This is a genomic window from Bacillus sp. FSL K6-1000 (assembly GCF_038630785.1).
In the GTDB taxonomy this organism is placed as follows: Bacteria; Bacillota; Bacilli; order Bacillales; family Bacillaceae; genus Bacillus; species Bacillus safensis.
The window spans coordinates 1,211,104-1,439,788 of sequence record NZ_CP152042.1; the positions used below are offsets into that span (position 1 = coordinate 1,211,104).

A 228,685-nucleotide genomic window follows, 5' to 3' on the forward strand; every position below is an offset into this window, starting at 1 on the left:
GTATTATTGAAACGGCCATTAAGCAAGTATCTGCTCAGCGATCAAAGCTTGGTGCAGTCCAAAACCGTTTAGAGCACACAATCAACAACCTTAGTGCTTCTGCTGAAAACTTAACAGCTGCTGAGTCTCGTATCCGTGATGTTGACATGGCGAAAGAAATGAGTGAGTTCACGAAGAACAACATTCTTTCTCAAGCGTCTCAAGCAATGCTTGCACAAGCAAACCAACAGCCACAAAACGTACTTCAATTATTACGTTAATGAAAAAGCCCCAATAAAGGGGCTTTTTTTAGTTCAATCAAATGACAGCAAGTGCTCTAGACGAAAGTCAGGAACCGCTTCATGGAAAAAAGCTCGGTTGCCTTCATCGTTCTTTTGATCCCATTGCTTCCACCATTCGGCGGTTTCTCCTGAGGTGTCAGCTTGAATCATGTCATGCAGCTGTTCTAAGTTGATGATTTCTCTCGGTTCTGTTAAGAAAGAATGCATCCGGTGATACGCTTCAAGACGTTCAGGCTGTTTTGTGACAATGGCATATTTTACGTAGCGATTTAAAAATTCTTGTACGAAAGTCAAGTGGGGGATGGTTGTTTCTCCTTTTAACTCGACACCGTCCCAAGCCATATCAGCAATTGCACAAAGCCACCAGCCAAGATCACTCGCTTGCTGCATTTGTTGTAATGTGTCCTTTTCAAAAGACAGCCGCTCATTTTTTTGTGCTTGTTTGAGCATACGGTCAAGTGTTTGTGCTTCAAGAGCTGCTTTGGTCATACCCTGCCCATGAATGGGATCTAACGTACATAAGGCATCGCCCATCACCAATAATCCACTTGGCCAATCCTGCATATGTTCATAGTGATGTCTTACGCAAGAAGGAACTCTAAATCCTTTTGGTTTTGTAAAGGGCGTTAAATGGGTGATGGCTTCTGTTATCGCGGGATCGCTCAGAGCAGCGGTTTCTGAATCAAACTGATCAGCATCCGTTGTTGGATAATGTGAACCGCCGGCTGCAGAAAGAAGCACAGCTACTAAATCATGATCTACCCGTTCAAACAGTCCTGTTGGGATTTGCTTGTCTGGCTGGCCAACTACAACCATTGATTGCAGGGGTGGCGCACCTGATGGTATTTGATAGTATCTTGTGCTGTAGCCTAGAAACACACTTAACTCATCAGTCTGTGGTAAGGTGAGTCCATTGTCTTTCAGCCATTTTGGCAATTTAGACATTCTTCCAGACGTATCAATTACTAAGTCCGCTTTCATTTCATGAATGCTGCCAGGTTTTACTTGCCGGTCCTTCACGATAAGCCCCATGACTTGATTAGTTCCCTCTTTAAACTGAAGGGAGATGGCTTCATGTTTTTCTAAAAACTTCACGCGTTCTTCTGTTACCATTCTTTGCATCAATACCCACTCTAGGATTGCGCGTCTTGTGACGGCGGTTTCTTCTCTATCAGTGAGTGTTAATTCGCCATCTTTTGTGATAAATCGAGAGGTTTGATGCAAGGTATTAAATCCGCCCATTGCCAGTAACTCTTTTGTATAACCAGGAAATAGCCGTTCAACGATTTGCTTGCCAAGTGGCAGCATTCTATGTGGATGAAAGGCTTGAGGAGTGCCGAGACGATTCTCAGGAGAGTCCGGCAGTTCATCCTTTTCAATAATCAATACTTGATGATAAAACGTTGATAAAACTTTTGCAGCGAGCATCCCGGTGATACCTCCGCCAATGACGATTGCCCGCTCATATTTCATGGGTTGTGTCAAAACATGCGCCTCCATTGAATACACAAAATGGTTACATGACCATTTCATCATATGTTGATTCATTAATTATAGCAAATTTCCGCTTGAATATAGAAAGGAAACGTACTTCTTTTTACTCGTAAATATGAAGAATTTCTTCAATCATTATTATTATTTTTAAAAAGTAACTATTAATTTAAGAAGAACGACCGATAAACTATATAAGGGGGTAGAGAAATTGGATATACTACAGAGTATTGTGACAGCAGCACCTTATATGATGCAGATTTTAAAAAACGAAGTGACGATGGGTGTCATTGATCGAGAGAAATTCTTGCTGTATTTGCCATCGAAAGATGTGGATTTTCAAATTCGTGCTGGAGAACTTATTAAACCAGATGATTTAAATATGAAAAAAGCGCTTAGAGGTGAGACATCAAGTATGTTTGTGCCTGAATCGGTTTACGGAATACCGTTAAATGCAATGGGGCTGCCAATTTTTGATGAAAATCAACAAGTGATCGGCGCACTCGCTTTAGGTTTTCCGCTTAAAAATCAATTAGAGCTTGAAGCATATATGGAGTCATTAAATGACATCATTCATAGTATTCAAGAAAAGGTGCATGTGGTGGCGGCGCATTCAGAGGAGCTTTCTGCGACAAGTGAGGAAATGACCTTACAAACGCAGCAAACACTTGAAAACTCGAAAAAAACATCCGATATTACAAAAATGATTAAAGGTATTTCGAAACAAACGAGTTTGCTAGGATTAAATGCGTCAATCGAAGCAGCCAGGGCAGGAAAAGAAGGGGCTGGTTTTAGTGTTGTAGCCAGTGAGGTTCAAAAGCTTTCAAGTGAAACTTCACGTGCAACAGAAAATATCGAAAGCTCTTTGCAAGGAATTTCCTCCAATATACATACATTACTTGAGAGTATGGGACATATGAAAGGTTCTTCAGCAGAGCAGGCTTTACTTGTTACAGAGTTTAGTGAAATTGTGGAACGACTGACGATCGTAAGTAAAGAAATGAAAGAATTTATGCAGCATGTGATGTCAACGTAAAAAACGAATCCAAGAGGGATTCGTTTTTTTAATACGCTATTTTCTTTTGTTCCAATCAAAGCGGTAATCGTATGTTTCACCCTTTACCACATTTAAAAATTCATGCCCGATTTGAACAAGCTGTCCATTTTTCCATTTGATGAGGGGGTCTTTATCAGGGTATTTCCAGTAAATCGTTTTCTTTCGGTGGGTGAGCTTGTTTTCAATTTCTGCTCTAACTGCGTTCTCCTTTAGTTTCCCTCCGCTATGTCGATAGGTGTTGATGATATATGTTCCGTCTGGTGATGCCATCGAGCGGATAAAGGTTCCGTGAGATACGCCTTGAAGAGAAAAGCATTTCCAGTAAATGATGCCAGCGAAGCTAAGGAATAAGATGACAAGGGTGATGGTGGTTTTCTTTTTTAACATGAATTCCTCCAGATGTAGATCACAATATTTCTAATTTATGAGAGAGAATGCAAAAAGATTCATATAGTCCAAAAGTTCTATTCATTTCAATTATCGGTCATTTTTTCTCAAAATTCAACAGATAGCCGTAAAGATAAGGAAAATTTAAGGATGTTTTATGTTGATAGGTCATTCGAAATCCCTTTACAAAAGAATTTAAGATCAGTAGACTTATGCTCATATAGAGAAATGGGGAAGATGGAATGACGCAAATCATTGATACATATCAAAGTTATGAAGAGCTTTCCGCTCATGAAAGAGAAGGAATCGATTATCAAATTCTTCACGAGCGGAAAGGTGACCAGCTTTTGGTTTTATCCCCTCATGCCGGAGGAATTGAATCTGGCGTGAGTGAGCTCATTCATGAAATCGCAAGTAATCAGTCTATGTATTTATTTGAAGGCCTTAAAGTGAAAGGCAATCATGTGCTTCACATTACAAGCACACGTTTCGATGAGCCGGTCTGCCTTTCTCTAGTGCATACCCATCATTACACGTTTGCGCTCCATGGCTACGGGGAAACGGAGATGCTTCAAACATTAGTGGGCGGGACAGACAGAGAAAGAGCGGCGGAAACAGTGAAACGTTTAACGCTTAATGGCTTCCAAGCAGTGCTGCTATCTGAATCTGATCGTTATTCTGGAACACATCCTCACAATATCAATAATCAATGTCTGACGGGAAAAAGTGTACAACTTGAAATCAGTCAGGCGCAAAGAAGAGCATTCTTTCAAGACTTCAGACGGCGCTATCGCCGCGAAACGCAAAATGAGCAATTTTATCGGTACACAAATGTACTCAAGCAAGTATTAAACCTGTATGAATAAACGCCTGTTCCCCTATGCAGAGAGGCTTACGTTTGATAAACAGCTTCTTTTTCCGCGACCTTTTCGGCTTTCATTAAATAAGATGTAAACTCTTGTTGGAAGCGAATGCCGGCTTTCCGTTGTTCGAATAAGGCAAGCCGCTTTTCAGCAAAAGCCCAGGTGACGTGAAATGTTTGCGCAATGTGTAAAATGGCTTGCTGCCGAAGGTTTGGAAGCTTCATTTGCATCAGCATAAAGGTCGGTACACAAAAGTGATACATAAATTGTTTAGCCTGAAACTCTTGCAGTTCTCGAAAGAGTTTGTGCATCTTGAAATGATTGCCTGCATGCTTGAGCACATGACAAAGCTCGTGGGCAAAATCCTGCCATTGTTCCTCTGATGATAGAGATCTGTTTAATATAATACTGTAAAGACCTTGATGTTTGATCATCATGCTGCCAGTATCCTCATAGTGGACCCATACATGAAATTCAGAAGCGATCCTTTGCATGTCTCTATAAGCAGGACCGCTTATTTGTAGTTTGGCATATAACCGTTTAATCTCTTCTTCTAAATGGGTTAAAAATCCAGTCATTTAAAAACCTCCAAGCAAACGTATGTTCTTTTTTGACGTAAAAGAAAAGTCCATATAGGACCAAATAGCTAATTGAGCTATTGCTTACTTTTAATATCGGCTTATTTTTAACAATTTTAACATAAAATCAAGGAAAAATGGAATTTATTCCTGTTTTTTTCTTCATTTTTACGTTTTCCACTACTAAAATGAGTGGATTGAATTCAAATTTTACCATAGTCTTATCACTAAAACAAACTCATGTTGTCTTACGAACGCCACCAATTGATGAGAAAGATCAATTCAATCTAGCAAAAGGGAGTGCAGAACATGGTAGAAATTTATCAAGATTTTATTCCAGTTGGAAACGGAAACCGCCCAGGATACGCCATGACACCGATGTATGTGACGGTGCATAACACAGCAAACACATCAAAAGGAGCGGATGCGAAAAGTCATGCGGCATATGTGAAACGCCCAACGACAGAGGTGAGCTGGCACTTTACAGTGGATGATCATGAAATCTTTCAGCATCTGCCGTTAAATGAAAATGGCTGGCATGCAGGGGACGGACAAGGCAATGGTAACCGAAAGTCGATCGGCATTGAAATTTGTGAAAATGAAGATGGGAATTTCCAGCAAGCGGTCAAACATGCGCAATGGCTCATCCAAAAGCTGTTGAAAGAACATAATATTCCACTAGCTAATGTGGTTACACATCAGCACTGGTCTGGAAAAGCATGTCCGCGCCTGCTTCTTGCTACATGGGATGAATTTAAAAAAGGAATTGAAACGGCAGGAGACCCTGAGACGGTCATCACGTATGTCGTCAAAAGCGGGGATACGTTAACGAGTATTGCTAAAGCTCATGACGTCACAGTTCAAGATCTTCAGAAGTGGAATAACATTAGCGACCCGAACAAGATTCAAATTGGACAGGTTCTCAAAATTTATCGAAATGATGGAAAAATGATGTATGAGCTGCCAGATGGGATTTTAAAGGTGACTTCGCCTCTAACGAAGGGAGAGCACGTTCGCCTTGTCCAAAAAGCGCTTGCTGCCGTTTATTTTTATCCTGATAAATCGGCTGCAGATAAAGGCATCGATGGTGTTTTCGGGGAAAAAACGGCGAATGCCGTGGCACGCTTTCAGCTGGTGAACGGTCTGACAAGTGATGGGGTATACGGTCCTAAAACGAAGGAGAAGCTGCTTAAACTGTTAAATCAGTGAGTGTTTCTGTTTGTATGATTGGATGGCTGTTTCACTTTTTTCAATTAATCGCCTAGTATATGGGGATGGCTGATATTTGGCAAACTGAACATATCTTAGTTGTTTGATTTTCTTTTTCATTTTGGCACCTCAATCGTTACAGCGTATAGTGTATTGTATGCAAGTCTATGTAAAAATGGAATCAGGACGCGGATTTCGTTCCGCGTCCTTTAGTGTAATCAAGCCTTTTTATTTTTATACTCATCCAGAAGCTGTTCATTCTTTTTAAAAATTCGCTCAGTATGGGGGCTTACCTTATAATCGGCCATACTGATATGGCGTTTTTTCTTTAAAATCTTAAAAGGGTTTTTCTTAGGATTGTTGTTATCCCCTTGAAGTGCGTGGTCCATCTTCATCACCTTCCTCTTCGTCAGGCAAGATTAGGTCATAAATTGTTGTAAGTGATGTCATTAATAAATAGTCGAACTCCGTGACAATCTCATCGGAGGTGAGCTTAATGACAAAATGAGCATCTGCTACAGAAAATGGGATGAGCACCAAATGACCGAAATCATCATAATATACTTCCTGCCTGTCAAGCTTCGCCTGAATGAGAGCCCGCTGGTCAAGTGTCCGAAGCAGGTCATCTTTTTGTTCCTGCGTATCGTATGGACAAAGCACCGCTTGAATATTCATCTTGTCGGCAAAAGAATAAATCAGCCGCTCAATTCCCTCTATATATGCCTCTACATTTCCATAATATACATGGATCGGTTCATTTTTCAATAGGTATTGGTACGTTTTTAGTTTATTGAGGTAAGAATGAAGCAGATCGTTATTTTGTTCAAGGAGTTGATGGGTGTCGGTTTCCAGCTCATGATTTCCGAGTTTCTTAATATAGGAGCTAAGAAAGATGAAAGCATCGGTTAATGCGAAAAAAACGGCAATGATCAAGTAGTGCATCCAATCAGTGAAGATAGAAGAAGGGTCATTTGTCCAGTACACGACAGCACCTGCTACATAAATCCAATACCACGTTTTACGAATGGCAAACATCTTTTCTTTTACTTTTTGTTCAAAGCGCCATACCGCAAATACATACACAGCAAGAGCACCTAGCAGTAACCATACAGTCAATTGAAAAAATAATAGCATGTTCTTCTCTCCCATAGACAGATGAATACTTGTTTATTTCTATGGATATGATTGGAAACCCTGCTTCATGAAAAAATGTCCTGAAGGACAAAAATATTTAAGTGTGCAGACAAATAAAAAAAGACCTGTCAGACAGGTCTTTGAAATTAGAGAATCGCATTTAACAAAAAGTATATAAGAGCTCCTAGAGTTCCTGAAATCGGTAATGTAATCACCCAAGTGACAAGCATACGTTTTGCCGTACCCCAGTTTACCCCTTTGACTCTGTGTGCAGAACCTACACCTAGAATAGAAGATGAGATCACGTGAGTGGTACTAACAGGTAAGTGAATAAACGTCGCACCGAAGATAATAGCTGCACCCGTTAAGTCGGCAGATACTCCGTTTACTGGACGAATTTTCATAATTTTACCGCCGACTGTTTTGATAATCTTCCAGCCGCCAATAGAAGTACCGAGTCCCATTGCAAGCGCACAAGAGAATTGTACCCAGAAAGGAATGTCGTCTGTTGTATGCAAATTACCGGCAATTAAAGCCATCGTAATAATACCCATCGCTTTTTGCGCATCGTTTGTTCCATGGGTATACGATTGCAGTGCAGCCGTTAAAATTTGAACACGTCGGAATTGTTTATTCGTTTTTGCGAGATTGTTGTTTCTAAATATAATTTTGATAATGGTATACACGATATATCCCAATACGAAAGCTAGGATAGGTGAAAGCAAAAGGGCTTGAATGATTTTAATGAATCCCGAATAGTTTAAAGCGCCAAAACCAGCAGAGGCAATAACCGCTCCTGCAATTGATCCGATTAGTGCATGTGAAGAACTACTCGGAATCCCGTAATACCAAGTAAGCAAGTTCCATGTGATGGCGGCAATTAAAGCAGCCAAGATCACAACAGAGCCGTTTTGAAGTGTAAATGGATCTGCGATATCTTTTGTAATGGATTTTGCCACACCTGTAAATGTCATTGCTCCTAAGAAGTTCATGAACGCTGCCATGATAATCGCATGTCTAGGCTTTAATGCCTTCGTTGAAACTGAAGTCGCAATGGCATTTGCTGTATCGTGGAACCCGTTAATGAAATCAAAAGCAAGTGCACAAATGACAATAAGTATGGTAAGGATGAGTAATGTGTCCATGTTTAACTAACCCCGTTACGCATTCTTCATAATGATTGTTTCTAGATTGTTGGCAACACTTTGACAGGAATCAGCGATTTCTTCAAGTGTTTCATAAATTTCTTTGTATTGAATCACCTTAATTGGATCTGTTTCTTTTCCAAACAAGTTCTTTAATGATTTACGATGAAGATTGTCACAATTATGTTCAATCTCTTTAATCTTGATTGCGTGCGGATGAATATCTTTCAAGCGATTTTCAGCTAGTAAATCAATTGTGATTAAAATTTCTTTCGCACACTCTCTGATGTAGTGGCTGAATTTGTCGATATGTTCGTCAGAGCTTGTGATTGAGTAAATTTCTAATGTTGCGGAAAAATGCTCAATTCCATCTAAAACATCATCGAGGCTATTCGTTAATTGAAGAATGTCTTCACGTTCAATCGGTGTAATAAAGGCTTTGTTCAGCTCTTTAATCATGGTATGAACATGATTATCACCTTTTGTCTCATATTCCTTCAATGTGTCAGAAAATTCTTTCAGAGTGGTTTGATTTGTTACTTTATAGCTAACAAAATACTCAGCAGTTTCATCTAAATTTTTAGCAATTTCCGTTAACAAGACGGAAAACTTGTCTTTTTTCCTTTTTAACATGTAAAAACCCTCCATTGTATAAATGAGACAATGCACACATCAAATAATTATATATTCTTTTGTCGAAAAAAAACAGGTGTAGTCGAAAATTTCTTCACTTTTTCTATTTGATCTTATTCTGACCTAAAGATGTGATCTCAACACACCTTTTTCTAAAAGGAGAAAAGCAACGAAAAAAGCGGGCCATTTTTGGCACCGCTTATAGGCTAAGAAGCCGAATGAATCAGCTTAAACCTTTCACAAACAAGAAGCATATCCTCTTTGAAATCTAATCCGTATGATTGGAGTGCTTCTGTGAAAAATTCTTTATGTTCTCTATACCAATAGTCATAAGATAAATCGCCTTCACCTTCTGCTTTTGCAAATGATTCGGGGACTTCATTCATTGGCATGACATCTACATCTGTAATTTCAATGATGGCTTTTGGCTCTTCCTGGCTATCCAAAATGACCGCATATTGTCCGGGTTTTGGAAGCGGCTCATGTTCCTTTTCATAAAACAGGTGTCCAGAACAAGTGGCTGTTTTCTTTCCTTGCTTGACAAGATCAAGTAAATGATCTGGATCTGATCCGAATGCCCACGCCGATACAAATGCGTCAGCAGGTGCTTGTTCTGATTTCTCTTTCCAATAGTCTTCCCAAAATAATCTGCTTTTGTTGTTCACCGTTTTTTCCCCCTCTTTGTTGTATTTATTATACCTTGAACCCGAATCGTTGGAAATGATGTGTCTTTATTCCTAATGATCGAGTGCGTCATATGTTTTGAAAAACAATGTCCGATTTGGGAAATGTAGGATGATAGGATGAAAATTTTTGAAATTTTAGAATAATCTATTGTATTCTGGTCAAGAAGTCGGTAAGGTCAAAGTAAGAATATGGAAGGGGTGTTGTTCATGAAACGCATTTCTCTAACTGTTTTGTCCATATGTCTGTTTGTTTTCTCGTTTTTTCTGCCTGTCAGCCAAGTCAATGCGAACGAATCTCATGGGAGTAAAGTAGCTGTTGGTAAAGATGGCATGGTGGCTACTGCTCACCCGCTGGCATCAGAAGTAGGTGCTGATGTATTGAAGAAAGGTGGAAACGCAGTGGATGCTGCTGTTGCCATCCAGTACGCACTGAATGTGACAGAGCCAATGATGTCTGGAATTGGCGGCGGTGGTTTTATGATGGTTTATGATGGAAAGACAAAAGAAACATCCATCATCAATAGTAGAGAACGAGCACCACAGGGCGCAACACCTGACATGTTTTTAACGGACGAGGGAAAAGTCATCCCATTTGCTGAGCGGTCTACACACGGTAATGCGGTTGGTGTTCCAGGGACAGTAAAAGGTCTCGAGGCAGCATTGGATAAGTGGGGGACCCGTTCGATGAAGGAATTGATTGAGCCTTCCATCCAGCTTGCAGAGGATGGATTTGAAATCGATTCTGTTCTGGCACAAGCCATTGAAGATCATCAAGGAAAGCTGAAAAAAACGGCTGCAGCGCCAATCTTTCTTCCAGATGATCAGCCGCTCAAAGAAGGCGATCTGCTTGTACAGCCAGGCCTTGCCAAAACATTTAAGCTCATTGCGAAAAAAGGAAGTAAAGCATTTTATGAAGGAAAAGTAGCAAAGGCACTTGCAAATACAGTCCAAGATTTTGGCGGAACGATGACAACTGATGACATTGGTCGTTATGAGGTCAAGACTGACAAGCCTATCTGGGGGGACTATAAAGGATACCAGCTTGCAAGTATGCCTCCACCAAGCTCAGGCGGTGTGTTTATGCTGCAAATACTCAAAATACTAGATCACTTCAATCTATCACAATATGACCCCAAATCATTCGAAAAATATCAGCTGCTTGCTGAAACAATGCATCTCTCCTATGCTGACCGTGCTGCATATGCAGGCGACCCCGAATTCGTAGATGTTCCACTAAAAGGACTACTAGACGATGATTACATTTCAAAAAGAGCTTCTCTCATTCAATTAGATCAAATGAATAAAAACCCGAAAGAAGGAGATCCATGGGCTTATGAGGATGAAAAAAATCCATCCCCGATTGTCCCGCAGCCAGAAGATAAAACCATTGGCGAGACCACTCATTTTACTGTTGCCGATCAGTGGGGAAATGTCGTGTCATTCACAACAACCATTGAACAGTTATTTGGTACAGGGATTCTTGTTCCGGAATATGGCTTTTTCTTAAACAATGAACTAACAGATTTTGACGCAAGACCAGGCGGAGCAAATGAAGTCCAGCCGAATAAACGTCCATTATCCAGTATGACCCCGACGATCATATTCAAAGATAACGAGCCGGTCATGACTGTTGGCTCACCTGGAGGAACGACCATTATTGCTTCTGTTTCACAAACCATCCTAAACTTGCTTGAATACGATATGGAGCTTCAAGATGCAGTGGAAGAGCCGCGGATATATACAAACAGTCCAACTTCTTACCGTTACGAAGTAGGAGTTCCCCTTGATGTGAGAACGAAGCTAAATGACATGGGTCACCGTTTTGGCAGTTCGCCTATTGATATAGGAAATGTGCAAGCTTTACTCATTGATCGAAAAGCAGGGACATTTACTGGAGTAGCTGACTCCTCGAGAAATGGAACCGCTGTTGGTGTCAATTTAAAGCTATCTGCCGATTAAAACCATTTCCCGGGAAAAGAAGCGCCTCTGTAAGATGGCGTTTCTTTTTTTGTTTAATTAAAAAACAGAGTTGACACCTGTGAATAGTTTGAATAATATATAGACTAACATCAATCATACATAGCTGATCGGACAACCGAAGGCTCTTGGCAATTTGAAGTACAGGACTGTAATGTATTTCAAGTGGCTAAGGGTCTTTTTTGCGTATGAAACGGCAAGGTTGGTGTCACTATTATTTGATAACAGGGGAGCGGGATAACGTGAAAAAGTGGAAATGGGTCTCGGTTGTAACCATCGTAGTGGTCTTGGCTGTGACGAGTGCTGCGTGCTCAAACGCAAACGAATCCTCAAAGCAAAAGGGGAAGGTTGAGCTGTTAAATGTTTCGTATGATCCTACACGTGAATTGTATCAGGAATACAATCAAGCCTTTCAGACGTATTGGAAAGACAAAACAGGTGAGGATGTCACGATCAAGCAGTCTCACGGTGGATCAGGAAAGCAGGGAAGATCGATTATTGATGGACTCGAGGCAGATGTGGCAACGCTGGCTTTAGGGTATGACATTGATGCGATTGCAGATCGCGGACTGCTTTCGAAAGATTGGCAAAAAGAATTTCCAAATCAGTCAACTCCGTATACATCGACCATTGTGTTTCTTGTGAAGAAAGGGAACCCCAAAAATATTAAAGACTGGGACGACTTGATTAAACCAGGTGTGTCCATCATTACACCAAATCCGAAAACGTCCGGCGGTGCGAGATGGAATTACTTAGCTGCATGGGCATATGCCGATAAAACATTTCATGGGAATGAAGACAAAACAAAGGATTTTGTCAAAAAGCTATATGAACATGTCGAAGTCCTTGATTCAGGTGCACGCGGGGCCACAACGACCTTTGTTGAACGCGGTCTTGGAGATGTGTTAATTGCATGGGAAAATGAAGCCTATTTAACACAGCACGAACTAGGCAAAGACAAATTTGAGATTGTCACCCCATCGATTAGTATTCTAGCAGAGCCGCCTGTTGCGGTCGTCGATCAAAATGTGAAACGTAAAGGAACAGAGAAAGTGGCAAAGGCTTATTTAGATTATTTATATTCTAAAAAAGGGCAGGAAATTGCGGCGAAAAACTATTATCGTCCTAGAAATCAAGAAGTCTTAAACAAATATAAAGACCAGTTTAAAAAGATTGATATGGTGACGATTGATCAAGCATTTGGCGGGTGGAGAAAGGCGCAGAAAAGATTTTTTGATGATGGCGGCTTATTTGATCAAATATACAGCGGACAAAAATAGGGGGCGATGTGATGAAGAAAACACATGCAGCCGCCAATAAAAGAAAACGTATATTGCCTGGATTTGGGCTGAGCCTTGGGGTGACGCTCGTTTATGTAAGTGCGATTGTCGTCATTCCTTTATCCATGGTATTTATTTGGACGGCTTCATTAGGAGCAGAGGGGATTTGGAAGGTGTTTACCGATGCAAGAGTATTGAAGTCGCTCCAGCTGACCGTGACGACTTCCTTTGCAGCTGCTCTCATCAATGCAGGGTTTGGTGTACTGATTGCCTGGGTTCTCGCCAGGTACACATTTCCCGGAAAGAAAATTTTAGATGCTCTCATCGATTTGCCTTTTGCGCTCCCAACGGCTGTTGCGGGTATCGCTCTCACCACCCTTTATTCTCCAAATGGGTGGATTGGTCAATTTCTGCATTTAAAGGTGGCATACACACCGATTGGGATTATTTTGGCACTTATTTTTATCGGCATACCATTCGTTATCCGAACCGTCCAGCCTGTGATAGAAGGGCTGCAGCAGGAAGTGGAAGAGGCTGCGGCGATTCTTGGTGCGACAAGGAGACAGACCTTTTTTCACGTGCTGCTACCAGCCTTGTTTCCTGCGGTGATGACTGGATTTTCACTTGCGTTTGCAAGAGCACTAGGGGAATATGGCTCTGTTGTGTTTATTGCTGGAAATATTCCGTTTAAAACAGAAATTACACCGCTGATGATCATGTCCAAGCTTGAACAATATGATTATCATGGTGCAGCAGCGATTGCATGCTTGATGCTGCTTCTTTCGTTTTTCATCCTGTTATTGATTCACGGCATTCAGTGGTATGTTGAGCGGAAAAAACAAGTATACGTGAGGTGAAACCATTGGAGAGAGAGCTTAGTCATCGGCATCATGTTCAGTATAAAAGTCCTGTAACCGAATCTAAAACGGTAAAAATCCTATTAATTACGGTGGTGTACGCTTTTTTGATTTTATTTTTACTCATACCGCTGATCGCCGTGTTTTCAAAGGCATTCGAGAAAGGGTGGAGTTCATACCTTCTGGCCATCTCACATCCAGATACACTAGCGGCAATCAAATTGACCGTTTTCATTGTCGTCGTCACCTTGCCGCTTCAAATGATCTTCGGGGTGAGTGCTGCATGGCTTATCACAAAATTTAACTTCCGCGGCAAACGTTTGTTAACGACTGTAATTGACCTCCCGTTTGCCGTTTCGCCTGTGATTGCTGGACTTGTATTTGTGCTTTTATTTGGTTCAAACGGGCTTTTAGGACCTTGGCTTATGGAGAATGGATGGAAAGTCATTTATTCTGTACCAGGCATGATTCTAGCAACCATATTCGTGACATTTCCGTTTATTGCTAGAGAATTAATCCCGTTTATGCAGCATGAAGGCATTCATGAGGAGGAAGCATCACTCACACTTGGTGCAAACGGATGGAAGACTTTTTTCCTTGTGACACTCCCAAATATCAAATGGGCTCTTTTTTACGGCGTTATTTTAGCCGGGGCAAGAGCGATTGGTGAATTTGGTGCTGTGTCGGTTGTATCAGGTCATATTCGAGGGATGACCAATACGATGCCGCTTCATATCGAAATTTTATACAATGAGTACCAATTTCAAGCCGCTTTTGCTGTGGCGTCTCTTATGGCATTTGTGGCAGTCATTACTTTAATCATTAAACAAATCATTCAGCAGAGGGATCACCGGCTTGGCAAGCGGTCAACATAAATGGAGGGATCGGCCTTGGGGATTACAGCAAAACAAATATCAAAACAATTTGGTCAGACAAAGGTTTTGCAAAACGTGGATTTATCGATAAGAAATGGTGAATTGATTTCTTTATTAGGACCATCTGGCTCTGGAAAGACGACGTTATTAAGAATCATTGCAGGTCTTGATTACGCCAATAACGGGCAAGTTTTATTCGGAGATCAGGATTACACACACATTCCAGTACGAAAACGGCAAATCGGTTTTGTGTTTCAGCAATATGCGCTTTTTCGAAATATGACGGTTTTTGATAATGTGGCATATGGGCTGAAAATTAAACCTAGAGGAGAAAGACTGCCTAAAAAAGACATCAAAGAGCGGGTGCATGAGCTTTTAGAGGTTGTTCAGCTCACGCAGTATGAGCAGCGTTATCCAGAGCAGCTGTCAGGCGGACAAAAGCAGCGTGTAGCACTGGCACGAGCACTTGCCGTTCAGCCGAAGGCACTCCTCTTAGATGAACCCTTTGGTGCTCTTGATACAAAGGTAAGGAAAGAATTAAGGCATTGGCTGAAAAAAGTTCATCGTGACTTTCAAATGACCACTATTTTTGTGACACATGATCAAGAAGAAGCATTCGATATTGCTGATCGTGTCGTGGTGATGAATGAAGGAAGAATCGAAAAAATTGGCACAAAGGAAGAAATGGCAGTACAGACAGACAATCTATTTGTATCTGAATTTTTAGATATAGGAAGCCACATTTAACAAGAAGTATAGAAGGCGAGTAGAGAAAGACGCAGCGATCACTGCGTCTTTTTTCTATAAAAATTTCCCTGGGAACATTGACTTATAATTTAGAATATTATAATATCTTTACAAAGGTAACGGTATTGAACATTTTTCAGGAAGTATAATTGTAAGCGCTTTATAAAAGGTTCTATTCTAAAATGTTCATTCTTTTTGTTACATGTGTTCATATTTATACCAAATGAAAGGGGTGGTTGTTTGAATAACTTGTTTGAGTTAAATGAACAACTGATTACGCTGCAGTTCGAAGCATCTTCGAGAGAGGAGGTGACGACATACTTAGCAGATAGGTTAGAAGCTGGAGGGTACATTAAATCGAGCTATTTACCTGCAGTGCTTGAAAGAGAAAAAACATATCCTACAGGTCTCCCGCTTGCAACTTTTGGGGTAGCGATTCCGCATACAGATCCTGAGCATGTGAACAAACCGGCGATTAGTGTTGCTACATTAAAGGAACCTGTCGTGTTTCATAAGATGGGGAGCCCCGATGAAACAGTGCAAGCCAAAATTGTGTTTGTCCTAGCAATCTCTGAGCCTAGTAAGCAGCTTGTGATGCTCGAGAAGCTGATGACACTTTTTAGAAAAGAAGAAGTGATGACAAAGCTGTCTCACATGACCTCTTATGAAGAAGCGGCTCACTTGCTTCAACAAGAGCTAAACCAATAATCATTCATGAAATAATGTAAGCGCTTTATCTGAAAAATTCAGGAGGTGGATGTATGATCAAGCAAGCCGTCGATTTTATATTAGACCTTGGACCAACTATTATGCTCCCGATTATTATGACGCTTTTCGGTATGATTTTAAGGCAGGGCTTTAAGAAATCCTTCAGGGCCGGTATTACGATCGGAATTGGATTTGTCGGTGTCAATCTTGTCATTAATTTGCTCGTGAGCGGTCTTGGGCCAGCAGCGAAAGCTATGGTTAATTCCCTTGGACTAAAGCTCGACATTTTGGATGTTGGATGGCCGATTGGCGCTGCCATATCCTTTGGTACACCTGTTGCCCCGCTCATGATTCCTCTTGTGCTTTTGTTAAATGTGATTTTATTGTCCGTAAACTTCACGAAAACACTGAATGTGGATATTTGGAACTTCTGGCATTTAATTTTCGCAGCCTCTGTTACTTACTACGCTTATCATAATATGTTCTTGGCTCTTGCTGTTGGCTTGATTGTTTCTGCGATCACGCTTAAATTAGCCGATTGGACAGCGCCGACAATCGAACACCATTTTGGATTAAAAGGCGTATCGATGGCTCATGCTGAAACGGTCAACTTCGCACCGCTGATGTATGCGTCCAACCGCGTCATTGATAAAATTCCTGGTTTAAACAAAATTCATGCTGATCCAGAAACATTAAAGAAACGCTTTGGCATCTTTGGCGAACCGCTTGTGATGGGTCTCATACTTGGTATCATTATTGGTCTTCTCGGCGGCTATGATGCAAAAGGCGTGATGACACTCGGGATTCAAATGGCAGCAGTTCTTGTCTTAATGCCAAGAATGGTTGCGTTATTAATGGAAGGACTCATTCCAATCTCTGAGGGCGCTCGTTCTTATATTCAAAAGCGTTTCCCAGGGAAAAATGTCTATATTGGTTTAGATACAGCGATTGTCATTGGTCATCCAGCGAATATGGCGGTAGCCCTTTTAATGGTGCCGATTACGATTTTGCTCGCTGTTGTTCTGCCTTACAATGGCATGCTTCCGTTTGCTGACTTATCGGTTCTGCCATTTACAGTTGTCTGGGCAGTAGCAGCCGCTCGTGGAAATATTATTCGCGGCCTTATTAACAGTATTTTTACATTAATGATTGTCTTCTTTATCGCAACGAACCTTGCACCGCTTGCAACAACCATGGGGAAAGCCGTCGGCTTTGATTTCCCAGAAGGAGCAAACATGATTTCAGGTATTGACCTTGGTTCTCACGTCATTCCTTGGATCATGGTGAGACTTCTTGATCCGAGCAACCCTTACTTTATTGCAGCGATTATCTGTGCTCTGGCTTATGCGCTTCTATGGTACTGGGTGCGAAATGATATTAAAAAGCAATATGCAAAAGAAATGGGCTTAGATCAGAAAGAACAATAAATGAGCTGGAGGGATTCTAATGGCGAAGAAAATATTAGTATCATGCGGAACGGCAGTTGCAACATCAACGGTTGTGGCTAAAAAGGTAGAAGAGACATTAAAGGAAAAAGGATATGATGTCGTGGTGGAACAATGTAAGGCATCTGAAGTCCCGCAAAAAGCAGAGGGTGCTGATTTAATTGTGACGACAACACCTGTTAGTGATACAAAAGGAACGCCTGTGATTCAAACATTATCCTTTTTAACTGGATTTGGTATTGAAGATGATATCGAGAAAATCATTGATCATATCAAGTAGAGGGCTATTTTCTGGAGGAGCTTTCGCGGCTCCTTCTAGTGATTTGAAAGGAGGAAGTCTCATGCAGCATCATGCTTATAGCCGAACGTCTGCAGTGTTGTCTATTTTTCTTCCGGCTGTGCTCATCTGTCTGTTTTTTCTCTGGTCTCTTTATACGTTATGGTCAGCAGGACCTGAGCCGTTAGCTGTGCTGGGCGTTTATACACTGCCGATTCTCATGCTGTCTAGTATCACAGGACTGAACCAGCCGACAAATGTCGTCATTAGTGAAGATCAACTGAAGATAGGGGCTTTTGGCAGATGGCACACATATGCTGTGTCTGATATTAAAGGAAAGCTTTTTTTAAAGCCATATCCTCATATCGGGAAAGTCTATGTCAGGGTGGGCCCAGCCCGGATATTCGGAGGGCGTTACTGGATATCAAGTGAGATGAGTGAGTACAAACAGCTTGTGCAAACGTTACAGGATTTTGCGAAGGGTGATGAAAAGGAGGATACAGCTACATGAAATCAGCTGTCTTTTATTCTTCAGAGGACATTCGGTATGAGGAGCGGAACCGGCCAGTCATCGGTGATGATGAAGTTCTGTTAAAACTGCGTGCCTGCGGCTTATGCGGAACGGATATTTATAAAGCAACGCATGAGACAGTACCTCCTGGGACCGTGCTGGGACATGAAATCGCTGGTGATATTGTCGAGACCGGCAAGCGCGTGACAAATGTCCAGACGGGAGACAGGGTCTATGTGGCGCATCATGTGCCTTGTTTCACCTGTGACTTTTGTCAAAAGGGGTTTTATACGATGTGTCCGCAGTTTACAGCCACAAATGTAGATCCAGGCGGGTTTTCAGAATATATCCGTATACCTGCTTTGCATGTCAAGCACACGATGGGCAAGATTCCAAAAGACGTATCGTATGAGCAAGGGGCGATGGTAGAACCCGTTGCCTGCTGCCTGCACGGGTTTGAACGAGCACCTGTTCATCCAGGAGATTCCGTCTTGATCCTTGGAGCGGGGCAAATTGGCTGTATTCAATTGCAGCTTGCCAAATATTATTTAGCTGGAAAAGTGATGATAACAGATGTGAATGAGAACAGGCTGCTGCGTGCGAGAAGTTTAGGTGCAGATGCCGCTTTTCATCCAGCAGCTGAGCCAGTGGAAAACCGGGTGATGAAAGAAACAGATGGTAAGGGAGCAGACCTCGTTATTATTTCTGTTGGGAGCAGTGCGCTTTTAAAAGAGGCGTTTCAAGCTGTAGCGCGAGGCGGGACGATTTTGGTGTTTGCTCATTTTCCAAAGGGAGATGTGGCCATTCCTGCTGAACGATTTTTCAATGATGAAGTGAAGGTAGTAGGTGCCTATTCATCGCATCCATATCATTATCGTGAAGCTCTTGAGCTTCTGAAAGCAAAAGTGGTCAACACTGAAAAGATGGTGACGCACCGTTATCCGTTAAGCCAGCTGTTTCAGGCGATAGAATGCGCAAGGAATCCTGAGGGTGAGAGTGTCAAAATCATGATGTATCCAGATGAATGAGTGTAGGAGATTAAAAGAGAAAGAGAAGTTCTTTGGAAAAGGGCTTTGCCTTTCTCTTTTTTTCTGACAAAAGATGAAAACGCTTAAAAATGAGAGAGAATTGCTTGACTTCGTTGACACTTAAACGTATGATAATTACAAATGTAACATACAAGAACAAATGTAAAGGGGAGAGAAGAAATGCAAAAACAAATCACTTTGCCTGAACAGATTAGTCATGAGAAGTTAGCAGATTTATATAAACAAATGTGGTTAGTGAGATATTTTGATGAAAAGGTCGATCAATTCTTTGCAAAAGGACTTATCCATGGCACCACTCATTTATGTGTTGGACAGGAAGCGTCAGCTGTTGGATCGATTGCCGTGTTAAAGGATAAAGATAAGATCGTCAGCACACACCGAGGACATGGTCACTGTATTGCAAAAGGGGCCGAGGTCAATAAAATGATGGCTGAATTGTTTGGACGTGAAACCGGTTATTGTAAAGGAAAAGGCGGCTCCATGCATATCGCGGACTTAGAAAAAGGAAATCTTGGGGCAAATGGAATTGTTGGCGGCGGTATCCCGCTGGCAACAGGTGCAGCGCTCACATCTAAAATGAAGCAGGAAGGCTTTGTTGTTCTTTGTTTCTTCGGAGATGGCGCCACAAATGAAGGCAGCTTCCATGAAGCATTAAACCTTGCGTCTATTTGGGATTTACCAGTTGTGTTTATTTGTGAAAACAACCAGTACGGCATGTCTGGCCCTGTGAAAGAAATGATCAACATTGAAGATATTTCAACAAGAGCAGAAAGCTACGGAATGCCAGGGAAAACAGTTGATGGAAATGACATGGTTGAAATTATGAACACAGTTGATGAAGCAGTCAGCCGTGCGAGAGCGGGAGAAGGCCCATCACTTATTGAAATGAAAACGTACCGCTGGAAGGGTCACTCTAAGAGTGATGCGAAAAAATACCGTACACGTGAAGAAGAGACAGAGTGGAGACAAAAAGACGGCATCAAACGCTTTAAGTCTCTTTTGATTGAACTGAATGTTTTGACAGAAGAGCAGGCAGTAAGCTTACAGGAAGAAGCGAAGCAGGAAATTGAAGCGTCTGTAGAATTCGCCAAAAACAGTAAAGAACCGTCAATCGACACACTATTAGAGGATGTATACGCCTAATTAGGAGGGGAATCACGTGACAAAAACAACAGTGAGAGAGATTTCATATTTAGAAGCCGTTCGAGAGGCTATGAGTCAGGAAATGAGAGAAAACCAAGATGTCTTCATTTTAGGTGAAGATATTGGCGTATATGGAGGTGCTTTTGGGGTCACGCGCGGCATGATTGAAGAATTTGGGCCAGAGCGCGTTCGCAATACACCTATCTCAGAGGCTGCCATCGCAGGTGGGGCAGTCGGAGCGGCTTTAACCGGTATGCGTCCGATTTTAGAACTTCAATTCTCTGACTTTATTACAATCGCAATGGATCAGCTTGTGAACCAAGCAGCCAAAACACGATACATGTTTGGAGGAAAAGGGAAGGTGCCGCTCGTTGTAAGAACGCCAGCAGGATCGGGAACGGGTGCAGCGGCGCAGCACTCACAAAGCTTAGAAGCGTGGATGGCCCATATTCCAGGACTCAAAGTGGTTCAGCCTTCAACAGCCTATGATGCAAAAGGTCTTTTAAAAGCAGCGATGGATGATGACAACCCTGTCATTTTCTACGAGCACAAGCTTTTATATAAAACAATCGGTGAAGTGCCTGAAGAGCAATATTCAATTCCTCTAGGAAAAGCAGATGTGAAAAGAAGCGGGAAGGACGTCACGATTGTAGCAACAGCGATTATGGTACACAAAGCGTTAGAAGCGGCGAAGGAACTAGAAGCAGAGGGAATCGATGTTGAAATCATTGACCCAAGAACACTTGTCCCATTAGATGAAGAAACGATTATCGAATCTGTGAAGAAAACAGGTAAATGTATCGTGGTTCATGAAGCGGTAAAACGAGGCGGCTATGGCGGAGAGATTGCAAGTATGATAGCGGAAAGTGAAGCCTTTGACTACTTAGATGCTCCAATTAAACGACTTGGCGGTCTTGCGGTTCCAATACCATACAACCCGACGCTGGAAAAAGCGGTCATTCCACAAGTGCCAGATATTATTGAAGCAGCAAAAGAGCTTGTGCGCTCTTAAGTAAAGGGGAGAAGATCATGCCAAAAGAGATATTTATGCCGAAGCTAAGCAGTACGATGGAAGTCGGCACCTTGCTTCAATGGTTTAAAGAAGAAGGAGATTCGGTTGAAATCGGTGAGCCTCTTTTTGAAATTATGACAGACAAGATCAATATCGAGGTGGAAGCCTATGATGATGGTATTTTTCTAAAGAAATATTATGAAGCCGATGATCAAATTCCAGTCAATGCTGTCATTGGATATATCGGAGAGGCAAATGAACAGGTGCCAAGCGAACCGCCAGCACAATCAGATGAAGATTTATCCGGCAGCAGCGAATCGGCTTCATCAGACACGGCTTCATCCAGTTCTACTGAAGCCCCAAAAACACCTAATGAAAAAGTGCGTGCCACTCCTGCGGCGAGAAAAACGGCAAAGGATCATCATGTAGCGATTCATGAGGTATCTGGTACAGGACCTAAAGGCAGAGTTCAAAAGCGGGACGTCGAGGCGGCTGTCCACTCTAATGAGAAAGACCAGCGCGTGTCACCTCTAGCAGAGAAAGTGGCTGCTCGTGAAGGAATCGATTTAGCGAATGTTGCTGGATCTGGTGCGCACGGAAAAATTATGAAGAGTGATGTAACGGCAGCAGCTGTAAAAACAGCTGAGTCTTCTCCAGTGAAAACACAAAAACTAGCTGGCATGAGAAAAGTGATTGCTGATCGCATGTCACAAAGTGCCTTTACAGCACCGCACGTGACATTAACAAGTGAAATCGATATGACAAAAGCAAAAGAAGTACGCAAACAGCTATTGCCAGCGATTGAAAAAGAGACAGGCTACAGACTGTCGTTCACAGAAATTATCATTCATGCGGTCAGCAATGTACTCACGAGACACCCGCATATCAATATGACGTTTGAACAAAATGAGCTCCATTTCCATGATGATGTGCACATTGGTCTCGCTGTCGCTGTAAAAGATGGCTTAATGGTTCCAGTCATTTCTCATGCGAACCAAAAAGGATTAAAACAGCTGACAAAAGAGGCGAAAGAAATCGGCCGAAACGCACGTGACCAAAAACTGCTGCCAGACCAGCTGAAAGGGTCCACTTTTACCATTAGTAACTTAGGTATGTATGCCATTGATACCTTTACCCCGATTATCAATCAGCCAGAAGTGGCGATCTTAGGCGTTGGGCGCATTCAAGAAAAACCTGTTGTGGTAGATGGAGAAATTCAGGTGCGGCCGATGATGGGCGTTAGTTTATCGTTTGATCACCGAGTGGTAGATGGCGCACCAGCGGCTGCCTTTTTAACAGACCTTAAAAAAGTGCTTGAACAACCATTTGAATTGCTAATGTAGGAGATGAATCGGATGACGAAAACGTATGATCTGACAGTCATTGGCGGAGGGCCTGGCGGGTATACTGCCGCCCTTCAAGCAGCTGAGCGTGGACGGAAGGTCGCATTGATTGAAGAGGATTTTCTTGGCGGTACTTGTTTAAATCGGGGCTGCATTCCTTCAAAGACACTGCTCAAACATGCAGAAGTCATTGAATCAATTGAGAAGGCGAAAAGCTGGGGAATTGAAACAGGTGATTTGGTCCTTTCCTTCGATAAAATGAGAAAGCGCAAAGATGACGTCATTGAAAAGCTCAGAGGCGGAATTGCTTTTCTATTAAAGCAAGGAAAGATTGATGTATATAACGGCAGAGGTACAGCTGTGACAAGACACCAGATTGAGATTGAAAAACAAGACGGTTCAGAATCGATTGAAACGAAAGAGCTCATGATTGCCACTGGATCTTCACCCGCTATTCCGCCAATACCGGGCCTTAAAGACATTCAATTTGACACAAGTGATACGATCTTTGACATCCCAGATATTCCTGCTTCTGTCGTCATCATTGGCGGTGGTGTCATTGGGCTTGAGCTGGCTTGTATTTTCCAGAGCCTTCAATCAAAAGTCACGATTATTGAAGCAGCTCCGTCCATTATTCCGCAAGAGGATGAGGAAGCATCTAAGCTGCTAGAAAGAGAATTAAAGAAAAAAGGCATCCATATCGCGAAAAAAACCACTGTGACAGAGGTAACGGAAAGCGAAGGAGTCAAAGCGGTTCATGCATCAGACGATAAAGGGGAGGCGCATATCTTTACGGCTGAAAGATTGCTTGTCTGTGTAGGAAGAAGACCTAGTGTTTCTGCTGTCAGCCAGCTTGATCTTCAGCTGGATGGTCCTTTTATCAAGGTGAACGACAAGATGCAGACAAGCGTTGAAGGTGTCTATGCAGTTGGGGATGTTGCTGGCGGCTATCAACTGGCTCATGCAGCGATGGCAGAGGCCGCTGTTGCGGTCAGTAATATTTGCGGTGTGTCTGAAAAAATGAATGCTGATATCATGCCTAGATGTATTTATACATTACCAGAGGTAGCAAGTGTCGGTCTGACTGAGAAAGAGGCAAAAGCCAAAGGACTTAACGTGCGGGCAGAACGATTTGATTTAGCGGCAAGCGGTAAAGCACTAACGGCAGGTGAGCAAACAGGCTTTATTAAATTGGTATACGATACAGCCTATGGTGAAGTGATTGGCGCGACGATGGTTGGCCCGCACGTCACAGAGATGATTTCAGAAGCTTCCTCCTTTATGTATTTAGAAGGAACAGCAGAAGAGATGGCGAAAATGATTCATCCGCATCCGACCATCTCAGAAGGTTTTTATGAAGCAGCACTTGATATCGTGAGTAAGCTGAGAAAATAATGGACAAACAAGGGATAGGGAGGAGATACGTGTGCACGTCCAGCTTCATCAGAAAGCGGCACTTGTGACAGGTAGCACAGATGGATTTGGAGAAGCCATCTGCCTGGCTTTAGCCCGGGCAGGTGCACATGTTTTTTTACACACGTTTCATGATGAATCAAAGGCTAAAACCATTCGTGAAGACATTCAAAAAATGGGCGGTCAAGCGAGTATTATTCAGAACCCGCTGGAAACACCGCATGATGCGACACGGATGCTGAGGCAAGTGATTGATACATGCGGTAAACTGGATATTCTGGTCAATCAAGCAGAGCAAGGAGCGTGCGCAGAGCTTGATGACGTGAGCCCTGATGGATGGGTAGATGAAGTGGAATCGGCTGTGAATACCGTCTTTCTTTCCAGTCAGGCTGCCGTATGGCATATGGTTGATCAGAAGCAAGGCTGCATCATTAATATATCGTCATCAGGCAGTATCACAGGAGATGGCGGGATCTCGCATGCTACTTCGAATTCTATGCTGAATGCCATGACAAAAGGGTTAGCAAGAGAATTTAAAGACAAAGGCATTCGGGTGCTTGCGCTGCTGCCTCCGCCTCTCGATTTGGTTCCTGATACAGAGCAAATCAAGGAGACTGTGGCCCATATGACGGTGTTCCTCAGTACATCCTATGGTGCATTTACAGATGGCGTGGCGATTATGCTTGATGGGGGTGAGAGCGCTGGCTAATGATCAAAAACCAGTTCTCATCGTTGGCGGAGCACAAGGGATCGGAAAAGAAATAGCTGAGCGTTTTTTAAAAGAAGGACAGCCAGTTGCTGTGTCAGATATAGATGAAAAGGGACTTTCGCTCTTAAAGACACAGTATCCTCAGCTGCTGATATTTCAAGCTGACGTTTCATCGTGGGAAAGTGTTCAGCAAATGATATCAGCAGCTGAAAGGGAGCTGGGCGGTATTGCTCATCTTGTGTATTCAGCAGGAATGACAAAATCTCTGCCTTTTTTAGAAGTCGATTTTTCACTTTGGAAGAAGACACTGGCTGTGAACTTATATGGTCTTTACTATTGCATCAAAGCGTTGGCACCCTATATGTGTGAGCGGCAGGAAGGCAGTGTTGTCATTATTGGATCGGGATCGGCCATCACCGGCTCAGGCGGCGGTATTCAATATTATGCATCAAAAGCAGGTGCTTTTGGATTGATGCGATCGCTCGTAAAGGACCTAGGCTCCCATCATATACGCATCAATGTGATTGCTCCCCGCGTGATTGAATCTCAAATGCTTGATACACTCTATCCGACTGTTGAGGAGAAACGGCAGCTGCAATCACTCATTCCCATCGGAAGGTTAGGAAAACCTGATGATATCGCGGGACTCACTTTATTTCTCACACGTGATGAGGGGAGTTATTTGCACGGACAAATTATCTTGTTAGACGGTGGGAGAACATATCAGCCGAAATATACTGAGGGAAAAAGAGCGGAGAGTTAATCGCTCTTTTTGTCATTTTCATAACAATTGTTCCAATTGGAAACGAATGTTTGATATACTGGTAATCATAGTATATTAAAAGGATGATGTCACATGCTGAATTGGGAAGAAAGACGACAGCTCGTCAAAGTTGCTCATCTTTATTATACAGACGGGTGGACGCAGCAAGAAATTGCAAAAAAGCTCAATGTCTCAAGACCAGTCATTTCAAAGCTCTTACAAAAAGCAAAAGATGTGGGAATCGTTGAAGTGTACATTAAAGACGAAAGCATTCATACAGTGGAACTTGAGAAGCAGCTGGAAACAACCTTTCAATTAACAGATGCGGTCGTTGTCCCAAGTGTTGGGACAATGTCCGAGATGGTGAAGCGGGCAGTCGGTCAAGCAGGCGCCTATTATTTGTCTAAAAACATGAAAAATGCGGAGAAAATCGGTATTTCATGGGGGACGACACTTGCTGAGCTTGTCAAAGAATATCCGTTTGAACGAAGAAACGATGTGAAGGTCATTCCTTTAGAGGGCGGAATGGGCAGGCAGGCAGTCGATATTCATGCCAATCAGCTGGCATATGAGCTGGCAAAGAAAATGAACGGCACATGTTCCTATTTATATGCCCCTGCGATTTTAGAAACAGAAGAATTAAAAGAACGGCTTATGGCGATGCAGGACATAGAAGCTGTGCTTGAAGAAGGCAGAAATGTGGATATTGCCCTCATCGGTATTGGCAACCCGCATAAAGGGTCGACTTTAAAAACAGTCGGTTATTTAAAAGAAGAGGATTTATCTGGTTTAAGGCAATCAGGCGCTGTCGGTGATATTGGTTTTCGTTTCTTTGATGGAGAAGGAAAACCTGTCCAAGATGAACTGAATCAAAAGGTCATAGGCTTATCGCTGGAACAATTAAAGAGCGTCAAAACGGTCATCGCTGTTGTAGAAGGAACCCATAAAGCAGAAAGTATTTTAGGGGCTTTAAATGGCGGCTTCATCCAAGTACTGGTGACAGACGAACTAACGGCGGCAGCCATTTTAAAGGAAGCATCCGTGCAATAAAAGGCTTGCAGCGTTCGAATGGTATAACAAGAGCAACATCAAACGAGAAAGGAGCTGTGTATCTTGAAGAAAACCGAAATGGAAGCAAACCTACATTGTACTCGGTGCCAAGAAGAGACCCTCCACAGCATCGTTTATGTGAATGATCAGATGAAAAGCGTTGAGTGTACAGAGTGTCATCAAAAGATCAGTGTGCAAGTCGACATCATGAAGGAATTTTACAAAGAAGTATATGAAAAAATAGCGACAAAGCCAAAGCGGATCACGCAGGAATATAAGTCGAACCTGAATGGATTTATCTCAAGGCTCCCAATCCGCGTGCTTAGTAAGCCATACCGGCTCATGAGATATTTAAACGAATCATACAAAGTGATCAAACAATATAAAAAATAAAGCAGAGCACTGATTAGTGCTCTGCTTTATTTTGTGTTTTTTTCATATAATAATAAATAGGCAGTCCAGCCATCCCGATCAGCATGGAGATCAGACAGCTTTTCCAATCGGTGATCATGGTGCTGATTAAGACGAATAATGAACCGATAATCGCAATGATTGGTGTCAGCGGGTAAAGTGGTACACTGTACGCACGCTTCATTCCGCTGTTTTGTTTTCTCAGCTTAAAGACGGCGAAAAAGGCCATGACATAAAAGATGTAGATCATGAAAATCGATACTTCAGACAGCTTCTCGGGATTACTGACGATCATAAACACAATGGCGATCAAAATTTGCACAAATACAGCGATCCAAGGTGTTTTAAACGTTGGGTGAATACGGGAAATCGCGTTGGCGAAAGGAATCTGCTTTCGTTCTGCCATCGCAAAAATTACACGTGGGAATGAAAGAACCTTTCCGTTCAAACAGCCAAAGATGCTGATGATGATCCCAATACTAATGATTTTCCCGCCAATTGGTCCAAAGAGCATGGTAGCAGCAGTGCTTGTCGCATTTTCACCTAGCTGGACGATTTGATCAGCTGGCAGCACGTGCAAAAGTGCGACATTAATAAAGAGATAACAAGCCGTCACAATTAAAATTCCGCCTGCCATCGCGCGAGGAAGCAGTTTCTCAGGGTTTTTCATTTCTCCTCCAAGCGCAGCAAGTAAAATCCAGCCATCATAAGCAAATAACGTAGCCAAAATCGCTGCACCGAAGTTCATTTGAGCGATGCTATCGTTGACAGCCATGAAGATGTTTTCGTTACCTTTCCATATGCCAAACACAATAATAGCGGCAATTGGGACAAGCTTTCCAATAGTGGTCAGCCCCTGAACAAATCCGCCGTATTTTGTTCCCATGATGTTGATGATACATAAAAATAAAACGGTGATAATGCCGATCGTCGTAGACCATAAAGTCGAAAGAGAAAATAAATTGGCTAATAATGAACCAAAATAAAGACCAAGTGCTCCAATGATGGCGGGTCCGTAAATAATAATCTGCACCCAGCCGCATAAGTAGCCCCAAAATTCACCATACACTTCTTCAAGATAGGCGTATAAACCGCCGGTTCTGGGGATTTGTGTACCAATTTCAGCGACAGTCAGTCCGCCTGCAAGGGTTAAGATTCCACCTAACAGCCAAGCAAATAATGCGATGTCTGAGCTCCCTGAATAGGAAAGGACGTTGCCTGGCTTCATAAAGACGCCTGACCCGATAATGGTCCCGATGACAAGAGATAGGGCGAAAAATAAGCCGATGTCTTGTTTTAACGCTGGTTGTTCTTTGTTCATTACACACGACCTCCTGCATCACTTTCGTACGTTACTGTGACATGTATTTTGTTCATTGTAATACGATTTTAGGAAAACAAGAATTAAAAAAATTTTCTGATTTTCGTATTTGTGATTGAAAGTGTTCGTTTATTGGAGATATTAGGGTGAATGTTGTGTTAAAAACGAACAATGAAAGATTATTTTCGATTTAATGTTAATTTAATGTCCAGAAACCGAACATCCAGTAAACGTACAGTTAAATGGTTGACTTTTCTTGAAAAATGAACTATTTTATTCATAAGGATATTATCTCGAATTCGAGATAATTAAAAATAGGAGTGAAAATAATGAAAATCAATGGGATTCACCACGTATCTGCGTTAACAGCCAATGCTCAGAAGAATGTTGATTTCTATCGCCAAATTCTTGGCTTGAAACTTGTAAAGAAAACAGTCAATCAAGATGACCCGTCTATGTATCACTTGTTTTATGGAGATGAGGTTGCTTCACCAGGAACAGAGCTTACATTCTTTGAGATTCCAATGCTTGCCCGCCGTTTGGAAGGGACAAATGCGATCACAAGCACAGGCCTTCTCGTTTCTTCTGAAGAGGCACTCACGTTTTGGGAAAAGCGGTTTGAAGATAAAGGCGTACAGCAAGAAACAGCTTCCTTGAGAGGCGGAAGACCTGCCTTGCGTTTTAAAGATCCAGAAGGGCAGCAGCTGTTTTTAACAGTAGAACCGAACGCACAAGAAGAAGGCTCACCGCCAGTGCATGATGATATTCCTGCAGAGTATGCGATTAGAGGTTTAGGTCCAGTTGAATTAACCGTTGCAGAAGCTGATAAGACGATCCGTGTTTTAACAGAAATCCTTGGTTTCACCGAAAGAGCACGTGAACAATCAAATGATGGTGAGATCGTGACCATTTTTGAGTCAGGAAATGGCGGTGCTGGAACAGAAATTCATGTGATTGAAAAAACAGAAGGGCCTTCTGAACGTTCCGGCAGAGGAAGTGTGCATCATGTCGCATTCCGCGTGAAGGATGCAGAAGAGCTTGAAAAATGGTATGAAAAAATATCAAAAGCAGGCTTTACGAATTCTGGTGTTGTAGAACGTTTTTACTTTAAAGCTCTTTACTTTAGAGAGCCAAATGGTATTTTATTTGAAATTTCAACAGATGGTCCTGGGTTTACAGTCGATGAAGGGGTGGATGTACTTGGCGATCAATTAGCCCTTCCGCCATTCCTAGAGCATAAACGAGCAGAAATTGAACAAAGATTAACGCCAATTCAATCGTCATAAAAAAACAGCTCATAATTGAGCTGTTTTTTCATTAGGAACTGACCTGCTTAGATTCAGATTGTGTTAATGTGACCTGTTTTGTTTCTTGTTTTCCGTTTCGAATGAGGGTGATGCTCACGGTGTCTCCTACTTTTGTATTCGTGTATAGCTCGTGACGTAATTCGCTGCCAGTTTTGATTTGTTTTCCATTGATGGCGGTAATGACATCCTCTGACTTTAAGCCTGCTTTGGCGGCAGGTGAGCCAGCGGCGATTTCTTTGACATACACGCCTTGATCGAGCTGACTGCTTTTAAGTCCGAGTGTTTCTTTCTGATACACATCTGGAACTTGTTCGAGATCCAGCATGCTGATGCCGATATATGGACGTTCAATTTTTCCTTTTGCGAGAAGCTGATCAGCGATTGGTTTGACATCATTGATTGGCAGCGCGAATCCAATGCCTTCCACACCTGTTTCAGAGATTTTCATACTCGTGATCCCCACAACCTTTCCGTCTGTCGTCAGAAGCGGGCCGCCGCTGTTACCTGGATTAATGGCTGCATCTGTTTGAATGACATTAATGCTGCTTTCGCCTGCTGATGTGTTCATAGAGACTGTTCGATCGACACCGCTGACAATTCCTTGTGTCACCGTTCTTGAAAGGTCTTCACCAAGCGGGTTTCCGATTGCGATGACAGTTTCTCCAGCACGCAGTGAGGAGGAATTGCCTAATGCCGCCACCTTCGTCACATGACTGCTGCTAATTTCCACAACAGCTAGGTCAGTGAGCGGATCAGCTCCGACCAGTTTTCCTTCAATGGTTTTGCCATCGTGTAAGGATACGGTGAGTTTGTTTGCCCCTTCAATGACGTGGTTGTTTGTTAAAATAAAGGCTTTATTGCCTGATTTTTTGAAAATCACTCCTGAGCCTGTACCGGTTTCTTCCTCTTGACTGCTTTTGTTTTGCTGTGATTCATCGAAAGGGTTACTGAAATCGCCAAAGCTCGTGTCTGTTTGAGTTTGTGCTTGGTAGTTTGTAATGCCGACAATTGCTGGTGATACATTTTCGACCATGCTGGAAATGCTGTTTGATGAATTTGCTGTTTGGACGGCTGTTGTTTTTGACAAATTCGTGTGATTTGTCGATACTGCTTCTGTTTTCGCTGCCGAATCATTTGCAGTGCTGTCTGATGAATGCTGAGCATATGGCGTAAGAACATAGACACCTAACGCTAATATACCGCCCACAACACCGCTGACGAATGGTTTAAACCAGCCATTTGGCTTCTTCTGTTTTTGAGGTTGTTCAATAGTTTGTTTGTCATCTTTGTGAGTCATCCGAATCACTCTCTTTCATTTATTTTTTCATGTATGTGTTCAAGGTGTTTTACCGTATGTGGTGGTGACTGATTTTATCGTAAGAAAAAAGTGTGGGATAAAAATGAAAACATTGTGGGAAATTGTTAAAATAAGTAGTGAATCTTAGCAAATAGAGGAGTTTAAACTGTGGAGACAATCGGAATTATTGGATATGGAAGTATGGCTGATATGATGGTGCAAAAGTGGTTGGAAAATGGGGTGCTAGATGCTCATCAAATCATGATCCATACAAGAAGTGAAACGGAACGCCTGCATCAGCTTCAAGAAAAGCATCAAGAAATCAGCATTTGTTCATTAGATGAACTTTCTGCGTCATGTGATATATTGTTTGTCTGCGTGCCGCCGCTTGCTGTACTAGATGTTCTAGATCAGCTGCCATCTAAAGCGAAAGCGGTACATATTGTGTCAGTAGCAGCAGCTGTGACATTAGAAAAGTTACAAGCGCATACAACACAGCCAGTGTCTAGATACATCCCAACACTCACGTCAGCTGTTGGCACAGGCGTATCCCTTGTTGCGCATGGTGCAGCCGCAGGGCGTGAGAACAAAGAACGTTTACACCGTCTGCTTTCAGCTTTTAGCATCGTCAGGGAGGTAGAGGAAGACCGGTTTGATGCGGCAAGCAATTTGACAAGCTCATCTCCTGGTTTTATTGCTGCTCTGTTTGAAGAAATGGCGAAAGCCGCTGTGAGAAATAGTGATCTTTCCTTAGAGGAAGCGAATGAATTTTTAACGTATGCCCTTTTAGGGACAGGCCAGATCCTTGTAGAACGAGGTCTCACCTTTGCTGAAACTGTCGATAGAGTGGCGACAAAAGGGGGAATTACAGGAGAAGGTGCTGAGGTCATTCAACAGCAGGCACCTCAGATGTTTGATGATTTATTTACACAAACCATGAAGAAATATGAACAGCTGAAATCGCAGATTAATGAAGCGGATAAACACCACTAAAGACATAGTTAGTGGTGTTTTATTTGTTAAAAAAATCCTTTCTGAAATAGTCTTTTGACCTGTATTATCTGAGTCTAAATTCCTTATTTTCAGACATTGTATTGAAAAATCAATCAAGTTCTCATATAATTTTTTAGAAAATTTAGAAAAATATACACAAATTTTATGTTTAATTAAAGGGGGATGGGAATGAAGCTCTATCTATCTGTCGATATGGAGGGAATTACTGGTCTAGCTGATCATACATTTGTTGATTCACGCCAGCATAACTATGAGCGGGGCAGACGTATTATGACAGGTGAAGTGAATGCCTGTGTAGAGGCGCTTATTCAGCATGGTGCCACCGACATTTTGGTGAATGACAGTCATTCTAAAATGAATAATCTTTTGATCGAAGAACTGCATGAAGAGGCAGTTCTCATATCAGGTGATGTAAAGCCTTATTCCATGGTGCAAGGGTTGGATCAAAGCTATGATGCAGCTGTTTTTTTAGGCTATCATGCAAGAGCATCAATGAAAGGTGTGATGTCGCACAGTATGATTTTTGGGGTCAGACATTTTTACATAAATGATCATCCAATTGGTGAAATGGGTTTTAATGCGTATGTTGCAGGCTACTATGGTGTTCCAGTGATTCTTGTTTGCGGGGATGATCAAGCAGCACTAGAGGCAGAAAAGCTGATGCCTGGTGTGAAAACAGTAGCGGTGAAAGAGACCATCTCAAGATCTGCTGTGAAATGCTTACCTCCAGCCAAAGTCAATAAACAAATCTCGCAGCAAGTGGAAGCCGCGATGAAACAGATTGATCAAATGAAGCCGCTGACGCCTCCTGATCAGCCGCTGCTTAAGATTGAGTTTGCCAACTATGGACAAGCTGAATGGGCGAATTTAATGCCGGGTACTGCCATCATAGAAGGAACAACAATGGTGACGTACCAAGCTGAGAATATATTAGAAGCCTATCAAGCGATGCTTGTCATGACAGAGCTTGCCGCACGTACAACATTTTGTTAAGCGAGGGGGAGACAGTAGATGGCCAGCTTTTTGCTCAAGCGTTTTATTGCGATGATTGCCACGATCTTAACGATTACGACTTTAACGTTTATTTTAATGAAGGTCATCCCAGGATCGCCTTTCAATGAAGAACGAAATACAAACGAAACCGTCCAGCGAAACCTCGAAAGCTACTATCACTTAGACGAACCACTCTATGTTCAATATGTCATCTATTTAAAATCCATTGTTACCTTTGATTTTGGTCCTTCCATTAAAAAGCCTTCTGAAAGTGTCAATGATCTATTGGCGAGAGGCTTCCCAGTCTCATTAGAACTTGGTCTTATCTCAATATTGATTGCTGTCATCTCTGGCATTCTGCTAGGGGTCATGGCTGCCCTCCGGCATAATGGTTTGATTGATTACATCGCTATGACCATTGCTGTTTTCGGTATATCCATTCCAAACTTTATCTTTGCTACCTTATTAATCCAGCAGCTTGCTGTCAATTTGAAGCTCTTTCCTACAGCGATGTGGACAAGTCCAATGCATATGGTGCTGCCTACAATCGCCCTTGCTGTCGGGCCAATGGCCATTATCGCCAGGTTAACGAGATCGAGCATGATTGAAGTGCTGTCGCAAGACTATATCCGTACTGCCAAAGCAAAAGGACTTTCTCCCTTAAAAATTGTATTTAAGCATGCGCTTCGGAATGCACTTTTACCCGTTGTGACCATTCTTGGAACACTTGTCGCAAGTATTTTAACAGGAAGTTTTGTCATTGAAAAAATATTTGCCATTCCTGGAATGGGAAAATACTTTGTCGAGAGCATTAACAACCGTGATTATCCTGTCATCATGGGAACCACTGTTTTTTACAGCATTATTTTAATCACACTTCTCTTCATTGTCGATGTGGCGTATCGTCTCCTTGATCCGAGGATTCAGCTGCATCAGAAAGGAGGAAAGGCATGAGTATACACCTTCAGCATGATCCACCGAACAGGCATCCTGAAGTCCCGGACGAATGGTTTTCTCCTCGCGAGCAAAAGAAAACGGAAGCCCATGCCATTAAAAGACCCTCTCTTTCCTATTGGGCTGATACATGGAGGCGGCTGAAGCAAAATAAGCTTGCGATGTTTAGTCTATCGGTCCTGATTTTTCTTTTTGTCATGGCAATCTTAGGCCCATTGCTTGCGCCAAATAGTGTGACAGAGCAGCGTCTTTCGATGCAAAATCTGCCGCCCTCGGCTGCTCACTGGTTCGGAACAGATGAGCTTGGGCGAGATGTGTTCACACGTACCTGGTACGGAGCACGCATTTCGTTATTTGTGGGCGTCATGGCAGCCCTGATTGATTTTGCCATCGGTGTGATTTATGGGGGCATAGCCGGCTATAAAGGCGGACGCTATGACCATATCATGATGCGGATTGTCGAGGTGCTCTACGGACTTCCTTATTTACTTGTCGTCATTTTATTGATGGTGCTCATGGGGCCAGGGCTTGTCACCATTATTGTAGCACTCACTGTCACAGGATGGATTGGAATGGCAAGAATTGTGAGAGGTCAGGTTCTTCAGCTGAAAAGCCAGGAATATGTCCTTGCCTCAAAAACCTTTGGTGCCAAAAGCCTGCGGATCATTCGCCGCAACCTTCTGCCGAATACGATGGGGCCGATTATCGTCCAGATGACCCTCACTGTGCCGACCGCGATATTTGCTGAAGCGTTCCTTAGCTTTCTCGGTTTAGGTATTCAAGCGCCGTTTGCAAGCTGGGGCGTGATGGCCAATGATGCTTTGCCGACTGTGCTGTCAGACAATGGACATTGGTGGCGTTTATTTTTCCCGGCATTTTTTATTTCACTCACGATGTTTTGCTTTAACAATTTAGGTGATGGCTTGCAAGATGCGCTTGATCCAAAGATGAAGAGGTGATGGTGCTGTGAAAAAAGTTCTGCAAATTATCGATCTGCACGTCAGCTTTCGAACATACGGCGGTTCAGTTCAAGCAGTACGCGGAGTGAATGTCGATGTTTATGAAAAAGAAACCTTAGCCATTGTAGGAGAATCAGGCTGCGGAAAAAGTGTGACATCACAAAGTATTATGAGGCTTCTGCCTGCATACAGCGCGCATGTTGATCAGGGAGAAATCTGGTTTCAAGACCGCAACTTGCTGTCATTATCTGAAAAAGAAATGCGCGCCATACGAGGTGTCGATATCTCGATGATCTTCCAAGATCCGATGACGGCACTCAACCCAACCTTGACAATAGGAGATCAGCTGATGGAAGCGGCGAAGGAACATCAAAAGCTGACGAAAAAAGAAGTGAAAGAAGCCGCCATACAGATGCTTGATTTGGTTGGTATTCCGCAGCCGAAGGAGAGGTTAAAGCAATACCCACACCAATTCAGCGGAGGAATGAGGCAGCGGCTCATGATTGCAATGGCACTGATTTGTGAGCCAAAGGTGCTGATCGCAGATGAACCGACGACCGCGCTGGATGTGACCATACAGGCACAAATTTTAGAGCTGTTTAAAGAGATTCAGAGGAAAACAGGTGTCACCATTATTTTAATCACACACGACTTAGGGGTCGTAGCCCAAGTTGCCGACCGAGTAGCAGTCATGTACGGAGGGAAAATGGTTGAAGTCGGAACAAGACGAGATATTTTTTACAGTCCGCAGCATCCTTATACTAAAGGGCTCCTGCAATCCGTTCCAAGACTTGATATGAAAGATGAACTGATTCCGATTGAAGGAAGCCCGCCTGATTTATTTGCGCCGCCAAAGGGCTGTCCGTATACCGATCGCTGCCCGTCTGCCATGAAAGTGTGTGATCATATCATGCCGCACGAAACGCAGCGGTCACCTACTCATACAGTGCATTGCTGGCTCCAGGATGAGCGAGCGAACCAAGCGATGTTATCTTCAACACAAAGGGGGAGTTTTTGATGAGAAAAAAAGGGTGGATCATCAGTGTTTGTTTGTTCATCATCATGCTGCTCGCAGGATGTACAGCGAATGAGCAAGCAGGTAAAGGATCATCAAGTAACAAGGGTGAAAAGAAAATATTAACCTTAAATAACGAAAATGAACCGACGTCATTTGACCCGCCGATTGGTTTTAATAATGTATCGTGGCAAGGGCTGAATAACTTAATGGAAGGATTAACGAGACTGAATGAAAAGCACGAACCATCTCCTGCAATGGCTGAAAAATGGGAGATTTCAGAGGATGGAAAAACGTACACGTTTCATTTAAGAGATGGTATCAAGTGGTCGAATGGTGATCCAGTGAAAGCGAGTGACTTTGAATATGCGTGGAAGCGTCTGCTCGATCCGAAAACAGGCTCCTCTGCATCGTTCTTAGCTTACATGATTGAAGGCGGAGAGGCATTTAACAGCGGAAAGGGAAAGAAAGAGGACGTAAAAGTCAGTGCTGAAAATGACAAAACGCTAAAAGTCACACTGGCATACCCGCAGAAGTCATTCTTAAATATGACCGCAAACCCTGCCTTTTTCCCTGTCAATGAGAAGGTAGCTGAGAAGGACCCAAATTGGGCAAAGGATGCCAAAACCTTTGTTGGGAATGGACCGTTTCAGCTGACAGAATGGAAGCATGATGAGAGCTTCACTATGGAAAAAAGTGAGACGTATTGGGACAAAAAATCAGTTAAGCTGGATCAGGTAAAGTGGCTGATGATCAGTGATCGCAACACTGATTATCAAATGTATCAATCGGGAGATTTAGATACTGCCTTCGTCCCAGCAGAACAAAGTGAAAATTTGCTGAAAAATAAAGATGTGCACATTGAAGATCAGGCAGGACTGTTCTTTTATCGTCTGAATGTGAACATGGAACCTTTTCAAAATAAGAACATTCGCAAAGCCTTTCAAATGGCGATCAATCCGCAAGATATCGTGGATTATGTAACGAAGAATAAAGAGAAGCCTGCCCGCGCCTTCGTTTCACCGGGAATTCTAGATTCAAAGGGTGAAGATTTCAGAGAAGCTGGCGGCGATCTTGTCAAACAAGATACGAGTGAAGCTGCGAAGCTATTAGAAAAAGGGCTGAAAGAAGAGAACTATTCGAAGCTGCCGCCCGTCACATTAACATATAGCACAAAGCCTGAGAACAAGAAAAAAGCTGAAGCCATCCAGCAGCAATTAAAAGAAGCGCTGGGTGTAGACGTGAAGCTTGCGAACATGGAAGCCAATGTATTTGCAGAAGATCAAAAGGCGCTGAAATTCCAATTCTCGCAAAGTTCATTTTTAGCAGACTATGCAGATCCGATCAATTTCCTAGAGAGCTTTCAAACAGGGAATGCGATGAACCGGACGGGATGGTCAAACGACACCTATGATCAGCTGATTAAAAAGGCGAGCCAGGAAGCAGATGAACAAAAGAGAAACAGCATCCTTCATGAGGCAGAGGCACTTCTCATGGAAGAAGCACCGATCATTCCAATTCATTTTTATAACCAAGTCCATTTACAAAAAGAGGGCGTGAAGGGGATTGTCCGCCACCCTGTTGGGTATATCGATTTGAAATGGGCGCAAGTAGATGGAGAGTAGTAAATGAGAAACACGGACGCTTTGGAAAAAAGCGTCTGTTCCTTTATTCGTTCATGTTATGGAGAAGATGCCCATAGATTGAAAGAAACAAAGAGAAAGAGGGGATTGGCATGAACCAGCTGCCAGCAGCGCTTCAAACAGGGGATACGGTGGGGATTATTGCACCAGCAAGCCCGCCTGATGAATTGAAATTAGCCAAAGGAATTGCCTTTTTAGAAAGCCTCGGGCTGAAGGTGAAAAAAGGGAAGTATCTCGATTCTCGGTACGGGTATTTAGCGGGGCGTGATCATGAAAGAGTGGAAGATCTTCATGGCATGTTTCAAGATCCAGAAGTCAAAGCAGTTATTTGTGCCTGCGGAGGGTACGGAACTGGAAGACTTGCGGAAGCCATTGACTATGATCTCATTCGCCGAAATCCGAAAATCTTTTGGGGTTATAGTGACATTACGTTTTTACATACGGCCATCCAGCAGCAGACCGGCCTTGTGACCTTTCATGGTCCAATGCTTTCCTCTGATGTGGGACTTGAAGAGGTTCATCCGTATACGAAGGATACCTTTTTGCAGCTGTTTGCCCCGAAGGCCTTTACGTATACGCATCACTTGTCACCTCTTCATACCTTCTACCCCGGCACTGCTTCAGGTGACATCATAGGAGGGAATCTTGCCCTCATCGTGACAACACTTGGTACACCTTTTGAAATTGATACGAAGGGAAAGCTGTTGTTCATTGAAGATATTGACGAAGAGCCGTATAAAATCGATCGCATGATGCAGCACCTCACCTCTGCTGGAAAACTGGATGATGCGGCAGGATTTATCATTGGAGATTTTCATCAATGTGAACCAAAAAAGAAAGACCAGTCCTTAACCTTGGAACAGCTGTGGGAAACCTATATTGTGCCGCAAAAGAAACCTGCACTCGGCGGCTTTCGGATCGGTCATTCATCACCGAACTTTGCCATTCCAATGGGCGTGCAGGCTGCACTAGATGCGGAGGGGAAAAAACTGCACATTTCCCCAGGCGTCGCAGCGAAAGAGGCGATCAAATGAAAATCGTGGATGTTCATACATGCAGAACGAGTGTACCGCTAAAAAAGCCTTTCAAAACCGCTTTAAGAACGGTGTATGACGCAGCATCTCTGATCGTCATCATCACATATGATCAAGGTGACGTCAGCTACGGAGAGGCAGTTCCCACGTCGGTGATTACAGGAGAAACGCTGGAAAGCATCGACTATGCCATCTGTGAAGTGATCAGACCCATTTTGCTCGGGGCTTCCTTGCCAGAGTATGAACAAATCTTTTCTGCTATGAACCGTGTGCTCGCAAGCAACACAAGCGCAAAGGCAGCAATCGATATGGCCATTTATGATGGGTTAGCAAAGCAGGCAGGACTTCCGCTTTATCAATACCTTGGCGGATATCGTCATCAGCTCGAAACCGACTATACGGTCAGTGTAAACCGTCCGCTCGAGATGGCAGAAGATGCGAAACAATACGCAGCCGAAGGCTTTCAGACGTTAAAGGTGAAAGTGGGGAAAGATGACATACACACGGATATTCAGCGGATCAAGCGGATTCGAGAAAAAGTCGGACCGGACATTCAGATCAGGCTCGACGCAAACCAAGGATGGACGTGGAAGGAAGCGATCACAGCCATTCGAAAAATGGAAGCACTGAATATTGAATTAGTAGAACAGCCAGTACCGAAAGAAGATATCGAAGGTCTGCGCCGTGTGACAGAAGCAACTGATACATTGATTATGGCAGACGAAAGCATTTTTAATTTTCATGATGCAATCAAAGTGCTTGAAACGAGAAGCTGTGATCTGATCAATTTAAAATTAATGAAATCAGGCGGCATAAAAGAAGCACTAAAAATCAATGCCCTAGCTGAAGCATACGGTGTTCAGTGCATGGTTGGCAGTATGATTGAGTCAAAGCTTGGCATTACAGCAGCGGCACATTTCGCCGCAAGTCAGCCGAATATCACCCGCTGCGATTTTGATGCGCCGCTTATGCTGAAAGAAGACATGATAGACGGAGGAATCGTGTACAAAGGAAAAGACATATTTTTACCGCTCGATCATGGGTTAGGCATTCAAGGGGTGAAAGGAGTCTCGTGATGATATATGAATCAAAGGTTCCAGTCGCTAACGTATGGACAGCGCCGCAGTCTCCGAGAGAAATCGATCGAAAGGTACTTCAGGACTCCATCAACATCAAAGAGTGGATTGACCAGCAAACATATGAAGAAAAGTTGGCTTTATGTGAAGAAAATTTGATTCAATCTCAAGTACTGCTCGGCGGGCGAGTGATTGGATTAGAAGAGGCAGATGGCTGGATGAAAGTTGTCATACCGCAGCAGGCCAGCCGGAAACATCCGCAAGGCTATCCAGGCTATATACCTGCTGAGCAATTAATCCAAGTAACAGAGGGAAGTGCGTCAGCGGCATCTCTGATCGTTTGTCAGAAAAAAGCCACGCTCTATCAAAACGGGGAACCCGATATGGAGATTAGTTTTTTAACAGAACTGGCAGCAGCTAAAGAAACAGATGATCAATTTTATGTTGTCACCCCAGTAGGAATAAGAGAAATCAACAAAGCGGATGTACGCCCAGTTTCACATGCTTACTCTTTGACCGGCAAAGATGTCGTAGACACAGGAAAACAATTTATTGGACTTTCGTATTTATGGGGAGGCATGAGCAGCTTTGGCTATGATTGTTCAGGCTTTGCTTACAGCATGTACAAAGCGTGCGGATATCTTTTGCCGAGAGACGCAAGTGACCAAGCAGTTCAAGGAACGCCGGTGACATCAAGCCATTTAGAACCAGGCGACTTGTTGTTTTTTGCAAATGAAAACGGAAAGGGAGCGGTCCGCCATGTAGGGATCTACGCTGGAGACGGGAAGATGCTTCATTCGCCTAAAACCGGCAGACAAATTGAACTGCTCTCCCTTTCTGGCACTTCATATGAAAAGGAATGGGCAGGTGCAAGGCGGTATTTACCAAGCGAGAGGAGGAGCGATCATGACAGTTGAACCACTTTTACAAGTAAACAACCTCAAAAAACATTTTCACCTATCAAAAGGGAGAACGTTAAAAGCGCTGGATGGTGTCTCTTTTCAGCTGAAACAAGGTGAAACCTTTGGTCTCGTTGGTGAATCTGGCTGCGGCAAATCCACACTTGGGAAAGTGCTCATGCGTCTTTATGAACCAACAGATGGTGAAGCCTTATATGAAGGGAAAAGTCTTCACCGCCTTTCTAAAAAAGAATCATTTGATTTCAACCGGCAAATGCAAATGGTCTTTCAAGATCCGTATTCCTCCTTAAATCCGAGACTGTCAGTAAAAGATATTATGCTGGAGCCAATGGAGATTCATCAGCTTTATGGCAGTCAAAAGAAAAGGATTGCCCGCGTAAAAGAACTGCTCGAAGCGGTGGGGTTAAGCTATGATTTTGCCACCCGCTATCCGCACGAATTTAGCGGAGGACAGAGGCAGAGAATCGGCATTGCAAGAGCACTTGCCTTGGCGCCAAAGTTTATTGTGGCAGATGAGCCAATTTCTGCACTAGACGTCTCCGTTCAAGCGCAGGTCGTGAATCTGCTGAAGAAACTGCAAAAAGACGAAGGATTAACTTTTCTTTTTATTGCACATGACTTGTCGATGGTGAAATATATTAGCGACCGAATCGGTGTCATGTATTTAGGCCATCTCGTTGAATTGACGACGAGTGATGCATTATATCAAACACCGCTTCACCCATATACACAAGCCTTGCTGTCTGCCATCCCCATTCCAGATCCTGACGTAGAGGACAAGCGCAAAAGGTTTATTTTAAAAGGAGAAATTCCAAGTCCAGTGAACCCGCCAAGCGGCTGTGTATTTCGAACAAGATGTCCTGCCGCGATGGATGTGTGTGCTGAAAAAAAGCCAGTATTACAAGCAGTGGAAGAAGGACATGAAGTCGCCTGTCATTTATATAATAGAAAATAGGACAAGCCAGATAAAAAGCCAGCAAGTAGACAAGCTGTTCTACACGCTGGCTTTTTTAATAGATGAACGCCGAATAGGTAATGTGCAGCATCTGAACGAGCCGCCAGATTTAATAATTTCAGAAAAGTCCACTTCAATAACGGTGTACCCGTGAGAGATTAATGCAGCATTTGTTTCTTGGTTGCTTGGCAAGCTGATCACTTTTTTCTGCCCAATGGATAAAACATTTGGTCCAAGTGTGAATTGCTCTTGTTCACTGATTTCAACAAAATGATAATACGTTTTGAGCAGCTGGAGATCCTTTTGCTTAAACGCTTCAGGATAAATGATTATCTCGTCATGAGACAGAATATTCATCACACAATCGAGATGCAAAATGTGAGGAGGAAGGTGAATTGGGATGATGTCGTGATCCGGCAGTTCCTTTTTGAGCTGGTAGATAGCGGCTGGACTAGTTCTTTTGCTCGTGCCAACAAACACACGGTTCTGATCCACAAGCACATCGCCGCCTTCAATCGTTCCTTCTGTCAAGGTGACAGCTGATAACCCGTTTGCCTGTGCCCACTCTTTTAGACATTGTTCTTCCCCTTGCCGAACCGGAGTGGCCATCTTTGAAACAAACAGTGTATGTCCAATCGTAAACCCAATATCCCGAGTGAAGACTTGCTCAGGGAAGCGGTCATTCGCTGGGAGCAGGATGGGCCGTACTTGATGATCTTTAAGCGTTCGGATCAATTCTTTATGCTGAGCGACTGCTTTCATTTGAGAAATATTTTCTTTCGCAAAATGTTTCTGTGTTTCGTTGATAATTTGTTTGATTTCCATATAAATAGGACTGCATAAAAGAACTTCTTCTAAATCGTCGTATTCACTCATGCATTGCGGCATTTTGTATAATTGCTCTGCTCTCATCGAATCCATCAAATGGCCTCCTTGTTCGTTCATAGTTCTATTATTCCTTCTTCTTGTCATGGTTGAAACATTTCCGAAAGAAAATCTCTCACATAAGACTAAAGCAAAAAGTTTAGACAAACCTAAAAGAATAGTGTTTAATAAAAGTCGTTCCGCATCTACGAAAACAGCAAGAAGGAGCTATGATGATGAGTGAAGAAAATTTCAAATACTGCAAGGAATCGAAAGTTGTAAAAACCAGCAGGGTATTCCCTCTCGATACGAATAACCACCAAACGTTATTTGGCGGGAAATTAATGAGCTATATAGATGACATTGCCTCTATCTCGGCAGCAAGACACAGCCGCAGTGAAACGGTCACAGCTTCAATGGATTCTGTTGACTTTTTAGAGCCGATTGGACAAAAGGAGTCAGTATGCTTGGAATCCTATGTCACATGGGTCGGCACGTCTTCTATGGAAGTGTTCGTTAAAGTCATTAAAGAAAACTTGATGTCTGGAGAACGCAGGCTCGCAGCGACTTCATTTCTGACATTTGTCTCATTAGATGAAAACGGAAAGCCTAAACGAGTCCCGCAGGTGATGCCGGAAACAGAAGAAGAGATCATGCTTCATCAAACAGCGAAGCAGCGGGCAGAGGAAAGAAAAAGCCGCCGAAAACATAGTAAGGCGCTTGCTGACGCACTTGGGACAGATAAACCTTGGGCGTAAAAATCACCCTTTAAGCGGTGATTTTTTTTCTAGTACGGTATCTTGCATGGCAAGATAGTGTATGGTAAGATGAAGCTATCTTGTGATGCAAGATACTGAAACCGGAGGAACGATTATGACAACATCCACACAAATGCTAAAAGGAATTTTAGAAGGCTGCCTGCTGTCGATTATTTCTGAGGGTGAAATTTATGGGTATGAAATGACGAAGAAGCTCGCGCATTATGGGTTTGATCAAATAAGTGAAGGCAGTATCTATCCGATTTTGCTGCGAATGCAAAAGGAACAGCTGGTGACCACTGTCACAAAAGCTTCAGCAAGCGGACCGAAAAGGAAATACTATACGCTCACACAAGCGGGTGAACTAGCGCTCACAGAGTTTATTGCCCGCTGGGATGAGCTTTCAAATAATGTAAACCGCTTATTACAAAAAGGGAAGTGAGATTATGGTATCAAAAGAAACACGACACATTTTACTAGAGCTGCAACTTTATCTCATATCAAAGGGAAAAAATCAGGATGAGATTGATGAGCTGATGGACGAACTGACCACACATGCGGTTGAGGCTGAAAAAGACGGCAAAACAGGAGAGGATGTGTTCGGCGGAGATCCGCGGAGCTATGCAGATGAACTCTCAAAAGAGCTGTCAGGAAATCATAAAGACTGGGTGCCGTTTGTCAGTGCTTTTTTAATTGGGTCACTTTTTTACATGATTTTATCAGATGCAATCAGCCAAAATTTATCGTATTCTTGGTTTGCTTTGATTGGATATCCAATCGTTTTAGTGGCCAATGTGATCATGATCATTGTGATGTTTAGAGCGACCGCCTTTCAAACAAGCAGCCGGGTATTCCTCTACTTTTGGTTATTAGGAATTTTTCAGCTGACAGCAATGGTGACAATCAAACTTTTGGATCAAAAACTTGGTACGCCATTACTTGTACTTACTTCAGGACAAAGATGGGGCGTCATTCTGCTTATGCTGCTATGTATCGTTGTATTCAATGCAATCTTAAAGGCGAATGTCGTTTCATTGATTCCGCTCATCTTTTTCGGACCGCAGCTCATATTCGAATGGATTGGCTGGACGTCACCAAGTGTGATTTTACTGCAAAGCCTGCTGTCTATTGTGATTTTAATAGGGCTTATGCTCATTGTCCTGCGCCGAGCAAATAAGAAAAATGAAAATACGAATGTAAACTGAGCACATCCGATCCGATGTGCTTTTCTTTTTCTAAAAAAAAGTAGAAATGGAATTGTGTTTTTCATTACAATGGGGAGAGGACAAAAATGAAAAGGGGTTCTGTTTTTGGATATCGTATGGGGATATGTACTCGTTTTTGTATTGGCTGCTTTGCCTTTTTTTGAAGTGATTGGTGTCGTTCCATTCGCAATCTTAAGTGGACTGCATCCTGTGACAACAGCTGTGATTGGATTCATCGGCAACTTTCTCACAGTCTTGTTTCTCATTGTGTTTGTGGACCGGTTTAAAGCATGGTGGTTAAAGAGAAAAGAAGAGAAAGGTGATGAAAAAGGAGAGAAAAAGCAGCTGCGGGCGAGAAAAATTTGGGAACGATACGGTCTGCCTGGATTAGCGCTCATTGGTCCTTTTATCATCGGAAGTCATTTAGCCGCCTTGATGTGCATGAGCTTTGGAACGAAAAGAAAGCAAGTCGCGGTGTGGATGACCGTGAGCTTAATGATGTGGACAGCGCTGGCTGCTAGTTTAACCGGTGCGGGCTTCCATTACTTTGCCCCAGATTCAAATGGTTTGTTCGGAGATATTTTTAGCAAGTAAAAAAAGGGAGGATCATCAATGACAGTTCAAACAAGAACAGTATTTGAAACAGAGCGCCTGAAACTGAGAACGATGAATGAACATGATGCGTCATTTTTATATGACGAGCTGTTTCAAGACGAAGAAGTGATGAAGTATTATCCTTCTTTGAAGGATGAACAGCAGACAAAAGAGTGGATTGCATGGAATCAAAAAAATGACCGCACGTACCACACCTCGCTATGGATCATTGAAGATAAAGAAACAAATGAACGACTTGGACAAAGCGGAATTGTCCTGCAAAATATTGAAGGGCAAACAGAGCTTGAGATCGGCTATATGCTAAAGAAAGCGGCGTGGGGGAATGGCTATGCTGCGGAGGCTGCAAAAGGCTGTCTCACCTATGGATTTGAAGAAATGAAGGTCAGACGGATGGTCAGCCTAATTCGTCCTGAGAATGAAGCGTCGGTGAAGGTCGCTTTAAAAATGGGCATGAAAAAAGAAAAAACCATTTCAAAATGGGACCAAATCATTGATGTATACAGCATCACCCGTAACGGAGAAAACGGCTCGCTTACCGAATAAGCAGAGCCGTTTTCTCTTTTATTCACGCTGTTCTAACTGAAGCAAATATTTCTTCCGTTCAATTCCCCCGCCGTAGCCTCCAAGTTCACCACTTGTTTGAATCACGCGGTGGCAAGGAATGATAATCGCCAATTGATTCGCACCATTTGCATTACCAACGGCACGAACCAAATGCGGATCGCCCAGTATTGTGGCTAGATCACGATAGGATCTCGTTTCGCCTGCTGGAATGAGTGAAAGCTGCTCCCACACCTTCATTTGAAAAGGGGTGCCATGTAAGGAAAGGGGTACAGTAAACTTGGTCAGCTTTTTCTCAAAATATAAGGCCAATTCCTTTGCTAATTGCTGATGGACGTTTGTTTCTCCAACTAAAATACGGGCATGATGCTTCTTTCTTAATGTTTCAATTTCTTTTTCGAGTCCCCGCCTGTCCATAAACTCCAGTAAATACACATGTGTGGCATCTGTCACGCTGATCATCCGCCCGATCGGTGTGGAAATAAAATTAGCATAGAGAATGTGAATCTGCGCTTTTTTAGGGGGATTTCCCATGATTTTCGTAAATGCATCATTGAAGGCGCTTGAAGATTCATAGCCGAAGGTGACCTGCTGATCGATTACTTTTTTTCCGTTCAAAATTTCTTTAAAGGCAAGTCCCATTCGGCGTGATCTTGCATATTGAACAAAGGTCATGCCGTAAATGTCTTTAAATTTTCTTCTAGCAGTGGCAGAGTGAATCCCTAATTGGCGGAAGTCCTCTTCTTTCCAGCGTTTCTCAGGATTTTTTTCTACTGCTGAAACGAGTGTTTTGACTTCTTCAGGAATGCTGTTAGGGTATGTTAACGGTGTGCAGCGTTTGCATGGGCGATACCCTGCCAGCAGTGCCTCCTCCGCTGTAAAGAAAAACTCACAGTTTTCATATTTTGGCTTTCTGGCCGTACATGTGGCATGACAGAAGATGCCGGTTGTCTTAATACAGGCAAAGAATGTGCCGTCATATTGCGGATTCTTGTCAACAAGTGCTTGATAAAATTCATGTTTTTGTTCATCGGTCATCATCATATGAATCCACCTCTTGATTTTCTATAAAATGTTTTTCAGCATTCTAAAGTTGAACGATCATCACATCAATCTTATTTCATTATATCAGCGATGTGATCGTTGCCGTACCCGCGCTTTAAGGAAACTTCTTTCTCGTATGCAAGCATGATAAATATGTCGATCTCCTCCTGTTTTAGTTCATATACTTTAGCTGCTTCTGTTTCATTTCTTCATAAAATGCTTCAACTTCTTGTTCGTAAAGTACGGTCTCCATGTCCTTGTATTTACGCTTGATCGTCAATGTCATAAAAAATAAATGGATTGTCATATATGCTCATTTCCCTTCAGTTCGCAGCGAAACAGCCTGTAAATCTTCTTGATCAGTTAACCTGTTTCTAACACTTAGTATACGGCGGTCCCATAAAAATTCTTTCGAAAAATGAACAAGTATATTTGCCTGAGGAAAGCAAAGTGATAGACCAGTATTTAGGGGTGTGATACAATTTTGACACAGAATCTGCTCTAAGTCAGATCTGCTTATCATGAATTGGTTTTCTAGGGTTCCGTGCGGGTGGCGCAGTCTGGACCGAGAGAAAACACATAGGGTCTTGACAATAGACCGTATGACACGGAGGGATAAAAGCCCGGGAGATTTGATCAAACGATCGATTTCCAGGCTTTTTTTTGTTGGTTGGAATCGTTCAGAAAGGAAGGGATCTAATGAAATGGGGAAATGTCTTGATTGCGGCGATCTTTGAAGTCGGCTGGGTGATGGGATTGAAATATGCTGACTCTTTATTGGAATGGGCCGCAACCATCGTTTGTATTGTCGTCAGCTTTTATTTACTCCTGAAAGCTACGACTGTACTGCCAGTTGGCACACTTTATGCCGTTTTTACCGGACTTGGGACAGCAGGTACTGTCATAGTAGGTATGGTCATGGGGGAGCCGGTACAGCTATTGAAATTACTTTTAATCATGGTGCTTTTAAGCGGTGTATTAGGGCTCAAGCTGACCACAGGAGAAAAGAAAGGAGAGACTGAATCATGAGCTGGCTTTTACTCATTGGGGCAGGCATTTTAGAAATGCTTTGTGTCACCATGATGAATCAATTCCAGAAAGACCGACATGTCAAATGGATTTTATTTATTGCAGCTGGATTTTCGCTGTCCTTTCTCATGCTCTCTCTTGCGATGAATACAATTCCGATGGGAACGGCGTACGCCATTTGGACTGGCATTGGAGCTGCTGGAGGAGCCGTTGTCGGCATGCTGTTTTATGGTGAGTCGAAAGACGCAAAACGTATTTTCTTTATCGCACTGATTTTATCTGCGGCGGTCGGGTTAAAGATTATTGAATAAGAAAAGGGCTGGCATCTGTCTGCCAGCCTTTTTTATTACATCGAATGATGATTGGAATCGTTTTCATTTTTGCGGTAAAGCTGACTCACAAGCAGAAAACAGACACCAAATGTGAGCAAAGGAATGAGTCTTTCACCGGTCATAAATAGATAAATACCTGTGATCAGACATATGATGCCGAGCCAAAAGCTCACTTTACCAAACAAAGTCATGCTTTTCATCTCCATCACTCCTTTTGTGATAAAAGGTCTACTCACATTATATCACGCTAGGTGCAGAATTGAATGAATATTCAATAAAAAATAGACTCTTCATTGCTTTTTCTCTTTCCAGTCCAGTATAATATTTCATTAGAATGAAAACGTAAATGAGGTCATGATACATGAGAACATTGATTACAGAGAAACTTGAATTACACAGACAAAAGCACGAGCAAAAAGGCAGACTGCTTGTCAGCTGCCCGGATCAGCCTGGTATTGTATCAGCTGTTTCTTCCTTTTTATTTGAGCACGGAGCGAACATCATTGAATCCAGCCAATATACAACAGATCATGAAAGCGGCCGGTTCTTTTTAAGAATTGAATTTGATTGGAAAGACATTTCGGCCAACTTAGATCAGTTGAAAAATAGCTTTGAGCCAATTGCCGCATCATTTCAAATGACATGGAGCATGTCACGTGCAAGTGATCTGAAAAAGCTGGCGATCTTTGTATCGAAAGAGCTTCATTGTTTAAATGAACTTCTATGGGAATGGCAAAGCGGAAATTTAATGGCTGAAATCGCAGTTGTGATCAGCAATCATGAAACGGCAAAGGATACGGTCGAAGCACTCGGCATCCCATTCCATTTTGTGAAGGCGAATAAAGACATTCGTCAAGAGGCAGAAAAACAGCAGCTTGCTCTATTAGAAAAGTACGACATTGATGCCGTTGTGCTTGCTCGATACATGCAAATTTTAACGCCTAAATTTATTGAAGAGCATCCGAATAAAATCATTAATATTCATCATTCCTTCCTGCCAGCGTTTATTGGTGCAAACCCATACAAGAGGGCATATGAACGAGGCGTCAAATTAATTGGTGCGACTTCTCATTATGTGACCAATGATTTAGACGAAGGACCGATCATTGAACAGGATATTGAGCGTGTAGATCACCGGGATGATGCGGAAGCTCTAAAAAATATTGGCCGGACAATTGAGCGCAGTGTGCTTGCACGTGCTGTCAAATGGCACTTGGAAGATCGAATTATTGTTCATGAGAATAAAACGATTGTCTTTAATTGACCGCTTGACTTTTCTTTAGCAATTGGTGATAATATAAAAAAATTAATGAGCGTTGAAAAGGAATAGTAAGCAGGAACTGATGCGTAAAGAGAGCAAATGATATGCTGAAACATTTGCCGCAGACAGCTGCTGAACCTGCCCTTTGAGCCTTAGAGGAAAAATCTAAGCGCGTGCCTGGCGTTACAGGAGTTGAGTGGAATAAGCATGTCGCATGCTTATTCAATGAAGGTGGTACCACGGAAAATCCCTTTTCGTCCTTTACATAAGGAGAAAAAGGGATTTTTTTGTGCCTAAAGGTATAGCGGAGGGAATCAAGGATGAAAAAGCAAAGGATCGTCATAAAAATTGGCAGCAGTTCATTAACAGAGCAAAAAGGAGCCATTGATGAACAAAAGATGCAGGATCATGTAAGAGCGATAGCAAAGCTCAAAGAAGCAGGGCATGAAATCATTTTAATTTCATCAGGAGCCGTTGCGTCAGGATTTGGAAGCCTAGGCTATCCATCAAGACCTGTGACCTTAAAGGGGAAACAGGCAGCCGCTGCCGTTGGTCAGGGCTTGTTAATGCAAAAATATACAGAGCTTTTTTCACAGTTTCACATGACACCTGCTCAAATGCTTTTAACACGTAATGACTTTTCAGATCGAACAAGATATCGAAATGCTTACGCAACGATGATGGAGCTGCTGGAAAGAAAGATTTTGCCGATCATAAACGAAAATGATTCAGTTTCCATCGAGGAGCTTACCTTTGGGGATAATGACATGCTGTCAGCTCTTGTCAGTGGATTAATCCATGCAGACCAATTGATCATATTAACAGACATCAATGGCATTTATGATGCAAATCCAAATGAGCATCCTGAGGCGAAGCGGTTTGATGTCCTGACTCACATTTCAGAAGAATTGTTTTCATATGCAAAGAGCACTGGTTCAAAGGTTGGAACAGGCGGAATGAAATCGAAGCTGTCTGCTGCACAAACGGCACTTTCACTTGGTGTGAAAGTCTTCATTGGCACAGGCACTGGGGAAGACAAACTGCTTCGCATTCTTGCGGGTCAAGGTGACGGAACGTATATCGGTGAACAGGATTTATCAGCTGTGAACAACCGCCGTCAATGGATTCAATTCCACTCACCGGTCTCTGGAAAGATCATGATTGATGCAGGAGCGGAAGCGGCGATTTTGCATAATGGCAGAAGTCTTCTTCCGGCAGGAGTCATTGATGTCGCTGGTGACTTTTCTAAAGGAGAGGTTGTAGAAGTCGTCGGGCCAAACGGATTAGTTGGTAAGGGACAAACCTTGTACGCATCCGATGAGCTTCTTGGCATTAAAGGAATGCGAAGTGACGAGCTTTCAAAAGAGAAGCCTGAGGTCATACACCGAGATCACTGGGTACAGCATGTACAAAACTGAGGAGGGAATACGATGAATGAAGTTCTTGAAAAAGCAAAAAAAGCAAGTGTAGCTAAAGATCAGCTGCTTCTAAAAACGACGGAACAAAAAAATGCTGCCTTGCACGCCATTGCAAGTGCACTAAAAGCATCTTCAGCTTATTTAATAGAGGAGAACCAAAAGGATGTTCAAGCGGCTGAGGAAAAGCAGTTCACGCCATCTGTCATTGACCGGATCACACTCACGGAAGAGAGAATTGAAGCCATTGCAGACGCGACCCTTCAACTCATTCAGCTAAAAGACCCAATTGGTGAAACGTTAGAAACCATTCAAAAAGAAAACGGTCTATTCATCGAAAAGGTCCGTGTACCGCTTGGAACGGTTGGCATGATTTATGAAGCAAGACCAAATGTGACAGTCGATGCTGCGACCCTTTGCTTGAAAACTGGGAATGCTGTGATTCTGCGCGGAAGCTCATCTGCTATTCATAGTAATAAAGCGATTGTAAAGGTGATTCATGAAGCGCTTCATACGACGGATATTCCAGTAGACAGTGTGCAATTGATTGAAGATACGGGCCGTGAAACGGCGAAAACACTGTTCACCTTAAATGAATACCTCGATGTCCTCATTCCGCGCGGCGGGAAGAATTTAATTGATCTTGTAGTGAGAGAGTCAACTGTGCCGGTGCTTGAGACAGGTGCGGGAAATTGTCATATCTACATTGATGAAACAGCGAAAAACGAAATGGCTGAGCGGATTGTGCTGAATGCCAAAACCCAAAGACCATCTGTTTGTAATGCGATTGAGAGCATTGTCATTCATGAAACTTGGGCAAAAACATACGGTGCTTCGTTATTTGAAGCCCTTCAATCAAATGGGGTAGAAATACGCGGTGATGAAGCTGTTTGCGCGCTTGCTCCTAGTGCTGCATTAGCGACAACTGAGGACTATGCAACGGAGTTTTTAGCACCGATTGTCAGCATTAAAATAGTAAAAAACATAGAAGAAGCGATTCAGCATATTCAAACTTATAGCTCTAAGCACTCTGAAGCGATCATTACGGAAAATGATGAACATGCAGCCCTTTTCTTAACAGCTGTCGATGCTGCCGCTGTTTATCATAATGCTTCTACTCGTTTCACAGATGGATTTGAATTTGGTTATGGAGCGGAAATAGGTATTAGTACACAAAAACTTCATGCAAGAGGACCAATGGGTCTGCCAGCCTTAACGTCTGAAAAATTTGTCATTCGTGGTCAAGGACAAATAAGAGAATAACGAATTCAAAAGAGAGTCTTGTGACAACAGGCTCTCTTTTTCCTTTCATTTTTGTATTTCTCCGGTCAAGTATGATAAAATATGGTAATGTTTTATATTTTGAGAAGATTGGAGAAGGCAACGTATGGCGAAAATCATTCCCTCTTCGGATATTGGAGTGAAAATCAACAAGTGGTATGAATTAATCCGCAGATTTGATTCAGAACAAGCAGAACAGTTAAAACAGGAAATTCGCACCTCTCTTGATTCAATGGAAGAAGATCAGAATTTGCTTCTCTATTTTTCTTTAATGGAATTTCGGCATGAGGTCATGCTCGATTATTTAAAGCCATTAAAGGAAGGAAAGCTTCGCGCCAACTTTTCCGAGCTTTCGAAAGAAATAGATGAGCATCAAACGCATGTCACAGGCATGCTAGAATACTACTATCATTTTTTCAGAGGCATGTATGAATTCGGACGGAGGGAGTATATTGCTGCCATATCGTCTTATCAAAAGGCAGAGCACAAGCTTTCTTTTGTATCAGATGATATTGAACGTGCGGAATTTCATTTTAAAATGTCAGAAATATATTACCACATGAAACAAACGCATATCTCGATGCACCATGCTAAACTAGCGCTGGATGTTTATGTTCAGCATGAACTGTATGCGCTTCGCACCATTCAGTGTCAATTTATTGTGGCCGGTAACTACGATGATATGAGAAGGCATGAAAAAGCATTACCACATCTCGAAAGAGCACTTGCGAGATCAAGAGAGTTTCAGAATGTGCGTTTTATTGCCTCCTCTTTATTTAATATGGGCAACAGTTATTACCGAATGGGAGACTTAGGCCGCGCACTCGAATTAATGAAAGAATCCATCTCGTTATTTGATCAAAATCAATCCGATCATCTTCGTCGATCTATAGACCCTCTTTATACAGCCGCTCAGATATTATACAAACAAGGAAAACACGAAGAAGCATTACACTACAGAGAAGAATGTATGAAGCGAGCAGAAGCTCTTCAAGATGACATTCATATTCAGAAAACCATATTTCTAGAAGCATTGTATTTAAGACAAGATGCGGAGCATATGAAACAAATTTTCCATTTTTTAGAGTCTGCCTATGCATATCCTGATATAGAGGAGCTGGCATTAGATACCGCAAAGTATTATAATGAAATGGGGGATTATGAAAAATCTTCCATATTCTATGGGGAAGCGGAACATGCGCGAATCTATATTCAGAGAGGGGATTGTTTATATGAATTTTAAAAAATGGGCAGTCGTCTGTACAAGCATCACCATCATGGCATTGTGGCTGGCAGCAGCAAATGCCGATCCAGATAACAGAAACCATACGCTAGAACAACCGAATCCACAGCATGACACGATCTAAAAGCCCTTGTTAAAGGGCTTTTTTTATGTCTAACAATTTTGGGACATGCTCATAAAAAGGGTTCAGGGAGGAAAACTTAAAAAAGAGTATTTATTGATTGACTCCGCAATTTAAATTGTGTACAATTAAATTGTAGAAAATATTATTGGAGAGAAAGAGGGTTATATTCATGTCAGACGTTTTATTTACAGCAACGGTATCAGCTGTCGGAGGAAGAGAAGGAAAGGTTGTTTCAACAGATGGTGTACTTGAGCATGATGTAGCAATGCCTGGAACACCAAGAGCAAAAAAACTTGAAAAAGCAACAAACCCAGAGCAATTATTCGCAGCAGGCTACTCTGCATGTTTTGATTCTGCCCTTCAAATGGTAGCAAGACAAGAGCGTATCCGTTTTGAAAGTGAAGTAACAGCACATGTCAGCTTATTAAAAGACAGTTCAGATGGCGGCTTCAAACTAGGCGTTCAATTAGAAGTAAAGGGAACTGGCATTGAGCAGTCAGTATTAGAAGAACTTGTTCATAAAGCACACGGTGTATGTCCATATTCAAAAGCAAATCAAGGAAATATCGAAGTAGAACTAGTAGCTGTCGCACAATAATTAGACATCAATAAAAGGCTGAGGGGATCGTTCCCTCAGCCTTTTGGTTGTGTTAAATTTTGCAAAAGCTCATGTAAAGAGGCGCGCAGTATTTTTAGCTCTTCTTCTGATCTGCCTGTCCCAGTCAGCATGTGAGACGGAATTGCAGTAGCCTTTTCCTTTAGCTGTTCTCCATATTCCGTTAAACGAATTTGCACAGACCGCTCATCCTCTTTCGAGCGTTCTCGGATAATGAGTCCGTTTTGCTCCATTCGTTTCAGCATGGGTGTGAGTGTACCGGAGTCTAAATAGAGAAGCTCTCCCATCGTTTTCACATTTAATGTTCCATGCTCCCACAATAAAAGCAGTGCCAAATATTGCGGATACGTAATGTTTAATTCTTCTAATAACGGTTTATACTGCTTCGTCATCTCTCGTGAACTTGCATATAACAAGAAACAAAGCTGATTTTCCAGCTTCATATGTTCAAATTCATTTGTCATGTCAGTCACCAACTATTTTTTGTCATACTTATCATTGTATAAGATTTTCTTCCTTTTTAAAATAAATACAGACGAAAAATGAAAAATTGTTCAATGTGCGATAAATGTTTGAGAAATGAATAGAACGTGAAAAGGATCAATAGATAAAGGAGGAGATGAAGATGAAACCATTATTCACAGCAAAAGTAAAGGCGCAGCATGGAAGAGCTGGACATGTTCGTTCAGAAGATGGTGTGCTCGATCATAACATTGTCATGCCTAACGCAAAGAAAGATGGAGAGACTGGTACAAACCCAGAGCAATTATTTGCAGCAGGCTATGCAGCTTGTTTCGGAGGAGCACTTGAACAGGTAGCCAAGAAGCAAGGGATAGAAATTGAATCGGAAGTAGAAGGACATGTCAGTCTTTTAAAAGATGAAAGCGACGGCGGCTTTAAGCTTGGCGTAAAGCTGATTGTGTCTGCGAAAGGTCATGATCATGACAAAGTGAAAGAGCTTGTCCATGCTGCACATGAATTCTGTCCATATTCAAAAGCAACAAGAGGGAACATTGAAGTAGAGCTTGAAGTGGCGAAGTAATAGTAGAAGACACCTGCTTACGAGCAGGTGTCTCAGCGTGTAGACAAACCCTCGCATTCTTTGTCAGGTCTGCGCTCCGGTGCTCATGAATGTCGAATTCGCTCCGCTCCGGTGCTCGCCCTTCCTAGACTTCAAAGGTTTTCTATCACGCTGAATAGAAGACAAAGGGCTAAAATAAAAACCATTTTAGCCCTTTGTCAACAATTCGCAACACCTGCTTACGAGCAGGTGTCTTTTTTTAATATTCTTTCTTTTTATCGTATGCTTCCCATGCTTCAAATGGCGCAAGGGTTTTTTGAGGTGTCAGCTTGTAAAATGGTATATTTCTTGATTCGTATTCTTTGTTGATTTCTTCATAAATAAACGAGTCATCAAAACCAGCATCCGCTGCATCCTGATGTCCAGCAGCAAAATACACCGCTTTTGGTCTAGCCCAGTAAATAGCGCCAAGGCACATCGGACAAGGCTCGCAGCTTGTGTATAGAGTGCAATCTTCTAATTGGTATGTATGTAGAGTTTGGCATGCATTTCGAATGGCTGTGACTTCTGCATGTGCGGTAGGGTCATTACTCGTTGTCACATTGTTGCTTCCCTCTGCAATAATCTGACCATCCTTGACAATGACTGCTCCAAAAGGGCCGCCAGTTCCACTATTGACTCCTTCTACTGCAAGATCAATTGCGCGTTGTAAAAAATCTTCGTGATTCATTGTCTTCCTCCCTTTGTTCGACTGACTTCTCTAGTATAAACGAATCATGCTAGAAAAGAAATCTTCATAGTAGAAGATCGAACAGGCCAATTTGCACATAAAAAACCCCTGCCACGTTCAGCAGGGGAGAGGTATTCAATTATGCGTGCTGCGCAAGCTTTTTACGAGCGACTTGAGCAGCTGTGACCATGTTTTTCAAAGCAGCAATGGTTTCAGGCTCTTGTCTAGTTTTTAGACCGCAATCCGGATTCACCCAGAAGCGATCTGTTGGACAAACGTTCAGCGCATCATCAATGATTTCGCTCATTTCTTCAACAGATGGAACGCGCGGGCTATGGATGTCATAAACGCCTAGTCCAAGTCCTTTCAAATACGGGTGCTTTTCTAAGTAATCGAGGAATCCGCCATGACTGCGTGAATGTTCAATTGTAATCACGTCAGCATCCAAGTCTTCGATCGTATCGACAATATCCTCGAAGTTACTGTAGCACATATGTGTATGAATTTGTGTGTCATTTTGAACGGATGATGTGGATAAACGGAATGACTCTGCTGCCCAGTTTAAATATTCTGCCCAATCACTTTCTTTGAGCGGAAGTCCTTCTCTTAGCGCAGGCTCATCCACTTGGATCACTTGAATACCAGCTGCCTCTAAAGCTTCTACCTCTTTACGCAAAGCGAAAGCGATTTGGAAAGCAATGTCTTTTCGAGAGATATCCGTTCTTGGGAAAGACCAGTTTAAGATGGTAACAGGTCCTGTCAGCATTCCTTTAACTTTTTTCTCTGTTAAACTTTGTGCGTAAACTGTCTCTTTCACTGTCATTGGCTCTGTAAACTCTACATCTCCATAAATGATTGGCGGCTTCACGCAGCGTGATCCATAGGATTGTACCCAAGCAAATTTTGTAAAGGCAAATCCGGCTAGCTTTTCACCGAAGTATTCAACCATGTCTGTCCGTTCAAATTCTCCATGTACGAGCACATCCAGGCCAATTTCTTCTTGAATATCAATCCATCGTTTTGTTTCTTTCTTAATAAATTCATCATACTCTGCATCTGTCCACTCATTTTTGCGCCACTTTTGACGAGCACTGCGTACTTCGGCAGACTGCGGGAAGCTGCCAATTGTTGTGGTTGGAAGAAGCGGGAGCTCAAGAGATTCGTTTTGGATACGCAGGCGTTCTTCAAAGGCAACTGGACGTTTAAAATCTTTCGATGAAAGATTGTTGCGTTCCGCTGTGAGATCCGCATTTGTTCCTTTTGCGAACTCTTTTAAGGTAAGAAGTGCTTGTGCTGCTTCGTTAATGTCGGCATCAATGGCAGCTGCTCCTTTTGTTAAACCTTCTTTTAATAATGTCAATTCAGCCAGCTTTTCAGTGGCATAAGATAGTCCGTTTAATAGTTTTTCTTCAAGCTGTTCACTTGGGTGCTTGGCAACTGGTACATGCAGTAAGCTGCTTGATGGCTGCAGCCACACTTCTTTCGGCTGAGCCTCAGCAATGACTTCAGAAATAAAGGATAATCTTTCCCCAAGATCTGATCTCCAAATATTTCTTCCATCAATGATGCCAGCTGCTAAAATTTTATCTTTCGGGAAGCCGTGCTTTTTCACTTGATCCAGGTTGCGCCCTTGATCATGGACAAAATCAAGACCGATTGCTTCAACAGGATATGTGACAAGCTCTTCATACGCATCTACTGAATCAAAGTAGGTTTGAAGAAGAATGTTCAAGCCAGGTACGGCTTCTTTGATCGTTTGATAAATTTCTTTTACGGATTTTACGTCTTCACTTGAAGCTGTGACAAGTGCAGGTTCATCAATTTGAACCCATTTGACACCGGCTTCTTCAAGTTCTTTTAAAAGCTGCGTATAAAGCGGCACTAGACGCTGCTGGATTTCTTTCACTTCATTTGCTTCATAACCTTTAGAAAGTGAGACAAATGTATAAAGACCGAGTACAACCGGTTTTGTTTCAACACCAAATGCCTTTTTCACCTTTTCGTAAGCTTCAAGCGGTTTGTTGTGTGTGAGTTTAAATTCTGTGCTTTTTTCGTATTCTGGAACGATGTAGTGATAGTTTGTATTAAACCATTTTGTCATTTCACTTGAGACAGCATCTTTTGTTCCTCTTGCCATCGCGAAGTATGTATCTAGCGGGTCTTTTAAGCTGCGGAAGCGCTCTGGAATCCAATTGAACATAACAGCAGTATCCAGCACGTGATCATAGAAGGTAAAGTCTCCAGAAGGTACAACATCAATTTGTTGATCGATTTGTGTTTTAATGGCAGTTAAAAATTGTTCATCCAGTGTGCTTAAGAGGGTTTCGCGGTCTGTTTGACCTTTCCAGTAAGACTCAAGTGCTTTTTTCCATTCTCTGTTTAAACCAATTCGCGGAAAGCCTAGATTACTTGTTTTAACAATTGTCAATTCCAATTCCTCCTCTAAATATAAAAAGACATTTACGCTCATGATCAAGATTGATGAGGTAAATGTCTGGTTTAAAAGACAAAATGTGTGTGCGAAATAAGGCGTGAGTAACACTGACGCTTTTCCGACATCTCCTATCAACCGTAGGGGGTTTGATGTGATAGAGCGGCTGGTATCCTGGCTGGTGAATCTACAAGCTTTTCATCCTTCCCATCTTAATGACAGTGGATTACTGAGAAAAGCTCTCCTCACTCACAGTGGCGGGACCGCGCCGGATTTACACCGGTCTTCCCAATTAAAATTCGACGTGTAATCGAATTACCGACTCTCAAACTATGAATTTATTGTGTTCGATTATATAACGTTCACTTCATTTCGTCAAAGTAAATTTTGAATAATTTTAATTAAAAAAATCCTGAGAAAATTCTTACTTTTCTCAGGACCTCTATTTAAGCTATAGAGATAAAAGATCTGCTTCCAATGTTTTTTCTAAAAGGACATCAGGCGCAGTTAAATATAAAAATCCATTCCCTACAAGGGCTTTCGACTGTTTTAATGGAAGGGTTCTTCTGACAAGCTGAGCATAGATCTCAGGCTCTGTCAGCTTGCGCTGGAACGCTTCTTCTTCGGCATTTTTAATAATGGCTAGTGCACCGCTTACGTGAGGGGCAGCCATTGAAGTCCCTGTGAGTCTGCCATATTTATGGTTAGGGAGAGTGGATAAAATGTCTTCTCCTGGAGCGACGAGGTCGATTTCTTTATTGGCATTAGAAAATTCAGAGGATTCTCTAGCAAGGGAAACAGAACCGACGGCAATGACTTCATTGTATGCTGCTGGGTAGGAGAACTCTTCCGTACGCTCGTCCCCGTCCCCTTCATTTCCTGCTGCGCACACAACAAGCACACCGCTTTTCACCGCATTTTGAATGGCTTCCTGCAGGGCTGGCTCATTGCTTGGACCACCGAGAGACATGGAGATAATATCAACCTTCTGCTCTGCAGCATAGTTGATGCCATCAATGATCCATTCGTATTTTCCGCTGCCATTTTCACCGCCAAGAACTTTCACGATGAGCAGCTTGGCTTCAGGGGCAACCCCTAAAATTCCGCCATTTTGATCTGTTGCGGCAATCGTTCCTGCTACATGGGTACCATGCCCATTGTAGTCTTTGACATTTTCAGCATCTCCATCGTCATCATCGGTAAAGTTCTTTCCTCCGATAATCTGATCTTTTAAGTCGGGATGCTCTGTGTCACAGCCTGTATCAAGGACAGCAATGGTTATGCCTTTTCCTTTGAAGCCACTTGACCAAAGTTCGGGTGCTTTAATCTCCTGAATACTTTCCGGCGTCTCTTTCGCTTCCATCACATTGGCTTTTACTTCATACGGAATTAAGCGAATTTCACCTTTCATAAGAAAGCCCTCCTTATTTTGTTTTCAAAGTAGATTCAGGCTGCATAATGTTATTGTATAAAAGAAACTTTTGATCGGAAAGGGTCAATTGTAATAATTTTTCAAATAATCATTCTATTATCAAAAGTGCAGTTCTCCTCACTTATTGACGAAAGAGCTCACCTTTTGAAGAAAACTCTTGATATCATATGAAAAAGAAGGAAATGCTGCATAGTGAGGTTGCACCTGTACAGATGAAAATGGGTGAATAGAACTAAAATAGGCAGATTGAAAAAGAATCAATAGATGAAAGAAGAGAAGAAAATAGATAAACCATGAGAGCAGAATATTGCTTTTCAATGATAATTTTATAAAGAATAAGAAATGTAAAAAGTATTTGACATTTAAGGGACTAATGCTATGATTATAAATGTAAAGAATATTTGACATTTTATTTGAAAGGGGACTAAAGATTGGATTACGTAAAGGTTGTCTATTCAGTTATAATATTATTGATCGGATTGTTCATTTTGATCACTTCGATGATTCAAAAGGGTGATGAACGAAAGAGATTTATTTACTCGAAAGCTCAATCTTATGCGTTTATTGTGGTTTTCGGTATGCTTTTATTAGAAGTCGCACAGAATATCTTTCTAACGATTCAAGGGAACTCAAATCAGGGCATTGGGATTTCACCTATCGCGTTCCTGTCTGTGGTTTCAATAATATATGTATTCACATTCCTCATTTACAGAAAAAAATATGGTGATTAAATGCAGAATCATATTAGAGAGCTAAGAAAATCTAATAAATTGTCTCAAGAAGAATTAGCTAAACTTTGTAAGGTGTCGAGACAAACCATAAATGCGATCGAAAATGATAAATATGACCCCACTTTGCAATTAGCTTTTGACATAGCTTTTGTTTTAGGAACTTCAGTAGATCAGCTCTTTGTCAGCAGACCTATAAAAAAGTAAACAGGCCTCAAGATGAGGTCTTTTTTTGAGTGGTTAGCCGTTTTATTTTCCTTTCAATTGATGTGCGGTTACTGTGTTAAAAAACAACTTCATTCAATATATTTCTTCTTTTATGAAAAAATAGATGTGAAGATTGTGACTGTTCCAAATGAGAAAGGCAACATATAATAATGGAAAGACAAGCTTGCCTTTCAGATAGGAGAGATAGAGATGAACAAAGGGAAGATACTCGTAGTCGAAGATGAAAAGAAAATCGCAAGGGTGCTGTCACTTGAACTTGAATATGAAGGATATGAGGTGACAGTCAAAGAGACAGGAATGGCCGGCCTTCAGGCTCTTGAAGAAGACAGCTTCGATTTGGTGCTGCTTGACGTCATGCTTCCAGAGTTAAGTGGTCTTGAAGTGCTGAGAAGGGTTCGAAAGACAAATACAGCGACACCTATTATTTTGATTACAGCAAGGGGGAGTGTCCCTGACAAGGTAAGCGGGCTCGATCTTGGGGCGAATGATTATATAACAAAACCTTTTGACATAGAAGAATTATTAGCACGAATTCGCGCGCAGCTAAGACTGAATATACATGCACAAGAAGAAAAGGAGACAGAGCTGAGCATAGCAGATTTAACGGTCAACGAGAAAACAAGAGAAATACAAAGGGCTGGGCAAATGCTTGAACTCACGCCGAGAGAATATGATCTGCTTGTCCACTTACTGAACCATCAGCAGCAAGTGCTCACAAGAGATCAGCTTTTAACAGCGGTTTGGGGTTTTGATTATTTTGGTGATACAAACGTGGTTGATGTCTATATCCGTTATTTAAGGAAAAAAATCGATTACCCATTCGAAAAACAGCTGATTCACACAGTGAGAGGTGTGGGTTATGTGATGAAAGGATAAAGAATGAGATTAAAAAATAAGATTCAGCTTTATACGTCGTTGTCTTTGTTTTTAATGGTGCTCTTGTTTCATACAGCCATTTATTTTATTTTTTCGATGACCTTGACGCAAAAAGATATGTCCCGTTTGTCTGAGGTGGCTGAAAATATTGCCATTGCTTTAAAAAAATCAGAGGAAGAGGGTCTTCCGTCCTCGGAGCTACTGAAGGCGTACCTGCCTCAAAATGGCATGATCCGTGTCGTGACAGAATCGGGAGAGTCAAAACTGACTGTCACAAAGGAATCAACGTTTAGCTCACTGCCTTTTACATACGAATCTGGCCAGACGGCTGAAATCAAAGAATACAATAAGCATATGGTTGCGTTCGCTGCTATTCCGGTCATTTGGACAAATGGTGAGATTATGTCGCTTCAAGTATATGAAGAAATCGAAAATACGGAAGAGAACTTAGCGTTATTAAAAATGATTTTAATCACAACCGGCGTTTTGTTTATTGTGCTTTCCTATTTTGCTGGCCACGTGTTAACAAAGCAAATTGTCCGGCCGATTAGCAGAATAACGAGTACCATGAAGGCAAGTATGAAAGAGAAGGCGTTTAAACGAATTGAATTAACAGGCGATTCAAAGGATGAACTATATCAAATGGGACAAACCTTTAATGAAATGTCCGAGATTCTCGAGAAGCATTATGAAAAAGAACAGCAATTTTTGCATGATGCCTCTCATGAATTAAAGACTCCGATTACCGTCATTATGAGCTACAGCAATTTACTAAAACGCTGGGGGCAAACACGTCCAGAGGTTGTAGAAGAATCTTCCCAAGCGATTCATGATGAAGCGAAAAAAATGAAAAGACTGACAGATCAATTACTGACATTGGCGAAAAACGGTCAGCCGTTATACTTGGATATGAAGCCGGTTGATCTTGGTCATTTGTGCAAGCAGCTATGTCATACACTTGAAGTGGCCACCAATCGAACGATCCAATTCCATGTGCAGACAGATCAGCCACTGATCGCAGAAGGAGACGAAGAGAAAATCAAACAGCTTTTGACCATCTTAATTGATAATGCGGTCAAATATAGTAGAGAGCCAGTTGATGTGACCTGCGGATGGGCAGGAGACAAGCCGTTTATTTCAGTGATTGATCAAGGAATCGGTATAAAAGAAGAGGATCTGCCGAAAATCTTTGACCGCTTTTTCCGTGTGGATGAAGCGAGAAACAGCGAGACGGGCGGAACCGGACTTGGTCTTTCAATTGCGAAGCAAATTGCAGAAGAACATGGGGCCGAGCTGAAGGTAGACAGCCGTATCGGCGAAGGGACAGCCATGACCATTCTTTTTCAGAAATAAATGGGTCTTTTCTCATCAATTTCTCATTTCCTCCTTATAAAATAGGAAATAGGAAGGAGGCGCTGCATGTCTAGAAAAACGAAAATGGTGCTTGCGCTCGCAGGATGTCTTGCGATTCTTGCGGCCTTTGCAATGCTCATGATCCAAACCATTGATCATAAAATATTAAGTGAAGCAGAAATGAAAAAAATGATCTCAAAAGACTACAATGGAAACATTACACATATTGATTTAATCAATCATAAACAGGACTATACATTGACGCTGGAAAATGCAAATGGCATCTATCAAATCATTGCATCTTCTGCAAGCGGTCAGATGAAAGAAATTAGACAGTTAAAAAGCTATCAGAAGCCAAATGAAAAAAATGCTGAGCTCCAGGCAGAAGAGGCGGCTGTTAAAAAGGTGAGCGGAACCGTCATTCAAAAGAAAGAGACATCAGATCGTTTTATTTTTACCATCCAATCAAAAAAAGAATTATATCAAGTTGAGGTCGACAAACAGTCTTTCAAGGTGCTTGAAGCAGAAAAGAAAAAACCAACCTCTAAAGAAAAGAAGCTCACAAAAATCACCGTCGAGGAAGCGATCCAAATTGCCGTCAAAGAAGTTGGCGGAACAGTGGATGATGCCGATCTTGAAACATTCAGCGGTATGCTCGTATTTGAGGTGGAGCTGGATTTGCCTGACGGCAGAGAGGCAGAGGTACTTGTGAACGCCTATACAGGAGACATTGAGGGCATTACGTACGAAAACTAATCCTTTTCTCATGATATTCTCATGTTTCTTTCCTTCCTTTATCATCTTGTTTTCTTAAGATATAGAAGAAATCAAAAAGAGGAGGAAATGAACATGATGAAAAAAGTACTAGTAGCTACAGCATTAACGGGAACTCTTGTCGCAGGTGGTTTCACACTTCAAGCGCAAAATACAAATCAAACAGCAAACGCCGAGCAAGTCGTGCAAAAGAAATCGTCTTTTGTTTCAAAGAAACAAGCTGAAAAAGCAGCCTTAAAAGTGGTGAAAGGCTATGTAGACGATGTGGATCTTGAGCGTAAAAAAGGAAAATGGGTGTATGAGGTCGAGATTAAAAAAGGCGGCTTTGAATATAAAGTATATGTCGATGCAAAAACTGGAAAAGCGCTGAATGATCCAGTCAAAGAAAAGAAACAGAATGTGAAGATCACGAAAAAACAAGCTGAAAAAATTGCTCTTGCAAAAGTAAAAGGCACAGTCACCGATTCTGATCTAGATAAAGAAAATGGTGTGTACATCTATGAAGTTGAAATCACAACACCTAGCGGCGAAGAAGTTGATTTTGAGATTTCCGCTAAAACGGGCAAAATCCTGAAGCAAGAATGGGATGATTAAGCCATCACCAAACCTTACACTTTCATGTGTAAGGTTTTTTCATTGGGACAAACTACGGGAAAGGAGGCGAGAGAATATGAAGAAAAAAGAAGAAGAGCAGACAATGGATTATGCGGAATACGTTCCGCATCCTGATGGAGAAGGATATGCTTTGTTTTTGCATGATTCCTTTCATCTCCTCTCCCAAGAGGATATGAATCAGCCGGAAGAGGAATAAAAAGACAGGAAAGGGCGATGGCAAGAGCTGTCCATCGCTCTTTTTTTAAAAAGTAAGCGAATACATAAGAATACTTGGCATCTTGCTTATTGACATCATTCCGCTTTTTCTGTAATCTCAGTGTGTTAACAATATGAGACTTCGTTAGGTGAGGCTCCTGTATGGAGATACGCTGCTGCCCAAAAATGTCCAAAGACGCCAATGGGTCAACAGAAATCATCGACATAAGGTGATTTTTAATGCAGCTGGATTTTATCCTATGCCATACAGTGCTAAAGCTCTACGATTGAAGGAGCAAGTGTTTATTTTGTCATGCTTACAAAGCGCCTTCATTCGGTTGAAGGTGCTTTTTTATGAGAAAAGGAGGTGTGGGGATGGATCATCCCGATTCGAGACACATAGAGAGTATGTCAAAAGATCAGATTGACGCATCAGACAGAGGAGATCCTGACCCCCCGCACATTCTAAGGGATTCGGGTATCTCCTGACTTTGGGGAGGTAACAGCGATGATACAGAACATTACGTACGATGAACTCATTTTAAGAATCATTATTTTATTAAGAGATGGCAAACGCAAAGAATTCAAAAACATTATGGAAGAACTTCAGCCATATGATATGGCCTATTTATTTAAAGAACTTCCAGAAAAACACCGCGGCCGCTTTCTCAGCTTTTTAACAGTCGATGATGTGACGGAAATGATGGGTGAGCTTGAGCGCGAGTACCAAGAAATTGTGCTTGAAAAAGTAGGGAAAGACAAAGCCACCTTCGTCACAAACAAAATGGATAACGATGACCTAGCCAACTTGTTTGATGAAATGGATGATGAGCTGAAAGATCAGCTTTTATCAAACATGGAGGCAGAGGAATCAAAGGCCGTCCAGCTTCTCATGAATTATCCTGCTGAGACAGCAGGCCGGATCATGACCAACCGGTACGTATGGATTCCTCAGCACTATACGGTTCAGGACGCAGTTGTGAAGCTGAAAAGCTTTGCTGAAATTGCAGAATCGATCAACTATTTATATGTTATTAACGATCAAAAGCAGCTTGTAGGGGTTCTGTCGTACCGCGATCTCATTTTAGGTGAACCAGATGAAAAAGTGCAGGATCTTATGTTTACAAGAGTCATTGCCGTTGGGGCCTTTCAGGATCAGGAAGAAATCGCCAAGCTGATTGAACGGTATGATTTTCTTGCCATTCCTGTTGTGGAAGAGAACAATGTCCTCGTCGGAATCGTCACAGTCGATGATATCATTGATGTCGTCATTCAAGAGGCAGGAGAAGACTATGAGAAGTTCGCTGCCTCTGGTAAAGATATTACATTCGACACGCCCGCTTTTGTTGCAGCATACCGCCGTCTCCCATGGCTCATATTGCTTTTATTCATAGGGCTGATTTCAGGCAGTATTTTAAATTATTTTGAAGATACCCTTCAGCAAGTCGTTGCTTTAGCCTTCTTCATGCCAATGATTGCTGGGATGACAGGGAATACAGGGACACAGTCACTTGCGGTCGTCATTAGAGGACTTTCAAAAGAAGAATTAACGAAAAAAACCATTATGCGCTTGATTTTTAGAGAGCTGCGAACAAGTATTTACATTGGGATTGTCTGTTCCATTATTATTACTGTCGTCGCAATGGTGTGGCAGGGCAATATGATTTTAGGATTTGTTGTCGGTTCCTCACTACTTGCCACACTGATTATTGGAACGATGGCAGGTACGATCGTGCCTATTATTTTACACAGACTAAACGTCGACCCTGCTATTGCATCCGGGCCGCTGATTACAACATTGAATGATATATTATCACTGCTCATCTATTTTGGAATTGCGACAGCATTCCTTCATACACTTATGTAGCAAGAATACTGTAAAAAAGGTAGACAAAGGACCATCCTTTGTCCACAACCTAAGACTGTAAAACATGATGTTTTACAGTCTTTTTTGTATAAAGATTGCATATAGCGCTTCCATCCTTTACATTTTAAGGAGAAGGTGGGAGAGAAATATGAAGAAGTTCTTATTCATTTTGATGTGTATGCTTTTGCTGAGTGCATGTCAAAGGGAAGACGAGGGGAAAGACCGGAGGCTAGTGGCGGCAGAGCATATGCTTGAAGCCATCACCGAAGGAAATAAAAGAAAAATGGAAGAAGTCTACGTCGAAGGTGCGGTCCCGAGCCCGAATGATATTCTGAAACTGAAAAAAGAATGGGGCATAGACACGCTTTCTTATGAGGATTTTCATTTGGAAGAAGCCAGCATTCATGTGTTCCATGCGAATTATGAAGATGCAAAAACCGGGAAGAAAAAGGCACTTGCCCTTCGGGTGAAAGAAGATCCAGAAAGAGGCGGTGTGCGAATTGACTTTGTAGGGGTTGTTGAAGGGTCTGAGGCATCCTCTAAATAAAAGTCAAGGTATATTTAAAAGGATAGAAGAGCTGACAAAAATTAGCTCTCCTATCTTTTTTTTATCACAAATCAGTTATACCCATTAACTCCATAAAGTGTGAGAGGGCACTGGTCATGTAAGAATCGCGGCGCCTTATAAACACAGTGGGTACTATTCTATGTGGCTCCGGTAATGGATGACAGGTAAAGCCGCCTTGCACCCGGGATTCAACCATAGATTTTGGTAATACGGTAACTCCCAGGCCGTTTTCAACGCATTTAAGCACGCCCTCTAAAGTACCATATTCCATTACCTTCATAGGAGGATAACCGCTGCTCTCTAGCCATTGCTGCCAACGGCCTAAATAGATGCAATGAGCGAATGACGAGAGCAATGGTTCGTGTAAAATTGATTCTACCTGGAATTGCTCCGAGGAGTAGCTTGTAATCAGGACCAGGGATTCGTCCAATACAGGATACTCCATAATTTCCGGATGAAGAATGGGCCCATCTACCAATGCGCCGTCTACCTTGTAGTTAAGAATGGCGTTAACTTGATCTACTGTAGGTGCCATATACATACTCAATTCTACTTGTGGAAAATTCTTATGATATTCGGCAAAAATCTTTGGCAATCTTGTAGAAGCGGTTGACTCTATAGATCCAATGTGTAAAGTTCCCCGCGGAGTAGAGGAAAGCTTTACTGCTTCTATCGCTTCTTCGAAATCGTAGAGTAATTTGTTTACATAGGGCAATAGTTCGCGTCCTGCAGGTGTTAAAGATATCTTCTTATGATATCGATAGAGAAGAGGAACTCCTAATTCTTGTTCAAGACGTTGGATTCGTGCAGTAACATTGGACTGCACATAATTCAATTTCTGTGCCGCTTTTGTGATGCTTTGTTCAATTGCAACGGCTTTAAACACTTCCAAAGATTTAATATCCAAAATAACTCTCCTTTTTGCATCACAAATTGTGATCAACTATACATTATTTTTTGATTTTACGTGATCCAATGGAATAAGTAAACTTAAAGATATAAGAGGTTGATGCTAATTGTGTCCCTTGGTATCTGATCATGAGGAGGATGGTGAGGTAGGGAATTTTATCTAGGAAAAGAAAAACAAACGTTTCCAATGAATGAGGAGGGAATCTATTGATTTCAAAGACGAATGTCCAAGAGAAATTTTTGCAAATAAATGATTATTGGAATCCTAGAATAAGCGGAGAATTGAACGATTCATACATTAAGATGGTAAAAGTTAAAGGTGAATTCATTTGGCATCACCATGATGAAGAGGATGAAATGTTTTTTGTATGTAAAGGGAAGCTGGTCATCCGTTTCAGGGATAAAGAAATAGCTCTTAATGAAGGGGAGTTTATTGTGATTCCTAAAGGAATTGAACATCAGCCAATTGCTGAAGAAGAAGTTCATTTGCTATTAATTGAACCCAAAACGACGCTAAACACGGGGAATGTGGTCAATGAACGAACCGTTTCGATTCCTGAGCGAATCGATGAACACTAACTCGTTGCACTTAACAGGTGCGTTAGTTAAAAAAGAGGCAGCAATCGCTGTCTCTTTTTCATTCAGCAATTGCAACAATCAATACGAACAAAACTTTGATTTTAAAGAATAAGCGATTCTTTTTTTGTTTAACGATTTTTATACCGAAAGTGTGCATTAATCTGGCCTTCAAGCATTTTTTTCTTAAATTGTCCGCTTTTTAGCGTTTGTTCTTTTTTCTTCATGTCTTTTAAAATTTCAGCTGTCTGCACACCGTCTTCCCGTTTATTGGCGATGTCCATTAAACGTTCAACATCTGCAAAAGAATATTTCCGTGTGCCTCTTGTTGAGCGCTGGGGGTAAATGAGTTTACGTTCCTCATAATATCGGATTTGCCTGACGGAAAGCCCTGTTAACTCACTGACAATCCCGATTGAAATGACTTTTTTATCTTTATAAGATACATCTTCCTGCGTCATATACTCACCCCTGCAAGTCTTTTCTTCATATTATATAGAACGAGAAGTAAAAAAACCTATCGTTTGTTAGAAAATATAACACAAAAACGAAAAAAATGAAAAAACTATGGAAGGAAAGATAACAGATAATGTGCAATACATCTTACGCCGGCATATAATCATGGTGAGTTGACATAGGAGGAGGAGCATATAATGGAGCAAGCACAGATCATTCGTATGGCAAAAGAAATCATCGCATTAGATGTGAAGAGGGATGAATTGCTCGAGCAATTCATGCAGGCTGCAGGTCAGAATGCACATGCGCTTCTAAGAGCCATGCAAAATGATTTGTATAAGAGGTCTTCATAAGCACCCGATCCAAATCACTTAATAGGAGGGGATAATCGGTGCGGCGTATATTAAAAGAAGCTTTAGCAAAAGAAAGACATTATTATACGAAGCAGCTATGTTCATTGGGGGTTTACAGCCCTGATGCGGCCAAGAACATGACAATTAGTGACTTAAAAAAAGAGTATCATTTCTTTTTCAACAAAACAGAGCGCTGTTTGTAAAAATCCCTTGAAATGTGCGTATGTCACATAAAGGGTTCTTTTTTTGTGTTTAATATTATAGCAATATTGAATTTTGTAGAAATTTGGCGAATGAAGTGCAAGAAACCATAGATTCTTTACAGATTATGTTAAAGTGTGTCGCATCTTGATGGTTTGCTGAAAAAGCTTTTTTTCGAGATGATTGTGAAAAATAAGAAGGATTTTAAAAGTTTATATCGAAAACTTATACATAACACGAATGGAGTCACTTATGTGGTTGAAAGGGTTTTCAAAAACGTACTTCTATTTTTTACGAAAGGCTCCAACTGCACCGCAAGACAGCCTTGAAGTTAAAAAAATATTATAAGAGGTAGATATGTGATGAGACTATCGTTTAATGAAGAAGAAGTAGAACGCTCAATGACGCTTTACAAGGTTTTTGCAAGAGCATTTAAAAGCGTTTCAGAACACAGTATTAGAGACAGCAAAGAGCATGGGTTTAATCCAACTGAATTTGCCGTACTTGAATTACTGTACACGAGAGGTGCTCAAAAGCTTCAGCAAATCGGCTCAAGACTCCTGCTTGTCAGCGGGAATGTGACGTACGTAATTGACAAATTAGAACGAAATGGTTTCATTGAAAGAGAACAGGACCCCAAGGATAAACGTTCGGTTTATGCCCATTTAACGGATAAAGGGCGAAGCTATCTTGACAAGATTTATCCGATCCACTCTCTTCGGATTGCGCGTGCATTCTCTGGTCTGACGCGTGAAGAACAAGAGCAACTGATTAGTCTATTGAAAAAAGCAGGTATTCACAGTCAGCATTTATTATTTAGATAAAACGAAAAGGTGCCATGATTGGCACCTTTTCAATTGTGGACAAAGGGCTAAAGTGATCTTTATTTTAGCCCTTTGTCTTCTTCTCAGTTCTCAGCTCAGCGTGACAGAAAACCTTTGAAGTCTAGGAAGGACGAGTACCGGAGCGGAGCGAATTGAGCATTCGTGAGCACCGGAACGCAGGACTGACACCGAATGCGAGGGTTTGTCTGCACGCTGGAAGGTGCCATGATTGGCACCTTTTTTATGTATCAAGATGAGCCGGATAGGCGATGAATTTTTCGATATCGCTTGCTGGCAGCGGCTTGGCATAATAAAACCCTTGCAGGTCGTCACAGCCCTGGGCAGATAATAGCTGGGCCTGTGCAAATGTTTCAACACCTTCTGCTATCACTTCGAGAGATAATTGGTGTCCCATCGCTATAATAGCCCCTGTAATCTGTTCTGACTTTGAATCACTTAAAATATCCTCAATAAAGGATTTATCAATTTTCAGTCGATGAATAGGTAAATCCTTTAAATAGCTTAAGGAGCTGTGGCCTGTACCGAAATCATCAATACTAATGCGGACGCCAAGTTGTTTTAGCGATGTTAGCACTTGTTTTGATTGCTTGATATTGTCCATTGTCATACTTTCTGTGACTTCAAGCTCCAAGAGGGACGGTTTCAGGTCGTATTTTTTCAGTGTCAGCTTGATCAAATCAATTAAGTCTTCAGAATTGAATTGTTTCGCAGATAAATTCACAGCCACAGGGATCTTTAGCCCATCGTCATACCACCTTTTTGCCTGCTTACCAGCCGTATCAATGACCCATCTGCCAATATCGATGATCAGTCCTGATTCCTCTGCCAGCTCAATAAAAGCCTCAGGTGACTTTAAGGAACCATCTGGTGCCTTCATTCTTAAAAGGGCTTCAACCCCAGTCATCTGTCTTGTTTTGGCACTGACTTGCGGCTGGTAGTGAAGGACAAATTGTTCTCTTTGAATGGCATCCCTCAGCTCTAGCTCCCGGTTTAACCTGTCCTCACTCAATCTTTCCATGGATTCGGTAAAGAACTCATAACGGCTTTGCTTATGTTTTTTGGATAAATACATGGCCATATCGGCTTTTCTCATCAGCTCCATTCCGTCTTTGCCATTTTGCGGAGAGATAGCGATCCCAATGCTGATCGATGTAATGAGTTGATGGTTCTGGATGAAAAAAGGACGTTCAAATTGATGAATGATATTTTTAGAAAATTGTTCGACTTTATATGTATCATGATCCATGTGAGGAAAGATCATTAAAAATTCATCGCCGCCAAGTCTTGCGATAAAGCCATTGTCCGGTAAACATTGTGTCAGTCTATTTGCGGCAGCTTTCAGCAGTAAGTCTCCGATGTTATGCCCAAGTGCATCATTAATAATTTTAAAACGATTTAAGTCAAGAAACAGAACCGCTGTTGATGTTTTTGACTTTTCTTGAGCGGAGAGAACATCATTTAAATGATTAATGCCGTGGCGGCGGTTAGGAAGCTCTGTTAATGCATCATAATGTGCCATCACATGAATTTCTTTTTCTGCTATCCGCTGCTGCGTTAAATCTTTTAAAACAAGATAAATGCTGTCGAGTGAATTGTTTACATGGACAGGTATGTAAGTGACATGATAATAATAAAAACGATCTGCTGCTTTCAGTTCTGCTTCGCGTGTAATGGCTTTTTTTGACTGAGAAATAAATTCTTCCCACAATTCAGTAGGCATCACATATTGGCTGACATCATCACCAATCTTAGAATTGCACAACTCTAAGATTTGTTTACCTGAGTCATTTGCAGAAAGCACCTTTCGATGGACAGATAACACGATAATACCGTCTATATTATGCTTGATCAGCGATTGAAACCGCTGTTCATTTTCCTTCAGCTGATCTGACTGTGTCATGATCCGGTGATCAATATAGGCACCAAAGATCATCAGCGTTTGGACAATCAGTGTCATCAATCCTATGAAAAGCGACAGGCTGAATGGCGACATTTCAAAAAAACCACCTTCAGCGGTCTGTCCATTTGTATGATAAAACATGGTAGAGGCAGCCATACCAGTATAATGCATACCTGCTATAGCACCGCCCATCAACATTGAACCAAGACCCTTTAAAAGATAATTCTCCCGTTTACTTTTAGTGCGGTCAACACGAAAGAAGAGCTTCAGTGAGAAGTAGGAGGTAATGGCAGCAATGAAAAACGAAAGAAAAAAGAGGACTGGATCATAGCTGATTGAGACATTGGCCATTGATTCCATTCCAAGATAATGCATGCTGCAAATAGCTGAACCCATGGTGATTGAACTAATGAGCAGCCGTCTTCTAGAGAGCTGCTTTTGAATGCATATTGAAAAAGCGATCAAGGATCCGATAAATGAGGCCAAAATCGATAAAATCAGTAAGTATGTATCATATGTGATGCCAACACGCATTTGAAATGCCATCATGCCAATAAAATGCATCGACCATATCCCCATTCCCATGATCATTGCACCAATGAGCAGCCATACCTTTTTCTTTGCACCGCTTGATTGTGCTACCCTGCTGGCTATATGAAGAGCTGAGTAGGAGGCAACAGCGGCGACAGCGATTGACAGAAAGACAAGCCATCCATTGTAGCTTCCTGTTAAATGGGTCATGTAAGAAAACCTCCAGTACTTTAAAACAGACATATACTTAATATATCGGATCGAACGGCTTCTGTGTTCACCTTTCCTTCACTTAAATACAATAATCAACGTTTTTTTCACCCTTCTTTTATAGTAAAATCAAATTTAATGTAAAAAAACGACGAAAAGCGAATCGTTTCTTCGGTTTTATTCGTTTAATATATGGTGTGATTCTAAAAGAGATAGAATCAGTCAAATGATTATGTTTGAAAGGGATTGATAAACATCGAAGATTTTATTATTTCTTTAGCTGATGCCTTTAAGAACTTGTCATACTTTGGCATCTTCCTCGCATTATGCATTGAATTTGTACCTGCTGAAGTGGTTTTGCCTCTTGCGGGTTACTGGGTCTCAGAAGGGGACATGGCTTTTATCGGTGTTGTGGCGGCCGGCTCCATTGGCGGCGTGGCAGGTCCTTTGACCTTGTACTGGTTAGGACGTTACGGCGGCAGACCCTTTTTAAATAAATATGGAAAGTACTTTTTTATAAAACCTGAGTCGCTTGATAAATCGGATGCTTTCTTTGAAAAGCATGGTGGATTCGTCGCATTCAGCGGCCGGTTCATACCAGGGGTCAGAACACTTATCTCCATCCCGTGTGGCATTGCCAAGATGAATGTGTGGGTCTTTTGCCTGTATACGTTTTTGGCAATTACACCAATTACGTTTGTGTATGTGTATCTTGGATTTATGCTCGGAGAGAACTGGAAAGAGGTTGGCGCCATCTTAGATCCATATCTTTTACCAATTGGGATCGGTGTGGTGTTATTGTTTGTTCTCTACTTATTGCTAAAACGAAGAAAAAGAAAAACAGAAACGCCAACTGCCTAATCAATGGATCGAAGTGAATTTCACCTGTTGACAATCCAGTGTCTATTGATTAAGATATAAGTAATCTAAATATTCTAAATCCCGCCAAAGGGGAGTAGCGTCCGGTTTTTACCGGAAACAAAGTCGTCATTACATGGACTGATGTTCATCGGCTTTGTTGGCATGATTCTACATATCACATGTCTAGCAAGACCTTTGCCATTACAGGCAAAGGTCTTTTTTGCATTCATAAGCCTTTGTCTGTTGTGGGACAATAGATAAAAACAAGGAGGAATGATGATGGATGCAGCCATTATTTTAGAGTACGGGTGGGTTCTACTCGTACTGATTGGATTAGAAGGGATTTTAGCAGCTGATAACGCGCTGGTCATGGCCGTGATGGTCAAACACCTTCCTGAAAAACAAAGAAAAAAGGCACTGTTTTACGGACTTGCAGGTGCGTTTGTCATGCGATTTGGTTCTCTGTTTCTTATTTCGTTTTTAGTGGATGTATGGCAAGTTCAAGCCATTGGCGCAATTTATCTTCTTTATATTTCCATTCACCATATTTTAAAATCGCACGTATTTAAGAAAAAGGAAACTGAAACAAATATGAAACAAAGCGGCTTCTGGGCAACAGTCGTGAAAGTAGAGCTTGCCGACATTGCTTTTGCTGTTGATTCCATTTTAGCGGCCGTCGCTTTAGCTGTGACACTGCCGAAAACAAGTCTTCCGCAAATCGGTGGACTCGATGGCGGTCAATTTATTGTCATTCTTTTGGGCGGTATTATTGGTCTTGTCATTATGCGATTTGCAGCAACGGTCTTTGTGAAACTGCTCAAAACAAGACCGAGCCTAGAAACAGCAGCATTTGTCATTGTCGGATGGGTGGGTGTGAAGCTCACGCTTTATACACTGTCACATCCAGCCATTGGGGTCGTATCGTCTCATTTTATCCATTCAGCATTATGGAAAGTGATTTTCTGGACAGTGCTTCTCGCAATTGCAGCATTTGGCTGGTTTTTATCAAATCCATCAAGAAAAGGCGGGCAGGAAAACGAGGAGAAACAAGAGGCACGCCTGGGAGAGTAGGTTTTTTGAAAGAAATATCATTTCATTTTCATAACACGTATATTACAAATAAGGGGGAGATACCCCCTTATTTCTTTGCTTTTAGACGAAACATTGTAAAGTAGATGATGACATACATGTCATAATTGAGTAACAGGAAATGAATTCCTCATTTCTTCCTTTGCGCTTCCCTCATAAATTAGCTATCATAAATGAGTAATATAGGGAGAACTGAGGTGAAACCATTGCTTAGCCTTTTGTTTAAAAAAGGAAAGAAAAAGCAAACATTAGAGCAGTCGGCTATCAGTATTCAACAAGGTGATAGCGAACTGCAAAATGCATTAATAGAGCAATACAAACCATTTGTCGCTAAGACGGTTTCATCCGTTTGTAAACGATATATAGATGAAAAAGATGATGAATTCAGCATAGGCTTAATTGCCTTTAATGAAGCGATAGAAAAATACTCTGCCGAAAAAGGAAACTCACTGCTTGCTTTCGCAGAATTAATTATTAAAAGAAAAGTGATTGACTATATTCGTAAAGAAGCAAGAAATGCGCCAACGGTTCAAATGGACCTGCAAGAAAGTGAGAATGGCGAATACTCTCAAAGCATGATTGAAGCAGAGCTCTCTGCAAATGAATATAGGCGTTTAATTGAACAAGAACATAGAAGAGAAGAGATTGAACATTTTAAAGAACGACTGAAAGTATACGGTCTCACGTTTCAAGAGCTGCTTGAGCATTCACCAAAGCATGCAGATGCCAGGCAAAATGCCATTAAAGTAGCCCATACACTCGTTGAACACGATGAGCTGAGAACGATTTTATTTCAGAAAAAACAATTGCCGGTCAAACAGCTGGAAAAGCTAGTGGAAGTCAGCCGCAAAACGATTGAGAGAAATAGAAAATATATCATTGCGATGGCGATCATTATGACAGGTGATTATGTGTATTTGAAAGATTACCTTAAAGGGGTGCTTAATTCATGAGAAGAGGCATTATAGTAGAGAAAAACAAAAAATATGTCACGCTGCTGACCCCTGATGGACAATTTCTGCGGACAAAATATGAAGAGCAAAACTATGAAATCGGCCAAGAAGTGACATTTCCAAATGAATCACGTCTTGAAAGAAAAAGAGCCGGTTTTTTTGACCTGCTTCGTTTACGTCCTTTAAATGCAGGAATCCTATCAATAGCAGCGATTATTGTCGTAATTTTTACTATGATGCCATCTTTCTCAAGTCAAAAAGCATATGCGTATATGACAATTGACATTAACCCAAGCTTTGAGCTGAAGCTTGATCACAATTATCAAGTGATCGGTGTCACACCGCTGAATAAAGATGCGAAGCAAGTACTGGCGAGTATGAAGGATTTAGAAAAAAACGACATGACCAAAGTCGTGCAGGAAATTATAGATGACTGTGACAAAAAAGGATATGTGAACGACTCTAAAAGTATTTATATTTCAACCGTTTATGAAAACAAGCAGGACAATACATATAAAACAAACGTAAAAAGCAAAATTAATACCATTTCTGGTGAATATCAAAAACGCAATTATAAGCTGGAAGCTGTGGAAAGTGACCTGGAAACAAGGGAAAAAGCTCAAAAGGCAGGCATTTCAACAGGAACATATATTAGAAATCAAGAAATGCAAGACAAAGAACATGAAAATATCAAAAAGGATGAAGACGCAGCAGAGAACGATGCTGTGAAGGAAGAAGATCCTAAGAAACATGATGAAGAACAAGCAGATCAAGACAAACAAGAAGACGTAAAAATAGACGATAGCAAAGAGATGCAGCCAGATCAAGAGGCTCCAGAAGCTGAGGACAAAGAGCAGAAGGAAGCAGAGAGGGAAGAGCAAGGATCTGTTCAAAAGCCTCAAAAACCTGAGGATGAAAGCAAAGACAACAAAATAAAGGAAGAAAAGGTTCCTTCTTTCGATAAAGAGCAAAAAAAAAATCACTCAACTGATCGTGATGAAAGAAGACACTGGAACGGACCATCACGTGGTGATGCGGAAAAACACGCAAAAAAAAACGGCAGGGATCTGAACAATCCTTCCGCTGAACAAAAAAGAGAACAAGCAAAGCAAAAAGGGAAAGGTGCACCGTTTCCTTATCGCGAGAACAGGCATGAGCACACATATGAACAATAAAAAAACGCCAGAATAGCTCCGGCGTATTTCACCATGTCTTTATTTAGATTGATTGCCCATTTGTGATTGAGCTTGTTGAACGAGTCTTTTTGTGATTTCACCACCAACAGAACCGTTAGCACGTGAGACTGTATCTGAACCGAGAGTGACGCCAAATTCTTGCGCGATCTCGTATTTAAATTGATCTAAAGCTTGTTCTACTCCAGGAACAAGAAGTTGATTTCGATTTGCCATGTCATATTCCTCCTTTCACCTCATGTTTGTTGCGCCTTCTTATTTTGAAAAAAACGGCGTGCAATTATGCTGGCAATTGCTGTACAAAAAAGCCGAGGTGATGGAAGTCACCTCGGTTCTTATTTATCCCTTATTCAGCTGCAGCGTATTATACATCATTTCTTGAGCTGTGCTTTGCAAATGAGAAGTAAAGACAGAGAAGACGGTAGAACTGATAATTCCTTTAATCAAATGCCATTGGCTCTTCGTCAATTCTGTAAACTCGTCATGGAGCTTGTCTGTCTGCTCCTCGGTTATTTCTCGTAAATTTGTTTCCTTTAATGGAAATTGTGTATGGTGATAAATAAAATCAAGGACGTGCGCATATGCTTCATAAAAACGGATTGGACTAATAATATCATCTGTTCGATCTGTGATGGTGTTAAATAAGGCAGATAAGATCACACGAATGGTATCGAAGTCAAAAACTGACTTTAAATCCCTGACAATTAATAAAATAACGACCTGATCAATAGAGTATTTTTTGCCAAGCTCTGGATGGCCAATCATATCTTTAATATCACGTTTGATCCAATTTTGAATCGCCGTCGATTTAAGAGAAGTCAGCTCACACAAGTTGCCAAGCTCAACAATTTCATTTGTAGACAGACCATGCTCTGATTTTTGCTTCCGCCGTTCAAGCTTCTCAAAAAAAGACGGGATCTTTAATTCATCATAGTCATGATCCTTGCCATTTTTTACAGATAGTTTCAAAAGCTGAAGCGGAGTCAGATCTCCCTCTCCTTTTAGAGAATACAGAAGTCTTGTCATGTCAATTCTCGTTAATTTAAAAGTAACCATGTTCCACCTCATTTGTACGTCAAAACGTGATTATTGATCTAATTCAACATCATAGTCTCTTTTTGATGAAAATGCAAAATAAACTCAAAATCAAAGCCGGCGCGTCACAATTTGTTCACTTTTAAGCTGGAGCAAATGTCGTAAATATTGATGTGACGGGGCTTTAGCCGTTATGATAAACAGAGAAAGTGATTCCTTTTTCCTTGCAATTTGAGACGTTTATTTTTATAATTTTATTAATAAGTTCATTTGAACTTAATATGACAGCGGAGGTTATGTATGGGTAAGAGAATATTTCTGTTTATATTAACGAACATTCTTGTTATCACTACGATTGGTATTGTACTGTCGGTTATTAGTGCAGCAACTGGTGTTGGTTCTTATATAGGAGCAGACGGAAGACTTGATATCCTTTATCTTCTTGTATTCAGTGCAGTTGTTGGTTTTGTTGGCTCGTTTATGTCACTTGCAATGTCTCGTTGGATGGCAAAAATGATGATGGGTGTACGTGTGTTAAATCCAGAAAAGGATTCATTAACATATGATGAGCAGCAGCTTGTTGACCGCGTGCACAGACTTTCAAGAGCAGCAGGCCTTTCTAAAATGCCTGAGGTTGGTATTTATCAATCATCTGAAGTCAATGCATTTGCAACAGGTCCTTCGAAGAGAAGATCACTTGTTGCGGTATCAACTGGATTGCTTCATGAAATGGATGATGCAGCAGTTGAAGGTGTAATCGCCCACGAAGTCGCTCACGTTGCAAATGGTGACATGGTGACGATGACGCTGCTTCAAGGAATCGTCAACACGTTCGTTGTCTTCCTTTCAAGAATTGCGGCATGGATCGCAAGCCGTTTTGTTTCACGTGAAGAGCTTGTGCCGATTGTTCACTTTATCGCTGTGATTGTTTTCCAAATCATTTTCTCTATCCTAGGAAGTCTTGTCGTGTTTGCATATTCTAGACACCGTGAATTCCATGCAGACCGCGGCGGAGCCGACCTTGCGGGTAAAGATAAAATGATTCATGCGCTTCGTTCACTTGAGGCGTACACGTCAAGAATCAAAGATGATGATCAAACAGCAGTCGCTACGCTAAAAATCAGCGGTAAACGAAAAGCTTCTCTTTTCTCAACACACCCTGATTTAAACGAAAGAATCAGAAGACTGGAAGCAAAATAAGAAGGACGAAAAGACATTCTTTTACAGGATGTCTTTTTTCTTTTTGATGAAAAAGAAAATAAAGCATAAAATAGCTTTAAAATCATGTCTCTTTTCATTAAAATGATAAAGGTATTCGAAAAGATAGATAAAAGAAGGAATGACAATGAATCCTATAAAAAAGCTAATTGACCGGCTGTCAGCGTTTCAGTTGATTGCCCTTTATTATTTTCTTGCTGTAACCGTGTCGCTTATTCTTCTCAGCCTTCCAGTGGCTCATCAAGAGGGAGTCAAATGGACATTCATTGATGCCTTGTTTACAGCGGTGAGTGCTGTAAGTGTCACAGGACTGACTGTTGTCGACACCTCACAAACATTTAGTGTCACAGGGATGTGGATCCTTGCGTTTGTTCTGCAAATCGGAGGCATTGGCATTATGACGCTCGGTACCTTCGTATGGCTTGTCATGCGAAAAAGAATTGGGATTAAAGAAAGAAAACTTATCATGGCAGATCAAAACCAGAGCAATTTATCTGGAATTGTAAAACTAATGAAGCAGGTCTTATATTTAATTTTACTGATTGAGTTTGTCGGCGGGCTGATATTAAGCATGTATTTTCTCAAATATTATGATGTGCAAGGAGCTTTCTTACATGGCTTCTTCTCGAGTATTAGTGCGACAACCAATGGGGGCTTCGATATTACGGGGAGCTCGCTTATCCCTTACAAAGATGATTATTTCGTCCAGTTTATTACAATGCTGCTGATCATCTTTGGAGCGATTGGTTTTCCTGTGCTCGTGGAAGTGAAGGATTATTTGTTCAATCAGGACCGAAAGCACGCATCGTTCTCATTGTTTACAAAAATCACAACGCTCACGTTTGGCGGTCTTGTCGTTGTTGGAGCGCTTGGAATCTATGCACTTGAAGCCGGGTTTAGCTTCGTAGGGAAAAGCTGGCACGAAATCTTGTTTTACTCTTTGTTTCAATCGACTGCAACAAGAAGCGGGGGGCTGACAACGTTAGATATTACGCAGCTGACCGAACCGACGCTTTTATTTTTATGTATGCTCATGTTTATCGGGGCTTCCCCAAGCTCTGTGGGGGGCGGAATTCGGACAACTACGTTTGCCCTTAATTTACTCGCATTGTTTCATTATGCTAGGGGAAATAAGTCCATAAAAATCTTCAAGAGGGAGCTTCATCAAGCGGATATTAATAAATCCCTTATGGTGACCATGATGGCCTTTATTTTGGTTTTTGGCGCTACGTTCCTGTTATCCTTAACAGAGCATAATACACTTCTTGAAAATTTATTTGAAGTTTGCTCTGCTTTCGGAACAACGGGACTGTCGCTTGGGATTACCTCAGATCTCACTGTGTTTGGTAAATGTATCATCATGATTGTCATGTTTATTGGACGGATCGGTATTCCAAGCTTTTTATATTTAATCGGCCGAAGAGAAAGCGAAGCGAATTATCAATATCCGAAAGAGCGAGTCATCATTGGCTAAACAGCATTCAATTTGAATGCTGTTTTTTTATTTCCATTATCTAACTGGCTAAATCACATGGGATGTTCGCAATCTATAGGTAAGAGGTGAACGAGACGTGCTGGATGTGTTATGGAAAGCAATTGTCATGCTGCTAGTTGGTACCTTGCTGCTGAGAATAGCAGGGCCTAAATCCATTAGTCAATTAACTGTACAACAAACAGTGATTATGATTTCAATCGGATCGATTATTATCCAACCCTTTATTGAGCATAATTTACTTGAAACCATTTATGCAGCTACCATCTTTATTGTGGCACTTGTCATTATGGAAAAACTGTCGATTCAATCTGATTTCTTTGAAAAGTTGCTTTCAGGCAAATCGGTCGTGATTTTACAGGATGGCGAAATGCTTGATCATAAGCTGAAGAAAACAAGGCTCACAAGGGACGAATTTAGAATGCGTTTAAAGCAGCAAGGCATCACTGACATCAGCAGTCTCAAAAAAGCCACGCTAGAAGCCAATGGACAAATTGGCTATGAGTTAAAACCTGAGGAAAAGCCAGTGACGGTCAAGCAGATGAAGGAATTCCTTGACCAATTAAGAGAAGAACTAAACCTGCCAAAAAAGGACTGAATTCAGATGAAAAGAAAAGCAGCGAAAAATGAAGCATTAACAAATAATATGACGCCGACAGAAAGCATGGCGCATGATCAAGGACAAACCCAATTTGATGAACAATCAAGAGATCGTCAGGCAAACCGAAATTCTCATAAAGGGAAACAAGGGGGGGCATCTCGTGACTAAGAAGCATGTGAAGAGCAAAGAGATGAAGGACCATAAAAAGCCAATGGACCCAGATATTTTAGAAGAGGAATTTGGCAGTGAGCTTGGAGATATCAACAGCAGCAAATGGATTGATACGTTGATGAAGCCAAAGAAAGATGCTGCATGTAAGCAGAATAAGAAATAGAAAAAACGATCCAATAAGGATCGTTTTTTATTTGATATAACTCCCCTGCCTGCCGGTGATCGTTCGCATGAAGTTGTTCATTTTGAGCTCAATCACTGGCTGTGCAACGGTTTTAACAAAAGTGCTAGACAGGGTAAAGGTTAACAGAATGGTCAGCAGCAATAAAATAAGAACACTTGCTGCATTTAGCGCCCAGTCATCAAACCAAGTGGTTCTTAGCAGCTTGATCACAAAGCCATGTAATAAATAAACATATAACGTTCTTGTTCCCCATTTTGTAAAGAAGAAACGGCGTGTTGGAACTAATGCAAAGAAGCTGAATGTAGCACCAAATGTAAGCAAATACCATGCCATTCGTTTCATCGCCGCAATCATTCCTTCATCTCCTAGAGAAGCATACGACTTTGAGCCAAATAAGAAGGAATAATCAAATTCATAGAAGTAGCAAAACAGGAAGACAGCCATTAATACAAAAAGTGCTGCCAGTTTTCCTTTGCTTGTACGAATGAATTCAAAATGCTGCTTTTTTAAATAAAATCCAGCTAAAAACATAGGCAAAAAGACAAACGTACGTGATAAGCTGAGTGTATTGCTGATGCTGTCCACATAACCGACAAGTAATGCAATCGATAAACTGACGATCATTGCCCAGTGGAACGGCAGTTTTGAAAAAGGAATAAGTAGCAAATTCCAAAAGAATAAACTAATTAAAAACCATAAGGACCATTGCGGATCAATTGGATTTAAATTGGTTATGCTTTGATCCTGTAATAGGTAATAGTAAACCGAATAGATCACCTGAAAGATTAAATATGGGATGATCAGCTTAACGGCGACTTTTTTCATAAAGCCCGGTTTTCTAAACCCTTTTGCAAAAAAGCCAGAAACTAAAATAAAGGCGGGCATGTGAAAGGTATAAATAAACTTGTATAAATAGAGCATCCAGTCATTATCGTGAATGAATGATCGTAACAAATGACCAAAAACAACTAGAAAAATCAGAAGGAATTTTGCATTATCAAAATAACTATCTCGTGAAGATGCCATAACATCACCTTTCCTGCTCGATTTCAAACATAAATGTTCTAAGTGCACTGTTCCCTTATTTGCCCCATTCTAAAATACATTTTTGCTTAATTCGCTATTTGATGTGAAATTGTAGAACGGTTGTAAAAGAAGCGTAAGAAAAGTGAAATGTTATACAATCCTGTCATCCAAATGAAATAAATGAGACAGTCTTCGTGTAAAAAGTTATCTTTTTTTATGAGTCGAATGAAGGAACAATGAAAATATTGTAGAAATATTGTAGAGGAATGAGGCTGGAAAAGGAGTGTAAGAGAATGACTGAAACGCTCGATGGCAATAGATTAACCCCTGCAGGAGATATCAGAAAATTAGAAAAAGAGAACGAATATTTGCGAACTGAGTTGATGCAGCAAAAAATGCTGTTAAATAAGACGCTAGATGCCATTTTTATATTTGATCAACACCTCAACATCATCCAAGCCAACGAAGCAACATGCAGGCTTGTACAGACACCGAAGGAAGACCTCCTCAATAAATCCGTTCTAGATTTCCTATACGGCATCCCGAAAGATAAAGTTGAATGCTCACTCGATCTATTTTTTCGAAAAGGTACGTTAAAAAGAGAAATCTCCATTCAGCTTGAAAGTGGTGAAACAAAATACATTGAATTTGTTGCAGAGCATGACACCATGAATCAGCAATATATTGTGGTCATGCGAGACATTTCCTCCAAAAAAATATTAGAACGGGAACGCTCCATGAATGAACAGCTGTTCAAAGATTTGTTTGACCGGGCCATTGACGGGATGGTCATATTTGATCAGGATGGCTGCATGATTGATGCGAATCATTCTTTTTGTCAGAGCTTTGAGCTGCAAAAAACGGATTTAACCGACCGCTATTTACATGAATTTGTTGAAGGCGATAATCTTCCAGCTTTGCAGCATCTTTTAACGTCACTTAAAGAAACAGGGAAAGCAAAAGGGGAGCTTCCTGTTACCCTTCAATCTGGCCAGCAAAAATTATTCGAACTCACCATTACATCAAATGTGATGAGTGGTTTTTATATGTCCATAATGCGTGATATTACAGAAAAAAGACTGATGGAAGAGAAACTGTTAAAAAGTGAAGAACGCTTTAGAGAAATTTTCGAAAATGCAATGGATGCCATCATCATATGGGCGGATGATGGAGAGATTGTGAGAGCCAATGAATCAGCCTGCCGAATTTTTGAATTACCGATGCACTCGCTGATTGGCAAAAAACTTACCGACTTTCTCGTCAAATCTGATAAGAGATATAGACCAACAAGAAGACGTTATATCCGCAATCATGAAATAAGGGAAGAGCTATTGTTCAAAATGGCAAATGGGCAGTATAAAGAGCTTGAGTTTACATCAAAACATGCGGTATTAGAAGGACAGCACCTAACCATTTTACGTAATGTAAGTGATCGAAAAAGAATGGAGCAGGAGCTGCGCGAAAGTGAGCTCAAATTCCGTAAAGTATTTAATGGGTCAATGGACGGCATTGTTCTTTTTGATAATCAATACCGAATCATTGAAGTCAATCCATCTGCAAGCGAGCTGCTTCAATTGAAGGACGATCATTTAACAGAAATGAATCTTTTCCACATCCTTGCCCCTTATCAAATTGAAAATTTGGCTCAACCAGCCGAGGCGATGTCATTAGATGAAATGGACAATGAGGTTCCATTTGTACTGAACCATCCAGATCAGCGTATACTGGAGTTCTCTTTTAAACGCAACATTATCCATAATATGAATTTGGCTATCTTTAGAGATGTGACAGAGAGGAAGGAATTAGAAGAGCGGGTGAGAAAATCAGATACGCTTCATGTGGTCGGAGAGCTTGCCGCTGGCATTGCTCATGAGATTAGAAACCCGATGACAGCATTAAAAGGCTTCATTCAGCTATTAAAAGGAAATATAGAAGGAGAGTATTCGCTCTATTTTAATGTCATCACATCAGAGCTGAAAAGAATTGAATCCATCATCACGGAATTTTTGATTTTAGCGAAACCGCAAGCTATTGTATATGAAGAGAAAAATGTGGTGCAAATTGTGAAGGATACGATGGATCTCCTGCACGCACAAGCGAATCTTGGCAATGTTCAAATGCATCTCAATGTGCTGGACGAGATACCACTGATATATTGTGAACAAAACCAATTAAAGCAGGTCTTTATTAACATTTTAAAAAATGCAATTGAAGTCATGCCGCGCAAAGGAAATGTCTATGTGAGCATTCAGCGAAAGGGCGAGGAGCATATTGTCATTTCCTTGCGTGATGAAGGCTGCGGAATGGCAGAGGATAAGCTAAAGCGTCTAGGTGAGCCTTTTTATACAACGAAAGAAAGAGGAACTGGACTTGGGTTAATGGTTAGTTATAAAATTATTGAAGAGCATCAAGGAACCATTGAGGTAGAAAGTGAGGAAGGCGTAGGAACCGTCTTCCATCTCACGCTGCCACTAAGGCAGCAGAAACAAGAAGGAGAGCAGTAACGTGTATTATACCGTCTATCACGCACCCATCGGGGCATTATACATACTAGAAAAGGACGGTGCCATCATCGAGGTGATGTTTGATGATGAGCCGTTTTTAGCAAAAAAGCAGGCAGTGAATCTAAAGCAAGCAGATACGCCTGTCTTACAAGAAGCGAAAAAGCAGCTAGATGAATATTTCAAGGGAGAGCGTCGAGTATTCGATCTCCCGCTCAAGCAAATAGGTTCTCCGTTCCAAGAGCAGGTGTGGGGAGCATTGTCGGCCATTCCATATGGTGAATCAAAAAGCTATGCAGACATTGCAGAAGCGATAGGCAATCCCAAGGCTGTAAGAGCCATCGGACAAGCTAACAGACGAAATGCATTACCTATTTTTATTCCGTGTCACAGGGTGATTGGAAAAGACCGGTCTCTGACGGGCTATGCAGGATCGAAGACAGACATGAAAGCGGTCCTCCTTGAATTAGAAGGCATCCCATTTGTTCAAAAATAAATCGATTGACCTGTTCCGAATTTTTCCTAAGCGACATATCCTTTTATTAAGCTAAAAAAGTTGGTTGAGGGAAAAAGGAGGGCGCTGGCATGTTTTGGGGCAAAAAAGGTAAAGTGTATGCAGTTACGTCACTATGTGTCAAAATGAACGTTTTGACGGAAGAACAGAAAAAAGAAATCTTAACAAAAACGAATCAAGAAACAAAAAAGCGCGGTGCTCTTAAATGACAAGAACACGGCGCTTTTTTGCGATCATTGGGAGATGCTTTCGGCGAAAAGAGCATCAATCTCTTCTGCATAGTTCGATGTGATAATTCCCTTTTCTGTAATGATGCCTGAAATAAGATGATGAGGAGTGACATCAAAGGCGGGATTGAATACTTGAACATCGGGCGGTGCAATGGGGACACCGTTTAATTCCTTTACTTCCAGCGGGTCGCGCTCTTCAATTGGGATATCTGATCCGTCTCGGGTGGATACATCAAAGGTTGAAAGCGGTGCTGCTACAAAAAACGGAATGTGAAAATGCTTGGCTAGAACGGCAAGACCCAACGTTCCAATCTTATTCGCTGTATCTCCATTACGAGCGATACGGTCTGCTCCAACAATGACAGCAGAAATTTGCTTTTCTTTCATCGTATGGGCCGCCATGTTATCAGTAATGAGCGTCACATCCACGCCGCCTTGCATGAGCTCCCATGTTGTCAGACGAGCGCCTTGAAGAACAGGGCGTGTTTCACATGCATAAATGTGAAGGTCAAGATTTTTCTTTTTGGCTAAATAAAAGGGAGCAAGAGCTGTTCCGTACCGGCTCGTTGCGATGGAGCCTGCATTACAAATGGTCATGATACGGTCACCTGATTTAAAGAGCTGAAGTGCATTTTGGCCGATTTGTCTGCATGTTTCTTCATCTTCAATTTGAATTTGAATGGCTTCATGGACAAGATCTGTTTTAGCTGCATTCACTGACGCTGCACGCTGAATGCGCTGCAGCAGCCGGTCTAATGCCCAGGCAAGGTTCACAGCGGTTGGACGAGCACTGTTTAAATATTCTTTGATTCGAATCACTTCTTGTTTAAAAACATCGATTTCTTCTGTCTCAATGGCTTGCGCACTAAGCGCCAATCCAAATGCTGCTGTAATGCCAATCGCAGGTGCTCCGCGTACTTTTAATGTCACAATTGCATCATACACATCTTCTTTCGTATATAAATGCTCAAAGACGGTTTCGGTCGGTAATTTTTGCTGATTTAAAATGTGAATACGGTTTTCTTCCCATTCGACAGAACGGGGGACTTCAAATTCTTTTGACAAAACCCGTCACTCCTTTACAGATGGCTGGAATAATGCGACGAGGTCAGACGCTGTTTCCACTGCATGATATTGTTTGATAAATGTTTTTCCAAGTGTCAGTGCTGCTTTTTTCTGCTGAATCCGTCTAGTTGGTGATGGAATCGCATCAAGATCAGCGGCATGAGCAAGACCAATTGTTCGGCGGACAAGCTCACAGCCGGCAAAGCCTGTCGCTTCTTTTAAAATCCGATCAAACGTTGTTTCTAAAAAGCTGTCCGATACACTAAATGCTTCAATGCTGTCCTCTTTCCAAGCTTTTGTGAACACTTCTTCGAATGTTGCCCATACATTGACGACATGGTCAAAAAGGTGCTGCTGCTCGTGTTCATTCTCGCGAGATAAAGCATTCAGGAACAGATTGGCGATAAAGTGGCCGATATCGAATCCAAAGGGACCGTAAAACGCGAATTCTGGATCAATGATTTTCGTTTCAGTCTCATTTGCAAAAATACTGCCTGTATGAAGATCTCCATGAACCAATGTTTCAGCTGATGTCAGGAAGATACGCTTCAATTCTGCTGCTTTGGCTTGCAGCTCAAGATCTGCCCAAAGCGCTTCTGCTGATTCTCTTAATTCTTCTTCGAAGTCATTTGTTTCACTATCAAAGAAAGGGTCTGTGAAGACGAGTTTTTCTGTGATATCACACAGGTCAGGGTTCGTAAATTGCTTCACAAATTGTTTTTTGATTTTAGGATTTGTCGCAAAGTCAGATGTATAAAAAAGTGTTTTTCCTAAAAATTCTCCGACATGATCAGATAAATGCGGATATTGTTTTCCGGCAATTAGCCCTTTTCTGACGATTTCTAAGTGTGAGAGATCCTCCATGGCTGTCACTGCAAGAGCTGTATCCGAGTAATAGACCGCTGGTACGAGATGCGGCGCATATTCTGACTGTTTGATCAGGGCAGCACTTTCAATTCTTGCCCGGTCTAATGTAAGAGGCCAGCTCTCACCAACCACCTTTGCATAAGGCAGCGCCTGCTTGATGATCAATCCTTTTTCTTGTTTGTGATCATAAATATGAAAGACGTAATTTAAATTCCCGTCGCCGATTTCAGTACAAGTCAAATGACTGCTTTCTTGGATTAAGCCAAGTCTAATTGCGAGTGCAACTGCCGAGCTTTCTGTTAGTTCTTCATATGATGCCGTAAGTGTAACCAATTGCTTCCCCTCCAAATCATATAAAAAAGCCTCTTTCTCCTGAGAGAAAGAGGCTTGATGGTGTGTATGCTCAAAGCCTCTCTTATCTCTCAGCACATACGTCTGATGGAATTAGCACCGTGCCCTATAAGACAATTGTCTTGGCGCGTTACTTGCTGCGCCCCACTTCACAGTGGTATTAACGGTCGGTTGCTGTTGGGGTCAAAAGGCCAAATCCCTCGCCCAACTCTCGATAAGAGAAATCAATATGTAATTGTTTCGTGTCTGTTTGCATTTCTTAATTCAAGATATTATCAGAGCTGCACTTTACATGTCAATCTTTTTTCAAAATTGCTTTACAATTCATAAAACAATCCATTACAGTGATTGTATTGTTACGTAACTTGAATAGAAGGTGAAGAAATGGAATTCCAGCAATCAGATGTGTTGAAACAATTACCGAAACAATTTTTTGCGTCCCTTGTCCAAAAGGTGCAGAAAAAAGTGCAGGAAGGGGCAGATATCATTAATTTGGGGCAGGGAAATCCTGATCAGCCAACTCCTCCGCACATTGTAAAAGCCATGCAGGAAGCGGTAGCAAAACCTGAAAATCATCAATACTCCTCATTCCGTGGAACAGCGAAATTAAAAAAGGCCGCTGCCGCTTTTTATGAAAGAGAATATGGCGTTACGCTTGATCCAAAGACGGAAATTGCGATTTTATTTGGCGGGAAAGCAGGGCTTGTTGAGCTGCCTCAATGCCTGCTGAATCCGGGTGATACGCTTCTCGTCCCTGACCCCGGTTATCCTGATTATTGGTCAGGTGCTGTACTTGCTGGAGCTCATATGGTGACCATGCCACTTCTTGAAAAAAATGATTTTTTACCTGACTACGATTTGCTGCCTGAGGATGATAAGAAAAAGGCGAAATTAATGTACTTAAATTACCCCAACAATCCGACGGGGGCTACGGCAAGCCGTTCATTTTTTGAAAAAACCGTTACATTTGCGAAAGATCACAAGCTTTGTGTTGTTCATGATTTTGCATATGGCGGCATTGGGTTTGATGGGGAAAAGCCGATCAGCTTTCTGCAAGTAGATGGAGCGAAAGAGACGGGAATAGAAATTTACACATTGTCTAAAACGTACAATATGGCAGGGTGGAGAGTAGGATTTGCAGCAGGTAATCCGTCTGTTATTGAAGCGATTGAGCTTTATCAGGATCATTTGTTTGTCTCGTTGTTTAAAGCCACGCAAGATGCAGCAGCGGAAGCCCTATTAAGCGATCAAACGTGCGTACGGGTGCAAAATGACCGATATGAGAAAAGACGGAATGTGTGGATAGCTGCCTGCAAAGAAATTGGCTGGGAAGTCAGTGCTCCAAAGGGATCATTTTTTGCTTGGTTAAAGGTGCCAGAAGGATATACATCTGAAGCCTTTTCTGATTTATTATTAGAAAAAGCGCATGTTGTTGTAGCGCCAGGTAATGGCTTTGGTGCTCACGGTGAAGGGTACGTGAGAGTAGGGCTTCTAACAAGCGAGGAGCGGTTACAAGAAGCTGCTCAGCGCATCGCTGCCTTGAAGCTGTTTGAAAAAAAGCCATTGACAACATAAAAAAATGGTGCGATAATTCAGGCAATATTTAAGAAAATTGAATATTCTTATCAAGAGTAGGCAGAGGGACTAGCCCAATGAAGCCCGGCAACCGACTTCCATGAAGCACGGTGCTAATTCTTGCAGCAAGCGCTGAGAGATAAGATTCGGATGAATAACACGAAATAACCTCTTTAAGGCGCTCAAGAAGCACTTGAAGAGGTTTTTTTATTGAACATATGCATGATGCAATCGAAAGGGGATTCCTAGTGAGTGAATTACTGGCAACATACGTATTAACACATCGAGAGGATGAACAAATAAATCGAAAAGCGGAGCAGATCGCGCTTGGTTTAACAGTTGGATCATGGACGGATTTGCCTCAGCTCAAAAAGGAGCAGCTTCAAAAGCATAAAGGCCGAGTTGAAAAAGTATTAGAAAAGGCTGCTCCAGCCGAAAATGGCCTTTATCAATCAGAGGTGACCATTGCTTATCCTGAGGCAAACTTTTCAGCAGATTTACCAGCTGTTTTCACGACGATTTTTGGAAAGCTTTCACTAGACGGAAAAGTGAAGCTAGTCGATATCCAATTTTCTGAAGAATTTAAAAAAAGCCTGCCAGGACCGGCATTTGGAATTGATGGCATACGAAATAAGGTAAATGTATTTGATCGTCCATTATTGATGAGTATTTTTAAAGGTGTTATCGGCCGTGATATGCAGGATTTAAAAGAGCAGCTCCGTTTACAGGCATTAGGCGAGGTTGACCTCATCAAAGACGATGAAATTTTATTTGAAAGTCCATTAGCTCCTTTTGAAGAGCGAATCAAAGAAGGAAAAGAGATTTTAAAAGAAACCTATGAAGAGACAGGACACCGCACGCTGTATGCTGTCAATTTAACGGGCAGAACCTTTGACCTGAGGGATCGAGCGAGAAAGGCCGCTGAACTTGGAGCAGATGCGCTCTTATTCAATGTCTTTGCTTACGGTCTTGATGTCATGCAAAGCTTAGCTGAGGATCCAGATATTCCACTGCCTATTATGGCGCATCCCGCAGTGAGTGGTGCATTGACATCCTCTACTGAATATGGATTCTCGCATTCTCTTCTTTTAGGCAAATTAAACCGATATGCTGGCGCTGATTTGAGCCTCTTTCCCTCACCTTATGGATCGGTTGCACTTCCGAAAAAGGATGCCCTTGGAATCTATGAAGCTTGCGTGAAAGAGGATACGGTTCAAAAAACATTCCCTGTCCCGTCAGCAGGCATTCATCCAGGAATGGTTCCAGTATTGATCAAAGATTTTGGAATTGATCATGTGATTAACGCAGGTGGAGGCATTCACGGACATCCGCGGGGAGCCATCGGCGGAGGGAAGGCATTTCGTTCGATCATTGATGCCGTTATACAGGAAGAGTCTATCCAAGATAAGGCGGCTTCCTGCCAAGACTTAAAAGCGGCACTTGATCTTTGGGGAAGGGTAGCAGAATAATGAAAAAACCAATTGTGTGTTGTGATTTTGATGGAACAATTACAAAAAATGATAATATCATCCGCATCATGAAACAGTTTGCACCGAGTGAATGGACGAAACTGAAGGATAGTGTCCTGTCAAAGGAAATTACCATTCAAGAAGGCGTCGGGCAGATGTTTCAATTACTGACAAGTGATCAGAAGGAAGCCATTCAATCATTTATTTTAGAGGATACAGAGATTCGAGAAGGATTTAAGGAATTTGTCGATGAGGTAAAAAAAGCAGACATTCCTTTCTATGTACTTAGTGGGGGGATGGACTTTTTTGTCTACCCCATCCTCGAAGGCATTGTCGATCGAGACGATATTTATTGCAATCATGCATCATTTGGGGAAGAGCATATTCAGATTGAATGGCCGCATGCCTGCGATACGCAATGTCAAAATGGATGCGGATGCTGCAAGCCCTCAATCATTCGAAACCTGACTCATGAGGATGATTTCATCATCATGATCGGAGATTCAGTGACTGATGTGGAGGCGGCGAAACATGCAGATCTTACGTTTGCGCGCGACTACTTGCTCAATGAATGTCAAGAGCTCGGGCTCGTACATAAGGAGTTTGACACATTTGTTGATCTACACGCGCAATTTGTTCAAATAAAGGAAGTGAAGGAATGGCAGACGCAAAGAGCAAATGCTGGCAGGAGCTAGCAGACGTTAAACGTGAACTGGCCCAAAGAGACTGGTTTTTCGGAACAAGCGGTAATTTATCGATCAAGGTGTCGGATGATCCAATCACGTTTTTGGTGACGGCAAGCGGCAAAGATAAACGAAAAGAAACAAATGAAGATTTTGTGCTAGTAAATGCGGCAGGCCAGCCCCATGATCCGAACGAGACGCTTAGGCCATCAGCTGAAACACTGCTTCACACGTACGTGTATGAACGGACGAAAGCAGGCTGCTGTCTCCATGTCCACACCATTGATAATAATGTGATGTCAGAGCTGTATGGGGATAAGGGAGAGATTCGTTTTAAAGGCAACGAAATCATCAAAGCGCTTGGTTATTGGGAAGAGGATGCAGAAGTGTCGATTCCGATTATTGAAAATCCAGCTCATATTCCGCATCTTGCAGAGCAATTTGCCAAACATCTGACACTAGAGGCGTCATCTGGTGCTGTACTCATTCGCAATCATGGCATCACGGTCTGGGGAAAAACAGCCTTTGAAGCAAAACGAGTATTAGAAGCATATGAATTTTTATTTAGCTATCACTTAAAATTAGCGCTGTATCAACAGCAGCTTGTAAGATAAAAAGGAGGAAAAGCACATGGCGACGATTTTGATTCACAATGAAGAGAACACATTACTTGAGAACGAGCAAGAGGTTGCATCATATTTAGAAAACCAAGGGGTTATTTATGAGCATTGGGATATTGAAAAGCTGCCAAACCGTTTATCAGAAAAGTATGATTTAACCGATGAGGAAAAGGAAGAGATTTTGACTGTTTTCCAAAAGGAAATCCAAAGTATTTCTGAAAAAAGAGGGTACAAAGCGCAGGATGTGATTTCATTATCTGATGCCACGCCAAATCTTGATGAGCTGCTCCAAAACTTTAAACGTGAGCATCACCATACAGATGATGAAGTACGCTTTATTGTGAGCGGGCACGGAATCTTTGCTATTCAAGGCAAGGATGGCGTCTTTTTTGATGTAAGATTGAACCCAGGTGATTTAATTTCTGTTCCGCCAAACATCCGTCATTACTTTACACTTCAAGAGGATCGCAAAGTGGTCGCAGTTCGCATATTTGTCACAACTGAGGGCTGGGTGCCAATTTACGAGGAAGAAACGGTTTAATGATAGAGCTGATCATTCCGCATGAGGCGGAAGATCAGCTTTTTTTTAGGAAATTAGACATAAAATGTGAAAGAAAATAGTTGATTTTGATCTTCTGTATAGGATAAAATTCTGTTTAATCAATGTGACAGTCCTGTCCAAATTTGAAGTTTACCCCCAAATTTGATTGGGTAAAAGGTCTTTAGGCTGTAAAAAATTAAATAAAATAAGCATATTTAATTTAATTTACAAATAAAGTATAATTTTGGTGTCGGATCATTTTGAGCATAGACAGTCGAAATCATTGCGGGAGCTGAGATCATGAATATTTATGTAAGGAAAGAACAATTGCTGATGTCCATTGATGAGAAGAGAAAACAGATGGTAGAAGCTGCTCAAGTGGAAGGGTACACTGGTGAGATGACAATTAAATATAGTCAAGAACTGGACAACCTGATGAATGAGTATCAGCATCTTCTTTTTCATGAGAAACAATCTGCCCCCTCCTTTCATGATCTTGTGTCTCAAATGAGTCTTTTATCTGTGAACCGCCCCTCTTATTGACATGAAAAACCGGTCTTGCATAAGCAAAACCGGCTGACATCTTCAGCTATGCTGAGTGAGCAGAAGGAAGCATGATCATAACAGTCGTTCCTTTATTCACTTCGCTATGAATATCAATTGTTCCGCCATACATCGAAATGATTCGTTTACACACGACAAGTCCAAGACCCGTGCCTTTTTCCTTCGACGTAATAAAGGGGAGGAAGATGTGCTTTAACATCTCTTCTGGTATGCCTTCACCTGTATCAGCTACTTTAATGATGACATGTTCTTTTTCAGCTTCGATCACAATCTTCAAATGACCGCCGTTTGGCATTGCTTCTAAAGAGTTCTTTGCTACATTTAAAACCACTTGTTTAATATGATCCTTCGTGCAATACACGCCCACATCTTGAATCGTATTGATTTGTAGGTCCACCTCGACATTATAAAGGTTTGCCTCAGAGAAAACGATCGGCATGATCTCACTTACAATTTCTTTAACAGAGTTATTCTGCCATTTTTCTGCCGTTGGTTTTCCTAAAACAAGAAATTCACTGACGATTTGGTTGATCCGTTTAATTTCTTCCTCGATGACAGAAAAATAGAGCTGATCTTCTTCTGAATGATACTTCTTTTGCAATAGCTGGATAAATCCGCTGATCCCAGTTAATGGGTTGCGAATTTCGTGTGCTGTACTTGCTGCGAGTGTTCCGATCAATTCAAGCTTTTGCGCTTCATTTTGATGACGCTCCTGCTGAGTTTGCCGCCTTAACACGATATACTGGACTAGTGTGAATAAAATATTTAATAAAATAAACGCACTGGATAAAGGGATGAGCATCACAGACAGCACTTCACTTGTTGAAGCACGCTGCGGAAAGACCTCCAGCTTCCAGCTGTTTTCATCTAAATATGTAGACACGGTGCTGCCGCCCTCAGGTACTGGCTGTGGACCACTTGTAAACACGACATGTCCATTTTGATTCAGCATTTTAAAATGAAGATCAGGATTCAATACATTCATAATATTTCTTAAATAATCAATTTGAATGGCGGCAATCAGCACATTGGTGACCTCTTCATTTTCATCGAGAACAGGCACACAAATGGAGAGAATCCGCTGTTTTGTAATTCGGCTCACATAGTTGTCTGTGATCACGGTCTGCTTGGTCACTTGAATGCGTTTAAAGTAATCTCTGAATGATAGGTTGATTTTTTCCTTTAACGGGGTGGTGCTTGCTGTTACATTTCCTTTTTTGTCTAGGAGATACAGACCTGAAAAACGAGGTTCTTGTTTATAGATTTTCTCTAGGATGTTTTGTACTTTTTTCGTCTCAAGTGGCTGGTCAAATCCCATGGCAAGGGAAGTTAATCTCGCTTCTGTTTCACTTATTAAATAATTCATTTGGTTTTTGTGAATATTTAACATAAGTGTAGCGGTTTGTTTGTTCTTTAAATCGATTTTTTCAGTTTCTTTTTCGTAGATAAAATAACTAATGATTAGGGTTGGAAGTATGACCAAAATAAGGTAAAGCCTGATTTTCTTCCAAAACCCTTTGAGTATACTCATCATTCATCGCTCCAACGTATTACCTAATAGACTTATTATAGCATTGAACCTATCTTTATTACGATGACTTGTGTGATTTTTAAAAAATTAGGTGATTCGTTCTGGTCTCATTTTCATGCTAAAGATGGATCAAAATGTTGACATTTTACTTATTGTTTATTAATGTCACATTAGTGGGTTGCATTTCATAAAGGATGATAAAAAATGGAAAATCATAATGTTGAAAAATCATTGAAATTATTTATTGTATTATCACGTGCTTATCGCTCAATTAATCATCACATGAACAAACATATTGTGAAGCACGGGCTGAATCCAACTGAATTTGCTGTGCTAGAATTGCTGTATCATAAAGGTGATCAGCCGCTTCAGCAAATCGGTGATAAGATCTTACTTGCAAGCGGCAGCATCACCTATGTGGTCGATAAATTGGAGAAGAAAGAACTCCTCAGCCGGAAGGCTTGTGCAGAAGACCGCAGGGTGACATTTGCGCATATTACAAAGCAGGGACGAGCTTTGCTTGATGACATCTTCCCAGATCATGCGAAAGAAATTCATGAGATGATCAGTGTCCTGAGCGAAGAAGAGAAAGATGCCTGCATCGATATGCTCAAACATGTAGGGCTGCGTGCAAAGCATTTATATGATCATCAAGAATAAATAAAAAGGAAGCCGCTGGCTTCCTTTTCAGCGTGCAGGCAAACCCTCGCATTCGGTGTCAGTCCTGCGCTCCGGTGCTCACGAATGTCAAATTCGCTCCGCTCCGATGCTCGTCCTTCCTAGACTTCAAAGGTTTTCTATCACGCTGAAAAGAAGACAAAGGGCTAAAATAAAGATCATTTTAGCCCTTTGTCAACAAACTGTAAAGAAGCCGCTGGCTTCCTTTTTTATTTCGCTTTTTTCTCAATCGGTAAAATGAGTACTTCTACACGCCGGTTTTTACTTCTGCCTTCTGCTGTATCGTTTGAGGCAATCGGTTTGAATTCGCCGTATCCTTTTGTACTAAAGTTCTCTTGATCTAGGTTGCTGTTTTCAAGAAGAATATTTAAAAAGTTCACAGCACGAATGGCGCTTAAATACCAGTTTGATTCAAATTCTGAATTTCTGATCGGTACATTATCTGTATGTCCGCTAATGACGATGTCACGAGCGGGATTAATGACGAGCAGCTTTGAGATTTCTTTTGCTAACGGGACATCCTGAGATCGAATAACTGCCCGCCCGGAATCAAAGAAGATACTATCCTCAATCGTAATGAGAAGTCCTTCATCCGTAAGCTTTGTTTCGAGCTTGGAACCAAGTTTTTTATTTGCAATGAATGAATCGACCTGCTGTTTGACCTTTGTGAGAACCGCTTGGTCTCGAGCCTTTGCTTTGGCTTCTTCATCTTTCTCTTCCTCGGCTGCTTTCTTGACTTGGTTGCTGTGTTCAGTTTCTTCCGTGCTTTGCATGCTGGATTGATCCATAACACCAGTACCGCCAGTAAAAACTACATTAAATGACTTAGCCATCTGTTCATATTTTGCCGCATCAATCGAACTAGATGCAAAAAGCACAATGAAGAGGGCGAGAAGAAGTGTCAGAAGATCGGCATAAGGGATAAGCCAAGATTCATCTACATGGTCTTCATGATCATGGTTTTTACGTTTCCTAGCCATTTTGATTTTCTCCTTCTTCAATGACAAGATTTGCACGTTCTTTTGCTGGTAAGTACATAAGAAGTTTTTGTTCAATGACTTTTGGAGATTGACCTTCAAGAACAGAAAGAATGCCTTCGATCATAATCAGACGAAGCTTTACTTCTTCCTTTGATTTACGCTTCAATTTGTTGGCAAATGGGTGCCATAATACATACCCGGTAAAAATCCCAAGCAGTGTGGCGACGAAGGCAGCACTGATTGCATGTCCAAGTGCTTCAATATCTCCCATGTTGGCAAGTGCTGCAATAAGTCCGACAACGGCGCCAAGTACCCCTAGTGTCGGAGCGTATGTACCAGCTTGTGTAAAGATTAATGCGCCTGACTGATGTCGTTCAGACATGGCATCAACTTCTTCTGTTAAAACGTCTCGAATAAATTCAGCACTTTGGCCGTCAACTGCCATGCTTAACCCGTTCTTTAGAAAATCATCATCGACTTCCTCAAGACTTGCTTCTAATGCCAAAAGACCTTCACGACGCGCAATTTGTGCCCAGTTGGAAAATAGAGGGATCATTTCTTGAATCGTTGGAAGCTGGCTGTCTTTGAAAATTTTGCCGAACAATTTTGGTGTTTTCTTAATTTCACTAGAAGGGAATGCGATGACAACAGCTGCAACCGTCCCAACAATGATGATTAATATAGCCGCCGGGTTGAGAAGAGCAGTTAGACTCACACCTTTCAAAACCATACCGACACCTAGTGCAATAAATGCTAAAATAATACCAATTAACGATGTTTTGTCCATTATCTCACCAAATCCTTTAACTATCTTTTTCTATAGTTAATATCGGTGTGTTCCAGAAGGGTTTTAGTCAGAATATAAAATTAAGACAGTTTCTGTGAAGAATTTTTGACGAAAGCGCTTTCTGTATATGTAAAAAGAAGAAACTCCCTCTCATATAAAGGGAGTCTCCATTTAATCATTTTGTGCTGGTTCATCTAAATGAAGCAGCTCTTTTAATTTTTCTTCATACATGATTTTGACAAGATCGTAGCTCCAATTCATCATGTGATCCACCTCTTTTTCTTTTATCGTAAAGGAAAAGAGGCGGGGGAGCGTCAGCGTTCAGATGGAACTTAGCCGCCGCAACATGATGGAGGTGCATATCATCCTGAAGGTGTAGTTATCCTTTTTTTACGACGATTTCGTCATGTTCAACATCCACAGTAAATCCAGAAAGCTGCTCCTCTTCAAGAAGGATCTCTGTCATTTGATCTTCAACATGCTCTTGGATGGTTCTTCGAAGTGGACGAGCACCAAATGCAGGGTGATATCCAAGCTCTGCGATTTTTTCTTTCGCTTCATTTGTGACATGGACTGTTAAATTCTGCTCTTTTAATTGCTCTGACAGCTCATTAAGCAGAAGATCAACAATCTTCACTAAGTCCTCTCTGTCTAGTGAATCAAATTGAATGATGCTATCAAAACGGTTCAAAAATTCTGGTTTGAAGTAGCTGCTGAGCGAATCAATGAGTGATTGTTCCTCAATCGCTTCGTCCTGATCAGACTGGAAGCCGACCTTGACCGTTTTATCTGCGCTGCCTGCGTTACTTGTCATGATGATGACTGTATCTTTAAAGCTGACCGTTCTGCCTTGGCTGTCTGTTAAACGCCCATCTTCCATGATTTGAAGGAACATATGCTGTACATCTGGATGTGCTTTTTCGATTTCATCCAGCAAAATGATGCTGTAAGGTTTTCTGCGCACTTTTTCAGTCAGCTGGCCAGCTTCATCGTGTCCAACGTAACCAGGAGGAGAACCGATGAGTTTGGACACAGAGTGTTTTTCCATGTACTCACTCATATCTAAACGAATGATCGCATCTCTTGAACCGAATAATTCTTCAGCCAGCGTTTTAGACAATTCGGTTTTCCCGACACCTGTTGGTCCAACGAAAAGGAAGGAGCCTGTCGGTCTATGTTTCGATTTTAATCCAGCTCTGCTTCTTTTCACGGCTTTCGCCACTTTATCAACCGCATGCTCCTGCCCAATTACTCGTGCTTTTAGACGGACATCAATTTCTTTCATTTTGGTTTGTTCGTCTGCTTGTAGTTTGCCGACAGGAATGCCTGTTTTTTGTTCCACAATGGCCTGAATGTCCTCTGCTGTAACGATATGCTCTTTGTCAGTTGTTTTGTTTTGAAGTCTTGCTTCAATGGCTTCTTCTTCATCGCGAAGCTTCGCTGCTTTTTCATATTGTTCTTCTTTTAGCGCAGCCTGTTTTTCTGCGGCAATTTGCGCAAGTCGGTTTGTCAGTTCATCTTCACTTGCAGCATCAATGGAGAGGTTCGCTTTTGAACCAGCTTCATCCATTAGATCAATGGCTTTATCCGGCAAATGACGGTCTTGAATATACCGGGAAGATAATTGAACGCACGCTTTGATGGCTTCATCTGAATAGGTGACACCATGATAGGCCTCGTACTTATCTTGAATACCTTTTAAGATGTCGATCGCTTCATCTGGTGTTGGCTCATCCACGATAACGGGCTGGAAGCGTCGTTCGAGTGCAGCATCTTTTTCAATTTGGCGATATTCTTTTAATGTCGTCGCACCTACTAGCTGCAGTTCGCCTCTTGCAAGGGCTGGTTTTAAAATGTTTCCAGCATCCATTGATCCTTCTGCAGATCCTGCGCCCACAAGAAGGTGGATTTCATCTACAAATAAGATGATATTTTTACGGCTCTGAAGTTCTTTAATTAACTGCTTCATTCTTTCCTCAAATTGACCGCGTACACCTGTGTTTGCGACAAGTGAAGAAACATCTAATAAATAGATTTGTTTGTTCTTTAATTTATTTGGTACATCGCCGCTCGCAATTTTCAGTGCGAGTCCTTCTGCGATCGCTGTTTTCCCAACACCTGGTTCACCAATAAGAACAGGGTTATTTTTATTTCTTCTATTTAAAATCTCAATGACTCTTGCGACTTCTTCATCACGGCCAATGACTGGATCAATTAAGCCAGCATTTGCTCCATCTGTTAAGTTACGGCCAAGCTCATCGAGTAAGCCTTTTTGTTTTGGCTGCTCCATGTTTGGGGCATGACCTGCCTGCTGAGAGAAGAATGAACTTCCTCCAAAAAGCTGAGGTCCCATTTTCATTTTTGACTGCTCCATCAAAGAGGTATAGCAGTCTTCACATAAAACCATTTGGCTCCGGGACGAATTTACTTGCATATTCAGGCGAATAGTTGCTTCATTTACTTGACAATGTTGACAACGCATTTGCCATGACCTCCTTAAAATAAAGTTTGACTTTATTTGACCAATGAATGTTAAAGAAAATGGTCTGTTGTTTGACCATCTTTGACTATAGTATACTCTGACCTATTTTGACTTTCAACTGTTTTGCTCAAAGACGGATAAAAATCCTTTTTTGCATTTAATCATGGTTTGTCCTTCTTTTCAAGGAACTTGTCTCATAGGATAAAAAAGAGACAATCGAAAGTGATGGGTGCGGAGGGGTCACATGAAACGTTCAAATGAATCCGCTTTTCAGCTTGCCTTTGTATATGTAGGAACAGTGGTTGGAGCTGGGTTTGCGACAGGAAAAGAAATCGTAGAATTTTTTGTTCGTTTTGGCTGGATTGGACTATTAGGAATCCTGATTAGCGGTGTTATTTTTACTGGCCTTGGTGCAAAAATGATGCTGATTTCGAAACGAATCAAAGCAGAATCTTATCAAGATATGAACCGGTTTTTATTTGGCGCAGCTGCGAGTCGATATATTAATATTGTGATGTTTTTTATTTTACTCGGTGTTACCTCAGTCATGATTTCAGGCGCAGGGGCTATTTTTGAAGAACAGCTTGGCATTTCGAAGGAGTATGGGATCTTTTTGACGATCATTCTGAGCGTCATTGTACTCTTTAAAGGTTCAAAAGGGCTATTTGGTGTTAACGTCCTTGTCGTTCCAATGCTGATTTTCTTTTCATTGATTGTGTTTCTTGATTCATTTGTTTTTAGCAGCAGTGAAAGTTATGTTCTTGCGCTGCAAATGGGTGAGGGCGAGTGGATACTATCAGCAGTGTCCTATGGTGCCTTTAATTTAGCACTGTCACAGGCAGTGTTAGTACCCGTTGCAAATGAAATGACCTCTGAAGCAGTCATTAAAAAGGGAGCGGTGCTTGGGGGCGTCATGCTGACACTCATTTTGCTTGCTTGCTTTTTATCTCTTTCTTCATTAGATATGCTGGAGGCATTTGATATTCCAATGGCGCAGGTGGTGTATCAAGTTGCAAACTCCATTCATCTCATTTATTTATTTGTCATCTTCGGTGAAGTTTTTACATCCGTCATAGGCAATTTATACGGGCTGGAGAGACAAGTAAGGGCATATATCCGAATGAACAGCATCTTTACGATATCCCTAATTCTCATATGCTGCTATGTGATTAGTAAAATTGGTTACGGTACACTGATATCAACGGTTTACCCGGTTTTTGGCTATGTCAGTATCTTTTTTATTCTCTTTCTTTGTCTAAAAAAAGTGCCTGCACCGCTAGGTAAGTAAAGAAAGGATAGCCTGCATGAAAAATATGTGGTACACTATCCTCTGTGAAAATTGAACAAAAATCCGTGAAGACGGGAGAGGTTCTAGCAAAACCCTCTATAAAAAACTAAGGACTTGCCGTATCCTTGGATGTGGCATTTTTTATTTTTTATGGCTGGGACACCTCATACACATGTAAAGGTGTCTTTTCTTTTGAGGAAAATAGGGGTTTTCAGGAGCCTTTCAGATGCAGTGTTGTACGGTTGTACGCATCTGCAAAAGGAGGAGAACAGAAAATGAAAAATGAAAAAGCAGTCGTTGTCTTCAGCGGGGGACAGGACAGTACGACATGTTTATTATGGGCACTTCAACAATTTGAAGAGGTAGAAACAGTGACCTTTCATTATAATCAACGTCATCAAGAAGAAATTGATGTCGCCAAAAGAATCGCTGACAAGTTAGGTGTGAAGAATCATCTATTAGATATGTCTCTTTTGAATCAGCTGGCACCTAATGCTTTAACAAGAGATGACATTGACATTGAGGAAAAAGAAGGAGAGCTTCCTTCCACATTTGTGCCAGGAAGAAACTTAGTGTTCTTATCCTTTGCCTCTATTTTGGCGTATCAAATTGGAGCAAGACATATTATCACGGGTGTTTGTGAGACAGACTTTAGCGGCTATCCAGATTGCCGTGACGAGTTTGTGAAATCTTGCAACGTCACAGTGAATTTAGCAATGGAAAAACCATTTGTGATTCATACGCCACTGATGTGGCTGAATAAAGCAGAAACATGGAAGCTTGCAGATGAGCTCAATGCACTGGAATTTGTGAAAAATGAAACGCTCACTTGCTATAACGGCATCATCTCTGATGGCTGCGGGGAATGTCCTGCGTGTAAGCTGCGGAAAAACGGCTATGACACTTATATGGAAATGAAGGAGGCAAAATAAATGCTTTCTCAAATCTATCCACAAACCGATCATCCATTTTCATTTGAATTGAACAAAGACATGCATGTATCGGCTGCCCATTTCATCCCGCGAGAAGATGCGGGCGCATGCAGCCGTGTTCATGGTCATACGTACACCATCAATATCACAATTGCGGGCGACGACCTAGATGAATCGGGTTTCCTTGTCAATTTTAGTACATTGAAGAAGCTCATTCATGGGCAGTACGATCACACGCTGCTCAATGATCACGAGGAATTCTCATCAAGCGATCGATACGCGATGCCAACCACTGAGGTGGTGGCAAAGACCGTATATGACAAAGTCGCAGCGTATTTATCGACTTTAGCGAACAAGCCAACATGTGTTCAAGTCTTTGTCAGAGAAACACCAACAAGCTACTGCATTTACCGTCCGAAACGAGTTGAGATCAATGGCTAAAGCGATTCCTGTATTAGAAATCTTTGGTCCAACCATTCAAGGAGAAGGAATGGTGATTGGACAAAAAACGATGTTTGTCAGAACGGCTGGCTGTGACTACTCTTGCAGCTGGTGTGATTCCTCCTTTACATGGGACGGCTCAGCGAAGCATGATATTCAGTGGCTTGAGGCAGAAGACATTGTCAAAGAATTAAAAAGAATAGGCGGACAGGCTTTTTCTCATGTCACCATTTCAGGAGGAAACCCGGCGCTTTTAAAACAAATGGAATCCCTCATTGATTTACTGCATGAAGAGGGGATTGATACAGCGCTTGAAACACAAGGGACGATGTATCAGGAATGGTTTTTGAAAATTGATGATTTAACCATTTCCCCTAAGCCGCCAAGCTCGAATATGAAAACAGATTTTACGAAACTAACACGTATCATAGATGAGCTGAAAAACGGAAATAGATTGCAGCATGCAAGCCTGAAGGTCGTGATCTTTGATGATCGTGATCTAGCCTATGCGAAGGATGTTCATGCGAAATACCCTGAGCTTCCTTTTTATTTGCAGGTAGGAAATGACGACACGACGACAGGTGATGATGCGTACTTATTGACGCATTTATTAAAGAAATATGAAGCGCTTGTAGATCAAGTCGCACAAGATCCAGACTTAAACCGCGTAAGAGTGCTGCCGCAGCTGCACACGTTATTGTGGGGAAATAAACGAGGCGTATAGAAAGGAAGAGATGTCATGACGACAAGAAAACCAGAAGAATTAGAAGGTGTCACGTTACTAGGAAACCAAGGAACCAATTATTTGTTTGATTACGCACCACAAGTGCTTGAAACGTTCCCAAATAAACATACAAATAGAGATTACTTTGTGAAATTCAACTGCCCAGAATTTACATCACTATGTCCGCAAACAGGACAACCGGATTTTGCAACAGTTTATATCAGCTATATCCCAAATGAAATCATGGTCGAAAGTAAATCCCTAAAATTATATTTGTTCAGCTTCCGTAACCATGGTGACTTCCATGAGGATTGTATGAACATTATTATGAACGACTTAATCGAATTGATGGACCCAAGATATATTGAAGTTTGGGGCAAATTTACGCCAAGAGGCGGTATTTCAATTGATCCGTATACGAACTATGGGAAACCTGGGACAAAGTATGAAGAAATGGCATCGTATCGTATGATGAACCATGATATGTATCCAGAAACGATTGATAATCGCTAATAAATAGGAAAAGACATGCCAGATGCATGTTTCAGCGTGTAGACAAACCCTCGCATTCGTTGTCAGTCCTGCGCTCCGGTGCTCACGAATGTCAAATTCGCTCCGCTCCGGTTCTCGTCCTTCCTAGACTGCAAAGGTTTTCTATCACGCTGAAATGAAGACAAAGGGCTAAAAGCAAGCATTTTAGCCCTTTGTCAACAATCTGAGACATGCCAGATGCATGTCTTTTTTTTATGGGATTGTAGCGAATCAATCATAAAAAAAGAGAAGAGTCATGTCACTCTTCTCATACGAATGGGAATAGAACTTGCTAGGACGGCTGGGGGCTACCAGCTCGTAAATATATTATATATGACAGAACGTATGTTTGTAAAGGTGAATCATGCTTTTTTTGCTTATCTCATTTGATTTAAGATAAAATAGGGGTATTGAATGGTAAATGGAGGCGTTTGATTTGGCAAACAAAGAAGAGCGGGCAGAGCAGCTGCTAATGGAGCTTAGAGAAGAGCTTCAAATGCTTGAACATCAAAACAAAGAACGGTATAAATGGAGTGCCTCCACATTGCTTGGAGTGATTGCCCTCTTAATTGATAAAGGAGTGATCACCCCTGAGGAAGTCGAGATGTACAAGACGAAGGCGGAAATGCAAACCTTTCATACGCAAAAAGACTAATGCTTATGATGTGGCGAGAAAAAGAAAAGGACATAACAAATTGATGACTCAATTGATATTATGTCCTTACTTCTGCAATTCGTTTTCACAGCATTAAACCAGCTTATACATTAAAACGTCATCCCAGTATTCATGATCATTTATTTTAAATTCTTTTATTTTACGTCCTTCTTCTATAAACCCCATCTTCTTGTACAAAGAAATGGCCTTTTGATTTGTAGAGAAAACGGCTAAACTAACCTTTTCAATTGAAGGATTCTTTTCTGCCCAATGTAATAAAGCTGTTAGTAACTTTCCCCCTACGCCTAAACCTCTATAGCTCTTATGCACCATCAGCCCGAATGATCCCGTATGAGAAGTTCTTTTTCTATTTGATGAATGTTCAAAGGCTATCCATCCAATGACTTTCTCATCAGTTTGAGCAACTATGTACGTCTCGTTTTCATTTTCAATTCTTTTCTGTATCCATTTCCTGTGTTCTAAGAGGGTTTTTTTGTTTTCTTCAGGTGATGTAAGAAGATAATCTGATTCAGCAATAACTGATTTCTGTATTTCTAAAGTCATTTCAGCATCTTCCATTTTTCCAAAACGTACAATGATATCATTGGAATTTTGCATATTAGTTTCTCCTGTCTAGAGCTAATACTGAATCTTATCATTTTTTTAGAAGGGTACTGAAATAGCAATCACCATTTGTCGAATCGTGATTAGCTTTGCTTTATATATACGTATGTACCGATCGTCTGTATTGAGGATTGCAAATTAATGTACGGAGTCTTTGATGATTTTATAGTTTTTATGATTAACGACTGTTAGTGAATCCAGTTCTAAATCTCTATAGTTGTCCATAATGGTGACATCCACAATGACAGAGTTTTCATTCACTTTTTCAACTACACCTGTTAAACCATTTCTAAATTCGATCACATTTCCAATTTTTGCAATCTTCAACCGATCCCTCTCCTTTAAAAACAGATTTCATTCCCTATTAAAAAGTATTTTGCAATATTTTCATACCAATGTAAAGGATAAAGACGTTTTTGTTTTGTTTTCGTTGTATGCTCTTCTAACGAATGGTATATTTAATATTTGATCATGGCTGAAAAGGAGCGGTTTTTTTGACTGAAGAACAAATCCTCACAATCATCGAATCTTTAAGGAATGGGACGGAAAAACAGGTGACCATCCAAAAAGATGACTTTTTAACGTTTCGTTCTGTATTGGTGAATCAAGATGATTTTAAACATTTTCGCGGAATCGCCAAACATGGTGGAGATGTTATTTTTGAATATCTTACAGAAGCAAGAAGCTAAAGCTTTTTCTCATTGATGAGAGAAAGCTTTTTTATTTTCGTTCTTTTGTCACACTTCAAACCACTTTGATACATATGAAAAGAAAATGTAATAACCCATAAACAGGAGCATAAGGATGATGATAGGTGAAAAAGGGACCTTTTTAAGCGCTAACAATTCCATTTTATGTGCGCAAAACTAGGACATGCCATTTAATGACGGAATTTGGACAGGCATGTAAATCTTTGTGCGTGAAAATAGAATGAGGTCTTGTTAGAGTGGACAAGTATCTTACAGCCTACTTTGATTAAAGGAGGAAAAAGGCGAATGATTAAAATTCATACAGCTCTTTTTGTCATCCTTATGCTGGTTGCAGCAATGAAGATGGACAATATACAAGAGCAGCAAGGCACATTAAGTCACGAACTTTCAAAAGCACCTGTTAAACATCAGCTTTCATATATAGATCAAGGTCACGATCAAGTCATCCCAGCATTTTCTGAAGAGAAGCGTCAGCCAAAAGTGAAAATGCTAAGTACGTCAACAGAAGAAAAGTCTTCAAAACCGAAGCAAAAGAAAAAAGTAAAATCTGAAACGACGAATAAGGCAAGTGGTAAACAGTATTCTAATGAAGAAATGGACTTGCTTTCTCGATTGGTTCACGCTGAAGCGAAAGGTGAATCTTACGAAGGGAAAAAAGCGGTAGCAAGCGTTGTTTTAAACAGAGTAGAGCATCGTTCTTTTCCTGACAGCGTGAAAGGTGTGATCTATCAGCGAAATGCTTTCCAGCCAGTATCGAATGGAAGTATTCATGATAAGGCAGATCAAGATTCCATTAAAGCTGTGAAGCAGGTAGTAAAAGAGCATGACAGAACAACAAAGGCTATTTATTTTTATAATCCAAAAACGGCAACAGATCATTGGATTCGTTCCCGCAAAATTGTAGAACGCATCGGACGTCACGTATTTGCCGTATAAAGAAAAAGAGCGATCAATGAGATTGCTCTCAGCGTGTAGACAAAGCCTACACGCTTTTTTGTATAATATGGGCAATAACATATTTCTGAGGGGGTTGAACATGCTATCGAAACGTGAAGAAGAAATCAATTAGAAGTAGTTGCCTTAGATGAATTAGTGCCTGAAGATCATTTTGATTTCGTTTATGATCTTGTCAAAGGATCATTATAGTTCAGACAATGGCAGATCAAGTGTGGATATTGTTGTCCTCATTAAAATGGTTTTGATCTAATATCTATTTGCAGGACAATCTAGATGAAGCAGACCATCTGAGACTCACACAAATGAATAAGGACATCTATGCAAAAGGAAAGAGACAATAGAACGTGTTTTTGCAGATGCAATGCGATGGACGAAACTTCGAGGACTGAAAAAGTTTCAATGCAGGTGATGCTTACTTTCGCGGCCATGAAATCAAAATAAGTGAAAACCCACTTTTACTCGAAGTAAAGGTGGGGCTTGACTAAGGTCTTAGACCCTAAAGGTATGTTTAATTCATCAAGTAGATAACCTAGAATCACGTGTTCCAAAACGAATATCCAGATTTAAACTAGAACGTGTTCCATTTCTTACAGAAAAATCGTTATCATGTTGAGATAAAGTTATAAGAGGAAAATCTTGAGTAGTAACGCTACTGCCTGTAGCATTTCTTACAGTCAGATCAGTTGATTCTGGAGAAGTAGCATTTCTTGAATTCACATCAAAATTGACAGATGATAAAGAGATCATACCTAGCAATGCTGAAGCACTCAAAAAACCAGTAAGAACCGTTTTAAAATTCATATGAACAGTCGCCCCTTTGGATTTGTTTTCGGGAGTACATCACTTTTTCATACATTTTTACAGATTCATCCATACGCCCATTCTCATTATAGTACCGAGCCGCTTCGAGCGCTAGGTCTTCCATGTATGGATAACCCCTCTCATTCTCTAATTTTTCCAACGAGCTCAAGACCTCACTTAGGTTTGCTGTTTTTAAAAATAAAATTTCCAATACCATTAGCAACGATAAAAACAGATCATTTTTTCTATTCTTCGCTTCTTCCAAGCCTCTTTTGAAAAATCTTTCTCCCTCAATAAATTCCTTTTGAATCAAATGAAATAACGATAATTCATAATAAACCAAAAGCAACTCTGTAGCATGAATAGGCTCTCCTTCAAGAATAACCTGATTAAAATAAACTAGTGCCCTATTAAAATCACCTAATCCTTTATAACAACAACCAATATTAAATAATGACTTCACAATCATTGGCTTATTAGAAATTGCTTTAGATTTTTCTAAAGCTGACAATAAATGAGGAAGCGCCTTTTCTCTGCATTCAAAATCAATGAAATTACCTGCCATAACAATTAGACAATTAATTTCTCGAATCATATAAAGTGAATTGCTCTTATGTGCCTTATAAGTATCATAAGAAAGTCCAATGTAATACATAGACACGTGGGACGAGTATTGGCGCGGAGCAAGTTTGACATTCGTGAGCACCAGCACGTGGGACTGACACCAATAGCGAGGGTTTGTTTACATGCATAGAGCGATCAATGAGATTGCTCTTTTTTGTCTTCAATTATTAAAATATTTTTTGGACTTGTCTCATAGAATGTGAAAAGAATTTGCTTTAGACAAGGGGAGGCTACATGAATCGATTTGTAAAAGGGGTCATTCTGCTATCTGTCGCAGCTTTTATTGCTGAGTGTATCGAGTTTTTAGTCAATATGATTTTAGCGAGAGAGCTTGGAGAACATGGAATGGGTTTATATATGAGTATCCTTCCAATCATCATGCTTGTCCTTGTGATCGCCAGTTTAGAGCTGCCAGTCTCCATTTCTAAATTCATTGCAGAATCACATGAGCGTCTCCACAAAAGTATGCTCCGCCATGCCTTTAAAATGACACTTGTGGTGACAAGTACAACTACAGCTATAGCAGCTATTGTACTGCCTTTCATTCCAGTGTTTCAGTCGTATCATCCGCTTATGAAAGGCTTGGTGCTGTCACTTATCCCGATTATTGCGTTTACCTCCATTGCCCGCGGCTATTTTATGGGAAAGCAGCAAATGGGCAGAATTGCTTTAGCCAATATGCTGAAGAAAACGATCCAGCTGATCTGCTTGTTTTTGTTTTTTCATTGGTATTCGTTTGATATTGAAACAGCAGTACTTATCGCCATTGGTGTCATTGTTGCGAGTGATCTTGTTGTCTTTATTTATTTATACTCCCAATACGTCATGGCAAAAAATGCTGTGAATGTCAGGTCTGTTGAATTAAGAGGAAGTGATGTGCGAAAGCGCCTATTAGCCGTTTCCATTCCGACAACGGGCATGCGCATCTTTCATGCGATTGCCAATGCGGTTGAACCATTTTTAATCAAAGGAGCACTCGTGGCAGCAGGCATTTCTGGAACACTTGCTGTTGATCATTACGGCATGCTGGCTGGTGTCGCAATGTCGATCGGTTTTTTCCCAGCATTTATCGCTCATTCCATCATGATTGTGATGATTCCGAGTGTCTCTGAAGCCTATGCTTTAGGCCAGTATGATCTTGTGAAAAAACGTGTCAGACAGGCGATTCTCATAACGTTTGGATATGGGGTGCCGGCAGTGATGGTGATGTATTATTTTGCTTACCCGCTCACACAGCTCTTTTTTGATTCACCGCAAGCTGCTGTCTATTTACAGCTGCTTTGGCCATACTTTTTATGCCACCTGTTTGTGATGCCGTTTCAAGCGTGTTTAATCGGTATGGGGCTCATCAAAGATGTGTTCCTACATAATATATGGGTGCATGTCGTCTCTTTTTCTATGGTGTATTTCCTCGGTTCAATGGAAAGCTTGAATATGATGGGGGTCATTTTAGGGATGAACACAGGCATGCTGCTTTTGACTGCCCTGCATTATGCGACGATTTGTAAGGAGCTCGGCGTTTCAATGTTTCTTACATTGAAAAAAGCTTGAATGTCATCACCATCGAGAGGGCAAGCTATAAGAAAACTGGGAAGGAAGATCCTGATGAATCGTAAACGTCTACCCGCCAGTCTTCTAATGATGACCATGCTGCTATTTCTCATGAGCGCAGCAGCGGAAGCAAAAGAGCCTGTGATGGCGCCAAGAATAGAGGCACCGACATTAACTGGTGAAATGCAGATGGTTCCCACAAAAGGGAAAAAGACCATTTTGCATTTTTGGACAACATGGTGTCCGTCATGCAAAATGGAGTTGCCCGAATTTGAACAGATTGTGAAAGAAAATCAGAGTGATGTTGACATATTGACCGTGAATTTACTAGGTGCTGAACAAAGTAAACATGCTGTTGCCCAATTTGTGAAAGACAGAAGGTTTACATTCCCGATCATACTAGATGAACACGGAGAAATGATGAAGAAATATCAAATTATCACCATTCCAACAACCTTTTTGATTAATGAAAAAGGAGAAGTGGTGAAAAATCATGTAGGTCCACTGACGAAAAAACAAATCAAAGAGTGGACGAATTCGTAGAACCAATCCTTTCTGTGAAAGAACCAATTCTGTTGGTTCTTTTTTTGTGTTCATTTGCTTTTCATCTGAATACACTGTGCTCAGAAGAAGAAGGAACGGTCTATATCAATAATGATAATTATTATCAAAAAGAAATTATAATAATTATTAATTGAAAATTGTTCAGAACCTGTTATAATGAGTTACAGACCAATAAAAAGCTTGAAATAGCAGAAAATATAGATGGAATAAGAAACGGGCAACGATTGATAATGTGAAAACGATTATCAATTAGAGAGGAGAAAACAATCATGAATGAGAATACAACACTTTACCAAACGACAAATCAAAAGGAATCGAAATGGTCCTTACATAAATGGGCACAGCACGGAGAATTAATTGCAGCAGGGATATCAGGGATTCTCATTTTAATTGGATGGATTCTAAAGGATGAGAGCATGTGGAGCATTCCTCTTTTCATCCTGGCATTTGTCATTGGTGGTTTTGCAAAGGCGAAAGAAGGAATTGAAGAAACGATTTCGTCTAAGACCTTGAATGTGGAACTTTTAATGATTTTCGCAGCAATAGGCTCAGCTCTGATCGGCTATTGGGCAGAAGGCGCTATTTTAATTTTTATTTTCTCACTGAGTGGTGCGCTAGAAACGTATACGTCAAATAAAAGCAAGAAAGATTTAACAGCATTAATGAGCATTGCACCAGATGAAGCAACTTTAATTGAAGAAGATGGTACGACCATTCAAATCGCCGCTTCATCATTAACACCTGGTGACCGTATTATGATCAAAGCTGGGGAACGCATTGCAGCAGATGGTGTGATTTTAAGCGGGAGAACAAGTGTGGACGAATCTGCACTTACAGGCGAATCTGTTCCACAGGAAAAAGGGCAGGGGGAAGACGTCTTTGCAGGAACAGTGAACTTAAATGGTTCCTTAACAGTGGAAGTCACTAAACATAATGAAGAAACGCTTTTCCATAAAATTATTAAACTTGTCGAATCCGCTCAAGAAAGTGTTTCGCCAAGCCAGGCATTTATTGAAAAATTCGAGGGTGCCTATGTAAAAGGTGTGCTGATCACCGTCGCGGTATTAATGGTTCTGCCTCATTTTGTCCTCGGCTGGAGCATGAGTGAAACCTTCTATCGGGCTATGGTGTTTATGGTCGTTGCTTCACCTTGTGCTCTTGTTGCATCCATTATGCCAGCCGCACTGTCACTGATCTCAAATGGCGCAAGAAATGGGATGCTTGTCAAAGGAAGCGTCTTTTTAGAAAAACTAGGCACAAGCAGTATGATTGCTTTTGATAAAACGGGGACGATTACAAGCGGGAAGCCAGCCGTAGAACAAGTTGTCATGACGAAAGGGCAGGATGAATCTGCTTTTTACCAGGCACTCTATCAAATTGAGAGTCAATCAAACCACCCATTAGCGAAAGCAATTTCTGATATGGCAAAAGAGCACCAAACAGAAAGAACAGTCCATGTCACCATTGAAGAAACCTCTGGATTTGGTGTGAAAGCACAATTAAATGGAGAAACGTGGCGGATTGGGAAGAAAGACTTTGCGGGTAAGGCGTCAATCGACCGCGAGATTGAAGAGACAGGTGATGACCTTTCAGCGCAAGGATGCACAGTGGTCTACGTTCAAAAGGATGAAAAAGTTGTTGGCTGTCTTGGCCTTAAGGATCAAATCAGACCTGAAGCCAAAAAAATGATTCAAGAACTAAATGATTTAGGCATCCAGACCGTCATGCTGACAGGAGATCAGCAAAAAACGGCTGAAGCGATTGCGCAGGAAGCCGGCATCCAAACCGTAGTGGCTGAATGTCTTCCAGATGAAAAGGTACATGAGGTCAATCAATTAAAAAAACAAGGTAATTCAATCATCATGGTAGGAGACGGAATCAATGATGCACCAGCGCTTGCCACAGCAGATGTTGGGGTTGCGATGGGCGGAGGCACAGATGTTGCCTTAGAAACAGCGGATCTCATCTTAATGAAGAACAATTTAAATAACCTAACAAAGATGATCCGTCTTTCAAGAAAAATGAATCGAATCATTAAGCAAAACATTATTTTCTCATTAACGGTGATCTGTCTGTTAATTTGTGCGAATTTCTTACAAGTGCTTGATTTGCCTTTTGGCGTCATCGGGCATGAAGGAAGTACGATTTTGGTCATTTTAAATGGTCTGCGTCTGCTTCGTGCATCTTAAATCAATCATCAGGGCGCACTGGATTCATGCCAGTGCGCTTTTGTGCGAAATAAAGCAAAAACTGATACAATAGACCAGTAGTAAAACGTGTGAGGAGGATCATGATGAACCGAATGAAGAGCTTGTCTTCTTGGCTTAAGAAAGAAGACATTCAAGGTGCATTTATACATACAAAGGAAAATGTGTTTTATCTATCTGGATACTTCACAGAGCCGCATGAAAGAGTGATGGGGCTGTTTGTGTTCCAAGAGGCAGAACCATTTTTTATTTTGCCTAAAATGGAAGTTGAGCAGGCAAAAAATGCAGGATGGTCCGGCGATATTATTGGATATGAAGATCATGAGAATCCATTTGATTTCATTCAATCAGCGATAGAAAAACGAGGCATTCAAACGGCGCGTCTTGCGATTGAAAAAGAATCGATTCCACTTCAAAGAGCAGAACAGCTCCAAGCTGTTACCGGGGCAGAAACGTTCGTCCGGGCTGAAGATGCGCTCAATCAGCTTAGACTGATTAAAGATGAATCTGAAATTGCTACACTGAAAAAAGCGGCTCAATTGGCAGATGAAGGTGTAAAAATTGGGGTTAACGCCTTAAAAGAAGGAATTACAGAAACAGAAGTGCTCGCTGTCATAGAATATGAACTAAAGAAAAAAGGCATTCAAGGTATGTCCTTTTCAACTATGGTTCTCTTTGGTGAAAAATCAGGCGAGCCTCATGGAAATCCGGGACAGGCAGCCTTAAAAAAAGGTGATTTTGTGTTATTTGACCTTGGCGTCATTGTCGATGGATATTGCTCAGATATCACAAGAACATTTATCTATCAGGAAGCTTCTGAAAAGCAAAAGGACATCTATCAAACCGTCTTAAATGCAGAAATGGCAGCACTTGAAATGAGTAAGCCCGGCGTGAGAATCGGTGATCTTGATTTAAAAGCCCGCGGGCTGATCACAGAAGCGGGATATGGTGAATATTTCCCTCATCGCCTTGGACATGGGTTAGGGGTTTCTGTTCATGAGTTTCCTTCTATGAGTCAGGCAAATGACGACCTTCTGCAAGAAGGTATGGTGTATACGATTGAACCAGGAATTTATGTCCCAGGAGTCGGCGGCGTAAGAATTGAAGATGATGTTCTCATTACGGCAGATGGTCCAGTCACCTTAACCAATTATCCGAAAGAGCTGACGATCATCAAGTAATGAAAAAAATCACGATGAACGTCCAGGTCTTGGAAGTGTCATCGTGATTTTTTATCACTCTTCTCGATCCTTATCAACAAAAAAATCATCAATTGATTGAAACGGTTTGATTTTATGTTCTTTTCCTAAAGGATGTAATGCAAAACGAGCAGAAAACAAAACAGTCATACATAATATAATCCATATGATGAAACCCATCTTGAATTCCCCTTTCCATCCAGTGATTTGTTCAGCTCACATACATCTTAAAGTATGAAACGCTTACCATATCAAGAGAAAGTAGGAGAAAAAATGGCAAACATAAGGGAGATTGCGAAAAGAGCGGGCGTATCTGTGACAACCGTATCACGTGTGTTGAATGAGCATCCTTATGTTAAAGAAGAAAAAAGAGAACGTGTTCTACAAGCGATGAAAGAGCTCAAGTATACAAGAAACATCCAGGCGGTCCATTTAGCGAAGGGCTATTCGAATATGCTTGGCATCGTCCTTCCAAACATTGAACACTCTTATTTCAGCGCACTCGTCACAGGTATTGCAGAAAAAGCACAGGCGCGCGGCATGCATTTTGCTTTATTTCAAACAGGATATGACCCATTAAAAGAAAAAGAAGCGTTAATGAGTTTAAAAGAGCGCCGTGTAGATGGTTTAATATTTTGTTCAAATGCGTTAAGTGATGGTCACATTTTAAAGTGGCAGGAATCAGGGCCGATTATATTTTGTCATCCTGCACCGCACGATCAATGCTCAACCGTGTCGATTGCGCATGATCAAGCATTTAAGGAAGGCCTGCATCATTTGGCGGCATGCGGCCATCAACGAATTGCGATCGTTCTCGCCAGAACAGAAGGAGCGAATAGCGAGTCGCGACTTCAGGCTTATCAAGACATGATGCAATCGCTCGGGCAGACCATTGATGAGAAGTGGATCATCGAAGGGAAGTTATCCCTGCTTGATGGGAAGCAATTATTTGCAGAATGGCAGGAAATGAAAAATCGTCCTACAGCTTTATTTATTACAAATGACGAAGTCTCTGCCGGCTTTTTATTAGAGGCGCAGCGTCATGACATAAAAGTAGGAGAATCACCAGCCATACTCAGCTTTCAAAATAACCAATTGAGTGAGGCTTTGGGGATTTCCAGCATTCATATTCCCCTCAAACAAATGGGACAGGAAGCGTTTGACTTGTTTGACCGGGCATTAAAGGGAGAGAAATCAGAAAAAAGAATGCTGCCATTTCGCCTGATTGAGCGAACAACAACCGTTTTGAAAAACAATCGTTGACGCACGTTTCATCTGTTTTGTACGATAAGAGGGATTGAATAAGAAGGAGGTGGGGATGTTCATGGAATCCTTCACCGTTGATAAAGCGTTAAATAATAATGTCATCATCGCAAGACACCCTTCTTTGGGCGAAGTGGTTCTGATTGGGAAAGGGATCGGCTTCGGTAAAAAATCGGGGGATCTTCTCGATCAAGACGTGTTTGAAAAAATGTTTGTGTTAAAAAACACGAAGGAACAAACAGAATATAAACAACTGCTTCATCATATTGATGAGAACATGATCGAGCTTGCCAATGACGTCATTTATCATATACGAGAAAAAATGGGACAACGATTGAATGAGCATATACATGTTGCACTGACCGACCATATTGCGTTTAGTTTTAAGCGGGTGCAGCAAGGCTATGATATCACGAACCCTTTTATGCTTGAGACGCAATCGCTTTACCCGAAAGAATACGAGGTTGCAAAGGAAGTTGTTGAACTGATTAACGAGCGGCCAGATGTCGAAACGAAGCTGCCAGAAGGAGAAATTGGCTTTATAGCGCTCCATATCCATTCAGCTTTGACGAATAGGCCATTATCTGAAGTGAACCGTCATTCGCAGCTCATTACACAAATGGTCCAAGTCATCGAAGATTCATTTCATATGAAAGTAGACAGAGAAAGTATTCATTATTTACGCTTATTACGCCATATTACGTTTTCAATTGAGCGTATTAAACGGGGAGAATCATTAGAGGAGCCAGAAAAATTGCTTCATCTATTGAAAAATGAATATCCTTTATGCTACAATACTGCTTGGAAAATGATCAAAATTTTGCAGCATGCATTGAAAAAGCCTGTACAGGATGCTGAGGCTGTCTACCTGACACTTCATCTGTACAGATTGACAAATAAAATTTCATAGTTTCCTTGAAACGTGTAACTGATTCGATCAGGCATGAGTGACTTAAGGTAAATACAGGATAAGATCCTGTTATTTGCGCAACCTTATATCACCATGCCTTTTTTTGCGTTTGAAAGTGAAATGTAAACGGTTAATTATGAAATGTACGTCAGGGAGCATCCCAAATGTATGTTGTAAGCGAAAACAAAAGGAGGTTCAACCAGTGTTTAAATCACTTTTTGGTGTGTTGCAAAAAATTGGACGAGCACTCATGCTTCCAGTTGCGATCCTTCCTGCTGCTGGTATTTTACTGGCACTTGGGAATGCGATGCAAAATCCGCAGCTGATTGATGTAGCTCAATTTTTAAGCAATGATACAATTCAGCTTGTTGCAAGTGTCATGGAGAATGCGGGGAACATCGTCTTCTCGAATCTTCCGCTATTATTTGCCGTAGGGGTTGCCATCGGTCTTGCCAATGGAGACGGAGTGGCAGGGATTGCCGCTATCATCGGTTACCTTGTCATGAACGTCACGATGAGTGCCGTATTAATGGCTAACGGATCCATTCCATCTGATTCACTCAAACTGGCTAAGTTTTTCAAGGAAAGCCATCCAGCATATATTAATATGCTCGGCATACCGACCTTGTCTACCGGCGTTTTTGGCGGGATTATCGTCGGGGTATTAGCAGCTTATATGTATAATAAATTTTACAAAATTGAGCTCCCGCAATATCTTGGCTTCTTTGCTGGTAAGCGTTTTGTTCCAATCGTTACTTCTATTTCAGCACTTATTTTAGGGCTATTGATGCTAGTCATTTGGCCGCCAATCCAAGGTGCACTGAACTCATTTTCAACAGGACTGCTCGCAGCGAATGAGCCGCTGGCTGCCTTTGTATTCGGTGTCATTGAACGATCATTAATTCCGTTTGGTCTGCACCACATTTTCTACTCACCATTCTGGTATGAGTTCTTTAGCTACAAGAGCTTATCAGGAGAGCTTGTCCGTGGTGACCAGCGTATTTTCATGGCGCAAATCAAAGATGGTGTTCAGCTGACAGCTGGTACATTCATGACAGGGAAATATCCGTTCATGATGTTCGGTCTTCCAGCAGCAGCACTTGCGATTTACCATGAAGCAAAACCAAAGAATAAAAAGCTAGTAGCAGGAATTATGGGATCAGCGGCCCTTACTTCTTTCCTTACAGGGATCACTGAACCGCTTGAATTCTCATTCTTGTTTGTTGCACCAGTATTATTTGCGATTCACTGTGTATTCGCTGGATTATCCTTTATGATAATGGATATTCTAAACGTGAAAATCGGGATGACCTTCTCAGGAGGGTTAATCGACTTCTTCCTATTTGGTATCCTGCCAAATAGAACCGCTTGGTGGCTCGTCATTCCAGTAGGTCTTGTACTTGCTGTCATTTACTACTTCGGATTTAGATTCGCCATTCGCAAATTTAATCTGAAAACACCAGGCCGCGAGGATGAAGCAGCAGATGGAGCAAGTGAGGCGAAGTCTGAAAAAGGGAATGACTTGCCTTATGAAATCCTTGAAGCAATGGGTGATCAAGAAAACATTAAGCACCTGGATGCTTGTATCACGCGTTTACGTGTCACTGTGAATGATCAGAAGAAAGTGGATAAAGACCGTTTGAAAAAGCTTGGCGCTTCTGGTGTTCTCGAAGTAGGAAACAACATCCAGGCCATTTTCGGCCCGCGCTCTGATAACTTAAAAACACAAATGCAGGACATCATTGCAGGCCGCACGCCTCGTCCAGCGAAAGACCCTTCTGCAAAAGAAGAAGTCAGCCAGCAGGTTGAAGAAGTTATTGCAAAGCCGCTTCAAAATGAGCAAGGGGAAGAAATTTTTGCTTCACCAATTACAGGGGAGCTTCATCCAATTACAGATGTACCAGATCAAGTATTCTCAGGGAAAATGATGGGTGACGGTTTCGCCATCTTCCCAACAGATGGAACGGTTGTTTCACCGGTAAGAGGGAAGATCTTAAATGTGTTCCCGACGAAACACGCCATTGGCCTGCAATCTGATGGTGGACTTGAAATTTTGATCCACTTCGGAATTGATACGGTCGGCCTCAAAGGAGAAGGGTTTGAAGCATTTGTACAAGAGGGAGATCAAGTAGAAATCGGTCAAAAACTTTTAGAGGTTGATATTGATAAAATTAAGTCTGAAGTACCATCTTTGATGACTCCAATTGTATTTACCAACTTAAGTGAAGGACAATTTATTGACCTTCAAGCATCCGGTGAAATCAAAGCTGGACAAGAAAACATCATGAAAATTTCAAAATAATTTTCATAACTGCCGTTCTTGTTAGATGACAAGCTCGGCAGTATGATATAATATTGTGGATGTATTAATTGTATAAAAAGGAGATTGATAAAAATGGCTCAACAAACATTCAAAGTAACTGCAGATTCTGGAATTCACGCACGTCCTGCAACAGTTCTTGTACAAACTGCTAGTAAATATGATGCTGATATCAACTTAGAATATAATGGTAAAACAGTGAACCTGAAATCTATTATGGGTGTAATGTCTCTAGGAATTGCGAAAGGTGCTACAATCACAATCTCTGCTTCTGGTTCTGATGAAAATGATGCACTTGCTGCGCTTAAAGACACAATGAAAAGTGAAGGCCTAGGCGAGTAATGCAACAACTGAAAGGAATCGGTGCTTCAGCAGGCGTTGCGATTGCAAAAGCGTATCGTCTGGAAGAACCAGATTTAACAGTTCACCAAAAAGACATCAATGATCCAGAGACAGAAGTGAAGCGTTTTGAAGAAGCAATTCATGTTTCTAAACAAGAACTTGAAGCAATTAAAGAGCATGCGCTAAAAGAGCTTGGCCAAGACAAAGCAGATATCTTTTCTGCCCACCTTCTTGTGTTAAGTGATCCTGAACTGCTAAACCCAGTAAAGGATAAAATCAAATCTGATAAAGTAAATGCTGAGTTTGCTTTAAAAGAAACAGCGACAATGTTTGTCACAATGTTCGAAGCAATGGACAATGAATACATGAAGGAACGTGCAGCGGATATTCGCGACGTAACGAAACGTGTGACTGGCCATTTGCTAGGCGTTGACATTCCAAACCCAAGCATGATTTCTGAAGAAGTCATCATCATTGCTGAAGATTTAACACCTTCTGATACTGCTCAGCTGAACAGACAATTTGTCAAAGGCTTTGCAACAGATATCGGCGGTCGTACTTCTCACTCAGCGATCATGGCAAGATCTATGGAGATTCCAGCAGTTGTTGGGACAAAAGAAGCAACAAAAACGGTGAAAAACGATGATCTGATCATTGTGGATGGTATTAGCGGCGACGTCATCATTCAGCCTTCTGAAGATGAAGTGAAAGCGTATCAAAAAAAGCATGAAGACTACTTAGCTCAAAAAGCGGAATGGGCGAAACTTGTTGACCAGCCAACGGTTACAAAAGACGGCGTTCACGTAGAGCTAGCTGCAAATATCGGAACACCTGAAGATGTAAAAGGTGTACTTGAAAATGGCGGCGAAGCAGTCGGATTGTACCGTACTGAATTTTTATACATGGGCAGAGACCAGCTTCCTACAGAAGAAGAGCAGTTTGATGCCTATAAAACAGTTTTAGAGAAGATGGAAGGGAAAGCAGTGGTTGTCCGCACACTAGATATTGGTGGCGATAAAGAACTTCCTTACTTGCAGCTTCCAAAAGAAATGAACCCGTTCCTTGGCTATAGAGCCATTCGCCTTTGCCTGGAAGAGCAGGAGATTTTCAGAACACAACTACGCGCCTTACTTCGTGCAAGTACATATGGAAACTTGAAAATCATGTTCCCTATGATCGCGACGTTATCAGAATTTAGAGAAGCAAAAGCCATTTTACTTGAAGAAAAAGAAGCATTGGTTGCCGCTGGTACAGACGTTTCTGATTCCATTGAAATCGGAATGATGGTAGAAATTCCATCAACAGCTGTCATCGCAGACCAATTTGCAAAAGAAGTAGATTTCTTCAGTATTGGAACGAATGATTTGATTCAATACACAATGGCTGCTGATCGAATGAACGAACGAGTGTCTTACCTTTATCAGCCTTACAACCCAGCGATTTTACGTCTTATTACGCTTGTGATCGAAGCAGCGCATAAAGAGGGTAAATGGGTCGGTATGTGCGGAGAGATGGCAGGAGATGAAATCGCAATCCCACTTCTACTTGGATTAGGATTAGATGAATTCTCAATGAGTGCAACATCCATTCTTCCAGCTAGAACGCAGCTAAGCAAGCTTTCTAAAGAAGAAGCTGCATCATTTAAAGAGCATATTTTATCACTTAGCACAACAGAAGAAGTGGTTGATTTCGTCAAGAAGACGTTTCAACAGAACTAAGTGAATGAAAACCAGACAGGTGAGACTGTCTGGTTTTTTTGTCGAATTTTATCATAATGAGTCATATTGGGCAGTGAGAAGGGCACCCTATAATTAAAAAATGGAGGTGACCAGATTGCCTTTCTCAGACTACAAACCGGGTGATCAAGTATATGTGATTTATCGAAATCCACATGCTGCAAACGTAGCACAAATTAAAGAAGCAGAAATTGTTTCACATCCATACAACGAAGAAGAGCTTGCCCTCTTTTTACTTGAAACGTATCATCCACTAGCACCTGATGATGCTGTGTTTCCAACATATGAAGAAGCAGAAGCTCTTTATCAAGACTTGTTTGAATAAGGGAGATTTTAGAAAGGATAAAAGCCATCCTGTGCGGTTAAAGTAACGGTATGAAAACCTTAAAGGTAAGGATGTGCTTAATATGATCAAACCTTTCGTTCCCCAGCTTGTTTACATTGAACCCCGGGCGTTAGAGTACCCGTTAGGACGAGAGCTGAAGGAAAAGTTTGAGGGTATGGGAATCGAAATAAGAGAAACGACTTCACACAACCAGGTCAGAAATATTCCGGGAAAAAATGACTTGCAAAAGTATCGTAATGCGAAGTCAACGCTTGTCATTGGTGTGAGGAAGACATTGAAGTTTGACTCATCTAAACCATCTGCAGAGTATGCAATCCCATTTGCAACAGGGTGTATGGGACATTGTCATTATTGCTATTTGCAAACAACAATGGGAAGTAAGCCGTACATTCGAACGTACGTCAATGTAGAAGAAATATTAGATCAGGCAGAGCAATACATGAACGAGCGGGCGCCGGATATCACGAGATTTGAAGCATCATGTACTTCAGACATCGTAGGAATTGACCATTTGACACATACACTCAAACGAGCGATTGAATACTTTGGGCAGACCGACTTAGGAAAGCTTCGCTTTGTCACGAAGTTCCATCATGTTGATCATCTGTTAGACGCAAAGCATAATGGCCGGACAAGATTCCGTTTTAGTATCAATGCCGATTATGTCATTAAATATTTTGAGCCCGGAACATCACCGCTAGATCAGCGGATTGAAGCGGCTGTTAAGGTCGCAAAGGCAGGCTATCCTCTAGGCTTTATTGTTGCTCCAATCTATATCCATGAAGGCTGGCAGGAAGGATATAAAGTTCTTTTTGAAAAGCTTGATGCAGCTCTTCCTGAAGATGTGAGAGACGATATCACCTTTGAGATGATTCAGCATCGCTTTACAAAACCAGCAAAGCGTGTGATTCAAAAAAACTACCCAAAATCAAAATTAGAGTTGGACGAAGAAAAAAGAAGATACAAGTGGGGAAGATACGGAATAGGAAAATATATCTATCAAAAAGATGAGGAACAAGAACTAAGAAAGACTTTAGAGTCATATATAGATCAGTACTTTCCTTCTGCAAAAATTGAATATTTTACTTGAAACAAGCCTATACGGCTTGTTTTTTCTATTTAAATTTTCTTACAACTATTGAATGCGGTATCATTTTGCCGATATATAAATTAAGGTGTGAAAGTAGATGTAGGGGTGATGAGATGTTTAAGAAACTTCAAGTGAGAATAGCTGTTTTCATCTCAGTTATTTTAATTTTAACCGTCGTGGCCGTTCAAGTGGGTTCTAACATAGTATTAACACCACTTATTGAACGAGATGCAAAAACCACCACAGCAGCAACGGCAGAGAGCATGAGAGACATCATTGCACAAAAGCTTGATAATTACAGTGATACAATTAATAAACTGGCAACTAGTACACTTACTGAAGATTTTGCGCAAAAACAAACAAAACAAACATTAGTCTTCGAAAACGATGAACTAAAAGGCTTGCAGGAGCAGGATGAACTTATTTCACTTGCCTATATTGGAACAAGTGACGGCAAAATGTTCGCCTTCCCAGAGTCCGATTTTGGTGAAGGGTATGACCCATCTAAACGAGATTGGTTTATCCAATCAGCTGAAAAGCCTGACGAAGTCATTTGGACTGATCCATATATCGATAAAGCAACAAATGAAATGGTCGTCTCAGCCACAAAGGCGATTGTCAGAAACGGAAAGGTCGTTGGGGTCGCTGGACTTGATTTGAAATTATCCTCCATTCAATCTTATATAAAGGAACAAAAGATTCCTTATATGGGTACCGCTTTCTTAGTTGACGGCAAAGGAACCATTTTAGCACATCCAACAGAGCAAGGAAAAAACATATCAAAAGTAGCTTCTGTGAAAAAAGCGATCGACAATTCAGGTATTGATGACAGAAAAGAACTGACGGTCATATCTAAAATCAAAGAAGCTGATTGGACGATTGGTGTCAGCTTTGAGAAAAAGAAACTGCTTTGGATCACAGAACAAATGAATCAGACAAGCATCATTATTTCCGTCATGGCCATTATTCTTGCGATGATCCTCAGCTTCTTATTGGCAAGAAGCATTACAACGCCAATCAAGCGTCTAATAGAGCATGTGCGTAAGGTGTCAGAAGGCGATTTAACAAGTACGCTTGCAGTGAAATCCCAAGATGAAATTGGTTCCCTCACGAAAAGCATTAATCAAATGACCGAGGATATCAGGGAGTTAATTGAAAAAGTGAAAGGGGCTTCAGATCAAGTTGTGAAATCAGCGGATGAAGTGACCCACATTTCAAATGAGACTTTGCTGTCTAGCGAACAGATTGCAACGGCCATTCAAGAGGTGGCAACAGGAGCGACTAAGCAGGCATCAGATGCAGAAACGATTAATGAAAAATCAGAGTATTTGTATGAGAAAGTGCGCCATATGGGTGAGCTTGCCACGCAAATGCAAACCAACTCAAAATCATCTGAAGATGCAAGCTATAAAGGGCTTGACGCACTTGGTTTGCTCGTCCAAAAATCAACACAAGCGAGTGAAGAATCGAAAAAGGTTGAGCAAATGCTGCTAGACCTTGAGCATAAAACGAAAAATATTGAAAATGTCGTGACCGCCATCTCTGAAATCTCGGATCAAACGAATTTACTTGCACTAAATGCAAGCATTGAAGCAGCGAGAGCAGGAGAAAGTGGACGAGGGTTTGCTGTAGTTGCAGAAGAAGTCAGAAAGCTTGCTGAACAATCTGCGCAGTCAACAAAACACATTAGTGAAACCGTCAAACTCATTCAAGATGAATCGAAGAAGGCGGCTGAAGCGATGACAACAGCAAGTAAAATGAATGAGGAACAAGGTGCCGCCATCAATGCAACCGGTGAGGCACTCAGCAGCATCACAATGGAAATGCAGGCACTTGTCGGTTCAATCGACAGCATTCATACACAGATTAATGAAATGACAGAAGAACAGCAGAAGATGAGTGACTCCATTCAAAGTATTGCTGCCATTTCAGAAGAATCTGCTGCCTCAGCTGAGGAAGTGCATGCGTCTACAGATGAACAAGTTCAAGTGTTAGAAAGAACGAAAACCTCAACTGAAATGCTGAACGAATCAAGCCAGGCACTGCGTCAGGCGGTTGACCGATTTAAGGTGTAATGAGCGGAAAGGAACCTTGTGATGTGAGCAAGGTTCTTTTTGTATGATAAAATAAACTAGAGGAGGTGTTGACATGGATGTCAATCTAACTGGAAAAAAAGCATTGGTAGCTGCAAGCAGTCAAGGTATCGGAAAAGCGATTGCCTTTGCTCTAGCAAAAGAGGGAGCAGATGTGATGCTCTCGGGAAGACATGAACAGAAGCTGAAAGAAACAGTCAACGAGCTGTCTCCGCTTGTCAAAGGACAGCTGACTTATCAAGTATGTGATGTATCTGACGCCGGGCAAATCAAGGCGCTTGTTCAAGCGGCGGCTGGTGATGAGAAGTGTCTAGACATTCTTGTGAACAATACAGGCGGGCCTAAAACAGGAACGCTCGACACCTTAACAGATGAAGATTGGATCGAATCATTTCAGCTTCATTTACTCAGCTATATTCGATTATTAAAAGAGGCATTGCCTTATTTGAAAAAACGCGGCGCACGTGTGTTAAATATTGCGTCAATGTCAGTGAAAGAACCGATCCCGGGCTTGATGCTGTCGAATACATTTAGACCGGCCATAGCCGGCTGGACAAAAACAGCCGCTCTGGAGTTTGCAAAGGATGGTATTTTGATCAATACGTTAGCACCGGGAAAAATTGAAACAGACCGTGTGAAACAGCTGGAAAAGCACCGCGCACAAAGAGAGAATCGAACGGTTGAAGAAATCAAAGCACAGGCTGAACGAGCGATCCCGCTTGGCCGTTACGGCCAGCCAGAGGAATTTGCAGCATATGCAGTGTTTCTTTTATCAGAAGCCAATACATATATGACAGGTCAAACACTGATCATTGATGGTGGATTGACAAAGTCTCTTTAAGGAGGAACAAGTGATGGCAAAAATCAAAACAGTTGGTTTTATAGGAATCGGTGTAATGGGTCGCAGTATGGCAGGACATTTAATGGATGCAGGCTATGAAGTGATCGTTTATACAAGAACGAAAGCAAAAGCAGACGCATTGATTCAAAAAGGCGCATCATGGAAGCCGGCAGTAAAGGAGATTGCAGAAAGTGCAGATGCCGTCATTACAATGGTGGGATATCCATCTGATGTAGAAGAGATCTATTTAGGTGAAGATGGGCTTGTGGCACATGCTGCGCCAGGTACATATCTCATTGATATGACAACATCGAAGCCTCAGCTTGCAAAAGAAATTGAGTTGAAAGCGAAGGAAAGAGGTATATTTACATTAGATGCACCTGTATCAGGCGGAGACATAGGAGCCCAAAATGGCACGCTGGCCATTATGATCGGCGGAGAAAGGTCAGCCTATGAAGCCTGTCTGCCGCTATTTGAGCAAATGGGTGAAAACATTCAATATCAAGGACCGGCAGGAAGCGGTCAGCATACAAAAATGTGTAACCAAATTGCCATTGCAGCAGGAATGGTCGGTGTCGCAGAGGCAATGGCCTATGCCGAAAAATCAGGGCTTGATCCAGAGCAGGTGCTCAAAAGCATCACAACAGGTGCAGCCGGCAGCTGGTCTTTGTCAAACCTTGCACCAAGAATGCTGAAAGGCGATTTCGAGCCAGGGTTTTATGTGAAGCATTTTATCAAAGATATGGGCATTGCACTTGAAGAAGCAGAGCTGATGGGGGAAGAAATGCCAGGGCTCTCACTTGCGAAGTCCCTTTATGAAAAGCTGAGCGAACAGGGCGAAGAAAACAGCGGTACCCAGAGCATCTATAAATTATGGGTCAAATAGTTTGCAGCACTCTCAAAACAAACTAAAAACCTGTCCCAAATAGGGACAGGTTTTTTTGATATTATTTTCCGATGAATTGCTGCGTCCAGTAGTTGCCAGATTTCACATAACCAACACCGATATGTGTGTAGCTTTTGTTTAAAATGTTCGCTCTGTGGCCTTCACTGTTCATCCATGCTGTCACAACTTCTTGAGGAGATTTTTGACCTTGGGCAATGTTTTCACCTGCTGATTTGTAAGTGATACCGAATTGCTTCATTTGATCAAATGGAGATCCATAAGTTGGGCTTGTATGAGAGAAATAGTTTTTATCTTTCATATCTTGAGATTTTGCGCGAGCAGATTTGCTTAATTTAGAATCAACAGAAAGGGCCTTTAAGCCTTGTTTTGCACGCTCTTTATTTGTAAGTTCAACCACTTCTTTTTCAAATGCATTTAAGCTGCTGTCTGCTTTTGATGCGGTTGTGTCTTTTTGGTCAGCTTTTGTGTTGCTGTTGTTGTTTGTATTTTCTTTTGCTGGAGTGCTTGGTTTAGAAGCAGTTGGTTTTTTCACTGATTCTTGTTTTTGTTCTTGTTTTGCTTTGTTTACTTCTTTTACTACTTTTGTTCCTGTAACAGGTTGACCGCTTTTGATCAGTTTGTTTAATAGAGCTTCGATCTCTTTTTGATTCGACTTGCTTAGCTTGTTTACATCTGAAGAGATATGTAATTTTGCTGCTAGTGTATGAAGATCAATGGCTTGATGCTGTACATTTATTACTTGTTTCAGGTTAAGCTCCTTCGCATCAGCTGAATGTCCTCCAGTGAACGTGATGAGTGCAGCAGCTGTCAGCGCTGAAAAAAAGAATGATTTCTTCTTCATATTGTAACTCCTCCTAAAATCTTTGTTTTGTTTTCTCACAAAAAATCATACCATGGACTTTTTGTTATAAACGTACCAGCATCCTCCATTGACAATGCAAGTTTGTCATTTTTGTTAAAGTCATCGTAAGAGGCGCTTCATATCAAAGGATAGGGAATTCTTCCATTTAAAGAAAACGACATAAACATACCAATATTTTAAAGTGTTAGTATATTTTTTTGCAGATTAGGGATTGACAGCTTTTTTTCACTCGTTTCGCTGTAACAACTATTACAAAAGTGTTACAATAATGAGTGGTAATTGTAAAAGATTGAAAAGGATGAGAGGAGCTACATAAGTGGGAGAGAAACAGCATCAAGGTGCTGCCGAGCAAAAAAAAATCAAGCGCCGGAACGCCTGGAGAATTAATCTCTTTTTCTTCGCTGTATTTAGTTTATTTGCTGGACTTGTGATCAAGCTTGGTGTGCTGCAAATCGTCAATGGTGAAGATTATAAAAAGCAAGCCAACCGAACAGAGGTCAAAACAGCATCATACCCGTCTCCAAGAGGAAAAATGTATGACGCGAGAGGAAGAGTCGTCGTTGATAACGAAAGTGTACCTGCCATCGTTTATACATCAGAAAGCGGTGTGAAAGCGAAGGATAAGATTAAGGTAGCAAGAAAACTTGCGACTTATATAAAAATGGATACTGATTTTTTGAGAGAGCGTGACATTCGAGATTTTTGGCTGGCGAGCCATCCGAAAGAAGCGGATAAACTCATTTCAAAAGCGGAGAAAAAAGATATCGATGCAAAGGATGTCTATCCGCTTCAAGTAGAGCGTGTCCCAAAGAAAGAAGTCAAAGCGATCGAAAAGGATGCAGAGGAAAAAGCTGTTGCAGCGATCTACCGTAGATTTACAGGCGGATATGCCTTTGAGCCCCAAATCGTGAAGGCAATGAACCCAAACGAAGAGAAAAAAGGGAACGAAAAAGTGGCTTTACTCGATGAAACGAAAGAATCAAAACAAACTTCATCCGTAAGCCTGACATATGAAGAAATTTCACTTGTCTCAGAGCATCTTGATGAACTGCCTGGTGTGAACGTCATCAACGACTGGACAAGAAAATATCCGTATGAAAAGACCCTTTATAATGTACTTGGCGGTGTGACTACACCAGAGCAAGGAATCATTAAAGAGCGTGAAGATTACTATATGGCAAGAGGCTACTCGCGAAATGACCGGGTAGGGAAGAGCTATTTAGAATATCAATACGAGGATTTTCTAAACCCAGAGAAAGCGACCGTTCAATATACACAGGTTGGCGGGAAGCTGCTCGATGAAATCAAGCGGACAGAAGGACGAAGAGGACTTGATCTTGCGCTGACATTTGATATGGAGCTGCAAAAGGAAGTCGACAAAATCGTTGAATCAGAGCTTAGATCCGCCAGCGCGAGAAACTATATGATGGATCGTGCCTTTGTCGTCATGATGGACCCTCACACAGGGGATGTTCTCGCCATGTCAGGCAAGAAAATGGACGGCAGAGACGTCACAGATTATGCGATCGGAACATTTACGACCCAGTACGAAATGGGCTCTGTTGTCAAAGGAGCCACAGTACTTGGCGGTTATCAGGACGGGATGTCACACAACCAAGCCTATATGGATACACCGCTCTATTTTGCAGGGAGTAATGGAAAGCCGAAACAGTCTTACAAAGTTCTTGGATGGGTTAACGACATTCAAGCACTCCAAAAAAGTTCCAACGTCTACATGTTCCAAGTAGCGATGAGAATGGCGGGCATCACCTATCAAAAGGATGGACCGTTACCTGCAAGGCCTGAGCACTTACAAAAAATGAGAAACTACTATGCGCAATTCGGTCTTGGCGTGAAAACGGGGATCGATCTGCCGCAGGAATCAAGCGGGATGCAGACGCATCCTAAGACGGTCGGCGGACTCTTGCTTGATGAAGCAATTGGTCAGTATGACACGTATACACCGCTTCAAGTGGCACAATACATGTCAACGATCGCCAATGGAGGCAGCCGTATTCAGCCAAGAGTAGTGAAAAGTGTTCATCTTCCAACGAAGAAGGATGAAGTAGGCCCAGTCGTAAAAAAATATGAGCCGAAGGTGCTGAATACGATTAACAACTCGAAAGCAGATATTGACCGAGTAAAAACGGGTCTGAAAATGGTCACATCAACAGGCGGAACTGCCGCTGGCCGATTTGGTCAGCATGATGTCGCGGGAAAAACAGGTACAGCGCAAACGTTCTACTATGGTGCTAACCGCAGCTGGTGGGGAAATTCAACGTACAACTTAACCTTTGGAGGATATTATCCTTCTTCTAATCCAAAGGTGGCGTTTAGTGTCGTGACACCTTATGTCTCAGATAAGGATCCTGTTATTAAAAACATCCCAAGTAAAATTGTGGATAAGTACGTTGAATTACAAAAGAAATATGAAAAACAATAAACCGCAGGGAGCACAGCAGCAGAAAGTGCTCCCTTTTTGCTGAAAATATGGACGTTTCCCTCGATGACAGAAGGAAAATACGGGTTTTCTAGCGAATCTTTTTTATACATCAATCTAAGGACAACCCTAAAAAATGAAAAGGAGGGTCGGACGACGATGGAACAACAAATGAAAGATTCGAATCAATTGTATTCGAACATCGATTTACATGCCGTTCTTTCTTCTAATGGCCGCTTTCTCTACATTTCTTCCAACTGTAAGCAGCTTTTGCTCTATGAACAAAAGGATTTACTAGGGTGTTTTTTGAAAGACTTTGTTCATACCGAAGATCAATTTCTCGTCGAAAGTTATTTTTACAATCAGCACATGCTAGAGGTTTGCCACTTTAGACTGCTAAGAAGTGATCTGACAGCTGTATGGGTCGAAGCAAGCATTGATTTTGTTGCTTGTGATGGGTTAGACAACGAAGTAAGTAGAGAAATGATCCTGAAAATGAGGGTGCTGGATACTAAGCCCCAAAAAGCAGCATTTCAAGAAGCATCAAAAGTAGCAGAACAGTCGTTAGGCAGTCTGCCGGCTTTCCAAAATGTCGGTGAAGCTGAACAATTGATTGCCATGCTGCCAAATCCGTTATGTATTACGACTTTAGGGAAAATTGTGTATGCGAATGATGCAATGCTGCAATTAATGGGGGTAAGTGCAAGAGATGACATGATCGGCAAGTCCGCGTTTGATTTTATTGCTGAAGAGTACCATGATATTGTCAGAAGCCGAATAACAAGGCTGCAGCAAGGACTTCCAGTCGGAATGATTGAACAGATATGGAAGCGTCAAGATGGGAGCAGTATTCATATTGAGGTAAAGTCATCACCGACGATTTATCAAAATCAGCGGGCAGAGCTTTTACTGCTCGTGGACATCTCATCCCGTAAAAAATTTCAAACCGTTCTTCAAAAAAGCCGGGAGAGGTATCAGCTGCTCATTCAAAACTCCATTGATACGATTGCGGTCATCCATGATCACAAGTGGGTGTTTATGAATGAATCTGGCATTAAATTATTTGAAGCAGAGCATTACGATAAATTAATAGGAAAGGATATCTTTCATCAAATTCATTCCTGTGATCAGCAAAAGGTCAAAAAGAGTTTATCACGTATTATTGAAAGAGCATCAGATTCTGAGATTGTCACAATGAGCTGTCATACGTTTAAACATAAGCTGATTTATACAGAAATGGTCTGTATCCCAACTACATTTTTTGGAGAAACAGCGGTTCAAATTATTTTAAGAGATATCTCCGAACGTAAGCAGACAGAAGAGCTCATGCTCCGCTCTGAAAAATTATCGATTGCAGGCCAATTGGCGGCTGGCATTGCACATGAAATCAGAAACCCATTGACCGCCATCAAAGGCTTTTTACAGCTTATTAAACCGAAAACAAAAGATCGCGATCAATACTTCGAGATTGTTTTCTCTGAGCTGAGCCGAATAGAAATTATCTTGAGTGAGCTGCTAATGCTGGCGAAACCGCAGCAAACGTCCTCAATGCAGACGCTGGATTTGAAAAAAATCATCAGCGAAGTCACAGCCTTGTTAGAAACACAAGCGAACTTAAATGGCATTTTAATGAACACAAGTGAGATAGAGGAGGGTCTCCTGATGAACGGGGATCAAAATCAGCTCAAGCAAGTGTTTATCAATTTAATCAAAAATGCCGTAGAATCCATGCCGGACGGAGGAAAGGTAGACATCACAGCCAAAGCAGAAGATGATGGAATACTTGTCACGATTCGTGATGAAGGGATCGGCATTCCTGAATCGGTGATGAAGCGGATTGGAGAGCCCTTTTTAACCACAAAGGAAAAAGGAACAGGACTTGGCCTCATGGTCACATTTAATATTTTAGAAAATCATAACGGGACGATCCGTGTGGATAGTCAGCCTGAAAAGGGCACCGTATTTCACATCATGTTTCCTGCAAAATAAAAACAACGGCAAGAGAGCCGTTGTTTCAATCTAGCGAATGAATGGAACGTTTTTCGAGTACAAATTGTTCTAGCCGGTCAAGTCCTTCTTTCAGCGTTTCAAGTGAATAAGCGTAAGACAGGCGCACATACCCTTCGCCGAGTGGAGAGAAAGCAGAGCCTGGTACGACCGCAAGTCTTGTACTTTCTAACAGCTCCATGCAAAAATCAAAGGAACTCATCCCAAACGATTCAATGGATGGAAAAATATAAAAAGCGCCAGAAGGTTTAATCACCGGAAGCCCCATAGAAATGAGCCGATCATATACATAATCGAGTCTTTTCTTATATTGCTCTCTCATGATCAGTGCATCATCCACACCATTTGTCACAGCTTCAAGTGCCGCCTTTTGTGAGACAGCCGAGGCACAAGACACGTTATATTGATGTACTTTTAATACATGTTTAGCAATTGGAGCTGAAGCAAATAAAAATCCAATTCTCCATCCAGTCATGCTATGAGATTTAGACAGTCCATTGATGACAATGGTCTGTTCTTTTAAGAAAGAGGCAATTGAATGATGCGGCCGGTCAAATGTCAGCTCGCTGTAGATTTCATCGGATAAAATAAAGATGTCTTTTCCTTCAAGGAGCTGGGCAATTTCTTTCAATTCTTCTTCTGAAAGCGTGACACCAGTCGGGTTTGAAGGGTAAGGAAGAACCACACACTTTGTCTTTTCCGTTAGCGCATCCTCAATCAGCTTGGCATTCAATTTAAAGCCGGCATTCGTTGTGTCAATATGTACGGGCATGGCACCGCACATTCGAATGATCGGTTCATATCCGGGGTATACAGGTCCAGGTAAAATGACCTCATCGCCTTCTGTTAAAATGGTTCGAAACGCAGCATCAATTGCTTGACTTGCACCTGTCGTCACAATGATTTCTGACTCTGCATCATAATCAAGATTCACTTTCTTCTTGATATAATGCTGGATCGCTTGTCTTAGCTCTAGGAAACCAGCATTGTGAGTGTATGAGGTGAAATTCTCGTCAATGGCTGCTTTGGCAGCTGTTTTGACATGATGCGGCGTATAAAAATCGGGCTGGCCTATCGTCAATGAAACGACATCTTCATATGACGATACGAGATTTGAAAATGTTCGAATGCCTGAAATTTCAATATCCTTTACTCTTGGATTCAGCAAATGCTCCATTTCTCATCACCTTAAAAATTTATGTTTTTATCCTATTTTACCATTCACTGCATAAATGTCACCTGCGAAAGGCACTGGATATCGTTATATGTAGTCTATTCTCCTATCCATCACCGCATGAGTGATATATTAAAGAAAGAGCAACATTTATTATAGCGTAACCTCAAGAGAAAATACAGGCTGTGATGAAGATGATTAGAAAACGGCAAAACTGCGTAAACTGAAAGAACGTGAGAATCAGGGTCATGGGAATTGCTTTCATAGACATACGATCTCCTAAAGGAGGACGATAGATGGAACAATCAGCGAAGACATCGAAAATCGCGTTTCTATCCGTGCTGAGCAACACATTTGTTGTCATCTTAAAAATCATTGTGGGTCTATTAACCGGATCTGTCGCGGTTTTATCAGAAGCCATTCATTCGTTTCTCGATTTAATGGCATCGTTTATTGCATTTATTTCTGTTCGTATTTCAAGAAAGCCAGCAGATTCTAAACATCCTTATGGACATGGAAAAGTCGAAAATATTTCTGGAACGATTGAGACCCTGCTGATATTCGTTGCTGGCATTTGGATTATATACGAATGTGTTCACAAATTAATGCATCCAGAGCCAGTTAAGCTACCCGTGCTTGGCATTGTGGTCATGCTGCTAGGCGCGCTCATCAATTTTGTTGTATCGAGGATTGTGAACAAAGAGGCTGAGCGAGTACATTCAGTCGCCATGAAATCAAATGCATTGCACCTTTTAACGGATGTGTATACGTCACTAGGGGTGGCATTCAGTTTATTGCTTGTGGCATTAACCGACTGGTATTTCCTAGATCCGATCATTGGAATGATTCTGGCCCTCTTTATTATGCGTGAAGCGTTTAAACTCATGAAGGAAGCCTTCCCGCCGCTTGTTGATGCTCGTTTAACACCAGAGGAAGAACAATCAATTGAAGCGATCATTCAAGGATTCAGTCAAGAATTTATTGAATATCATGACTTTCGAACAAGGCGGTCTGGTGCAGAGGAATATATTGATTTCCATTTGATTGTAGATGGAAAGACAACCATTGAAGATGTTCACCAATTATGTGATCGAATTGAAGAGAAGATTCAGCTCGAATTTCCGCATGCGCAAATCTTTATTCATGTGGAACCTGAAAGTGAAAGAAGCTCACAAACGTAAAAAAGGCGATCAACCTATTCTCAGGTTGTATCGCCTTTTTTTACGCTTCATCTATGAAATGAAATCAATATCCATAAGCAGTATCATAGTCTTCGTACCAAGAGATATAAGCTGTGTCATCGTTTGACAAACCATGCTTCATATCTAAATAATCAGCTTCGCAAATATCTTCAATTACAGTCATTTCGTTGTTCTTTAATAATACGACAGTTCCCATCATGAACACCTTTCTTTAAAAAATCCTTGACTATTGTACCATTTGAAGAATCATTGTCAACAGAAGAATGGAAACAAGACGAAAATATCACAAAATGTTAAAAAATCAGGAGGTAAAAGAACTAGAAGTGCCATGATTTTCACAAATTTTCAGTATTTATTCACATAAATCGATTAGATCAAACTGATCTAAAATGTATGTAAAAGTGTAAAGCTGCATTGATCTTGCTATATTCATAGGATATAATAACGAATGATTATAAGAAATTTATAGAAAACATACATAATAAAGGAGAAATAGGATGGAAACCAACATAACAGAACCACACATTCAAGAAAAGAAGCATCCTGAGCTAGCAGGCGTAGGTTATCGTTTTCTTGCACATCTTTTGGACGGTATCATTATCGGAGTACCAATTGCTTTTATCATGTTTATTTTGGCGTCAGTCTTTTTTGTCTCAAGCCCAGGTGCAGCTCTGATGATGGATGACGACAGTTATTACTATTCTTCAACCGTCATAACGGATGAGGAATGGGAAGCTATTATGGGACTGATCATTTTCTATATAGGGGCAGTCTTGATGGGGACCGTGGTCACATGGCTTTATTACGCCATCATGGAATCATCAAAATTACAAGGAACGCTCGGGAAGATGGCTCTTGGCATCAAAGTAACAAAAGTCACAGGCGAAAAGGTCACATTCGGGCGTGCAACTGGCCGCTTCTTTGCAAAAGGCTTTTTGTCTCCGATCTTATATATTGGATATATCATTGCTTTTTTCACAGAGAAAAAACAAGCACTTCACGATTTGATTGCAAGTACAATTGTTGTGAAGAGATAATGAAAAAAAGCACCTCTGCTATATGGGGACTGACCCCATAAAGTGAGACAAATAAAAAACACCTTCAAGTTTGAAAACGGATCGTTGTAATCCGAAATAAAACATGGAGGTGTTTTTTCTATGGGGACAAGAATCAGTTATCCGGTTGAAGTGGCATAAGGCTGGGGATACACACCGGTTCGAACATCCTGTTGGAAAACAATATACTTATGGAAAGGATCCCGAGTACTCTTCCGAATTAGAGCGACTGCAGGCAGAAAATCGCTATCTGAGTCAACAGAATGAAGTTTTAAAAAAGTACAATGAATTGGAAAGGAAGTTGATAAGGAAACGTCAATCAAACTAGTAGAAAAATTGTGCAAAATGATGACAGTACAGGACATTTGTGTCCATTTAGACAACTCATGCGCTTCGTACTATAGATGGAAAAAAATCTGACAAAATCATTCTAAAAAACAAGTAGAGGAACAAATCGGCATGTTGTGCGAGAGCACAAGTATCGATATGGATAACTAAACAACCAATTACCGATCAACTCTCGGCAATTGGCTTTATAAAGGTGTTTTGATCCCTGTCTCAAAAACGGGGGTCAGTCCCCCACTGGAGCCTGCTTTTTTATTTATTGTTGCTTAACAGTAATTTTTAAGGTATTTTTACAGTATATGCTAAATCAACAAACATAATATTTACGCCTACATCAACTTTCTTATATTTGTTTTTAACTGCCCATGCAACAGCACCAGAAGTTCCAGCAGTAATAGCCGCAGCGGCTCCAGTACCCCATGGTCCAGCAGCAATTCGACTTGTGTACCAACCGATATATCCGGCTGCAAATCCACCTGCTACTATGGCATTCATGCTTCTAACTTTCGGTCCTAATTTGAGGTGTAAACCTACAAAACCTAATGTCTGCATGTCACCTTTTTTCTCACTCTCTTCAAAGCTAAATTCTTCTGATTTCATTGAAGTCATTAGTAGACTGTCGTGTTCTGAAATTCCCATTTCCATAAGGGTTTCTTTATCAGCTGTAAAATGAATATTTCCATCCTTATCTAATTCGAAGTAATTAGATAGTTTCTCTGCTAATTCCAATTGTTTTTTATCTATACTGACTGGATGGGTCTCATTATTACCTTGACTAGCATAACTAATCGTTGGAGAAGAGAAACCAAATGTAATAGTAAGTACACATAACACTACTAGAAATTTTTTAAACATACGTACCACTCCTATTTGTTTTTGGGGTAACGCATACATGATATTTCCTTCTATTGGGGTGGAATACTTAGAGGTTAAGGAGAGTAATAAAATGTATTTATTCTTATTCACTTTGATTTACTGTGTAATCACACATATTTTTAATTTGTCCTATGAGATTTCTTTTGGGGTGTATTTTATTGGTCTAGGTTTGATCAAAGGACTTTCCAGTGGGGAAATTAAAGACATATTTAATTTCAAAAAGACAAGGGATGTGTTGAAAGAAAACAGATTTATAGATTCTTTGATGGAATTGTTTTCTTTGGTAATAGTGTTTATTAATGTATACATAATTGATTATGAACCATTCTCTCCCTTTGAGTTTGTTTATACTTTTTTCTTGATTGTAGTTCTGTACAGGTTCCTATTTTGGGGGATCATAAGAGAGTCTAAAAAATGGTTGCATAAAGAGTCATAAGAGACATGGACTTATAAAAATCACTCACTTTCTTTGATATATTCCCATGCTACCATTTATTTCTTTTTAATTGGTAATATAATGGAAAATTTATTTTTCAGTTGCGGTGTCCGCAATATAGGTTCTTTTAAATGATGCCTAAAATTTGATGGCGAGATACCGTCGAAAATTCAAAAGTGATTGCGAGATGCTGAAAATTTTCAAAATTGGAACGAGTATGGATTTTTTATATTGCAAATTATGCTAGTATTTAACATAAAAAGGGATGTTGAAAGGGGAGAGTTCTTGTATGAAATTTAATGCCTTACTGCTTTCAATCGTTTGTGCTAGTTTATTAATCGTTAGTGGGTCTTCTTTTGTCACCCAGCAAGATTCAAATGTGTCAGTTGCTTCAAGAAAGGCTACATGATGAAATGTCTTATTCGATTTGGTACACCTTTTTGGGTCTGTCTTTTTGTTAAATTGAAATGATACAAATGCGCTTTTACTCTAAGGATAACAACATAAAATAAAAAGAAACAGGTCTAGCTGGGACCGACCCCATAAAGTGAGATAAATAAAAAACACCTTCAAGTTTGAAAAGGGATCGTTGTAATCCGAAATAAAACGTGGAGGTGTTTTTTCTATGGGGACAAGAATCAGTTATCCGGTTGAAGTGGCATAAGGCTGGGGATACACACCGGTTCGAACATTCTGTTGGAAAATAATATACCTATGGAAAGGGCCCCGAGTACTCTTCCGAATTAGAGAGACTACAGGCAGATTGCTATCTGAGTCAACAGAATGAAGTTTTAAAAAAGTACAACGAATTGTAACAACATTCGTATTCAAACGAAACTAAACCACCAATCCAATCACCGATCAACTCTCGGCAATTGGCTGTATAAAGGTGTTTTGATCCCTGTCTCAAAAACGAGGGTCAGTCCCGTGTTTTTTTTCATAGATCGCTTGTATGGAAGAGGGAAACAGCACATAAAATAGAATGATAGTGAAAAATGAGGCAGGGAAGGGAGACAATCGATTGAGAACAGGAAAAAAGACCGCACAGAAAAAAGGGGCAGGCTTCGGGCTGTTTTTGACAGCACCTGTGCTGGCCTGGGCTTTGTATGATTTTGCAAATACGATCTTTTCATCAAATATGATCACCATTTTCTTCCCGTTTTACTTGCAGGAAACGATCGGGGACAGTGCGAGAATGGACCAGATCGCAAGTACCTTTATTTCTTATGCAAACGCATTAGCCAGCTTTTTTCTCGTCATTTTTACACCTTTATACGGAGTGCTGATTGATCGTACAGGAAAAAAGAAACGCTACATTACGGTGTTTACGTTCATATGTATTGCTTGTACGGTGTTGATGGGGATTTTTGCTGGGATTGATTTCTCAAGTGAATGGTTTGGGCTGCCTGTTTCTTTATTGGTCGTGGTTACCTTGTTTGTGATCGCAAAGTTTTTCTATCATTCTAGTCTTGTTTTCTATGACACCATTTTGCCCGATCTTGGGACAAAGGATGAAATCCCGCTTATTTCTGGATTTGGTATCGCCGTTGGCTATTTAGGAACACTTGTGGGTCTCTCTGTTTATTTACTTGTCGGCAATGACCAGTTTCATGAAGCATTTATCCCAACAGCCCTTTTATTCCTTCTCTTTTTCCTACCTTTTCTCTTTTTTGTAAAAGATCCTCATCCGCTGCCTCAGCAAGAGAAAAAGGCATCTTTTTTCAGCGGGTATAAAGAGATTGTTCACACGTTTAAAGAGATGAAAAGGTACAAGCCAGCTTTTATTTTTATGATCGCCTTCTTTTTTATGAATGATGCCTTACAAACAGCAATTGCGATGATGGCTGTTTATGCCAAAATCATTATTGGCTTTACAGCTGGGCAATTTATTTTACTCTATCTTGTGTCGACCATTTCAAGTATCATTGGCTCCTTTCTGTTTGGTTATATCACAAAAGCGATAGGGGCAAAACGCTCGATTACCGTCGTGTATGTCATTTTAATTGTGGCGCTCATTCTAGCTGTGACAGCGACAACCGAATGGGTCTTCTGGGTAGCTGGCAGTTTATTTGGGATTTCACTTGGCGCAAGCTGGGGGGCATCACGGATCTTGATTATTGAACTAACCCCGAAGGAAAAGCGAGGACAGTTTTTTGGCCTCTTTGCCTTCTCAGGAAAGGTGTCTTCCATTATTGGGCCCATTATTTATGGCTCAGTTACCCTGCTGTTTGCAGAGCACGGAAATCTCGCAAGCCGCCTTGCACTAGGGTCTTTGCTCATCCTTGCATCGATAGGACTTGTGATTCATCAATTCGTTCGAGAGAAAGCGTAAAGAAACGTCAACTTTTTACCTATGCTGCCGATATAAAAAGTACAATCTAATATTGAAGAATAGAGGGATTTCCGTGGCTTTAAATAAACAAGAAATTTTACTTGACTCTGGTACCAATGAATTGGAAATTGTGAAGTTTGAAATTGGTGCAAATCAATTCGGCATTAACGTCATGAAAGTAAGAGAAATCATTCAGCCGGTTGAGGTGACGGTTGTACCGCACTCTCACCAAGATGTAGAAGGGATGATTAGTTTACGAGGCGAGATTTTACCAGTCATCAATCTATTTTCCTTTTTTAATGTCGAGTCAGATCAGTCGGAACAAGAGAAATATATTGTGACTGAATTCAACCAACGGAAATTTGTGTTCCACACAGGAACAGTATCACAAATTCACCGCGTCAGCTGGGAAGAGATTGAGAAGCCGACTGCACTGAATCAAGGGATGGACCGTCATTTAACTGGCATCATTAAGCTTGATGAAAAAATGATTTTCCTTCCAGATTACGAAAAAATCATTTATGATATTGAATCCGCTTCAGGTGTTGATACGTATCATATGTTTGACGGTGAGAAAGACGAGAGAAGAACAGGGAAGAAGCTGTATGTCGTTGAAGATTCTCCGCTTCTCATGCGTTTATTAACAAATGAATTAACCGAAGCAGGCTATAAAAACATTGTGACCTTTGAAGATGGCAAACAGGCATATGATCATGTCATGGATCTTGTCAGCAAAGGAATCAGTGTGACAGAAGAAATTGATATGATTATTACGGATATTGAAATGCCTAAAATGGATGGCCACCGGCTAACAAAATTGCTCAAGGACAATCCTTTAACAAATTCCATCCCGATTCTTATCTTCTCTTCATTAATCACTGAAGATTTGCGTCATAAAGGGGAAACGATCGGTGCAGATGATCAAATCAGTAAACCAGAAATTCATCAGCTGATTGAAAAAGTCGATCATTTTATTATCTAAACAAAAAACCACTCGGTATGAGTGGTTTTTTTCTGTTTAAAAATAACTTTCCCCGAGTCGTTTGAAGACGGGCTTTGTGTAATGTGATTTTTGTTTTGTGGCGGCAGGTTTTTCTTTTAAACCGACATACGTTTGAAGTATTTGCTTTGCTCGGTTTAATGACATATTCGCTTTCGGATTGCGATATGATTGATTTAAATTTCCTAAGTGTGGCAAAAATTCGAAGTCTTCTTTCGTTGGTGGCAGGTGAAAATAATAATCTCCAATTTCAATCAGCACGTCGGACTGTTGTTGACTATACTTGGGATTGTTAGAGAAATGTAGGCCCACTTTTCTTCCTTTACCTTCTTGCAATAGTTTTTGCAGCGCGCGTTTTTTCAAAAGATAAAGAAACTTGGGGTTTGGTGCGGTTTTAGCATGGCGGTTAACAGTATAAATGGCTTTTGCGATGTTTTCTGCTGTAGGTTCTATGTCTTTAGTATGAGCATAATCGTCCATTTTTTCTCTCCTTTGTCTTTCGTCTTCCTGTGCTTAGTATAAATTATACGTTTTTATTAGTAAATTGCAAATAGAGATATTGTAAAAAGAAAACCTTTGGTATAAAGGGATTATGGAGGGTTAAAAATTTTGTGTGTTCGAATCCCCCAATCTCCCCCAAAAAAACTTCAACTGATTCTATTTCTGTTGATTATATAGTATGTATAGAAGCTATTAATGAAAGGAGGTAATATCATGACATTCAAAAAAGCATTCAATATAGGTTATCTTGTGTTGCTTTTATCTTTTGTTGTCGTATATTTCTTGCTTCCAGCCGATCAATTATTTACAGCAATTATGATCCTCACCGTACTATTCGGAGTATATCAATTTGTGATTTTTAAGAAACTAAAAGAACAAAAACAGCAATAAAAAACGCCCTTGTCTGCATTAGGCGAGGGCGATTGAAATGTAGCCATTCTCATCGTTTGTATTTACAAAAGCCATTTAAGACGCCTTCTGCATTATTTTTCTTCTATCCATTTTATCTGGAGAGAATCCAGCTGTTTTAATTTTCTATATGCTAAAGGTGTCGTATTTTTTATTCTTTTAAACAAATTGATAAAATAACTTGTGCTGTTAAAGCCTACTTGGTAGGCGATTTCTGTAATATTGAAATCCGTTTCTTGGAGCAGGACGAGGCTTTGCTGAATTCTATATTCATTTACATAATGCATGGGTGATTTCTTTAAAATGTCTTTGAAGGATCTGCAGCATTCTGAGCGACTTAACTGTCCTGCACGAGCAATATCTTCGAGAAGGATCTTTTCATAATAATGCTGGTGAATCCAATTCAGCATAAGTTTCATCCGTTCATTTTTATCGTGTTTACGCGCATCATGTTTCATTTGGAAGCCGTTTTGTAATAAGCATTTCCAAATGGTGATAAGCTGAATATTGAGTTCAAGTTCATAATATACCGGAGTTTCATCAATTAATTGTTGAATGATTTGAATGCATTGATAGATCTGCTTTGGCCAATGATCTTTTCGGTTGAATAAAATATAAGGTGTCTGGCTCGCACGCATATATGGATGGACAAATGTGGTGAATAATTCATTCGCTGTGATGAAATAGGGAGAGACATTTAAACAAACATAAGTACATGCCGTCCCATTCGCATCTTTTGCCATGTGCAGGCAGCCACTATTGATGAAAATGCCATCTCCTTGCTTTAAACATAATGTTTCTTCATTGATATGAAATTCAGCTTCACCCTCTAAAATAAAGACAAATTGAAACTCGTCATGCCAGTGAAGAGGGATATAGCCGCTTCTATGATGACGAATTTTTGTATGATAAATAGCAATAGGCCATGTTGTCGTAGAATGCTCCGTCAATTCTTTCAGGTTGTAGTCAATCAGAAAATGATGGTTGTGCATAATTCTCCTCAATATTCTTTTATTTTTATGTTCAATTGATATATCAATATGTAACAAAGTGAACTACTATCAACTATATTATCATGATTTGTTGAGAATTGAGGAGAATGAAAATGAATAGGAGAAAGGGAATTTTACTTGTACTCATAGGCGCTATCTGCTGGGGAGTAGGAGGAACAATTTCACAAAAATTGTTTCAGCAATATGGGATTGATGTCAATTGGCTTGTGACGGTTCGACTGCTCATTTCAGGGGGATTGCTTTTATTTGTTCATGTGATGACAAAAGAAAAAACACATTTGTTCGGTGTGTGGCAAAAGAAGAGGACAGCGATGCAAATCCTTCTATTTGGGCTAATGGGTATGCTGGCTGTTCAATATACTTATATGGCATCCATTCAACATGGAAATGCTGCTGTGGCAACGCTGCTGCAGTATACAGCCCCTGTCATGATTATCGTGTATTTGGTCATTCGCAGGCAATCAACCTTCACTAGAAGAGATTTGGTTACAGTGGTATTGGCTTTAGCGGGCATGTTTTTCTTATTGACGAATGGTTCTATTTCAACATTAACCGTTCCATTTGTGGCAGTGATTTGGGGAATACTATCGGCTGTGGCGCTCTCGTTTTATACGTTATATCCGATCAGCCTGTTAAAACAATTCGACTCTCTAGTGGTTGTCGGCTGGGCGATGCTTATAGGAGGAGGCGCCCTTAGCTTGATCCATCCTCCATGGAAGGTCAATCTCACTCATTTACCTTTTGAAGCGTATGTCTATTTATTGTTTGTGGTCATATTTGGAACGATGATCGCTTTTTGGTTTTACATAGAAAGTTTGCAATACTTATCACCAAAAGAGTCGAGCTTAATTGGAAGTGTTGAGCCCCTTGCAGCAGTCGTCACGACTGTTTTCTGGTTAAAAGAGCCATTCGGACTTTTCCAATGGATAGGGACAGCTTGTATTGTCTATATGATTTTATTCTTGGCATTGTATCAGCCGAAAAAATGAGCGGGATGGGTGATGAACAATAGAAGGAATGATAAGAAGAATTGACTGTATGAAATATAAACAAAGTGAACTATTAGTTCGTGATAACTACCTATTTATCAAAATGGGTAGTTTCTCAAATAATATTTTTTTATATATGCAGTCCACCATATGCGCGTATATGTGATGCATACAGGATAAATTATTTTGTATGAATAGAATAAGCGCAATAAAAACAACCATTAAAGTCAGTTTCATTCGTCATTTGTTTGGCTTCATCCATGGCGCTTTCACCATTCATGTGCAGGCCAATCAACGTACGGCTTGCAGCATCGCCTAAAAATGCACAATCTTCTGTATGTACAACAAACTGTCCCTGTTCATTTTTAGTATGAATAAAATAGTAACTTTTTAGCATTTCTTTCACCTCCAACCTGACTATCCTACTATAAAACGTTTAAAGATGTAAAGGAATTTAATTGTGAAAAACAAGAAAAAATGGATCAATAAAGCAAGCCTTCAAGCAGATTCTCTCAACAGAGGAAATGCATGAAGGACGTTTCATCCATGAAAAAAGGACTTTCCTGAAAAAGAAAGTCCTTTTTGTTATTTACTTATTGAACTCCCTGCCCTTTTAGTTCACGCTGCACGTCTAAGTCGTCAGCTTCTCTGCTAAACTTTGGCAGTGTAATGAAGTAAAAAAGGAAGACAAGTAAAATAATAAAGCCCATTCCGTAATAAATATAAGAAACATTTGTGATGAGTTTTGGAAATAATACCGCAATCACACCTAATGTCATCGATTGAGCAAACATAGTGAGCGGGTCAACCCATCCTGACACACGACCCATCAGTCGAGGATGGACGATTCTAGGCAGCCAGCCGCCAATGACAATGTTGACTGGGCCAATGCATGTACCAATGACAAATGACGTGACATAAAACAACCATAAGGTATGGGTAGAACCAAGGACAAAAATCAAAATACCTGCGACCAAAATTGGAATCGACATGAGATATTGCATCTTTACCTTTTTAGCGAGGACAGAGCCCATTAAGCTTCCAACGAGCAAGCCTGCACCGATCGCAATGGTAAAAAAGGATGTATGCAGTTCAAAATGGTCTGGTGAAAGTCCATATTTCATTGTAAACATCGGAAGAACGGCAAATGCACCATTGACTAGACCGAAAACAAAAAAGCCAAAAATTAAAGAAGCCAATAATTTATTTTTTAAAATATACAGGATGCCTTCTTTAAAATCTTTCAGAGACGTTTTGATGGTCATGCCTCTCCAGCCAGCTTGTCCATTTGGCTGACGCGCTTCAATTGGAATGTTACATGAACGAATCAGGATGCCTGAAATAATAAAGCTGACCAAATCAATTGTAATGGCACCGTGAAGTCCAATCGTCTTATACATAATGGCACCAAGTCCAACGCCAAATACCATAAATAAACTAAACAGCATTTGATTTAAGCCAGCGGCTTTTGCATATTGATCTTTATTTAAAATCGCCTGAACGAGAGAAGCTTCAGCTGGATAGAAGAACTTCGTAATGGCACTTCGAATAAACAAGATCAAGAAAATAAGTGGCAGTGAATTAAAATAAATAACGATGAATAATACAATCGTCAGCCCAGCTCGTATCCAATCACAGTTCTCTGCGACTTTTTTACGATCAAAACGGTCTGCGACCACACCGACCATAAAAAAGACAAAGACGGTAGGAAGAGAATACATAAGTTCAGCCAATGTGGCGTATGCGGGCTGATGACTAAAATGGTCGAGCAAATAAAAGGCAAACGCCATATTGCCTACTGTTGTCCCCATTTGCGAAGCAAGTGCCGCAAAAAAGAGACGAACAAAATTTCTGTTTTTAAAAATATCCATAAATACGCTCCTTAACCTGAAGATCCCACTTTATATCATATAAAATTTTAACCATTCGTACAATTGATTTCATCTACTGGCTAATGGTCACAGGTGTTCCGTTTGGAACGAGTGAAGCAAGCTCGATGACATTCTGATTATACATGCGAATGCATCCTCTAGAAACAGCTTTACCAATTGAAGACGGGTTATTCGTACCGTGAATGCCGTAATGAATTTTTGAGAGGCTCAGCCAATAAGCGCCAAAGGGACCTCCTGGGTTTGGCTGTCTGTTGACAATATAATAAGAACCTGTCGGTGTCATATTTAAAATTTTCCCTGTTGCAATCGGATACGAACGAATAAGCTGTGATCCAGAAAACAAAACGAGACGTTTCGTTGAAATCGAAACAAAGATGCGGTAAGGGATCGTATTAGGATCTGGCAAACCAGGTATGATGATGACCTCATTTTGTTCAGGCTCGCGAGCTTGAAGTGACGGATTTGCAGCCTTTAAGGCATCTGTTGTTGTTCGAAAATCAAGCGCTATAGAAGCAAGAGTTTCTCCTCTTTTCACCGTGTATAGCAGCACCAAAGTACACTCCTTTTACTCAAATAAAAGAAGCCATGATGCCGTCACTTAACATACTATATGGACGGAATCAGGCCCAGTAAGGTTTCTCCTAACATTTGTCATGAAAAAGAACTTTGATTATACATATGCAGGAGGGGGCGGTTTGGCTTCTATTTATACACGAGATGTAAAGGTAAAAAAGGTTAACTCTGGCTTGGCTAAAAACCGAAGCGGGAGACGTGTTGTCCCAAGTCCACGATTGACATAGATGCGGTGCTGATCGCTTTCGTATAAACCTTCTACATATGTACGGCCGTAAGGTGCTGTGAGAATCGGTCCATAGAAAGGCAGCTGCACTTGACCGCCATGCGTATGCCCGGAAAGCTGCAAGTTAATAGGTGTTGTTTTCAGCTCTAATGCTGCATCAGGCTCATGGACGAGCAGCAACGTAAATAAATCAGATGATACTTCCCGTTTGATCAAATCGTAATCAGGCACGCTCATCATAAGATCATCCAGTGCAGCAATCTGAATATGTGCATGATCTTTTTCTAATAGAAACACATCATTTTTACATAATGTAAATCCACAAGCCTCCATTGTTTTCTCATAAAGCTCCACGCCAAATGGTCCGTAGTCATGATTTCCGTAGATGGCTAGTTTACCGAACGGAGCATGAAGCTTATTCAAATAAGTCTTCGCTTTTTCATGCTCTTGGGTGGATGCTTGAAAATCAACGAGATCACCTGTGAACACAATGAGATCTGGAGATGCAGCATTGATTTTCTGAACGATGGCTTCTAGGTCCTTCGCAGGAAATGTATCACTCAAATGAACGTCACTAAATTGAGCTATTTTAAACTGGTCAAATGAAGCTGGAAGCTGAGCATCTTGAATCGTCAGTGACACGGTATCGATCATGCGCGGCTCAATGTACCTGGCATATCCATATCCACAACTTGTAGCCAAAAACCCGAGAATACTCGCACCAGCTGCTCCTTTTAAAAATTGTCTGCGGGAAAGCTGCTTCATATAAGACTCCTTTATAAATAAAATTAAGTATAGCATCATATTTGGATAATCTCCCATATGGTGCACCGAGGGTCAATCATGATATGATAGACAATAATGAATGAATAGTCATTCAAATCATACAAAGGGGGAGAACAAATGACGAAGCAAACAGTGATTGTGACAGGGGGATCAAGCGGTATGGGGAAGGCAATGGCTGCCCATTTGGCAGCTGAAGGCTGGAATGTTGTGATTACTGGTAGAACGGAAGAGACGCTGGAAAAGACGGCAAAAGAAATGAAGCAGAAGGGCGGAGCAGTCGCTTACTTCCAAATGGATGTGCGAAACCCAGAGGATGCTGACCAAATGGTCAAGTTTGCGGTGGATACATTTGGTGATGTCGATGCCCTCATTAACAACGCAGCAGGAAATTTTTTAGTGCCAGCAGAAAAGCTGTCTCCTAACGGCTGGAAAGCTGTGATTGATATTGTGTTAAATGGTACATTCTTTTGCAGCCATGCAGTGGGCAATTACTGGATTCGGCAAAAGAAAAGGGGAAGTATCCTTAACATGGTGGCTACCTATGCATGGGGTGCTGGTGTAGGCGTGGCGCATTCGGCGGCAGCAAAGGCCGGCGTGTTGTCCCTGACTCGAACGCTTGCTGTTGAATGGGGGAGGCAATATCGAATTCGCGTCAATGCCATCGCACCAGGCCCAATCGAGAGAACAGGCGGAGCAGATAAACTATGGGAATCAGAAGAAGCAGCGCAAAGAACATTAGATAGCGTTCCTCTTGGCAGACTGGGCACACCTGAGGAAATTGCAGCGCTTGCGAGCTTTTTATTATCGGAGCATGCGTCTTATATAAATGGAGATTGTATTACGATGGATGGGGGACAATGGCTCAACCAATCACCATTTTGATTGACGATGTAAGACCTGCTTTTGATGTGGTATAATCACACAAAGAGAGAAGCAGGTGATGAAAATGGTCGATCCATTGGATATTTTAACGAATATTGAAGATGTTTTCCCGCACTATCAAGCAATATTCAGTGCGGAAGAGCAAAAAGTGATAGGCTATGAGATTCTAGGAAGAATGAAGCTTGAGTCAGAAACGGTTAGCCTAGGCTCCTTCTTTACGGATTCATCTATTCCTGACGAATATAAATTGGAAGTAGATCACAAAGTACTGACTCAAGCACTTGATCTCTTCACAACAGCAGATGACGATTTGCTCATTTTTATTAATCATGATGCCAATATCCTCATGCTGGATCACGGGGAAAGCTTTTTAGAACTCTTAAAGGAATATGAAGCAAGGGGCATTCAGCTTAACCGGTTTGTTATTGAGTTTGCAGAGCATACGTTTAGCGGCGACATTGAACAGCTATACCATACGTTAACGTATTATCGTACATATGGGATTAAAATCGCCGTCTCAAATATAGGAAAAGAAAGCAGTAATCTGGACCGGATTGCCTTGCTTTCACCTGATTTATTAAAAATAGATTTACAGGCATTAAAGGCATCGGCTCCATCTCCTTCCTATGAATATGTCTTGTACAGCATTTCATTGCTTGCAAGAAAAATAGGAGCTGCTTTAATTTATGAGGACATTGAAGCAAATTTCCAGCTTCAGTATGCTTGGAGAAATGGCGGGAGATATTTTCAAGGGTTCTATCTTCATGAGCCTGCAGGAGAATTAATCGATCGAAGCCACCGAAAAGATCAGCTTAGAGAAGAATTCCAGCAATTTATTGCCCATGAGAAAAAGAAGCTGCAAGCTGTCTACGAACATTCTGAAACATTTTATAAACGAATTCATCAAGCTGTTACGACTTTAAAGAAATCGTGCAGCACAAATGATGAGCTCATTCAAAAACTGGCACTTGAACTAACAGATTGCAGCTTTCGGATTTATATGTGTAATGAAGAAGGCTTTCAAATCACTGGAAATGTGTTCAAAAAAGAAGAAGAATGGTTGTTTCAGCCGGAGTATATAGAAAAAAACTGGAGCTGGCGTCCTTATTTCCTAGCAAATATTCTTCAAATGAGAATTAGCGGAAAAGGATTTTTCAGCGATATTTATAGTGATTTAGAAACAGGTGAGAGGATACGTACGTTTTCTTATCCTTTAGAGGGAGATATGTATTTGTTTATAGACCTTCCATATGCCTATTTATATGAGCAAGATGGATTAATTTGAAGACGCGGCGTGAAGACTAATCCTCGCATTCTTTGTCAGTCCTGCGTGGCAGTGCTCATGAATGTACAATTCGCTCCGGTACTCGTCCTTCCTAGACTTCAAAGGTTTTCTATACACTGGAATGTAAATAAAAGGAATTTTAGCCTTTTGTCATCAATCTGAGCAGCCTCGTAGGCTGCTTTTTTTGATAGAAAAAAGAAAATTAAAAAATGGTTGACAATGAAACTGATAATCATTATCATTTAGTTATAGAGAGAAGCTACTCTCTGTTCCCCAACCCCTCTATCAGATCAAGATCCAAAAAACTTGGCGCTACCCCCGCCAAGTTTTTTTTGTGCTTCAATCTTTCCCTTCATGCATAGGACAGCCCAAACCCTCCATACATCTTAAGTGATGATAGTTAGACAGTAGGAGGGAAACATCATGATCAAACGTGACACGCGGCTGCTCATTGATTTGCCAAGACCAGATCACCCAGATGCAAATGGTGCCGCTGCTGTGCAAGAATTACTCGGCGGAAAATTCGGTGAAATGTCCACATTAAATAATTACATGTTTCAATCCTTTAACTTTAGAGGGAAACGAAAACTCAAACCGTTTTATGACCTCGTATCCAGTATTACAGCTGAAGAATTCGGTCATGTTGAGCTTGTGACCACAGCCATCAATCTCATGATTACCGGAACCACCCATGGCGGGGACCCAGATACGACGCCGATGAAGGCAGCTGTCGATAAACGAAATACACAGCATTTTATTCAAACAGCCCAAACAGGCTATCCGTTTGATTCAATGGCAAAACCTTGGACAGGAGAGAATGTGTTCTCAAGCGGCAACCTGATTCTTGACCTCCTTCATAATTTCTTCCTTGAATGCGGAGCACGTACGCACAAAATGCGTGTATATGAAATGACGGACCACCCTACAGCAAGAGAGATGATCGGTTATTTACTTGTCAGGGGCGGCGTGCATATTGTGGCATATGCAAAGGCACTAGAAGTCGCTACAGGAGTAGATGTAGGGAAGATGCTGCCAATCCCAAATCTTGATAACAAATACTTTGATTCAGCGAGAAAATTTGAAGATCAGAATGTTCATACAAAGCTGTATACATTTAGTGATACGGACTACAAGGATATCAATAAAATTTGGAAAGGCAGCCACCCGATTGATGGAAAGCCGCTCACAGTCATTGAAGGCACCCCGCAAGGTGCACCTGTGCCAGATTATAGAGAATTACCGGAAGAGTTTGCTCCAGGCATATCAAAAGAGGATTTTGATGAAATTGCGAAACGACTGATGAGATCTGCTGGTTTATAAAAATCATGGTGCATGAGATTAGAAAAAAGACTCAAACTAAAAAAACAGATTCTTTTTCTTTTTTTGAATTCAAGAGGAAAAATATCATCTGAGAACACTTTATGGTATGATGCTTTGTAGGACTTGTGTATAATCAATACGGGTTCATCTTGAGTTGTTTTTTTGAAAGGAGTCTTTTTTTAGAATGTCACAATTAATGGGTATCATTACAAGGCTGCAAAGTCTTCAAGAGACAGCAGAAGCTGCAAACGAGCCGGCACAGCGTTATTTCGAAGTGAACGGTGAGAAAATCTGTAGTGTTAAGTATTTCGAAAAGAATCAAACGTTTGAATTGACTGTTTTTCAACAAGGGGATAAGCCAAACACTTTCCCATTTGACAACATTGATATGATTTCGATTGAGATTTTTGAGCTTCTACAATCCTAAGCTGAATCGTATGAAATGTTTTTTCTGAGGATTCCTTCGTTTATTGCGGCAGCATACATGGATCATCATAGATGATATGTACAAATGGAAGATGATCAATCAGCGCATTTTTCGGATAAGAGACCATTAAAAAGGAGTTCCTTTCTGTGAGTGATTCTTTTTTCTACAATCTTTCTGAAGATCGTTTAGCGTTTTCTGATGTCGTCATGAGAATGAAAGACTTTATTCGAAAAGACCCTAGATCCGCCTATGTGTTATCAATTGGTACGGATTCTCAGGTCAATCAAAATGTCACAACATTTATGACTGCAATTCATCTCCACCGGATTGGCAAAGGAGCTTGGGGCTGCCTCACACAACAAGTGATTGAAAGACCCGTGCAAAGTCTTAGAGAAAAAATTTCATTAGAGACAGCGTTTAGCCAAAAGGTATGTGCAGACATCCTTGAGGGGCCTTTAACAGAACTGATGGATTTGCTTCTTCCGTTTGCTGAGGAAGGGGCAGACCTTCGTTTTGAAGCCCATCTGGATATTGGCAAAAAAGGAAGTACGAAAGAGCTGATCCAGGAAATGACCGGAATGATCACAGCTATGGGAATTGAAGCAAAAATAAAACCCGACTCATATGCAGCATTTTGCTATGCCAATCGATACACAAAATAAATTCCGTCATTTTTCTCCAAACCTTGTCGAAACGTGCGGTTGACGATTCGATTCTAGTTCCTTATTCTAGCTGTATAGAGAGGAAGCAGACATTCAAAAGCCTGCTAATCAATATAAAAGCATATATGAAACAGGGGGCCTGATGTTGAATGAGCGTCATCGAAAATCGTTTTAATGAAGAAGAGAAAAAGCTATTATTAAACGTATTGCTGAATCAGGAATATGCTGTCGAATTACTAAGCAGTGAGATCAATGATATAGAATGTGGAACAAAAAATGTCGACGACAATACGTATAAGCAATTGATCACATTGTATGACAGAGTAAGGTTTGAGAATTAATATTGCTTTAACATTCTATTAGATACTCGGGGGCTGAGTATCTTTTTTATGCAGAAAAAATCTTTCGACAAAATTCGTTTTAGTTTATGCTTAATCGTAATGGGGAATGTATGATTGATGATTGAGAGAAAAGGGGTCGAAGAAACATGATAGAGATAGAGCCGACTCAATTGCTTGAGTCCACAGTAGCCGAGCATATGATTGATGCAGATAAAGTCGCACATGTTCAAATTGGCAATAACCTTGAGCATGCCCTATTGGTCCTAACCAAAACAGGATATACAGCCATTCCGGTATTAGACGCTTCTTATCATTTACACGGGTTAATTGGAACGAATATGATTATGGATAAAATCTTCGGTTTAGAACGAATCGAATTTGAGAAGCTCGACCAGTTGAAGGTCGAAGAGGTTATGCTGAAAGATATTCCGAGACTCAAAACGACAGATCCTGTAATAAAAGGCGTTCACGCTGTGACGAATAATGGATTTGTTTGTGTAGTAAATGAGGAGCAAGTCTTTGAAGGCATTTTTACTCGACGAGTTGTATTAAAGCGCTTAAATGAGGTCATTCATTCCGCGAAAAAATGAGCTGCAGCCCAGCTTATTTTTTTTGCCTTCATAAGTTAAAATTTATATAATGAGCATATGGAATAAGAAAAACTTATAGAGAGAAAGGGGACGCCCATGCAGCTTCAGGAGTTACATATGCTTGTTGTGCTAAGTGAAGAATTGAATATGAGGAAGGCTTCGGAACGGCTCTTTGTCTCTCAGCCTGCATTATCTCAAAGATTGCAGACGATCGAAAAGGAATGGGGAACGAAAATCTTTTTTCGTTCACAAAAGGGGCTGACCGTGACTTCAGCAGGTGAACAGATTATCCAATTTGCAAAAGAAGTAACGGTTGAACAGGATCGAGTGAGAGAACGAATTGATGAACTTGAGGGTGACATTCACGGTACACTCAAGCTTGCGGTGGCGTCGATTATTGGACAGCACTGGCTGCCAAAGGTGTTAAAACGGTATGTCGAAAAATATCCAAATGCCAAGGTGTCACTCGTTACCGGCTGGAGCAGTGAAATGCTCAAAAGCTTGTATGAAGACCATGTGCACATAGGAATCATTCGCGGAAACCCTGATTGGAAGGGGACAAAGGAATACTTGATGACAGATCATTTATACTTAGTCGATTCCGTGATCAAGGACGTAGATGAATTAATCAAGACTGAGCGGCCATTTATCCAATTTAAAAGCGACAGCACGTATTATCAGGAAATCCAGCACTGGTGGCATCAAAAATTTAAAGTATCTCCAAAGCAGACGATTTTAGTAGACCAAATTGAAACATGTAAACAAATGGCCTACCACGGCATCGGTTACGCCATTTTGCCTTCTGTTACTCTATATGACCACGAAAAAAGTGTTTATAAAACACCGCTTGTTGATGTGAACGGAGAGCAAATCGGCCGTGACACATGGCTGCTAGGCTATGAAGCGTCTTTTCAGTTAAAACAGGTACAAGCATTTGTTGGTGTGGTTAAAGAAATGCTTGAAAATGATGCCGTGTAAGTACCTTCTTGGAATAGGGAGGTACTTTTTTTTATGAAATCATTTGACAATGAAAATCATTATCATTTAAAGTGTACATATAATAATTGAAAATGATTATCATTTAGATGAGGTGACCGATAGATGAAAGCACTAATTGCATTTGCGAGTATGTCTGGAAATACGGAAGATATGGCAGCGATCTTAAAGCAAACACTTGAAGGAAAAGGCATAGATACAGAGATGATGGAATTTGATGATATGAACGCAGAGGACCTATCCTCATACGATTACGTATTCATTGGTTCTTATACTTGGGGTGATGGAGATTTGCCATATGAAGCAGAGGATTTTTATGAGGAGGTCTCTACTCTTGAACTTAGTCACATAAAAGCAGCTGTCTTTGGATCGGGTGATTACAGCTATCCAAAGTTTTGCGAGGCTGTCCATACATTCCATGACATGCTGAAATCAACGGGTGCATCTGTTTTTCCTGAAACATTAAAAATGGAGCTTGCACCGGATACAGATGAAGATGTGGCGTGCTGTCAGGAATTTGCTGTGAGCTTTTTAACGTGGGCCGCTTTGTCTGAGAAACGAGTTGAAAATCATGTTTCATAAAGGAGCAACAGCCGTTGCAGCATCTAAAAGTGGTGGATACTTTGTTGCTGTAAAACGTGAAGGTATTTTTCACTATAGTGTGGAGAGCGGATGGCAGCAACTGTTTAAACTCAAGCATAAAATTCATGCGATCAGCTATATTGGCCCTTATTTATTCGGTGTTGGTGAAAATGGCACAGTGATTAGATCAGGAGATGAAGGCAATACATGGGCGTTATCTTCATTTCCAACAAACGCAGTCGTCTGGTCTATTACAGGACGTAAAGATGGGTTTGTATGTGCGCATGGAAAACATAGTATCTATGTGTCAAATGATTTCGGAATTTCCTGGGAAATTATGAAGCCATTTGCTCATGTGAATCATCCGCCGGTCATTCGTTCTTTATGTGCTGCAGGTGACCACCTTTATATTGGAACACAGATTCATGAGGTTCACGGAGGAATATGGGTGTATGACTTGCAGAGTGAACAGATTTTTCTTTTAAACAGAGAGGAGCACCGAATGACAGCTTCTATGCTGCTCTGTCATGAACATCTTCTTGTTTGTGCATTAGGTTCAAAAAAAGGCAAAAAAGGATCTGTTCAAATTTTAGATTTACATACAAATATTCTGCATGATATTCAATCACAGGCCTTTGCTAGAGAAGAATCATTTTTGGATGTATCAGAGGATAACGGCATTGTGTATGTGACCACTTCACAAGACGAACACGGATTTTCTAAAGTGTATCAGCTTGATATTGAGCAAAAAGAGCTCAAATGGTTTGATACGATCAAAGGGCACGGTTTTCGTGTAGCCAATCAAAACGAAAACTTTTTCTGTGCGGGTTTATATGAAAGTAAGTTTGTCAGGCCGTATGAGGAGCCAGCGTTGATTCATTGATAAGGAGGAAGAAAAAGTGACAGAAAAGGTTTTATTGGTGTATGCCACGATGTCTGGAAATACAGAAGCGATGGCAGATTTAATTGAAAAAGGTATAACGGAAGCAGGAGCCAGCGTGGACCGGCATGAAGCGATGGATATTGATGCCGAGCTGCTTAATGATTACTCGCACATTATGTTAGGTGCGTATACATGGGGAGATGGCGATCTTCCGGATGATTTTATTGATTTATATGAAGAAATGGAAGAGCTTGATTTAACGGGAAAAGCATTTGCAGTATTCGGTTCTGGCGATACATCTTACGAACATTTTTGCGGAGCTGTTGACCTAATCGAAGAAAAAGTGAAGGAGCTTGGCGGTGACATTGTCCTCCCATCAGTTAAAATTGAGCTGAATCCAGAAGGAGAGGAAGAAGACGAATTAATTTCTTTTGGTAAACAATTTGTTCAGCTTCACCAGCAAGAAGCGGGATAATCGGTCCCGCTTGTTTTATTTTCCATTGAGGAGATGACTCTTTCACTTGTCATTAAAACACTCCTTTGGTACAGTAATGAAGTATAAATTAAGAGGAGGACATACATACATGAAACAAATGGACGCTAATGAAATTATTTCATTTATTCAAAATAGTACAAAATCAACACCTGTCAAAGTCTATATTAAAGGTGACTTAGAAGGTATTGAGTTTGGTGAACATGCAAAAACATTCATCACAGGAAACACTGGAGTTGTTTTCGGTGAGTGGAGTGAAATTCAAGATGTGCTAGCATCAAACAAAGACAAAATTGAAGATGTTGTCGTGGAAAATGACCGCCGCAACTCTGCAATTCCGATGTTAGATTTGAAAAACATTAAAGCCCGTATTGAGCCAGGGGCAATCATCCGTGACCAAGTTGAAATCGGTGATAATGCAGTCATTATGATGGGTGCTTCTATTAATATCGGTTCTGTAATCGGCGAAGGTACGATGATTGACATGAACGTGGTGCTTGGCGGCCGTGCGACGGTAGGTAAGAACTGTCATATCGGTGCTGGATCTGTTCTTGCAGGTGTTATTGAGCCGCCGTCTGCTAAACCAGTTGTGGTAGAAGATGACGTTGTCATCGGTGCGAACGCTGTTGTTCTAGAAGGCGTGACAATTGGTAAAGGTGCAGTAGTAGCTGCAGGTGCGATCGTTGTGAACGATGTAGAGCCTTACACAGTTGTAGCAGGTACACCTGCTAAGAAAATCAAAGACATCGATGAAAAAACAAAAGGTAAGACTGAAATCAAACAAGAACTGCGTCAGCTTTAATTCATATAATTCGCAGCTGAAGACAAAGACGTGGATGAGATATCCACGTCTTATTCGTATAGAAGAAAGGAAGTGAGTTCACTTGTTAAATCGTGAGCAATTAATATCCATTCGAAGAGATTTACACCAAATCCCTGAGCTTGGTTTCCAAGAATTTAAAACACAAGCGTATCTTATTCAGCATTTGGACACCTATTCAAAAGATCGAGTTGAGATTGAAACGTGGCGAACTGGGCTTTTTGTAAAAGTGAAAGGGACAAATCCAACGCGCGTATTTGCTTATCGTGCAGATATGGACGGCCTGTCTATACCCGAGGAAACAGGGTATCCATTTGAATCTGTGCATGAAGGGAAGATGCATGCATGTGGACATGACCTTCATATGACCATTGCACTTGGTATCATCGATCATTTCGTTCATGAACCGATCAAAGAAGACGTATTATTTATCTTCCAGCCGGCAGAAGAAGGTCCAGGCGGTGCCGAACCAATGCTTACAAGTGATGTTCTCAAAAAATGGACGCCAGACTTTATTACAGCGCTGCATATCGCACCTGAATATCCTGTTGGAACAATTGCTACAAAGCCTGGTTTGTTATTTGCCAATACGAGTGAGCTTTTGATTGAGCTTGAAGGAAAAGGCGGACACGCAGCATATCCTCATTTAGCAAATGATATGGTTGTTGCTGCAAGTGCTCTTGTAGGTCAGCTGCAATCGGTGATTTCGCGTAATGTTGATCCCCTTGATAGTGCGGTCATTACAGTGGGCACGATTACCGGCGGAACGGCTCAAAATATTATTGCGCAGCATGCAAAGCTTGACGGTACCATTCGCACACTTTCGCCAGAGTCTATGGACAAGGTGAGAAAGCGAATTGAAGCATTGGCAAAAGGAATTGAAATTGGCTACGAATGCAAAGCAACTGTTCGTTATCCTTCGTCTTATTACGAAGTGGACAATTCAAAGGATTTGACAGAGGAATTTATGTCATATGTAGCCGAAGAAGGGCTTGCGAATGTGATTGAATGCAGAGAAGCCATGACAGGAGAAGATTTTGGCTACATGCTGAAAAAATATCCCGGCTTCATGTTTTGGTTAGGGGTCGATTCAGAATACGGCCTGCATCATGCAAAGCTCCAGCCGGATGAAAACGCGATTGAAACAGCTGTGAATGTCATGACGGCTTATTTTAAAAAGCAAGCTGGTGAATGAATAATCGAGCTGCCTCCTGTACACCTTATGAACAGGAGGTGTTCTTGATTATGACAAGAATTGGTGTAGAACAATCTTTATCCGATGTAGAAGAACTATTGAAGCAAAAAGGGTATGATGTCGTACGTATTCAAAATGAACAGCAAATGGATCAGTGTGACTGTTATGTCGTCACAGGATTAGATTCAAATGTTCTTGGCATTTCAGACACAACAACAAAGGCATCTGTTATTACAGCATCAGGTATGACGGCTGATGAAATTTGCCAAGAAGTAGAACAGCGAGTTCAATAAAACAAGAAAAAGAACCGGTAGATTATGATCCCGGTTCTTTTTGCTCTTTTTCTATATCGAGTACTTCTTTCATTTTTTTGCGCAAGATTCGTTCTACCCGCCATTGCTCCATTGTTTCAGTTTTCGCTATGATGCGCAGCACAAGGGAAGAAGAACCGAACGCCTCCACGCCGACAACTTGAGGACCTTCGATAATTTGAGGAGTTTCCTCTCGCACCTCATCACAGGCAGCTTGAAGGGCTGTGATCATCTGATCCACATTTTCATCCGGAGACAGCTCAATATCAACGAGTGCCTGCATCGTTCCTCTTGAATGATTGCTCACATTCAGTATGCTGCGATTAGGAATAAAATGAAGGGTGCCGTCAAAGCTTCGAAGCTGTGTGGTTCTTAGTCCAATTTGTTCAACAATCCCATCAAAGCCGGCGACCGTTATATATTCTCCTACATCAAATTGTTTTTCCAATAGTATAAAGAATCCGGTCACAATATCACTCACTAACCCTTGAGCGCCAAAACCGATCGCAAGTCCTACAACGCCTGCACCTGCCAGCAAAGCAGTCGGGTTATAATGAAATAAGTCGAGGATCATCACAACTAGAATAAAAATCAATAAGTAGGCGAAAATATTTAACGTCAGACTTTGAAGCGTCTGTGCTCTTGATAAAGAGACTTCATGCTTTTCAGCGAATGTGGAATAGGCTCGCTTAATCATCTTGTTTCCTATGGCTCTGATGATAAAGTAAATGGCAAAAATGGCGACTAGTTTTAGCAAAAACATACTGCTATTGAGGATAATGGAAACCCAATCTACTTGTTGAAATGCTCTCATGATCTTCAAAACCTTTCTATGTATGCTCTAAAAGAGAAGCTAATCATTTGTTCCCTTATGCAAGTCATGTTAAACTTTTGATAGGTGAAGCAGGAATTGTGACAAATCGTTAATTAAATTTATTATTAATTAATATTGACTAAAAATCGCATAAGTATTATAATTGTAATTGTGAAGTTATTAACTAAATGAGAATTTTAAGTTTTGATTCTCATTTTATATACAGCTAAGAAGACTGTATAAAGATATTATTTTTTGGAGGGATTTACATATGGCAGAGCGTTTTGTAGGAAAACAAGCTCCACGTTTTGAAATGGAAGCAGTACTTGCTAACAAGGAATTTGGTAAAGTAAGTTTAGAGGAAAACATGAAGAATGACAAATGGACAGTTCTTTTCTTCTATCCAATGGATTTCACATTTGTTTGCCCAACTGAAATTACAGCAATGAGCGATCGTTATGACGAGTTCGAAGATTTAGATGCAGAAATCATCGGTGTATCTACTGATACAATCCACACGCATCTTGCTTGGATCAATACAGACCGTAAAGACAATGGTCTAGGTGAATTAAAATACCCGTTAGCTGCTGATACTAACCACACAGTGTCTAGAGAATACGGCGTTTTAATTGAAGAAGAAGGAATTGCTCTTCGCGGTTTATTCATCATTAACCCAGAAGGCGAACTTCAATACCAAACAGTATTCCACAACAATATCGGTCGTGATGTAGATGAGACATTACGTGTTCTTCAAGCATTACAAACTGGTGGACTTTGCCCAGCGAACTGGAAACCTGGTCAAAAAACACTTTAATTGATAACTGAAGAAACAGGAGGGTCTAACTGATGTTAGACCTTTTTGTTTCGACACATACAATGGATGGAGGCGCTTCATAATGAAATTACGTCAACCAATGCCAGAACTAACTGGTGCAAAAGAGTGGTTAAATGGAGAAGTAACAAAAGAAGATTTGATTGGTGACAAACCAACATTGATTCATTTCTGGTCAGTCAGCTGTCATCTTTGTAAAGAGGCAATGCCTCAAGTCAATCAATTCCGTGATGAGTACAAGGATCAACTAAACGTTGTAGCAGTTCATATGCCTCGTTCAGAAGATGACCTAGATCTAGAAAAAATCAAAGAAGTTGCGAAAGAGCATGAAATCACGCAGCCAATCTTTGTGGACAGTGATCATCACCTAACAGAAGCCTTTGAAAACGAATATGTACCTGCATATTATGTATTTGATAAAACAGGTGCTTTGCGTCACTTTCAAGCCGGTGGAAGCGGAATGAAAATGCTTGAAAAACGTGTCAATCGAGTGCTTTCTGAGTCTGAAAAGGCTGCAGAATAGGCTTTCCCCCATAAATGGGGGTTTTTTCATGGGCAAAAACAGGCGGCGTATTGCACTGGACGAGTTTATTATTCCTAAGAAAAGAGAAAATGAGGGAGTTTATTAAAAAATATCCCTGAAACAAAAAGGTATAACGACCTATTTACATTTTTATTTTGAAATGAAATTGTAAAGATTTTAACTTTTTACTATTCAGAACGTTTTTGCACAAAAGAAATTTCAGTTAGGTAAATAACTATATAAATCAAGTAGTATAAGCGTTTATTCAATTTTTTTACAATATTTTAAGGTTTGTCAAAAGCCTATGGTGTCAATGAAATGGGTGCCGATTTTTCCTCCTTGGCAAAATTTTAGTTGAAAATACCTATCTGTTAGCAAACTGTAAAATGATAAAAAAATAGTTGATAAAATTAGTTTTCTAATCTAATATTTACTATAGAATATTTTTTATATGATGAGGGGGAAATCCATTGTTTAATGAGAGGGAAGCGTTACGTTTACGATTGGAACAATTAAACGAGGCAGAAGTAAAGGTCATCCGTGAATATCAAATTGAGCGCGATGCGATTTATGCAAAATTAAGAGAATTAGACCGTCAAGGAACAGGTCTAGTGTCAGATACAAAAAAAGAAGTACGTACAGAAAGAAAGACAGATTCACTGCCTGTATTAGCTGAGCTTGCTGCGCAAGAAATGAGAAGCTACCAGCAGCCGGCACAACCACAATCATCATCTTTAGGAACAGGACAGCTAAACGGTGCACCTGTAGGTATTCCTGAAGGATCGACAAGACGCAGAAGAGGCACAGCTCGTCCTGGCTCAAAGGCAGCGAAGCTTCGTGAAGCTGCGATTAAAACGTTAAAACGTCATAATGCAGCGATTAAAAGCTCAGAGCTTCAAAAAGAGATCGAAAAAGAGAGCGGTCTTGAAATCCCAAATATGACAACGTTTATGCAAAGCTTAATTAAAATGTATCCTGAAGTGAAGAAGCCTTATCGCGGACAGTATATTTTAGAAGGCGACATTCAAACAGAAGACGAATAAATAAAAAAAACTGCTGGGCGTCAAGCCAGCAGTTTTTTATTTCGAGAATTACTTCTTTTGATCAACTGTATAGACAATTTTGCGTTCCTTAGGCAGGTGATCACGCTGTTTTTTAAAGCCGTCGATTTTGACTGTCATGACTTCTCCATTACGCTGCACAGCATCGACTTGTTCCTGAAGTGTTTGAACTTGTTCGTTGAGTTTCTTCAAAATCGGTTCGATTTCTTCTGTCGTTTGCAGGATGCGGTCTCGTGAGAATGGCTGTGAATTTGTTTGTGCTGACTGGTCAATATCAGCAAAATGAGATGCGATCCATTCCTCGCTTTCTGCTAACTGTTTTTGATAGCTCGTGAGCGTTTCATAAAAAATCGCTTCTTTTGCTTTTTCAATTTGCAGTAATTTCTCCTGCGTTTCATAAAAACGCTCTTGAAGGTGTCTGACGCCTTCCTGTAATACATGGAGCTCTGCGTTTTTATCGCCCAAATTTTGCTGCAGCTTTTCAATCACTGCGGATAAAGTATTTCCTTTTTTCTCCTCTTTTTCAAGTCGTTTATCTTGATCTTCTATCCGTTCATTTAATTGTTGCGAGATTTCCTTATATTTGACAACTTTCAAATGCAGCCTGTGTTTTTCTTCGGTTTCTTTTCTTCTATGATAGGTTTCCTTTTGCAGCATCTCATGGAGAAGGACCATTTTATGTAACAATTCTGTTTTGCTGTAAGAGAGATCCTGTATTTTTGAGGCAGCATCATGTTGATCATTGGTTATTTCATCCAGTTGTTGTTTTAATTGCGTGTAATCCTTTTTCATCTCATGATATTCTTGAGTTAGCTTCTTATTTTTAGAATACGTATATGAGGACTGTAAATCAGAGATCATTTGTTGATATTTGGCAGTTTCAGCTTTTAAGTATAAATTCTCTTGAGATAGATCATGGAATAGGGGAGAAGCATGGCGCCTGTTCATCGATAGACCCTCCTTATTCATGTTACCAATAAAGTATGCGAAAGGAGTGCGATTAGAACAACCATATCAAAGGAGGATGAGAGGATGCACGTAGTGAATGTGATTTTAGCTGGAGGAGCTTCCAGACGTTTTGGAGAGCCAAAGGCAAGTCATATGTATCAAGGGAAACCATTATATGAGCATGTGAAAGAGCAGCTTTTAGACGGGCAGACTGTCATCATCAGCCAACCATCGCTTCTTCCTTTTTTCAAAGCAAGAGGGGAACAAAGTGTGTGTTTAGATGATGAAGAGGTGCGCGGATGCGGACCGCTTGCCGGCATATATACAGCGATGCAAAAGCAAGAAGCAGAATGGTATTTAGTGACGGCGTGTGACATGCCTTTCATACGGAAGAAAACGGCGGAAGTATTATCGTCCTATTGCAGTGAGCACGCAGATGCCATTATCCCGCTTGTTCAGGGCAGATTACAGCCTTTATTTGCACTTTATCACCGCCGCTCTCTGCCGTTTATTCGCGCGTGTTTAAAAGAGAATCAATTAGCCATTAAAGATTTGCTTCAAAAGCTTCAGGTGCACATCGTTTCAGAGGAAGAACTGAACGTAACATCTAACGAATTTCGTAATATCAATAAAAGAAGCGATTTACCTGAAAACGGTATGATATGATACATAAAAAACGGTGAGGAGAGAACAGCATTGAATGACCGATATTCAAGACAAATCTTGTTCCCTCCGGTTGGGGAAAAAGGACAGAATGCGCTGGCTGAAAGTCATGTTCTGATCGTTGGAGCCGGTGCACTTGGTACCGCTTCTGCGGAAGGGCTTGTCCGGTCTGGCATCGGTACGCTTACGATTGTCGATCGTGATTATGTGGAATTTTCAAATTTACAGCGGCAGCAGCTCTACACGGAACATGATGCAAAGGCACATGTACCAAAAGCAGCTGCGGCACAAAAACGTCTCGAGCAGATCAATCATGAAGTGACCATACACGCTCTGATTGAAGATGCAGGGGCGGAGCTGTTAAGGCCGTTATTCCAGAGAGCAGATATCGTCATTGATGCAACAGATAATTTTGAGACAAGAATGGTGATGAATGACTTATCACTAGAAACGAAGACGCCGTGGATATATGGCGCTTGTGTGAGCAGTCAGGGGATGTATATGACCATATTGCCGGATAAAACGCCATGTTTATCATGTGTGTTCACGGCAATGCCTGTTGGCGGCTTGACGTGTGATACAGCGGGGATTATTTCACCTGCTGTTCAAATGGTTTCTGCTTATCAGCAAACAGAGGCACTAAAATATTTAACAGGGCATGAAGATCAAATCGAGCGGAAATTTGTCACGTTTGATCTTTGGCAGTCCACATCATTTAAAATGGATTTATCTCTAACTAAAGAGAAGAACTGTCCAACTTGCGGCATCGCAAGAACCTATCCTTATTTACATGATCAGCGTAAAAAATCGACGGTTCTTTGCGGACGTGACACTGTTCAAATTGTTTCAAAGGATTTAGCAGAACTCTCATTTCAGCATATGAAAGAGCGGCTCTCATCTATTTGTGAGGTGGAAGTAAACGACTTCTTAATCCATGTACGCTACGAAAATTACCGGATGGTCTGTTTCAAAGGAGGACGTGCATTAATCCATGGAACAAATGATGAAAAAGAAGCCAATTCATTGCTAGCAAGACTGCTAGGGATATAGGAGTGAAGTGTGATGGAAAGACGGCAGCCAATACCAGTAGAAGAGGCCATAAAGAAAGTTCACCAATACGAAAAACATGGAGAAATAGAATGGGTCCCTTTAAAGGATAGCCTTGGAAGGTTTATTGCAGAAGATATTTTGGCAGACCATGATGTTCCGGCATTTGATCGTTCTCCGTATGATGGATTTGCGCTTCGGGCAGAAGATACAAAAGAAGCGTCAAGTGCGCATCCAGTTGAATTCGAGGTCATTGATCATATTGGTGCAGGAATGGTCTCAGCAAAAACCATCGGTCCCTTTCAGGCCATCCGTATTATGACAGGGGCAAAAATTCCAAATGGAGCAAATGTCGTCATCATGATCGAGCTGACGAAGACTTTCGAAAAAGACGGCAAATCATTCATGTCACTGAAAAGACCGCTGAAAAAGGGAGACAATATTTCTCGTCAAGGAGAAGAGGTTCTCAAAGGAAACGTGATGGTCAAAAAAGGAACAGCTGTCACTTCTGGCGTCACGGCTCTTTTGGCGACATTTGGATATGCGGTAGTGCCAGTTGTCAAAAAACCGGTGATTGGCATTATTTCAACGGGCACAGAGCTTCTTCAAGTAAGTGATGCCATGGTAGACGGCAAGATTAGAAATAGTAATCTGAGTATGGTCTATGCGCAGGTACTTGAGGCCGGAGCTGATCCGCTAGATTTAGGCGGAGTCTCCGATGATTTTGACAAAAGTTATCATGCAGTAAAAGCAGCCATGAGCAAGGTAGACATTCTGATCACAACAGGCGGCGTGTCTGTGGGTGATTTTGACTTTCTGCCTGCCATTTATGAAAAGCTGGGAGCCAAGGTACTGTTTAATAAAGTAGCCATGAGACCTGGAAGTGTGACGACTGTGGCTGCAATGCCGAATGGTCAATTGCTGTTTGGTCTGTCTGGAAACCCTGCTGCCTGTTTTGTGGGCTTTGAATTATTTGTGAAACCGATCATTTATAAATGGTATATGAAAGACAATCCGTTTCCTGCTTTTGCTGAGGCGAAACTCACACATGATTTTCCAAAAGCCAATCCGTTTACTCGTTTTGTCAGGGCGGCTCTTCAATTCACTGGGAGTCAGATCAGTGTGACTCCGACAGGTCTTGATAAATCAAGTGCAGTGACCTCTATTGCAGAGGCTGACTGTTTCATCATGCTGCCTGGGGGAACAAGAGGTTTTCAAGCAGGTGATCAAGTTGATGTTCTGCTGTTTCAGCACAAAGGCGGTGGGTCTCCATGCTGGATGACAAATTAAGCATATTACAGGTGGTCGGTTTTCAAAATAGTGGCAAGACCACATTAATCGAAAAGCTCTGTCAGCTGGCCGAACGTGAAGGACTGAAGCTAGGCTGCTTTAAACACCATGGACATGGGGGGACACCAGATCGTCTTGTCAAAGAAAAAGATACTGATCGATATATTCAGGCAGGTGCCTATGCCGCAGGTGTGGAAGGAGAAGGTGAATTTCACTTTTCGATGCAGGACTTCACGTTAGAACAGCTGCTCAACATGTGTCAGCATCTTCCGTTAGACGCTGTTCTCATAGAGGGGTACAAACAGGCGCCTTATCGCAAAATCGTTTGTGTAAAGAATGAAGAGGAGCTTATTGACCTTTCCGCTCTTTCCAATATACAAGCAGCTATTTATTTTTCTCAAGAAGATCAATTAACCGAAAATTACCCGTTTCCTGTGTTTTCAGCTTTTGATAAGCGCGGGATGACATTTGCTTTTCACTTATTGAAGGGAGGCGGCACGTTTTGAGCGAACTTTTTAAAATAACAAAAACGCCGATTGAGGTAAACGAATTGATTCAGCATGTGACAAGACGAAAGGCAGGGGCGATTACGACGTTTATTGGGACGGTCAGAGAATGGACAAACGGCAAGAAAACATTGCGTTTAACCTACGAAGCATACATACCAATGGCGGAAAGCATGCTAAGGCAGATTGGACAAGAAATCAAAAATCGATGGCCTGACACTGAAGCAGCGATTGTGCACCGGATTGGAACACTTGAGATAACGGATATTGCTGTTGCGATCGCCGTTTCGTCTCCTCATAGGAAGGCTGCCTACGAAGCCAATGAATATGCCATTGAACGAATCAAGGAAATTGTTCCCATTTGGAAAAAAGAATATTGGGAAGACGGAGAGGCCTGGATAGGTGATCAGCTTGAAACGGTTTCATATCCAGAAGGTAAACCTAGCAATCTTCAACTTGCAGAGAAAGAAGGTGATCAGCATGATTAATGTATTATTGTTCGCCGGCCTTGCTGAGAAGGCCGGTAAACAACAAATCATCATTCAAAAAGATCAAACAACGGTTGATGAGATTAAAATAGAATTACAGGAGGTATATGGTGTTGATGCTGCACAAAACGTAATGGTTGCAGTCAACGAAATATATACGAGGGAAAATGCTGAAGTGCGTAGCGGGGACACTGTTGCACTCATTCCTCCTGTAAGTGGTGGATAATAGATATTAGAGGATTTGGTTATGGCCACCCGGCTGTAACCAATTTTTTATGTGTGAAAAGTTTGTAGAGGTACTTGGGTGTGATCTTCGTAAATAAAACATCCCCTTCTTGCTTTAGAAATGTGAGGATCGAGCTGCTGAATGAGATCATACAATTCGCTGATTCGTCTCACATTGAAATCTGTTTGGGCTTGAAGCTGTTCCTTTAATTCTTTTGTGCTCACAATGCTTCCCTTTTTCTCTTTGATAATATCTACACATCTTGCAGCGTAGTATATTTTGTCATTAGAAGGTCTGCTTTCTTTCATATCAAGTAATTTGAGCTCATGATAAATCGATTCTCTTTCCTTTCGAAAGTATTGCCATGCTTCTTGTTCCTTTTCATACAGTAAAATCAATTGCATTTTCAATTTTTCTCTTAACATTCACTTGACTCCATTTCCACTATCATTTAACCTACCTCTATTTTACATTATATGAAAAAATAACTTTTGATCAAGTAAAATCCCTTTATTTTTAATTTTTTAATATGAAAGTATTGATACTAAAGACTTATTTGTTCTGTAAAAGAAACCAATCATAGTCCTATAAAGCCGGGATTTGTCGAAATTAATAGGATTATTTTAACAAAAAATTGTTGTGTCTATCTAAGACCATGCGAATTCAAAAGAAAAGGATATTTATTCCGAAAGACATATTGTTTACTTAATAAAATGTTTTTAGGTCAGTAAAAGCACGATTCTTGGTATGAATATGGTCGGATCATGAGGTCATTTGAAGGGTTTCTTTCGTGAAAATAGAATAATAGATAAAATTTTTTCTCAACGAAAATAAGAAAATCAAATGTTCGATCACTTATTGGCAATCTTTTGATAAAATAGAAAGAAAAAGAGCGTTATTGTGCGTTTGCATACTTGCTTGACATAGAGAGGATGACATTTGATGAAAGAAAACATGGACAAACCTACGATCATTGGAGTGAGTACAAGACCATCAGAGCACCTGAAAAGAGTATGGGAAAATCCAGTTGTTTGGTGGCCTTTATCTTGTGTGCTTATTTTAACAGTCGTTGTGACTTATTTGTCTGAGCTCGTAAATAAGGGAATGTGGGCAGATTTAAGTTTGCCGATACCTGTTGTTTATGTGGTGACACTCATTGGTCTCGTATTTGGGATTGTCATCAATGCGGCTATATATAAGCTCATCGTATTTTTAGCGAAAGGTGATGCATCATTTCGGCAGCTTTTTTCAGCGGTCCTGTTCATTACACCCGTTACGATCATTGGGACAATTATTTCTCATTTGGCAGTCATCCTTTTTCATGTTCCAAAAGACATCACGGTTACCTCGTTAAACGCGCTCATTCGAATTTCTGGTCCATGGCAGGCGGTGTTAGCCAATATCGATCTATTTGTGATCTGGAATCTTGTTTTAACTGGCTTTTTATTCATCCAAGTTGGGCGTATATCACCGAGAATTTCTTGGGTGATTATAGGCGTTTTTTATATCTTATCGTTAATTTTTCAATATGTAGGAACAGCAATTAACATATCAGTAAGCTGGGGGTAGAAGGTTTTTATGAGAAAGAAAATCATCATTGGATCTATTTTAATTATTGTGATTGGACTATTTATTGGATTTAATATTGCGAAAAACCAAGCAAAGCCTGCTTCTACAGCAGCGATTAAAACAGTCAAACTCACGCCAAAAGAAATCACCTCTACCGTGATGACACCGGGGACACTTTCATTCTTTGAAGAGCAGTTCATCTATGAAGAAGAGGAAAAGGGGAAATTGAAGGAAATTGCTGTGAAAGAAGGGGAAAAGGTAAAGGCTGGAACGCCGCTTCTTACATATGAAAATAAGGAACTGGAGCTTGAAGAGCAGCAGCAAGCACTAGCCGTTGAATCAAGTACATTAAACCTGGAACAATTGCAAAATCGGCTGAGTGAATTAGAGGAGAAAAAAGCAGGCGCTAATATCAAAAGCGAGCGAGATCAGCTTCAATTAGAACTGAGAGCGGCTGAATTAGAACAAAAGCAAGCAGAGATCAGCCAAGAAAAAGTAAAGGCTCAAATAGAAGATTTAACCGTACATAGTAAAATTGATGGAACAGTGATTTCCATTGAGCAAGAGGCAGGGGCAGGGGGGGCGGAAGAAAGGCAGCCGATCATTCATATTGGTCATGATAAAAAAATGATCGTGCGGGGTTTGATCTCAGAGTATGATGCCATAAAAATCAAAAAGAAACAAAAAGTGAAGGTAACGTCTGATGTCATTCGCGGGAAGAGCTGGCAAGGAGTCGTGAAAAAAGTAGGCACTGTTCCTGTCCAGACAGCAGTCGAAACAACTTCGAGCGACCAAACGGTTCAATATCCTGTTGAGGTAGAAATAAAGGGAAAGAAACCTGAGGCGAAGCCTGGTTTTAAAATGATCATGGAAATTCAAACAGATAAGCGCCAAGCGCAAACAATTCCTGAAACAGCGGTAAAAAAAGAGACTGATGGACAATACGTTTATGTTGTTGAAAAAAATGAATTGAAAAAAGTAAAAGTGGTCATAGGGGAAACGTCAGGTCATGATCTTGAAGTGACAAAAGGTGTCAAGGCAGAGGATCAAATCATTGCTCATCCAACAGATGACATGTATGACGGAATGGAAGTGAATGCTGAATGATTCAGCTTTCCAACGTGACAAAAAGCTATGAGGTCGCACACGAAACATTTGATGTATTAAGTGATATGAATCTTGTCATTGAAAAAGGCGAGTATATGTCCATTATGGGCCCGTCCGGCTCTGGAAAATCAACATTAATGAATATTATTGGCTGTTTAGACCGCCCAACGACAGGACAATATCATTTTCAAGGTACAGAGCTGTCAGCAGCAAAGGACCAGGAGCTTGCGGTCATTCGAAATCAATCCATTGGATTTGTTTTTCAGCAATTTCATCTGCTGCCAAGGTTAAATGCGAGGCGCAATGTGGAACTGCCGATGATTTACGCTGGGATCAGTCAAAAGGAAAGAAAAGAACGTGCGGAATTGGCACTGGAAAAGGTTGGTTTGGCAGATCGAATGAAACATATGCCAAGTGAGTTGTCAGGAGGACAAAAGCAAAGGGTGGCAATTGCACGTGCGATTGTCAATAAGCCTCAGCTGATTTTAGCAGATGAACCGACTGGTGCTCTCGACTCAAAAACAAGCATCTCAATTATGGAACAGTTTACACAGCTGAATGAGGAAGGGACAACGATTGTGCTTGTCACCCATGAAGAAGAAATAGCTGCGTATACAAATCGGACTGTCGTTGTGAGAGATGGACGGCTTGTTGAAGATAGATGGATACAAGGGGACGCTATGAATGAAACTCTTTGAAAATATCAAAATAGCGCTGAATTCGGTTTTAGCTCATAAATTACGTTCTATTTTAACGATGCTTGGGATTATTATTGGTGTTGGATCAGTCATTGCAGTCGTGGCGATCGGTCAAGGCGGTGAGCAAATGTTAAAAGGATCGATTTCAGGTCCAAACAATACCATTGATATGACATATACGCCTTCTGACGAAGAATTAAATGCAAATCCAAATGCCTTATTCGAAGCATCATTTACTGAGGAAGACATAAAAAGCATTAGGACAATCAACGGGGTGGAGCAGGTCGCCTCCTCGACTGCACAAGGAATGCAGCTGAGGTTTCAAGATACGACAGTTGATGCGACAGTTAACGGTATAAATGAAGGGTATACAAATGTACATTCATTACAAATCGCAGAAGGACAGGATTTAAGAGATATTGATTTTAGAAGCGGCAGAAGAGCTGCTCTTATCTCAGATGGCTTACAAAAAGAACTATTCAACGGACAAAAGGCATTAGGCGAACTGATTTGGATGAACGGACAGCCAGTTGAAGTCATCGGTGTGTTAGCAAAACAGAAAGGGATGTTTTCATTTGATATGAATGAAATCTATGTCCCATTTGCGATGCTCACCTCCACACTTGGTATGAGTGAATATGATAAGTTGTCTATTCAAGTCGCACATGCTGATCAAATGAAGGAAGTAGGAAAGAGCGCGGCTGCCATATTAAATGAAAATCATCATACAGAAGATGCTTACGAAATGATCAATATGGAAGAAATCGCAGAAGGGATTGGTCAAATAACATCCGTTATGACAACGATCATTGGCTCAATAGCCGGGATCTCTTTACTTGTTGGCGGAATCGGTGTGATGAATATTATGCTCGTTTCTGTGACAGAGAGGACAAGAGAAATCGGTATTCGAAAGGCGATGGGCGCAACAAGGGCTCAAATCCTCGTCCAGTTTTTAATTGAGTCTGTCGTTTTAACACTCATCGGCGGGTTGATGGGGATTGCACTTGGTTTAGGCGGAGCTTCGTTAGTATCACTATTTGCCGGCTGGCCGTCTCTTGTATCTTGGCAAGTAGTATGTGGAGGCGTACTGTTTAGTATGCTCATTGGTATTGTTTTTGGGTTAATTCCTGCGAATAAAGCAGCGAGACTAGACCCTATTGAATCGCTCAGGTATGAATAAATCGAAGAGGAAAGAAGCATACAAACAGTTTACATTCGCCTTCATTACCCATCAAAAGCTTTTATGCAAATCGCATAAAAGCTTTTTTTAGTTCCATTGAATGAAATAAAAAATGATAGAAATGCTAATATCATGACTTTCATCTTATTGTCACATATTTTTCAGTTTACAAATGGTACATATAAAGGTAAGATGACCATGGTGAAAGATTTTGATAGTTATTGAATGTATTTGATTGTTTTGTATTGATAATGTTGAAAAAAGCGATTACAATAAAGGTGCGCGCAAAATGAATACGTTTTCAAAAGGGGTGTTCGCATGTTAACACCGGAAAGACATCAACTCATAATCGACAGCTTGGAAGAAAATGATGTCATTAAAATACAGGACTTAACGATGATGACGGATGCGTCTGAATCTACAATTAGAAGAGATTTATCAGCCCTTGAAGAAAAAGGATTTCTTAAAAGGGTTCATGGAGGAGCAGCCAAGATTTCGAGTATTCGCCTTGAACCAGATGTATTTGAGAAATCTGCCAAAAACCTTCAAGAAAAGTCATTGGTAGCAGAGGCGGCGGCATCTCTTTTAAAACAGGGCGACTGTATTTATTTAGATGCTGGTACAACCACACAGCAAATGATTGAATATATCGATCCAGATCAAGATATTGTCGTGGTGACAAACGGTGTGATGCACATTGAAGCCCTCATGAGAAAAGGTATTACCTTTTACTTGATAGGCGGATCAGTGAAACATCGAACAGGAGCCATGGTTGGAGCCGCAGCTTTGACAGCGATGGAGAATTATCGTTTTGACAAAAGCTTTGTTGGGACAAATGGCATTCATCCCGAGGCGGGTTTTACAACACCTGATCCAGAGGAAGCACTCATGAAAAAAAGAGCCATGAAACAGGCGAAAAAAACCTATATCTTATCAGATGCCTCAAAGTTTGGCGAAATATCGTTTTCAACCTTTGCTAGTTTACAGGAAGCCACCATTATCACAAACGACGCAAAAGAAGATTCATTCGATAATTACCATGAAAAAACGGTTATAAAGGTAGTGAAAACATGATTTATACAGTTACTTTAAACCCATCAGTTGATTACATCGTACACGTGGAGGATTTTGCAGTCGGCGGTTTAAATCGTTCAACCTATGATCAAAAATATCCAGGTGGTAAAGGAATCAATGTCTCAAGGCTATTAAAACGTCACGGTGTTGAATCGAAAGCACTTGGATTCATTGGTGGATTTACAGGCAAATATATTCAAAATTTTTTACAGAACGAACAATTACAAACAGCCTTTCACGAGGTGTCAGAAGATACAAGGATCAATGTAAAACTAAAAACAGGTGAAGAGACAGAAATCAACGGACTCGGCCCATCTATTACTGAAGCGCAATTTGAGTCGTTTCTATCTCAATTTTCTTCATTGACTGAAGGAGATGTCGTTGTTTTAGCTGGCAGCATTCCTTCATCATTACCTCATAACACATATGAGCGTATTGCTGAAGTTTGCCAGGAGCAAGGTGTAAGAGTTGTTCTTGATATTTCTGGCGAAGCGTTAAAAAAAGCAGCAGACATGAAACCGTTCTTAATGAAGCCAAATCATCATGAACTGGGTGAAATGTTTGAGACGAGTATTTCATCAGCAGCAGAAGCCATTCCTTATGGGAAAAAGCTGTTAGAACAAGGTGCTGAGCATGTCATCGTCTCCATGGCTGGTGATGGCGCCCTCTTATTCAGTAAAGAAGGAATCTATCAGTCCAATGTTCCAAAAGGAACGCTCGTTAATTCAGTTGGAGCAGGGGATTCAGTCGTTGCAGGGTTTTTAGCTGGCGTTTCAAAAGGCCTTTCAATTGAAGAGTCATTTAAGCTTGGTGTCACTTCAGGAAGCGCTACAGCCTTTTCTGAGGAGCTTGGCACAAAAGAGCTTGTCGACACACTATTACCACAAGTAAAAGTCACACGCATTTAAAGGAGGAGTCATCATGAAAATTACAGAACTACTCACGAAGCATACCATTAAGCTTCAATTAGACAGCCAGCAGAAAGAAGCAGTCATTGAAGAGCTAGTCACTGTTTTAGATACAGCAGGCAAGTTAAATGATAAAGAGGGCTATAAAGAAGCTGTGATCAATCGTGAAAAACAGAGCTCTACTGGTATTGGTGAAGGAATTGCCATCCCGCACGCTAAAACAGCAAGTGTAAAAGAGCCTGCCATTGCATTTGGCCGCTCAACTGCTGGTGTAGATTATGAATCACTGGACGCCCAGCCGAGTCATCTTGTCTTTATGATTGCCGCAACTGAAGGTGCAAACAACACGCACTTAGAGGCACTTTCTCGTTTATCTACACTTCTTATGCGTGAAGAAATTCGAAAGCAGCTTCTTGAAGCGGCGACTGAAGATGAAATCATTGAGATCATCAATACACATGATCAAGATGATGAAGAAGAAGAGGAAGTGCAAGAAGAGCCGGCTGCAGAAGGAAAACCTGCTAAAATTTTAGCGGTAACAGCTTGCCCGACCGGCATTGCACATACATTTATGGCAGCAGATGCTTTGAAAGAAAAAGCAAAAGAAATGGGCGTTGACATTAAAGTTGAAACAAACGGCTCTGGCGGTATTAAACATGCCCTTACAGCAAAAGAAATTGAAGAAGCACCAGCCATCATTGTGGCAGCGGACAAGCAAGTTGAAATGGAACGCTTTAAAGGCAAACATGTCATTGAAGTCCCTGTAACAGCTGGTATTCGCCGTCCGCAGGAATTAATTGAAAAAGCCATCAATCAAGATGCGCCGATTTATAAAGGTTCAGGCGGCAGTTCTTCTAAAGACGAAACTGAATCATCTGGCAAAGGAAGAAGCGGATTTTACAAGCACTTAATGAGTGGTGTAAGTAACATGCTTCCATTTGTTGTCGGAGGCGGTATATTAGTTGCGATTTCATTCTTCTGGGGTATTAACTCAGCAGATCCTAAGGATCCTTCATTTAATTCATTTGCAGCTGTCTTAAAAGGAATTGGCGGCGATAATGCGCTTGCCTTAATCGTTGCGGTATTAGCTGGATTTATTGCCATGAGTATTGCAGATCGTCCAGGTTTTGCGCCAGGTATGGTCGGTGGATTTATGGCGTCAGCAGCAGGTGCAGGGTTCTTAGGTGGACTGATTGCTGGTTTCCTAGCAGGTTACATTGTTGTGCTGCTCAAAAAAGTATTCACATTCGTACCGCAGACACTCGACGGAATTAAACCGGTCCTGCTGTATCCATTGTTCGGTATTTTCTTCACAGGCATTATCATGCATTATATTGTCAACACACCAGTGAAAATGGTAATGGACGGATTAACACATTGGCTTGAATCATTAGGTACTGGAAACCTTGTTTTAATGGGTATTATTTTAGCTGGTATGATGGCAATTGATATGGGTGGCCCAATTAACAAAGCGGCTTACACATTTGGTCTTGCAATGATTGCTGCTGGCAACTATGCACCGCATGCTGCGATTATGGCAGGCGGAATGGTTCCACCACTAGGTATTGCACTTGCAACAACGATCTTTAGAAATAAGTTCTCAAAACGTGACCGTGAGGCAGGGATTACATGCTACTTCATGGGAGCTGCCTTCATTACTGAAGGGGCGATCCCGTTTGCGGCGGCAGATCCTCTTCGTGTGATTCCTTCAGCTGTTATTGGTGCAGCAGTTGCTGGCGGATTAACGGAATTCTTTAGAGTGACGCTTCCTGCACCGCATGGCGGACTATTTGTTTTCTGGGTAACAAACCATCCAGTTCTTTACATCATCAGCATCTTAATCGGTGCTATTGTGACAGCGATTTTACTGGGTATTTTGAAAAAACCGGTTCAACAAGAAGCGTAATGCAGAAGAGAAGCATCGTGAAAAACGGTGCTTCTTTTTGTTTAATCATCTGTGAATTAGGAAAAAATATCTAATTAGATGGTTGTCTTGTGAATTTTTAAATGACATATGATAAAGTAAAGTTATTCAATTCACGTTTCAAGTCTTTTAGCAGAAAGTCTTAGGAGGAAGCAGTATTTTGAACGAAGAAAACAAACAAAACGAAAATGACATTCAATCTGATGCGAAGCAAGCCAAAACAGAGAAGAAAAGTTCACTGTTTGAATGGATCAAAGCCATTTTAATTGCACTTGCGCTCGTCTTGCTCATCCGTACATTTATATTTGAACCGTATGTAGTGGAAGGAGAGTCAATGGAACCGACACTTCATGACGGGGAAAAGCTGTTTGTCAACAAAACCATTAACTATCTCGGTGGTGTGAAACGCGGTGACATCGTGATTATTAATGGAAAAGATGGACAGAAGATTCATTATGTCAAACGATTGATCGGCCTTCCAGGTGATACGATTGAAATGAAGGATGATACGCTTTACATTAATGGTAAAAAAGTAGATGAGCCTTATTTAAAAGAGAACAAGGCGCATGCGAAAGAGTATGAAGTGCATTTAACTGGAGATTTTGGTCCAGTGAAAGTACCGAAAAACGATTACTTTGTGATGGGGGACAATAGACTCAATTCCATGGACAGCAGAAATGGACTTGGCCTCATTGAAAAGGATCGGGTTGTCGGGACATCAGAATTTGTTTTCTTCCCGTTTGGCGACATTCGACAGACAAAATAAAAGCACCTTCTCAGAGGCAAGAGAAAGGTGCTTGAACGAGCGACCCTTACAGAAGGGTCGTTTTTAATTTGGCGTGAGCACTGTAACAATGATCACAATGGCTAGTACCGAAGCGAATACAGATCCGGTAATGGCTAATACGGATCGAAACAATCCGATTTTTTTGTTTTCTTTTCCCCGCTTTTGTAAAAAGCGTTTGGAAAAGATGTGGACCAGTGTGTAAATGAGGACAAGCCCAATATAAAGGCCAAAGTCCTTCGCATTAAAGCCTGTTGCAGATAAATAAATGCCCATAAAGAAAATCAATAAACAGTATTCCATCAGTGTGAGTAATCTCAAATCGTCCGAACTCCTTCAATCAATCATTCCCGTTTATTATACCATAATGGACAAAAAGCCTTCGTTCTTAGCGAGAGACGTTTCTATCAAACGTTATTCATGTTATACTTCATAATGATGAATGAGTGATGGAGGATTAATAAATGATTGCAGTAAATAATGTTAGTTTGCGCTTTGCTGATCGTAAACTATTTGAAGAAGTAAATATTAAATTCACTCCTGGCAACTGCTACGGATTAATTGGTGCCAATGGAGCTGGTAAATCAACGTTCCTAAAAATTCTTTCTGGAGAAATTGAGGCTCAAACGGGTGATGTTCATATGAGCCCTGGTGAGCGTTTAGCGATTTTAAAACAGAACCACTTTGAATACGAAGAGTTTGAAGTGCTAAAAGTCGTCATCATGGGTCACAAACGTCTATATGACGTGATGCAGGAGAAAGATGCGATCTATATGAAACCTGATTTCTCAGATGAAGACGGGATTCGTGCAGCCGAGCTTGAAGGTGAGTTTGCTGAATTAAACGGATGGGAAGCTGAAAGTGAAGCAGCAATCCTATTAAAGGGTCTTGGCATTCCAGAAAGCCTTCAATCGAAGAAAATGTCTGAGCTTGGCGGTTCTGAAAAGGTAAAAGTACTTTTAGCTCAAGCTTTATTTGGCAAGCCTGACGTTCTTCTTCTCGATGAGCCAACGAACCACTTGGACTTACAAGCGATCCAGTGGCTCGAAGAGTTCCTCATTAACTTTGAAAATACCGTCATCGTCGTTTCGCATGATCGTCATTTCTTAAACAAAGTATGTACACATATTGCGGACCTTGATTTCGGAAAAATCCAAGTATACGTCGGTAACTATGACTTTTGGTATGAGTCCAGCCAGTTAGCGCTGAAACTAAGCCAAGAAGCAAATAAGAAAAAAGAAGAACAAATTAAGCAGCTTCAAGAATTCGTTGCCCGGTTTAGTGCGAACGCTTCTAAATCGAAGCAAGCGACATCAAGAAAGAAATTGCTTGATAAAATCTCTTTAGACGATATTAAGCCGTCTTCACGTAAATATCCATATGTTCATTTTGCGCCAGAGCGCGAAATCGGAAATGATGTCCTTCAAGTAGAAGGTCTATCAAAAACAATTGACGGTGTGAAAGTACTTGATAATGTCAGCTTTATTATGAACCGTGAAGATAAAATTGCGTTCTTAAGTCGTAATGAGCTTGCTGTGTCCACTTTATTTAAGATCCTTGCTGGTGAAATGGAGCCAGACAGCGGATCATTTAAATGGGGTGTCACAACGTCACAAGCCTTTTTCCCGAAAGACAATAGTGAATATTTTGAAGGAAACGATGTTGATCTCGTTGATTGGCTTCGTCAATATTCTCCGAACGATCAAAGTGAGAGCTTCCTGCGTGGTTTCTTAGGACGTATGCTTTTCTCTGGGGAAGAAGTGAAGAAAAAAGCAAGTGTCTTATCAGGAGGAGAAAAGGTTCGTTGTATGTTATCAAAAATGATGCTGTCTGGAGCGAATATTTTGCTGCTGGATGAGCCAACGAACCACTTAGACCTAGAATCCATTACAGCGCTGAATAACGGCCTCATGAGCTTTAAAGGAGCAATGCTCTTCTCATCTCATGACCATCAGTTTGTTGAAACAGTCGCAAACCGAATTATCGAAGTGACGCCAAATGGCATCGTCGATAAACAAACAACATATGATGAGTTCTTATCAGATCAAGACATCCAAAAAAGACTTGAAGAGCTTTACGCATAACAAAGAAAAGACATCCATAGGATGTCTTTTTTTGATTAAATCGCCCAGTTTCCATTTCGGAAGATCGGTTCGCGTTTCCCGTCTTTTGTAATCCCGTCAATATTCATTTCCTTTGAACCAATCATGAAATCAACGTGTGTAATACTGCTGTTCACACCCGCTGCATCCAATTCTTCTCGTTTCATTTCTTTTCCGCCTTCGATATTAAACGCATATCCGCTGCCGATCGCAAGGTGATTTGATGCATTTTCATCGTAAAGTGTATTGTAATAAAGAATATTGGAGTTAGAAATTGGTGAATCATCTGGTACGAGGGCAACCTCACCTAGATAATGAGAGCCTTCATCTGTTTCAACGAGAGATTTTAAAATATCTTCGCCTTCTTTTGCTTTCACATCCACAATCCGGCCATTTTCAAAGGTTAATGAAAATTCATCAATGATGTTTCCGGCATAGCTGAGCGGCTTAGTGCTTGAGACGGTCCCATTTACACCGTCTTTTTTCGGTACGGTAAAGACTTCTTCTGTCGGCATGTTGGCCATGAACGAGACGCCGCGTTCACTTACGCTGCCAGCACCTACCCAAATATGCTGCACTGGAAGCTCAATCGTTAGGTCTGTGCCCGGTGCTTCATAATGAAGCTTATGGTAGTGACGTTCATTGAGTATTTTGACCTTTTCATTTAATGACGCATCATGCTTTTTCCAAGCCTCAACAGGATCTGCTTGATCAGCGCGTGCGACTTTAAAGATTTGATCCCACAATAAAGTGACAGCTTCTTCATCTGTATGATCAGGGAAAATCTTTTTCGCCCATTCTTTTGATGCAGCACCTACGACCGTCCAAGCGACTTTGTCAGATTGAACGTATTGACGATATGTATGTAGTGCTGAACCAGCAGCTTTTTGCTGTGCAGCGATTTTTTTCGAATCAATGCCTCGCAGAAGGTCAGGGCTTTCTGACAGGATGGTAATAAAAGCACCGCCGCGTTTTGCGATGGTTTCCATCATCTGTGCTTCCCATTCTGGGAATTGCTCAAAGACATCCTGTGGCGCATGTTCAAATTTTAAACGGGTGAGAACACCATCACTCCAGCGGATATGTACGTTTTTCGCCCCGCGCTCATACGCGTGTTTCGCGACAAGACGAACAAGGTGTGCAGATTCAGTAAATGCGGATACAACCACTTCCTGCCCCTTTTGTACATTCACACCGACTTCAACGATGGTCTTGGCATATTGATCAAGTTGTTTTTCAAATGAACTCATAAAAAACCCTCCTTTAGTCATGTTCATCATATCAGATTTATGACCGAAAAGGAAAATGGGGAGCACGCTTAAAGCCAAAATAAAAAAGCCGCTTTCGTGCGGCTTTTTTAGCGGTTCAGTTGTTTCACAGGCTGTGCATTAGAAGGCGGCATATGTGAAAACGACAGGCTCATTCCTCCTAAAATAATACCCGTTAAAATGACTGTGACAACGACCCGTTTACCTAAATCAAGCAACATGTTCTTCCTCCTTCACGTTTATCCATTTCTCACGATATGATCGAAATGACGAAAAAAGAAGTAGAACATGAAGATTATTTTAATGTTTTTTGCAATTTGTCGATGACTTCTAATGAACGACCTGTTCCAATGGCAACAGACTCAAGTGGATTAGCTGCAATATGAACTGGAACAACAATCTCTTGAGAGAGCCATTCTTGAATTCCATTTAACAGAGCGCCTCCGCCAGTTAAAATGACGCCGCGGTCTACAATATCTCCGCTTAGCTCTGGAGGGCTGTCCTCTAATGTGGCACGAATCGCTTCTAAAATATGAAGAAGTGATTCTCGCATAGCGCCTTGAATTTCATGAGAGACAAGTGTGATCGTTTTTGGCAGACCTGTCACAAGGTCGCGCCCGCGCACTTCTAATGATTCAGGCTCATGCTCAATAAGACCATACCCAATTTCCATTTTCACCTGCTCGGCAGTCCGTTCGCCGATTAATAGGTTATATTTCTTTCTGACAAACGTAATGATATCTTCATCCAGCTGATCGCCGCCAATTCGGATCGAATGACAAGAGACAACACCGCCAAATGAAATAATCGCAACTTCTGTTGTTCCGCCGCCAATATCGACTACGACGTTCGCAACAGGCTCGTCTACCGGAAGATCAGCACCGATTGCAGCTGCAACAGGTTCTTCAATTAAATGCACATGTTTTGCTCCACAGTTTTTCACAGCATCGCTGATGGCGCGGCGCTCAACAGCTGTTGATCCAGAAGGTGTACATACAACGACAGTTGGTTTTCTAAAGGTAAACCCGATATTTTTTCCTGCTTTTTTCATGATCTGTTTAAGTAAATCTGTTGTCATATCATAATCAGCGATAACACCGTCTTTCATCGGACGGATCGCAACAATTTTCCCAGGTGTTTTCCCGATCATTTCTTTTGCTTCTGATCCGACGGCAAGTACAGTCTTTGTTTCTGTATCGACTGCCACGACGGACGGTTCATTTAAAATAATTCCCTTATTTTTACTATAAACCAATATGTTAGCTGTTCCTAAATCAATTCCAATTTCGGCATTTTGAAACATGTTTTCACCCAATCTCTATTTTTGCTGTTTTAAACAATTTTACATTTAAAAGTTCAGAGGGTTGATGTCATTTGTGGGGGTTTGTGATCACCTTGAAATGAATCTGTAAAATTCAAGTATCATTTTGACAATCACAATAAATTTTCCCTTTGTTTTTTCTTTTATGAAAAAAATTTTTATAGAGGAGAAACCTTTTAAGAATCTCTTACGTCTACGATATATCAATTGGTGAAAAACAGATTGATCTTGAGCTAATGAAAGAAAGAGGGAACGAAATTGAAATCTATCGGAGTCGTAAGAAAAGTAGACGAACTAGGGCGTATTGTCATGCCAATCGAATTGAGAAGAGCACTTGATATCGCTATTAAAGACAGTATGGAATTTTTTATAGATGGAGATAAAATCGTCTTGAAAAAATATCAGCCAGAGGGTGTTTGTCTCATGACTGGTGAGATTACATCAGAGAACCATGAATACGGAAATGGTCAAATTACATTAAGCGCTGAAGGCGCAGAACTGCTGTTAAAAGAGCTGCAAGAAGCTCTTCAGCAGTAATCGGAATAGCCTGCTCTCTTCCTTTGTGCTGAGAACAGGCTATTTTTCTTTAAAAAAGTTCCTTAAAAATGCCCCATCTCCCTCAAAAAATAAGTGGAAAATGGTACAATTGACAAAGAATCTCAGGGCGGCAGGTGGAATCATTTGAACAAAACATATCAAGTGCGGATCGTGTTATCTGTTCTTGCATTTATCTTAATCATAAGCTGGGATTTCTTTTATTATCTAGGCGGCTATCAAATTAATTGGCCGCTCGATTTAGCCTTTACAGTCGTTGTGTTAGCAGGGATCTGGGTTGTCTCAGGGTATGTAGACCGCTTGACTTTGCTTGTGTCAGATCTAAATAAAAGAGAAAAAGAAGCACACGAACTGACAGAGCGGCTGAATCGAATTACAGATAACTTGCAGGAAATCGTCTTTGAAACAGATGAAAAAGGGCACATCATTTTCTTAAATCAAGCATGGAAACAAATGACCGGCTATGACATAGATGAATGTCTAGGTACGATGTACAATCAGTACTTTGATCAAGAAGAAAGAGTTATTCAGCATTTGTCATCTGTCATCAAAGAGCATAAAGATTCAGGACGGATCGAGCTCCAGCTTCTTCATAAAGAGGGAAAGAAAGTATGGGGAGACGTTCATTATAAGCTCTACTTTGATGAAGAGCACCAGTTTACTGGAGGTATAGGAACAGTTGCAGATATTACAAAACAAAAGCTGGCAAAGCTTGAGCTTGAAAGGTCAAATCAACAATTGCAAATGCAGGCGCAAAAGCTGGCCGTTGCAGGACAAATAGCCGCTGGAATCGCCCATGAAGTCAGAAATCCGCTGACCTCAGTAAACGGCTTTTTGCAGCTGATGAAAACTCAATATCCTGAAAGAACCGATTATTTTGACATTATCTTTTCCGAAATTAAACGGATTGATTTTGTTTTAAGTGAGCTGCTTGTGCTGGCAAAGCCGCAGTCGGTCCATTTTCAAGAAGTTCAGCTTCATGGACTGTTAGAGCAGGTCATTACATTGCTAAAAACCAATGCAGTCCTTTCGAATATTGATCTCAAACAGCCATTTAAAAAGCAGGATGCCGGCGCTATATTAGCAGACGCTAACCAAATGAAGCAGCTGTTCATTAATTTAATCAAAAATGCCATTGAGGCAATGCCTGAAGGCGGCAGCATATACATATCAACAGAAAAATTGATGAACGAATGGAAAATTACCATTCAAGATGAAGGAAAAGGAATGTCTGAAGAGGATATTCAGAAAATATATGATCCTTTCTTCTCCACGAAAACAGAAGGGACGGGACTTGGCCTCACCATCTGTGCAACGATTTTAAAAGATCATCACGGTAGGATGGATGTGGTGAGTGAGCTGGGAAAAGGTACAACTTTTCATATCTATTTACCTGTGTGTCAAAAAAGCAGACAGCAGCAAGGCGAGAGGACGTGATTTCATGAAGGCGAAAGCTTTATTTGTATATGGGACGCTTCTGCAGCATGAAGAACACCACGAGACGTATATGAAAGAAAGCAGACCATTAGCTAAATCAGCTTGGATCAGCGGCAGAATCTATGATACAGGTCAAGGATACCCTGCGTGCGTTCCAGAAGAAACAAGCACAGTATATGGAGAATTGTACGAGGTAACCGCAAGCACGCTGAATAAGATAGATTTACTTGAGGAAGGGTATGACAAGCAGGTGGTCGATGTCATGACAGACCGGGGGCTGGTGGCGGCTATTACATACACTTTACCAAAACAGAAGGCATCAGGGCTGAAGGAAATCGAGAGTGGCTGCTGGAAGGAATATAGACTATGGCAGCAGAAGCCGGTATCCTTCTATTATTTTGCCTATGGTTCTTGTATGGATGATGCAAGATTTAAATTGGCGGAAGTCGATCATTATTTTAAACAAATCATCGGCGGCGGTGCTCTGAACGGCTTTACAACTAGATTTACATTGGTGAGGCCTGATGGGTCAAGAGCCGATATGGTAGAAGACGGCGGAGAAACAGAGGGCGTTTTATATGAGGTTCCTTTTGATGCCATTCGATATTTGTACAAGCGAGAAGGCGTATATGAGGGCACATATCGTCCAGCTTTTGTCGATGTCAAAATAGGTGATCAAATATATGAGGACTGTTTAACCTTTCTTGTTCTTCAAAAGAGCGAAGAAATTGCTCCACCAGGTCATTACCGCAGTGAAATTGAAAAAGGAGCAGACCTTTACTTAAGTGAAGCGTTCCGTAAAAAAATTCGCTCGCATATGGATTCATTAATCAAACCGTAGTAAAATGCATGGTAAGTGAGATAAAAGGAGTTTGAACATGAAAAAGGAATATGCAGTCATTGGTCTTGGACGCTTTGGAGGAAGTATTTGCAAGGCGCTGAGCGAAGAAGGACTTGAAGTCATGGCCATGGATATGAATGAAGATCGAGTGAACGAATACGCGAAAATTGCCTCGCATGCCGTCATTGGCGATTCGACAGACGAATCGGTTTTAAAAAATCTCGGTATTCGTAATTTTGATCATGTCATCGTTGCGATTGGTGAAAACATTCAGGCCAGTATTTTAACGACGATTATGCTGAAAGAGCTTGGCGTCAAAATGGTCACAGTAAAGGCGCAAAACGACTATCACGAAAAGGTACTAAATAAAATTGGGGCTGATCGCATCGTTCATCCAGAGCGAGACATGGGCAGACGAATTGCACATAAAATCATCTCCAACAACGTATTAGATTATCTTGAGCTGTCAGATGAGTACAGCCTCATTGAAATCGTCGCTAACAGCAGGCTTGCAGGGCATTCTCTTTTAGATCTCGATATTAGAGCGAGATATGGCATTAATATTGTGGCGATAAAGCGTGGAAAAGAAGTGATTGTTTCACCACTCGCAGATGAAATGATTCAAAAAGAAGATATTCTCATTGTCATCGGGGCAGTAGCCGATATTGGACGCTTTGAAAAACGAGAAATGCAGAACGATTATTAAACACTCCTGGACGGGGTGTTTTTTTATATTGTTGTGTACACACAGGACGGACAGTGAAGAGAGAAGAAGACACTAAAAAGGGCTGTTTTGTTCTGCATAAACAGCAAAAGCCAATCATCATATTTTTCGTGCAATTATCACTATTCAGAAATAAAAATCAGCCTTTTTATCTGGATGATTTTCTCTAAATGTCATTGACTGGGCAAACAGATTCGTTTACGATAAGAAACATTATATTGTTTACTTGGAGGAGGCAGTGTCGTTGGATAAGGAGCTTTTCAGACATCAAATTGAAGTAGCTGCAAAGAGAAAAAAAGCAGCCCTAGTGATTAAACATGCGAAGGTTATGGACGTGTTTAACCAGGAATGGATAGACGCTGATGTCGCTGTTGAAAATGGACAAATAGTAGGGATTGGAGAGTACGAGGGAGAACAGGAGCTGGATGCAGCAGGTCAAATGCTTGTACCCGGTTTTATTGATGGCCACGTTCATATCGAGTCCTCTATGGTGACCCCTGCTGAATTCTCCAAAGCTGTCGTCCCGCACGGTGTGACAACTGTCGTAACAGACCCGCATGAAATTGCCAACGTGTCAGGGATCTCAGGCATCCGTTTTATGCTGGAAGAAGCGAGAAAAGCTGCCTTAAATATTTATTTCATGCTGCCATCCTGCGTACCGGCAGTCAGTTTTGAACGATCAGGTGCTGTTTTAAAAGCGAAAGATTTAAAGCCTTTGTATCAAGAGAAAGAGGTTCTTGGTCTTGCTGAGGTTATGGATTACGTCGGTGTAGAGCAGGCAGAAGAAGATATGCTTCAAAAGCTGCTTGATGCACAAAACGAACATAAACTGATTGATGGCCATCTAGCAGGCTTAACAGACCGATTAATAAACGTTTACCGCACAGCGAGTGTCCAAACAGATCATGAGGTAACAACAGCCGGCGAAGCCCTTGAACGTGTAAAACGAGGCATGTATGTCATGCTAAGAGAAGGCTCTGTTGCCAAAAACGTGAAAAACGTTTTACCAGCTGTGAATGAAAAGAATGCGAGACGTTTTTTCTTTTGTACCGATGATAAACATTTAGATGATTTAATGGCAGAGGGAAGTATTGACGAACAAGTACGTATGTCTATAAAAGAAGGGTTAGACCCATTTTTAGCGTATCAAATGGGAAGTTTAAACGCAGCAGAGTGTTTTGGCCTCAAAACAAAGGGAGCCATTGCGCCAGGCTTTGATGCTGATTTTATGCTCGTCTCTGATCTTCATCAAGTCGACATCACCAGCGTATTTATTGCAGGAGAATTGGTGGCGCAGCATGGAGAGTACAAGTCAAGTGTCGAAAAAATTGCACCGAGTCCAGTATTATTACAATCTGTTCATACTATAGACGTTCAAGAGCAAGATCTGGCACTGCCTATCACAGCTCATCAAAAAATGAATGTGATCCGCATTATTCCGAATCAGCTAGAAACAAAATTAGAACAAGTCTCTCCTTCAGAAACGAACGGACAATTCACTAGTGATACAGAAAGAGATGTATTAAAAATGGTGCTTGTCGAACGCCATCAAGGCTTATCTGAAATGGGGATAGGGGTTGTCAGCGGCTTTGGATTAGAAAAGGGCGCAATTGCAACAACGGTTGCGCATGATTCTCACAATTTAATTGCGGTTGGCACAAATGATGCTGATATCGTGAAAGCCATTGACGTGTTAAAAGAAACAGGCGGCGGTTTGACTGTTGTCAAAGAGGGCCAGTCTCTTCATACGCTGCCATTACCGATCTCTGGTTTACTTTCAGATCAGCCGGCACATCTTGTAAATGAAAGCCTTCATGCGCTCCATGAAGCGTTAAAAGAAACAGGCTTTACTTTAGATTTTAATCCATTTTTGACGCTGTCTTTCTTGGCACTCCCAGTCATTCCTGATGTGAAAATGACGACAAAGGGTTTGTTTGATGTCAGAAGCTTTCAGCATCTCCCAATTCAATCATAAAAAAGAGAAACCGCATATGTATATATGCGGTTTTTTCAATGAATGGTGAAAAAAAGAGACACAGCCAAGCGGCTTGTGTCTCTTTTTTGTGATTACACTTCCATAATAATCGGTAAGATCATTGGACGGCGTCTTGTTTTTTCATAAAGGAAAGGTGCAAGAGTGTCAGTAATTTCGTTCTTGATTTCAGACCACTGAGTTGTCTTACGTTCCATTACTTTTTCAAGATGCTTTGAAATTAAATCCTGTGCATCGTTGATAAGGTCTCCAGATTCTCTCATGTAGACAAAACCTCTTGAGATCAAATCAGGTCCAGCAGAGATTTTGAATTCTTTCATGTCCATGCTGACGACTACAATGACAAGACCCTCTTCAGAAAGAATGCGACGGTCTCTTAAAACGATGTTTCCGATATCGCCAATACCGCTTCCGTCGATATACACGTTGCCTGATGGAATTTTGCCAGCGACACTTGCTTCGTCACCTTTCAGTGCAAGAACTTCACCATTATCCATGATAAAGCAGTTTTCCTCAGGGATGCCGCAGTCATTCGCAAGCTTGATATGCGTTTTTTGCATGCGGTATTCACCGTGAATCGGCATAAAGAATTTTGGTTTAATTAAACGGAGCATCAGTTTTTGTTCTTCTTGTCCGCCGTGACCAGATGTATGAATATTATTAAGCGAGCCATGAATGACCTCAGCACCTGCACGATAAAGCTGGTTAATGGTACGGCTTACGCTAATATTGTTACCTGGGATTGGTGAAGATGAGAAGACAACAGTGTCTCCAGGGTTAATCGAAATCTGGCGGTGAGTACCGTTCGCAATACGAGAAAGAGCTGCCATCGGTTCACCCTGGCTACCAGTACAAAGAATGGTTACTTTGTTTGCTGGAAGGCGGTTGATTTCATTATGTTCAATAAACGTGTTTTTTGGACATTTAATATAGCCAAGATCTTGTCCAATATCAATAGCAGACTCCATACTGCGTCCAAATACAGCGACTTTTCTGCCGTTGGCAACAGCAGATTCAATCACTTGCTGAAGTCTGTGAATGTTTGAAGCAAAAGTGGCAAAGATGATACGTCCGTCGACTTTTCTAAAGATGTCATCAATGCTTTCACCTACGCGTCTTTCAGACATCGTAAATTCTGGGATTTCACTGTTTGTACTATCAGATAAAAGACAAAGTACGCCTTCTTTTCCGATCTCAGCCATTTTGGTTAAATTGGCAGGCTCGCCAACAGGAGTAAAGTCAAACTTGAAATCACCTGTATGTACGATGTTACCAGGAGGTGTCTTGACGACAATTCCATAAGAATCTGGAATGCTGTGTGTCGTTCTAAAGAAAGACACAGCTGTTTTTCTAAATTTGATGGTATCTTCTTCTTCAAAAATGTGAAGTTTTGTTTGTCTCAAGAGACCATGTTCTTCCAATTTATTACGAAGTAGGCCGATTGCGAGTTTGCCGCCGTAAACTGGAATATTCACTTGCTTGAGAAGGTAAGGGATACCGCCGATGTGGTCTTCATGTCCATGAGTGATGAAAAGACCTTTGATTTTATCTTCGTTTTTAACTAAGTACGTATAGTCAGGGATGACGTAGTCAATTCCAAGAAGCTCATCTTCAGGAAACTTAATACCAGCATCAATTAAAATGATTTCATCTTGAAATTGAACGCCATACGTGTTTTTACCGATCTCGCCTAAACCGCCGAGTGCAAAAACTGCCGCCTGATCGTTTTTTACAAATTTCATTCCTCTCATAGCTCCAATACTTTAAAATTTTCACTTTCTCGTTCATAGTCTAAAAAAGCACCGTCTACAGGCTGAATGAATTCAATGTTGTAGTTATGTTTTTTCAACTTATCGCGTACGTCTCTTTCAGAAACCGCTTCAACGTATAGTGAATCTGTGTGTTCTCTTACAGGTACCTCAGTAGTACTTGCCTGAAAAAATACCTTATATATCATCCAAATCTCTCCTTAAATACCGTATGTTACACTCGCTTATTCTATTATATTAAAAAAACGCGCATAAGAAAAGTCTCTGAGAAAAAAGGACCTTCGGCAAATGTGCGAAAGATCCCTTTAAGCAATCGATTTTTTACGAAGCATGTCCTTCCATTGTTTTCGAATTTTCTTGCGCAGACGACGAAGCATCACAGGCCGCCTCCTTTCGGTTTAAAGTAAGCTTCAACAGCGTATTCCGATCTCTCTATATACTTGTATTATATGATGTTTCCAATGAATGTTACATGGATATATGTGGGAAAATAGGCGTTTTCAAAAGGATTTGGTTTCGAAAGCGGAAATCTTTCTGTATGATGAAAGGGAGTGTGTATACATAACAAAGGACAGGAGGGCGAGATATGAATAAAAAAGTTATCTTCTTTGATATCGACGGTACTTTATATGACCATGATAAAAAAATACCTGAGTCAACGAAGCGAGCGGTTCATTTATTAAAAGAAAAAGGCCATCATCTCTTTATTGCATCTGGGCGTTCTCCTTTTCTGATTCAGCCCATTTTAGAAGAATTAGGGCTTGACTCATTCATTGCTTATAACGGTCAGTATGTCATGTATGAGGGAGACGTTATTTACGGTAATCCGCTGAAGCAGGAGCTGATGGAGCGGATTTATGAGACAGCGGATCGTCATGATCATCCGCTTGTTTTTATGGGAGAAGAAACGATGAAGGCGTCTGTACCGAACCATCCGTTTATCCATGAAGGAATCGGTACTTTAAAAACAGAGCATCCTGAGCACGATTTGTCTTTCTTTAAAGAAAACGACATTTTTCAAATGCTGTTATTTTGTAAGGCAGAAGAGGAAGAGCAATATAAGGCATTCTACGATGAGATTGACCTTGTCAGATGGCATGAGCTGTCAACAGATGTTCTGCCAAAAGGCGGATCAAAAGCTGAAGGCATCAAACGAGTCATCGAAAGACTTCCTTACGATCAAAAGGATACCATTGCATTTGGAGACGGACTGAACGATAGAGAAATGATTTCGTTTGCTGGAACAGGCGTTGCGATGGGAAATGCTGTGAGTGAACTGAAAGCATTGGCTGATTTTGTGACAAAGCCAGTAGATGAGGACGGCATATTCCATGCAGTGACCCATCTTGGCCTTATGGAAGAATAAAAAAGAAGACCCTTAGATGTGGGGTCTTCTTTTTATGTTATGATCTGCCGATCGCAACAGAGTTTTCTGGCTCAGCGAATGGCTGATCCTTTTGAATATGATCATAAAACATAATGCCATTTAAATGGTCAATTTCATGCTGAAAGACAATAGCAGGGAATCCTTTTAGACGAATATCAATGTCCTCTCCTTCAAGCGTTGTGGCCTTGACCCTGATTTTTTGATATCGAGGAACAAATCCAGGGATGGCTTCATCAACTGATAAGCAGCCTTCACCAGTAGCTAAATAAGCTCTTTTAACTGAATGACTGACAATGCGCGGGTTGAACAGAGCATAGCTGTATTCTTCTCCGTCTTCATCCTCACAATGAACTGCGATCATCCGTTTACTAATATTGATCTGCGGAGCAGCTAATCCAACGCCGGGTCTTAGTCCGTATTTTTCAGCAATATCAGCATCCTGACTGTTTTTGACGAATTCGATCATGTCAGCTAATTGCTGTTTTTCCTCCTCTGTCGGCGGGAGCTCGACCGCTTCAGCTGTTTGTCTTAAGACGGGATGTCCGTCCCTTACGATATCATCCATGGTAATCACAAAACTTCACTCCTATTTCCTTTGTATGTAAAGTATATAAAATGATACACAACATATGCAATGAAATAAAGAAGACCGGTCCTTTGAGACCGGTCAGAGGCTTAAACAGCCTTAGCAGCAGCCACCGCCGCCTAAGAATGCTGCGCCAACGATGATTAATAGGATGAAAAGCACAACGATTAAAGCGAATGTACGTCCGCCGCCGTATCCGCATCCGTATCCACCGCCATAACTTGGGTAACAACAGCCGCCGCCGTATCCATACCCGTAACCGCCGTATCCACCATACATACTTCCATGACTATAATTAGACATACTTTTGACCTCCTTTGGAAATACACTCGGCCTCTCATAAGTGAAGGCGAAGCGTGTAATATAAACTATGTATGAATGCACTATTTGTATAGTCATGAGCCTATTGCTTGAAAAAAATCTTCTTCGTCTCATCTGACTGACCTCTTTTCTTGTCACAAACGCCTATAAAAATTATAGTGGTATGTGGAGATGTAAAGGGGGACCTTGTGATGAGACAGATGAAAAGAAGCATGAAAGCAGGTGCTGCTTTAGCGGGGATATGTACCCTTTTGCTGACAGGATGCGGAGGTCAAAATCCATTCAATGACATGCAGGATGCGATGACGAAAATGAGTGAAAAAGAAGCATCCTTCGAAAAAGAGCAAGGTACACTGCAAAGCTATGAGAAAAAAGAGCAGAAGCTGTATACAAAAATGATTCAAACAACAAAGGACCATACAAAAACAGTGTCAAGCCTTTCTGATCAGGCGTTAGCATCGGCAGCGAAACGAGAAGAACATTTAAAAACAGAAAAAGACAGCATGGATGAATCGAAAAAAGAATTGAAAACGGTAAAGGAATCTGCCGCACGATTGCAAGATGCCGAGTTAAAAGAGAAAGCAGATCAAACAGTCAAATCGATCGAGAAACGATATGCGTCATATGATCAGCTTTACAAGGAGTATCAAAAGGCGCTGAAACAAGATCAGCATTTGTATCAATCTTTAAAGAAAAAGGATCTAGGATATGAAGAGCTGAAGTCTAAGCTGAAGACCGTCAATCGTTCATATAGCAAAGTCAGAAAAGAAAGTAAGAAGTTCAATCGATATACAGATCAATTGAATGATCATAAAAAGGCTTTGTATAAAGCAGCAGAACAAGAGTCAAAAAAGAGCTGAAAAACAGCTCTTTTTTTATTTTTCGACAAAAACAAACATTTTCTATTGTAGTACAGTAGTACACTCTATACTAGTACAGATTAGGTTGTTTGTTAAACAGATTGATACAGTTCACCATAAAAAGTAAAGCGAATACATTTATTTAAATAAAGCCGTTAAATCAATTGACGGACTATTTTTCTTGTTGTAAACTATTCCTTGTTAACAGAAGTTGTATTAGTTTTTTGTGAACTATCGTTAATACAGTTAGAAGGACTCAAAAAAGAGTGGTCAACCTATGTTTCGACAACGATCTTAGTGGCTATTATATACAGGAGTCATATGAGTATTTTGGGTTATCCTATATCTGTATGTATAAATGGATTCACGACAAATGGACTGTTAAAAGAAAGGAAGAGGTGACTTTAGAATGGCTGCAAAAACAAAAAAAGCAATTGTTGATAGCAAAAAGCAATTTGATGCCATCAAAAAGCAGTTTGAAACGTTTCAAATTTTAAACGAAAAAGGCGAAGTCGTAAACGAAGCGGCAATGCCGGATCTTTCAGATGACCAATTAAAAGAATTAATGCGCCGTATGGTGTTTACACGTGTATTAGATCAACGTTCAATTTCATTGAACCGTCAAGGACGTCTTGGCTTCTATGCGCCAACAGCTGGACAAGAGGCTTCTCAGCTTGCAACTCACTTTGCACTTGAGAAAGAAGATTTCATTCTTCCAGGATATCGTGATGTACCACAATTAATCTGGCATGGTCTTCCGCTAACAAAAGCATTCTTGTTCTCTCGCGGACACTTTGTTGGTAACCAAATGCCTGAAGATGTGAATGCACTTTCACCGCAAATCATTATCGGTGCACAAATCATTCAAGCTGCTGGTGTAGCTCTTGGTTTGAAAAAGCGCGGTAAAAAAGCTGTTGCAATCACTTACACTGGTGACGGTGGAGCTTCACAAGGTGATTTCTACGAAGGTATTAACTTTGCAGGGGCTTACAAAGCGCCAGCGATTTTTGTTGTCCAAAACAACAGATATGCGATCTCTACACCTGTTGAAAAGCAGTCTGCTGCACAAACAATTGCACAAAAAGCAGCTGCAGCTGGTATCGTAGGCGTACAAGTTGACGGTATGGATGCATTAGCTGTTTATGCAGCAACTGCTGAAGCTCGTGAGCGCGCTGTAAATGGTGAAGGTCCAACATTAATCGAAACTCTTACATTCCGTTACGGCCCACATACAATGGCTGGTGACGATCCAACAAGATATCGTACAAAAGAAGATGAAAACGAGTGGGAGCAAAAAGATCCATTGGTACGCTACCGCAAATTCTTGGAAAACAAGGGCCTATGGTCTGAAGAAGAAGAGAATAAAGTGATCGAAGATGCAAAAGAACAAATCAAACAAGCGATCAAAGAAGCTGACGAACAGCCTAAGCAAAAAGTCACTGACTTGATTGAAAACATGTACGATGTGAAACCATTCAACTTAGTTGAACAGCTTGAAATTTACAAACAGAAGGAGTCGAAGTAAGCCATGGCGCAAATGACAATGATTCAAGCGATCACTGATGCGTTACGCACAGAACTGAAAAATGACGAAAACGTTCTCGTTTTCGGAGAAGACGTTGGTAAAAACGGCGGCGTATTCCGTGCGACTGAAGGATTGCAAAAAGAGTTTGGTGAGGATCGTGTATTCGATACTCCACTTGCTGAATCTGGTATTGGCGGTCTTGCAATTGGCCTTGGACTACAAGAATTCCGCCCAGTAATGGAAATTCAATTCTTCGGATTCGTTTACGAAGTATTAGATTCTGTTTCTGGACAAATGGCTCGTATGCGTTACCGTTCTGGCGGACGCTGGCATTCTCCAGTGACAATCCGTTCTCCATTCGGTGGAGGAGTTCACACACCTGAGCTTCACGCTGACAGCTTAGAAGGTCTTATCGCACAACAGCCTGGTATCAAGGTTGTCATTCCTTCAACACCTTATGATGCAAAAGGACTTTTAATTTCTGCAATTCGTGACAACGATCCTGTAGTGTTCCTTGAGCATATGAAACTTTATCGTTCTTTCCGTCAGGAAGTTCCTGAAGAAGAGTACACAATTGAAATCGGTAAAGCTGACGTGAAACGTGAAGGTACTGACCTTTCAATCATCACTTACGGTGCAATGGTTCACGAATCACTAAAAGCTGCTGAAGAGCTAGAAAAAGAAGGCGTTTCTGCTGAAGTTATCGACCTTCGCACAGTAAGCCCGCTTGATATTGAAACAATCATCGCTTCTGTTGAAAAAACAGGCCGTGCGATCGTTGTTCAAGAAGCACAAAAACAAGCTGGTATTGCTGCAAACGTAGTAGCTGAAATCAATGACAGAGCGATCCTTAGCCTGGAAGCACCAGTACTTCGTGTAGCTGCACCTGATACTGTATTTGCTTTCTCTCAAGCTGAGAGCGTATGGCTTCCAAACCATAAAGATGTACTTGAAACAGCGAAAAAAGTTCTTGAATTTTAATTAAATGACAGAGGGGAAAAGAATTTATTTCTCTTCCCCTTTATCAATTACATGACCGTGTAAACATACACAACAAGGGTTCAACAAAATCTAGGAGGCGAAAAACAGTGGCATTTGAATTTAAACTTCCGGACATCGGAGAAGGTATCCACGAAGGTGAGATCGTTAAGTGGTTTGTTAAACCAAACGACGAAATTAATGAAGATGACGTTTTAGCAGAGGTACAAAATGATAAAGCAGTTGTAGAAATTCCTTCACCTGTTAAAGGAAAAGTATTAGAATTAAAAGTTGAAGAGGGAACAGTTGCAACTGTAGGACAAACAATCATTACGTTTGATGCACCTGGTTACGAAAATCTTCAATTTAAAGGCAGCGAAGAAGAAGGCGAAGCAAAAACTGAAGCTCAAGTACAAGGTACTGCTGAAGCTGGTAACGAGCCAGAGAAGAAAGAAGTAGCACAAGAAGAAGCGGCAGCAACTGGTGCAGGCGCACAAGAGCAAGTAGATGCTGATCCAAACAAACGCGTGATCGCTATGCCATCTGTACGTAAATATGCTCGTGAAAAAGGCGTTGAAATTTACAAAGTTGCAGGTTCTGGTAAAAACGGACGTGTGTTAAAAGAAGATATCGACAGCTTCGTTAATGGTGGTTCTGCAGCTCCAGCAGCAGCACCTCAAGCAGCTGAAAGTGCGAAAGAAGAAGCAGCTCCTAAAGCGGCAGCAGCTCCAGTTCTTGAAGGAGAATTCCCAGAAACTCGCGAGAAAATGAGCGGAATCCGCAAAGCAATCGCGAAAGCAATGGTGAACTCTAAGCATACAGCTCCTCACGTAACATTAATGGATGAAGTTGATGTAACAAACCTTGTTGCACATCGTAAACAATTCAAACAAGTTGCAGCTGATCAAGGAATCAAGTTAACTTACTTGCCTTACGTTGTAAAAGCTCTAACTTCTGCTTTGAAAAAGTACCCAGTACTTAACACTTCTATCGATGATAAAACAGATGAAGTTGTGCAAAAGCATTACTACAACATCGGAATTGCAGCTGACACTGAAAAAGGCTTGCTAGTTCCAGTTGTGAAAAATGCAGATCGCAAAGCGATTTTCGAAGTGTCTAACGAAATCAATGAGCTTGCAACAAAAGCACGTGATGGTAAATTGGCTCCAGCTGAAATGAAAGGTGCATCTTGCACAATCACAAACATCGGTTCTGCTGGTGGACAATGGTTTACTCCAGTCATCAACCACCCAGAAGTAGCGATCCTTGGTATTGGCCGTATCGCTGAAAAAGCGGTTGTTCGTGATGGCGAAATCGTTGCAGCTCCAGTCTTAGCTCTTTCCCTAAGCTTTGACCACCGTATGATTGACGGAGCTACTGCGCAAAATGCCCTTAACCACATCAAGCGTTTATTGAATGATCCACAATTAATTTTAATGGAGGCGTAATGTCATGGTAGTAGGAGATTTCCCAATCGAAACAGATACTCTTGTCATCGGTGCAGGTCCTGGTGGATATGTAGCTGCTATTCGTGCTGCACAGCTTGGACAAAAAGTAACAATCGTTGAAAAAGGAACACTTGGCGGTGTATGTCTAAACGTTGGTTGTATTCCTTCAAAAGCATTAATCAATGCTGGCCATCGTTTCGAAAATGCTAAGCATTCTGAAGACATGGGTATCAAAGCTGAAAACGTAACAGTTGATTTCACAAAAGTTCAAGAGTGGAAAGCTTCTGTTGTAAACAAATTAACAGGTGGAGTTCAAGGTCTTCTTAAAGGAAATAAAGTAGACATCGTTAAAGGTGAAGCTTATTTCGTAGACAGCAACTCTGTACGTGTAATGGATGAAAATTCAGCACAGACTTACACTTTCAAAAATGCAATTCTTGCTACTGGATCTCGTCCAATCGAATTGCCTACTTTTAAATACACAGACCGCGTGATCAACTCAACTGGTGCTTTAGCGCTTAAAGAAGTACCTAAAAAGTTAGTTGTTATCGGTGGTGGATACATCGGTACTGAGCTTGGTACTGCTTATGCAAACTTTGGAACAGAAGTTGTGATCCTTGAAGGTGGAGACGAAATCCTTCCAGGTTTCGAAAAGCAAATGAGCTCATTGGTTAAACGTAACCTGAAGAAAAAAGGAAACGTTGAAATCCATACAAACGCTCTTGCAAAAGGCGTTGAAGAAAAATCTGATGGTGTCACTGTTACATTCGAAGTAAAAGGTGAAGAAAAAACAGTTGATGCTGATTACGTACTTGTGACTGTTGGTCGTCGTCCAAACACTGATGAGCTTGGTCTTGAGCAAGTTGGTGTTGAATTGACTGACCGCGGAGTTGTCAAAACAGACAAACAATGCCGTACAAGCGTATCTAACATCTATGCAATTGGTGACATTGTTGATGGACCACCACTTGCACACAAAGCTTCTTACGAAGGTAAAATTGCAGCTGAAGCAATCGCTGGAGAGCCAGCTGAAATTGATTACCTTGGTATTCCTGCTGTTGTATTCTCTGAGCCAGAACTTGCAACTGTTGGATACACTGAAGCAGAAGCAAAAGCAGAAGGAATCGAAATCGTTGCAGCGAAATTCCCATTCGCAGCGAACGGACGTGCACTTTCTCTTGATGCAACTGATGGCTTCATGAAAATGATCACTCGTAAAGAGGATGGTCTAGTTATCGGTGCACAAATCGCAGGTGTTGGCGCTTCTGATATGATTTCAGAGCTTAGCCTTGCAATCGAAGCTGGAGTGACTGCTGAAGACATCGCTATGACAATTCACGCTCACCCAACATTAGGTGAAATTACAATGGAAACGGCTGAAGTAGCAATTGGAAGCCCAATCCACATCGTAAAATAATGAACCTATGAAACCCTCTCCATCAAGGAGAGGGTTTTTTTGCGCCCTGAACACCATATGAAAAACCCCTCATGAGGTGAGGGGTTTTTTCATATGGTTATATATAAGTGCAAGGAAAATATCATTAGTTTGTATTGACGCGGTCTAAAGCATGGCATAAGGGCGATAAGATATCCTGTTTACTGCGAACATTTCCTTCAACCTTCACGATGACTTTTTCATCATTGACAAGTAAAATAGCCGGCAGTTCATCAACTTCATTTTTCCAGCCTTTACGATCTTCTTTCACAATCATTTTTGACATTTCCTTAGGGTATTCATTCTTTAAATCGAGGACTGCATCATAATAAGGGCTTTCTTTATCAAGGTTTTCTGCATCAGTAAAAAAGAGAATTCTCGGTTTTTGAATATGACTGACTTGGTCGGTCTGAGTCGGTATGATATACGCAAATGAGCATGAACTAAGTACAAAGAGCATGGGGAATATAATGAGAAGTGTCCTCATAAAATTCAATCTATTCACCTCAAAATCATTTGGGGTTGTCCCAACATTTTTAGGAGCTTGTTCCCTGTTAGTCACTCTAGTGTATCATGTCCCTTTTGACAATTTTCGATTGTTACTCAATTGTTACAGAATTGATATGAAGCAAAATACAATTGAAACGTTCCCTCAATATGATGAGAAAAAAGCACATATTTATAAAAAATGATTAAATGTGTCATACAATTAACCGTTGACAAGTTAAATGTGACATCATATTATAGAGATAAGAAATAGATCAAACGCTTTCAAACTATGAATGAAGAAAAGGGGAATGTACGTGGGTACAATTATTTGTCAAGATTGCAATGAAACCATTGATCAATTTGAAAATGAAAAAGTGACAACGCTATACGGAACGTGCGGTCACTGTCATTGCTGTGATGAAGCCTCTGAATAAATAAAAAAAGCATGCAGCTCCATTTGGGGCTGCATGTTTCTTTTTTATAAAATTGGTTTTTGTTCCTTAATCACACGGATCATTTCAAGCGTTGAATCTTCAGGTCCTTGGACAGGGAGGCCGATTTCAATATTTTTAAAGATATACGATATATTTTCTTCTGTGATAATTTCACCTGGTATAAAAATTGGAATACCTGGCGGATATACCATCACAAACTCTGCGGTGATGCGGCCGACTGCTTCCTTAAAAGGAACGACTTCAGTTGTGGCATAAAAGGCGTCACGCGGCGTCATAGCAAGCGATGGGATATCAGGCAGCAGTACCTCTGTTACCGCTTGTTTGCCGCCGTCACGAGTAGACGCTGCGGCAATTTCCTGCATCGCCGTCACGAGCTTATCAATTGTCTCATCTGAATCGCCAGGGGTTACGATACATAAGATATTGTAAAGGTCAGAGAGCTCTACTTCAATTCGATAGCTTTCTCTCAGCCATTTTTCGACATCATGTCCGTTTAACCCAAGGTCTTTAATGGAAATAATCAATTTCGTTGGGTCATAATCGTAAGTAGAAGCTGAACCGAGTATTTCCTTGCCAATGCAGCTAATGCCGTCAATTTGATTCAAGCGGTTTCTAGCTGATTCAGCCAAACGAATGGCTTCATCAGCTAGTGCCTTTCCTTCAGTGGCTAATCGTTTTCGAGCGACATCCAGTGATGCTAAGAGCAAATAAGAAGTGGATGTTGTCGTCAGCATACTCAAAATCGATTGCACACGGTCTTTTGAAACAAGCCCTTCCTTCATATTTAAAATAGAGCTTTGCGTAAGAGAGCCGCCAAGTTTATGGACACTTGTTGCTGCCATGTCGGCACCTGCCTGCATCGCAGAGAGGGGAAGCTCATCATGAAAATGAATATGCACACCGTGTGCTTCATCGACAAGGACAGGCACATCAAATGAATGGGCAATGTCTACGATTGATTTTAAATCTGCTGAAATACCAAAATACGTTGGATTAATGACAAGTAAACCTTTCGCATCTGGATGCTTAGTGAGCGCCTTTTTGGCTGATTCAGGTGTAATACCGTGAGAGATGCCAAGCTCTTTGTCTATTTCTGGGTGAATAAAAACAGGAATGGCGCCAGAAAATACAATCGCGGACATAATTGATTTATGAACGTTACGAGGAACGATAATTTTATCTCCAGGTCCGCATACCGTCATCACCATTGTCATGATGGCGCCGCTTGTTCCTTGAATAGAGAAAAACGTATGATCAGCACCGAAGGCTTCAGCAGCAAGCTCCTGTGCTTCTTTTATCATCCCTCGAGGTGAATGTAAATCATCGAGAGGTTCTATATTAATGAGGTCAATGCTTAATGCATTGTCGCCAATGAATGCTCTAAATTCAGGATCCATTCCGGCTCCTTTTTTATGGCCTGGAATGTGAAATTGGACTGGATTGGTTGCTGCGTGTTTTTTTAGTCCAGTGTATAAGGGTGTATCATGTTGTGACAATTGCTTTCCCACCTTCATCGAAATACCTGCTATTATTGTGCCAATTACAGCAGATTTCATTGCATAAAACAAAAGAATTATATTATGAACTGATCGGAATGTAAAGCATAAAATCAATCGGTTTCTGATCAAACAGATGCTATAATAAAAGTTCAAATCAGAAATGAGTATTAAAGTGAGGGACAAGTAAATGGAATATCAATATCCAATGGATGTCGACTGGACGACAGAGGAAAAGATTGCGGTCATTTCATTTTTTCAGGCTGTTGAAAAAGCCTATGAAAAAGGAATTGCGAAGCAGGAGTTATTAGACACATATAAACGATTTAAAGAGGTTGTTCCATCAAAAGCAGAGGAAAAAACGCATTGTGCGGCGTTTGAAAAGGGAAGCGGGTATTCCCCTTATCATGCAGTAAAAACCGCAAGAGAGGCAGAAGAGACTGCTATTATACGCATGTAAAAAACGAGCCTAAAAGGGCTCGTTTTTTCATACAGATTCTTTCTGTGTAAAACGGTATAGATACGTCAATGTGCGGAAGGCATTTTCGATTTTCGAGAGGAATTCTTCATTATTCATTTGCACGACTTCTTCTCTAGGCAGCTGAATGCCGCAAAGAAGCTCGGCTTTCTTGACTGTTTGAACACGTTCAAACAGCGTTTTCAGCTGTTCGGAATCTAGTTCGCTGTGACGCATGACATCTGGTTTCATATGATCTTTAGACCAAACAAAATCTTGCGGTATTTTCTGCTGGATGGTGTCTAGCTCCTTTTCAAATAGTTGGCCGTACTCACCTTTTACTGGAGATTCATAAATGAGTGCAAACCAGACAAAGACATGTGTTTTCCAAAGCCCAATTTGAAAATGAGGGAGTTTTTTATATCCGCGCTTACTGTTTGCAAAAGCAACCCACGTATCATTTGGCGGGTTAACAGATCTTCTAGCATGCTTTGCGACGTGTACAAACATTTCGTCTCCTGTAATAGAAGAAAGAAGTGGTGCAAAATGTTCGCCAAGTGCTTCAAGCTTTGGACGGACTCTTTCTTTTAATACAGTCATTCGTTCATCTAAACCATCAACTGTGAATGTTTCAAAATCTTCATCTCTAAAACGCATTTCACTCATGTTATGCCTCCTGTATCTTTTCGCTGATCATATTTTATCATAGCTTAGGTCAAGCTCAAAAAAAGATGCACCGTTAAATCAAAGTTTATGAAGGTCGCGGTGCAGCGTTTAAAATCATCAATTTTGTGGTACATAACAAATAGGTAAAGACACAATTTTCAGAATGTCGTTGCGGTTATGCGATCGCTTCATACGATATAAGCAAGAACCATTTCTCTTATCGATTGAATTTTTTATCAATGAAAACTGACAAGGAATGAATCATTCTCTGGAAGGGGCGTTGACCAATGAAGCAAATCGTGAAGCAGGGGTATAGGCAGGAGAAGAAGAATCGCATCGCTGTGTGGAGATTAGAGGTTGATTATGAGCTTTCTACGCTTCATGAAGCCATCGAGCATAAAGATGACATCCAAATCGAACGCAGCAAACGAAAGCTTGAGCGCCTAAGAAAAGAATGGGAGCAGCTTCAAGGGTAAAACAGCGTGAGGTAAAAACGAACCAATTCATCGGTTCGTTTTTGTATGAAGCTGCTTTTTTCTTGCTTTTACGTACATAATATCAGTATGCTATTACAAATAGGTCCTACATAGAAAAGAGGTTTACAATCTGATGACAAACTGGGTGGAAATTGACCGTCTTGCAAAGCTCTGGGTAAAAGAAGCAGGGAGCCGTATTAAAGCGTCCATGCAGGAAGGTCTATCAATTGAAACAAAATCAAATCCAAATGATCTTGTCACGAATATCGATAAAGAAACAGAGCGTTTTTTTATTGAAAAAATACAGTCGACATTTTCAGACCATCACATTTTAGGAGAAGAGGGACAAGGGGAAGAGGTGACCTCACTCGATGGAATTGTGTGGATCATTGATCCGATCGATGGCACAATGAACTTTGTCCATCAAAAACGCAACTTTGCCATTTCAATCGGGATATTTGAAAATGGTGTTGGGAAAATCGGTCTTATTTATGACGTCATTCATGACGAGCTCTACCATGCCATCAAAGGAGAAGGAGCTTATATGAACGATACCCTGCTCCCTCGATTAAAAGATGTGGAGATTGAAAAAGCCATTGTGGGGATTAATCCGACATGGGCGATCGAAAGCCCTTATTTTGACGCCAAACCATTTGCCCGTCTTGTGCGTGATGTGAGAGGGACACGAACGATTGGATCCGCTGCCCTTGAGCTTGCTTATATTGCAAGTGGCAGAAGTGACGCATATGTCACGTTAAGGCTTGCGCCATGGGATTATGCAGCGGGCTGCGTACTGCTTGATGAAGTAGGGGCTGTTTACTCAAATATTCACGGAGAACGTCTTACGTTCCTAGATAAAAACAGCATAGTCGCCGGAAATCGATCCATTTGTGAAAAAATCTTGCATGATTACATAAAAGGAAGCGGAAATAAAAAATAAACAGAATCACTTCATGAGAATGAAGTGATTTTTTGTTTTTCCTGAAACTTTTTGGTAAGGCGAATGTCTATACGAATGAGGCCTTAATTTTATGTAAAGGATTGTGTATCAATGTTGGATTTGTTTAGTGATTTATCGCTCCATTTTGAAAGGTATTTTATTTTAAATGAGTATAGTATCCGCATCATTCAATGGTGTGTACTTGGACTATTTGTTCTTTTCATGACACTTCCGCTATGGAAAGAAAAGAAGAGTGGTTATGTATTTTATGCTGGAATCGTATTAAGAGTTGTTCTGCTTGGCGGAATGACAGTTGAAATGATCCACCAAGTCCTAGCTAGACAGTATACGATCGAAACATTTGAAGTGCTGACAGATTTCATGCAATTTCTCATTTATGGGTATGTTTTGCTTGCATCACTGTACTATGTGATTACTCTTCCTTATTTAAAAAATAAAGGCATGTTTTTTGCTTTTGATTTATCTGTATTACTTCTGCCTTTATGTCAAACCGTGTTTATTGTGTTTGCTGAAAGCAAAAAGTTCTTTCTTAGCGGTGATATGGGGCTAGTATGGAGAGATCTGATCACCATTTTGGTTATGGCTGGCTTTGCTGCTTTAGTACTGCATCTTTTCTTTCGCTTGTTTTGGCACTGGAAGTGGAAGGAATTGCTGTTGTTCTATGGCCTAATTTTCGCAGCCTTGCTTTATATATTTTATCCTTCTATTTCGAAGTATGAACTTCAATCTACATTTAAATCGATTGTCATTTTAGCTGCAGCAGCAGGAAGCTTTATGACGATTTATTTGTTATCTGCTTTACTACGGGACAAGGTGAGATTACGGCAGTGGGGCGCTGGTTGTATAGCTGTCTTTTTTCTGCTATTACTCAATCCGATTATCAATATCCCTCATACCATGTTCCAATTCACCAAAACGGAACTGGTAGATACTTTCTCGGAAGAATATCGCCCTTTATCAGCAGCAAGTGCAAAAGCATTCGCTTCAAAGTTTGTACCGGAGAATCGATCGCTGTATTTAAATGCTAGTCATCAGCCTATCCCTTATCATTACGTGTTTGCAGATGACCAGTATGAAGTGAATATTTCTCCGTTTACAGGTGAATTAAGCGAATATTCTTATCGAGGTCGTGTAGAGGGAAAGGAACTGACCGATAAAGAATATAGGCAAAAGACCATTGAATTTTTCGAAAGAAGCGGAAGGTCAATAGATCTCAATCGCATTCAATTGACTGTACAAAAAGAGGACGGAGAGACGGACGTTCTTCTTCTGCCAAAAATGTCTCAGAATGAAGAGGACAGTTTAGCGTCTGCCACCTGGAAAAAAGGGACGCTTCGACAAGCGCAATACGAAAACGCCATCTTTCAATTAAAGGATATAGACGGAATTCATTTAAAAGAAATGGAGATAAAAAACAGGATCAACAGTATTTATCAAAATTTAAATCTAAAGCCGCCAGTATATCAAATCACAGGCATTGATGAATTTTATTTTGATTGGCAGCATGAAGTGAGGGTCACAACTAAAGATCAATCGGAGTTTCTGTTTAATGGCTCAACAAAAAAAGTCATCAGCTTTAAGCTGTCAAAAGCGATTCTTCAACAGAAAAAAGGGAACATCAGCGATGAAGATTTGTTAAAGATCATAGGGAAAACGCCAAAAGACATAAGAAAAGAAACAGGCACTAGTGAAAGCAAACAATATACATTTAACCACTCCTCTCATGTCGTCAATCTATTTAAAGGGGATGATGGAATTGAGTTGAGAGTGCAAGTTGCTTCTTCTATCCCGCACGCAGTATCTAATCAAGATCGTGAGGAAGTCTATCAGCAAGTACTTAAAAGGTATAAACCATATACGATCTATAAAAAACAAATAAAACCTGTGAGGATGATCGACAAAGAAGGGACTATCGACATTTCATGGCTTGTCATCATACAAACCTTCGGATCAAATGAGCATAAAATCTATGAAGTGAATGGACGAACAAAAGAGGTGCATCGTTTTGACAGATAAAGAAAAACAAGCCATCTTTCAAGACTTATATGAACTGTATCAAGAAGGGGATCTGGGAGGCGAGGCAGCTAGCTGGATGAAGGCGCACGAACAGCAGTTTCAGCATGCGGTCACGGGTAAAAAGCAGCCCTCAGTGCCGATGGAAGGTCAGAAGGACTATGACGAGTTAAAACGTATGAAAGGGTTTATTTACTCGTTATATTTCTTTTTTATCGTTTTATCGATTTGGATGACTGTGTGGTTTTATTTTTGATGTCCAGACCAGCCGACCAAATTGAAAAAATCTATGAAGAATATTTTCAGGAAATCACCAAATATTTATATCGCCGGACGGGAAATATGGAAACGGCCAAGGACCTTGCGCAGGACGTATTTATGAAGGCTCTGCATGGGTTGTCCTCCTTTAAGGGACATTCAAGTATAAAAACATGGCTTTATACCATTGCGTATCACACATTTGTGAATGATTATCGCCGAAAAGTAAAATGGACTTTTACGAACGTAGAGGAAATGGATTTCTTAGAGCAGCAGTCGTTCACGACACCAGAAGATCACATTGAAAAACAAGCTGATATAGAAAGGCTGTGGCATCATATTTATCAGCTGAAGGATTCCTACCGGGAGGTCCTCATTTTAAGAGATATTCAAGAATTGTCATATGAAGAAGTAGCTGAAATTTTAAATTGGACTTTATCTAAAGTCAAAACAACCCTTCATCGAGCCAGATTAGAGCTGAAGCGAATGCTACATTGTGAGGAGTTCAATAAATGAGCTGTTATTTGATTGAAGAATTGTTACCACTTTATATAGAGGGAGACACAAGTGCAGAAACAAATAAAATTGTTGCAGAGCACTTACAATCCTGCGAGAGCTGCCAACACCTTTATCACGAAATGAAAGAGCCAATAACCCTTATACAAACTCCTGATCTCATGCCATATATAGATGAAAAGGAAGAAAGAAGAAAATTTGAAAAGCGCTACTATGGCAAGCTGTTATATCGAGCAAGTATCGCATTTGGTATAGGATACGCCATGATGATCATTCTTTATTGGCTGAAATAAAAAACCCCCATCTGGATAAACCAGGTGGGGGTTTTTCTGAGCTTAGCTTAATTTTTCTTTCGCAATTTGAACTGCATCATAAAACGTTTTTAATTGCTCTTGAGGAATTTTCTTAAGCATTTGGTTGAAAACAAGTAATTCAGTAGAGCTGAATCCAAGACCTTTTGCGATTTTTGAATCAATCACAACGTTTCCTTTTTTGTCTAGAACAAGGGCATCACCAGCAAGATCAGCAATTCTGATCACTGATTTGAAAAGCTTTTCGAATTTAGCCGCTTCTTCTTTTGTAAGACCAAGTTCAACAGCTTTTGCTGCATCAAAAACCAATTTACCTTTTTCGTTTTTAGTGATGCTTTCACTGAAAACGATTGTAAGAACAGCTGCGCGATCTAAGAATTTCTCAGCAGTCGCCGCTTCTTCTTCAGTTAGTCCGAGCTCAACAGCTTTTTTCACATCAAATGTGTAGTTGTTGTCTTCCTCAACAAATGAATTGATGAGAATGTTGATGACACGCTCGTTTTTCTCCAATAATTCTTTAATGATTTGCTGCTGTTCAAAAGGAATGCCTTTGAAAGTTGCAGCGCTTGCTTGCCCAGGAGCTACTGTTGTGAAAGTAAGAATAATAGCTAAAGCGAAAAATACAACAGAGCTGAGCGATTTGCTCAAAAACTTCTTCATGCTTCTTTTCTCTCCCTTTTCTGTTAAATTTTGTTGCAAGAACAGCATACCATGAGAAACTTTGTGGAAGAATAGGAAAATTGTAACTTTCTGTTTGATTTTGGAGAACTATAAAAGTTCTTGTCGAATTATGGAGAGGTTCAGATTGCTTACTTTTGTCAATTCTCAATAGATGTTTTTGTATGTGACGCAAGCTTTCATAGGTGAATTGTCTTGTTTTTACTCAAAATAAAAAGCCTTCTACATGTAGAATGTAAAAGGCTTTTACCTAATTTTATGATTGCACGTTTAATTTTCTTTTTAATGTAAATCCTGTACCCATGAAAATCATGGCGAATACAATGCTTAGACATATACCCAGTATGTTTTTTTCTGCAAGAGTTACCCCAATAAACGCCATACTGACAACTGCAAGTAATGCACATAATAATAGAAGCCATTTGATTTGTTTCATATGTCCCCATCCCTTTTTTTAGAGTTAATATAAGTTTACAGAAAAACGATCGGCATTTAAAGGGGATTGTGATATAATATGAAAGTTATCTAATTATTTTAGGAGATGAAAATGTGAAACTTCGAAAAGACCTTCGCAACATCGCAATTATTGCCCACGTTGACCATGGTAAAACGACGCTTGTTGACCAATTGCTCCATCAAGCTGGTACTTTCCGTGCGAATGAAAATATCGCTGAGAGAGCCATGGATTCAAATGATTTAGAGCGAGAGCGCGGTATTACGATTTTAGCTAAAAATACTGCGATAAATTATAAAGATACACGCATTAATATTTTAGATACACCAGGACACGCCGATTTCGGTGGTGAAGTTGAGCGTATCATGAAAATGGTAGATGGTGTACTCCTTGTTGTGGATGCTTATGAAGGCTGTATGCCTCAAACACGCTTTGTGCTGAAAAAAGCACTTGAGCAAAACTTAACACCAATCGTTGTCGTCAATAAAATTGACCGCGACTTTGCTCGTCCGGCTGAAGTAGTCGATGAAGTGATTGACTTGTTCATTGAATTGGATGCAACAGAAGAACAGCTTGAGTTCCCAGTTGTCTATGCATCAGCAATCAATGGTACAGCAAGTAACGATGCGAGCAAACAAGATGAAAACATGGAATCTTTGTTTGAAGCTATTGTGAACCATATTCCTTGCCCGGTTGATAACCATGAAGAGCCGCTTCAATTCCAAGTGGCGCTACTTGATTACAATGATTATGTTGGCAGAATTGGAATTGGCCGTGTATTCAGAGGAACAATGCAAGTAGGACAGCAGGTAGCCTTGATGAAAGTCGACGGCACTGTGAAACAATTCCGTGTAACAAAGATCTTTGGTTTCCAAGGGTTAAAACGAGTGGAAATCAACGAAGCGAAGGCGGGAGATCTTGTCGCTGTATCTGGAATGGAAGACATCAACGTAGGTGAAACGGTTTGTCCGGTAGAACACCAAGAGGCACTTCCAATCCTTCGTATTGATGAGCCGACACTTCAAATGACGTTTGTTGTAAACAACAGCCCATTTGCAGGACGTGAAGGAAAATACGTGACATCACGTAAAATCGAAGAGCGTTTAGAGCAGCAGCTTCAAACAGACGTCAGTCTTCGTGTGGATCCAACTGATTCACCTGATGCTTGGGTTGTTTCTGGACGCGGAGAGCTTCACTTATCCATTCTCATTGAGAATATGAGACGTGAAGGATTTGAATTACAAGTATCGAAGCCAGAAGTTATTGTAAAAGAAGTTGATGGTGTTCGATGTGAGCCTGTAGAGCGCGTTCAAATTGATGTACCAGAAGAGCATACTGGCTCTGTTATGGAATCAATGGGTGCAAGAAAAGGTGAAATGATTGACATGATCAACAATGGTAACGGTCAAGTTCGCCTGATCTTTACAGTGCCATCACGTGGTTTAATTGGATACACAACTGAATTTCTTTCATTAACTCGTGGTTTTGGTATTTTGAACCATACGTTTGACAGCTACCAGCCAATGCAGTCTGGTCAAGTCGGCGGACGCCGTCAAGGTGTACTTGTTTCAATGGAAACAGGTAAAGCGACTGCTTACGGAATCCAAGGTGTTGAAGAGCGCGGTGTGATCTTCGTTGAGCCAGGTACTGAAGTATACCAAGGGATGATTGTTGGGGAGCATAACCGTGAGAACGACCTTGTTGTAAACGTAAGCCGTATGAAACAACAAACAAACGTACGTTCAGCGACGAAAGATCAAACGGTTAGCATGAAAAAACCTCGTATTATGTCACTTGAGGAATCTCTTGAGTACTTGAATGAAGACGAATACTGTGAGGTTACACCTGAATCCATTCGTCTTAGAAAGAAAATTTTAGACAAAAACGAACGTGAGAAAGCAGCGAAGAAGAAAAAGCTAGCAGGATTATCTTAATTCCATGAAGAATTAAAAAGATAGAACCCTGAAAGATAAGGGGAGGGAATCTTTTTGAATGATCAGGAAGTAAGTGAAAATCTATCCTTTTTCGCGATGCTGTTTCGTGTCGATGAAAATCCGCAAACAGGGATGTGGCTCCTATATGGCACCATCCTTGTTTTAGCGATTATTGTTTTTAAGCTCGGCTTTGCAAGACGTTTACCGATTTTAAAAGCGCTCGTGATTTATTTGTTTTTGATTTTTGGCTGCACGTTTCTCACATTTCTAGGAATCTTCCTGCCAGTAGCGGAAGGCCTTGTTGTGGCAGCTGCCATTTTGATTATTTATAAAATACGGCTGCATCGTGCGAAAAAAGAAGGAACAGTCAATACGTAAAAAAAGACCTGAACATGTGTCAGGTCTTTTTTTATGTCTTTTGTTCTTTCTTTCCTTTTTTCTTCTTTTTCTCTTTTGTCGCAGGATCCTGATAAAGAGAGAATCTGCCGGTTTTGATGCGAGCTTCTGTCTTTATTTTAATGCGTTCTTGGCAGTCATCGCACATATATGTATGAATTGGCCGATTTCTTAACCGTTTCGCAACGAGTGTATCATCATCAATGGTTTCAAGCTTTTCACATAATGAGCACTTCACTCTCATCATTTTCACCTCACTTTATTGCATTTATTATAGCATGTTTTCCAGCCTCTTAAAATCAGCGTAGAAAAAGGCTTATATCACAGGAGATATAAGCCGTTCTCATTATTTCTTTTGATTCATATGATGATTTGATTGGTCGTTTTGATTTTTTTCTAACTGTTTTTGATCTTGTTCTTTGAGCTGATTATTCGGATCATTTGTCGGATCCTTTTCGTTACGATCGATCTCATTTTTCGGCATCTCTGGCATCACGCGGCCGACAATGGCAGCCAGTTCATCCATAATACCGCTTACAGGACGGCCTGCTTGAATTTCTTTGCCCATTTCTTTTAAACGGCTGACTGTATCTGGATCAGCAACCACAACAGCATTTGCACCTTCCGGGTCATTTCTCAGCGCTTTTGCAACTGAATATTTAATGGTTTCTACTTTGCTTCTATCTAAATCATCTTTTACATCAATACCAACAACAGCATAGCGTCCAATGACGATTGCCGTTGCATCATTGACATCTGCTACGTGCTCTGTCACATTGACAAGATGCTGCGCAACATCTGTGGATGGGCGGGCTTGATCTGTCTTTTTCTTCGATGAGTCAGACACCCTTACTAAGTGCTGGCGTCCATCTTGCTTGTCCAGTGCCTCTGGCTTTTCCTGCTGCTGGCAAGCGCCTAACAGAATGATCGTTTGAATCATGAATAATGTTAAAAATAGTCGCATCTAAATTCCCTCCTTCACAAACTGCATGATTTATTTTATTGTTGAATTAACCTTCTAACTTTATTCATGAAAACATATATTTTAACAATCGTTTTGGGAAAGACAAGGATGAATGAAACCCCGATCAGGAGGCGAAGGACCTGAGTAAAATTTATGTATTAGACACAAATGTGTTATTACAGGATCCGAATTCAATCTTTTCATTTGAAGACAACGAGGTCGTCATTCCGGCCGTTGTGTTAGAAGAAGTAGACTCGAAAAAGAGATACATGGACGAGGTTGGGCAAAACGCTCGGCGCGTCTCACGTTTAATCGACGGTTTGAGATCGAAAGGGAAACTCCATGAAAAAATAACGCTAGAGTCAAAAGGAACGCTGCGCATCGAGCTGAATCATCGCTCTTTCCATGAACTTCAAGAAATTTTCATTGAAAAAACGAACGATAATCGGATTCTGGCTGTCGCGAAAAATTTGAGCTTAGAGGAAGAAACAAAGCCTCACGGCCGGCCAGTTATTTTGGTCAGTAAAGATGTCTTAGTCCGGGTAAAGGCAGATGCTATAGGCCTTCAAGCTGAAGACTTCTTAAGTGACCGTGTGCTGCAAAACGAAGACATTGATAACGGCTATCATGAGCTCTATATTCCGACGGAGCAATTGAATACATTTTATAAACAAAGCCAATTGCCGATTAAAGAAGTCACGAGTGTACCATTAAACCCTCATCAGTTTGTCATTATGAAGGGGAATGAAGGCGGCTCTGCTTTAGGAATGCTTGATCAAAAAGCAGAGAATGTGAAACGGCTCATTTATGATCAAGAGCATGTTTGGGGAATTCGTCCGAAAAATGTTCAGCAGACGATGGCACTAGAACTGCTATTGCGCCGTGATATTCCGCTCGTGACATTGATCGGAAAAGCGGGAACTGGTAAAACACTCCTTGCGCTGGCTGCCGGATTAATGCAGACAGAGGATCTCGGCATGTTTAAAAAACTGATCGTAGCTCGTTCAATTGTTCCTGTCGGCAAGGACTTAGGCTACTTGCCAGGTGAAAAGGAAGAGAAACTCAGACCATGGATGCAGCCGATCTATGACAATCTAGAATTTTTATTTAATACAAAAAAACCTGGTGAACTTGATGCGATTTTGGCGGGAATTGGTTCGATTCAAGTGGAAGCTTTAACGTATATACGCGGAAGAAGTATCCCTGATCAATTTATTATCATTGATGAGGCGCAGAATTTAACGAAACACGAGGTGAAAACATTATTAACGCGAGTCGGAGAGGGAAGTAAAATTGTGCTGATGGGAGACCCAGAGCAGATCGATCATCCTTATTTAGACAGCTTAAATAATGGGCTTACGTATGTCATTGAGCGGTTCAAAGGACAGCAAATATCTGGACATGTCAAGCTTGTCAAAGGAGAAAGGTCTGGACTTGCACAGCTTGCAGCTGATTTGCTGTAGTCCAGACCCTCTGTCTTATGTAATGATGAGCTCTTTGACACCTTTTATCGGCTGAGTGAGGTTGGACTGATCCGCGAAATAAACGTGGATTGGTCCTTCTTCAGTCATAGGCTTCCCATTTTGGCTGAAGTGTGCAATGCTTTCCATTGCCTGAGAAAGCGGAACAGCAATTGTCCCTGTTTCTGTGACAAATTCGCATGTATCTGCATGTTCAAGTGGTTCTGCATTTTTCAGCATATCACCCAGCTTCATTCCGAAGCTGCCTGTGACGAGTCTTTCCTTTTCGTACTTCTTCTCTGTTTTTAAAGTGGGTGGAAGTGTTTGCCCTTCTCTGATCACCCGCTCTTGGTCAAGCTCCTGATCCAGCTGATTTTCTTCATTTGCTGCGCTTTTTTCAAAAAATGAATCCATTAAAAATTTGCGGTCATCAAAAATCCATACACTTGGATCAATGGTGATCTTGTACTTTACGTTCCCCTTAATTTGAATGATGCTCATGTTCAAGACAACCCCTTTCCACCATAAATTATAGAAGTTTTCGCCTGCTTTGTCACTTTCATAAACATGCATCTCCTTGTACACACTAATCTTACATGAAAGATAGGGAGGATATTGGGCATGGCATGTCGCGACAATGAAGAGCTTCAGCGATTTGTAGAAGAAGCAAAAAAAGTGGCCAAAGATGGTAAAGTAGCATCCTATATTCCCGCTCTCGCCAAAGCGGATCAGACAGATTTATCTGTGGCTGTGTATCATGTGAGTAATACTTGCCACTCGGCAGGAGATGTAGATAAACGCTTTACACTGCAAAGTATTTCAAAAGTATTAGCCCTTGCGCTCGTACTCTCAGAAGAAGGGCCAAAAAAAGTTTTTCAATTTGTTGGACAAGAGCCTACAGGTGACCCGTTTAATTCAATGATTAAGCTGGAAACAGCAAGTCCGAATAAGCCGCTGAATCCAATGATTAATGCAGGAGCGCTTGCAGTCACAAGCTTAATAAGAGGCGCGACGCCGCAAGATCAGCTAAACCGTCTGCTTGGCTTTATTAGAGAGCTTGCAAATGACAAAAGCATTACATACTGCAAGGAAACAGCCGCATCCGAATTCGAGACATCTATGATTAACCGGGCAATGTGCTATTATATGAAGCAATATCATATTATTAGAGGGAACGTAGAAGAGGTCATGGACGTGTATACGAAACAATGTGCCATCATGATGAACAGCTTAGATTTGGCGAAAATTGCTTGTGTTTTTTCATTAGATGGCAGACATCCAGAGACGGGGCAGCAAATTCTTTCAAAAGATGTCGCTAGAATTTGTAAAACCTTTATGGTGACGTGCGGCATGTACAATGCAAGCGGGGAATTCGCCATTAATATCGGCATACCAGCTAAAAGCGGTGTTTCAGGCGGGATTATGGGAGCAGCTCCATATGATTTTGGGATCGGAATTTTTGGTCCAGCACTGGATGAAAAAGGGAATAGCATTGCTGGGATTAAGCTGCTTGAGCTCATGAGTGAAAAATATGAGATGAGTATCTTTTAATGATGAATGTCTTCTTTTTATTTTTACAAAGCGAACTGTACAAATCTGCTTGCAATTTTGGGCGTTTCGCTTTATGATAAATAGAAGAATTAGGTACTCGCCTGGGGAACGGAGGGATACTTTTGGCGTCAGAAATTTTAGTCGATCATCGGCAAAAAGCACTGGCTTTATTAAAATTGGATGCAGATAAAATTTTAAAATTGATCCAAGTGCAAATGGACAACTTAACGATGCCGCAATGTCCTCTTTATGAAGAGGTTTTAGATACTCAAATGTTCGGATTATCGAGAGAAATTGATTTCGCTGTCCGGCTTGGATTAGTTGATCAACATGAAGGTAAGAAACTACTCGATAAACTTGAGAGAGAGCTTTCCGCACTTCATGATGCGTTCACAAAAAAATAATGATTGAAAACTCAAACTTCCATAACTAAGTTTGAGTTTTTTTGTCCTCTATTTTCTTTTGATGGATTGACGGCAAACGGACTTGATTCTTTCATGAATGACGAACAATATAAAAGAGGTAAAACGGGATCAAACGGAGAAAATGTAGTAGAATAAGAACAGCTAAGAAGATATCAAGCAGTAGAAACAGACGTTAGGAAGAGGATTATATGTTAAAGAGAATGCTAAAATCGTATGACTACTCATTATTGTTCGCCATTATCTTAATCAGCGCATTCGGTTTGGTTATGGTGTATAGCTCAAGTATGATTACATCTGTTATCAGATACGATGCCGCGCCAGATAACTTTTTTAAGAAACAGCTCTTATTTATGATTGTTGGAGCAGCCATCTTGATCTTTACAGCATTAGTTCCATATCAGCTGTTTTCAAATAAGAAATTCCAGATTGGTATGCTGCTGCTTTCAGTTTTTTCCCTCATCTATGTATATTTTGGCGGTCATATTGCAGGGAACGCAAGAAGCTGGATCAAATTAGGACCTTTTAGTCTTCAGCCAGCTGAATTTGTGAAGATTGTCGTCATCATCTATCTTGCTGCGGTGTATGCCAAAAAGCAGCATTATATTGATCATATTTTAAGAGGTGTTACGCCTCCGATCGTGATTGTCTCTATCCTGTGCGGATTTATCATTTTGCAGCCAGACTATGGGACAGCCTTTATCATTGGCATGATTGCCCTTGCGATGATTTTATGCTCAGGTTTTAGCGGCAAAACGCTAGCGAAGCTGCTCGCGCTATTTAGTGCAGTAATGGTCGTCGTGACCCCATTTATTATTCTTTTTTGGGATAAAATTTTCACGCAAAATCGTCTCGGACGTTTTGAGAGTTTCCAAGATCCATTTAAAGATGCAGGGGCTACTGGGCATCAATTGATTAATTCATATTATGCAATTGGATCAGGCGGCTTTTTTGGACTCGGTCTAGGAGAAAGCGTTCAAAAGTACGGGTATCTGCCAGAACCGCACACAGACTTTATCATGGCTATTATCTCGGAAGAGCTTGGTTTTTTCGGCGTGTTTTTCGTTATCGCTCTTCTGGGTTTCATCGTCGTGAAAGGTTTTTATATTGCGAGAAAGTGTGAAGATCCGTTTGGAAGTTTGCTTGCAATAGGAATTTCCTCCATGATTGCGATCCAAACTTGTATCAATTTAGGCGGTGTTTCAGGTCTTATTCCGATCACTGGGGTAACACTTCCGTTTATCAGCTACGGAGGATCGTCCATCATTTTACTTAGCATCTGTATGGGCATGCTGCTGAATATCAGCATGTTTACTGAATATAAAGAGCGTTACAAAAAGAAAAAATCAATGAGCAAACCATCGGTTGAAAAAAATGGATTGCAGAAAACTTTGAATCTTTAGAAAACAAAAGTGTACAGTTTTCATTTCTTCCTTTATTATAGAGTACATATAAAATTTTAAGGGATATGGAGGAGTGAGAATGTCACAGAGAACAATTCAAAAGGTTCTAGTTGCAAACAGAGGGGAAATCGCTATCAGAGTCTTCAGGGCCTGTACGGAGCTCAACTTACGTACAGTGGCCATTTATTCCAAAGAAGACTCTGGCTCTTATCATCGCTATAAAGCAGATGAAGCATATCTAGTTGGAGAAGGGAAAAAACCGATTGATGCCTACCTTGATATCGAGGGGATCATCGAAATTGCAAAACGAAATGACGTGGATGCGATTCATCCAGGTTACGGATTTTTATCCGAAAACATTCATTTTGCAAGACGATGCGAAGAGGAAGGCATTCAATTTATCGGTCCAACTTCTCAGCATTTAGATATGTTTGGAGATAAAGTAAAGGCGAGAGAAGAAGCGAAAAAAGCTGGTATTCCAGTCATTCCAGGAAGTGACGGACCAGTTGATTCGGTCGAAGAAGTCGAAAAATTCGGTGAAGAATACGGTTACCCGTTTATTATTAAAGCTTCACTAGGCGGCGGCGGCCGGGGTATGCGGATTGTCAGATCAAAAGAAGAGCTGAAGGAAGCCTATGACCGTGCGAAGTCAGAGGCAAAAGCTGCTTTTGGAAATGATGAAGTATACGTTGAAAAGCTGATTGAGAATCCAAAACATATTGAAGTGCAGGTGATTGGTGACAATCACGGCAATATCATTCATTTATATGAGCGTGACTGCTCTGTTCAAAGGCGGCATCAAAAGGTCATTGAAGTGGCGCCAAGTGTGTCTCTAACAGATCAATTGCGTGAAGATATTTGCGAAGCAGCTGTTCAGCTGGCCCAGAATGTATCGTACATTAATGCTGGGACTGTAGAATTCCTTGTTGCAAATGGAGAGTTTTACTTTATTGAAGTTAATCCAAGGGTGCAGGTAGAACACACGATCACAGAAATGATCACAGGTGTCGATATCGTCCAAACCCAAATTCTTGTTGCAAAGGGGCATAACCTTCACAGCAAAGAAGTTGGTATTCCAAAGCAGGAAGATATCTTTACACACGGTTTTGCCATTCAATCAAGGGTCACAACAGAAGATCCTCTCAATGACTTTATGCCAGACACAGGAAAAATTATGGCCTACCGTTCAGGTGGGGGATTTGGTGTACGTCTTGATACAGGGAACAGTTTCCAAGGTGCGGTCATTACACCTTATTACGATTCACTATTGGTCAAGCTATCCACATGGGCGCTCACATTTGATCAAGCGGCTGCTAAGATGGTCCGAAATTTACAAGAATTCAGAATTCGCGGGATTAAAACAAACATCCCATTTCTTGAAAACGTAGCTAAGCATGAGAAATTCTTAAAAGGAGAATACGATACATCGTTTATCGACTCAACGCCAGAGCTATTTAATTTCCCTAAGCAAAAAGACCGTGGAACGAAGATGTTAACTTATATTGGTAACGTTACCATTAATGGGTTCCCTGGTATTGCGGAGAAAAAGAAGCCTCATTTTGACAAGCCAGACGTACCGAAGCTTCCTCTCAATCAAGAGATCCCGTCTGGGACAAAACAATTGTTAGATACGCATGGACCTGAAGGACTTGCCAACTGGGTGAAAGAACAAAATAACGTCCTTTTAACTGATACAACCTTTAGAGATGCGCATCAGTCTCTGCTTGCGACACGCTTTAGAACTCATGATTTAAAGAAAGTTGCCCAGCCAACAGCAGGTTTATGGCCAGAGCTGTTTAGTATGGAAATGTGGGGCGGTGCTACATTTGATGTCGCGTACCGTTTCTTAAAAGAAGATCCGTGGGAACGATTGAAAGAGCTTCGTCAAGAAGTGCCAAACACACTGTTCCAAATGCTATTAAGATCATCAAACGCTGTCGGATATACAAACTATCCGGATAATGTGATCAAAGCATTTGTAAAAGAATCTGCCGAGGCAGGCATTGACGTGTTCCGTATTTTCGATAGCTTGAACTGGGTCAAAGGCATGACGCTTGCCATTGATTCTGTTCGGGAATCAGGCAAAGTGGCAGAGGCGGCCATTTGTTATACGGGGGACATCCTTGATCCGTCTCGTCCAAAATATGATCTTAGGTACTATGTATCTCTTGCGAAGGAGCTTGAATCTGCCGGTGCACATATTTTAGGTATTAAAGATATGGCGGGGTTATTAAAACCGCAGGCAGCCTATGAGCTAGTCTCTGCTTTAAAAGATGAGCTTACAATCCCTATCCATCTTCATACGCATGACACGAGTGGAAATGGACTGTTCACCTATGCAAGAGCGATTGATGCAGGTGTTGATATTGTGGATGTTGCCGTCAGCTCTATGGCAGGACTCACATCGCAGCCAAGTGCAAGCTCACTTTATTATGCTTTAGATGGACATGAAAGAAAGCCAGACATGAACGTCCAATCTGTCGAACGCCTTTCTCAATACTGGGATTCCGTCAGAAAATACTATCATGAATTCGAAAGCGGCATGAATTCGCCTCATACAGAAATTTATGAGCATGAAATGCCTGGCGGTCAATATAGTAACTTGCAGCAGCAGGCGAAAGGTGTCGGTCTTGGCGAACGCTGGAATGAAGTAAAGGAAATGTACAGACGTGTGAATGACATGTTTGGTGATATTGTAAAGGTAACACCATCCTCTAAAGTAGTTGGAGATATGGCACTTTATATGGTGCAAAATGATCTAACAGAAGAAGATGTCTATGAAAAAGGAGCAACATTAGACTTCCCGGATTCTGTTGTGGAATTATTTAAAGGCTATTTAGGCCAGCCGCATGGCGGATTCCCAGAAAAACTGCAAAAGCTGATTTTAAAAGGGGAAGAGCCTCTTACTGTCAGACCTGGTGAGAAGCTGAAGCCAGTGGACTTTGAAGACATTAAGAAGCAGTTCAAAGAATCTCATGACCTGACGTTAACAGAGCAAGACGCAATTGCGTATGCCTTATATCCGAAAGTCTTTTCTGAATTTGTCCAAACAGCAGAAAGCTATGGCGACATCTCTGTTCTTGATACACCAACGTTCTTCTACGGGATGAGACTTGGAGAAGAGATTGAGGTAGAAATCGAAAAAGGAAAAACCCTTATTGTCAAACTCGTATCAATTGGCGAACCGAATCCAGATGCCACAAGAGTTCTTTACTTTGAGTTAAATGGCCAGCCGCGTGAAGTGGTGATTAAGGATGAAAGCATCAAATCCTCCGTTCAAGAAAAATTGAAGGCGGACCGCTCGAATTCAAATCACATCGCCGCGTCGATGCCAGGCACTGTCATTAAAGTACTCGTGGAAAAAGGGCAAAAAATTTCACAAGGTGAGCATTTGATGATTAATGAAGCCATGAAAATGGAAACGACTGTACAAGCCCCATTTTCTGCGGTCGTTGATGAAATACATGTGACGAATGGAGAACCGATTCAAACAGGTGATCTGCTCATTGTATTAAAGCCTGAATAAGAAGTGAGACACATCCACCGTGATGTGTCTTTTTCTTGAGCGCATTAAAATGTGCAGCAGCAAGTGAGAGTGATTACACTATAGAGTGAGGTGAAGAAGGTTGGACAAAATTGTTGTGATATGGTTTCGCCGGGATATGCGATTAGATGATCATATCGCCTTATCAAAAGCGATCACATATGCAAAAAAACACGAGTACAAATTATTTGCTCTTTATCATCTAGATCCATTCTTTACTGAAATGGACCTCGATTTAAACAACGAACATTTTTTCCAAAACGTGGCGCATTTCGTCAAGGAAGCAAGAGAATCTCAAATGTATGTTCACCTTCTCTATGGAGATGTCTTGCGTGCCTTTCAGCAAGTTATCGATCTGTATGACATCAAAGCTGTTTTTTTTAATGAAGATCAAGTGGGAATCGGACAAAGGCGTGACCATCACGTAACCGATTTTTTAGAAAAGAAGGGCATTCATGTGTCAAAATGGCAAGATACACACCTTCACGGGGCGCAAGATATTTTAAAAGCGGATGGCACTCATTATCAAGTGTTTACTCCATACTATCAATCATGGCGAAAGCAAGAGAAGCAGCCTGTGATAAAAGTTGACAAATCATTTCTCAGCAGCGCTCATACGATTTGTGATGAGTCACTTTCGCATGAAGGGAATGACAAACTACGCAGCATGATCAAGAAATGCTCAAGGAAATTTGATCAAATCGGCTCACACAAAGCGATGAACACGCTGCATGACTTTATCCAAAAAAGATTAACACGTTACCATGAAAAACGAGATATTCCATCTGTTTTTGGAACGAGCAAGCTGTCACGTTTCTTAAAAACAGGGACAATCTCAATCCGAAGGATCTTCCATGCGGTTCAGGAGGAAGCGCTGTTTGAAGACGAGGGCAGAGAAACCTTTATCAAAGAGCTAGCATGGCGAGATTTTTACCATATGATTTATGCTCATTATCCAGAGATGAAAGAAAAAGAAATTAATTCGGCGTTTCAAGGGATGAAATGGAATGAAGATGAGACGCTGTTTAACGCATGGTGTAAAGGTGAAACAGGCTTTCCCCTCGTCGATGCAGGGATGCGGCAGTTAAATGAGGAAGGCTGGATGCATAACCGTTTAAGAATGGTCACCGCCTCATTTTTAACAAAGGACTATTTGATTGATTGGAGAAAGGGAGAAGCGTATTTTGCAAAAAAGCTTGTGGATTATGATGAGGCTTCGAATATCGGAGGATTTCAGTGGGCAGCTTCTGTTGGGACAGATGCCGTTCCATACTTCCGTATTTTTAACCCAACGACTCAGTCAAAGCGATTTGATCCGAGCGGGGAATATATTAGAAGATATGTACCAGAGCTTAAGCATGTCGATGAAAAATGGATTCATGAACCAAGTAAAATGCCGATCGATGAACAACTGAAATCGAGCTGTGTACTAGGGGATACATACCCGCTGCCAACAGTTGATCACGGGGAAAGACGCAAAAAAGCCATCTCGCTATTCGAAGAAGCAAAACAACAATAAAAAAATCCCCCTTTCGGCATGATAGGGGGATGTAAATCTTATTTAAATGGCTCTTTGCTTTCATATTTAAACCGGGCAATAAGTAAGCAGAAGTAGCATAGTACCCCAAACAAACAAGAAATAAAGAATGAATGAGCCAACGCGTAACCAAGTGCAAGCTGAGAATAAACAGACATCACACCTGAAATGGCTTGAAGTGTAATCAGAATGGCTGAGATGATCCATCCATAATACAGCTGCTTCTGTTCTTTATAATGTTTCATGGCATGGAACATAGCGACAAATATCCAGACGAATAAAAGAAGTGCTGCTGCTCGGTGAGACATTTGAACCCACTGATTAAAATAAGTTGGAAGCGCACCGTCTTTTGAACAAAACGGGAAGACAGAGCAAGCAAGGCTTGACTTTGTATGTCTCACATAAGCACCCGTATAGACAACGATATACGTATATGTGATCAACCCATAAATATGGAACTGCATCTTTTTGCCGATATGAAGCGGCTTCACAAGCTTTGTTTCAGATCTGGTTGCTTCAAAGACAAGAAGGGCAAGCAGTAATACTGAAGCAAATGAAATGAGTGAAATACCGAAGTGCAGTGCCATCACAAGTGCGTTAGAACCAAATACGACGGCAAGAGCTCCTAAAAGCGCTTGAAGCACTAAGAATATAATGGACATGATGACCAAAAATTTGGTTTCACGGAATACTGGACTAATTTTTTTCCAGCATAAGACCGCTAGTGCCAGAACAAGAATGGTGGAAACCCCTGTTGACATGCGGTGACTCCATTCGATGATGGAAGCGGGGGTCATTTCAGGAAAGAAACGACCGTGGCAAAGGGGCCACTGTCTACCGCAGCCAAGACCCGAACCGGTTTTCGTAACAAGCGCACCGCCAATCAGTACGATCAGCATCACAAACGTTGTGATCACGCTCAATAGCCTTAAAGCAAATTTCATCAAATTATTTCACCTTCTCTAAAAAACTTCTGATGTAAATGAAAACCTCACATGCTCTCAAGTTTAAGCCAAATGCGTGTTCTGTTGCAATTCATAATGACCAAAGTTCACAAAAAAATGATATGTTAGTTCACAAAGTTTACAGATTTAGAGTGCTTGATCTTTCTTTGACAGTCTGATAGAAATAGAGGAGAGAATATTTCATTTTGCACCGCCTTCTGAAACACACATATATCCTAATAAATTCACGAAAAGTTCACAAATAACTTCAAGTTTGTCGTTTATTATTTAATAGGATGTTTTTTTACAGCTGTTTATCTTGTATGATAGAGTTGTAATGATTTTACGTGTCATTCGTTCGTTTGAAGGTTTGGGCAAGGGAGGTTATACACATTGGCAAATTCCAAAACAGCCGCGGAAGCAGCTATTCATGGACAAATAGAAGAAACAACAGCGTGGAAAGATTTTCTTGCTCTGATTAAAATGGGCATCGTCAATTCCAATTTCATTACGACATTTACTGGAATGTGGCTTGCTTTTTATTTTACAGGTATGAGTTTTCTTGGAAATCTTGATATTGTGCTGTTAACAATGATTGGTTCTTCTCTTATTATTGCCGGTTCATGCGCGATTAATAATGCGTTTGACCGTGATATTGATATATTAATGGAAAGAACAAAAACAAGACCGACGGTTACAGGTAAAATTCAGCCGGGGCAAGCGTATGCATTTGGCATTCTGCTTGTTGTATTAGGACTCATTATGCTTCTGATGACAACCATTACATCAGCAGTGATTGGATTTATTGGAGTCTTTACTTATGCGGTTCTTTACACCATGTGGTCTAAACGCCATTACACCATCAATACAGTTATCGGAAGTGTATCTGGCGCGGTTCCGCCATTAATTGGCTGGACAGCTGTAACAGGTACAATCGACACAACGGCTTGGGTTTTGTTTATGATTATGTTCATTTGGCAAATCCCGCACTTCCTATCACTTGCGATTAAGAAAACAGAAGATTACCGTAAGGCGGGCATTCCAATGCTGCCAGTTGTTTACGGCTTTGAAGTCACAAAACGCCAAATCATCATTTGGACAGCATGTCTTCTTCCACTTCCATTTTTCTTAGGTGGATTAGGATGGCCGATTGTCGCACTTGGTACACTGCTTAATATTGGATGGCTTGTTATTGGCCTTATGGGCTTTAAAATGAAAGACGTCATGAAGTGGTCAACGCTCATGTTCGTTTATTCATTAAACTACTTAACCATCTTTTTCGTAGCGATGATTATTATTACACTATTCTAGAGTGAAATACACTTTGATCACATCAAAACAATGGCTATATCTTATAACACAACATTTTCTAACAACTATGAAAGCCGCCTGATATTCAGTTCTATTTAGGCGGCTTTCTGTTTATACATAGATGGTATTTTGAGTAAAAACATCATTTTTTTATGAAAAGAGGAAATGTAAGTGCTTTTATAAGAGGCGGGGGTTATAGATGGGTGAGAAGTGATTTTATAAATAAGAGGTAAAAAGCGAAAGGCAAAGGAGATCAAGCAAAAGGGGTTGGGACAAATTATGATAAGAAAATGGCGTGTGTATTCACTGTTTCTCTTACTGACGCTCGTTTTGGCGGGCTGTGGTGAACCATACTTATCAACACTCAAGCCAGTTGGGGAAGTAGCAGATAAACAGTTTTTCCTAACGGTACTGAGTACACTTATTATGGTTCTTGTCGTCATTGTTGTATCGATCATTTTCTTTTACGTCATCATTAAATTCAAACGTTCTAAAGTGGGAGAAGATACGATTCCAAAGCAGGTGGAAGGGAACCGCAACTTGGAAATCACATGGACAGCGATTCCGATTCTTCTACTTATTATTCTCGTTGTACCTGTTGTGGCATACACGCTTGAACTAGGGGATACAAGCGCTATGGATAAGAAAAAACGAGATCCTGAAAAGACACTTGTTGTGAATGTAAGGGCCAGCTTATATTGGTGGGAATTTGAATACCCTGATTATGGGATTGTCACAAGTCAGGAATTGATCGTACCAACAGATCAAAAGGTGTACTTTAAGCTAAAAGCATCCGATGTCAAACACTCATTCTGGGTTCCATCGGCTGGCGGTAAAATTGATACAAACACAGATAATGAGAACAAATTTTATTTAATCTTTGACTCGAAACGAACGAAAGATGCAGGGGAATATTTCTACGGGAAATGTGCGGAGCTTTGCGGACCGTCACATGCTTTAATGGACTTTAAAGTTAAAACGCTTTCTCAAGATGAGTTCTTAGGATGGACGAAAAAAATGGCTGATTACAAGAAGCCTGAATCCACAAAAGATCTCGCTTTAGAGGGTGAAAAGCTATTTAAAGAGAAAAACTGTTTAAGCTGTCACGCAGTAGAGCCTGGTGACGAACGGCCGGAAGCAGCAAGGACAGCACCAAACCTTGCGACCTTCGGAGAACGGACGAAAGTAGCTGGAATCAAAGACATGAACAAAGAAAATGTGAAAGCATGGCTGAAAAATCCAGAAAGCTTTAAACCAGGTAATAAGATGACAGGAACGTACCCTAAATTAAATGACTCAGAAGCAGATGCACTTTACGAGTATTTAAAAGGTCTTAAAGTCGAGTAACAACTAGAAGCAGATATGCAAGAGGGTATGTGATCGATGTGAAGTTTTTGTTAAGAGCTCCCGAATATGTCTCTACAACCGAGAAGTCGTCATCTGTCAGACATAGTCTGTTTAAAGGATCGTTAAGAAAGACATCTATATGAAAAGGGGCAAATGGGAGATAAGAGGGGGATTTCATGGTGAGTACAATAGCTAAAAAGCGGGGGTTTGGCGCTGTCTTATGGGATTACTTGACAACGGTTGACCACAAAAAAATTGCCATATTATATTTAGTGGCAGGGGGATTTTTCTTTTTGGTTGGCGGAATCGAAGCGATGTTTATCCGTATTCAGCTAGCCATCCCTGAAAGTGATTTTGTCAGTGCAGGGGTTTACAATGAAATCATGACGATGCATGGAACGACAATGATTTTCCTTGCAGCTATGCCGCTTTTATTTGCATTAATGAATGCGGTTGTACCAATTCAAATTGGTGCACGTGACGTAGCATTTCCGTTTGTGAATTCACTTGGTTTTTGGTTATTCTTTTTCGGAGGAATTTTCTTAAACCTTGGATGGTTTATGGGCGGAGCACCTGATGCAGGCTGGACTGCATACGCTTCGCTCACGTTGAATTCTGAAGGGCATGGAATGGATTTCTATATTTTAGGTTTGCAGATTGCGGGTATTGGTACGCTGATTGCCGGGATTAACTTTCTTGCAACGATTATTAATATGAGAGCACCTGGTATGACGTATATGAGAATGCCGCTCTTTACTTGGACGACATTTGTCGCCTCCGCACTTATTTTATTCGCATTCCCGCCGCTGACAGCAGGGCTTGCGATGCTGATGCTTGATAGAATGTTTGACACGAGCTTTTTCAATCCAGAGCTTGGAGGGAATACAATCATCTGGGAGCATTTGTTCTGGATTTTCGGACACCCGGAAGTATATATCTTGATCCTGCCGGCATTTGGAATCTTCTCTGAGATCATTCCTGTGTTTGCAAGAAAAAGACTGTTTGGCTACTCGTCCATGGTCTTCGCTACTGTATTGATTGGTTTCCTTGGATTCATGGTGTGGGCGCATCACATGTTCACAACAGGGCTTGGACCTATCGCCAATGCGATCTTTGCCGTAGCGACCATGGCAATTGCGGTGCCAACAGGAATTAAAGTGTTCAACTGGCTGCTCACGATATGGGGCGGTAATGTGAAGTTTACAACGCCGATGCTTTATTCTGTTGCCTTTATTCCGTCGTTCTTACTTGGCGGGGTAACCGGGGTCATGCTTGCGGCAGCTGCAGCAGATTATCAGTTCCATGATACGTATTTTGTTGTGGCGCATTTCCATTACGTCATTATCGGCGGGGTTGTATTCGGTATTCTAGCAGGTGTGCATTACTGGTGGCCGAAGATGTTTGGAAAGATACTGAATGAGAAACTTGGAAAAATTGGCTTTGTGCTGTTTTTCATCGGTTTCCACTTAACTTTCTTTATCCAGCATTTTCTCGGTCTATGGGGCATGCCGCGCCGGGTCTTTACGTTCCTGCCAGGTCAGGGTCTCGAGCTTGGGAACTTGATCAGTACGATTGGGGCACTGTTTATGTTTGTAGCTGTTGTGATCATGCTGATTAATATCATCTGGACAACAGCAAAAGGGGAGCGTGTATCGAGCGATCCTTGGGGAGATGGAAGAACACTTGAATGGGCAGTGTCTTCGCCTCCGCCAGAATACAACTTTAAACAGCTTCCGCTTGTGAGAGGACTAGATCCATTATGGATTGAAAAAATGGATGGTAAAAAAGGAATGACAGCATCTGAACCGCTCGATGATATTCACATGCCGAATAATTCCATTTTGCCTGTCATTATCTCATTCGGTCTATTTGTGTCAGCGTTTGGTTTCATGTATCGTCAAGAGCACGACTGGGGGCTTCCAGTGATCTTCATTGGTCTTGGTATTACGTTTGCGACCATGCTCGTTAGGTCTCTGAAAGATGATCATGGATACCATATTCACAAAGAAGATTTGACCGACGACGATGATAAAGGGGTGAAAGCATAATGGAACCACAAAAAATGACGGCGGAAACCTTTCCGGCTTCTCCTGAGAAAGCCACGTTAGAAGGGAAGAATAAGTTTGTCGGGTTCTGGCTGTTTCTTGGAGGAGAAACCGTTCTGTTTGCATCGCTTTTCGCCACGTATTTGGCGCTGAAAAACTCAAATGCAGGCGGAGCAAAAACAACTGATATGTTTGACCTCACACTTGTCTTTATTGCCACAATGCTTCTATTAACGAGCAGTTTAACGAGTGTGTATGCCATGTATCATATGAAAAACTTTGCCTTTAAAAAGATGCAGCTTTGGCTTGGTATCACGGTCCTTTTAGGTGCTGGATTTTTAGGGGTTGAGATTTATGAGTTTTATCACTACGTGCATGCGTATGAATTTACGATTACCAGCTCAGCTCTTGGTTCTTCCTTCTATACACTTGTAGGAACTCACGGAGCTCACGTCGCCTTCGGACTTTGCTGGATTACCGCTCTCATGATTCGAAATATGAGACGCGGACTCGATTTATACAATGCACCGAAATATTATGTGGCAAGTCTCTATTGGCACTTCATTGATGTTGTGTGGGTCTTCATCTTTACCGTTGTATATTTAATGGGAATGGTGGGATAAGAATGGGAAATAAAAACACAAATCAGTCCAAAGTCGACCTTGTATATCGTAAAAAGAAAAATGCCGAAGAAATGAAGCATCAGCTCATTTCTTTCGGCTTGATGATTGGATTAACATTTGTTGCGTTTTTAACGATCGCCTCAGAAGACGTTGGAAATTGGTTCGCTGTACCATTTATTTTACTACTTGCAGGCATTCAGGTGGCTTTTCAGCTTTATTATTTTATGCACATGAACCAAAAAGGGCATGAAACACCCGCCTTGTTTCTATACTCAGGTGTGTTTGTTGCGTTTATTACCGTATTAGCCTTTTTGACCATTATATGGTGGTAAACCCGCTTTGCCCTTGAAGGAGGCGCAGCAATGGAGAACTTAGAAATATTCGGATTTCGGGCATTATGGAGCCCTTATTATTTGACTTGTATTGTGATAGCAGCTGCTCTTTATCTGCTTCTTGTGACAAAGGGGAAGCACCGTGCGACGGTGAAAGAGAAAACGTTATTTCTGACGGGGCTTGTTCTGTTATATGCTGTGAAAGGGAGCCCAATTGATTTAATGGGGCATATTATGTTTAGTGCACATATGGCGCAAATGGCAGTGCTCTATTTAGTCATCCCGCCTCTCCTTATTACAGGATTGCCTGCAGCCATCTGGGAGCGAATCATTCAAACACCAGGTATTCAAGCCGTTTTCCGTTTGTTTTCCAAGCCTTTAATTGCACTGCTTGGGTTTAACGGCTTGTTTTCGCTGTATCACATTCCACTTGTGTTTGATTTTGTGAAAACAGATCCGTTTTACCATGCATTGATGACGGTTGTTATTTTTATCGCTGCCTTTTTCATGTGGTGGCCGCTTGTCCATAAAGTTCAAAGTATGCCGCAGATCACAGGCATTTTGAAGCTTGGATATATCATGGCAGACGGGATATTGATGACTCCGGCCTGTGCACTCATCATGTTTAGTGAGGCGCCGATCTATGCAACCTATTCTGATGCAGGTGCATGGATACAAGCACTGCATTTATGTGTGCCAAGTGATATGCTTGCAGGCCTTGCTCTCACTGGTCCTGAAATGTTCCACACCTTGCCGCTGCTAGAGGATCAGCAGCTAGGTGCCATTTTGATGAAAATTATTCAGGAGATTGTGTACGGCTCTATTCTTGCTGTTGTCTTCTTTGACTGGGCAAGAAAAGAAAGAGCAAAAGATGCCGTACCAGATGCGCTTATTCCGAAATATGAATAAAAAAAGCACAGCCGACTGGCTGTGCTTTATTTCATGGCTAAAAGATCATTTTAGCCTTGTTTTATGCTTCAGCCGTCATGGCTTCTAGTTTTTCCTTCAGCTGTGCGAGTGTTTTTTTGCTTGATTGGATGAGAGACTTAGGGAATTCTTCGCCTTCGCCATATTCAACGCCATGTGGATAATAATGTTTTCCAAGTAATGGTGTTAGAAGCTGGATGTGTGCCTTTTTGGAACCGACATCTCCTTCAGTGGCGTAGCCGGAAATTCGTAAATAAAAGGTTCCCTCTACCATGCTGTACTTTCTGTCGTACGTCACACGCTCATAATCCCATTGATCGGCTCGTACAAATCCTTCACTTTCCATAATGAAATCTAATTTATTTAAGTCAGCTGATACCTCTTCAATCCCCGTACCTTCAAACTTCACCCAAAACCCCTCCTTATAAAATTTCCCTTTACTGACAATCATAGTATGAAAGCGTTAAACTTTCAACTGTGAAAGGTATGTTCTTTTATAAGCTGGTTACAGTAATAAAGAAAATAACGGATGGAGGAATCAACGTGAAAACGAAAAAAATCAAAGATATTATGACAAAAAAAGTAGTGACATGTCAGCAAGATGACAATACGTATGAAGCAGCAGTCAAAATGAGAGATGCTGACATCGGTGCCATTCCAGTAGTTGACGGAGATCAGCTCGTTGGAATAGTGACAGACCGTGACCTTGTGCTTAGAGGCATTGCAGAAAAAAAGCCAAATTCACAGGAAGTGGGCTCGCTGATGACAAAGGAAGTACTAACAGCTGAAGAAGATGCAACGCTTGAAGAAATTGTCCGGCTCATGTCAGAGCATCAGCTCCGCCGCATTCCCGTTGTGAAAAACGGCGCATTAACAGGAATTGTCGCTCTTGGAGATTTATCTGTCGAAGATTTATCAAATGATCGCGCGGGAGATGCACTGACAGAAATCTCTCAACAGGATCAAGATCATGGACAAGGATTTCTTCATTAAGAGGGGCATATTTTAAATTCGTGTTAAATAGGCTGTATTGTCGTTGATAAATGGAGCAAGTTTTGTTTAAATGACAGTAGAAGGTACTTTTTGTACCTTGCCAATTTAACGGAGGTGTTTATTTGAAAACTGTGCTCAAAACACTCCTCATCCTCCTGATTATATCTGGAACGTACGTTCTGTTTATTCAATATGGATCTTCACCAGAAAAAGAAAACAGCAATGAACCGAAGGTGTCTAATGAAGAAACATCTAGCGATAAGCCGATCAATATCCCAAAGAAGGGGCTCATGTCCTTTATGGGGAAATCTTCAAACGAAGTGCTTAAACAGCTGGGAGAACCAGATCGCATTGATCCTTCCGCATATGATTATGACTGGTGGATTTACAACCAATCGAAGAAGCACTATATTCAAGTAGGGGTAAAGGATAGTAAAGTGGTGACCTTGTTTGCAACAGGAGACGGACTGAATGTAGAACCATTTAAAATCGGTCAAGCCACGAGTGAAGTATTTAAGAAAACACAAATTGCACCTTACATTCATGTAGAGGATGAACAAAATTCATACCGCTTTGAATTCTCAGAAGATGATATGAATACAAGACCCACTGTGAAAGTGGGAGATGATGTGTATGTTCAGCTTTACATGGATAAGTTTGAAAGCACCCTTTCAAGTATCAGGGCCTTCAACGCAGATACATTTGTGAAACAAAAGCCATATGAGGTCGTCTACCGAGGTCAATTGGTAGAACCTGAGCCAATATCGGGCGAAAAGTGGAAAGATATCGAAACATCCAGTCAAAAACAAATTTTTGATATGACCAATATTATCCGACATAAGTACAACCTGCCGATCTTAAAGTGGGATGATGAAACCTCTGAAGTGGCCTTCATGCATAGTGAGGACATGAAAGAGAATCATTATTTCTCCCATGAATCTAAAAAATACGGTACGCTGAAAGACCGGTTAGAAAGAGGCGAGGTGGGCTTTCAGCTCGCAGGTGAAAACATTGCCTATAACTATGTCGATGGACCTGCAGCGGTAGAGGGCTGGCTCAATAGTGAAGGTCACAGGAAGGCGTTATTAAATAAAGATTACACGCATCTTGGCGTAGGGGTGAAAGAAAAATATTACACCCAGAATTTCATCAAGAAATCATCTTAAACGAAAGCAGCTGCATAAGTCGCAGCTGTTTTTTTGATGTTTAAAAAGAGGCTCACCAAAATAGATGCTGGTGTATATAGTATAGTAGGCATTTGTATGGGGGGTGAGGATATGACAAACAAGCAAAAACAAACATCCATTGATGAATTTAAACAATTCGTCAGACGCCATCCGAAGTTAATTCAAGAAGTGCAAACGCAAGAAAAAAGCTGGCAAAGTGTCTACGAGAATTGGGTCATGTTTGGTGAGGAAGATGAGATGTGGTCACCTTACCGGCAATTGAAATCTGAAGACGCTAAAGAAGAAAAAGCCTCTAAGCCAAGTGAAGCAGGAAAAGCAGATTTTATGTCTAAAATGGTTTCTGCTGTGAAAAAAATGGACGCTGATCAAATGAATGAACAGATTAACAAAATGAGCCAGTCTATTTCCTCTTTACAAAGCTTACTCGGCCAATTTTCATCCAATGGTTCAAAGAAAGGTTCATCTGGAGGCAGTCAGCACCCATTCTCCTTCAGGAAAGATTAAGTGAAAGGGGATGCTTCTGGTGCGAAAAGAAGTACAGGAATTTGTCATGGCCGAAGAGGATCGAATCAAATTCATAAGGCAGCGTCCTCTCTGGTACAGACAGCTGACGCGACATCCTGAAAATCTCTCGTCCTTTGAATTAGATAAAATGAACTTTTACGAAAAAACCATTCCTCATCGTGTAAGTCAGTTGAGCAATAGCGTCCAAATGGCTGAAATGATGATTCAAATGTTCCAAGCAATGCGCAATCAAAATGGAGCCGGTTGAGGCTTTTTTGAGTTGATTAAGATGTCTATTTCCTGAGCATCCTATAAAAGTAGATGAAAGGAGAATCAGATGATGAAATGGATGCTGTCAATAGGCGCATTGCTTTTTCTTGTTACCGGGTGTCAAAGTCAACATGGAGAAGAGCAAGTGATCAAGCAAGACCCAGCAGTACCAGTCATGCAGCAAACCAAAAGCGAAATGCAGCAGCAAGGCTTTTTGAAATACAAAGTGCAAGGATCGTCGGTCTATATAGAAAGTACACTTCAAGATTTTCATCTTCAGCCAGAGCGTCTAAAAAAGAACGAGAAGGCGGGATATTTCACAGTGTATGTAGACGGGAAACGTGCAGGGAATGAGTATACTGCGGCATTTGTGGTCAAGCACCTTTCAAAAGGAAAGCATAAAATGACCGTTGTGCTGAATTCTCGTCATCCAGAATATAAACAGAAAAGAGAAACATGGGATGTATTTGTCACGTAAAAGCATTTTCTGATCCATAGGTTTCGTGGTAAACTATGAATTGGAGGTGCAACATTTATGTATGCGACAATCGAATCTGTGGAGCTCCAAGAGGAAGCAAATCAATTGGCTGCCATGATTCTTCAGTCGGAGGAGGCTGAACATTACCGCAACTGCTTTAAGCGTCTCCAGCAAGACGAAGAAGCCCAACAAATTATTGCCCATTTTACAAAAGTAAAAGAGCAATATGAGGATGTGCAGCGGTTCGGCAAATACCATCCGGACTATAGAACGATCTCAAAGGAAATGCGTGAGGTCAAAAGAAAGCTAGATCTTCACGATACAGTGGTTGATTTCAAAAAAGCAGAAACAGCGATTCAATCCATCTTAGATGAGATTAGTATTGAAATCGGTCAAGCTGTATCAGCATATATTAAAGTTCCAACAGGGAACCCATATTTTGATGGTCTATCATCATGCGGCGGTGGCTGTGGATCAGGTGGCAGCTGCGGCTGTAAAGTATCTTGACGAGACTTGAATGTCTCGTCTTTTACATAATGAATGAAAAGAATTGAAAAGCGGCAGGTGAAAAGATGGAAACCAAACGTCAAGGGATGGTCGT

Annotated in this window: 245 protein-coding genes, 4 pseudogenes, 7 riboswitches and 1 other annotated feature (2 of these 257 running past the window's edge); of the genes and pseudogenes, 183 read left to right on the forward strand and 66 right to left on the reverse strand. The window is 41.0% G+C overall.

The annotated features are described in order from the left end of the window. Positions 1-260 carry the final stretch of a flagellin Hag gene (gene hag, locus MHI46_RS06090; protein ID WP_251180679.1) on the forward strand. 661 nt of this gene lie to the left of the window's left edge, so only the last 260 of its 921 coding nucleotides appear in the window; the start codon falls outside the window, past its left edge; its stop codon occupies positions 258-260. A gap of 33 nt (positions 261-293) precedes the next feature. Here hag and MHI46_RS06095 read toward each other — a convergent pair whose 3' ends face one another. Beyond that, positions 294-1,766, reverse strand: a complete 1,473-nt coding sequence (locus MHI46_RS06095; RefSeq protein ID WP_260775863.1) for an FAD-dependent monooxygenase — start codon at positions 1,764-1,766, stop codon at positions 294-296. Between the two features lie 217 nt (positions 1,767-1,983). Between MHI46_RS06095 and MHI46_RS06100 the strand changes: the two genes are divergently transcribed. Next, a complete protein-coding gene (locus MHI46_RS06100) occupies positions 1,984-2,808 on the forward strand; it encodes a methyl-accepting chemotaxis protein (protein WP_260775864.1) in 825 nt (274 codons plus the stop codon). Between the two features lie 36 nt (positions 2,809-2,844). Here MHI46_RS06100 and MHI46_RS06105 read toward each other — a convergent pair whose 3' ends face one another. After that, the gene (locus MHI46_RS06105; protein ID WP_260775865.1) at positions 2,845-3,216 is read right to left on the reverse strand and encodes a DUF5412 domain-containing protein; all 372 of its coding nucleotides are present in this window, start codon (positions 3,214-3,216) and stop codon (positions 2,845-2,847) included. A gap of 242 nt (positions 3,217-3,458) precedes the next feature. On the opposite strand from MHI46_RS06105, the gene MHI46_RS06110 reads away from it, so the two are divergent. Then, positions 3,459-4,082, forward strand: coding sequence for a poly-gamma-glutamate hydrolase family protein (locus tag MHI46_RS06110; RefSeq protein ID WP_058838925.1), 624 nt, complete (start codon positions 3,459-3,461; stop codon positions 4,080-4,082). Positions 4,083-4,108: 26 nt separating this feature from the next. Here the strand turns inward: MHI46_RS06110 and MHI46_RS06115 are convergent, their stop codons facing one another. Continuing rightward, the gene (locus MHI46_RS06115) at positions 4,109-4,657 is read right to left on the reverse strand and encodes an ImmA/IrrE family metallo-endopeptidase (protein WP_024424963.1); all 549 of its coding nucleotides are present in this window, start codon (positions 4,655-4,657) and stop codon (positions 4,109-4,111) included. 309 nt (positions 4,658-4,966) lie between these two features. On the opposite strand from MHI46_RS06115, the gene MHI46_RS06120 reads away from it, so the two are divergent. Beyond that, on the forward strand, positions 4,967-5,866 hold the full coding sequence (locus MHI46_RS06120; protein WP_342503168.1) for an N-acetylmuramoyl-L-alanine amidase: 900 nt from the start codon (positions 4,967-4,969) through the stop codon (positions 5,864-5,866). A 218-nt stretch (positions 5,867-6,084) separates the two neighbouring features. Here the strand turns inward: MHI46_RS06120 and MHI46_RS06125 are convergent, their stop codons facing one another. The 5 genes from MHI46_RS06125 to MHI46_RS06145 all read right to left on the reverse strand — a co-directional run bounded on the left by MHI46_RS06125 (position 6,085) and on the right by MHI46_RS06145 (position 9,443). Continuing rightward, positions 6,085-6,261, reverse strand: a complete 177-nt coding sequence (locus MHI46_RS06125; RefSeq protein ID WP_080652934.1) for a type II toxin-antitoxin system SpoIISB family antitoxin — start codon at positions 6,259-6,261, stop codon at positions 6,085-6,087. Beyond that, positions 6,230-7,000 (reverse strand): type II toxin-antitoxin system SpoIISA family toxin, encoded by a 771-nt coding sequence (locus MHI46_RS06130; RefSeq protein WP_342503169.1) that lies wholly within the window; start codon positions 6,998-7,000, stop codon positions 6,230-6,232. The genes MHI46_RS06125 and MHI46_RS06130 overlap by 32 nt, the downstream gene beginning before the upstream one ends. A 146-nt stretch (positions 7,001-7,146) precedes the next feature. Further along, a complete protein-coding gene (locus MHI46_RS06135) occupies positions 7,147-8,145 on the reverse strand; it encodes an inorganic phosphate transporter (RefSeq protein ID WP_342503170.1) in 999 nt (332 codons plus the stop codon). Positions 8,146-8,160: 15 nt separating this feature from the next. Then, the gene (locus tag MHI46_RS06140; RefSeq protein ID WP_024426775.1) at positions 8,161-8,778 is read right to left on the reverse strand and encodes a DUF47 domain-containing protein; all 618 of its coding nucleotides are present in this window, start codon (positions 8,776-8,778) and stop codon (positions 8,161-8,163) included. A gap of 206 nt (positions 8,779-8,984) precedes the next feature. Continuing rightward, positions 8,985-9,443: an ASCH domain-containing protein gene (locus tag MHI46_RS06145; protein ID WP_059376836.1), complete on the reverse strand. Its 459-nt coding sequence runs from the start codon at positions 9,441-9,443 to the stop codon at positions 8,985-8,987. Between the two features lie 228 nt (positions 9,444-9,671). On the opposite strand from MHI46_RS06145, the gene ggt reads away from it, so the two are divergent. The 18 genes from ggt to MHI46_RS06235 all read left to right on the forward strand — a co-directional run bounded on the left by ggt (position 9,672) and on the right by MHI46_RS06235 (position 27,016). Next, positions 9,672-11,423 (forward strand): gamma-glutamyltransferase, encoded by a 1,752-nt coding sequence (gene ggt / locus MHI46_RS06150; RefSeq protein ID WP_058838928.1) that lies wholly within the window; start codon positions 9,672-9,674, stop codon positions 11,421-11,423. A 260-nt stretch (positions 11,424-11,683) separates the two neighbouring features. Beyond that, entirely contained in the window at positions 11,684-12,721 is a 1,038-nt protein-coding gene (locus tag MHI46_RS06155; protein ID WP_106025260.1) for a sulfate ABC transporter substrate-binding protein, read from the forward strand. Positions 12,722-12,732: 11 nt separating this feature from the next. Further along, complete coding sequence (gene cysT / locus MHI46_RS06160; RefSeq protein ID WP_039177942.1) at positions 12,733-13,578, forward strand: sulfate ABC transporter permease subunit CysT; 846 nt, start codon at positions 12,733-12,735, stop codon at positions 13,576-13,578. A 5-nt stretch (positions 13,579-13,583) separates the two neighbouring features. After that, complete coding sequence (gene cysW, locus MHI46_RS06165; RefSeq protein ID WP_144491144.1) at positions 13,584-14,453, forward strand: sulfate ABC transporter permease subunit CysW; 870 nt, start codon at positions 13,584-13,586, stop codon at positions 14,451-14,453. 15 nt (positions 14,454-14,468) lie between these two features. Beyond that, complete coding sequence (gene cysA, locus MHI46_RS06170; RefSeq protein WP_185847123.1) at positions 14,469-15,200, forward strand: sulfate ABC transporter ATP-binding protein; 732 nt, start codon at positions 14,469-14,471, stop codon at positions 15,198-15,200. Between the two features lie 240 nt (positions 15,201-15,440). After that, entirely contained in the window at positions 15,441-15,908 is a 468-nt protein-coding gene (locus tag MHI46_RS06175) for a PTS sugar transporter subunit IIA (protein WP_058838933.1), read from the forward strand. A gap of 53 nt (positions 15,909-15,961) precedes the next feature. Further along, positions 15,962-17,335 carry a PTS transporter subunit IIC gene (locus MHI46_RS06180; protein ID WP_025093457.1) on the forward strand — a complete coding sequence of 458 codons (1,374 nt, stop codon included), beginning with the start codon at positions 15,962-15,964 and terminating at the stop codon, positions 17,333-17,335. 19 nt (positions 17,336-17,354) lie between these two features. Next, the gene (locus tag MHI46_RS06185; protein WP_003212259.1) at positions 17,355-17,633 is read left to right on the forward strand and encodes a PTS sugar transporter subunit IIB; all 279 of its coding nucleotides are present in this window, start codon (positions 17,355-17,357) and stop codon (positions 17,631-17,633) included. Between the two features lie 61 nt (positions 17,634-17,694). Then, on the forward strand, positions 17,695-18,141 hold the full coding sequence (locus MHI46_RS06190; RefSeq protein ID WP_260775869.1) for a hypothetical protein: 447 nt from the start codon (positions 17,695-17,697) through the stop codon (positions 18,139-18,141). Beyond that, positions 18,138-19,169: an alcohol dehydrogenase catalytic domain-containing protein gene (locus MHI46_RS06195; RefSeq protein ID WP_260775870.1), complete on the forward strand. Its 1,032-nt coding sequence runs from the start codon at positions 18,138-18,140 to the stop codon at positions 19,167-19,169. Before MHI46_RS06190 ends, MHI46_RS06195 begins: the two co-directional genes overlap by 4 nt. Positions 19,170-19,349: 180 nt before the next feature. After that, on the forward strand, positions 19,350-20,333 hold the full coding sequence (gene pdhA, locus MHI46_RS06200; protein WP_342503171.1) for a pyruvate dehydrogenase (acetyl-transferring) E1 component subunit alpha: 984 nt from the start codon (positions 19,350-19,352) through the stop codon (positions 20,331-20,333). Positions 20,334-20,364: 31 nt separating this feature from the next. Then, positions 20,365-21,345, forward strand: coding sequence for an alpha-ketoacid dehydrogenase subunit beta (locus MHI46_RS06205; RefSeq protein ID WP_034281944.1), 981 nt, complete (start codon positions 20,365-20,367; stop codon positions 21,343-21,345). A gap of 17 nt (positions 21,346-21,362) precedes the next feature. After that, positions 21,363-22,688, forward strand: a complete 1,326-nt coding sequence (locus MHI46_RS06210; RefSeq protein WP_260775871.1) for a dihydrolipoamide acetyltransferase family protein — start codon at positions 21,363-21,365, stop codon at positions 22,686-22,688. 12 nt (positions 22,689-22,700) lie between these two features. Then, the gene (lpdA, locus tag MHI46_RS06215) at positions 22,701-24,083 is read left to right on the forward strand and encodes a dihydrolipoyl dehydrogenase (protein WP_260775872.1); all 1,383 of its coding nucleotides are present in this window, start codon (positions 22,701-22,703) and stop codon (positions 24,081-24,083) included. Between the two features lie 31 nt (positions 24,084-24,114). Beyond that, on the forward strand, positions 24,115-24,810 hold the full coding sequence (locus tag MHI46_RS06220) for an SDR family NAD(P)-dependent oxidoreductase (protein WP_058838938.1): 696 nt from the start codon (positions 24,115-24,117) through the stop codon (positions 24,808-24,810). Beyond that, positions 24,788-25,573 (forward strand): SDR family oxidoreductase, encoded by a 786-nt coding sequence (locus MHI46_RS06225; protein ID WP_059376856.1) that lies wholly within the window; start codon positions 24,788-24,790, stop codon positions 25,571-25,573. Before MHI46_RS06220 ends, MHI46_RS06225 begins: the two co-directional genes overlap by 23 nt. A gap of 93 nt (positions 25,574-25,666) precedes the next feature. Continuing rightward, a complete protein-coding gene (locus MHI46_RS06230) occupies positions 25,667-26,623 on the forward strand; it encodes a sugar-binding transcriptional regulator (RefSeq protein WP_024424944.1) in 957 nt (318 codons plus the stop codon). Between the two features lie 63 nt (positions 26,624-26,686). Continuing rightward, the gene (locus MHI46_RS06235; RefSeq protein WP_024426788.1) at positions 26,687-27,016 is read left to right on the forward strand and encodes a hypothetical protein; all 330 of its coding nucleotides are present in this window, start codon (positions 26,687-26,689) and stop codon (positions 27,014-27,016) included. 13 nt (positions 27,017-27,029) lie between these two features. Here MHI46_RS06235 and MHI46_RS06240 read toward each other — a convergent pair whose 3' ends face one another. Next, entirely contained in the window at positions 27,030-28,355 is a 1,326-nt protein-coding gene (locus tag MHI46_RS06240) for an amino acid permease (RefSeq protein WP_039177966.1), read from the reverse strand. A gap of 329 nt (positions 28,356-28,684) precedes the next feature. Here MHI46_RS06240 and MHI46_RS06245 point away from each other — a divergent pair, with 329 nt between their 5' ends. Continuing rightward, entirely contained in the window at positions 28,685-29,641 is a 957-nt protein-coding gene (locus MHI46_RS06245) for a ring-cleaving dioxygenase (RefSeq protein WP_342503172.1), read from the forward strand. 31 nt (positions 29,642-29,672) lie between these two features. Here the strand turns inward: MHI46_RS06245 and MHI46_RS06250 are convergent, their stop codons facing one another. After that, positions 29,673-30,959, reverse strand: coding sequence for a trypsin-like peptidase domain-containing protein (locus tag MHI46_RS06250; protein ID WP_064498346.1), 1,287 nt, complete (start codon positions 30,957-30,959; stop codon positions 29,673-29,675). Positions 30,960-31,127: 168 nt separating this feature from the next. On the opposite strand from MHI46_RS06250, the gene proG reads away from it, so the two are divergent. From proG to MHI46_RS06300, 10 genes are all read left to right on the forward strand, one after another. Then, on the forward strand, positions 31,128-31,952 hold the full coding sequence (gene proG, locus MHI46_RS06255; protein ID WP_064498347.1) for a pyrroline-5-carboxylate reductase ProG: 825 nt from the start codon (positions 31,128-31,130) through the stop codon (positions 31,950-31,952). A 189-nt stretch (positions 31,953-32,141) separates the two neighbouring features. Then, positions 32,142-32,966 carry a M55 family metallopeptidase gene (locus MHI46_RS06260; RefSeq protein ID WP_144464807.1) on the forward strand — a complete coding sequence of 275 codons (825 nt, stop codon included), beginning with the start codon at positions 32,142-32,144 and terminating at the stop codon, positions 32,964-32,966. A gap of 18 nt (positions 32,967-32,984) precedes the next feature. Continuing rightward, positions 32,985-33,920 carry an ABC transporter permease gene (locus tag MHI46_RS06265; protein WP_039177974.1) on the forward strand — a complete coding sequence of 312 codons (936 nt, stop codon included), beginning with the start codon at positions 32,985-32,987 and terminating at the stop codon, positions 33,918-33,920. Continuing rightward, positions 33,917-34,879 (forward strand): ABC transporter permease, encoded by a 963-nt coding sequence (locus tag MHI46_RS06270; protein WP_144464805.1) that lies wholly within the window; start codon positions 33,917-33,919, stop codon positions 34,877-34,879. The genes MHI46_RS06265 and MHI46_RS06270 overlap by 4 nt, the downstream gene beginning before the upstream one ends. A gap of 7 nt (positions 34,880-34,886) precedes the next feature. Next, entirely contained in the window at positions 34,887-35,897 is a 1,011-nt protein-coding gene (locus tag MHI46_RS06275; protein WP_058838944.1) for an ABC transporter ATP-binding protein, read from the forward strand. Beyond that, entirely contained in the window at positions 35,897-37,519 is a 1,623-nt protein-coding gene (locus tag MHI46_RS06280) for a peptide ABC transporter substrate-binding protein (RefSeq protein WP_039177980.1), read from the forward strand. The genes MHI46_RS06275 and MHI46_RS06280 overlap by 1 nt, the downstream gene beginning before the upstream one ends. Before the next feature lie 110 nt (positions 37,520-37,629). Then, on the forward strand, positions 37,630-38,571 hold the full coding sequence (locus MHI46_RS06285) for an LD-carboxypeptidase (protein ID WP_058838945.1): 942 nt from the start codon (positions 37,630-37,632) through the stop codon (positions 38,569-38,571). Beyond that, the gene (locus MHI46_RS06290) at positions 38,568-39,647 is read left to right on the forward strand and encodes a dipeptide epimerase (protein WP_342503173.1); all 1,080 of its coding nucleotides are present in this window, start codon (positions 38,568-38,570) and stop codon (positions 39,645-39,647) included. Before MHI46_RS06285 ends, MHI46_RS06290 begins: the two co-directional genes overlap by 4 nt. Beyond that, positions 39,647-40,564 (forward strand): C40 family peptidase, encoded by a 918-nt coding sequence (locus MHI46_RS06295; RefSeq protein ID WP_268465294.1) that lies wholly within the window; start codon positions 39,647-39,649, stop codon positions 40,562-40,564. Before MHI46_RS06290 ends, MHI46_RS06295 begins: the two co-directional genes overlap by 1 nt. Further along, positions 40,554-41,522: an oligopeptide/dipeptide ABC transporter ATP-binding protein gene (locus tag MHI46_RS06300; RefSeq protein WP_144495115.1), complete on the forward strand. Its 969-nt coding sequence runs from the start codon at positions 40,554-40,556 to the stop codon at positions 41,520-41,522. The genes MHI46_RS06295 and MHI46_RS06300 overlap by 11 nt, the downstream gene beginning before the upstream one ends. Positions 41,523-41,561: 39 nt before the next feature. Here MHI46_RS06300 and MHI46_RS06305 read toward each other — a convergent pair whose 3' ends face one another. Further along, the gene (locus MHI46_RS06305; RefSeq protein WP_268465291.1) at positions 41,562-42,443 is read right to left on the reverse strand and encodes a dimethylarginine dimethylaminohydrolase family protein; all 882 of its coding nucleotides are present in this window, start codon (positions 42,441-42,443) and stop codon (positions 41,562-41,564) included. A gap of 179 nt (positions 42,444-42,622) precedes the next feature. Between MHI46_RS06305 and MHI46_RS06310 the strand changes: the two genes are divergently transcribed. From MHI46_RS06310 to MHI46_RS06330, 5 genes are all read left to right on the forward strand, one after another. Further along, positions 42,623-43,144 (forward strand): acyl-CoA thioesterase, encoded by a 522-nt coding sequence (locus MHI46_RS06310; RefSeq protein WP_008346212.1) that lies wholly within the window; start codon positions 42,623-42,625, stop codon positions 43,142-43,144. Between the two features lie 115 nt (positions 43,145-43,259). Continuing rightward, the gene (locus MHI46_RS06315; protein WP_058838949.1) at positions 43,260-43,586 is read left to right on the forward strand and encodes a PadR family transcriptional regulator; all 327 of its coding nucleotides are present in this window, start codon (positions 43,260-43,262) and stop codon (positions 43,584-43,586) included. Between the two features lie 4 nt (positions 43,587-43,590). After that, entirely contained in the window at positions 43,591-44,349 is a 759-nt protein-coding gene (locus MHI46_RS06320) for a hypothetical protein (RefSeq protein WP_064498355.1), read from the forward strand. Between the two features lie 105 nt (positions 44,350-44,454). Further along, complete coding sequence (locus tag MHI46_RS06325; protein WP_039177994.1) at positions 44,455-44,943, forward strand: small multi-drug export protein; 489 nt, start codon at positions 44,455-44,457, stop codon at positions 44,941-44,943. Positions 44,944-44,961: 18 nt separating this feature from the next. Further along, positions 44,962-45,507, forward strand: a complete 546-nt coding sequence (locus MHI46_RS06330) for a GNAT family N-acetyltransferase (RefSeq protein ID WP_151284228.1) — start codon at positions 44,962-44,964, stop codon at positions 45,505-45,507. 18 nt (positions 45,508-45,525) lie between these two features. Here the strand turns inward: MHI46_RS06330 and MHI46_RS06335 are convergent, their stop codons facing one another. Continuing rightward, positions 45,526-46,569 carry a trifunctional transcriptional activator/DNA repair protein Ada/methylated-DNA--[protein]-cysteine S-methyltransferase gene (locus MHI46_RS06335; RefSeq protein WP_268465285.1) on the reverse strand — a complete coding sequence of 348 codons (1,044 nt, stop codon included), beginning with the start codon at positions 46,567-46,569 and terminating at the stop codon, positions 45,526-45,528. Positions 46,570-46,741: 172 nt separating this feature from the next. Further along, on the reverse strand, positions 46,742-46,876 hold the full coding sequence (locus tag MHI46_RS06340; RefSeq protein WP_073204910.1) for a YrzI family small protein: 135 nt from the start codon (positions 46,874-46,876) through the stop codon (positions 46,742-46,744). Positions 46,877-47,092: 216 nt separating this feature from the next. Next, a riboswitch (guanidine-I (ykkC/yxkD leader) is annotated at positions 47,093-47,201 on the forward strand. 67 nt (positions 47,202-47,268) lie between these two features. Here MHI46_RS06340 and MHI46_RS06345 point away from each other — a divergent pair. Together MHI46_RS06345 and MHI46_RS06350 are read left to right on the forward strand one after the other, a co-directional pair. Continuing rightward, on the forward strand, positions 47,269-47,598 hold the full coding sequence (locus MHI46_RS06345) for a multidrug efflux SMR transporter (protein ID WP_268465283.1): 330 nt from the start codon (positions 47,269-47,271) through the stop codon (positions 47,596-47,598). Continuing rightward, complete coding sequence (locus tag MHI46_RS06350; RefSeq protein WP_117730044.1) at positions 47,595-47,909, forward strand: multidrug efflux SMR transporter; 315 nt, start codon at positions 47,595-47,597, stop codon at positions 47,907-47,909. Before MHI46_RS06345 ends, MHI46_RS06350 begins: the two co-directional genes overlap by 4 nt. A gap of 35 nt (positions 47,910-47,944) precedes the next feature. Here the strand turns inward: MHI46_RS06350 and MHI46_RS06355 are convergent, their stop codons facing one another. Continuing rightward, positions 47,945-48,130, reverse strand: coding sequence for a hypothetical protein (locus MHI46_RS06355; RefSeq protein ID WP_144495104.1), 186 nt, complete (start codon positions 48,128-48,130; stop codon positions 47,945-47,947). 161 nt (positions 48,131-48,291) lie between these two features. On the opposite strand from MHI46_RS06355, the gene purU reads away from it, so the two are divergent. The 6 genes from purU (at position 48,292) to MHI46_RS06385 (ending at position 53,852) form a co-directional block, all read left to right on the forward strand. Next, positions 48,292-49,194, forward strand: coding sequence for a formyltetrahydrofolate deformylase (purU, locus tag MHI46_RS06360; RefSeq protein ID WP_039178002.1), 903 nt, complete (start codon positions 48,292-48,294; stop codon positions 49,192-49,194). 43 nt (positions 49,195-49,237) lie between these two features. Beyond that, positions 49,238-49,456 (forward strand) — a binding site (T-box leader). Between the two features lie 55 nt (positions 49,457-49,511). Further along, the gene (proB, locus tag MHI46_RS06365; protein ID WP_342503174.1) at positions 49,512-50,609 is read left to right on the forward strand and encodes a glutamate 5-kinase; all 1,098 of its coding nucleotides are present in this window, start codon (positions 49,512-49,514) and stop codon (positions 50,607-50,609) included. A 12-nt stretch (positions 50,610-50,621) separates the two neighbouring features. After that, positions 50,622-51,869, forward strand: coding sequence for a glutamate-5-semialdehyde dehydrogenase (locus tag MHI46_RS06370; protein WP_058838956.1), 1,248 nt, complete (start codon positions 50,622-50,624; stop codon positions 51,867-51,869). Positions 51,870-51,993: 124 nt separating this feature from the next. Beyond that, positions 51,994-53,130: a Rap family tetratricopeptide repeat protein gene (locus MHI46_RS06375; RefSeq protein ID WP_342503175.1), complete on the forward strand. Its 1,137-nt coding sequence runs from the start codon at positions 51,994-51,996 to the stop codon at positions 53,128-53,130. Beyond that, positions 53,120-53,254 carry a hypothetical protein gene (locus tag MHI46_RS06380; RefSeq protein WP_024424642.1) on the forward strand — a complete coding sequence of 45 codons (135 nt, stop codon included), beginning with the start codon at positions 53,120-53,122 and terminating at the stop codon, positions 53,252-53,254. The genes MHI46_RS06375 and MHI46_RS06380 overlap by 11 nt, the downstream gene beginning before the upstream one ends. Before the next feature lie 169 nt (positions 53,255-53,423). Further along, positions 53,424-53,852 carry an organic hydroperoxide resistance protein gene (locus MHI46_RS06385; RefSeq protein ID WP_342503176.1) on the forward strand — a complete coding sequence of 143 codons (429 nt, stop codon included), beginning with the start codon at positions 53,424-53,426 and terminating at the stop codon, positions 53,850-53,852. Between the two features lie 35 nt (positions 53,853-53,887). Here the strand turns inward: MHI46_RS06385 and MHI46_RS06390 are convergent, their stop codons facing one another. Beyond that, entirely contained in the window at positions 53,888-54,334 is a 447-nt protein-coding gene (locus MHI46_RS06390; RefSeq protein ID WP_039178012.1) for a MarR family transcriptional regulator, read from the reverse strand. Positions 54,335-54,495: 161 nt separating this feature from the next. Between MHI46_RS06390 and MHI46_RS06395 the strand changes: the two genes are divergently transcribed. Further along, positions 54,496-54,912 carry an organic hydroperoxide resistance protein gene (locus MHI46_RS06395; protein ID WP_039178014.1) on the forward strand — a complete coding sequence of 139 codons (417 nt, stop codon included), beginning with the start codon at positions 54,496-54,498 and terminating at the stop codon, positions 54,910-54,912. A gap of 238 nt (positions 54,913-55,150) precedes the next feature. On the opposite strand, the gene MHI46_RS06400 is transcribed toward MHI46_RS06395, so the two are convergent. The 3 genes from MHI46_RS06400 to MHI46_RS06410 form a co-directional block, all read right to left on the reverse strand. Next, positions 55,151-55,621, reverse strand: a complete 471-nt coding sequence (locus tag MHI46_RS06400) for a nucleoside deaminase (RefSeq protein WP_039178016.1) — start codon at positions 55,619-55,621, stop codon at positions 55,151-55,153. A gap of 139 nt (positions 55,622-55,760) precedes the next feature. After that, entirely contained in the window at positions 55,761-58,049 is a 2,289-nt protein-coding gene (gene metE, locus MHI46_RS06405; protein ID WP_342503177.1) for a 5-methyltetrahydropteroyltriglutamate--homocysteine S-methyltransferase, read from the reverse strand. A 149-nt stretch (positions 58,050-58,198) separates the two neighbouring features. After that, positions 58,199-58,390, reverse strand: a riboswitch (cobalamin riboswitch). Between the two features lie 113 nt (positions 58,391-58,503). Continuing rightward, complete coding sequence (locus MHI46_RS06410) at positions 58,504-59,463, reverse strand: S8 family peptidase (protein ID WP_039178019.1); 960 nt, start codon at positions 59,461-59,463, stop codon at positions 58,504-58,506. 752 nt (positions 59,464-60,215) lie between these two features. Here MHI46_RS06410 and MHI46_RS06415 point away from each other — a divergent pair. From MHI46_RS06415 to MHI46_RS06450, 8 genes are all read left to right on the forward strand, one after another. Continuing rightward, complete coding sequence (locus tag MHI46_RS06415; protein ID WP_039178022.1) at positions 60,216-60,419, forward strand: helix-turn-helix transcriptional regulator; 204 nt, start codon at positions 60,216-60,218, stop codon at positions 60,417-60,419. A gap of 210 nt (positions 60,420-60,629) precedes the next feature. Beyond that, complete coding sequence (locus MHI46_RS06420; protein ID WP_039178024.1) at positions 60,630-61,316, forward strand: response regulator transcription factor; 687 nt, start codon at positions 60,630-60,632, stop codon at positions 61,314-61,316. A gap of 3 nt (positions 61,317-61,319) precedes the next feature. Beyond that, positions 61,320-62,669, forward strand: coding sequence for an ATP-binding protein (locus MHI46_RS06425; protein WP_039178026.1), 1,350 nt, complete (start codon positions 61,320-61,322; stop codon positions 62,667-62,669). Between the two features lie 66 nt (positions 62,670-62,735). Beyond that, positions 62,736-63,425, forward strand: a complete 690-nt coding sequence (locus MHI46_RS06430) for a PepSY domain-containing protein (RefSeq protein ID WP_073204932.1) — start codon at positions 62,736-62,738, stop codon at positions 63,423-63,425. A 93-nt stretch (positions 63,426-63,518) separates the two neighbouring features. Continuing rightward, positions 63,519-64,037: a PepSY domain-containing protein gene (locus MHI46_RS06435; RefSeq protein WP_039178030.1), complete on the forward strand. Its 519-nt coding sequence runs from the start codon at positions 63,519-63,521 to the stop codon at positions 64,035-64,037. Positions 64,038-64,113: 76 nt separating this feature from the next. Then, positions 64,114-64,254: a hypothetical protein gene (locus MHI46_RS06440; RefSeq protein WP_180272400.1), complete on the forward strand. Its 141-nt coding sequence runs from the start codon at positions 64,114-64,116 to the stop codon at positions 64,252-64,254. A gap of 133 nt (positions 64,255-64,387) precedes the next feature. Beyond that, a riboswitch (M-box (ykoK) riboswitch) is annotated at positions 64,388-64,552 on the forward strand. A 209-nt stretch (positions 64,553-64,761) separates the two neighbouring features. After that, entirely contained in the window at positions 64,762-66,120 is a 1,359-nt protein-coding gene (gene mgtE / locus MHI46_RS06445) for a magnesium transporter (RefSeq protein WP_039178033.1), read from the forward strand. 148 nt (positions 66,121-66,268) lie between these two features. Next, positions 66,269-66,667: a hypothetical protein gene (locus MHI46_RS06450; RefSeq protein WP_342503178.1), complete on the forward strand. Its 399-nt coding sequence runs from the start codon at positions 66,269-66,271 to the stop codon at positions 66,665-66,667. A 64-nt stretch (positions 66,668-66,731) separates the two neighbouring features. Here MHI46_RS06450 and MHI46_RS06455 read toward each other — a convergent pair whose 3' ends face one another. After that, positions 66,732-67,595, reverse strand: coding sequence for a LysR family transcriptional regulator (locus MHI46_RS06455; RefSeq protein ID WP_047202741.1), 864 nt, complete (start codon positions 67,593-67,595; stop codon positions 66,732-66,734). Between the two features lie 209 nt (positions 67,596-67,804). Between MHI46_RS06455 and MHI46_RS06460 the strand changes: the two genes are divergently transcribed. After that, a complete protein-coding gene (locus MHI46_RS06460) occupies positions 67,805-68,176 on the forward strand; it encodes a cupin domain-containing protein (protein WP_081258444.1) in 372 nt (123 codons plus the stop codon). A 128-nt stretch (positions 68,177-68,304) separates the two neighbouring features. On the opposite strand, the gene MHI46_RS06465 is transcribed toward MHI46_RS06460, so the two are convergent. Then, positions 68,305-68,634: a MerR family transcriptional regulator gene (locus MHI46_RS06465; protein WP_342503179.1), complete on the reverse strand. Its 330-nt coding sequence runs from the start codon at positions 68,632-68,634 to the stop codon at positions 68,305-68,307. Positions 68,635-68,826: 192 nt separating this feature from the next. On the opposite strand from MHI46_RS06465, the gene MHI46_RS06470 reads away from it, so the two are divergent. From MHI46_RS06470 to MHI46_RS06480, 3 genes are all read left to right on the forward strand, one after another. Continuing rightward, complete coding sequence (locus tag MHI46_RS06470) at positions 68,827-68,982, forward strand: hypothetical protein (RefSeq protein WP_099663201.1); 156 nt, start codon at positions 68,827-68,829, stop codon at positions 68,980-68,982. A 38-nt stretch (positions 68,983-69,020) separates the two neighbouring features. Next, positions 69,021-69,185, forward strand: a complete 165-nt coding sequence (locus MHI46_RS06475; protein WP_024426818.1) for a hypothetical protein — start codon at positions 69,021-69,023, stop codon at positions 69,183-69,185. Between the two features lie 357 nt (positions 69,186-69,542). Further along, positions 69,543-70,007 (forward strand): MarR family transcriptional regulator, encoded by a 465-nt coding sequence (locus tag MHI46_RS06480; RefSeq protein WP_095408317.1) that lies wholly within the window; start codon positions 69,543-69,545, stop codon positions 70,005-70,007. A gap of 241 nt (positions 70,008-70,248) precedes the next feature. On the opposite strand, the gene MHI46_RS06485 is transcribed toward MHI46_RS06480, so the two are convergent. Continuing rightward, complete coding sequence (locus MHI46_RS06485; protein ID WP_064498364.1) at positions 70,249-72,669, reverse strand: EAL domain-containing protein; 2,421 nt, start codon at positions 72,667-72,669, stop codon at positions 70,249-70,251. Between the two features lie 246 nt (positions 72,670-72,915). Here MHI46_RS06485 and MHI46_RS06490 point away from each other — a divergent pair, with 246 nt between their 5' ends. The 4 genes and pseudogenes from MHI46_RS06490 to MHI46_RS06505 all read left to right on the forward strand — a co-directional run bounded on the left by MHI46_RS06490 (position 72,916) and on the right by MHI46_RS06505 (position 76,747). Continuing rightward, complete coding sequence (locus MHI46_RS06490; RefSeq protein ID WP_039178042.1) at positions 72,916-73,530, forward strand: DedA family protein; 615 nt, start codon at positions 72,916-72,918, stop codon at positions 73,528-73,530. A gap of 77 nt (positions 73,531-73,607) precedes the next feature. Further along, positions 73,608-73,714, forward strand: a riboswitch (yybP-ykoY riboswitch). Beyond that, a pseudogene (locus tag MHI46_RS06495) lies at positions 73,710-74,601 on the forward strand (TerC family protein). (Overlaps the previous riboswitch by 5 nt.) A gap of 215 nt (positions 74,602-74,816) precedes the next feature. Beyond that, positions 74,817-75,572 carry an RNA polymerase sigma factor SigI gene (gene sigI, locus MHI46_RS06500; protein ID WP_039178045.1) on the forward strand — a complete coding sequence of 252 codons (756 nt, stop codon included), beginning with the start codon at positions 74,817-74,819 and terminating at the stop codon, positions 75,570-75,572. Next, entirely contained in the window at positions 75,569-76,747 is a 1,179-nt protein-coding gene (locus tag MHI46_RS06505) for an anti-sigma factor domain-containing protein (protein WP_228279980.1), read from the forward strand. Before sigI ends, MHI46_RS06505 begins: the two co-directional genes overlap by 4 nt. Before the next feature lie 39 nt (positions 76,748-76,786). Here the strand turns inward: MHI46_RS06505 and MHI46_RS06510 are convergent, their stop codons facing one another. Next, the gene (locus MHI46_RS06510; RefSeq protein WP_024424662.1) at positions 76,787-76,981 is read right to left on the reverse strand and encodes an alpha/beta-type small acid-soluble spore protein; all 195 of its coding nucleotides are present in this window, start codon (positions 76,979-76,981) and stop codon (positions 76,787-76,789) included. Between the two features lie 123 nt (positions 76,982-77,104). Beyond that, on the reverse strand, positions 77,105-77,821 hold the full coding sequence (locus tag MHI46_RS06515; protein ID WP_039178049.1) for a DUF1836 domain-containing protein: 717 nt from the start codon (positions 77,819-77,821) through the stop codon (positions 77,105-77,107). Positions 77,822-78,100: 279 nt separating this feature from the next. On the opposite strand from MHI46_RS06515, the gene htpX reads away from it, so the two are divergent. The 5 genes from htpX to MHI46_RS06540 all read left to right on the forward strand — a co-directional run bounded on the left by htpX (position 78,101) and on the right by MHI46_RS06540 (position 81,445). Then, positions 78,101-79,000 carry a protease HtpX gene (htpX, locus tag MHI46_RS06520; RefSeq protein WP_144464785.1) on the forward strand — a complete coding sequence of 300 codons (900 nt, stop codon included), beginning with the start codon at positions 78,101-78,103 and terminating at the stop codon, positions 78,998-79,000. Between the two features lie 145 nt (positions 79,001-79,145). Next, positions 79,146-80,492, forward strand: coding sequence for a TrkH family potassium uptake protein (locus MHI46_RS06525; protein WP_342503180.1), 1,347 nt, complete (start codon positions 79,146-79,148; stop codon positions 80,490-80,492). Between the two features lie 97 nt (positions 80,493-80,589). Next, positions 80,590-81,108, forward strand: a complete 519-nt coding sequence (locus tag MHI46_RS06530) for a YetF domain-containing protein (RefSeq protein WP_039178055.1) — start codon at positions 80,590-80,592, stop codon at positions 81,106-81,108. Positions 81,109-81,114: 6 nt separating this feature from the next. After that, on the forward strand, positions 81,115-81,279 hold the full coding sequence (locus MHI46_RS06535; RefSeq protein ID WP_087975542.1) for a hypothetical protein: 165 nt from the start codon (positions 81,115-81,117) through the stop codon (positions 81,277-81,279). Beyond that, positions 81,272-81,445, forward strand: a complete 174-nt coding sequence (locus tag MHI46_RS06540) for a hypothetical protein (RefSeq protein ID WP_189292461.1) — start codon at positions 81,272-81,274, stop codon at positions 81,443-81,445. Before MHI46_RS06535 ends, MHI46_RS06540 begins: the two co-directional genes overlap by 8 nt. A gap of 27 nt (positions 81,446-81,472) precedes the next feature. On the opposite strand, the gene MHI46_RS06545 is transcribed toward MHI46_RS06540, so the two are convergent. Next, positions 81,473-82,492 carry an acyltransferase family protein gene (locus tag MHI46_RS06545; RefSeq protein WP_342503181.1) on the reverse strand — a complete coding sequence of 340 codons (1,020 nt, stop codon included), beginning with the start codon at positions 82,490-82,492 and terminating at the stop codon, positions 81,473-81,475. Between the two features lie 293 nt (positions 82,493-82,785). Between MHI46_RS06545 and MHI46_RS06550 the strand changes: the two genes are divergently transcribed. The 3 genes from MHI46_RS06550 to MHI46_RS06560 all read left to right on the forward strand — a co-directional run bounded on the left by MHI46_RS06550 (position 82,786) and on the right by MHI46_RS06560 (position 85,716). Beyond that, complete coding sequence (locus MHI46_RS06550; RefSeq protein WP_039178058.1) at positions 82,786-84,996, forward strand: PAS domain-containing sensor histidine kinase; 2,211 nt, start codon at positions 82,786-82,788, stop codon at positions 84,994-84,996. Position 84,997: 1 nt separating this feature from the next. Next, entirely contained in the window at positions 84,998-85,489 is a 492-nt protein-coding gene (locus MHI46_RS06555) for a methylated-DNA--[protein]-cysteine S-methyltransferase (RefSeq protein ID WP_058838968.1), read from the forward strand. Between the two features lie 89 nt (positions 85,490-85,578). Then, positions 85,579-85,716: a hypothetical protein gene (locus MHI46_RS06560; protein WP_186304662.1), complete on the forward strand. Its 138-nt coding sequence runs from the start codon at positions 85,579-85,581 to the stop codon at positions 85,714-85,716. 24 nt (positions 85,717-85,740) lie between these two features. On the opposite strand, the gene mtnA is transcribed toward MHI46_RS06560, so the two are convergent. Together mtnA and mtnK are read right to left on the reverse strand one after the other, a co-directional pair. Next, positions 85,741-86,802, reverse strand: a complete 1,062-nt coding sequence (gene mtnA, locus MHI46_RS06565; RefSeq protein WP_212052109.1) for an S-methyl-5-thioribose-1-phosphate isomerase — start codon at positions 86,800-86,802, stop codon at positions 85,741-85,743. A gap of 6 nt (positions 86,803-86,808) precedes the next feature. After that, positions 86,809-88,002 carry an S-methyl-5-thioribose kinase gene (mtnK, locus tag MHI46_RS06570; protein ID WP_260775877.1) on the reverse strand — a complete coding sequence of 398 codons (1,194 nt, stop codon included), beginning with the start codon at positions 88,000-88,002 and terminating at the stop codon, positions 86,809-86,811. A gap of 79 nt (positions 88,003-88,081) precedes the next feature. Beyond that, positions 88,082-88,241, reverse strand: a riboswitch (SAM riboswitch). A 163-nt stretch (positions 88,242-88,404) separates the two neighbouring features. Between mtnK and MHI46_RS06575 the strand changes: the two genes are divergently transcribed. From MHI46_RS06575 to MHI46_RS06600, 6 genes are all read left to right on the forward strand, one after another. Beyond that, positions 88,405-89,595, forward strand: a complete 1,191-nt coding sequence (locus MHI46_RS06575; protein WP_212052105.1) for a pyridoxal phosphate-dependent aminotransferase — start codon at positions 88,405-88,407, stop codon at positions 89,593-89,595. Between the two features lie 44 nt (positions 89,596-89,639). After that, positions 89,640-89,741: riboswitch (SAM riboswitch) on the forward strand. A 102-nt stretch (positions 89,742-89,843) separates the two neighbouring features. Then, on the forward strand, positions 89,844-91,064 hold the full coding sequence (mtnW, locus tag MHI46_RS06580; RefSeq protein ID WP_058838972.1) for a 2,3-diketo-5-methylthiopentyl-1-phosphate enolase: 1,221 nt from the start codon (positions 89,844-89,846) through the stop codon (positions 91,062-91,064). Next, complete coding sequence (locus MHI46_RS06585) at positions 91,064-91,759, forward strand: 2-hydroxy-3-keto-5-methylthiopentenyl-1-phosphate phosphatase (protein WP_342503182.1); 696 nt, start codon at positions 91,064-91,066, stop codon at positions 91,757-91,759. The genes mtnW and MHI46_RS06585 overlap by 1 nt, the downstream gene beginning before the upstream one ends. Continuing rightward, entirely contained in the window at positions 91,723-92,361 is a 639-nt protein-coding gene (locus tag MHI46_RS06590) for a methylthioribulose 1-phosphate dehydratase (RefSeq protein ID WP_047202786.1), read from the forward strand. Before MHI46_RS06585 ends, MHI46_RS06590 begins: the two co-directional genes overlap by 37 nt. A 16-nt stretch (positions 92,362-92,377) precedes the next feature. After that, positions 92,378-92,908: a cupin domain-containing protein gene (locus MHI46_RS06595; protein WP_024426834.1), complete on the forward strand. Its 531-nt coding sequence runs from the start codon at positions 92,378-92,380 to the stop codon at positions 92,906-92,908. Between the two features lie 300 nt (positions 92,909-93,208). Then, positions 93,209-93,451: an aspartyl-phosphate phosphatase Spo0E family protein gene (locus tag MHI46_RS06600; protein ID WP_039178071.1), complete on the forward strand. Its 243-nt coding sequence runs from the start codon at positions 93,209-93,211 to the stop codon at positions 93,449-93,451. Positions 93,452-93,497: 46 nt separating this feature from the next. On the opposite strand, the gene MHI46_RS06605 is transcribed toward MHI46_RS06600, so the two are convergent. Next, entirely contained in the window at positions 93,498-95,003 is a 1,506-nt protein-coding gene (locus tag MHI46_RS06605; RefSeq protein WP_228279978.1) for an ATP-binding protein, read from the reverse strand. 204 nt (positions 95,004-95,207) lie between these two features. On the opposite strand from MHI46_RS06605, the gene MHI46_RS06610 reads away from it, so the two are divergent. Then, complete coding sequence (locus MHI46_RS06610) at positions 95,208-95,663, forward strand: MarR family transcriptional regulator (RefSeq protein ID WP_034281539.1); 456 nt, start codon at positions 95,208-95,210, stop codon at positions 95,661-95,663. A gap of 227 nt (positions 95,664-95,890) precedes the next feature. On the opposite strand, the gene motB is transcribed toward MHI46_RS06610, so the two are convergent. The 3 genes from motB to MHI46_RS06625 form a co-directional block, all read right to left on the reverse strand. Beyond that, entirely contained in the window at positions 95,891-96,661 is a 771-nt protein-coding gene (gene motB / locus MHI46_RS06615) for a flagellar motor protein MotB (RefSeq protein ID WP_039178076.1), read from the reverse strand. Continuing rightward, on the reverse strand, positions 96,654-97,448 hold the full coding sequence (gene motA / locus MHI46_RS06620; protein WP_024424680.1) for a flagellar motor stator protein MotA: 795 nt from the start codon (positions 97,446-97,448) through the stop codon (positions 96,654-96,656). Before motA ends, motB begins: the two co-directional genes overlap by 8 nt. Positions 97,449-97,827: 379 nt before the next feature. After that, complete coding sequence (locus MHI46_RS06625) at positions 97,828-99,930, reverse strand: ATP-dependent Clp protease ATP-binding subunit (RefSeq protein WP_059376921.1); 2,103 nt, start codon at positions 99,928-99,930, stop codon at positions 97,828-97,830. A 244-nt stretch (positions 99,931-100,174) separates the two neighbouring features. Between MHI46_RS06625 and MHI46_RS06630 the strand changes: the two genes are divergently transcribed. From MHI46_RS06630 to MHI46_RS06655, 6 genes are all read left to right on the forward strand, one after another. Next, on the forward strand, positions 100,175-101,218 hold the full coding sequence (locus tag MHI46_RS06630; protein ID WP_260775879.1) for a hypothetical protein: 1,044 nt from the start codon (positions 100,175-100,177) through the stop codon (positions 101,216-101,218). Positions 101,219-101,289: 71 nt separating this feature from the next. Beyond that, positions 101,290-101,334: riboswitch (PreQ1 riboswitch) on the forward strand. A gap of 159 nt (positions 101,335-101,493) precedes the next feature. Continuing rightward, positions 101,494-102,150, forward strand: coding sequence for a 7-cyano-7-deazaguanine synthase QueC (gene queC / locus MHI46_RS06635; RefSeq protein WP_059376926.1), 657 nt, complete (start codon positions 101,494-101,496; stop codon positions 102,148-102,150). Then, entirely contained in the window at positions 102,151-102,591 is a 441-nt protein-coding gene (gene queD / locus MHI46_RS06640; RefSeq protein ID WP_260775880.1) for a 6-carboxytetrahydropterin synthase QueD, read from the forward strand. Further along, the gene (gene queE / locus MHI46_RS06645) at positions 102,584-103,315 is read left to right on the forward strand and encodes a 7-carboxy-7-deazaguanine synthase QueE (protein ID WP_047202223.1); all 732 of its coding nucleotides are present in this window, start codon (positions 102,584-102,586) and stop codon (positions 103,313-103,315) included. The genes queD and queE overlap by 8 nt, the downstream gene beginning before the upstream one ends. A gap of 15 nt (positions 103,316-103,330) precedes the next feature. Further along, positions 103,331-103,828, forward strand: coding sequence for a preQ(1) synthase (gene queF / locus MHI46_RS06650; protein ID WP_003211403.1), 498 nt, complete (start codon positions 103,331-103,333; stop codon positions 103,826-103,828). 454 nt (positions 103,829-104,282) lie between these two features. Beyond that, positions 104,283-104,501 carry a hypothetical protein gene (locus tag MHI46_RS06655; protein ID WP_039178087.1) on the forward strand — a complete coding sequence of 73 codons (219 nt, stop codon included), beginning with the start codon at positions 104,283-104,285 and terminating at the stop codon, positions 104,499-104,501. A 93-nt stretch (positions 104,502-104,594) separates the two neighbouring features. Here MHI46_RS06655 and MHI46_RS06660 read toward each other — a convergent pair whose 3' ends face one another. Together MHI46_RS06660 and MHI46_RS06665 are read right to left on the reverse strand one after the other, a co-directional pair. Next, positions 104,595-105,119 (reverse strand): GNAT family N-acetyltransferase, encoded by a 525-nt coding sequence (locus MHI46_RS06660; RefSeq protein ID WP_099663208.1) that lies wholly within the window; start codon positions 105,117-105,119, stop codon positions 104,595-104,597. A 144-nt stretch (positions 105,120-105,263) separates the two neighbouring features. Further along, the gene (locus MHI46_RS06665; RefSeq protein ID WP_003211747.1) at positions 105,264-105,452 is read right to left on the reverse strand and encodes a DUF2187 family protein; all 189 of its coding nucleotides are present in this window, start codon (positions 105,450-105,452) and stop codon (positions 105,264-105,266) included. Positions 105,453-105,619: 167 nt separating this feature from the next. On the opposite strand from MHI46_RS06665, the gene MHI46_RS06670 reads away from it, so the two are divergent. The 4 genes and pseudogenes from MHI46_RS06670 to MHI46_RS06685 all read left to right on the forward strand — a co-directional run. Continuing rightward, positions 105,620-105,814 carry a hypothetical protein gene (locus MHI46_RS06670; protein ID WP_039178090.1) on the forward strand — a complete coding sequence of 65 codons (195 nt, stop codon included), beginning with the start codon at positions 105,620-105,622 and terminating at the stop codon, positions 105,812-105,814. Between the two features lie 306 nt (positions 105,815-106,120). Then, entirely contained in the window at positions 106,121-106,771 is a 651-nt protein-coding gene (locus MHI46_RS06675; protein ID WP_064498375.1) for a cell wall hydrolase, read from the forward strand. A 117-nt stretch (positions 106,772-106,888) separates the two neighbouring features. After that, a pseudogene (locus tag MHI46_RS06680) lies at positions 106,889-107,039 on the forward strand (IS5/IS1182 family transposase); the annotation flags it as partial. Between the two features lie 22 nt (positions 107,040-107,061). Beyond that, positions 107,062-107,233, forward strand: a pseudogene (locus tag MHI46_RS06685) (transposase); the annotation flags it as partial. Between the two features lie 75 nt (positions 107,234-107,308). Here MHI46_RS06685 and MHI46_RS06690 read toward each other — a convergent pair. Both MHI46_RS06690 and MHI46_RS06695 read right to left on the reverse strand, forming a co-directional pair. Next, entirely contained in the window at positions 107,309-107,593 is a 285-nt protein-coding gene (locus MHI46_RS06690) for a hypothetical protein (RefSeq protein ID WP_106025235.1), read from the reverse strand. Continuing rightward, on the reverse strand, positions 107,583-108,188 hold the full coding sequence (locus tag MHI46_RS06695) for a tetratricopeptide repeat protein (RefSeq protein ID WP_342503183.1): 606 nt from the start codon (positions 108,186-108,188) through the stop codon (positions 107,583-107,585). Before MHI46_RS06695 ends, MHI46_RS06690 begins: the two co-directional genes overlap by 11 nt. A gap of 263 nt (positions 108,189-108,451) precedes the next feature. Between MHI46_RS06695 and MHI46_RS06700 the strand changes: the two genes are divergently transcribed. From MHI46_RS06700 to MHI46_RS06715, 4 genes are all read left to right on the forward strand, one after another. Further along, the gene (locus MHI46_RS06700) at positions 108,452-109,768 is read left to right on the forward strand and encodes a polysaccharide biosynthesis protein (RefSeq protein WP_125586303.1); all 1,317 of its coding nucleotides are present in this window, start codon (positions 108,452-108,454) and stop codon (positions 109,766-109,768) included. Positions 109,769-109,822: 54 nt separating this feature from the next. Continuing rightward, a complete protein-coding gene (stoA, locus tag MHI46_RS06705; RefSeq protein ID WP_125586301.1) occupies positions 109,823-110,311 on the forward strand; it encodes an endospore biogenesis thiol-disulfide oxidoreductase StoA in 489 nt (162 codons plus the stop codon). 290 nt (positions 110,312-110,601) lie between these two features. Continuing rightward, positions 110,602-112,521 carry a heavy metal translocating P-type ATPase gene (locus MHI46_RS06710; RefSeq protein ID WP_342503184.1) on the forward strand — a complete coding sequence of 640 codons (1,920 nt, stop codon included), beginning with the start codon at positions 110,602-110,604 and terminating at the stop codon, positions 112,519-112,521. Positions 112,522-112,625: 104 nt separating this feature from the next. Continuing rightward, on the forward strand, positions 112,626-113,720 hold the full coding sequence (locus MHI46_RS06715; protein WP_034623347.1) for a Xaa-Pro peptidase family protein: 1,095 nt from the start codon (positions 112,626-112,628) through the stop codon (positions 113,718-113,720). A gap of 54 nt (positions 113,721-113,774) precedes the next feature. On the opposite strand, the gene MHI46_RS06720 is transcribed toward MHI46_RS06715, so the two are convergent. Continuing rightward, complete coding sequence (locus MHI46_RS06720) at positions 113,775-113,918, reverse strand: hypothetical protein (RefSeq protein ID WP_162842493.1); 144 nt, start codon at positions 113,916-113,918, stop codon at positions 113,775-113,777. Positions 113,919-114,011: 93 nt separating this feature from the next. Between MHI46_RS06720 and MHI46_RS06725 the strand changes: the two genes are divergently transcribed. From MHI46_RS06725 to MHI46_RS06770, 10 genes are all read left to right on the forward strand, one after another. Then, the gene (locus MHI46_RS06725; protein ID WP_034623345.1) at positions 114,012-115,001 is read left to right on the forward strand and encodes a LacI family DNA-binding transcriptional regulator; all 990 of its coding nucleotides are present in this window, start codon (positions 114,012-114,014) and stop codon (positions 114,999-115,001) included. Between the two features lie 55 nt (positions 115,002-115,056). Further along, the gene (locus MHI46_RS06730; protein ID WP_024424695.1) at positions 115,057-115,911 is read left to right on the forward strand and encodes a transcription antiterminator; all 855 of its coding nucleotides are present in this window, start codon (positions 115,057-115,059) and stop codon (positions 115,909-115,911) included. A gap of 202 nt (positions 115,912-116,113) precedes the next feature. Then, a complete protein-coding gene (gene ptsG / locus MHI46_RS06735; protein WP_098677363.1) occupies positions 116,114-118,213 on the forward strand; it encodes a glucose-specific PTS transporter subunit IIBC in 2,100 nt (699 codons plus the stop codon). A gap of 93 nt (positions 118,214-118,306) precedes the next feature. Continuing rightward, positions 118,307-118,573 carry a phosphocarrier protein HPr gene (locus MHI46_RS06740; protein WP_003211078.1) on the forward strand — a complete coding sequence of 89 codons (267 nt, stop codon included), beginning with the start codon at positions 118,307-118,309 and terminating at the stop codon, positions 118,571-118,573. Next, complete coding sequence (ptsP, locus tag MHI46_RS06745) at positions 118,573-120,291, forward strand: phosphoenolpyruvate--protein phosphotransferase (protein ID WP_024426847.1); 1,719 nt, start codon at positions 118,573-118,575, stop codon at positions 120,289-120,291. Before MHI46_RS06740 ends, ptsP begins: the two co-directional genes overlap by 1 nt. Positions 120,292-120,391: 100 nt before the next feature. Beyond that, complete coding sequence (locus MHI46_RS06750) at positions 120,392-120,634, forward strand: transcriptional regulator SplA domain-containing protein (protein ID WP_044331928.1); 243 nt, start codon at positions 120,392-120,394, stop codon at positions 120,632-120,634. 82 nt (positions 120,635-120,716) lie between these two features. Continuing rightward, positions 120,717-121,745 carry a spore photoproduct lyase gene (gene splB / locus MHI46_RS06755; protein ID WP_024424698.1) on the forward strand — a complete coding sequence of 343 codons (1,029 nt, stop codon included), beginning with the start codon at positions 120,717-120,719 and terminating at the stop codon, positions 121,743-121,745. Positions 121,746-121,858: 113 nt separating this feature from the next. Next, the gene (locus MHI46_RS06760) at positions 121,859-123,820 is read left to right on the forward strand and encodes a methyl-accepting chemotaxis protein (RefSeq protein WP_342503185.1); all 1,962 of its coding nucleotides are present in this window, start codon (positions 121,859-121,861) and stop codon (positions 123,818-123,820) included. Between the two features lie 73 nt (positions 123,821-123,893). After that, positions 123,894-124,679, forward strand: a complete 786-nt coding sequence (locus MHI46_RS06765) for an SDR family oxidoreductase (RefSeq protein ID WP_024424700.1) — start codon at positions 123,894-123,896, stop codon at positions 124,677-124,679. Positions 124,680-124,692: 13 nt separating this feature from the next. Further along, positions 124,693-125,565 carry an NAD(P)-dependent oxidoreductase gene (locus MHI46_RS06770; protein WP_125586295.1) on the forward strand — a complete coding sequence of 291 codons (873 nt, stop codon included), beginning with the start codon at positions 124,693-124,695 and terminating at the stop codon, positions 125,563-125,565. 61 nt (positions 125,566-125,626) lie between these two features. On the opposite strand, the gene MHI46_RS06775 is transcribed toward MHI46_RS06770, so the two are convergent. Beyond that, positions 125,627-126,427 (reverse strand): CAP domain-containing protein, encoded by an 801-nt coding sequence (locus MHI46_RS06775; RefSeq protein ID WP_041108781.1) that lies wholly within the window; start codon positions 126,425-126,427, stop codon positions 125,627-125,629. A gap of 337 nt (positions 126,428-126,764) precedes the next feature. On the opposite strand from MHI46_RS06775, the gene MHI46_RS06780 reads away from it, so the two are divergent. Further along, complete coding sequence (locus MHI46_RS06780) at positions 126,765-128,891, forward strand: penicillin-binding protein 2 (protein WP_024426852.1); 2,127 nt, start codon at positions 126,765-126,767, stop codon at positions 128,889-128,891. 156 nt (positions 128,892-129,047) lie between these two features. Next, positions 129,048-130,877 carry a PAS domain-containing protein gene (locus MHI46_RS06785; RefSeq protein WP_342503186.1) on the forward strand — a complete coding sequence of 610 codons (1,830 nt, stop codon included), beginning with the start codon at positions 129,048-129,050 and terminating at the stop codon, positions 130,875-130,877. Between the two features lie 25 nt (positions 130,878-130,902). Here MHI46_RS06785 and MHI46_RS06790 read toward each other — a convergent pair whose 3' ends face one another. Next, positions 130,903-132,072 carry an aminotransferase A gene (locus tag MHI46_RS06790; protein ID WP_024426854.1) on the reverse strand — a complete coding sequence of 390 codons (1,170 nt, stop codon included), beginning with the start codon at positions 132,070-132,072 and terminating at the stop codon, positions 130,903-130,905. A 293-nt stretch (positions 132,073-132,365) separates the two neighbouring features. Between MHI46_RS06790 and MHI46_RS06795 the strand changes: the two genes are divergently transcribed. After that, positions 132,366-133,250 (forward strand): cation diffusion facilitator family transporter, encoded by an 885-nt coding sequence (locus MHI46_RS06795; protein WP_039178125.1) that lies wholly within the window; start codon positions 132,366-132,368, stop codon positions 133,248-133,250. Between the two features lie 64 nt (positions 133,251-133,314). On the opposite strand, the gene MHI46_RS06800 is transcribed toward MHI46_RS06795, so the two are convergent. Next, the gene (locus MHI46_RS06800; protein WP_260775888.1) at positions 133,315-133,470 is read right to left on the reverse strand and encodes a hypothetical protein; all 156 of its coding nucleotides are present in this window, start codon (positions 133,468-133,470) and stop codon (positions 133,315-133,317) included. Positions 133,471-133,768: 298 nt separating this feature from the next. Here MHI46_RS06800 and MHI46_RS06805 point away from each other — a divergent pair, with 298 nt between their 5' ends. Then, positions 133,769-134,308 carry an RDD family protein gene (locus MHI46_RS06805; protein WP_212042820.1) on the forward strand — a complete coding sequence of 180 codons (540 nt, stop codon included), beginning with the start codon at positions 133,769-133,771 and terminating at the stop codon, positions 134,306-134,308. A gap of 151 nt (positions 134,309-134,459) precedes the next feature. Next, a pseudogene (locus tag MHI46_RS06810) lies at positions 134,460-134,817 on the forward strand (IS3 family transposase); the annotation flags it as partial. A gap of 133 nt (positions 134,818-134,950) precedes the next feature. Here MHI46_RS06810 and MHI46_RS06815 read toward each other — a convergent pair. After that, positions 134,951-135,526, reverse strand: coding sequence for a hypothetical protein (locus tag MHI46_RS06815; RefSeq protein WP_342503187.1), 576 nt, complete (start codon positions 135,524-135,526; stop codon positions 134,951-134,953). Between the two features lie 1,478 nt (positions 135,527-137,004). Between MHI46_RS06815 and MHI46_RS06820 the strand changes: the two genes are divergently transcribed. Together MHI46_RS06820 and MHI46_RS06825 are read left to right on the forward strand one after the other, a co-directional pair. Next, positions 137,005-138,315, forward strand: a complete 1,311-nt coding sequence (locus MHI46_RS06820) for an MFS transporter (protein WP_342503188.1) — start codon at positions 137,005-137,007, stop codon at positions 138,313-138,315. A 73-nt stretch (positions 138,316-138,388) separates the two neighbouring features. After that, complete coding sequence (locus MHI46_RS06825) at positions 138,389-139,297, forward strand: chemotaxis protein (RefSeq protein ID WP_024424709.1); 909 nt, start codon at positions 138,389-138,391, stop codon at positions 139,295-139,297. 36 nt (positions 139,298-139,333) lie between these two features. Here the strand turns inward: MHI46_RS06825 and MHI46_RS06830 are convergent, their stop codons facing one another. Further along, on the reverse strand, positions 139,334-139,795 hold the full coding sequence (locus tag MHI46_RS06830) for a YkyB family protein (protein WP_008356877.1): 462 nt from the start codon (positions 139,793-139,795) through the stop codon (positions 139,334-139,336). Positions 139,796-140,029: 234 nt separating this feature from the next. Here MHI46_RS06830 and MHI46_RS06835 point away from each other — a divergent pair, with 234 nt between their 5' ends. Then, positions 140,030-140,206 (forward strand): hypothetical protein, encoded by a 177-nt coding sequence (locus MHI46_RS06835; RefSeq protein WP_180272404.1) that lies wholly within the window; start codon positions 140,030-140,032, stop codon positions 140,204-140,206. A 92-nt stretch (positions 140,207-140,298) separates the two neighbouring features. Here the strand turns inward: MHI46_RS06835 and MHI46_RS06840 are convergent, their stop codons facing one another. Then, positions 140,299-141,216 (reverse strand): AraC family transcriptional regulator, encoded by a 918-nt coding sequence (locus MHI46_RS06840; RefSeq protein ID WP_064498384.1) that lies wholly within the window; start codon positions 141,214-141,216, stop codon positions 140,299-140,301. 113 nt (positions 141,217-141,329) lie between these two features. Here MHI46_RS06840 and MHI46_RS06845 point away from each other — a divergent pair, with 113 nt between their 5' ends. Then, a complete protein-coding gene (locus MHI46_RS06845) occupies positions 141,330-142,226 on the forward strand; it encodes an EamA family transporter (RefSeq protein ID WP_064498385.1) in 897 nt (298 codons plus the stop codon). A gap of 181 nt (positions 142,227-142,407) precedes the next feature. Here MHI46_RS06845 and MHI46_RS06850 read toward each other — a convergent pair whose 3' ends face one another. The 4 genes from MHI46_RS06850 to MHI46_RS06865 form a co-directional block, all read right to left on the reverse strand. Next, on the reverse strand, positions 142,408-142,623 hold the full coding sequence (locus MHI46_RS06850; protein WP_039178134.1) for a hypothetical protein: 216 nt from the start codon (positions 142,621-142,623) through the stop codon (positions 142,408-142,410). 196 nt (positions 142,624-142,819) lie between these two features. Continuing rightward, the gene (locus MHI46_RS06855) at positions 142,820-144,097 is read right to left on the reverse strand and encodes an MFS transporter (protein ID WP_260775889.1); all 1,278 of its coding nucleotides are present in this window, start codon (positions 144,095-144,097) and stop codon (positions 142,820-142,822) included. 73 nt (positions 144,098-144,170) lie between these two features. Continuing rightward, positions 144,171-144,668: a L,D-transpeptidase family protein gene (locus MHI46_RS06860; protein WP_260775890.1), complete on the reverse strand. Its 498-nt coding sequence runs from the start codon at positions 144,666-144,668 to the stop codon at positions 144,171-144,173. Positions 144,669-144,824: 156 nt separating this feature from the next. Beyond that, the gene (locus MHI46_RS06865; protein ID WP_059376973.1) at positions 144,825-145,682 is read right to left on the reverse strand and encodes a metallophosphoesterase; all 858 of its coding nucleotides are present in this window, start codon (positions 145,680-145,682) and stop codon (positions 144,825-144,827) included. Positions 145,683-145,820: 138 nt separating this feature from the next. On the opposite strand from MHI46_RS06865, the gene fadH reads away from it, so the two are divergent. The 14 genes from fadH to MHI46_RS06935 all read left to right on the forward strand — a co-directional run bounded on the left by fadH (position 145,821) and on the right by MHI46_RS06935 (position 156,472). Then, positions 145,821-146,585 carry a 2,4-dienoyl-CoA reductase gene (fadH, locus tag MHI46_RS06870; protein ID WP_039178144.1) on the forward strand — a complete coding sequence of 255 codons (765 nt, stop codon included), beginning with the start codon at positions 145,821-145,823 and terminating at the stop codon, positions 146,583-146,585. 64 nt (positions 146,586-146,649) lie between these two features. Continuing rightward, the gene (locus tag MHI46_RS06875) at positions 146,650-147,870 is read left to right on the forward strand and encodes an EAL-associated domain-containing protein (RefSeq protein WP_024426863.1); all 1,221 of its coding nucleotides are present in this window, start codon (positions 146,650-146,652) and stop codon (positions 147,868-147,870) included. A 423-nt stretch (positions 147,871-148,293) separates the two neighbouring features. Further along, complete coding sequence (locus tag MHI46_RS06880) at positions 148,294-149,190, forward strand: manganese catalase family protein (RefSeq protein WP_024424718.1); 897 nt, start codon at positions 148,294-148,296, stop codon at positions 149,188-149,190. A 184-nt stretch (positions 149,191-149,374) separates the two neighbouring features. Then, positions 149,375-149,617: a DUF1797 family protein gene (locus tag MHI46_RS06885; RefSeq protein WP_003212254.1), complete on the forward strand. Its 243-nt coding sequence runs from the start codon at positions 149,375-149,377 to the stop codon at positions 149,615-149,617. Positions 149,618-149,763: 146 nt separating this feature from the next. Beyond that, entirely contained in the window at positions 149,764-150,279 is a 516-nt protein-coding gene (locus MHI46_RS06890; RefSeq protein ID WP_039178147.1) for a ribonuclease H-like YkuK family protein, read from the forward strand. A 149-nt stretch (positions 150,280-150,428) separates the two neighbouring features. Beyond that, positions 150,429-150,620, forward strand: a complete 192-nt coding sequence (abbA, locus tag MHI46_RS06895; RefSeq protein ID WP_003210802.1) for an antirepressor AbbA — start codon at positions 150,429-150,431, stop codon at positions 150,618-150,620. 146 nt (positions 150,621-150,766) lie between these two features. After that, positions 150,767-151,210: a cyclic-di-AMP-binding protein CbpB gene (cbpB, locus tag MHI46_RS06900; RefSeq protein WP_039178150.1), complete on the forward strand. Its 444-nt coding sequence runs from the start codon at positions 150,767-150,769 to the stop codon at positions 151,208-151,210. 96 nt (positions 151,211-151,306) lie between these two features. Then, positions 151,307-152,188, forward strand: coding sequence for a LysR family transcriptional regulator (locus tag MHI46_RS06905; RefSeq protein ID WP_024424721.1), 882 nt, complete (start codon positions 151,307-151,309; stop codon positions 152,186-152,188). Positions 152,189-152,311: 123 nt separating this feature from the next. Beyond that, the gene (locus MHI46_RS06910; protein WP_144490624.1) at positions 152,312-152,788 is read left to right on the forward strand and encodes a flavodoxin; all 477 of its coding nucleotides are present in this window, start codon (positions 152,312-152,314) and stop codon (positions 152,786-152,788) included. Beyond that, positions 152,778-153,671 (forward strand): hypothetical protein, encoded by an 894-nt coding sequence (locus MHI46_RS06915; protein WP_034281596.1) that lies wholly within the window; start codon positions 152,778-152,780, stop codon positions 153,669-153,671. Before MHI46_RS06910 ends, MHI46_RS06915 begins: the two co-directional genes overlap by 11 nt. A gap of 49 nt (positions 153,672-153,720) precedes the next feature. Beyond that, complete coding sequence (locus MHI46_RS06920; protein ID WP_047203713.1) at positions 153,721-154,146, forward strand: flavodoxin; 426 nt, start codon at positions 153,721-153,723, stop codon at positions 154,144-154,146. A gap of 109 nt (positions 154,147-154,255) precedes the next feature. After that, positions 154,256-154,966: a 2,3,4,5-tetrahydropyridine-2,6-dicarboxylate N-acetyltransferase gene (gene dapD, locus MHI46_RS06925; protein WP_060699234.1), complete on the forward strand. Its 711-nt coding sequence runs from the start codon at positions 154,256-154,258 to the stop codon at positions 154,964-154,966. 82 nt (positions 154,967-155,048) lie between these two features. Further along, a complete protein-coding gene (locus MHI46_RS06930) occupies positions 155,049-156,179 on the forward strand; it encodes an N-acetyldiaminopimelate deacetylase (protein WP_341083645.1) in 1,131 nt (376 codons plus the stop codon). A 50-nt stretch (positions 156,180-156,229) separates the two neighbouring features. Beyond that, positions 156,230-156,472 (forward strand): YkuS family protein, encoded by a 243-nt coding sequence (locus MHI46_RS06935; protein WP_024424725.1) that lies wholly within the window; start codon positions 156,230-156,232, stop codon positions 156,470-156,472. Positions 156,473-156,494: 22 nt separating this feature from the next. Here MHI46_RS06935 and MHI46_RS06940 read toward each other — a convergent pair whose 3' ends face one another. Then, positions 156,495-157,304: a mechanosensitive ion channel family protein gene (locus MHI46_RS06940; protein ID WP_342503189.1), complete on the reverse strand. Its 810-nt coding sequence runs from the start codon at positions 157,302-157,304 to the stop codon at positions 156,495-156,497. A gap of 271 nt (positions 157,305-157,575) precedes the next feature. Between MHI46_RS06940 and ahpA the strand changes: the two genes are divergently transcribed. From ahpA to rok, 3 genes are all read left to right on the forward strand, one after another. Continuing rightward, entirely contained in the window at positions 157,576-158,118 is a 543-nt protein-coding gene (ahpA, locus tag MHI46_RS06945; protein WP_003211758.1) for a biofilm-specific peroxidase AhpA, read from the forward strand. 82 nt (positions 158,119-158,200) lie between these two features. Then, positions 158,201-158,659, forward strand: a complete 459-nt coding sequence (locus tag MHI46_RS06950; RefSeq protein WP_024424727.1) for a TlpA disulfide reductase family protein — start codon at positions 158,201-158,203, stop codon at positions 158,657-158,659. A 470-nt stretch (positions 158,660-159,129) separates the two neighbouring features. Further along, positions 159,130-159,702 (forward strand): transcriptional regulator Rok, encoded by a 573-nt coding sequence (gene rok, locus MHI46_RS06955; protein WP_024426871.1) that lies wholly within the window; start codon positions 159,130-159,132, stop codon positions 159,700-159,702. Positions 159,703-159,750: 48 nt separating this feature from the next. Here rok and MHI46_RS06960 read toward each other — a convergent pair whose 3' ends face one another. Continuing rightward, positions 159,751-160,668, reverse strand: a complete 918-nt coding sequence (locus MHI46_RS06960) for a sigmaE regulated sporulation protein (RefSeq protein ID WP_144495022.1) — start codon at positions 160,666-160,668, stop codon at positions 159,751-159,753. 84 nt (positions 160,669-160,752) lie between these two features. On the opposite strand from MHI46_RS06960, the gene MHI46_RS06965 reads away from it, so the two are divergent. The 6 genes from MHI46_RS06965 to moaD are packed head-to-tail and all read left to right on the forward strand — an operon-like array spanning position 160,753 to position 164,888. Further along, positions 160,753-161,334: a molybdenum cofactor guanylyltransferase gene (locus MHI46_RS06965; RefSeq protein ID WP_144495020.1), complete on the forward strand. Its 582-nt coding sequence runs from the start codon at positions 160,753-160,755 to the stop codon at positions 161,332-161,334. 30 nt (positions 161,335-161,364) lie between these two features. After that, the gene (locus MHI46_RS06970; protein ID WP_144495018.1) at positions 161,365-162,381 is read left to right on the forward strand and encodes a thiazole biosynthesis adenylyltransferase ThiF; all 1,017 of its coding nucleotides are present in this window, start codon (positions 161,365-161,367) and stop codon (positions 162,379-162,381) included. A gap of 9 nt (positions 162,382-162,390) precedes the next feature. Then, a complete protein-coding gene (glp, locus tag MHI46_RS06975) occupies positions 162,391-163,668 on the forward strand; it encodes a gephyrin-like molybdotransferase Glp (RefSeq protein WP_186366074.1) in 1,278 nt (425 codons plus the stop codon). Beyond that, complete coding sequence (gene mobB, locus MHI46_RS06980; RefSeq protein ID WP_144495014.1) at positions 163,650-164,174, forward strand: molybdopterin-guanine dinucleotide biosynthesis protein B; 525 nt, start codon at positions 163,650-163,652, stop codon at positions 164,172-164,174. The genes glp and mobB overlap by 19 nt, the downstream gene beginning before the upstream one ends. After that, positions 164,171-164,662, forward strand: a complete 492-nt coding sequence (locus MHI46_RS06985; RefSeq protein WP_058837772.1) for a molybdenum cofactor biosynthesis protein MoaE — start codon at positions 164,171-164,173, stop codon at positions 164,660-164,662. Before mobB ends, MHI46_RS06985 begins: the two co-directional genes overlap by 4 nt. Then, entirely contained in the window at positions 164,655-164,888 is a 234-nt protein-coding gene (gene moaD / locus MHI46_RS06990; RefSeq protein WP_039178180.1) for a molybdopterin converting factor subunit 1, read from the forward strand. The genes MHI46_RS06985 and moaD overlap by 8 nt, the downstream gene beginning before the upstream one ends. 47 nt (positions 164,889-164,935) lie before the next feature. On the opposite strand, the gene MHI46_RS06995 is transcribed toward moaD, so the two are convergent. Further along, positions 164,936-165,313, reverse strand: coding sequence for a hypothetical protein (locus MHI46_RS06995; protein ID WP_034281609.1), 378 nt, complete (start codon positions 165,311-165,313; stop codon positions 164,936-164,938). A 517-nt stretch (positions 165,314-165,830) separates the two neighbouring features. Here MHI46_RS06995 and MHI46_RS07000 point away from each other — a divergent pair. The 8 genes from MHI46_RS07000 to lepB all read left to right on the forward strand — a co-directional run bounded on the left by MHI46_RS07000 (position 165,831) and on the right by lepB (position 174,114). After that, complete coding sequence (locus MHI46_RS07000) at positions 165,831-166,457, forward strand: YIP1 family protein (RefSeq protein ID WP_058837771.1); 627 nt, start codon at positions 165,831-165,833, stop codon at positions 166,455-166,457. Between the two features lie 9 nt (positions 166,458-166,466). Beyond that, positions 166,467-167,564 (forward strand): efflux RND transporter periplasmic adaptor subunit, encoded by a 1,098-nt coding sequence (locus tag MHI46_RS07005; protein WP_342503190.1) that lies wholly within the window; start codon positions 166,467-166,469, stop codon positions 167,562-167,564. After that, positions 167,561-168,262 (forward strand): ABC transporter ATP-binding protein, encoded by a 702-nt coding sequence (locus MHI46_RS07010; RefSeq protein ID WP_058837769.1) that lies wholly within the window; start codon positions 167,561-167,563, stop codon positions 168,260-168,262. Before MHI46_RS07005 ends, MHI46_RS07010 begins: the two co-directional genes overlap by 4 nt. After that, positions 168,249-169,442: an ABC transporter permease gene (locus MHI46_RS07015; protein ID WP_058837768.1), complete on the forward strand. Its 1,194-nt coding sequence runs from the start codon at positions 168,249-168,251 to the stop codon at positions 169,440-169,442. Before MHI46_RS07010 ends, MHI46_RS07015 begins: the two co-directional genes overlap by 14 nt. Positions 169,443-169,760: 318 nt before the next feature. Next, positions 169,761-170,516: a DeoR/GlpR family DNA-binding transcription regulator gene (locus MHI46_RS07020; RefSeq protein WP_039178192.1), complete on the forward strand. Its 756-nt coding sequence runs from the start codon at positions 169,761-169,763 to the stop codon at positions 170,514-170,516. Next, positions 170,513-171,424 carry a 1-phosphofructokinase gene (pfkB, locus tag MHI46_RS07025; RefSeq protein WP_059376998.1) on the forward strand — a complete coding sequence of 304 codons (912 nt, stop codon included), beginning with the start codon at positions 170,513-170,515 and terminating at the stop codon, positions 171,422-171,424. Before MHI46_RS07020 ends, pfkB begins: the two co-directional genes overlap by 4 nt. Before the next feature lie 13 nt (positions 171,425-171,437). Beyond that, positions 171,438-173,330 carry a PTS fructose transporter subunit IIABC gene (locus MHI46_RS07030; RefSeq protein ID WP_144495012.1) on the forward strand — a complete coding sequence of 631 codons (1,893 nt, stop codon included), beginning with the start codon at positions 171,438-171,440 and terminating at the stop codon, positions 173,328-173,330. A gap of 211 nt (positions 173,331-173,541) precedes the next feature. Beyond that, positions 173,542-174,114 carry a signal peptidase I gene (lepB, locus tag MHI46_RS07035; RefSeq protein WP_029706712.1) on the forward strand — a complete coding sequence of 191 codons (573 nt, stop codon included), beginning with the start codon at positions 173,542-173,544 and terminating at the stop codon, positions 174,112-174,114. Positions 174,115-174,177: 63 nt separating this feature from the next. On the opposite strand, the gene MHI46_RS07040 is transcribed toward lepB, so the two are convergent. Then, a complete protein-coding gene (locus MHI46_RS07040) occupies positions 174,178-174,453 on the reverse strand; it encodes a hypothetical protein (protein WP_039178200.1) in 276 nt (91 codons plus the stop codon). Between the two features lie 143 nt (positions 174,454-174,596). Between MHI46_RS07040 and MHI46_RS07045 the strand changes: the two genes are divergently transcribed. Next, complete coding sequence (locus MHI46_RS07045; RefSeq protein ID WP_041084974.1) at positions 174,597-176,216, forward strand: ATP-binding cassette domain-containing protein; 1,620 nt, start codon at positions 174,597-174,599, stop codon at positions 176,214-176,216. A 35-nt stretch (positions 176,217-176,251) separates the two neighbouring features. Here the strand turns inward: MHI46_RS07045 and MHI46_RS07050 are convergent, their stop codons facing one another. The 3 genes from MHI46_RS07050 to mreBH all read right to left on the reverse strand — a co-directional run bounded on the left by MHI46_RS07050 (position 176,252) and on the right by mreBH (position 178,805). Further along, a complete protein-coding gene (locus MHI46_RS07050) occupies positions 176,252-177,484 on the reverse strand; it encodes an aminopeptidase (RefSeq protein WP_058837765.1) in 1,233 nt (410 codons plus the stop codon). A gap of 107 nt (positions 177,485-177,591) precedes the next feature. Beyond that, positions 177,592-177,723 carry a protein YkpC gene (locus MHI46_RS07055; RefSeq protein WP_003210922.1) on the reverse strand — a complete coding sequence of 44 codons (132 nt, stop codon included), beginning with the start codon at positions 177,721-177,723 and terminating at the stop codon, positions 177,592-177,594. Between the two features lie 74 nt (positions 177,724-177,797). Next, entirely contained in the window at positions 177,798-178,805 is a 1,008-nt protein-coding gene (gene mreBH / locus MHI46_RS07060; RefSeq protein WP_024424745.1) for a rod-share determining protein MreBH, read from the reverse strand. Between the two features lie 276 nt (positions 178,806-179,081). Between mreBH and MHI46_RS07065 the strand changes: the two genes are divergently transcribed. The 5 genes from MHI46_RS07065 to ade all read left to right on the forward strand — a co-directional run bounded on the left by MHI46_RS07065 (position 179,082) and on the right by ade (position 184,355). Further along, complete coding sequence (locus tag MHI46_RS07065) at positions 179,082-179,360, forward strand: AbrB/MazE/SpoVT family DNA-binding domain-containing protein (RefSeq protein ID WP_017359400.1); 279 nt, start codon at positions 179,082-179,084, stop codon at positions 179,358-179,360. A gap of 144 nt (positions 179,361-179,504) precedes the next feature. Continuing rightward, the gene (locus tag MHI46_RS07070) at positions 179,505-180,815 is read left to right on the forward strand and encodes an ATP-binding protein (RefSeq protein ID WP_260775900.1); all 1,311 of its coding nucleotides are present in this window, start codon (positions 179,505-179,507) and stop codon (positions 180,813-180,815) included. A 4-nt stretch (positions 180,816-180,819) separates the two neighbouring features. Beyond that, complete coding sequence (locus MHI46_RS07075) at positions 180,820-181,656, forward strand: gamma-glutamylcyclotransferase family protein (RefSeq protein ID WP_260775901.1); 837 nt, start codon at positions 180,820-180,822, stop codon at positions 181,654-181,656. Positions 181,657-181,693: 37 nt separating this feature from the next. Then, entirely contained in the window at positions 181,694-182,362 is a 669-nt protein-coding gene (locus tag MHI46_RS07080) for a TrkA family potassium uptake protein (RefSeq protein ID WP_008345123.1), read from the forward strand. A 262-nt stretch (positions 182,363-182,624) separates the two neighbouring features. Beyond that, a complete protein-coding gene (gene ade / locus MHI46_RS07085) occupies positions 182,625-184,355 on the forward strand; it encodes an adenine deaminase (RefSeq protein WP_260775902.1) in 1,731 nt (576 codons plus the stop codon). Positions 184,356-184,447: 92 nt separating this feature from the next. On the opposite strand, the gene rnjA is transcribed toward ade, so the two are convergent. After that, positions 184,448-186,115 carry a ribonuclease J1 gene (gene rnjA, locus MHI46_RS07090; protein ID WP_012009818.1) on the reverse strand — a complete coding sequence of 556 codons (1,668 nt, stop codon included), beginning with the start codon at positions 186,113-186,115 and terminating at the stop codon, positions 184,448-184,450. A 5-nt stretch (positions 186,116-186,120) separates the two neighbouring features. Beyond that, positions 186,121-186,330: a DNA-directed RNA polymerase subunit epsilon gene (locus MHI46_RS07095; RefSeq protein ID WP_008345114.1), complete on the reverse strand. Its 210-nt coding sequence runs from the start codon at positions 186,328-186,330 to the stop codon at positions 186,121-186,123. Positions 186,331-186,728: 398 nt separating this feature from the next. Here MHI46_RS07095 and MHI46_RS07100 point away from each other — a divergent pair, with 398 nt between their 5' ends. Further along, a complete protein-coding gene (locus tag MHI46_RS07100; protein ID WP_260775903.1) occupies positions 186,729-187,508 on the forward strand; it encodes a Cof-type HAD-IIB family hydrolase in 780 nt (259 codons plus the stop codon). A gap of 37 nt (positions 187,509-187,545) precedes the next feature. On the opposite strand, the gene def is transcribed toward MHI46_RS07100, so the two are convergent. Together def and MHI46_RS07110 are read right to left on the reverse strand one after the other, a co-directional pair. Further along, positions 187,546-188,103 (reverse strand): peptide deformylase, encoded by a 558-nt coding sequence (gene def, locus MHI46_RS07105; RefSeq protein ID WP_024424751.1) that lies wholly within the window; start codon positions 188,101-188,103, stop codon positions 187,546-187,548. A gap of 111 nt (positions 188,104-188,214) precedes the next feature. Continuing rightward, on the reverse strand, positions 188,215-188,394 hold the full coding sequence (locus MHI46_RS07110; protein ID WP_026050085.1) for a YjcZ family sporulation protein: 180 nt from the start codon (positions 188,392-188,394) through the stop codon (positions 188,215-188,217). A 233-nt stretch (positions 188,395-188,627) separates the two neighbouring features. On the opposite strand from MHI46_RS07110, the gene MHI46_RS07115 reads away from it, so the two are divergent. The 5 genes from MHI46_RS07115 (at position 188,628) to lpdA (MHI46_RS07135) (ending at position 194,664) form a co-directional block, all read left to right on the forward strand. Further along, positions 188,628-189,296: a YkyA family protein gene (locus MHI46_RS07115; RefSeq protein ID WP_260775904.1), complete on the forward strand. Its 669-nt coding sequence runs from the start codon at positions 188,628-188,630 to the stop codon at positions 189,294-189,296. 409 nt (positions 189,297-189,705) lie between these two features. Next, the gene (gene pdhA / locus MHI46_RS07120; protein ID WP_024424754.1) at positions 189,706-190,821 is read left to right on the forward strand and encodes a pyruvate dehydrogenase (acetyl-transferring) E1 component subunit alpha; all 1,116 of its coding nucleotides are present in this window, start codon (positions 189,706-189,708) and stop codon (positions 190,819-190,821) included. Between the two features lie 3 nt (positions 190,822-190,824). Further along, positions 190,825-191,802: a pyruvate dehydrogenase complex E1 component subunit beta gene (pdhB, locus tag MHI46_RS07125; protein WP_039178226.1), complete on the forward strand. Its 978-nt coding sequence runs from the start codon at positions 190,825-190,827 to the stop codon at positions 191,800-191,802. A 107-nt stretch (positions 191,803-191,909) separates the two neighbouring features. After that, on the forward strand, positions 191,910-193,247 hold the full coding sequence (locus MHI46_RS07130) for a dihydrolipoamide acetyltransferase family protein (protein WP_251180717.1): 1,338 nt from the start codon (positions 191,910-191,912) through the stop codon (positions 193,245-193,247). A 4-nt stretch (positions 193,248-193,251) separates the two neighbouring features. Further along, positions 193,252-194,664, forward strand: coding sequence for a dihydrolipoyl dehydrogenase (gene lpdA / locus MHI46_RS07135; protein ID WP_039178233.1), 1,413 nt, complete (start codon positions 193,252-193,254; stop codon positions 194,662-194,664). Between the two features lie 124 nt (positions 194,665-194,788). On the opposite strand, the gene MHI46_RS07140 is transcribed toward lpdA (MHI46_RS07135), so the two are convergent. After that, positions 194,789-195,169, reverse strand: coding sequence for a hypothetical protein (locus MHI46_RS07140; protein ID WP_251180832.1), 381 nt, complete (start codon positions 195,167-195,169; stop codon positions 194,789-194,791). A gap of 316 nt (positions 195,170-195,485) precedes the next feature. On the opposite strand from MHI46_RS07140, the gene MHI46_RS07145 reads away from it, so the two are divergent. Next, positions 195,486-195,605 (forward strand): GapA-binding peptide SR1P, encoded by a 120-nt coding sequence (locus tag MHI46_RS07145; RefSeq protein WP_003212464.1) that lies wholly within the window; start codon positions 195,486-195,488, stop codon positions 195,603-195,605. A gap of 44 nt (positions 195,606-195,649) precedes the next feature. On the opposite strand, the gene MHI46_RS07150 is transcribed toward MHI46_RS07145, so the two are convergent. After that, on the reverse strand, positions 195,650-197,122 hold the full coding sequence (locus MHI46_RS07150; protein ID WP_251180718.1) for an aminotransferase class I/II-fold pyridoxal phosphate-dependent enzyme: 1,473 nt from the start codon (positions 197,120-197,122) through the stop codon (positions 195,650-195,652). A 190-nt stretch (positions 197,123-197,312) separates the two neighbouring features. Here MHI46_RS07150 and MHI46_RS07155 point away from each other — a divergent pair, with 190 nt between their 5' ends. After that, complete coding sequence (locus MHI46_RS07155; protein ID WP_129193172.1) at positions 197,313-197,582, forward strand: UPF0223 family protein; 270 nt, start codon at positions 197,313-197,315, stop codon at positions 197,580-197,582. A 27-nt stretch (positions 197,583-197,609) separates the two neighbouring features. Here the strand turns inward: MHI46_RS07155 and MHI46_RS07160 are convergent, their stop codons facing one another. Continuing rightward, on the reverse strand, positions 197,610-198,245 hold the full coding sequence (locus MHI46_RS07160) for a DUF1054 domain-containing protein (RefSeq protein ID WP_024426894.1): 636 nt from the start codon (positions 198,243-198,245) through the stop codon (positions 197,610-197,612). 287 nt (positions 198,246-198,532) lie between these two features. Between MHI46_RS07160 and MHI46_RS07165 the strand changes: the two genes are divergently transcribed. From MHI46_RS07165 to MHI46_RS07190, 6 genes are all read left to right on the forward strand, one after another. Further along, a complete protein-coding gene (locus MHI46_RS07165) occupies positions 198,533-198,721 on the forward strand; it encodes a hypothetical protein (protein ID WP_039178243.1) in 189 nt (62 codons plus the stop codon). Between the two features lie 133 nt (positions 198,722-198,854). Next, positions 198,855-199,661: an inositol monophosphatase family protein gene (locus MHI46_RS07170; protein ID WP_039178252.1), complete on the forward strand. Its 807-nt coding sequence runs from the start codon at positions 198,855-198,857 to the stop codon at positions 199,659-199,661. A 111-nt stretch (positions 199,662-199,772) separates the two neighbouring features. Next, positions 199,773-201,698 carry a hypothetical protein gene (locus MHI46_RS07175; RefSeq protein ID WP_251180719.1) on the forward strand — a complete coding sequence of 642 codons (1,926 nt, stop codon included), beginning with the start codon at positions 199,773-199,775 and terminating at the stop codon, positions 201,696-201,698. Continuing rightward, the gene (locus MHI46_RS07180) at positions 201,688-201,951 is read left to right on the forward strand and encodes a hypothetical protein (protein WP_251180720.1); all 264 of its coding nucleotides are present in this window, start codon (positions 201,688-201,690) and stop codon (positions 201,949-201,951) included. The genes MHI46_RS07175 and MHI46_RS07180 overlap by 11 nt, the downstream gene beginning before the upstream one ends. Beyond that, the gene (locus MHI46_RS07185) at positions 201,951-202,469 is read left to right on the forward strand and encodes a sigma-70 family RNA polymerase sigma factor (RefSeq protein WP_212039786.1); all 519 of its coding nucleotides are present in this window, start codon (positions 201,951-201,953) and stop codon (positions 202,467-202,469) included. Before MHI46_RS07180 ends, MHI46_RS07185 begins: the two co-directional genes overlap by 1 nt. Further along, positions 202,466-202,762: a zf-HC2 domain-containing protein gene (locus tag MHI46_RS07190; protein ID WP_047203711.1), complete on the forward strand. Its 297-nt coding sequence runs from the start codon at positions 202,466-202,468 to the stop codon at positions 202,760-202,762. The genes MHI46_RS07185 and MHI46_RS07190 overlap by 4 nt, the downstream gene beginning before the upstream one ends. Positions 202,763-202,804: 42 nt before the next feature. Here MHI46_RS07190 and MHI46_RS07195 read toward each other — a convergent pair whose 3' ends face one another. Next, the gene (locus MHI46_RS07195) at positions 202,805-203,440 is read right to left on the reverse strand and encodes a hypothetical protein (protein WP_024424766.1); all 636 of its coding nucleotides are present in this window, start codon (positions 203,438-203,440) and stop codon (positions 202,805-202,807) included. A 274-nt stretch (positions 203,441-203,714) separates the two neighbouring features. Next, positions 203,715-203,894 (reverse strand): DUF5325 family protein, encoded by a 180-nt coding sequence (locus MHI46_RS07200; RefSeq protein WP_024426900.1) that lies wholly within the window; start codon positions 203,892-203,894, stop codon positions 203,715-203,717. Between the two features lie 113 nt (positions 203,895-204,007). On the opposite strand from MHI46_RS07200, the gene typA reads away from it, so the two are divergent. Continuing rightward, entirely contained in the window at positions 204,008-205,846 is a 1,839-nt protein-coding gene (gene typA, locus MHI46_RS07205) for a translational GTPase TypA (RefSeq protein ID WP_024424768.1), read from the forward strand. 54 nt (positions 205,847-205,900) lie between these two features. Next, positions 205,901-206,224 carry a YlaH-like family protein gene (locus MHI46_RS07210; RefSeq protein ID WP_003210819.1) on the forward strand — a complete coding sequence of 108 codons (324 nt, stop codon included), beginning with the start codon at positions 205,901-205,903 and terminating at the stop codon, positions 206,222-206,224. Positions 206,225-206,255: 31 nt separating this feature from the next. Here MHI46_RS07210 and MHI46_RS07215 read toward each other — a convergent pair whose 3' ends face one another. Together MHI46_RS07215 and MHI46_RS07220 are read right to left on the reverse strand one after the other, a co-directional pair. Beyond that, a complete protein-coding gene (locus MHI46_RS07215; RefSeq protein WP_223250959.1) occupies positions 206,256-206,489 on the reverse strand; it encodes a YlaI family protein in 234 nt (77 codons plus the stop codon). Positions 206,490-206,588: 99 nt separating this feature from the next. Further along, the gene (locus MHI46_RS07220) at positions 206,589-207,206 is read right to left on the reverse strand and encodes a YhcN/YlaJ family sporulation lipoprotein (RefSeq protein WP_039178268.1); all 618 of its coding nucleotides are present in this window, start codon (positions 207,204-207,206) and stop codon (positions 206,589-206,591) included. Between the two features lie 140 nt (positions 207,207-207,346). Between MHI46_RS07220 and MHI46_RS07225 the strand changes: the two genes are divergently transcribed. Continuing rightward, positions 207,347-208,669 carry a PhoH family protein gene (locus MHI46_RS07225; protein ID WP_039178271.1) on the forward strand — a complete coding sequence of 441 codons (1,323 nt, stop codon included), beginning with the start codon at positions 207,347-207,349 and terminating at the stop codon, positions 208,667-208,669. Between the two features lie 15 nt (positions 208,670-208,684). Here MHI46_RS07225 and MHI46_RS07230 read toward each other — a convergent pair whose 3' ends face one another. Beyond that, positions 208,685-209,167, reverse strand: a complete 483-nt coding sequence (locus tag MHI46_RS07230) for a hypothetical protein (protein WP_048238850.1) — start codon at positions 209,165-209,167, stop codon at positions 208,685-208,687. A gap of 120 nt (positions 209,168-209,287) precedes the next feature. Between MHI46_RS07230 and glsA the strand changes: the two genes are divergently transcribed. The 5 genes from glsA to MHI46_RS07255 all read left to right on the forward strand — a co-directional run bounded on the left by glsA (position 209,288) and on the right by MHI46_RS07255 (position 217,105). Next, on the forward strand, positions 209,288-210,217 hold the full coding sequence (gene glsA, locus MHI46_RS07235) for a glutaminase A (RefSeq protein ID WP_034281651.1): 930 nt from the start codon (positions 209,288-209,290) through the stop codon (positions 210,215-210,217). Positions 210,218-210,339: 122 nt separating this feature from the next. Beyond that, positions 210,340-210,621 (forward strand): YlaN family protein, encoded by a 282-nt coding sequence (locus tag MHI46_RS07240; RefSeq protein ID WP_003212509.1) that lies wholly within the window; start codon positions 210,340-210,342, stop codon positions 210,619-210,621. 209 nt (positions 210,622-210,830) lie between these two features. Then, positions 210,831-212,042, forward strand: coding sequence for a putative lipid II flippase FtsW (gene ftsW / locus MHI46_RS07245; protein WP_039178273.1), 1,212 nt, complete (start codon positions 210,831-210,833; stop codon positions 212,040-212,042). Between the two features lie 79 nt (positions 212,043-212,121). Beyond that, entirely contained in the window at positions 212,122-215,568 is a 3,447-nt protein-coding gene (gene pyc, locus MHI46_RS07250) for a pyruvate carboxylase (RefSeq protein ID WP_251180721.1), read from the forward strand. 100 nt (positions 215,569-215,668) lie between these two features. Beyond that, a complete protein-coding gene (locus tag MHI46_RS07255; RefSeq protein WP_260775905.1) occupies positions 215,669-217,105 on the forward strand; it encodes a deoxyribodipyrimidine photo-lyase in 1,437 nt (478 codons plus the stop codon). A gap of 38 nt (positions 217,106-217,143) precedes the next feature. Here the strand turns inward: MHI46_RS07255 and MHI46_RS07260 are convergent, their stop codons facing one another. Beyond that, positions 217,144-218,067: a heme A synthase gene (locus MHI46_RS07260; RefSeq protein ID WP_342503191.1), complete on the reverse strand. Its 924-nt coding sequence runs from the start codon at positions 218,065-218,067 to the stop codon at positions 217,144-217,146. Positions 218,068-218,460: 393 nt separating this feature from the next. On the opposite strand from MHI46_RS07260, the gene cyoE reads away from it, so the two are divergent. From cyoE to ctaG, 6 genes are all read left to right on the forward strand, one after another. Continuing rightward, positions 218,461-219,378, forward strand: a complete 918-nt coding sequence (gene cyoE, locus MHI46_RS07265) for a heme o synthase (protein ID WP_003211774.1) — start codon at positions 218,461-218,463, stop codon at positions 219,376-219,378. Between the two features lie 279 nt (positions 219,379-219,657). Then, the gene (gene coxB, locus MHI46_RS07270; protein WP_342503192.1) at positions 219,658-220,725 is read left to right on the forward strand and encodes a cytochrome c oxidase subunit II; all 1,068 of its coding nucleotides are present in this window, start codon (positions 219,658-219,660) and stop codon (positions 220,723-220,725) included. Positions 220,726-220,901: 176 nt separating this feature from the next. Beyond that, positions 220,902-222,773: a cytochrome c oxidase subunit I gene (ctaD, locus tag MHI46_RS07275; RefSeq protein WP_039178285.1), complete on the forward strand. Its 1,872-nt coding sequence runs from the start codon at positions 220,902-220,904 to the stop codon at positions 222,771-222,773. After that, the gene (ctaE, locus tag MHI46_RS07280) at positions 222,770-223,393 is read left to right on the forward strand and encodes a cytochrome c oxidase subunit III (protein ID WP_087977219.1); all 624 of its coding nucleotides are present in this window, start codon (positions 222,770-222,772) and stop codon (positions 223,391-223,393) included. The genes ctaD and ctaE overlap by 4 nt, the downstream gene beginning before the upstream one ends. 2 nt (positions 223,394-223,395) lie before the next feature. Continuing rightward, positions 223,396-223,725 (forward strand): cytochrome c oxidase subunit IVB, encoded by a 330-nt coding sequence (gene ctaF / locus MHI46_RS07285; protein WP_024426910.1) that lies wholly within the window; start codon positions 223,396-223,398, stop codon positions 223,723-223,725. A 30-nt stretch (positions 223,726-223,755) separates the two neighbouring features. Then, positions 223,756-224,634 carry a cytochrome c oxidase assembly factor CtaG gene (ctaG, locus tag MHI46_RS07290; protein WP_342503193.1) on the forward strand — a complete coding sequence of 293 codons (879 nt, stop codon included), beginning with the start codon at positions 223,756-223,758 and terminating at the stop codon, positions 224,632-224,634. A 61-nt stretch (positions 224,635-224,695) separates the two neighbouring features. Here ctaG and MHI46_RS07295 read toward each other — a convergent pair whose 3' ends face one another. Next, positions 224,696-225,061, reverse strand: coding sequence for a YugN family protein (locus MHI46_RS07295; RefSeq protein ID WP_039178290.1), 366 nt, complete (start codon positions 225,059-225,061; stop codon positions 224,696-224,698). A 161-nt stretch (positions 225,062-225,222) separates the two neighbouring features. Between MHI46_RS07295 and MHI46_RS07300 the strand changes: the two genes are divergently transcribed. The 7 genes from MHI46_RS07300 to MHI46_RS07330 form a co-directional block, all read left to right on the forward strand. Beyond that, a complete protein-coding gene (locus MHI46_RS07300; RefSeq protein ID WP_034663862.1) occupies positions 225,223-225,645 on the forward strand; it encodes a CBS domain-containing protein in 423 nt (140 codons plus the stop codon). A 122-nt stretch (positions 225,646-225,767) separates the two neighbouring features. Then, positions 225,768-226,811 carry a CAP domain-containing protein gene (locus MHI46_RS07305; protein WP_058837749.1) on the forward strand — a complete coding sequence of 348 codons (1,044 nt, stop codon included), beginning with the start codon at positions 225,768-225,770 and terminating at the stop codon, positions 226,809-226,811. Between the two features lie 111 nt (positions 226,812-226,922). After that, on the forward strand, positions 226,923-227,336 hold the full coding sequence (locus MHI46_RS07310; protein WP_342503194.1) for a YlbD family protein: 414 nt from the start codon (positions 226,923-226,925) through the stop codon (positions 227,334-227,336). 19 nt (positions 227,337-227,355) lie between these two features. After that, the gene (locus MHI46_RS07315) at positions 227,356-227,604 is read left to right on the forward strand and encodes a YlbE-like family protein (protein WP_039178297.1); all 249 of its coding nucleotides are present in this window, start codon (positions 227,356-227,358) and stop codon (positions 227,602-227,604) included. A 69-nt stretch (positions 227,605-227,673) separates the two neighbouring features. Beyond that, the gene (locus tag MHI46_RS07320; RefSeq protein ID WP_235354793.1) at positions 227,674-228,084 is read left to right on the forward strand and encodes a hypothetical protein; all 411 of its coding nucleotides are present in this window, start codon (positions 227,674-227,676) and stop codon (positions 228,082-228,084) included. Positions 228,085-228,141: 57 nt separating this feature from the next. Beyond that, entirely contained in the window at positions 228,142-228,591 is a 450-nt protein-coding gene (locus MHI46_RS07325) for a YlbF family regulator (RefSeq protein WP_007499807.1), read from the forward strand. A gap of 65 nt (positions 228,592-228,656) precedes the next feature. Further along, positions 228,657-228,685, forward strand: the 5' end (the start) of a protein-coding gene (locus MHI46_RS07330; protein WP_003212137.1) for a YlbG family protein. The gene runs 244 nt beyond the window's last position; 29 of the gene's 273 nt are visible here — the first part of the coding sequence; the start codon lies at positions 228,657-228,659; the stop codon falls past the right edge of the window.

Excerpts from the sequence above, each read along its gene's own strand:
- MHI46_RS06105 (WP_260775865.1), bottom strand. The coding sequence starts at position 3,216 with ATGTTAAAAAAGAAAACCACCATCACCCTTGTCATCTTATTCCTTAGC.
- MHI46_RS06110 (WP_058838925.1), top strand. The coding sequence starts at position 3,459 with ATGACGCAAATCATTGATACATATCAAAGTTATGAAGAGCTTTCCGCT.
- MHI46_RS06115 (WP_024424963.1), bottom strand. The coding sequence starts at position 4,657 with ATGACTGGATTTTTAACCCATTTAGAAGAAGAGATTAAACGGTTATAT.
- MHI46_RS06120 (WP_342503168.1), top strand. The coding sequence starts at position 4,967 with ATGGTAGAAATTTATCAAGATTTTATTCCAGTTGGAAACGGAAACCGC.
- MHI46_RS06125 (WP_080652934.1), bottom strand. The coding sequence starts at position 6,261 with ATGAAGATGGACCACGCACTTCAAGGGGATAACAACAATCCTAAGAAA.
- MHI46_RS06130 (WP_342503169.1), bottom strand. The coding sequence starts at position 7,000 with ATGCTATTATTTTTTCAATTGACTGTATGGTTACTGCTAGGTGCTCTT.
- MHI46_RS06135 (WP_342503170.1), bottom strand. The coding sequence starts at position 8,145 with ATGGACACATTACTCATCCTTACCATACTTATTGTCATTTGTGCACTT.
- MHI46_RS06140 (WP_024426775.1), bottom strand. The coding sequence starts at position 8,778 with ATGTTAAAAAGGAAAAAAGACAAGTTTTCCGTCTTGTTAACGGAAATT.
- ggt (WP_058838928.1), top strand. The coding sequence starts at position 9,672 with ATGAAACGCATTTCTCTAACTGTTTTGTCCATATGTCTGTTTGTTTTC.
- cysT (WP_039177942.1), top strand. The coding sequence starts at position 12,733 with ATGAAGAAAACACATGCAGCCGCCAATAAAAGAAAACGTATATTGCCT.
- MHI46_RS06180 (WP_025093457.1), top strand. The coding sequence starts at position 15,962 with ATGATCAAGCAAGCCGTCGATTTTATATTAGACCTTGGACCAACTATT.
- MHI46_RS06185 (WP_003212259.1), top strand. The coding sequence starts at position 17,355 with ATGGCGAAGAAAATATTAGTATCATGCGGAACGGCAGTTGCAACATCA.
- MHI46_RS06190 (WP_260775869.1), top strand. The coding sequence starts at position 17,695 with ATGCAGCATCATGCTTATAGCCGAACGTCTGCAGTGTTGTCTATTTTT.
- MHI46_RS06195 (WP_260775870.1), top strand. The coding sequence starts at position 18,138 with ATGAAATCAGCTGTCTTTTATTCTTCAGAGGACATTCGGTATGAGGAG.
- pdhA (WP_342503171.1), top strand. The coding sequence starts at position 19,350 with ATGCAAAAACAAATCACTTTGCCTGAACAGATTAGTCATGAGAAGTTA.
- MHI46_RS06210 (WP_260775871.1), top strand. The coding sequence starts at position 21,363 with ATGCCAAAAGAGATATTTATGCCGAAGCTAAGCAGTACGATGGAAGTC.
- lpdA (WP_260775872.1), top strand. The coding sequence starts at position 22,701 with ATGACGAAAACGTATGATCTGACAGTCATTGGCGGAGGGCCTGGCGGG.
- MHI46_RS06225 (WP_059376856.1), top strand. The coding sequence starts at position 24,788 with ATGGGGGTGAGAGCGCTGGCTAATGATCAAAAACCAGTTCTCATCGTT.
- MHI46_RS06230 (WP_024424944.1), top strand. The coding sequence starts at position 25,667 with ATGCTGAATTGGGAAGAAAGACGACAGCTCGTCAAAGTTGCTCATCTT.
- MHI46_RS06240 (WP_039177966.1), bottom strand. The coding sequence starts at position 28,355 with ATGAACAAAGAACAACCAGCGTTAAAACAAGACATCGGCTTATTTTTC.
- MHI46_RS06245 (WP_342503172.1), top strand. The coding sequence starts at position 28,685 with ATGAAAATCAATGGGATTCACCACGTATCTGCGTTAACAGCCAATGCT.
- MHI46_RS06250 (WP_064498346.1), bottom strand. The coding sequence starts at position 30,959 with ATGACTCACAAAGATGACAAACAAACTATTGAACAACCTCAAAAACAG.
- MHI46_RS06260 (WP_144464807.1), top strand. The coding sequence starts at position 32,142 with ATGAAGCTCTATCTATCTGTCGATATGGAGGGAATTACTGGTCTAGCT.
- MHI46_RS06265 (WP_039177974.1), top strand. The coding sequence starts at position 32,985 with ATGGCCAGCTTTTTGCTCAAGCGTTTTATTGCGATGATTGCCACGATC.
- MHI46_RS06270 (WP_144464805.1), top strand. The coding sequence starts at position 33,917 with ATGAGTATACACCTTCAGCATGATCCACCGAACAGGCATCCTGAAGTC.
- MHI46_RS06280 (WP_039177980.1), top strand. The coding sequence starts at position 35,897 with ATGAGAAAAAAAGGGTGGATCATCAGTGTTTGTTTGTTCATCATCATG.
- MHI46_RS06285 (WP_058838945.1), top strand. The coding sequence starts at position 37,630 with ATGAACCAGCTGCCAGCAGCGCTTCAAACAGGGGATACGGTGGGGATT.
- MHI46_RS06290 (WP_342503173.1), top strand. The coding sequence starts at position 38,568 with ATGAAAATCGTGGATGTTCATACATGCAGAACGAGTGTACCGCTAAAA.
- MHI46_RS06295 (WP_268465294.1), top strand. The coding sequence starts at position 39,647 with ATGATATATGAATCAAAGGTTCCAGTCGCTAACGTATGGACAGCGCCG.
- MHI46_RS06300 (WP_144495115.1), top strand. The coding sequence starts at position 40,554 with ATGACAGTTGAACCACTTTTACAAGTAAACAACCTCAAAAAACATTTT.
- MHI46_RS06305 (WP_268465291.1), bottom strand. The coding sequence starts at position 42,443 with ATGGATTCGATGAGAGCAGAGCAATTATACAAAATGCCGCAATGCATG.
- MHI46_RS06310 (WP_008346212.1), top strand. The coding sequence starts at position 42,623 with ATGAGTGAAGAAAATTTCAAATACTGCAAGGAATCGAAAGTTGTAAAA.
- MHI46_RS06315 (WP_058838949.1), top strand. The coding sequence starts at position 43,260 with ATGACAACATCCACACAAATGCTAAAAGGAATTTTAGAAGGCTGCCTG.
- MHI46_RS06320 (WP_064498355.1), top strand. The coding sequence starts at position 43,591 with ATGGTATCAAAAGAAACACGACACATTTTACTAGAGCTGCAACTTTAT.
- MHI46_RS06330 (WP_151284228.1), top strand. The coding sequence starts at position 44,962 with ATGACAGTTCAAACAAGAACAGTATTTGAAACAGAGCGCCTGAAACTG.
- MHI46_RS06335 (WP_268465285.1), bottom strand. The coding sequence starts at position 46,569 with ATGATGATGACCGATGAACAAAAACATGAATTTTATCAAGCACTTGTT.
- MHI46_RS06340 (WP_073204910.1), bottom strand. The coding sequence starts at position 46,876 with ATGACAATCCATTTATTTTTTATGACATTGACGATCAAGCGTAAATAC.
- MHI46_RS06345 (WP_268465283.1), top strand. The coding sequence starts at position 47,269 with ATGAAATGGGGAAATGTCTTGATTGCGGCGATCTTTGAAGTCGGCTGG.
- MHI46_RS06350 (WP_117730044.1), top strand. The coding sequence starts at position 47,595 with ATGAGCTGGCTTTTACTCATTGGGGCAGGCATTTTAGAAATGCTTTGT.
- MHI46_RS06355 (WP_144495104.1), bottom strand. The coding sequence starts at position 48,130 with ATGAAAAGCATGACTTTGTTTGGTAAAGTGAGCTTTTGGCTCGGCATC.
- purU (WP_039178002.1), top strand. The coding sequence starts at position 48,292 with ATGAGAACATTGATTACAGAGAAACTTGAATTACACAGACAAAAGCAC.
- proB (WP_342503174.1), top strand. The coding sequence starts at position 49,512 with ATGAAAAAGCAAAGGATCGTCATAAAAATTGGCAGCAGTTCATTAACA.
- MHI46_RS06370 (WP_058838956.1), top strand. The coding sequence starts at position 50,622 with ATGAATGAAGTTCTTGAAAAAGCAAAAAAAGCAAGTGTAGCTAAAGAT.
- MHI46_RS06375 (WP_342503175.1), top strand. The coding sequence starts at position 51,994 with ATGGCGAAAATCATTCCCTCTTCGGATATTGGAGTGAAAATCAACAAG.
- MHI46_RS06380 (WP_024424642.1), top strand. The coding sequence starts at position 53,120 with ATGAATTTTAAAAAATGGGCAGTCGTCTGTACAAGCATCACCATCATG.
- MHI46_RS06385 (WP_342503176.1), top strand. The coding sequence starts at position 53,424 with ATGTCAGACGTTTTATTTACAGCAACGGTATCAGCTGTCGGAGGAAGA.
- MHI46_RS06390 (WP_039178012.1), bottom strand. The coding sequence starts at position 54,334 with ATGACAAATGAATTTGAACATATGAAGCTGGAAAATCAGCTTTGTTTC.
- MHI46_RS06395 (WP_039178014.1), top strand. The coding sequence starts at position 54,496 with ATGAAACCATTATTCACAGCAAAAGTAAAGGCGCAGCATGGAAGAGCT.
- MHI46_RS06400 (WP_039178016.1), bottom strand. The coding sequence starts at position 55,621 with ATGAATCACGAAGATTTTTTACAACGCGCAATTGATCTTGCAGTAGAA.
- MHI46_RS06410 (WP_039178019.1), bottom strand. The coding sequence starts at position 59,463 with ATGAAAGGTGAAATTCGCTTAATTCCGTATGAAGTAAAAGCCAATGTG.
- MHI46_RS06415 (WP_039178022.1), top strand. The coding sequence starts at position 60,216 with ATGCAGAATCATATTAGAGAGCTAAGAAAATCTAATAAATTGTCTCAA.
- MHI46_RS06420 (WP_039178024.1), top strand. The coding sequence starts at position 60,630 with ATGAACAAAGGGAAGATACTCGTAGTCGAAGATGAAAAGAAAATCGCA.
- MHI46_RS06425 (WP_039178026.1), top strand. The coding sequence starts at position 61,320 with ATGAGATTAAAAAATAAGATTCAGCTTTATACGTCGTTGTCTTTGTTT.
- MHI46_RS06430 (WP_073204932.1), top strand. The coding sequence starts at position 62,736 with ATGTCTAGAAAAACGAAAATGGTGCTTGCGCTCGCAGGATGTCTTGCG.
- MHI46_RS06435 (WP_039178030.1), top strand. The coding sequence starts at position 63,519 with ATGATGAAAAAAGTACTAGTAGCTACAGCATTAACGGGAACTCTTGTC.
- MHI46_RS06440 (WP_180272400.1), top strand. The coding sequence starts at position 64,114 with ATGAAGAAAAAAGAAGAAGAGCAGACAATGGATTATGCGGAATACGTT.
- mgtE (WP_039178033.1), top strand. The coding sequence starts at position 64,762 with ATGATACAGAACATTACGTACGATGAACTCATTTTAAGAATCATTATT.
- MHI46_RS06450 (WP_342503178.1), top strand. The coding sequence starts at position 66,269 with ATGAAGAAGTTCTTATTCATTTTGATGTGTATGCTTTTGCTGAGTGCA.
- MHI46_RS06465 (WP_342503179.1), bottom strand. The coding sequence starts at position 68,634 with ATGACGCAGGAAGATGTATCTTATAAAGATAAAAAAGTCATTTCAATC.
- MHI46_RS06470 (WP_099663201.1), top strand. The coding sequence starts at position 68,827 with ATGGAGCAAGCACAGATCATTCGTATGGCAAAAGAAATCATCGCATTA.
- MHI46_RS06485 (WP_064498364.1), bottom strand. The coding sequence starts at position 72,669 with ATGACCCATTTAACAGGAAGCTACAATGGATGGCTTGTCTTTCTGTCA.
- MHI46_RS06505 (WP_228279980.1), top strand. The coding sequence starts at position 75,569 with ATGAGAAGAGGCATTATAGTAGAGAAAAACAAAAAATATGTCACGCTG.
- MHI46_RS06510 (WP_024424662.1), bottom strand. The coding sequence starts at position 76,981 with ATGGCAAATCGAAATCAACTTCTTGTTCCTGGAGTAGAACAAGCTTTA.
- MHI46_RS06515 (WP_039178049.1), bottom strand. The coding sequence starts at position 77,821 with ATGGTTACTTTTAAATTAACGAGAATTGACATGACAAGACTTCTGTAT.
- htpX (WP_144464785.1), top strand. The coding sequence starts at position 78,101 with ATGGGTAAGAGAATATTTCTGTTTATATTAACGAACATTCTTGTTATC.
- MHI46_RS06525 (WP_342503180.1), top strand. The coding sequence starts at position 79,146 with ATGAATCCTATAAAAAAGCTAATTGACCGGCTGTCAGCGTTTCAGTTG.
- MHI46_RS06535 (WP_087975542.1), top strand. The coding sequence starts at position 81,115 with ATGAAAAGAAAAGCAGCGAAAAATGAAGCATTAACAAATAATATGACG.
- MHI46_RS06545 (WP_342503181.1), bottom strand. The coding sequence starts at position 82,492 with ATGGCATCTTCACGAGATAGTTATTTTGATAATGCAAAATTCCTTCTG.
- MHI46_RS06550 (WP_039178058.1), top strand. The coding sequence starts at position 82,786 with ATGACTGAAACGCTCGATGGCAATAGATTAACCCCTGCAGGAGATATC.
- MHI46_RS06560 (WP_186304662.1), top strand. The coding sequence starts at position 85,579 with ATGTTTTGGGGCAAAAAAGGTAAAGTGTATGCAGTTACGTCACTATGT.
- MHI46_RS06575 (WP_212052105.1), top strand. The coding sequence starts at position 88,405 with ATGGAATTCCAGCAATCAGATGTGTTGAAACAATTACCGAAACAATTT.
- MHI46_RS06585 (WP_342503182.1), top strand. The coding sequence starts at position 91,064 with ATGAAAAAACCAATTGTGTGTTGTGATTTTGATGGAACAATTACAAAA.
- MHI46_RS06590 (WP_047202786.1), top strand. The coding sequence starts at position 91,723 with ATGGCAGACGCAAAGAGCAAATGCTGGCAGGAGCTAGCAGACGTTAAA.
- MHI46_RS06595 (WP_024426834.1), top strand. The coding sequence starts at position 92,378 with ATGGCGACGATTTTGATTCACAATGAAGAGAACACATTACTTGAGAAC.
- MHI46_RS06600 (WP_039178071.1), top strand. The coding sequence starts at position 93,209 with ATGAATATTTATGTAAGGAAAGAACAATTGCTGATGTCCATTGATGAG.
- MHI46_RS06605 (WP_228279978.1), bottom strand. The coding sequence starts at position 95,003 with ATGAGTATACTCAAAGGGTTTTGGAAGAAAATCAGGCTTTACCTTATT.
- MHI46_RS06610 (WP_034281539.1), top strand. The coding sequence starts at position 95,208 with ATGGAAAATCATAATGTTGAAAAATCATTGAAATTATTTATTGTATTA.
- motB (WP_039178076.1), bottom strand. The coding sequence starts at position 96,661 with ATGGCTAGGAAACGTAAAAACCATGATCATGAAGACCATGTAGATGAA.
- motA (WP_024424680.1), bottom strand. The coding sequence starts at position 97,448 with ATGGACAAAACATCGTTAATTGGTATTATTTTAGCATTTATTGCACTA.
- MHI46_RS06625 (WP_059376921.1), bottom strand. The coding sequence starts at position 99,930 with ATGCGTTGTCAACATTGTCAAGTAAATGAAGCAACTATTCGCCTGAAT.
- MHI46_RS06630 (WP_260775879.1), top strand. The coding sequence starts at position 100,175 with ATGAAACGTTCAAATGAATCCGCTTTTCAGCTTGCCTTTGTATATGTA.
- queC (WP_059376926.1), top strand. The coding sequence starts at position 101,494 with ATGAAAAATGAAAAAGCAGTCGTTGTCTTCAGCGGGGGACAGGACAGT.
- queD (WP_260775880.1), top strand. The coding sequence starts at position 102,151 with ATGCTTTCTCAAATCTATCCACAAACCGATCATCCATTTTCATTTGAA.
- queE (WP_047202223.1), top strand. The coding sequence starts at position 102,584 with ATGGCTAAAGCGATTCCTGTATTAGAAATCTTTGGTCCAACCATTCAA.
- queF (WP_003211403.1), top strand. The coding sequence starts at position 103,331 with ATGACGACAAGAAAACCAGAAGAATTAGAAGGTGTCACGTTACTAGGA.
- MHI46_RS06660 (WP_099663208.1), bottom strand. The coding sequence starts at position 105,119 with ATGCAAAATTCCAATGATATCATTGTACGTTTTGGAAAAATGGAAGAT.
- MHI46_RS06675 (WP_064498375.1), top strand. The coding sequence starts at position 106,121 with ATGATTAAAATTCATACAGCTCTTTTTGTCATCCTTATGCTGGTTGCA.
- MHI46_RS06690 (WP_106025235.1), bottom strand. The coding sequence starts at position 107,593 with ATGAATTTTAAAACGGTTCTTACTGGTTTTTTGAGTGCTTCAGCATTG.
- MHI46_RS06695 (WP_342503183.1), bottom strand. The coding sequence starts at position 108,188 with ATGATTCGAGAAATTAATTGTCTAATTGTTATGGCAGGTAATTTCATT.
- MHI46_RS06700 (WP_125586303.1), top strand. The coding sequence starts at position 108,452 with ATGAATCGATTTGTAAAAGGGGTCATTCTGCTATCTGTCGCAGCTTTT.
- stoA (WP_125586301.1), top strand. The coding sequence starts at position 109,823 with ATGAATCGTAAACGTCTACCCGCCAGTCTTCTAATGATGACCATGCTG.
- MHI46_RS06710 (WP_342503184.1), top strand. The coding sequence starts at position 110,602 with ATGAATGAGAATACAACACTTTACCAAACGACAAATCAAAAGGAATCG.
- MHI46_RS06715 (WP_034623347.1), top strand. The coding sequence starts at position 112,626 with ATGAACCGAATGAAGAGCTTGTCTTCTTGGCTTAAGAAAGAAGACATT.
- MHI46_RS06720 (WP_162842493.1), bottom strand. The coding sequence starts at position 113,918 with ATGGGTTTCATCATATGGATTATATTATGTATGACTGTTTTGTTTTCT.
- MHI46_RS06725 (WP_034623345.1), top strand. The coding sequence starts at position 114,012 with ATGGCAAACATAAGGGAGATTGCGAAAAGAGCGGGCGTATCTGTGACA.
- MHI46_RS06730 (WP_024424695.1), top strand. The coding sequence starts at position 115,057 with ATGTTCATGGAATCCTTCACCGTTGATAAAGCGTTAAATAATAATGTC.
- MHI46_RS06740 (WP_003211078.1), top strand. The coding sequence starts at position 118,307 with ATGGCTCAACAAACATTCAAAGTAACTGCAGATTCTGGAATTCACGCA.
- ptsP (WP_024426847.1), top strand. The coding sequence starts at position 118,573 with ATGCAACAACTGAAAGGAATCGGTGCTTCAGCAGGCGTTGCGATTGCA.
- MHI46_RS06750 (WP_044331928.1), top strand. The coding sequence starts at position 120,392 with ATGGAGGTGACCAGATTGCCTTTCTCAGACTACAAACCGGGTGATCAA.
- splB (WP_024424698.1), top strand. The coding sequence starts at position 120,717 with ATGATCAAACCTTTCGTTCCCCAGCTTGTTTACATTGAACCCCGGGCG.
- MHI46_RS06760 (WP_342503185.1), top strand. The coding sequence starts at position 121,859 with ATGTTTAAGAAACTTCAAGTGAGAATAGCTGTTTTCATCTCAGTTATT.
- MHI46_RS06765 (WP_024424700.1), top strand. The coding sequence starts at position 123,894 with ATGGATGTCAATCTAACTGGAAAAAAAGCATTGGTAGCTGCAAGCAGT.
- MHI46_RS06770 (WP_125586295.1), top strand. The coding sequence starts at position 124,693 with ATGGCAAAAATCAAAACAGTTGGTTTTATAGGAATCGGTGTAATGGGT.
- MHI46_RS06775 (WP_041108781.1), bottom strand. The coding sequence starts at position 126,427 with ATGAAGAAGAAATCATTCTTTTTTTCAGCGCTGACAGCTGCTGCACTC.
- MHI46_RS06785 (WP_342503186.1), top strand. The coding sequence starts at position 129,048 with ATGGAACAACAAATGAAAGATTCGAATCAATTGTATTCGAACATCGAT.
- MHI46_RS06790 (WP_024426854.1), bottom strand. The coding sequence starts at position 132,072 with ATGGAGCATTTGCTGAATCCAAGAGTAAAGGATATTGAAATTTCAGGC.
- MHI46_RS06795 (WP_039178125.1), top strand. The coding sequence starts at position 132,366 with ATGGAACAATCAGCGAAGACATCGAAAATCGCGTTTCTATCCGTGCTG.
- MHI46_RS06800 (WP_260775888.1), bottom strand. The coding sequence starts at position 133,470 with ATGATGGGAACTGTCGTATTATTAAAGAACAACGAAATGACTGTAATT.
- MHI46_RS06805 (WP_212042820.1), top strand. The coding sequence starts at position 133,769 with ATGGAAACCAACATAACAGAACCACACATTCAAGAAAAGAAGCATCCT.
- MHI46_RS06815 (WP_342503187.1), bottom strand. The coding sequence starts at position 135,526 with ATGTTTAAAAAATTTCTAGTAGTGTTATGTGTACTTACTATTACATTT.
- MHI46_RS06830 (WP_008356877.1), bottom strand. The coding sequence starts at position 139,795 with ATGGACGATTATGCTCATACTAAAGACATAGAACCTACAGCAGAAAAC.
- MHI46_RS06835 (WP_180272404.1), top strand. The coding sequence starts at position 140,030 with ATGACATTCAAAAAAGCATTCAATATAGGTTATCTTGTGTTGCTTTTA.
- MHI46_RS06840 (WP_064498384.1), bottom strand. The coding sequence starts at position 141,216 with ATGCACAACCATCATTTTCTGATTGACTACAACCTGAAAGAATTGACG.
- MHI46_RS06845 (WP_064498385.1), top strand. The coding sequence starts at position 141,330 with ATGAATAGGAGAAAGGGAATTTTACTTGTACTCATAGGCGCTATCTGC.
- MHI46_RS06850 (WP_039178134.1), bottom strand. The coding sequence starts at position 142,623 with ATGCTAAAAAGTTACTATTTTATTCATACTAAAAATGAACAGGGACAG.
- MHI46_RS06855 (WP_260775889.1), bottom strand. The coding sequence starts at position 144,097 with ATGGATATTTTTAAAAACAGAAATTTTGTTCGTCTCTTTTTTGCGGCA.
- MHI46_RS06865 (WP_059376973.1), bottom strand. The coding sequence starts at position 145,682 with ATGAAGCAGCTTTCCCGCAGACAATTTTTAAAAGGAGCAGCTGGTGCG.
- fadH (WP_039178144.1), top strand. The coding sequence starts at position 145,821 with ATGACGAAGCAAACAGTGATTGTGACAGGGGGATCAAGCGGTATGGGG.
- MHI46_RS06875 (WP_024426863.1), top strand. The coding sequence starts at position 146,650 with ATGGTCGATCCATTGGATATTTTAACGAATATTGAAGATGTTTTCCCG.
- MHI46_RS06880 (WP_024424718.1), top strand. The coding sequence starts at position 148,294 with ATGATCAAACGTGACACGCGGCTGCTCATTGATTTGCCAAGACCAGAT.
- MHI46_RS06885 (WP_003212254.1), top strand. The coding sequence starts at position 149,375 with ATGTCACAATTAATGGGTATCATTACAAGGCTGCAAAGTCTTCAAGAG.
- abbA (WP_003210802.1), top strand. The coding sequence starts at position 150,429 with ATGAGCGTCATCGAAAATCGTTTTAATGAAGAAGAGAAAAAGCTATTA.
- cbpB (WP_039178150.1), top strand. The coding sequence starts at position 150,767 with ATGATAGAGATAGAGCCGACTCAATTGCTTGAGTCCACAGTAGCCGAG.
- MHI46_RS06905 (WP_024424721.1), top strand. The coding sequence starts at position 151,307 with ATGCAGCTTCAGGAGTTACATATGCTTGTTGTGCTAAGTGAAGAATTG.
- MHI46_RS06910 (WP_144490624.1), top strand. The coding sequence starts at position 152,312 with ATGAAAGCACTAATTGCATTTGCGAGTATGTCTGGAAATACGGAAGAT.
- MHI46_RS06915 (WP_034281596.1), top strand. The coding sequence starts at position 152,778 with ATGTTTCATAAAGGAGCAACAGCCGTTGCAGCATCTAAAAGTGGTGGA.
- MHI46_RS06920 (WP_047203713.1), top strand. The coding sequence starts at position 153,721 with ATGTCTGGAAATACAGAAGCGATGGCAGATTTAATTGAAAAAGGTATA.
- dapD (WP_060699234.1), top strand. The coding sequence starts at position 154,256 with ATGAAACAAATGGACGCTAATGAAATTATTTCATTTATTCAAAATAGT.
- MHI46_RS06935 (WP_024424725.1), top strand. The coding sequence starts at position 156,230 with ATGACAAGAATTGGTGTAGAACAATCTTTATCCGATGTAGAAGAACTA.
- MHI46_RS06940 (WP_342503189.1), bottom strand. The coding sequence starts at position 157,304 with ATGAGAGCATTTCAACAAGTAGATTGGGTTTCCATTATCCTCAATAGC.
- ahpA (WP_003211758.1), top strand. The coding sequence starts at position 157,576 with ATGGCAGAGCGTTTTGTAGGAAAACAAGCTCCACGTTTTGAAATGGAA.
- MHI46_RS06950 (WP_024424727.1), top strand. The coding sequence starts at position 158,201 with ATGAAATTACGTCAACCAATGCCAGAACTAACTGGTGCAAAAGAGTGG.
- MHI46_RS06960 (WP_144495022.1), bottom strand. The coding sequence starts at position 160,668 with ATGAACAGGCGCCATGCTTCTCCCCTATTCCATGATCTATCTCAAGAG.
- MHI46_RS06965 (WP_144495020.1), top strand. The coding sequence starts at position 160,753 with ATGCACGTAGTGAATGTGATTTTAGCTGGAGGAGCTTCCAGACGTTTT.
- mobB (WP_144495014.1), top strand. The coding sequence starts at position 163,650 with ATGCTGGATGACAAATTAAGCATATTACAGGTGGTCGGTTTTCAAAAT.
- moaD (WP_039178180.1), top strand. The coding sequence starts at position 164,655 with ATGATTAATGTATTATTGTTCGCCGGCCTTGCTGAGAAGGCCGGTAAA.
- MHI46_RS06995 (WP_034281609.1), bottom strand. The coding sequence starts at position 165,313 with ATGTTAAGAGAAAAATTGAAAATGCAATTGATTTTACTGTATGAAAAG.
- MHI46_RS07000 (WP_058837771.1), top strand. The coding sequence starts at position 165,831 with ATGAAAGAAAACATGGACAAACCTACGATCATTGGAGTGAGTACAAGA.
- MHI46_RS07005 (WP_342503190.1), top strand. The coding sequence starts at position 166,467 with ATGAGAAAGAAAATCATCATTGGATCTATTTTAATTATTGTGATTGGA.
- MHI46_RS07010 (WP_058837769.1), top strand. The coding sequence starts at position 167,561 with ATGATTCAGCTTTCCAACGTGACAAAAAGCTATGAGGTCGCACACGAA.
- MHI46_RS07015 (WP_058837768.1), top strand. The coding sequence starts at position 168,249 with ATGAAACTCTTTGAAAATATCAAAATAGCGCTGAATTCGGTTTTAGCT.
- MHI46_RS07020 (WP_039178192.1), top strand. The coding sequence starts at position 169,761 with ATGTTAACACCGGAAAGACATCAACTCATAATCGACAGCTTGGAAGAA.
- pfkB (WP_059376998.1), top strand. The coding sequence starts at position 170,513 with ATGATTTATACAGTTACTTTAAACCCATCAGTTGATTACATCGTACAC.
- MHI46_RS07030 (WP_144495012.1), top strand. The coding sequence starts at position 171,438 with ATGAAAATTACAGAACTACTCACGAAGCATACCATTAAGCTTCAATTA.
- MHI46_RS07045 (WP_041084974.1), top strand. The coding sequence starts at position 174,597 with ATGATTGCAGTAAATAATGTTAGTTTGCGCTTTGCTGATCGTAAACTA.
- MHI46_RS07050 (WP_058837765.1), bottom strand. The coding sequence starts at position 177,484 with ATGAGTTCATTTGAAAAACAACTTGATCAATATGCCAAGACCATCGTT.
- MHI46_RS07055 (WP_003210922.1), bottom strand. The coding sequence starts at position 177,723 with ATGTTGCTTGATTTAGGTAAACGGGTCGTTGTCACAGTCATTTTAACG.
- mreBH (WP_024424745.1), bottom strand. The coding sequence starts at position 178,805 with ATGTTTCAAAATGCCGAAATTGGAATTGATTTAGGAACAGCTAACATA.
- MHI46_RS07075 (WP_260775901.1), top strand. The coding sequence starts at position 180,820 with ATGAAGGCGAAAGCTTTATTTGTATATGGGACGCTTCTGCAGCATGAA.
- MHI46_RS07080 (WP_008345123.1), top strand. The coding sequence starts at position 181,694 with ATGAAAAAGGAATATGCAGTCATTGGTCTTGGACGCTTTGGAGGAAGT.
- rnjA (WP_012009818.1), bottom strand. The coding sequence starts at position 186,115 with ATGAAATTTGTAAAAAACGATCAGGCGGCAGTTTTTGCACTCGGCGGT.
- MHI46_RS07095 (WP_008345114.1), bottom strand. The coding sequence starts at position 186,330 with ATGATATATAAGGTATTTTTTCAGGCAAGTACTACTGAGGTACCTGTA.
- MHI46_RS07100 (WP_260775903.1), top strand. The coding sequence starts at position 186,729 with ATGAATAAAAAAGTTATCTTCTTTGATATCGACGGTACTTTATATGAC.
- MHI46_RS07110 (WP_026050085.1), bottom strand. The coding sequence starts at position 188,394 with ATGTATGGTGGATACGGCGGTTACGGGTATGGATACGGCGGCGGCTGT.
- MHI46_RS07115 (WP_260775904.1), top strand. The coding sequence starts at position 188,628 with ATGAGACAGATGAAAAGAAGCATGAAAGCAGGTGCTGCTTTAGCGGGG.
- pdhA (WP_024424754.1), top strand. The coding sequence starts at position 189,706 with ATGGCTGCAAAAACAAAAAAAGCAATTGTTGATAGCAAAAAGCAATTT.
- pdhB (WP_039178226.1), top strand. The coding sequence starts at position 190,825 with ATGGCGCAAATGACAATGATTCAAGCGATCACTGATGCGTTACGCACA.
- lpdA (WP_039178233.1), top strand. The coding sequence starts at position 193,252 with ATGGTAGTAGGAGATTTCCCAATCGAAACAGATACTCTTGTCATCGGT.
- MHI46_RS07140 (WP_251180832.1), bottom strand. The coding sequence starts at position 195,169 with ATGAGGACACTTCTCATTATATTCCCCATGCTCTTTGTACTTAGTTCA.
- MHI46_RS07155 (WP_129193172.1), top strand. The coding sequence starts at position 197,313 with ATGGAATATCAATATCCAATGGATGTCGACTGGACGACAGAGGAAAAG.
- MHI46_RS07160 (WP_024426894.1), bottom strand. The coding sequence starts at position 198,245 with ATGAGTGAAATGCGTTTTAGAGATGAAGATTTTGAAACATTCACAGTT.
- MHI46_RS07165 (WP_039178243.1), top strand. The coding sequence starts at position 198,533 with ATGAAGCAAATCGTGAAGCAGGGGTATAGGCAGGAGAAGAAGAATCGC.
- MHI46_RS07170 (WP_039178252.1), top strand. The coding sequence starts at position 198,855 with ATGACAAACTGGGTGGAAATTGACCGTCTTGCAAAGCTCTGGGTAAAA.
- MHI46_RS07175 (WP_251180719.1), top strand. The coding sequence starts at position 199,773 with ATGTTGGATTTGTTTAGTGATTTATCGCTCCATTTTGAAAGGTATTTT.
- MHI46_RS07185 (WP_212039786.1), top strand. The coding sequence starts at position 201,951 with ATGTCCAGACCAGCCGACCAAATTGAAAAAATCTATGAAGAATATTTT.
- MHI46_RS07190 (WP_047203711.1), top strand. The coding sequence starts at position 202,466 with ATGAGCTGTTATTTGATTGAAGAATTGTTACCACTTTATATAGAGGGA.
- MHI46_RS07195 (WP_024424766.1), bottom strand. The coding sequence starts at position 203,440 with ATGAAGAAGTTTTTGAGCAAATCGCTCAGCTCTGTTGTATTTTTCGCT.
- MHI46_RS07200 (WP_024426900.1), bottom strand. The coding sequence starts at position 203,894 with ATGAAACAAATCAAATGGCTTCTATTATTATGTGCATTACTTGCAGTT.
- MHI46_RS07215 (WP_223250959.1), bottom strand. The coding sequence starts at position 206,489 with ATGATGAGAGTGAAGTGCTCATTATGTGAAAAGCTTGAAACCATTGAT.
- MHI46_RS07220 (WP_039178268.1), bottom strand. The coding sequence starts at position 207,206 with ATGCGACTATTTTTAACATTATTCATGATTCAAACGATCATTCTGTTA.
- MHI46_RS07230 (WP_048238850.1), bottom strand. The coding sequence starts at position 209,167 with ATGAGCATCATTCAAATTAAGGGGAACGTAAAGTACAAGATCACCATT.
- glsA (WP_034281651.1), top strand. The coding sequence starts at position 209,288 with ATGGCATGTCGCGACAATGAAGAGCTTCAGCGATTTGTAGAAGAAGCA.
- ftsW (WP_039178273.1), top strand. The coding sequence starts at position 210,831 with ATGTTAAAGAGAATGCTAAAATCGTATGACTACTCATTATTGTTCGCC.
- pyc (WP_251180721.1), top strand. The coding sequence starts at position 212,122 with ATGTCACAGAGAACAATTCAAAAGGTTCTAGTTGCAAACAGAGGGGAA.
- MHI46_RS07260 (WP_342503191.1), bottom strand. The coding sequence starts at position 218,067 with ATGAAATTTGCTTTAAGGCTATTGAGCGTGATCACAACGTTTGTGATG.
- coxB (WP_342503192.1), top strand. The coding sequence starts at position 219,658 with ATGATAAGAAAATGGCGTGTGTATTCACTGTTTCTCTTACTGACGCTC.
- ctaD (WP_039178285.1), top strand. The coding sequence starts at position 220,902 with ATGGTGAGTACAATAGCTAAAAAGCGGGGGTTTGGCGCTGTCTTATGG.
- ctaF (WP_024426910.1), top strand. The coding sequence starts at position 223,396 with ATGGGAAATAAAAACACAAATCAGTCCAAAGTCGACCTTGTATATCGT.
- ctaG (WP_342503193.1), top strand. The coding sequence starts at position 223,756 with ATGGAGAACTTAGAAATATTCGGATTTCGGGCATTATGGAGCCCTTAT.
- MHI46_RS07300 (WP_034663862.1), top strand. The coding sequence starts at position 225,223 with ATGACAAAAAAAGTAGTGACATGTCAGCAAGATGACAATACGTATGAA.
- MHI46_RS07310 (WP_342503194.1), top strand. The coding sequence starts at position 226,923 with ATGACAAACAAGCAAAAACAAACATCCATTGATGAATTTAAACAATTC.
- MHI46_RS07320 (WP_235354793.1), top strand. The coding sequence starts at position 227,674 with ATGATGAAATGGATGCTGTCAATAGGCGCATTGCTTTTTCTTGTTACC.
- MHI46_RS07325 (WP_007499807.1), top strand. The coding sequence starts at position 228,142 with ATGTATGCGACAATCGAATCTGTGGAGCTCCAAGAGGAAGCAAATCAA.